General features: G+C 68.0%; 228 protein-coding genes and 2 pseudogenes (2 of these 230 only partly in view). 98 read left to right on the plus strand and 132 right to left on the minus strand.

Annotation, left to right across the window (positions count from 1 at the left end):
- Positions 1-51 carry the 5' end (the start) of a hypothetical protein gene (locus LOK44_RS01700; RefSeq protein ID WP_237568247.1) on the minus strand. 462 nt of this gene lie to the left of the window's left edge, so only the first 51 of its 513 coding nucleotides appear in the window; its start codon is at positions 49-51; its stop codon lies off the left edge, out of view.
- An 84-nt stretch (positions 52-135) separates the two neighbouring features.
- Here LOK44_RS01700 and LOK44_RS01705 point away from each other — a divergent pair, with 84 nt between their 5' ends.
- From LOK44_RS01705 to LOK44_RS01720, 4 genes are read left to right on the plus strand one after another with little or no spacing between them, the layout of a single operon-like run.
- Positions 136-1,497 carry an aldehyde dehydrogenase family protein gene (locus tag LOK44_RS01705; RefSeq protein WP_237568249.1) on the plus strand — a complete coding sequence of 454 codons (1,362 nt, stop codon included), beginning with the start codon at positions 136-138 and terminating at the stop codon, positions 1,495-1,497.
- Positions 1,498-1,536: 39 nt separating this feature from the next.
- Positions 1,537-2,490 (plus strand): enolase C-terminal domain-like protein, encoded by a 954-nt coding sequence (locus LOK44_RS01710; RefSeq protein WP_237568251.1) that lies wholly within the window; start codon positions 1,537-1,539, stop codon positions 2,488-2,490.
- A gap of 46 nt (positions 2,491-2,536) precedes the next feature.
- Positions 2,537-3,604, plus strand: a complete 1,068-nt coding sequence (locus LOK44_RS01715; RefSeq protein ID WP_237568252.1) for a M42 family metallopeptidase — start codon at positions 2,537-2,539, stop codon at positions 3,602-3,604.
- Complete coding sequence (locus LOK44_RS01720; RefSeq protein ID WP_237568253.1) at positions 3,594-3,860, plus strand: DivIVA domain-containing protein; 267 nt, start codon at positions 3,594-3,596, stop codon at positions 3,858-3,860. The genes LOK44_RS01715 and LOK44_RS01720 overlap by 11 nt, the downstream gene beginning before the upstream one ends.
- Here the strand turns inward: LOK44_RS01720 and LOK44_RS01725 are convergent.
- Positions 3,857-4,156 carry a DUF4193 domain-containing protein gene (locus tag LOK44_RS01725; RefSeq protein WP_237568255.1) on the minus strand — a complete coding sequence of 100 codons (300 nt, stop codon included), beginning with the start codon at positions 4,154-4,156 and terminating at the stop codon, positions 3,857-3,859. The two genes, LOK44_RS01720 and LOK44_RS01725, sit on opposite strands and share 4 nt — an antisense overlap.
- 129 nt (positions 4,157-4,285) lie before the next feature.
- Positions 4,286-4,966, minus strand: a complete 681-nt coding sequence (gene tenA, locus LOK44_RS01730; RefSeq protein WP_237568257.1) for a thiaminase II — start codon at positions 4,964-4,966, stop codon at positions 4,286-4,288.
- Positions 4,967-5,218: 252 nt separating this feature from the next.
- On the opposite strand from tenA, the gene ripD reads away from it, so the two are divergent.
- From ripD to LOK44_RS01745, 3 genes are all read left to right on the plus strand, one after another.
- The gene (gene ripD / locus LOK44_RS01735) at positions 5,219-5,830 is read left to right on the plus strand and encodes an NlpC/P60 family peptidoglycan-binding protein RipD (protein ID WP_237568259.1); all 612 of its coding nucleotides are present in this window, start codon (positions 5,219-5,221) and stop codon (positions 5,828-5,830) included.
- Positions 5,831-5,910: 80 nt separating this feature from the next.
- Complete coding sequence (tpx, locus tag LOK44_RS01740) at positions 5,911-6,405, plus strand: thiol peroxidase (protein ID WP_237568260.1); 495 nt, start codon at positions 5,911-5,913, stop codon at positions 6,403-6,405.
- A 17-nt stretch (positions 6,406-6,422) separates the two neighbouring features.
- A complete protein-coding gene (locus LOK44_RS01745) occupies positions 6,423-8,276 on the plus strand; it encodes a fatty acyl-AMP ligase (RefSeq protein WP_237568261.1) in 1,854 nt (617 codons plus the stop codon).
- A 9-nt stretch (positions 8,277-8,285) separates the two neighbouring features.
- On the opposite strand, the gene LOK44_RS01750 is transcribed toward LOK44_RS01745, so the two are convergent.
- The 3 genes from LOK44_RS01750 to LOK44_RS01760 are packed head-to-tail and all read right to left on the minus strand — an operon-like array spanning position 8,286 to position 12,129.
- Positions 8,286-9,503, minus strand: a complete 1,218-nt coding sequence (locus LOK44_RS01750; protein ID WP_237568262.1) for an SfnB family sulfur acquisition oxidoreductase — start codon at positions 9,501-9,503, stop codon at positions 8,286-8,288.
- On the minus strand, positions 9,500-10,669 hold the full coding sequence (locus LOK44_RS01755; protein WP_237568263.1) for an LLM class flavin-dependent oxidoreductase: 1,170 nt from the start codon (positions 10,667-10,669) through the stop codon (positions 9,500-9,502). Before LOK44_RS01755 ends, LOK44_RS01750 begins: the two co-directional genes overlap by 4 nt.
- 8 nt (positions 10,670-10,677) lie before the next feature.
- Positions 10,678-12,129 carry an LLM class flavin-dependent oxidoreductase gene (locus tag LOK44_RS01760; RefSeq protein WP_237568265.1) on the minus strand — a complete coding sequence of 484 codons (1,452 nt, stop codon included), beginning with the start codon at positions 12,127-12,129 and terminating at the stop codon, positions 10,678-10,680.
- A 211-nt stretch (positions 12,130-12,340) separates the two neighbouring features.
- Between LOK44_RS01760 and LOK44_RS01765 the strand changes: the two genes are divergently transcribed.
- On the plus strand, positions 12,341-16,525 hold the full coding sequence (locus LOK44_RS01765; RefSeq protein WP_237568268.1) for a SpoIIE family protein phosphatase: 4,185 nt from the start codon (positions 12,341-12,343) through the stop codon (positions 16,523-16,525).
- Positions 16,522-16,827: an STAS domain-containing protein gene (locus LOK44_RS01770; RefSeq protein WP_237568269.1), complete on the plus strand. Its 306-nt coding sequence runs from the start codon at positions 16,522-16,524 to the stop codon at positions 16,825-16,827. The genes LOK44_RS01765 and LOK44_RS01770 overlap by 4 nt, the downstream gene beginning before the upstream one ends.
- A gap of 26 nt (positions 16,828-16,853) precedes the next feature.
- Here the strand turns inward: LOK44_RS01770 and LOK44_RS01775 are convergent, their stop codons facing one another.
- The 3 genes from LOK44_RS01775 to LOK44_RS01785 are packed head-to-tail and all read right to left on the minus strand — an operon-like array spanning position 16,854 to position 19,542.
- Entirely contained in the window at positions 16,854-17,411 is a 558-nt protein-coding gene (locus tag LOK44_RS01775) for a TenA family protein (protein WP_237568271.1), read from the minus strand.
- Positions 17,412-17,446: 35 nt separating this feature from the next.
- Positions 17,447-17,992, minus strand: coding sequence for a class I SAM-dependent methyltransferase (locus LOK44_RS01780; protein ID WP_237568273.1), 546 nt, complete (start codon positions 17,990-17,992; stop codon positions 17,447-17,449).
- Positions 17,993-17,997: 5 nt separating this feature from the next.
- Entirely contained in the window at positions 17,998-19,542 is a 1,545-nt protein-coding gene (locus LOK44_RS01785) for a class I adenylate-forming enzyme family protein (RefSeq protein ID WP_237568274.1), read from the minus strand.
- Between the two features lie 109 nt (positions 19,543-19,651).
- On the opposite strand from LOK44_RS01785, the gene LOK44_RS01790 reads away from it, so the two are divergent.
- Together LOK44_RS01790 and LOK44_RS29895 are read left to right on the plus strand one after the other, a co-directional pair.
- Positions 19,652-20,674 (plus strand): NADP-dependent oxidoreductase, encoded by a 1,023-nt coding sequence (locus LOK44_RS01790; protein WP_237568275.1) that lies wholly within the window; start codon positions 19,652-19,654, stop codon positions 20,672-20,674.
- A 618-nt stretch (positions 20,675-21,292) separates the two neighbouring features.
- Positions 21,293-21,619: an ankyrin repeat domain-containing protein gene (locus LOK44_RS29895; RefSeq protein WP_308192712.1), complete on the plus strand. Its 327-nt coding sequence runs from the start codon at positions 21,293-21,295 to the stop codon at positions 21,617-21,619.
- Here the strand turns inward: LOK44_RS29895 and LOK44_RS01800 are convergent.
- From LOK44_RS01800 to LOK44_RS01810, 3 genes are all read right to left on the minus strand, one after another.
- A complete protein-coding gene (locus tag LOK44_RS01800; RefSeq protein WP_237568279.1) occupies positions 21,604-23,997 on the minus strand; it encodes an ATP-binding cassette domain-containing protein in 2,394 nt (797 codons plus the stop codon). The two genes, LOK44_RS29895 and LOK44_RS01800, sit on opposite strands and share 16 nt — an antisense overlap.
- Before the next feature lie 34 nt (positions 23,998-24,031).
- Positions 24,032-24,442 (minus strand): VOC family protein, encoded by a 411-nt coding sequence (locus LOK44_RS01805; protein ID WP_163917297.1) that lies wholly within the window; start codon positions 24,440-24,442, stop codon positions 24,032-24,034.
- 75 nt (positions 24,443-24,517) lie between these two features.
- Positions 24,518-24,967: a helix-turn-helix transcriptional regulator gene (locus LOK44_RS01810; RefSeq protein WP_237568280.1), complete on the minus strand. Its 450-nt coding sequence runs from the start codon at positions 24,965-24,967 to the stop codon at positions 24,518-24,520.
- 181 nt (positions 24,968-25,148) lie between these two features.
- Here LOK44_RS01810 and LOK44_RS01815 point away from each other — a divergent pair, with 181 nt between their 5' ends.
- Complete coding sequence (locus tag LOK44_RS01815) at positions 25,149-26,096, plus strand: GlxA family transcriptional regulator (protein WP_237568282.1); 948 nt, start codon at positions 25,149-25,151, stop codon at positions 26,094-26,096.
- A gap of 4 nt (positions 26,097-26,100) precedes the next feature.
- Here LOK44_RS01815 and LOK44_RS01820 read toward each other — a convergent pair whose 3' ends face one another.
- Entirely contained in the window at positions 26,101-27,108 is a 1,008-nt protein-coding gene (locus tag LOK44_RS01820) for a zinc-dependent alcohol dehydrogenase family protein (protein ID WP_237568283.1), read from the minus strand.
- Between the two features lie 276 nt (positions 27,109-27,384).
- Here LOK44_RS01820 and LOK44_RS01825 point away from each other — a divergent pair, with 276 nt between their 5' ends.
- Both LOK44_RS01825 and LOK44_RS01830 read left to right on the plus strand, forming a co-directional pair.
- Positions 27,385-27,801, plus strand: a complete 417-nt coding sequence (locus LOK44_RS01825) for a GlcG/HbpS family heme-binding protein (protein ID WP_237568284.1) — start codon at positions 27,385-27,387, stop codon at positions 27,799-27,801.
- A 58-nt stretch (positions 27,802-27,859) separates the two neighbouring features.
- Positions 27,860-28,969 carry a spore photoproduct lyase family protein gene (locus LOK44_RS01830; RefSeq protein WP_237568286.1) on the plus strand — a complete coding sequence of 370 codons (1,110 nt, stop codon included), beginning with the start codon at positions 27,860-27,862 and terminating at the stop codon, positions 28,967-28,969.
- Here LOK44_RS01830 and LOK44_RS01835 read toward each other — a convergent pair.
- Genes LOK44_RS01835 through LOK44_RS01845 form a run of 3 tightly spaced genes read right to left on the minus strand, consistent with a single transcriptional unit; the run spans position 28,957 to position 31,173 of the window.
- Positions 28,957-30,315, minus strand: a complete 1,359-nt coding sequence (locus tag LOK44_RS01835) for an NAD(P)/FAD-dependent oxidoreductase (RefSeq protein ID WP_237568288.1) — start codon at positions 30,313-30,315, stop codon at positions 28,957-28,959. The two genes, LOK44_RS01830 and LOK44_RS01835, sit on opposite strands and share 13 nt — an antisense overlap.
- On the minus strand, positions 30,312-30,737 hold the full coding sequence (locus LOK44_RS01840; RefSeq protein ID WP_237568289.1) for a PPOX class F420-dependent oxidoreductase: 426 nt from the start codon (positions 30,735-30,737) through the stop codon (positions 30,312-30,314). Before LOK44_RS01840 ends, LOK44_RS01835 begins: the two co-directional genes overlap by 4 nt.
- 52 nt (positions 30,738-30,789) lie before the next feature.
- Positions 30,790-31,173: a nuclear transport factor 2 family protein gene (locus LOK44_RS01845; RefSeq protein ID WP_237568291.1), complete on the minus strand. Its 384-nt coding sequence runs from the start codon at positions 31,171-31,173 to the stop codon at positions 30,790-30,792.
- Between the two features lie 144 nt (positions 31,174-31,317).
- Here LOK44_RS01845 and LOK44_RS01850 point away from each other — a divergent pair, with 144 nt between their 5' ends.
- Complete coding sequence (locus tag LOK44_RS01850; protein ID WP_237568292.1) at positions 31,318-32,667, plus strand: APC family permease; 1,350 nt, start codon at positions 31,318-31,320, stop codon at positions 32,665-32,667.
- Here the strand turns inward: LOK44_RS01850 and LOK44_RS01855 are convergent.
- Positions 32,664-33,341, minus strand: a complete 678-nt coding sequence (locus tag LOK44_RS01855) for an alpha/beta hydrolase (RefSeq protein WP_237568294.1) — start codon at positions 33,339-33,341, stop codon at positions 32,664-32,666. The two genes, LOK44_RS01850 and LOK44_RS01855, sit on opposite strands and share 4 nt — an antisense overlap.
- Before the next feature lie 113 nt (positions 33,342-33,454).
- Between LOK44_RS01855 and LOK44_RS01860 the strand changes: the two genes are divergently transcribed.
- The 3 genes from LOK44_RS01860 (at position 33,455) to LOK44_RS01870 (ending at position 34,561) form a co-directional block, all read left to right on the plus strand.
- The gene (locus LOK44_RS01860) at positions 33,455-33,892 is read left to right on the plus strand and encodes a VOC family protein (protein WP_237568296.1); all 438 of its coding nucleotides are present in this window, start codon (positions 33,455-33,457) and stop codon (positions 33,890-33,892) included.
- 67 nt (positions 33,893-33,959) lie between these two features.
- Positions 33,960-34,097, plus strand: a complete 138-nt coding sequence (locus tag LOK44_RS01865) for a hypothetical protein (RefSeq protein ID WP_237568297.1) — start codon at positions 33,960-33,962, stop codon at positions 34,095-34,097.
- Positions 34,098-34,114: 17 nt separating this feature from the next.
- Positions 34,115-34,561 carry a hypothetical protein gene (locus LOK44_RS01870; RefSeq protein WP_237568299.1) on the plus strand — a complete coding sequence of 149 codons (447 nt, stop codon included), beginning with the start codon at positions 34,115-34,117 and terminating at the stop codon, positions 34,559-34,561.
- On the opposite strand, the gene LOK44_RS01875 is transcribed toward LOK44_RS01870, so the two are convergent.
- The 4 genes from LOK44_RS01875 to LOK44_RS01885 are packed head-to-tail and all read right to left on the minus strand — an operon-like array spanning position 34,546 to position 36,095.
- Positions 34,546-35,481 carry an NAD(P)/FAD-dependent oxidoreductase gene (locus LOK44_RS01875; RefSeq protein ID WP_237568300.1) on the minus strand — a complete coding sequence of 312 codons (936 nt, stop codon included), beginning with the start codon at positions 35,479-35,481 and terminating at the stop codon, positions 34,546-34,548. The genes LOK44_RS01870 and LOK44_RS01875 overlap by 16 nt on opposite strands.
- Positions 35,482-35,535: 54 nt before the next feature.
- Positions 35,536-35,781 (minus strand): hypothetical protein, encoded by a 246-nt coding sequence (locus LOK44_RS01880; RefSeq protein ID WP_372481153.1) that lies wholly within the window; start codon positions 35,779-35,781, stop codon positions 35,536-35,538.
- 12 nt (positions 35,782-35,793) lie between these two features.
- Entirely contained in the window at positions 35,794-35,919 is a 126-nt protein-coding gene (locus LOK44_RS29730) for a hypothetical protein (RefSeq protein WP_283817708.1), read from the minus strand.
- A gap of 2 nt (positions 35,920-35,921) precedes the next feature.
- A complete protein-coding gene (locus tag LOK44_RS01885) occupies positions 35,922-36,095 on the minus strand; it encodes a hypothetical protein (RefSeq protein ID WP_237568302.1) in 174 nt (57 codons plus the stop codon).
- Between the two features lie 58 nt (positions 36,096-36,153).
- On the opposite strand from LOK44_RS01885, the gene LOK44_RS01890 reads away from it, so the two are divergent.
- A complete protein-coding gene (locus LOK44_RS01890) occupies positions 36,154-36,462 on the plus strand; it encodes a hypothetical protein (RefSeq protein ID WP_237568304.1) in 309 nt (102 codons plus the stop codon).
- Positions 36,463-36,488: 26 nt separating this feature from the next.
- On the opposite strand, the gene LOK44_RS01895 is transcribed toward LOK44_RS01890, so the two are convergent.
- From LOK44_RS01895 to LOK44_RS01910, 4 genes are read right to left on the minus strand one after another with little or no spacing between them, the layout of a single operon-like run.
- Complete coding sequence (locus LOK44_RS01895) at positions 36,489-36,854, minus strand: Hsp15 family ribosome-associated heat shock protein (protein WP_237568305.1); 366 nt, start codon at positions 36,852-36,854, stop codon at positions 36,489-36,491.
- Between the two features lie 22 nt (positions 36,855-36,876).
- Positions 36,877-37,266: a VOC family protein gene (locus LOK44_RS01900; protein WP_237568307.1), complete on the minus strand. Its 390-nt coding sequence runs from the start codon at positions 37,264-37,266 to the stop codon at positions 36,877-36,879.
- Positions 37,263-37,592: an ArsR/SmtB family transcription factor gene (locus LOK44_RS01905; protein ID WP_237568309.1), complete on the minus strand. Its 330-nt coding sequence runs from the start codon at positions 37,590-37,592 to the stop codon at positions 37,263-37,265. Before LOK44_RS01905 ends, LOK44_RS01900 begins: the two co-directional genes overlap by 4 nt.
- Before the next feature lie 32 nt (positions 37,593-37,624).
- A complete protein-coding gene (locus LOK44_RS01910; RefSeq protein WP_237568311.1) occupies positions 37,625-38,455 on the minus strand; it encodes a DNA-formamidopyrimidine glycosylase family protein in 831 nt (276 codons plus the stop codon).
- Positions 38,456-38,586: 131 nt separating this feature from the next.
- On the opposite strand from LOK44_RS01910, the gene LOK44_RS01915 reads away from it, so the two are divergent.
- From LOK44_RS01915 to LOK44_RS01930, 4 genes are all read left to right on the plus strand, one after another.
- A complete protein-coding gene (locus LOK44_RS01915; RefSeq protein ID WP_163917274.1) occupies positions 38,587-38,943 on the plus strand; it encodes a VOC family protein in 357 nt (118 codons plus the stop codon).
- Positions 38,944-38,988: 45 nt separating this feature from the next.
- Positions 38,989-40,578 (plus strand): threonine/serine exporter family protein, encoded by a 1,590-nt coding sequence (locus tag LOK44_RS01920; protein ID WP_237568312.1) that lies wholly within the window; start codon positions 38,989-38,991, stop codon positions 40,576-40,578.
- A gap of 132 nt (positions 40,579-40,710) precedes the next feature.
- A complete protein-coding gene (locus tag LOK44_RS01925) occupies positions 40,711-41,121 on the plus strand; it encodes a hypothetical protein (RefSeq protein WP_237568313.1) in 411 nt (136 codons plus the stop codon).
- Positions 41,121-41,414, plus strand: a complete 294-nt coding sequence (locus tag LOK44_RS01930; RefSeq protein ID WP_237568314.1) for a hypothetical protein — start codon at positions 41,121-41,123, stop codon at positions 41,412-41,414. Before LOK44_RS01925 ends, LOK44_RS01930 begins: the two co-directional genes overlap by 1 nt.
- 9 nt (positions 41,415-41,423) lie before the next feature.
- Here the strand turns inward: LOK44_RS01930 and LOK44_RS01935 are convergent, their stop codons facing one another.
- The 3 genes from LOK44_RS01935 to LOK44_RS01945 form a co-directional block, all read right to left on the minus strand.
- Positions 41,424-42,848, minus strand: a complete 1,425-nt coding sequence (locus LOK44_RS01935) for a sugar porter family MFS transporter (RefSeq protein ID WP_237568316.1) — start codon at positions 42,846-42,848, stop codon at positions 41,424-41,426.
- A gap of 89 nt (positions 42,849-42,937) precedes the next feature.
- Entirely contained in the window at positions 42,938-43,516 is a 579-nt protein-coding gene (locus tag LOK44_RS01940) for an ATPase (protein WP_237568318.1), read from the minus strand.
- Positions 43,517-43,550: 34 nt separating this feature from the next.
- Positions 43,551-43,940: a TA system antitoxin ParD family protein gene (locus LOK44_RS01945; protein ID WP_237568319.1), complete on the minus strand. Its 390-nt coding sequence runs from the start codon at positions 43,938-43,940 to the stop codon at positions 43,551-43,553.
- A gap of 93 nt (positions 43,941-44,033) precedes the next feature.
- Here LOK44_RS01945 and LOK44_RS29900 point away from each other — a divergent pair, with 93 nt between their 5' ends.
- Both LOK44_RS29900 and LOK44_RS01955 read left to right on the plus strand, forming a co-directional pair.
- Entirely contained in the window at positions 44,034-44,168 is a 135-nt protein-coding gene (locus LOK44_RS29900) for a DUF2256 domain-containing protein (RefSeq protein ID WP_237568931.1), read from the plus strand.
- A gap of 177 nt (positions 44,169-44,345) precedes the next feature.
- Positions 44,346-46,571, plus strand: a complete 2,226-nt coding sequence (locus LOK44_RS01955) for a putative bifunctional diguanylate cyclase/phosphodiesterase (protein ID WP_237568932.1) — start codon at positions 44,346-44,348, stop codon at positions 46,569-46,571.
- Here the strand turns inward: LOK44_RS01955 and LOK44_RS01960 are convergent.
- From LOK44_RS01960 to LOK44_RS01970, 3 genes are all read right to left on the minus strand, one after another.
- Positions 46,523-48,205: an alpha-amylase family protein gene (locus tag LOK44_RS01960; RefSeq protein WP_237568321.1), complete on the minus strand. Its 1,683-nt coding sequence runs from the start codon at positions 48,203-48,205 to the stop codon at positions 46,523-46,525. The genes LOK44_RS01955 and LOK44_RS01960 overlap by 49 nt on opposite strands.
- Positions 48,202-49,191: a TIGR03885 family FMN-dependent LLM class oxidoreductase gene (locus LOK44_RS01965; RefSeq protein ID WP_237568323.1), complete on the minus strand. Its 990-nt coding sequence runs from the start codon at positions 49,189-49,191 to the stop codon at positions 48,202-48,204. The genes LOK44_RS01960 and LOK44_RS01965 overlap by 4 nt, the downstream gene beginning before the upstream one ends.
- A 66-nt stretch (positions 49,192-49,257) precedes the next feature.
- A complete protein-coding gene (locus LOK44_RS01970; protein WP_237568324.1) occupies positions 49,258-49,893 on the minus strand; it encodes an FKBP-type peptidyl-prolyl cis-trans isomerase in 636 nt (211 codons plus the stop codon).
- A gap of 116 nt (positions 49,894-50,009) precedes the next feature.
- Between LOK44_RS01970 and LOK44_RS01975 the strand changes: the two genes are divergently transcribed.
- Positions 50,010-51,167, plus strand: a complete 1,158-nt coding sequence (locus LOK44_RS01975) for an AI-2E family transporter (RefSeq protein WP_237568325.1) — start codon at positions 50,010-50,012, stop codon at positions 51,165-51,167.
- A 1-nt stretch (position 51,168) separates the two neighbouring features.
- Here LOK44_RS01975 and LOK44_RS01980 read toward each other — a convergent pair whose 3' ends face one another.
- The gene (locus tag LOK44_RS01980) at positions 51,169-51,774 is read right to left on the minus strand and encodes a class I SAM-dependent methyltransferase (protein ID WP_237568327.1); all 606 of its coding nucleotides are present in this window, start codon (positions 51,772-51,774) and stop codon (positions 51,169-51,171) included.
- Between the two features lie 27 nt (positions 51,775-51,801).
- Positions 51,802-52,716 (minus strand): MBL fold metallo-hydrolase, encoded by a 915-nt coding sequence (locus tag LOK44_RS01985; RefSeq protein WP_237568328.1) that lies wholly within the window; start codon positions 52,714-52,716, stop codon positions 51,802-51,804.
- A gap of 178 nt (positions 52,717-52,894) precedes the next feature.
- On the opposite strand from LOK44_RS01985, the gene LOK44_RS01990 reads away from it, so the two are divergent.
- Positions 52,895-53,581 carry a class I SAM-dependent methyltransferase gene (locus LOK44_RS01990; protein WP_237568330.1) on the plus strand — a complete coding sequence of 229 codons (687 nt, stop codon included), beginning with the start codon at positions 52,895-52,897 and terminating at the stop codon, positions 53,579-53,581.
- A 13-nt stretch (positions 53,582-53,594) separates the two neighbouring features.
- Here the strand turns inward: LOK44_RS01990 and LOK44_RS01995 are convergent, their stop codons facing one another.
- Positions 53,595-54,578, minus strand: coding sequence for an NAD(P)H-quinone oxidoreductase (locus tag LOK44_RS01995; RefSeq protein WP_443678095.1), 984 nt, complete (start codon positions 54,576-54,578; stop codon positions 53,595-53,597).
- Positions 54,579-54,617: 39 nt separating this feature from the next.
- Entirely contained in the window at positions 54,618-55,172 is a 555-nt protein-coding gene (locus LOK44_RS02000; RefSeq protein ID WP_237568333.1) for a hypothetical protein, read from the minus strand.
- A gap of 173 nt (positions 55,173-55,345) precedes the next feature.
- Between LOK44_RS02000 and LOK44_RS02005 the strand changes: the two genes are divergently transcribed.
- Both LOK44_RS02005 and LOK44_RS02010 read left to right on the plus strand, forming a co-directional pair.
- A complete protein-coding gene (locus LOK44_RS02005; protein ID WP_237568335.1) occupies positions 55,346-55,891 on the plus strand; it encodes a YceI family protein in 546 nt (181 codons plus the stop codon).
- A 73-nt stretch (positions 55,892-55,964) separates the two neighbouring features.
- Positions 55,965-56,429, plus strand: a complete 465-nt coding sequence (locus LOK44_RS02010) for an SRPBCC family protein (RefSeq protein ID WP_237568336.1) — start codon at positions 55,965-55,967, stop codon at positions 56,427-56,429.
- A 24-nt stretch (positions 56,430-56,453) separates the two neighbouring features.
- On the opposite strand, the gene LOK44_RS02015 is transcribed toward LOK44_RS02010, so the two are convergent.
- From LOK44_RS02015 to LOK44_RS02035, 5 genes are all read right to left on the minus strand, one after another.
- Positions 56,454-57,263, minus strand: a complete 810-nt coding sequence (locus LOK44_RS02015; RefSeq protein ID WP_237568338.1) for an LLM class F420-dependent oxidoreductase — start codon at positions 57,261-57,263, stop codon at positions 56,454-56,456.
- 88 nt (positions 57,264-57,351) lie between these two features.
- Positions 57,352-59,040: a GMC family oxidoreductase gene (locus tag LOK44_RS02020; RefSeq protein WP_237568339.1), complete on the minus strand. Its 1,689-nt coding sequence runs from the start codon at positions 59,038-59,040 to the stop codon at positions 57,352-57,354.
- A gap of 70 nt (positions 59,041-59,110) precedes the next feature.
- Positions 59,111-59,260, minus strand: a complete 150-nt coding sequence (locus tag LOK44_RS02025) for a hypothetical protein (protein ID WP_237568341.1) — start codon at positions 59,258-59,260, stop codon at positions 59,111-59,113.
- Positions 59,261-59,511: 251 nt separating this feature from the next.
- A complete protein-coding gene (locus LOK44_RS02030; protein WP_237568343.1) occupies positions 59,512-59,952 on the minus strand; it encodes an alpha/beta hydrolase in 441 nt (146 codons plus the stop codon).
- Positions 59,953-60,055: 103 nt separating this feature from the next.
- Positions 60,056-60,586, minus strand: coding sequence for a hypothetical protein (locus LOK44_RS02035; protein ID WP_237568344.1), 531 nt, complete (start codon positions 60,584-60,586; stop codon positions 60,056-60,058).
- Between the two features lie 225 nt (positions 60,587-60,811).
- Here LOK44_RS02035 and LOK44_RS02040 point away from each other — a divergent pair, with 225 nt between their 5' ends.
- The 4 genes from LOK44_RS02040 (at position 60,812) to LOK44_RS02055 (ending at position 63,536) form a co-directional block, all read left to right on the plus strand.
- Entirely contained in the window at positions 60,812-61,603 is a 792-nt protein-coding gene (locus tag LOK44_RS02040) for an SDR family oxidoreductase (protein WP_237568346.1), read from the plus strand.
- Between the two features lie 64 nt (positions 61,604-61,667).
- The gene (locus tag LOK44_RS02045; protein ID WP_237568347.1) at positions 61,668-62,552 is read left to right on the plus strand and encodes a helix-turn-helix transcriptional regulator; all 885 of its coding nucleotides are present in this window, start codon (positions 61,668-61,670) and stop codon (positions 62,550-62,552) included.
- 32 nt (positions 62,553-62,584) lie between these two features.
- The gene (locus LOK44_RS02050) at positions 62,585-63,184 is read left to right on the plus strand and encodes an LGFP repeat-containing protein (RefSeq protein ID WP_237568349.1); all 600 of its coding nucleotides are present in this window, start codon (positions 62,585-62,587) and stop codon (positions 63,182-63,184) included.
- A 103-nt stretch (positions 63,185-63,287) separates the two neighbouring features.
- Positions 63,288-63,536 (plus strand): DUF3297 family protein, encoded by a 249-nt coding sequence (locus LOK44_RS02055; RefSeq protein WP_237568350.1) that lies wholly within the window; start codon positions 63,288-63,290, stop codon positions 63,534-63,536.
- A 30-nt stretch (positions 63,537-63,566) separates the two neighbouring features.
- Here the strand turns inward: LOK44_RS02055 and LOK44_RS02060 are convergent, their stop codons facing one another.
- Genes LOK44_RS02060 through LOK44_RS02075 form a run of 4 tightly spaced genes read right to left on the minus strand, consistent with a single transcriptional unit; the run spans position 63,567 to position 67,001 of the window.
- Positions 63,567-64,115 (minus strand): hypothetical protein, encoded by a 549-nt coding sequence (locus LOK44_RS02060; protein WP_237568352.1) that lies wholly within the window; start codon positions 64,113-64,115, stop codon positions 63,567-63,569.
- Entirely contained in the window at positions 64,112-65,209 is a 1,098-nt protein-coding gene (locus tag LOK44_RS02065) for a hypothetical protein (RefSeq protein WP_237568353.1), read from the minus strand. Before LOK44_RS02065 ends, LOK44_RS02060 begins: the two co-directional genes overlap by 4 nt.
- Before the next feature lie 14 nt (positions 65,210-65,223).
- Positions 65,224-65,631 (minus strand): FixH family protein, encoded by a 408-nt coding sequence (locus tag LOK44_RS02070; protein ID WP_237568354.1) that lies wholly within the window; start codon positions 65,629-65,631, stop codon positions 65,224-65,226.
- Complete coding sequence (locus LOK44_RS02075; RefSeq protein ID WP_237568355.1) at positions 65,628-67,001, minus strand: DUF8832 domain-containing protein; 1,374 nt, start codon at positions 66,999-67,001, stop codon at positions 65,628-65,630. The genes LOK44_RS02070 and LOK44_RS02075 overlap by 4 nt, the downstream gene beginning before the upstream one ends.
- 327 nt (positions 67,002-67,328) lie before the next feature.
- Here LOK44_RS02075 and LOK44_RS02080 point away from each other — a divergent pair, with 327 nt between their 5' ends.
- Together LOK44_RS02080 and LOK44_RS02085 are read left to right on the plus strand one after the other, a co-directional pair.
- The gene (locus LOK44_RS02080; protein WP_237568356.1) at positions 67,329-68,237 is read left to right on the plus strand and encodes an alpha/beta hydrolase; all 909 of its coding nucleotides are present in this window, start codon (positions 67,329-67,331) and stop codon (positions 68,235-68,237) included.
- 148 nt (positions 68,238-68,385) lie between these two features.
- Positions 68,386-69,282, plus strand: a pseudogene (locus LOK44_RS02085) (aldo/keto reductase); the annotation flags it as partial.
- Between the two features lie 7 nt (positions 69,283-69,289).
- On the opposite strand, the gene LOK44_RS02090 reads toward LOK44_RS02085, so the two are convergent.
- Positions 69,290-70,141 carry a helix-turn-helix domain-containing protein gene (locus tag LOK44_RS02090; RefSeq protein ID WP_308192695.1) on the minus strand — a complete coding sequence of 284 codons (852 nt, stop codon included), beginning with the start codon at positions 70,139-70,141 and terminating at the stop codon, positions 69,290-69,292.
- Positions 70,142-70,265: 124 nt separating this feature from the next.
- Between LOK44_RS02090 and LOK44_RS02095 the strand changes: the two genes are divergently transcribed.
- The 6 genes from LOK44_RS02095 to LOK44_RS02120 all read left to right on the plus strand — a co-directional run bounded on the left by LOK44_RS02095 (position 70,266) and on the right by LOK44_RS02120 (position 73,081).
- Positions 70,266-70,685, plus strand: a complete 420-nt coding sequence (locus LOK44_RS02095; RefSeq protein ID WP_237568359.1) for a hypothetical protein — start codon at positions 70,266-70,268, stop codon at positions 70,683-70,685.
- Between the two features lie 56 nt (positions 70,686-70,741).
- The gene (locus LOK44_RS02100; protein WP_237568361.1) at positions 70,742-70,948 is read left to right on the plus strand and encodes an antitoxin MazE family protein; all 207 of its coding nucleotides are present in this window, start codon (positions 70,742-70,744) and stop codon (positions 70,946-70,948) included.
- On the plus strand, positions 70,945-71,277 hold the full coding sequence (locus LOK44_RS02105) for a type II toxin-antitoxin system PemK/MazF family toxin (RefSeq protein WP_308192696.1): 333 nt from the start codon (positions 70,945-70,947) through the stop codon (positions 71,275-71,277). Before LOK44_RS02100 ends, LOK44_RS02105 begins: the two co-directional genes overlap by 4 nt.
- A gap of 685 nt (positions 71,278-71,962) precedes the next feature.
- A complete protein-coding gene (locus tag LOK44_RS02110) occupies positions 71,963-72,193 on the plus strand; it encodes a hypothetical protein (protein WP_237568364.1) in 231 nt (76 codons plus the stop codon).
- 353 nt (positions 72,194-72,546) lie between these two features.
- A complete protein-coding gene (locus tag LOK44_RS02115) occupies positions 72,547-72,780 on the plus strand; it encodes a hypothetical protein (RefSeq protein ID WP_237568366.1) in 234 nt (77 codons plus the stop codon).
- The gene (locus LOK44_RS02120; RefSeq protein ID WP_237568367.1) at positions 72,770-73,081 is read left to right on the plus strand and encodes a type II toxin-antitoxin system PemK/MazF family toxin; all 312 of its coding nucleotides are present in this window, start codon (positions 72,770-72,772) and stop codon (positions 73,079-73,081) included. Before LOK44_RS02115 ends, LOK44_RS02120 begins: the two co-directional genes overlap by 11 nt.
- Positions 73,082-73,562: 481 nt before the next feature.
- On the opposite strand, the gene LOK44_RS02125 is transcribed toward LOK44_RS02120, so the two are convergent.
- The 6 genes from LOK44_RS02125 to LOK44_RS02150 all read right to left on the minus strand — a co-directional run bounded on the left by LOK44_RS02125 (position 73,563) and on the right by LOK44_RS02150 (position 80,563).
- Positions 73,563-73,844, minus strand: coding sequence for a hypothetical protein (locus LOK44_RS02125; protein WP_237568369.1), 282 nt, complete (start codon positions 73,842-73,844; stop codon positions 73,563-73,565).
- 227 nt (positions 73,845-74,071) lie between these two features.
- A complete protein-coding gene (gene poxB / locus LOK44_RS02130; protein ID WP_237568373.1) occupies positions 74,072-75,808 on the minus strand; it encodes a ubiquinone-dependent pyruvate dehydrogenase in 1,737 nt (578 codons plus the stop codon).
- Positions 75,809-75,898: 90 nt separating this feature from the next.
- Positions 75,899-76,522 (minus strand): flavin reductase family protein, encoded by a 624-nt coding sequence (locus LOK44_RS02135; RefSeq protein ID WP_237568375.1) that lies wholly within the window; start codon positions 76,520-76,522, stop codon positions 75,899-75,901.
- A 39-nt stretch (positions 76,523-76,561) separates the two neighbouring features.
- Positions 76,562-78,085 carry a UbiD family decarboxylase gene (locus LOK44_RS02140; protein ID WP_237568377.1) on the minus strand — a complete coding sequence of 508 codons (1,524 nt, stop codon included), beginning with the start codon at positions 78,083-78,085 and terminating at the stop codon, positions 76,562-76,564.
- A gap of 34 nt (positions 78,086-78,119) precedes the next feature.
- Positions 78,120-78,743: a UbiX family flavin prenyltransferase gene (locus tag LOK44_RS02145; RefSeq protein ID WP_237568378.1), complete on the minus strand. Its 624-nt coding sequence runs from the start codon at positions 78,741-78,743 to the stop codon at positions 78,120-78,122.
- Between the two features lie 170 nt (positions 78,744-78,913).
- Positions 78,914-80,563: an alpha-keto acid decarboxylase family protein gene (locus LOK44_RS02150; RefSeq protein ID WP_237568380.1), complete on the minus strand. Its 1,650-nt coding sequence runs from the start codon at positions 80,561-80,563 to the stop codon at positions 78,914-78,916.
- A 281-nt stretch (positions 80,564-80,844) separates the two neighbouring features.
- Here LOK44_RS02150 and LOK44_RS02155 point away from each other — a divergent pair, with 281 nt between their 5' ends.
- From LOK44_RS02155 to LOK44_RS02175, 5 genes are all read left to right on the plus strand, one after another.
- The gene (locus LOK44_RS02155) at positions 80,845-81,558 is read left to right on the plus strand and encodes an alpha/beta hydrolase (RefSeq protein ID WP_237568381.1); all 714 of its coding nucleotides are present in this window, start codon (positions 80,845-80,847) and stop codon (positions 81,556-81,558) included.
- Between the two features lie 101 nt (positions 81,559-81,659).
- The gene (locus LOK44_RS02160; RefSeq protein WP_237568383.1) at positions 81,660-82,574 is read left to right on the plus strand and encodes a LysR family transcriptional regulator; all 915 of its coding nucleotides are present in this window, start codon (positions 81,660-81,662) and stop codon (positions 82,572-82,574) included.
- Between the two features lie 230 nt (positions 82,575-82,804).
- Positions 82,805-84,478 carry an acetolactate synthase AlsS gene (alsS, locus tag LOK44_RS02165; protein ID WP_237568384.1) on the plus strand — a complete coding sequence of 558 codons (1,674 nt, stop codon included), beginning with the start codon at positions 82,805-82,807 and terminating at the stop codon, positions 84,476-84,478.
- 10 nt (positions 84,479-84,488) lie between these two features.
- Positions 84,489-85,292, plus strand: coding sequence for an acetolactate decarboxylase (budA, locus tag LOK44_RS02170; protein ID WP_283817710.1), 804 nt, complete (start codon positions 84,489-84,491; stop codon positions 85,290-85,292).
- Between the two features lie 275 nt (positions 85,293-85,567).
- On the plus strand, positions 85,568-85,963 hold the full coding sequence (locus LOK44_RS02175; RefSeq protein WP_237568385.1) for a hypothetical protein: 396 nt from the start codon (positions 85,568-85,570) through the stop codon (positions 85,961-85,963).
- 321 nt (positions 85,964-86,284) lie between these two features.
- On the opposite strand, the gene LOK44_RS02180 is transcribed toward LOK44_RS02175, so the two are convergent.
- A complete protein-coding gene (locus tag LOK44_RS02180; RefSeq protein ID WP_237568387.1) occupies positions 86,285-86,713 on the minus strand; it encodes an alpha/beta hydrolase in 429 nt (142 codons plus the stop codon).
- Positions 86,714-86,789: 76 nt separating this feature from the next.
- Positions 86,790-87,368, minus strand: coding sequence for a TetR/AcrR family transcriptional regulator (locus tag LOK44_RS02185; protein WP_237568389.1), 579 nt, complete (start codon positions 87,366-87,368; stop codon positions 86,790-86,792).
- Positions 87,369-87,596: 228 nt separating this feature from the next.
- On the opposite strand from LOK44_RS02185, the gene LOK44_RS02190 reads away from it, so the two are divergent.
- Positions 87,597-88,031: an MmpS family transport accessory protein gene (locus LOK44_RS02190; protein ID WP_237568391.1), complete on the plus strand. Its 435-nt coding sequence runs from the start codon at positions 87,597-87,599 to the stop codon at positions 88,029-88,031.
- On the plus strand, positions 88,028-90,916 hold the full coding sequence (locus LOK44_RS02195; RefSeq protein ID WP_237568392.1) for an MMPL/RND family transporter: 2,889 nt from the start codon (positions 88,028-88,030) through the stop codon (positions 90,914-90,916). Before LOK44_RS02190 ends, LOK44_RS02195 begins: the two co-directional genes overlap by 4 nt.
- 32 nt (positions 90,917-90,948) lie before the next feature.
- Here LOK44_RS02195 and LOK44_RS02200 read toward each other — a convergent pair whose 3' ends face one another.
- Together LOK44_RS02200 and LOK44_RS02205 are read right to left on the minus strand one after the other, a co-directional pair.
- The gene (locus LOK44_RS02200) at positions 90,949-91,272 is read right to left on the minus strand and encodes a hypothetical protein (RefSeq protein ID WP_237568394.1); all 324 of its coding nucleotides are present in this window, start codon (positions 91,270-91,272) and stop codon (positions 90,949-90,951) included.
- Positions 91,273-91,307: 35 nt separating this feature from the next.
- On the minus strand, positions 91,308-91,685 hold the full coding sequence (locus LOK44_RS02205) for a helix-turn-helix domain-containing protein (protein WP_237568395.1): 378 nt from the start codon (positions 91,683-91,685) through the stop codon (positions 91,308-91,310).
- Between the two features lie 334 nt (positions 91,686-92,019).
- On the opposite strand from LOK44_RS02205, the gene LOK44_RS02210 reads away from it, so the two are divergent.
- Positions 92,020-92,469: a hypothetical protein gene (locus tag LOK44_RS02210; RefSeq protein WP_237568397.1), complete on the plus strand. Its 450-nt coding sequence runs from the start codon at positions 92,020-92,022 to the stop codon at positions 92,467-92,469.
- Between the two features lie 135 nt (positions 92,470-92,604).
- Here LOK44_RS02210 and LOK44_RS02215 read toward each other — a convergent pair whose 3' ends face one another.
- The gene (locus tag LOK44_RS02215; RefSeq protein ID WP_237568398.1) at positions 92,605-92,973 is read right to left on the minus strand and encodes an STAS domain-containing protein; all 369 of its coding nucleotides are present in this window, start codon (positions 92,971-92,973) and stop codon (positions 92,605-92,607) included.
- A gap of 79 nt (positions 92,974-93,052) precedes the next feature.
- Complete coding sequence (locus LOK44_RS02220; protein ID WP_237568400.1) at positions 93,053-93,334, minus strand: GlsB/YeaQ/YmgE family stress response membrane protein; 282 nt, start codon at positions 93,332-93,334, stop codon at positions 93,053-93,055.
- A gap of 132 nt (positions 93,335-93,466) precedes the next feature.
- Between LOK44_RS02220 and LOK44_RS02225 the strand changes: the two genes are divergently transcribed.
- Positions 93,467-94,135: a response regulator transcription factor gene (locus LOK44_RS02225; protein WP_237568401.1), complete on the plus strand. Its 669-nt coding sequence runs from the start codon at positions 93,467-93,469 to the stop codon at positions 94,133-94,135.
- 9 nt (positions 94,136-94,144) lie between these two features.
- Here the strand turns inward: LOK44_RS02225 and LOK44_RS02230 are convergent, their stop codons facing one another.
- A complete protein-coding gene (locus LOK44_RS02230) occupies positions 94,145-94,789 on the minus strand; it encodes a flavin reductase family protein (RefSeq protein WP_308192697.1) in 645 nt (214 codons plus the stop codon).
- A 99-nt stretch (positions 94,790-94,888) separates the two neighbouring features.
- Here LOK44_RS02230 and LOK44_RS02235 point away from each other — a divergent pair, with 99 nt between their 5' ends.
- The gene (locus tag LOK44_RS02235) at positions 94,889-96,373 is read left to right on the plus strand and encodes an MFS transporter (RefSeq protein WP_372481155.1); all 1,485 of its coding nucleotides are present in this window, start codon (positions 94,889-94,891) and stop codon (positions 96,371-96,373) included.
- 102 nt (positions 96,374-96,475) lie between these two features.
- A complete protein-coding gene (locus tag LOK44_RS02240) occupies positions 96,476-96,721 on the plus strand; it encodes a hypothetical protein (protein WP_237568403.1) in 246 nt (81 codons plus the stop codon).
- A 10-nt stretch (positions 96,722-96,731) separates the two neighbouring features.
- Here LOK44_RS02240 and LOK44_RS02245 read toward each other — a convergent pair whose 3' ends face one another.
- Positions 96,732-98,063 carry an MFS transporter gene (locus tag LOK44_RS02245; RefSeq protein WP_237568936.1) on the minus strand — a complete coding sequence of 444 codons (1,332 nt, stop codon included), beginning with the start codon at positions 98,061-98,063 and terminating at the stop codon, positions 96,732-96,734.
- A 112-nt stretch (positions 98,064-98,175) separates the two neighbouring features.
- On the opposite strand from LOK44_RS02245, the gene LOK44_RS02250 reads away from it, so the two are divergent.
- Genes LOK44_RS02250 through dacB form a run of 4 tightly spaced genes read left to right on the plus strand, consistent with a single transcriptional unit; the run spans position 98,176 to position 102,736 of the window.
- The gene (locus LOK44_RS02250; protein WP_237568404.1) at positions 98,176-99,495 is read left to right on the plus strand and encodes a GTP cyclohydrolase II; all 1,320 of its coding nucleotides are present in this window, start codon (positions 98,176-98,178) and stop codon (positions 99,493-99,495) included.
- Positions 99,492-100,694: a URC4/urg3 family protein gene (locus LOK44_RS02255; protein ID WP_237568405.1), complete on the plus strand. Its 1,203-nt coding sequence runs from the start codon at positions 99,492-99,494 to the stop codon at positions 100,692-100,694. Before LOK44_RS02250 ends, LOK44_RS02255 begins: the two co-directional genes overlap by 4 nt.
- Positions 100,694-101,323: a uracil phosphoribosyltransferase gene (gene upp, locus LOK44_RS02260; protein ID WP_237568407.1), complete on the plus strand. Its 630-nt coding sequence runs from the start codon at positions 100,694-100,696 to the stop codon at positions 101,321-101,323. The genes LOK44_RS02255 and upp overlap by 1 nt, the downstream gene beginning before the upstream one ends.
- A gap of 48 nt (positions 101,324-101,371) precedes the next feature.
- A complete protein-coding gene (dacB, locus tag LOK44_RS02265; protein ID WP_237568409.1) occupies positions 101,372-102,736 on the plus strand; it encodes a D-alanyl-D-alanine carboxypeptidase/D-alanyl-D-alanine endopeptidase in 1,365 nt (454 codons plus the stop codon).
- A gap of 15 nt (positions 102,737-102,751) precedes the next feature.
- Here dacB and LOK44_RS02270 read toward each other — a convergent pair whose 3' ends face one another.
- Positions 102,752-103,942, minus strand: a complete 1,191-nt coding sequence (locus LOK44_RS02270; RefSeq protein ID WP_237568410.1) for an MFS transporter — start codon at positions 103,940-103,942, stop codon at positions 102,752-102,754.
- Positions 103,943-104,020: 78 nt separating this feature from the next.
- On the opposite strand from LOK44_RS02270, the gene LOK44_RS02275 reads away from it, so the two are divergent.
- From LOK44_RS02275 to LOK44_RS02300, 6 genes are all read left to right on the plus strand, one after another.
- Positions 104,021-104,563 carry a TetR/AcrR family transcriptional regulator gene (locus LOK44_RS02275; protein WP_308192698.1) on the plus strand — a complete coding sequence of 181 codons (543 nt, stop codon included), beginning with the start codon at positions 104,021-104,023 and terminating at the stop codon, positions 104,561-104,563.
- A 213-nt stretch (positions 104,564-104,776) separates the two neighbouring features.
- A complete protein-coding gene (locus LOK44_RS02280; protein ID WP_237568411.1) occupies positions 104,777-106,252 on the plus strand; it encodes an APC family permease in 1,476 nt (491 codons plus the stop codon).
- Complete coding sequence (locus tag LOK44_RS02285; RefSeq protein WP_237568412.1) at positions 106,249-107,238, plus strand: carbohydrate kinase family protein; 990 nt, start codon at positions 106,249-106,251, stop codon at positions 107,236-107,238. Before LOK44_RS02280 ends, LOK44_RS02285 begins: the two co-directional genes overlap by 4 nt.
- A gap of 31 nt (positions 107,239-107,269) precedes the next feature.
- On the plus strand, positions 107,270-108,529 hold the full coding sequence (locus tag LOK44_RS02290) for an aminotransferase class III-fold pyridoxal phosphate-dependent enzyme (protein ID WP_237568414.1): 1,260 nt from the start codon (positions 107,270-107,272) through the stop codon (positions 108,527-108,529).
- Positions 108,526-109,164 (plus strand): class II aldolase/adducin family protein, encoded by a 639-nt coding sequence (locus LOK44_RS02295; protein ID WP_237568416.1) that lies wholly within the window; start codon positions 108,526-108,528, stop codon positions 109,162-109,164. The genes LOK44_RS02290 and LOK44_RS02295 overlap by 4 nt, the downstream gene beginning before the upstream one ends.
- 56 nt (positions 109,165-109,220) lie before the next feature.
- Complete coding sequence (locus LOK44_RS02300) at positions 109,221-109,844, plus strand: TetR/AcrR family transcriptional regulator (RefSeq protein ID WP_237568418.1); 624 nt, start codon at positions 109,221-109,223, stop codon at positions 109,842-109,844.
- Between the two features lie 8 nt (positions 109,845-109,852).
- On the opposite strand, the gene LOK44_RS02305 is transcribed toward LOK44_RS02300, so the two are convergent.
- A complete protein-coding gene (locus tag LOK44_RS02305) occupies positions 109,853-110,611 on the minus strand; it encodes an IclR family transcriptional regulator (protein ID WP_237568419.1) in 759 nt (252 codons plus the stop codon).
- 176 nt (positions 110,612-110,787) lie between these two features.
- On the opposite strand from LOK44_RS02305, the gene LOK44_RS02310 reads away from it, so the two are divergent.
- Both LOK44_RS02310 and LOK44_RS02315 read left to right on the plus strand, forming a co-directional pair.
- Complete coding sequence (locus LOK44_RS02310; RefSeq protein ID WP_237568421.1) at positions 110,788-112,065, plus strand: DUF6986 family protein; 1,278 nt, start codon at positions 110,788-110,790, stop codon at positions 112,063-112,065.
- Positions 112,062-112,889 carry a bifunctional allantoicase/(S)-ureidoglycine aminohydrolase gene (locus tag LOK44_RS02315; protein ID WP_237568423.1) on the plus strand — a complete coding sequence of 276 codons (828 nt, stop codon included), beginning with the start codon at positions 112,062-112,064 and terminating at the stop codon, positions 112,887-112,889. Before LOK44_RS02310 ends, LOK44_RS02315 begins: the two co-directional genes overlap by 4 nt.
- A gap of 9 nt (positions 112,890-112,898) precedes the next feature.
- Here the strand turns inward: LOK44_RS02315 and LOK44_RS02320 are convergent, their stop codons facing one another.
- Together LOK44_RS02320 and LOK44_RS02325 are read right to left on the minus strand one after the other, a co-directional pair.
- The gene (locus LOK44_RS02320) at positions 112,899-113,621 is read right to left on the minus strand and encodes an aspartate/glutamate racemase family protein (RefSeq protein ID WP_237568430.1); all 723 of its coding nucleotides are present in this window, start codon (positions 113,619-113,621) and stop codon (positions 112,899-112,901) included.
- An 11-nt stretch (positions 113,622-113,632) separates the two neighbouring features.
- Positions 113,633-115,138, minus strand: a complete 1,506-nt coding sequence (locus LOK44_RS02325; RefSeq protein ID WP_237568432.1) for an NCS1 family nucleobase:cation symporter-1 — start codon at positions 115,136-115,138, stop codon at positions 113,633-113,635.
- A gap of 224 nt (positions 115,139-115,362) precedes the next feature.
- Here LOK44_RS02325 and allB point away from each other — a divergent pair, with 224 nt between their 5' ends.
- Positions 115,363-116,721, plus strand: a complete 1,359-nt coding sequence (gene allB, locus LOK44_RS02330; RefSeq protein ID WP_237568433.1) for an allantoinase AllB — start codon at positions 115,363-115,365, stop codon at positions 116,719-116,721.
- Positions 116,722-116,794: 73 nt separating this feature from the next.
- Here the strand turns inward: allB and LOK44_RS02335 are convergent, their stop codons facing one another.
- Positions 116,795-118,006, minus strand: a complete 1,212-nt coding sequence (locus LOK44_RS02335; RefSeq protein WP_237568434.1) for an acyl-CoA dehydrogenase family protein — start codon at positions 118,004-118,006, stop codon at positions 116,795-116,797.
- A gap of 221 nt (positions 118,007-118,227) precedes the next feature.
- Between LOK44_RS02335 and LOK44_RS02340 the strand changes: the two genes are divergently transcribed.
- Both LOK44_RS02340 and LOK44_RS02345 read left to right on the plus strand, forming a co-directional pair.
- Positions 118,228-119,751, plus strand: a complete 1,524-nt coding sequence (locus LOK44_RS02340; RefSeq protein ID WP_237568436.1) for an adenylate/guanylate cyclase domain-containing protein — start codon at positions 118,228-118,230, stop codon at positions 119,749-119,751.
- Positions 119,735-120,922 (plus strand): epoxide hydrolase family protein, encoded by a 1,188-nt coding sequence (locus LOK44_RS02345; protein ID WP_237568438.1) that lies wholly within the window; start codon positions 119,735-119,737, stop codon positions 120,920-120,922. Before LOK44_RS02340 ends, LOK44_RS02345 begins: the two co-directional genes overlap by 17 nt.
- A gap of 4 nt (positions 120,923-120,926) precedes the next feature.
- Here LOK44_RS02345 and LOK44_RS02350 read toward each other — a convergent pair whose 3' ends face one another.
- The 3 genes from LOK44_RS02350 to LOK44_RS02360 are packed head-to-tail and all read right to left on the minus strand — an operon-like array spanning position 120,927 to position 123,365.
- A complete protein-coding gene (locus LOK44_RS02350) occupies positions 120,927-121,415 on the minus strand; it encodes a phosphate-starvation-inducible PsiE family protein (protein WP_237568938.1) in 489 nt (162 codons plus the stop codon).
- On the minus strand, positions 121,415-121,894 hold the full coding sequence (locus LOK44_RS02355; RefSeq protein ID WP_237568439.1) for a TspO/MBR family protein: 480 nt from the start codon (positions 121,892-121,894) through the stop codon (positions 121,415-121,417). Before LOK44_RS02355 ends, LOK44_RS02350 begins: the two co-directional genes overlap by 1 nt.
- A 46-nt stretch (positions 121,895-121,940) precedes the next feature.
- Positions 121,941-123,365 (minus strand): purine-cytosine permease family protein, encoded by a 1,425-nt coding sequence (locus LOK44_RS02360; protein WP_237568441.1) that lies wholly within the window; start codon positions 123,363-123,365, stop codon positions 121,941-121,943.
- Between the two features lie 235 nt (positions 123,366-123,600).
- Between LOK44_RS02360 and LOK44_RS02365 the strand changes: the two genes are divergently transcribed.
- From LOK44_RS02365 to LOK44_RS02380, 4 genes are all read left to right on the plus strand, one after another.
- Entirely contained in the window at positions 123,601-124,815 is a 1,215-nt protein-coding gene (locus LOK44_RS02365; protein WP_372481156.1) for an ABC transporter ATP-binding protein, read from the plus strand.
- 62 nt (positions 124,816-124,877) lie between these two features.
- Positions 124,878-126,086: a polyamine ABC transporter substrate-binding protein gene (locus tag LOK44_RS02370; protein WP_237568443.1), complete on the plus strand. Its 1,209-nt coding sequence runs from the start codon at positions 124,878-124,880 to the stop codon at positions 126,084-126,086.
- Positions 126,087-126,089: 3 nt separating this feature from the next.
- The gene (locus LOK44_RS02375; protein WP_237568445.1) at positions 126,090-126,965 is read left to right on the plus strand and encodes an ABC transporter permease; all 876 of its coding nucleotides are present in this window, start codon (positions 126,090-126,092) and stop codon (positions 126,963-126,965) included.
- Complete coding sequence (locus tag LOK44_RS02380) at positions 126,962-127,822, plus strand: ABC transporter permease (protein WP_237568447.1); 861 nt, start codon at positions 126,962-126,964, stop codon at positions 127,820-127,822. The genes LOK44_RS02375 and LOK44_RS02380 overlap by 4 nt, the downstream gene beginning before the upstream one ends.
- A 4-nt stretch (positions 127,823-127,826) precedes the next feature.
- Here LOK44_RS02380 and LOK44_RS02385 read toward each other — a convergent pair whose 3' ends face one another.
- On the minus strand, positions 127,827-128,663 hold the full coding sequence (locus LOK44_RS02385) for an EamA family transporter (RefSeq protein WP_237568940.1): 837 nt from the start codon (positions 128,661-128,663) through the stop codon (positions 127,827-127,829).
- 185 nt (positions 128,664-128,848) lie between these two features.
- Here LOK44_RS02385 and LOK44_RS02390 point away from each other — a divergent pair, with 185 nt between their 5' ends.
- Both LOK44_RS02390 and LOK44_RS02395 read left to right on the plus strand, forming a co-directional pair.
- Complete coding sequence (locus LOK44_RS02390; RefSeq protein WP_237568449.1) at positions 128,849-130,159, plus strand: NAD(P)/FAD-dependent oxidoreductase; 1,311 nt, start codon at positions 128,849-128,851, stop codon at positions 130,157-130,159.
- Positions 130,160-130,387: 228 nt separating this feature from the next.
- Entirely contained in the window at positions 130,388-130,936 is a 549-nt protein-coding gene (locus LOK44_RS02395) for a hypothetical protein (protein ID WP_237568451.1), read from the plus strand.
- Here the strand turns inward: LOK44_RS02395 and LOK44_RS02400 are convergent.
- The 8 genes from LOK44_RS02400 to eltD are packed head-to-tail and all read right to left on the minus strand — an operon-like array spanning position 130,933 to position 139,802.
- Positions 130,933-131,412 carry a ribose-5-phosphate isomerase gene (locus tag LOK44_RS02400; protein ID WP_237568453.1) on the minus strand — a complete coding sequence of 160 codons (480 nt, stop codon included), beginning with the start codon at positions 131,410-131,412 and terminating at the stop codon, positions 130,933-130,935. The genes LOK44_RS02395 and LOK44_RS02400 overlap by 4 nt on opposite strands.
- Entirely contained in the window at positions 131,412-133,151 is a 1,740-nt protein-coding gene (gene derK / locus LOK44_RS02405; protein WP_237568454.1) for a D-erythrulose 4-kinase, read from the minus strand. The genes LOK44_RS02400 and derK overlap by 1 nt, the downstream gene beginning before the upstream one ends.
- Entirely contained in the window at positions 133,148-134,269 is a 1,122-nt protein-coding gene (locus tag LOK44_RS02410) for an ABC transporter ATP-binding protein (RefSeq protein ID WP_249782947.1), read from the minus strand. Before LOK44_RS02410 ends, derK begins: the two co-directional genes overlap by 4 nt.
- A gap of 8 nt (positions 134,270-134,277) precedes the next feature.
- Positions 134,278-135,408, minus strand: coding sequence for an ABC transporter ATP-binding protein (locus tag LOK44_RS02415; RefSeq protein ID WP_237568458.1), 1,131 nt, complete (start codon positions 135,406-135,408; stop codon positions 134,278-134,280).
- The gene (locus LOK44_RS02420; protein WP_372481180.1) at positions 135,408-136,280 is read right to left on the minus strand and encodes a carbohydrate ABC transporter permease; all 873 of its coding nucleotides are present in this window, start codon (positions 136,278-136,280) and stop codon (positions 135,408-135,410) included. The genes LOK44_RS02415 and LOK44_RS02420 overlap by 1 nt, the downstream gene beginning before the upstream one ends.
- An 18-nt stretch (positions 136,281-136,298) precedes the next feature.
- Positions 136,299-137,255 carry a carbohydrate ABC transporter permease gene (locus LOK44_RS02425; RefSeq protein WP_237568462.1) on the minus strand — a complete coding sequence of 319 codons (957 nt, stop codon included), beginning with the start codon at positions 137,253-137,255 and terminating at the stop codon, positions 136,299-136,301.
- 13 nt (positions 137,256-137,268) lie between these two features.
- Positions 137,269-138,696 (minus strand): extracellular solute-binding protein, encoded by a 1,428-nt coding sequence (locus tag LOK44_RS02430; RefSeq protein ID WP_237568464.1) that lies wholly within the window; start codon positions 138,694-138,696, stop codon positions 137,269-137,271.
- 17 nt (positions 138,697-138,713) lie between these two features.
- The gene (eltD, locus tag LOK44_RS02435) at positions 138,714-139,802 is read right to left on the minus strand and encodes an erythritol/L-threitol dehyrogenase (protein WP_237568465.1); all 1,089 of its coding nucleotides are present in this window, start codon (positions 139,800-139,802) and stop codon (positions 138,714-138,716) included.
- A gap of 131 nt (positions 139,803-139,933) precedes the next feature.
- On the opposite strand from eltD, the gene LOK44_RS02440 reads away from it, so the two are divergent.
- Positions 139,934-140,983, plus strand: coding sequence for a sugar-binding transcriptional regulator (locus LOK44_RS02440; protein ID WP_237568467.1), 1,050 nt, complete (start codon positions 139,934-139,936; stop codon positions 140,981-140,983).
- Here LOK44_RS02440 and LOK44_RS02445 read toward each other — a convergent pair.
- Positions 140,973-142,442: an FGGY-family carbohydrate kinase gene (locus LOK44_RS02445; RefSeq protein WP_237568468.1), complete on the minus strand. Its 1,470-nt coding sequence runs from the start codon at positions 142,440-142,442 to the stop codon at positions 140,973-140,975. The two genes, LOK44_RS02440 and LOK44_RS02445, sit on opposite strands and share 11 nt — an antisense overlap.
- A gap of 45 nt (positions 142,443-142,487) precedes the next feature.
- On the minus strand, positions 142,488-143,300 hold the full coding sequence (locus LOK44_RS02450) for an acyl-CoA thioesterase domain-containing protein (protein WP_237568470.1): 813 nt from the start codon (positions 143,298-143,300) through the stop codon (positions 142,488-142,490).
- A gap of 83 nt (positions 143,301-143,383) precedes the next feature.
- On the opposite strand from LOK44_RS02450, the gene LOK44_RS02455 reads away from it, so the two are divergent.
- Complete coding sequence (locus LOK44_RS02455; protein ID WP_237568472.1) at positions 143,384-144,301, plus strand: LysR family transcriptional regulator; 918 nt, start codon at positions 143,384-143,386, stop codon at positions 144,299-144,301.
- A 7-nt stretch (positions 144,302-144,308) separates the two neighbouring features.
- Here the strand turns inward: LOK44_RS02455 and xylB are convergent, their stop codons facing one another.
- Complete coding sequence (gene xylB / locus LOK44_RS02460; protein ID WP_237568474.1) at positions 144,309-145,706, minus strand: xylulokinase; 1,398 nt, start codon at positions 145,704-145,706, stop codon at positions 144,309-144,311.
- Positions 145,707-145,808: 102 nt separating this feature from the next.
- Here xylB and LOK44_RS02465 point away from each other — a divergent pair, with 102 nt between their 5' ends.
- From LOK44_RS02465 to LOK44_RS02475, 3 genes are all read left to right on the plus strand, one after another.
- Positions 145,809-146,849 (plus strand): DoxX family membrane protein, encoded by a 1,041-nt coding sequence (locus LOK44_RS02465; RefSeq protein ID WP_237568476.1) that lies wholly within the window; start codon positions 145,809-145,811, stop codon positions 146,847-146,849.
- A gap of 36 nt (positions 146,850-146,885) precedes the next feature.
- The gene (locus LOK44_RS02470; protein ID WP_237568478.1) at positions 146,886-147,359 is read left to right on the plus strand and encodes an RDD family protein; all 474 of its coding nucleotides are present in this window, start codon (positions 146,886-146,888) and stop codon (positions 147,357-147,359) included.
- Between the two features lie 61 nt (positions 147,360-147,420).
- The gene (locus LOK44_RS02475; RefSeq protein ID WP_237568480.1) at positions 147,421-148,308 is read left to right on the plus strand and encodes an SCO6745 family protein; all 888 of its coding nucleotides are present in this window, start codon (positions 147,421-147,423) and stop codon (positions 148,306-148,308) included.
- 211 nt (positions 148,309-148,519) lie between these two features.
- Here LOK44_RS02475 and LOK44_RS02480 read toward each other — a convergent pair whose 3' ends face one another.
- From LOK44_RS02480 to LOK44_RS02525, 10 genes and pseudogenes are all read right to left on the minus strand, one after another.
- Positions 148,520-148,846, minus strand: a complete 327-nt coding sequence (locus LOK44_RS02480; protein WP_237568481.1) for a YnfA family protein — start codon at positions 148,844-148,846, stop codon at positions 148,520-148,522.
- Between the two features lie 92 nt (positions 148,847-148,938).
- A complete protein-coding gene (locus LOK44_RS02485; RefSeq protein ID WP_237568483.1) occupies positions 148,939-150,969 on the minus strand; it encodes a DUF7064 domain-containing protein in 2,031 nt (676 codons plus the stop codon).
- Positions 150,970-151,033: 64 nt separating this feature from the next.
- Entirely contained in the window at positions 151,034-152,968 is a 1,935-nt protein-coding gene (locus LOK44_RS02490) for a primary-amine oxidase (RefSeq protein ID WP_237568485.1), read from the minus strand.
- 36 nt (positions 152,969-153,004) lie between these two features.
- Positions 153,005-154,513, minus strand: coding sequence for a carboxylesterase/lipase family protein (locus LOK44_RS02495; RefSeq protein ID WP_237568487.1), 1,509 nt, complete (start codon positions 154,511-154,513; stop codon positions 153,005-153,007).
- 72 nt (positions 154,514-154,585) lie between these two features.
- The gene (locus LOK44_RS02500) at positions 154,586-155,161 is read right to left on the minus strand and encodes a hypothetical protein (protein ID WP_237568489.1); all 576 of its coding nucleotides are present in this window, start codon (positions 155,159-155,161) and stop codon (positions 154,586-154,588) included.
- A 60-nt stretch (positions 155,162-155,221) separates the two neighbouring features.
- Positions 155,222-155,920 (minus strand): hypothetical protein, encoded by a 699-nt coding sequence (locus tag LOK44_RS02505; RefSeq protein ID WP_237568491.1) that lies wholly within the window; start codon positions 155,918-155,920, stop codon positions 155,222-155,224.
- The gene (locus LOK44_RS02510) at positions 155,917-156,432 is read right to left on the minus strand and encodes a sigma-70 family RNA polymerase sigma factor (protein WP_237568493.1); all 516 of its coding nucleotides are present in this window, start codon (positions 156,430-156,432) and stop codon (positions 155,917-155,919) included. The genes LOK44_RS02505 and LOK44_RS02510 overlap by 4 nt, the downstream gene beginning before the upstream one ends.
- Positions 156,433-156,788: 356 nt before the next feature.
- Positions 156,789-157,148, minus strand: a pseudogene (locus LOK44_RS02515) (winged helix-turn-helix domain-containing protein); the annotation flags it as partial.
- 201 nt (positions 157,149-157,349) lie between these two features.
- Positions 157,350-158,060, minus strand: a complete 711-nt coding sequence (locus LOK44_RS02520) for a hypothetical protein (RefSeq protein WP_237568496.1) — start codon at positions 158,058-158,060, stop codon at positions 157,350-157,352.
- Positions 158,061-158,145: 85 nt separating this feature from the next.
- A complete protein-coding gene (locus LOK44_RS02525) occupies positions 158,146-158,490 on the minus strand; it encodes a hypothetical protein (protein WP_237568941.1) in 345 nt (114 codons plus the stop codon).
- Between the two features lie 155 nt (positions 158,491-158,645).
- Here LOK44_RS02525 and LOK44_RS02530 point away from each other — a divergent pair, with 155 nt between their 5' ends.
- Positions 158,646-158,996, plus strand: a complete 351-nt coding sequence (locus LOK44_RS02530) for an RNA polymerase-binding protein RbpA (RefSeq protein WP_163917143.1) — start codon at positions 158,646-158,648, stop codon at positions 158,994-158,996.
- A gap of 20 nt (positions 158,997-159,016) precedes the next feature.
- Here the strand turns inward: LOK44_RS02530 and LOK44_RS02535 are convergent, their stop codons facing one another.
- Genes LOK44_RS02535 through cobN form a run of 7 tightly spaced genes read right to left on the minus strand, consistent with a single transcriptional unit; the run spans position 159,017 to position 168,017 of the window.
- Positions 159,017-159,787, minus strand: coding sequence for a polyprenol monophosphomannose synthase (locus tag LOK44_RS02535; RefSeq protein WP_237568497.1), 771 nt, complete (start codon positions 159,785-159,787; stop codon positions 159,017-159,019).
- The gene (lnt, locus tag LOK44_RS02540; RefSeq protein ID WP_237568498.1) at positions 159,784-161,442 is read right to left on the minus strand and encodes an apolipoprotein N-acyltransferase; all 1,659 of its coding nucleotides are present in this window, start codon (positions 161,440-161,442) and stop codon (positions 159,784-159,786) included. Before lnt ends, LOK44_RS02535 begins: the two co-directional genes overlap by 4 nt.
- Positions 161,435-163,045, minus strand: a complete 1,611-nt coding sequence (locus LOK44_RS02545; RefSeq protein ID WP_237568499.1) for an amidohydrolase — start codon at positions 163,043-163,045, stop codon at positions 161,435-161,437. Before LOK44_RS02545 ends, lnt begins: the two co-directional genes overlap by 8 nt.
- Before the next feature lies 1 nt (position 163,046).
- Entirely contained in the window at positions 163,047-163,535 is a 489-nt protein-coding gene (locus tag LOK44_RS02550; RefSeq protein WP_237568500.1) for an FxsA family protein, read from the minus strand.
- Between the two features lie 25 nt (positions 163,536-163,560).
- Positions 163,561-163,983, minus strand: a complete 423-nt coding sequence (locus tag LOK44_RS02555) for a PPOX class F420-dependent oxidoreductase (RefSeq protein WP_237568501.1) — start codon at positions 163,981-163,983, stop codon at positions 163,561-163,563.
- A gap of 1 nt (position 163,984) precedes the next feature.
- Positions 163,985-164,386 (minus strand): PPOX class F420-dependent oxidoreductase, encoded by a 402-nt coding sequence (locus LOK44_RS02560; protein WP_237568502.1) that lies wholly within the window; start codon positions 164,384-164,386, stop codon positions 163,985-163,987.
- A 25-nt stretch (positions 164,387-164,411) separates the two neighbouring features.
- Positions 164,412-168,017, minus strand: a complete 3,606-nt coding sequence (gene cobN, locus LOK44_RS02565; protein WP_237568503.1) for a cobaltochelatase subunit CobN — start codon at positions 168,015-168,017, stop codon at positions 164,412-164,414.
- A 403-nt stretch (positions 168,018-168,420) separates the two neighbouring features.
- Between cobN and LOK44_RS02570 the strand changes: the two genes are divergently transcribed.
- The 4 genes from LOK44_RS02570 to LOK44_RS02585 are packed head-to-tail and all read left to right on the plus strand — an operon-like array spanning position 168,421 to position 172,608.
- Positions 168,421-169,380 carry a TauD/TfdA dioxygenase family protein gene (locus tag LOK44_RS02570; RefSeq protein WP_237568504.1) on the plus strand — a complete coding sequence of 320 codons (960 nt, stop codon included), beginning with the start codon at positions 168,421-168,423 and terminating at the stop codon, positions 169,378-169,380.
- 4 nt (positions 169,381-169,384) lie between these two features.
- Entirely contained in the window at positions 169,385-170,509 is a 1,125-nt protein-coding gene (gene cobG, locus LOK44_RS02575) for a precorrin-3B synthase (RefSeq protein WP_237568505.1), read from the plus strand.
- A 9-nt stretch (positions 170,510-170,518) separates the two neighbouring features.
- On the plus strand, positions 170,519-171,145 hold the full coding sequence (locus LOK44_RS02580; RefSeq protein WP_237568506.1) for a precorrin-8X methylmutase: 627 nt from the start codon (positions 170,519-170,521) through the stop codon (positions 171,143-171,145).
- Complete coding sequence (locus LOK44_RS02585; protein ID WP_237568507.1) at positions 171,142-172,608, plus strand: precorrin-2 C(20)-methyltransferase; 1,467 nt, start codon at positions 171,142-171,144, stop codon at positions 172,606-172,608. The genes LOK44_RS02580 and LOK44_RS02585 overlap by 4 nt, the downstream gene beginning before the upstream one ends.
- An 18-nt stretch (positions 172,609-172,626) precedes the next feature.
- Here the strand turns inward: LOK44_RS02585 and LOK44_RS02590 are convergent, their stop codons facing one another.
- The 4 genes from LOK44_RS02590 to LOK44_RS02605 are packed head-to-tail and all read right to left on the minus strand — an operon-like array spanning position 172,627 to position 176,968.
- Positions 172,627-174,360 (minus strand): aminotransferase class V-fold PLP-dependent enzyme, encoded by a 1,734-nt coding sequence (locus LOK44_RS02590; protein WP_237568508.1) that lies wholly within the window; start codon positions 174,358-174,360, stop codon positions 172,627-172,629.
- Positions 174,357-175,124 (minus strand): amino acid ABC transporter ATP-binding protein, encoded by a 768-nt coding sequence (locus tag LOK44_RS02595; protein ID WP_308192700.1) that lies wholly within the window; start codon positions 175,122-175,124, stop codon positions 174,357-174,359. Before LOK44_RS02595 ends, LOK44_RS02590 begins: the two co-directional genes overlap by 4 nt.
- Positions 175,117-176,019: an amino acid ABC transporter permease gene (locus LOK44_RS02600; protein ID WP_237568509.1), complete on the minus strand. Its 903-nt coding sequence runs from the start codon at positions 176,017-176,019 to the stop codon at positions 175,117-175,119. The genes LOK44_RS02595 and LOK44_RS02600 overlap by 8 nt, the downstream gene beginning before the upstream one ends.
- A complete protein-coding gene (locus tag LOK44_RS02605; RefSeq protein WP_237568510.1) occupies positions 176,009-176,968 on the minus strand; it encodes an ABC transporter substrate-binding protein in 960 nt (319 codons plus the stop codon). Before LOK44_RS02605 ends, LOK44_RS02600 begins: the two co-directional genes overlap by 11 nt.
- A gap of 135 nt (positions 176,969-177,103) precedes the next feature.
- Here LOK44_RS02605 and LOK44_RS02610 point away from each other — a divergent pair, with 135 nt between their 5' ends.
- Positions 177,104-178,174: a phosphotransferase family protein gene (locus tag LOK44_RS02610; RefSeq protein ID WP_237568511.1), complete on the plus strand. Its 1,071-nt coding sequence runs from the start codon at positions 177,104-177,106 to the stop codon at positions 178,172-178,174.
- On the opposite strand, the gene LOK44_RS02615 is transcribed toward LOK44_RS02610, so the two are convergent.
- The 4 genes from LOK44_RS02615 to dprE2 are packed head-to-tail and all read right to left on the minus strand — an operon-like array spanning position 178,158 to position 181,667.
- The gene (locus tag LOK44_RS02615) at positions 178,158-178,883 is read right to left on the minus strand and encodes a cobalt-precorrin-6A reductase (protein ID WP_237568512.1); all 726 of its coding nucleotides are present in this window, start codon (positions 178,881-178,883) and stop codon (positions 178,158-178,160) included. The two genes, LOK44_RS02610 and LOK44_RS02615, sit on opposite strands and share 17 nt — an antisense overlap.
- Complete coding sequence (gene cobM / locus LOK44_RS02620) at positions 178,883-179,638, minus strand: precorrin-4 C(11)-methyltransferase (RefSeq protein WP_237568513.1); 756 nt, start codon at positions 179,636-179,638, stop codon at positions 178,883-178,885. Before cobM ends, LOK44_RS02615 begins: the two co-directional genes overlap by 1 nt.
- A complete protein-coding gene (gene cbiE / locus LOK44_RS02625; RefSeq protein ID WP_237568514.1) occupies positions 179,635-180,822 on the minus strand; it encodes a precorrin-6y C5,15-methyltransferase (decarboxylating) subunit CbiE in 1,188 nt (395 codons plus the stop codon). Before cbiE ends, cobM begins: the two co-directional genes overlap by 4 nt.
- On the minus strand, positions 180,819-181,667 hold the full coding sequence (gene dprE2 / locus LOK44_RS02630) for a decaprenylphospho-beta-D-erythro-pentofuranosid-2-ulose 2-reductase (RefSeq protein ID WP_372481157.1): 849 nt from the start codon (positions 181,665-181,667) through the stop codon (positions 180,819-180,821). The genes cbiE and dprE2 overlap by 4 nt, the downstream gene beginning before the upstream one ends.
- A gap of 35 nt (positions 181,668-181,702) precedes the next feature.
- Here dprE2 and LOK44_RS02635 point away from each other — a divergent pair, with 35 nt between their 5' ends.
- Positions 181,703-182,128, plus strand: coding sequence for a F420-dependent biliverdin reductase (locus LOK44_RS02635; protein ID WP_237568515.1), 426 nt, complete (start codon positions 181,703-181,705; stop codon positions 182,126-182,128).
- On the opposite strand, the gene LOK44_RS02640 is transcribed toward LOK44_RS02635, so the two are convergent.
- Positions 182,125-183,288: a M24 family metallopeptidase gene (locus LOK44_RS02640; RefSeq protein ID WP_237568516.1), complete on the minus strand. Its 1,164-nt coding sequence runs from the start codon at positions 183,286-183,288 to the stop codon at positions 182,125-182,127. The two genes, LOK44_RS02635 and LOK44_RS02640, sit on opposite strands and share 4 nt — an antisense overlap.
- Before the next feature lie 24 nt (positions 183,289-183,312).
- On the opposite strand from LOK44_RS02640, the gene LOK44_RS02645 reads away from it, so the two are divergent.
- The gene (locus LOK44_RS02645; RefSeq protein WP_237568517.1) at positions 183,313-184,266 is read left to right on the plus strand and encodes a 5'-3' exonuclease; all 954 of its coding nucleotides are present in this window, start codon (positions 183,313-183,315) and stop codon (positions 184,264-184,266) included.
- Between the two features lie 10 nt (positions 184,267-184,276).
- Here the strand turns inward: LOK44_RS02645 and LOK44_RS02650 are convergent, their stop codons facing one another.
- The 15 genes from LOK44_RS02650 to dop all read right to left on the minus strand — a co-directional run bounded on the left by LOK44_RS02650 (position 184,277) and on the right by dop (position 202,621).
- Positions 184,277-185,053, minus strand: coding sequence for a DUF4333 domain-containing protein (locus tag LOK44_RS02650; RefSeq protein WP_237568518.1), 777 nt, complete (start codon positions 185,051-185,053; stop codon positions 184,277-184,279).
- 56 nt (positions 185,054-185,109) lie between these two features.
- The gene (locus LOK44_RS02655; protein WP_237568519.1) at positions 185,110-187,893 is read right to left on the minus strand and encodes a DEAD/DEAH box helicase; all 2,784 of its coding nucleotides are present in this window, start codon (positions 187,891-187,893) and stop codon (positions 185,110-185,112) included.
- Positions 187,877-188,827 carry a twin-arginine translocase subunit TatC gene (tatC, locus tag LOK44_RS02660; protein ID WP_237568520.1) on the minus strand — a complete coding sequence of 317 codons (951 nt, stop codon included), beginning with the start codon at positions 188,825-188,827 and terminating at the stop codon, positions 187,877-187,879. Before tatC ends, LOK44_RS02655 begins: the two co-directional genes overlap by 17 nt.
- A gap of 62 nt (positions 188,828-188,889) precedes the next feature.
- Complete coding sequence (gene tatA, locus LOK44_RS02665; RefSeq protein ID WP_237568521.1) at positions 188,890-189,156, minus strand: Sec-independent protein translocase subunit TatA; 267 nt, start codon at positions 189,154-189,156, stop codon at positions 188,890-188,892.
- Positions 189,157-189,185: 29 nt separating this feature from the next.
- Entirely contained in the window at positions 189,186-190,169 is a 984-nt protein-coding gene (locus LOK44_RS02670) for a helix-turn-helix transcriptional regulator (protein ID WP_237568522.1), read from the minus strand.
- Positions 190,166-191,158 (minus strand): helix-turn-helix transcriptional regulator, encoded by a 993-nt coding sequence (locus tag LOK44_RS02675; protein WP_237568523.1) that lies wholly within the window; start codon positions 191,156-191,158, stop codon positions 190,166-190,168. Before LOK44_RS02675 ends, LOK44_RS02670 begins: the two co-directional genes overlap by 4 nt.
- Before the next feature lie 59 nt (positions 191,159-191,217).
- A complete protein-coding gene (gene pafA, locus LOK44_RS02680; protein WP_237568524.1) occupies positions 191,218-192,576 on the minus strand; it encodes a Pup--protein ligase in 1,359 nt (452 codons plus the stop codon).
- A 123-nt stretch (positions 192,577-192,699) separates the two neighbouring features.
- The gene (locus LOK44_RS02685; RefSeq protein WP_237568525.1) at positions 192,700-194,469 is read right to left on the minus strand and encodes a putative nucleotidyltransferase substrate binding domain-containing protein; all 1,770 of its coding nucleotides are present in this window, start codon (positions 194,467-194,469) and stop codon (positions 192,700-192,702) included.
- A 52-nt stretch (positions 194,470-194,521) separates the two neighbouring features.
- Positions 194,522-196,063, minus strand: coding sequence for a GMC family oxidoreductase (locus LOK44_RS02690; RefSeq protein ID WP_237568526.1), 1,542 nt, complete (start codon positions 196,061-196,063; stop codon positions 194,522-194,524).
- The gene (locus tag LOK44_RS02695; protein ID WP_237568527.1) at positions 196,056-197,591 is read right to left on the minus strand and encodes an APC family permease; all 1,536 of its coding nucleotides are present in this window, start codon (positions 197,589-197,591) and stop codon (positions 196,056-196,058) included. The genes LOK44_RS02690 and LOK44_RS02695 overlap by 8 nt, the downstream gene beginning before the upstream one ends.
- 13 nt (positions 197,592-197,604) lie before the next feature.
- Positions 197,605-199,107, minus strand: a complete 1,503-nt coding sequence (locus tag LOK44_RS02700) for an aldehyde dehydrogenase family protein (RefSeq protein ID WP_237568528.1) — start codon at positions 199,105-199,107, stop codon at positions 197,605-197,607.
- Positions 199,108-199,182: 75 nt separating this feature from the next.
- Entirely contained in the window at positions 199,183-199,920 is a 738-nt protein-coding gene (prcA, locus tag LOK44_RS02705) for a proteasome subunit alpha (protein WP_237568529.1), read from the minus strand.
- Positions 199,917-200,795 carry a proteasome subunit beta gene (gene prcB / locus LOK44_RS02710; protein WP_237568944.1) on the minus strand — a complete coding sequence of 293 codons (879 nt, stop codon included), beginning with the start codon at positions 200,793-200,795 and terminating at the stop codon, positions 199,917-199,919. Before prcB ends, prcA begins: the two co-directional genes overlap by 4 nt.
- A 26-nt stretch (positions 200,796-200,821) precedes the next feature.
- A complete protein-coding gene (locus tag LOK44_RS02715) occupies positions 200,822-201,016 on the minus strand; it encodes a ubiquitin-like protein Pup (RefSeq protein WP_163917069.1) in 195 nt (64 codons plus the stop codon).
- Between the two features lie 96 nt (positions 201,017-201,112).
- On the minus strand, positions 201,113-202,621 hold the full coding sequence (gene dop / locus LOK44_RS02720; protein ID WP_237568530.1) for a depupylase/deamidase Dop: 1,509 nt from the start codon (positions 202,619-202,621) through the stop codon (positions 201,113-201,115).
- A 77-nt stretch (positions 202,622-202,698) separates the two neighbouring features.
- Between dop and LOK44_RS02725 the strand changes: the two genes are divergently transcribed.
- Positions 202,699-203,388 carry a response regulator transcription factor gene (locus LOK44_RS02725; protein ID WP_237568531.1) on the plus strand — a complete coding sequence of 230 codons (690 nt, stop codon included), beginning with the start codon at positions 202,699-202,701 and terminating at the stop codon, positions 203,386-203,388.
- On the opposite strand, the gene LOK44_RS02730 is transcribed toward LOK44_RS02725, so the two are convergent.
- Entirely contained in the window at positions 203,349-204,725 is a 1,377-nt protein-coding gene (locus tag LOK44_RS02730; RefSeq protein ID WP_237568532.1) for a sensor histidine kinase, read from the minus strand. The genes LOK44_RS02725 and LOK44_RS02730 overlap by 40 nt on opposite strands.
- 47 nt (positions 204,726-204,772) lie before the next feature.
- Between LOK44_RS02730 and LOK44_RS02735 the strand changes: the two genes are divergently transcribed.
- Positions 204,773-205,912 carry a hypothetical protein gene (locus tag LOK44_RS02735; RefSeq protein ID WP_237568945.1) on the plus strand — a complete coding sequence of 380 codons (1,140 nt, stop codon included), beginning with the start codon at positions 204,773-204,775 and terminating at the stop codon, positions 205,910-205,912.
- 9 nt (positions 205,913-205,921) lie between these two features.
- Here LOK44_RS02735 and arc read toward each other — a convergent pair whose 3' ends face one another.
- Positions 205,922-207,763 carry a proteasome ATPase gene (gene arc / locus LOK44_RS02740; protein WP_163917060.1) on the minus strand — a complete coding sequence of 614 codons (1,842 nt, stop codon included), beginning with the start codon at positions 207,761-207,763 and terminating at the stop codon, positions 205,922-205,924.
- Between the two features lie 146 nt (positions 207,764-207,909).
- Between arc and LOK44_RS02745 the strand changes: the two genes are divergently transcribed.
- The 3 genes from LOK44_RS02745 to LOK44_RS02755 are packed head-to-tail and all read left to right on the plus strand — an operon-like array spanning position 207,910 to position 209,230.
- Complete coding sequence (locus LOK44_RS02745) at positions 207,910-208,401, plus strand: MTB12 family secreted protein (RefSeq protein ID WP_237568533.1); 492 nt, start codon at positions 207,910-207,912, stop codon at positions 208,399-208,401.
- 8 nt (positions 208,402-208,409) lie between these two features.
- A complete protein-coding gene (gene lppK, locus LOK44_RS02750; RefSeq protein WP_237568534.1) occupies positions 208,410-208,925 on the plus strand; it encodes a lipoprotein LppK in 516 nt (171 codons plus the stop codon).
- Between the two features lie 5 nt (positions 208,926-208,930).
- The gene (locus LOK44_RS02755) at positions 208,931-209,230 is read left to right on the plus strand and encodes a DUF503 domain-containing protein (RefSeq protein WP_237568535.1); all 300 of its coding nucleotides are present in this window, start codon (positions 208,931-208,933) and stop codon (positions 209,228-209,230) included.
- Positions 209,231-209,240: 10 nt separating this feature from the next.
- Here LOK44_RS02755 and LOK44_RS02760 read toward each other — a convergent pair whose 3' ends face one another.
- The gene (locus LOK44_RS02760) at positions 209,241-210,068 is read right to left on the minus strand and encodes a tRNA (adenine-N1)-methyltransferase (RefSeq protein ID WP_237568536.1); all 828 of its coding nucleotides are present in this window, start codon (positions 210,066-210,068) and stop codon (positions 209,241-209,243) included.
- Between the two features lie 74 nt (positions 210,069-210,142).
- Here LOK44_RS02760 and LOK44_RS02765 point away from each other — a divergent pair, with 74 nt between their 5' ends.
- From LOK44_RS02765 to LOK44_RS02790, 6 genes are read left to right on the plus strand one after another with little or no spacing between them, the layout of a single operon-like run.
- Positions 210,143-210,997 (plus strand): RecB family exonuclease, encoded by an 855-nt coding sequence (locus LOK44_RS02765; protein ID WP_237568537.1) that lies wholly within the window; start codon positions 210,143-210,145, stop codon positions 210,995-210,997.
- Positions 210,994-211,788, plus strand: coding sequence for a thioesterase family protein (locus LOK44_RS02770; protein WP_237568538.1), 795 nt, complete (start codon positions 210,994-210,996; stop codon positions 211,786-211,788). Before LOK44_RS02765 ends, LOK44_RS02770 begins: the two co-directional genes overlap by 4 nt.
- Positions 211,788-212,315: a DinB family protein gene (locus LOK44_RS02775; RefSeq protein ID WP_237568539.1), complete on the plus strand. Its 528-nt coding sequence runs from the start codon at positions 211,788-211,790 to the stop codon at positions 212,313-212,315. Before LOK44_RS02770 ends, LOK44_RS02775 begins: the two co-directional genes overlap by 1 nt.
- Before the next feature lie 45 nt (positions 212,316-212,360).
- Positions 212,361-212,678: an ArsR/SmtB family transcription factor gene (locus tag LOK44_RS02780; protein WP_237568540.1), complete on the plus strand. Its 318-nt coding sequence runs from the start codon at positions 212,361-212,363 to the stop codon at positions 212,676-212,678.
- Positions 212,675-213,172, plus strand: a complete 498-nt coding sequence (locus tag LOK44_RS02785) for an SRPBCC family protein (protein WP_237568541.1) — start codon at positions 212,675-212,677, stop codon at positions 213,170-213,172. Before LOK44_RS02780 ends, LOK44_RS02785 begins: the two co-directional genes overlap by 4 nt.
- A 9-nt stretch (positions 213,173-213,181) precedes the next feature.
- Complete coding sequence (locus LOK44_RS02790; RefSeq protein WP_237568542.1) at positions 213,182-213,796, plus strand: flavodoxin family protein; 615 nt, start codon at positions 213,182-213,184, stop codon at positions 213,794-213,796.
- Here the strand turns inward: LOK44_RS02790 and LOK44_RS02795 are convergent.
- The 7 genes from LOK44_RS02795 to metH form a co-directional block, all read right to left on the minus strand.
- Positions 213,780-215,159: an FAD-containing oxidoreductase gene (locus LOK44_RS02795; RefSeq protein ID WP_237568543.1), complete on the minus strand. Its 1,380-nt coding sequence runs from the start codon at positions 215,157-215,159 to the stop codon at positions 213,780-213,782. The genes LOK44_RS02790 and LOK44_RS02795 overlap by 17 nt on opposite strands.
- 8 nt (positions 215,160-215,167) lie before the next feature.
- Positions 215,168-215,650, minus strand: coding sequence for a DUF4126 family protein (locus LOK44_RS02800; RefSeq protein WP_237568544.1), 483 nt, complete (start codon positions 215,648-215,650; stop codon positions 215,168-215,170).
- An 18-nt stretch (positions 215,651-215,668) separates the two neighbouring features.
- The gene (gene hisG, locus LOK44_RS02805) at positions 215,669-216,520 is read right to left on the minus strand and encodes an ATP phosphoribosyltransferase (protein WP_237568946.1); all 852 of its coding nucleotides are present in this window, start codon (positions 216,518-216,520) and stop codon (positions 215,669-215,671) included.
- 17 nt (positions 216,521-216,537) lie between these two features.
- Complete coding sequence (locus LOK44_RS02810; RefSeq protein WP_163917037.1) at positions 216,538-216,819, minus strand: phosphoribosyl-ATP diphosphatase; 282 nt, start codon at positions 216,817-216,819, stop codon at positions 216,538-216,540.
- A gap of 58 nt (positions 216,820-216,877) precedes the next feature.
- Entirely contained in the window at positions 216,878-218,350 is a 1,473-nt protein-coding gene (locus LOK44_RS02815) for a sugar porter family MFS transporter (protein ID WP_237568545.1), read from the minus strand.
- A gap of 186 nt (positions 218,351-218,536) precedes the next feature.
- A complete protein-coding gene (locus LOK44_RS02820; protein ID WP_237568546.1) occupies positions 218,537-219,223 on the minus strand; it encodes an HAD family hydrolase in 687 nt (228 codons plus the stop codon).
- A 68-nt stretch (positions 219,224-219,291) separates the two neighbouring features.
- Positions 219,292-222,954 (minus strand): methionine synthase, encoded by a 3,663-nt coding sequence (gene metH / locus LOK44_RS02825; protein ID WP_372481181.1) that lies wholly within the window; start codon positions 222,952-222,954, stop codon positions 219,292-219,294.
- A 351-nt stretch (positions 222,955-223,305) separates the two neighbouring features.
- Here metH and LOK44_RS02830 point away from each other — a divergent pair, with 351 nt between their 5' ends.
- Complete coding sequence (locus LOK44_RS02830) at positions 223,306-224,169, plus strand: PAC2 family protein (protein ID WP_237568548.1); 864 nt, start codon at positions 223,306-223,308, stop codon at positions 224,167-224,169.
- Positions 224,170-224,172: 3 nt separating this feature from the next.
- On the opposite strand, the gene LOK44_RS02835 is transcribed toward LOK44_RS02830, so the two are convergent.
- Both LOK44_RS02835 and LOK44_RS02840 read right to left on the minus strand, forming a co-directional pair.
- Positions 224,173-225,141, minus strand: coding sequence for an acyl-ACP desaturase (locus tag LOK44_RS02835; protein WP_237568549.1), 969 nt, complete (start codon positions 225,139-225,141; stop codon positions 224,173-224,175).
- Positions 225,142-225,256: 115 nt separating this feature from the next.
- Positions 225,257-225,559 carry the 3' end of an SDR family oxidoreductase gene (locus tag LOK44_RS02840; RefSeq protein WP_237568550.1) on the minus strand. It continues 585 nt past the right edge of the window, so the window shows 303 of its 888 coding nt (coding positions 586-888); its start codon lies beyond the right edge, outside the window — the gene reads right to left on this strand; its stop codon occupies positions 225,257-225,259.

Genomic DNA, 225,559 nt, shown 5'->3' on the forward strand with positions numbered 1-225,559 from the left:
GCTGACGTCGGCGAACACGCTGGCGCGGCGCTCCGTCATCCGATCGACCATCGGTCCAGCCTAGTGGTGACACACGGAGCGTCATGCCCGGGAAAGACGACGGTTTCACCGGCCACAGACGGGTATCGGGGAACCGTGACGCAAACCCTGGAGATCACCGTTCTGGACCCACGCACCGGCGACGTCGTGACCCGGATGCCGCTTGCGCCGCCGTCGGCGTGCGACGCCGCGGTCGAGGCCGCCCACGCCGCGGCGCCCGGCTGGGCGCGCACCGCCCCCGCCGACCGCGCGGCAGCCGTGGCTGCCGCGGCCAAGGCCGTGTCCGCAGCCGCCGAAGAGCTGGCCGACCTCAACGAGAGGGAGACGGGCAAGCCGCACGATGACGCACTGGGCGGCGTCGAAGCGGGCGTCGGGACGCTGGTGCAGTACTCCGAGTTGGGTCCGCTGCACGGCGGCCGGGTGCTGCAGGGGCAGTGGGCCGCCACCGACCTGATGGTGCCGCAACCGCGCGGTGTCGTCGCGGTACTGACACCGTGGAACGATCCGGTGGCGGTGGCCGCGGGACTGCTGGGCGCCGCCCTCGTATCCGGAAACACCGTTGTGCACAAGCCTTCCGAGCGCTGCCCGCAGACCGGCCGTCGGTTCGCCGAGATCCTGGCCGAGCACCTGCCCGAGGGCGTGCTGCAGATCGTCGACGGCGACGGCACCGCGGGCACCCGGCTGGCGGCGAATCCCCTCGTCGACGTCGTCGCCCACGTCGGCAGCAGCGCGACCGGCCGCGACATCGCGCTGGCGTGCGCCGCTCGAGGAGCCAAGGCACTGCTGGAGAACGGCGGCAACGATGCGCTGATCGTCGACGAGGGGGTCGACACGCGGTGGGCCGCAGCGCAGGCCGCGCTCGGGTCCTTCGCCAACGCCGGCCAGATCTGCACCTCGGTCGAGCGCATCTACGTCGTCGAGTCACAGGCCGAGGCCTTCGTCGCAGACCTGGTGGCCGAAGCACGCGCATGGGACGCCCGGATCGGACCGCTCGTCGACGAACGACACCGGCAGCAGGTGCACGCCCACGTGATCGACGCGGTCGAGGCGGGTGCGCGCGTCGCGTTCGGCGGCGAACCCCGGCCCGGCCCCGGCTCGTTCTACCCGCCCACGGTGCTCACCGACTGCACGCCGGACATGCTGGTGCTCACCGAGGAGACGTTCGGGCCCATCGCCCCGGTGCGCGTGGTCCCGGACTTCGAGACCGCGGTGGCCGAGGCCGCCGATGACCGCTACGGGCTCGCGGCGACCGTGCTGACGCCCGACATGGGGCGTGCTCAGCTCGCCTGGCGATCCCTGCCGGTCGGCACCGTCAAGATCAACGCCGTCTTCGGCGGCGCCCCCGGCGGCGCTGCCGAGCCACGACGCATCAGTGGCAACGGATTCGGCTTCGGACCCGAACTGCTCGACGAGATGACGGCGGTCAAGGTGGTGCACTGGTCCTCACCGGGTGGGTGAGCCGGAGGCGGTCACGCCGACTCATTAGCGTGGACCGCGATGAGGACGCTGATCGACTTCGACGCCGCGCTGGTGTTCGCCATCCCGTTCGCCCACGGCCCGGGCGTACGCGAGGGCGTCCTGCTGGAGGGGCCGCAGGGGTGGGGCGAGTTCAGCCCGCTGCCCGGCAGCACCGGCGACGAGGTCGCGCGGTGGCTCACGGCTGCCACGGAACCGGGCACGGTGGCGTGGCCGGAACCCGTCCGAGGCCGCGTGCCCGTCGCGGCGGCGATCCCTGCCGTGGACGACGTGCTCGCCGGTGAGCTGGTGCGGGCGTCGGGGTGCGCGACGGCCGAGGTCGTCGTCGGGTCGGGCGCCGATGGCATCGACGCGGACGTGTCCCGGTTGGTGGCGGTGCGCGCCGCGCTGGGCGCCGGCGGGTCGATCCGCTGCCGGGCCGAGGGCAGGTGGGACGTGGCCACGGCGACGGCGGCGATCGGCGCATTCGTCGACGCGGTGGGCGATATCGAGTTCGTCGAGCAGCCCTGCCGCACGCCGGCAGAACTCGCCGAGCTGCGCGGCCGGGTGACGGTGCCGATCGCGGCGAGGATCTCCGCGGGCATCCCGGCGGGCGTCGACCTGAAGCGGGTCGCCGACGTAGCGGTACTGGTGTGCGGGCTCGCCGGTGGCGTGCGGCGCGGTCTACGACTGGCCGAGACGATCGACCTGCCGTGCGTGGTGTCCTCGACTGCCGAGACGACCATCGGCCTCGCCGCGGGTGTCGCACTCGCCGGTGCGCTGCCCAGGCTGGACTTCGCCTGCTCACTGGGGACGCGCGCGCTGCTTGCCGGCGACGTCGTGTCGCCCGTCCGTTCGCTGCTGCCGCGCGACGGTCGACTACCGGTGGCACCGATGCCGCCCGCACCGGATCCGGCTCTGGTCGCCCGCTATGCCGTCACCGACCCGGAGCGGGTGCAGTGGTGGCGGCGACAGGTGCGCACGGCATTGATGTGACGAAGGGCGTGATGACGTAGGGCGTGATGACGAAGGGCGCGATGGAGTGAGGGAATCCGATTTCGACCTGCTGGCCGAACTGGTGGCCACCTACGGCCCCTGCGGGCAGGAGGACGACGTTCGCCGGGTGTGCGTTCGCGAACTCGAGCCGCTGGTCGACGAGACGTGGATCGGCGAAGCAGGCAACCTCGTCGGACTCGTACACGGCGTCGAGCGCGGGGGTCCCGTCGCGACCCGCGTGACCGCGCACTTGGACGAACTGTCGATGCTCGTCAAGCGGATCGAGGACGACGGCACGGTGCGTCTGACGCCGCTGGGGACGATGTATCCCGGGAACTTCGGTCTGGGCCCCGTGGCGATGCTCGGCGATCGGGCCACCCTGTGTGGCGTGCTGACCCTCGGGTCGGAGCACACCACCGAGGAGAGTCAACGCATCTGGGAGACCAAGCCCGATCAGGGCGACAAGGCGCTCGACTGGTTGCACGTCTACGTGTTCACCGGCCGCACGCCCGAGGAGTTGTCCGAAGCAGGGATCAGGCCGGGGACGCGGGTGTGCGTCGACCGCACGAAGCGGACGCTGGTCGAGTTCGGCGACTACGTGGGGTCCTACTTCATGGACGACCGCGCCGCGATCACCGCCCTGCTACGTGCCGCGCACACGATCCGGGAGGAGGGTCGGCGTCCGGCGCGTGACGCCTACCTGGTGTTCACGACCAACGAGGAGGTGGGCGGGATCGGCGGCTCGTATGCCAGCCGCACGCTGCCGGGCGACCTCATGATCGCACTGGAGGTCGGCCCGAGTGAACTCGAATACGGGACGACCGTGCACGGTGGTCCCGTGATCGGGTTCGGCGATGCGCTGTGCGCCTACGACAAAGACGTCGCCGACGCCCTGATGGACGTGGCCGGCGGGCTGGGTCTGTCGCCCCAGGCCGCGGTTCTCGGGGCCTTCGAATCGGACGCCTCGCACGCCAAGGCCAACGGCTCGACACCCAAGGCTGGCCTGCTGTGCCTGCCGACGCTGAGCACCCACGGGTACGAAGTCATTGCCCGGCAAGCCGTTCCGGCGATGGCCGACGTCCTGGTCGACTATCTTCAGCGGCGTGAACGGTGAGACGCGCCTGACGGCGGAGGACGTTCGGGGGGCGACGTTCGAGAAGCCGCCGTGGGGCAAGCGCGGATACGACGAGAAGTCGGTCAACGACTTCCTGCAACTCGCGGCGCGGCGGTTGGACGGCCGCGGCCATCTGTCGTCGGCGGACGTCCGCGGCGTGCGATTTCCCAAGCCGCCGTTCGGACGGCGCGGTGTCGACGCGGTTGCGGTCGACGCGATGCTCGAGGCGATCGCAGGCAGGATCGACGAACTCTAGACGCAGTCCGAGCAGATCTGCTGGCGGTCGGTCTGCAGGGCGAGGCGGTTGCGGTGCTGCACCAGGAAGCACCGCGAGCACGTGAACTCGTCGGCCTGCTTGGGGACGACGCGCACGGTGAGTTCCTCGCCCGACAGGTCGGCACCGGGAAGGTCGAACAGATCCTCGTCCTCGCCGTCGTCCACGTCGAGGACGGCTGTCGCCGCGTCGTTTCGCCGTCCGGCGAGTGCTTCCAGCGATTCGTCGGCGACGTCGTCGGTCTCGGTCTTGCGTGGGGCGTCGTAGTCGGTGGCCAATGCAGTTCCCTTCGTTCTCGTCCGGCGCCACGTCAACGTCGGCGGGGGTGTGGATGTTCCCGAAAACCCCGGCCGGAAACACGGGACCATCAGGCAGGTTGTTCAGAGCGTGACGGCGGGCGCGGTCGCTCAGACGGGCCAGTCCTCCAACCGGTGGGCGGCGTCGAAGAACATCCACTCGTAGCGGGCGGTGGTGACGAAGTGCGCGCGTGCCGTGGCCTCGTCGGCTGCGGTGAGCGTCGGGCCGATGCGATCGGTCACCGCCAGCACCTCGTCGACGGTGGCGGCGTACTCCTCGCCGGAGTAGCCGTCGATCCACAGCTGATATCTGGGGTCGGTCGAGCCCCGCTCGGCGAGCGCCGTACCGACGCGGGCATAGATCCAGTAGCAGGGCAGGATCGCTGCGAGCCCCTCGGCGAAGGTGCCGCCGTACGCCGTCGCCACCAGGTAGCTGGTGTAGGCGCGGGTGGTGGGCAGGACGGGTGAGTCGGCCAACAGGTCGGCGTCGAGCCCGAGCTGGGGGAGCAGCGAATCGTGCAGCTGGAGTTCGACGTCGAAGACCTCCGCGGCGTGCCGGGCGAACGTCGCGGTGTCGGCGAGCGTGGGAGCCTTCGCGCCGACGATCGCCAGCGCGCGGGCGTAGTCACGCAGGTAGTGGACGTCCTGCGCGACGTACTGCGCGAAGGCGCGATCGTCGAGGGTGCCGTCGGTCAGACCCGTGACGAACGGGTGCGCGAGGATGGCGGCGAACGTCGGTTCGATCTCGCGCCACAGACGGTCTGACCAGGTTTGTTCGGTCGGTGCGTGCACGCATCGCATCCTGCCACGCCGCACTCTCCCCGGGATGCGTGAAATCGCAACTGGGTGAACGTGATTGGCAACACACTTTCAAGATCACCGTTCGGTCACGGTCTGACCAAGAATCTCCCTCGGCACGCCGTTATTGACGATGGGGATGGCACGATGTGGTGTGGAAGTGACAGAAGTGAAGAGCGTGACTTCGCCGGCGGCCCGCCGAAACGGGGTCCCGACCGGTGCCGACCGCACGAACGAGAAAGACCGATGAAACTCACCAGGGCATTCGCAGCGATCACCGCCTTCGCCGTCAGCATGACCGTGCTGGTCGCGACACCCGGCTTGGCCGGCGCCGACGCGACGTCGGCACAGCGTCAGCAGGCCATCCAGTACGTGATCAAGCGCGCGATGTCGCAGCAGGGTGTGCCGTTCACCTACGGCGGCGGTGACGTCAACGGTCCCTCGCTGCCCCCGGTGAGTACGGAGCGCGTGCAGCAGCCCGAACAGTCCGCGACGGGCCTGGCTGCGGCCAACCCCGACCCGCTGTTCCCCGGCCTCGTCACCCCGGCGGCACCCACGGTGCCGGTCGCACCGCGGGTCCCCGGTTTCGACGCGTCCGGCCTGATCGTCTACGCCTTCGCAGGCGCAGGCATCAAGATGCCGCGCTCGTCGGGCGAGCAGTACAAGGTCGGTCGCAAGATCCTGCCGTCGGAGGCCTTGCCGGGCGATCTGCTGTTCTACGGACCCGACGGCACGCAGAGCGTGTCGATGTTCATCGGCAACGGCCAGATGGTGGGCGTGAGCGATACCGCCGTCGCGGTGTCTCCGGTCCGCACCACCGACATGGCGCCGTACCTCTCTCGCGTCATCGAGTGGTGACGGCGCGACGCGCCTGACCGACCGACGATCTTGGCCACCCTGACCGCCCACGGAACCACCGCGCTTGGCAGACTGTCCGCATGGCACAGATAACCTTGCGCGGAAACCCCATCAACACCGTCGGTGAACTGCCCGCGGTCGGCAGCCCTGCGCCGAGCTTCACGCTGACCGGCACCGACCTGGGGCAGGTCACCAGCGACCAGTTCAATGGCAAGCCCTTCGTGCTCAACATCTTCCCGTCGGTCGACACGCCCGTTTGCTCCAGCAGTGTGCGGGCCTTCAACGAGCGGGCCGCCTCCTCGGGTACCGCCGTGCTGTGCGTGTCCAAGGACCTGCCGTTCGCGCAGAAGCGGTTCTGCGGCGCCGAGGGCATCGAGAACGTCACCACGGCATCGGCCTTCCGCGATTCGTTCGGCGAGGACTACGGCGTCACCATCGCCGACGGGCCGATGGCGGGCCTGCTGGGCCGTGCGGTCGTCGTCGTGGGCGCGGACGGCACGGTCGCGTACACCGAACTGGTGCCCGAGATCGGCCAGGAGCCGGACTACGACGCAGCGGTGGCCGCAGCAGGCTGACGCCTAGACTGAAGACCATGGATCGCGTTGTGAGCCATGGTCGTTCGGCCGGCTCCTCGGAACGGCCCGGGCTGCTGCGGATCGAGGACTGCCTCGACGCACGGGGACGCGTCGTGCTTCCGCCCGGAGTCAACCTGATCTCGCTCATCGAGCGCAACATCGACAACGTCGGCGACGGCGTGGCATACCGGTACCTGGATCACACCGGGTCCGCCGGTGTCCGCGCCGTCGAGCTGACCTGGGCACAGCTCGGCACGCGCCTGCGTGCCATCGCAGCCGCGATCCAACGCGTTGCCCGTCCAGGGGAACGCGTGGCGATACTCGCGCCGCAGGGACTCGACTACGTTGCCGGGTTCTTCGCGGCCATCAAGGCGGGAACGATCGCGGTCCCGCTGTTCGCCCCCGAATTGCAGGGCCACGCCGAGCGTTTGGAGACGGCGTTCGCCGATGCCCTGCCGACCGCGGTGCTGACGACGGCGTCCGCGCTCGGTTCGGTCGGGGACTTCATCGATCGATTGCCCACGGCACGCCGGCCGGCAGTGGTCGTCCTCGACGAGGTCGCGGACGCCGAGGGCGACCACTTCTCGCCGGTCGACATCGACGTCGAGTCGGTCTCGCACCTGCAGTTCACCTCCGGCTCGACACGTCCGCCCGTCGGCGTCGAGGTGACTCACCGCGCGGTGGGCACCAACCTGATCCAGATGATCCTGTCCATCGACCTGCTGGACCGAAACACTCACGGCGTCAGTTGGTTGCCGCTGTACCACGACATGGGGCTGTCGATGATCGGCTTCCCCGCGGTCTACGGTGGCCACTCGACCCTGCTCTCACCGACGGCGTTCGTTCGTCGGCCCGAACGTTGGATCGAAGCACTATCCGAGGAGTCCCGGCACGGGCGGGTCGTCACGGCGGCGCCCAACTTCGCCTACGAGTGGACGGCAGCGCGTGGCAAGCTCCCACCGGAGGTGGACGTCGACCTGGCGAACGTCGTGATGATCATCGGATCCGAGCCGGTCAGCATGTCGGCGATCACGGCCTTCCAGACCGAGTTCGGACCACGCGGGTTGTCGCCGAACGCGATCAAGCCCTCCTACGGAATCGCCGAGGCAACGCTGTTCGTCTCGACGGTGGCGCCCGACGTGCCGCCGACCGTGGTGCACTTCGACCGCACCGAATTGACGTTCGACCGCGCGGCGCTGGTCGCTGCCGACGAACCTGGCGCGGTTCCCCAGGTGGCCTGCGGCCAGATCGCCCGCAGCCAGTGGTGCATCATCGTCGACCCGCAGAGCGCGGCGGAACTTCCCGACGGCAGCGTGGGCGAGATCTGGCTGCACGGCGACAACGTCGGCCGCGGCTACTGGGGCCGACCGGAGGAGACCCGGCACGCGTTCACCGCCAGGCCGTCATCCCGGCTGACGGCCGGCAGCCACGCCGAGGGGGTGCCGGACGACGAAACCTGGTTGCGCACCGGCGATCTCGGCTGCCGCCTCGGCGGGGAACTCTACGTCACCGGCCGGCTGGCCGACGTCCTCGAGGTCGATGGCCGCCACCACTATCCCCAGGACGTCGAGGCCACCGTCGCCGACGCCGCCGAACTGGTTCGGCGTGGCTACGCATCGGCCTTCACCGTGCCCGCCGACGACGCCACGGGTGTGCGCGTGGTCGTCGTGGCCGAACGCGCGGCGCGTACCAGTCGGGTCGACCCCGCGCCGTCGGCGGAGGCCATCCGGACCGCCGTAGCCGAACGACACGGGCTGGCGGTGGCCGACGTGCGGTTCGTCTCGGCAGGCACCATTCCGCGCACCACGAGCGGCAAGCTCGCCCGCTACGCCTGCCGCGCCGCGTATCTCGCCGGGACCTTCGACGGCTGACCGGTTTCTCTACACCTGACCGTGGCGCGGGGGCCGCGTGCCCGAGAGGGCGTAGCGGCCGATGTGCTGCAGCTTCCACCGGGTGGCGTCGTGCAGCGTGTGGGTCCGGGCATCGCGCCAGTACCGGGACAGGTTCGCCGACGCCGACGCGCTGCGCGTGCCACCGAGGTCGAACAGCGTGCTCGACGCCTCCAGCGCCGCCCGGACAGCGGCCACCTTGGCGACGGCGACGGCGACCGATGCCGCCGCGGCGCTGTCCTCGGTGACGTCGGCGCGCGCACTGTCGACTTCACGCGCCGCCTCGGCCAGCAGCGCACGAGCAGCCCGCACCGTGACCTCGAGTTCGCCGGCGACCTGGATCAGCGTCGGATCCTCCGCGGAGGTGGGGACGTCGGCCTCGAAGTGCGGCCGCGCCTTGGCGGTCTGGCGTACGCCTTCGGCCAGCGCCCCGGTGGAGATGCCGACGTCGATCGCGGTGTGCAGCAGCTGAGCATGCGCGCCGTAGGTGGAAGGACCGTCGAAGATCGGTGAGAACGGCACGACGTGCTCGGCGGGCACGCGCACGGCGTCCAGCGTCACGGTGCCCGAGGCCGTGGTGCGCTGGCCGAGGCCGTCCCAGTCGTCGACCACCTCGACACCAGCCGCGTCACGCGGGATGAACGCCAACGCCTTTGGGGTCGAGGCGTCCGGCGTCTGGCCATCCTCGGCCAGGGACGCGCGGACGATGAGCCAGTCGGCGAACCACGAACCCGTCGCGTAGAACTTGCGGCCCGTCATGACGAAGCCGCCTGCGTCGTCGGACGCCAGCGTGGTGCCGTCCACGTTGACCGGATGCGGGCCGCGTTCGGTCTGGGCGTTGGCGAACAGCGCCCCGTCGCGGACCAGGCCGAAGAAGAAACCCTGCTGCGACGGGCTGCCCTGCGCACGCAGCGCCTCGAGGAACGTGTAGTGCGAGTGCGGGATCTGAGCCAATGACGGGTCCGCGTGGGCGATGATCCGGAACACCTCGGCAACCACCGTCGCGGACAGATCCGGGCCGCCGAACCGGGCGGGCACCGACAGCCCGAGCAACCCACTCCGCTTGAGTGCGTCGACCTCGTCGTGGGGGAGGAGGCGGCCGGCGTCGCGGTCACCCGCACCCCTGGCGAACTCGGCAGCCAGGTCTTCGGCAACCGCCAACGCGTCGTGGTCGGTCAGGGAACCTGCCTCGCGGGCAGGGGCGTTCACCGCGCCGAGCCGACGAACGGGATGGAAGCGGGCGCGGCACTGGAGTGGCCGCCGCCGAACAGTCCGCGCTGCCGCAGGACGGGGACGACGCCCTCGCCGAACCAGTACAGCTCCTCCAGGTGCGGGTAGCCGGAGAAGATGAACTCGTCGATGCCGATCTCGGCGTACTCCGCGATGCGGTCGGCTACGTCGGTGTGGCTGCCCACCAACGCCGTTCCCGCGCCGCCACGCACGAGGCCGACACCGGCCCACAGGTTCGGTGCGATCTCGAGGCTGCGCGCGTCGTTCCAGGACCCGTTTGCGCGGTTGGCTTCGTGGAGCGCGAGCATGCGCTTCTGTCCCTCGGACTGGCTGCGGCTCAGCCCGGCTTGGGCGTTGCGCACGGTCTCCTCGTCGAGCGCGTCGACGAACTTGCCGGCCTGCGCCCACGCCTCGTCGGCGGTGTCGCGCGAAATGGTGTGCAACCGAATGCCGAACCGCACGGTGCGGCCCTCGTTCGCGGCCTCCTTGCGGATCCACTCGATCTTCTCGCGGACGGCTTCCGGCGGTTCGCCCCAGGTGAGGTAGACGTCGGCATGCCGGGCCGCGACCGGCCCCGCCGCCTTCGAACTACCTCCGAAGTACAACGGCGGCACCGGATTCGGCGGCAGCGCCAGTGCGGCGTCCTCCACCTGGATGTGCTTGCCGTTTAGGGCCACGGTCTCGCCCGCCCACAGTCTTCGCACCACGTCGAGGAATTCGTCGCACCGCTCGTAGCGCGCGTCCTTGTCGAGAAAGTCCCCGAACGACCGCTGCTCGTGGGCCTCGCCGCCGACGACGACGTTGAGGAGCAGTCGACCGGGGGCGTGCCTGGCGAACGTCGCGGCCATCTGCGCGGACAGGGTCGGGCTGACCAGTCCGGGCCGGAACGCCACCAGGAACGCCAGCGACGTCGTCTCGCGAGCGAGCAGCGCCGCGGTGACGAACGCGTCCTCGCACCAGGCACCGGTCGGGATGAGCGCCCCGGTGAAGCCGAACGTCTCGGCGGCCCGCACGATCGACGCCAGGTAGTCGATAGACGCGTCGCGGTCGCTGTGGGCGACGCCGGCCGGGGTGCCGTGACCACCGCCGACGATCAACCGGCTGTCGCCGTAGGTGGGCAGGAACCAATGCAGTTTCACGGACACGAAAAATCCTATCGACCAGAGGTGGGTTGCGAGGCGACGGACGCAGACGAGGACGGCACCGTCGACGGCCGCTCGATGATGGTGGATCGGGGACCACCGACGCGGTAGCTCGCGCCCCGGTGCTCGTCCGGCAGCCGATCACCCCGCCCGAACAGTTTGTTGCGCAACGAACCTGGCGCGTACTCCTCCTGGTAGGCGCCGCGTTCGGTGAGCACGGGCACGACGTGGTCGATGAAGTCGGCGAACGATCCCGGCGTGACCGCATAGGCGAGGTTGAAGCCGTCGACGTCCGTCTCGTCGACCCACTCCTGCAGTACGTCGGCGACCCGGGTGCCCGATCCGACGATCAGCGGCCCCATGCCGCCGATCTCAGCCCACGTGGCGATGTCGTCGACCGCCCATTCGCCGCCGTCGGGATCGGCGGACTGGAAGGCCTTCACCGCAGAGAGGATGGCGTTCGAGTCGACGTCGGCGATCGGCTCGTCGCGCCCGTACCGGGACAGGTCCACGCCCATCCACCCGGACATGAACACCAGCGCGCCCTCCGGGTCGCCGTAGGACAGGTACTCGGCGTGCTTGGCGCGGGCCTGCTCCTCGGTGGCGGCGGTGATCACCGTGGACAGGTTGAAGATCTTCGCCGAGTAGGGATCACGGCCGGCGAGTTCGAGTTCGCGACGGATCGTGTCGACGGTCTCCCGCAGGATCGCCTTGGTGGGTGCTGCCGTGAAGATCGCCTCGGCGTTCTCGGCCGCGAAGCGAACGCCGCGCGGTGACGACCCTGCCTGGAAGATCACCGGCGTGCGCTGGGGCGACGGCTCGGACAGGTGGATGCCGGGCACGCTGAAGTGCTGACCCTGGTGCCCGATGTGGTGCACCTTGTCGGGGTCGGTGAAGACGCCGCGCTCGCGGTCGCGGATCACCGCGTCGTCCTCCCAACTGCCCTCCCACAGCTTGTAGAGCACCTCGAGGTACTCGTCGGCGTGGTCGTAGCGCGCGTCGTGGGCGGGCTGGTCGGTCTGCCCCATGTTGCGTGCGGCCGCGGGAAGGTAACCGGTGACGACGTTCCAGCCGACCCGTCCCTTCGTGAGGTGGTCGAGGGTGGAGACGCGACGGGCGAAGGGGTACGGGTGCTCGAAACCGGTTCCGGTGGTGATGCCGAACCCGAGGTGCTCGGTCACCAGCGCCATGGCGGACACCAGCAGGAGGGGGTCGTTGACCGGGATCTGGGCGGCTTGGCGGATCGCGGCTTCGTCGTTGGCGCCGTAGATGTCGTAGGTGCCGAGGACGTCGGCGATGAACAGCCCGTCGAACCTGCCGCGTTCGAGCAGCCGGGCCAGATCGGCCCAGTACGCGAGGTCCTTGTACTCGGCGGACCTGTCGTCCGGATGCCGCCACAGACCGGGGGACTGGTGGGCGACGCAATTCATGTCGAAGGCGTTGAAGCGAATGGTGCGAGTCACCGGCGTGATCTTCGCCGCCGCGCAGTTGCGGCGCACTGCTTCCGCTCGTGACGATTCTGAACCGGCGCGGGCGGCAGCGTGGCGGTCTGGGGGCGACCCCAAGGTTTGCGTAAGGTCGCTGCGCGGGTAAATGGGTGCACCGGTCGGCTGAAGTCGGAGGATGGATGACGGTTGCGGGGGGACACTAGGCGCGTCGGCGAGAGGACGTTCGGTGAGTGGTGAGCAGGCGAGCCGGCCTGTCCCGACCGCAGCAGACTCCTCGGTCTTCGATGCCGATCCCACCGTCGGTGCGGACCTCGCGAGGGTCGACTGGTCGACCACGCCGCTCGGACCGCCTTCGGAGTGGCCGCAGAGCTTGCTGACGGCCGTCAGCATCCTGCTGTCGTCGCGGTTCTCGATGTGGATGGCGTGGGGTCCGGAACTCACGTTCTTCTGCAACGACGCGTACCGGCGTGACACGTTGGCCAGCAAGTACCCCTGGGCGCTCGGGCGCCCCGCCCGCGAAGTGTGGGCGGAGATCTGGACCGACATCGGTCCGCGGATCGAGCGGGTGCTCACGACCGGAGTGGCCACCTGGGACGCCGCCCTGCTGCTGTTCGTGGAGCGGTCCGGCTACCCGGAGGAGAGCTACCACACCTTCTCCTACAGTCCACTGCGAGACGACTCGGGCGACGTGGTGGGCATGCTGTGCGTGGTCAGCGAGGACACCCAACGGGTGATCAGCGAGCGGAGGCTGTCGACCCTTCGCGACCTCGGCTCCGACCCCAGCGTGCTCCCGTCCGAGGAGCAGATCCTCACCGTCGCTTCGGCGCAACTCGCCAGAAACCTCCGCGACCTGCCGTTCACCCTGACCTACCTCTTCGACGACGACGGCACCACCCACCTCGCGGCCACCAGTGGCATCGAGCAGGACCACCCCGTTGCCCCGATGGTCCTGCCCGCCGACGGGACGTCGATCTGGCCGAGCGCCGCGGCCCAACGGGGCGAGACCGTGCTCGTCGACTTCCAGGGGCAACGCTTCAGCGATCTGCCCGTCGGGGACTGGTCGCAGCCACCGACTCAGGCACTGGTGGTGCCGCTGATCCAGCAGGGCGCATCGCCGTGCGGTTTCCTGGTGGCTGCGTTGAACCGCTTCCGGCCCTTGGACGACGCCTACCGGGGCTTCGTGGACCTGGTGGCCGCGCACTTGGCTGCGGAGATCGGCAGCGCCAGAAGCTATCGGGCGCAGCAGCGTCGCGCCGAGGAGCTCGCCGAACTCGACCGCGCCAAGACGACGTTCTTCTCCAACATCAGCCACGAGTTCCGCACTCCACTGACGTTGATCCTCGCTCCCGTCGCAGACCTGCGCAGCAGGGTCGAGGGCGTGGACGACCGTGCCCGCGCCGAGCTGGACGTGATCCACCGCAACGGGTTACGGCTCGCGAAGCTCGTCAACACGCTGCTCGATTTCTCCCGCATCGAGGCAGGCCGCATGCAGGCCTCCTATCAGCCCGTCGATCTGGCCGCCGCGACCGCCGAACTCGCGAGCGTGTTCCGCTCGGCGGTGGAACGGGCCGGCCTGGATCTGCTGGTCGAGTGCGCTCCGCTGGACGAGCCCGTCTACCTGGACTCCGACATGTGGGAGAAGGTCGTCCTGAACCTGCTCTCCAACGCGCTGAAGTTCACCTTCGACGGGTCGATCTCGGTCCGGGTGACGCAGGACGCGGACGCAGCGGTGGTCACCGTCGCCGACACGGGTGTCGGCGTGCCGACCAAGGAGATGCCACGCCTGTTCGAACGGTTCCATCGGATCGAGAACGCGCGCACCAGATCTCACGAAGGTAGTGGCATCGGCCTCGCCCTGGTGAAGGAACTGGTCGGCCTGCACGGCGGGACCATCTCCGCGCAGAGCGTCGAGGGCACCGGCACCTCCTTCACGATCCGTCTGCCGTTCGGCGCCGCTCACCTACCCACCGAGTTCGTGGGTTCGGCCGTGGGGGATCGTCCGACCTCGGCCATCGCCGACCCCTACGTGCAGGAGGCGTTGCGGTGGCTGCCGTCCGACGCCGACTCGCACGGTGTCGAGGCCGGGGAGCCGCTCTCACTCGACGGCGCGGTCACGGCGTCGTCGACGGCCACGGTGCCCGCTCGGGTACTCGTCGCCGACGACAACGCGGACATGCGGGAGTACCTGACCCGTCTGCTGCGGACCGCAGGCTACGAGGTGGAGCCGGTCGTCGACGGGCAGCAGGCGCTCGAGCAGATCCGCGCATCCCTGCCGGATCTGGTCGTCAGTGACGTCATGATGCCGCGCCTGGACGGGTTGTCTCTGGTGACTGCGTTGCGCACCGACCCGCGCACCGCGGCCGTCCCCGTCCTGCTGCTGTCCGCACGTGCAGGGCAGGAGGAGTCGATCGAGGGACTCGAAGCGGGGGCCGACGACTACCTGGTCAAGCCGTTCGCCGCCGCGGAACTCCTTGCCCGCGTTCGGGGCAACGTCGAACTGGCCCGATTGCGGAACCACCATGCCCGCTGGCGGACGGCCCTGGTCGACGCGATGCAGGAGGCGTTCTTCGTCTGCGACGAAGAGGGCACCGTCATCGAGATCAACGCAGCGTTCAGCGAAGTACTCGGCTACGGCCCCGAGGGGCTGCCGTATCCGGCCGTGCACCCGTGGTGGCCCGACGAGGCGACCGACCCCGAGGCGTATCGCGAGGTCGCCGAATCGTTCGGTGGGCTGATGGATCATGCCCACGGCACGTACACCGTGCCCGTGACCCATCACGACGGGCACCGGCTGTGGGTGACGTTCAGCTTCAGTCACGCCGCCGACCCCGAGACCGGGAGGCGGGTGATGGTCGGAACGCTGCGCGACGCGACGGCCGAGCACTACACCGTCCAGCGCCAGACGGCGCTGGCCGAGCTGAATCGGGTGCTTTCGCAAGCGGATACCGTCGGTGAAGCACTGCGCGCGACGACTGAGGAACTGCGCCGGGTGTGGCGGGCACACCGCGTCCTGGCCATCACGTTCCGCAGCCAGGGCGCGCCGCCCGACGACGAGCGGACGATCGTCGCGGGTGCACCCGCTCGGTGGGACGACCTCACGGCTCAGGCTCGCGAGGCGGTTCGCACGCTCGCCGACGGCGACCTGCTGGCCACTCGCACCGATCACCCGGGGTCGGCAGGCATTGCCCTGCAACATCCCCGCGGCATTCTGGTGCTGTGGATCGAGCTGATCGAGCAGCGGCCGTTCACGCCCGAGGATCAGACGCTGCTCACGGTGCTCGCCGGACGATTGGGGCAGGGTTTGCAGCGCGTGAACCAACTCGACCAGCAGCGCGAAACCGCGCTGGCGCTGCAACATTCGATTCTGGGCCCCGCCAACCTGCCCGAGGGTTTCGCGGTGCGGTACCAACCGGCCACGCGGCCGCTGCAGGTCGGCGGCGACTGGTACGACGTCGTCGATCTCGACGACGGCCGCATCGCACTCGTCGTCGGCGACTGCGTCGGCCACGGCTTGGCTGCGGCCGCCGTGATGGGCCAGTTGCGTAGCGCTTGTCGCGCACTTCTACTCGAGAGGCCAAGCCCGCGTGCGGCCTTGGCGGCGCTCGACCGCTTCGCGGCCCGACTGCCCGGTGCAGTCTGTACGACGGCGTTCTGCGCGGTACTCGACACCTCGACCGGCGAACTCGTGTACTCCAGCGCCGGGCATCCGCCGCCGATACTCGTGAACGCCGACCGCACGACCCGGGTATTGGAGGACGGCCACACGATCCCGCTGGGTATCCGGCCCGACCGCGAACGGCCGGAGGCCCGCACGACGATCCCGCCGCGCGGCACCCTGCTGCTCTACACCGATGGCTTGGTGGAGCGGCGACAGGATTCCCTTGACCAGGGGATCGCCCGCGCCACCGAACTCGTCTCCGTGGGTAGCTCGTCGACGCTCGACGATCTCGCGACGAACGTGATGTCGACGCTGACGCCGGCCGACGGCTATCAGGACGACGTCGCGCTGCTGCTCTACCGGCAGCCGGCGCCGCTGCGCATGGACATTCCGCCGCACGTCAGCCATCTGGCGTCCACTCGGAACGCACTGCGCGACTGGCTGGTTCGTGCCGGCCTGGTGGACGAACAGGTGCAGGGGCTGCTGGTCGCGGCTGGCGAAGCGGTGGCCAACGCCATCGAGCACGGTCACCGGGACGGCGCCGACGGCGTCATCACGATCGCGGCGAGCGCGTTGGTGGACCGGTTGGACCTGACGGTGATCGACAGGGGCGCCTGGAAGGCCGAACGCACCGTTCCCGATCTGAGTCGGGGGCGGGGGATAGCGCTCATGCGTGCCCTCGTCGACGACGTCACCATCGAGCAGGGCCCCACGGGGACGACGGTCTCCTTTCACACGAGGATTGCGTCATGACCACTCCGCTGACCGTCGACACCCGGGGACGCGAGGACGGCACCTACGTCGTCGTCGCGGCGGGCGAGATCGACCTGAGCAACGTGAAGTCGTTCGCCGAAGCGCTCGACGCGGCGATCGAGGCCGCACAGTCCGAGACGGTCGCAGTCGACCTCGGAGCGGTCGACTACCTCGACAGCGGTGCGATCAATGCGCTGTTCGCCCACGCGGGTCGGATAGCGGTCGTCGCGAATCCGATTCTGCTGCCGGTGCTCAACGTCAGCGGGCTCACCGAACTGGTGCCCGTCGAGCCTGCGTACTGATCGATCGCGTGGCGCACCCGCTATCGTCATTCCATCGCCATGTCCCAGAAGCCCACCTCGAGTGCGAGCACGTCGGCCAGCACGTCGTCCCGGCCGTCCGGCGAGGCCAGCCGGCCAAGGGCGTCGACGTAGTCCGCGAAGCCCGGATGGGTCCAGTGCTCGGTGAACTCGGCGAACGGTGACGACTCCGACGACGCCGTCGTCCACGCCATCAGGTAGACGCGCTCCAGGGCCCACAGTGCCGTGATGGCGTCGTCGAACGGCGCGGCGTCGAGGCGTCGGAGCGAATCGCGGTAGGCGAGCGTCGCGGGCAGGCGTTCCACGTCGAGGTCGATGCCGCGGCGGTCCGCCTGCACGTCGAACCAGTCGAGTTCGTCGACGAGCGCCACGCAGCCGCCTGCCAGGGCGGACTGGGCGCCACGGGGCGCCCGGGCCAGGAGTCGGGCCTGGAACGTCAATAGATCGGCGACGAACAGAACGTCCTGGGCAAGCCAGCGGTCGAATGCGGCGTCGGCTATCGCGCCGTCGCGCACGGCATGCAGGAACGGGTGTCGGGTGGCGGCAGTCCATAGGTCATCGAGCACCTGACCGACCCTATCGCCGAGACCGCCGCCCGCGGTTACCGCCGCGCCAGGAGCCACGCCCGTCCGTCGCTCTCACCGGAGGCGAGGACGTCGAGATGACCGAAGGCCCGGTCGAGTTCGCCGGGTGCGATGCGGAACCTGCCGGTGTGCCCACCGACCTCGCTCAGTGCGCTCGCCGCCAGCAGACCGCCCGGGGTGAGACGCGCGGTGATCTCGGCGTCGAGGCGGGCGTCGCGGAAGGCCAGACAGAGGATGACGTCCGCCACCGGCCCGTCGGGCAGCCCCTCGTCGAGGTCGGCGACGACGAAACGGCACCGCTGCGCGACACCTGCGGCGGCGGCGAGTTCGGTGGCGCGGCGGACCGCGACCGGCGAGACGTCGACGCCCAGCACGTCCATGCCCCGGCTGGCCAGCCAGACCGCAGCCGCACCGTCGCCGCACGCGACGTCCAGCGCCGAGCCTGCCGACGGAAACTTCGCGACGAAGGGCCGAAACACCGTCGGCAGCCCGATCGAACCCGTTGTCGCCGAGGGTCGTTCGGCATAGCGGGCGTCCCATCGGGCGCGGTCGTCGTCGGACACTGCGATCAGGCCAGGACGTCGTCGAGCACCATTGCAAGCAACGTGCGACGGTCCAGCTTTCCGCTGGCCAACGTCGGGATTCGATCGGCGGTGGTGATCACCCACCGCGTGGGCACCTTGTACGCGGAGAGTCGGACGCGGGCGCGTTCGGTGAGTGCGTCGACGTCGACGTCCCCGCCCGCGGGCACGACGACGGCGCATACCTCCTCACCGCGCTGGGGATGCTCGAGACCGACGACCACGCACTGGGTCACGTCGTCGAAGTCGTTGACCACGGCTTCGACTTCCAGCGGTGAGACGTTCGCTCCGCCGGACTTGATCAGCTCACTGGTGCGTCCGACGTAGAACAGTCGAGGGTCTCCGGCGCGGCGGTAGACGCGGTCGCCAGTGTGGTACCACCCGTCCGGGTCGAACGTGTCGGCCCGCTCGCGCTTGTTGTAGCCCGCCATCACCCCGACGCCCCGGATGAGGAGTTCGCCGGTCGTGCCGTCGGGCACGGGACGACCGTCTTCGTCGACGACGGCGATCTCGGTGCAGCAGAAGCCGCCTGCGGTCTCGGACATGGTGCGGTGCACGGGAAATCCGTCGGGGACGTCGGTCATCGCGATGTCGATCGGCCCGTCGCGCAGCATGGGTGCGCTGTCGAGGTCGCGGGTGGCGAAGCTCGGGTGGTCGCGCAGCCGCTGGGTGAAGGCCGGCCATCCCACGATGCCCGTGGCACGTTCGCGCTCGATCAGGTCGAGAGCGGCCTCGGCGTCGAGGCGCGGCAGCACCAGCAGGGTGATCGGTTCGTGCAGTGCGCCCGTCGTCGCGAGCAGCCCGCCGATCCAGAAGAACGGCATGGCACACAGGATCCGTGCGGGGCCCGTGGATCCCGTGACGGCCCGGATGGCCGCCGGCCAGGTCGAGGTCTGCCGGATCAGGGTGCCGTGGGTGTGCAGCACGCCCTTCGGCTCCGCGGTGGACCCGGAGGTGTGCACCATGACGGCGAGGTCGGCCGGCGTCACCTCTCGCTCCACGCTGGCGAGCACCTCCTCGGGCACCAGCAGATCGTCGGTCGGGTCCCAGCGGGTCGCCCAGCTCCGGTCCGACGCGTCGACGAGCACCACCGAGCGCAGGTACGGCGCGTCGGCCATGGCGATCCGGCCCGCGGATTGGCCTGCGAGGTCGGGGAACGCCGCCTCGAAGCGCTCGGCGACGTCGATGTGCAGCACCCGGGCGGGGGCGACGAGCAGGCCGATGTCGCCGAGGCGCACGACCTTCGCGATCTCGGCCGGCGTGTAGAGCGTGCTCAGCGGCACCACCACGGCACCGATGCGCGACGCGGCGAGCCACCAGACCACCCACTCGGCACCGTTGGGAAAGAACAGGCCGACGCGCGCACCCTTGCCGACTCCGGTGGCGAGCAGCCTGCGCGCGACGTCGGCCGACCGTTGCTGCGCCTCGCGGTAGTTGAGCCGGTCGGTCGGGGTGACCACGTAGTCGAGGTCGCCGGACTCGCGGGCGCGGCGGGCGAGGACGTCGGAAACCGTCGGACGGAGGTCAGTCACGTTCGCATCCTCTCGTACGCCGTCGCCGCATCGGTCGTGAACGGGGCCCGTGCACGCTTCGCGTCGGCATTTCCGCCGAAACCGCCCCGGCGTTGGGTAGCGTCGCGGCGTGCCCGAAACGTTGAATCGCCAAGTGGTGTTGCGGCGCAGGCCGACCGGTCTGGTGGCTCCCGAGGACACCGAACTCGTGTCCTCCCCGATGCCAGAGCCGACCGAAGGCGAGGCGCTGCTTCGCAACACCTACGTCGGCATCGACGCAGCCGTCCGCACGTGGCTCAACGATCAGCCCGGCTATCTGCCGCCCGTTCAGCTCGGTGAGGTGATCCGGGCCGCCGGCATCGGCGAGGTGGTGGCGTCGAAGTGCGATGCCTTCGCGGTCGGCGACATCGTGACGACGCTGTCGGGCTTCCAGGAGTACACCCTGATCCGCGACGACCTGTTCTCGACGCCGATGCCAGGGCTGAACGATCAGCTGGCGATCATGTCGGTGTACGGGCCGACGGGCGCGACGGCGTACTTCGGGATGATGGACATCGGCAAGCCCGCGCAGGGGGAGACGGTCGTGGTGTCGGCAGCGGCAGGCGCGACGGGCTCGATCGCCGGGCAGATCGCGATGATCCACGGCGCGCGGGTCGTCGGCATCGCCGGAGGACCCGAGAAGTGCCGTGCGGCAGTCGAATCCTTCGGCTTCGACGCGTGCATCGACTACCGCGGCGGCAACGTCGCCGCGGAACTCAAGCAGCACTGCCCGAAGGGCATCGACGTCTACTTCGACAACGTTGGCGGGCCGATCCTCGACGCGGTCCTGGGGCGTCTGGCGCGCAACGCGCGGGTGGTGCTGTGCGGCGTCATCTCCAGTTACCTCGACGGCGACCACCCGGGCCCGGCGAACTACGTCAACCTGCTGGCCAAGACCGCGACGATGCAGGGTTTCAACGCGCTCGACCAGTGGGGCCGGTTCGACGAGGCATTCGCGTCCCTGCACCGGTGGGAGCAGGACGGCCTGCTCAAGCACCGGCAGACCATCTTCGAGGGCGTGGAGTCGTGTGTCGATGCGCTCAACGGCCTGTTCACCGGCGCGAACATCGGCAAGATGCTCGTCGAGGTCAGCCCGCCGACCACTGGCGGTTAGGGGAGCGTCGTGACCGATCCGGATCGATTCTGCGCCTTGGCATCGCTGCGCTACGACGACACCGATGCGCCGCCCAGATGGCAGGCTGCCGGCGAGCTCCTGGCTGCCGAGCCCGACGTGGTCCGGCACCACGTGTGGGCCGCCTCGACGGCGGCCGACGTGAACGCGCTGGCCGAGCACCTGCAGAACCCAGGGCTGGCCGATGCCCGCGGGGGACCGTTCGACTGGACGCCGCTGATGTACCTGGCGTACTCGCGTGTCTCCCCGTCGGGCGAAGCCGACGTCCTCGCCGCGGCGACGATGCTGCTGGATGCGGGCGCCGACCCGAACGCGGGCTATCTGTGGCGCGGCATGGTGCCGCCGTTCACCGTGCTGACGGGTGTGTTCGGCGAGGGGGAGCAGGGGCCGCGCAGGCAACCCAGACATCCACGTGCCACGGAACTGGCGACGCTGCTGCTTCGGCGCGGCGCTCACCCGGTCGACCAGCAGACGCTCTACAACCGGATGTTCCGCGCCGACGACTCACATCTCGAGTTGCTGTTCGCGCATGGACTGGCCGCAGCCGGGCCGAGCCCCTGGGAACTGCTCTTGGGCGAGGCGATGGAGTCGCGGGCTGACATGTGGCGTCGCCAGGTGCAGTGGGCCGCCGAGCACGGTTTCGGTGGACGACTCGCGCTGCTCGAACGGCACGGCATCGACGTGTCCGGCGTCGACCTCGTCGAACCGCCCGCACCGACGGACCCGAACGCGCGCGACGACGATGGCGCGACACCGCTGCATCACGCTGCCTGGGACGGCGACCTCGAGCGCATCCGGAACCTGCTGGCCGCGGGAGCCGATCCGACGATCACCGACGGCCGGTTCGGAACGACCCCGCTCGGCTGGGCCGAACACGCGTATCAGACGGAAGCGGCTGAGCTGCTGCGGGTTCAGGCCCCGACGTAGTCCGCCAGGTGCTGGCCGGTCAGCGTGTCCCGCTTGGCGACGAGTTCGGCAGGGGTGCCCTCGAACACGACGCGTCCGCCATCGTGACCCGCGCCTGGCCCGAGGTCTATGATCCAGTCGGCGTGCGCCATCACGGCTTGATTGTGCTCGATGACGATGACCGACTTCCCGGAGTCGACGAGGCGGTCGAGCAGGGCGAGCAGCCGGTCGACGTCGGCGAGGTGCAGTCCCGACGTGGGCTCGTCGAGGACGTAGACCTCCGGCTTGTCGCGGCCCTTCGCGACCATGTGGGTCGCCAGCTTGAGCCGTTGCCGTTCACCGCCGGACAGCGTGGTCAGCGGCTGACCGAGCGTCAGGTACCCGAGTCCGACGTCGGCGAGACGGTCGAGGATCTCGTGCGCCTTCGGCGTCTTCGCGTCGCCGTCGCCGAAGAACTCGAGCGCCTCGTCAACCGGCATCGCGAGCACCTCGCTGATGTCGCGGCCACCGAAGCGGTACTCCAGTACCGACGCGTCGAAGCGCTTGCCCTCGCAGACGTCGCACGGCGCGGCGACGCCGGCGATGATCGCCAGGTCGGTGTAGATGACGCCCGCGCCCTTGCAATTCGGGCAGGCGCCGTCGGAATTGGCGCTGAACAGAGCCGGTTTGACGTCGTTGGCCTTGGCGAACGCCTTTCGGATCGGCTCGAGTAGCCCGGTGTAGGTGGCCGGGTTGCTCCGCCGGGAGCCGCGGATCGGGGTCTGGTCGACGGCGACCACGCCATCGACGCCTGCCACCGAGCCGTGGATGAGCGAACTCTTGCCCGAGCCCGCGACTCCGGTGACCACGACCAGGACGCCGAGCGGGATGTCGACGTCGACGTCGCGCAGGTTGTGGGTGTTGGCTCCGCGCACCTGCAGCACCTCGTCCGCGGTACGCACCGCGTCCTTCAGGGTTGCCCGGTCGTCGAGGTGGCGCCCGGTGAGGGTGCCGCTCTTGCGTAGTTCGGCGACGGTTCCCTCGAACACCACCTCACCGCCGTCGCTGCCTGCGCCGGGGCCCAGGTCGACGACGTGGTCGGCGATGGCGATGGCCTCCGGTTCGTGCTCGACGACGAGCACGGTGTTTCCCTTGTCGCGCAGGCGGAGCAGCAGGTCGTTCATCCGGTCGACGTCGTGCGGGTGCAGGCCGATGGTTGGCTCGTCGAAGACGTAGGTGACGTCGGTGAGCGCCGAACCAAGGTGCCGGATCATCTTGACCCGCTGCGACTCTCCGCCGGACAGCGTGCCGGACGATCGGTCCAGCGACAGGTAGCCGAGGCCGATCTCGACGAACGAGTCGAGCGTGCGGCGGAGCGCGTCCAGCAGCGGCCCGACCCAGGGGTCCTCGAGGTCCTTCGCCCAATCCGCGAGTTCGGTGATCTGCATGGCCGAGACCTCGGCGATGTTCACGCCCTTGATCTTCGACGACCTGGCGAGTTCGGAGAGCCGCGTGCCGCCGCAGTCCGGACAGGTCGTGAACGTGACGGCCCGGTCGACGAACGCGCGGACGTGCGGTTGCATCGCGTCGACGTCCTTGGACAGGTAGGACTTCTTGATCTGCGGGATGAGGCCGAGGTAGGTGAGGTTGACGCCGTCGATCTTGAGCTTGGTCGCCTCCTTGTACAGCAGGGCGTCGAGTTCCTTCTTGGTGAACTGCTTGATCGGCTTGTCGGGGTCGAAGAAGCCGCAGCCGTTGAAGATTCGCCCGTACCAGCCCTCCATGCTGAAGCCGGGGATCGTCAGCGCGCCCTCGTTGAGCGACTTGGTGTCGTCGTAGAGCGCGGTCAGGTCGATGTCGTTGATCGAGCCGCGTCCCTCGCAGCGGGGGCACATGCCGCCGGTGATGCTGAACTCGCGTCGCTCCTTGACGGTGTTGCCGCCGCGTTCGATGGTGACCGCACCGGCGCCGCTGATGGAGGCCACGTTGAACGAGAACGCCTGCGGTGAGCCGATGTGCGGGTCGCCGAGTCGGCTGAACAGGATTCGCAGCATCGCGCCGGCGTCGGTCGCGGTGCCGACCGTCGAGCGGGGATCGGCGCCCATCCGCTCCTGGTCGACGATGATCGCGGTCGTCAGCCCCTCCAGCAGGTCGACGTCGGGCCGCGCCTGCGTCGGCATGAAACCCTGCACGAAGGTGCTGTAGGTCTCGTTGATCAGACGCTGCGACTCCGCGGCGATGGTTCCGAACACCAGCGAACTCTTGCCCGACCCCGACACGCCGGTGAACACCGTGAGCCTGCGCTTGGGCAGCTCGACGTTCACGTCCTTCAGGTTGTTCTCCCGCGCGCCCAGGACGCGGATCAGGTCGTGGGTGTCGGCGGTCGGTTGGGCGGCGGTGCTGCGGCTCTTCGTCGCCATGCTGTCCCTTCCTGTCGTAGCGGGCCGAGTCGTGCTAGTGCAGTTCCTGGATGCGGATCATGGTGCCCGCGGGATCCCGCACGGCGCAGTCTCGCACCCCGTAGGGCTGTTGGGTCGGCTCCTGCACGATCTCGGCGTTGCTCGCCTGCAGTCGCTCGAAGGTGGCGTCGAGGTCCTTGGTCGCCAGCACGATGATCGCGTAAGTGCCCTTCGCCATCATCTCCGCGATGAGGCGCCGTTCGTCGTCCGTTGTGCCGGGGTCGGCGGCGGGCGGGTGCAGCACGATGGACGTGCCGGGTTGGTTGACGGGGCCGACGGTGATCCAGCGCATCTTGCCTCCGCCGACGTCGAGGCGGACCTCGAAGCCGAGCACGTCTCGGTAGAAGGCGAGGGACTCCTCTGGGTCGTCGTGGGGGAGGAACGTGTTGTGAATGGTGATGTCCATGGCGATGACGTTAGGTGCGGCCGCGCAGCCGATGCTTCTCGATTCCTGATCGATGCTCGGACGGAGCCGAGGCCGTCAAGCGCGATGGAGTTGGGCGACGGGTGCGTCCCGGTTGCGGACCGGCTTGGTCGCCTGCTTTTCGACGCAGGACGGCATCCCCTCGGTGGCGCGTTGGTGTTGGCGCCGGTACTCGCTCGGGGGGATGCCGACGAGTTCGGCGAATCGGGTGCTGAAGGTGCCCAGCGACGAGCAGCCCACCGCGAAGCAGACCTGGGTGACGGTCAGGTCGCCGCGGCGCAACAGCGCCATCGCGCGCTCTATGCGGCGCGTCATCAGGTAGGAGTAGGGCGACTCGCCGAACGCAGCCTTGAACTGCCGCGACAGGTGTCCTGCCGACATACCGGCCCCGCGCGCCAAGGCTTCGACGTCGAGCGGTCGTGCGTACTCGCGGTCGATCCGATCGCGGACGCGTCGCAGCAGCTTGAGGTCGTGCAGTCGCTGCTCTTCCGCCGATCTGCTCGCCACGTGGCGATGGTGTCACTCTCACCCCGCGAGCGTGCGTGTCTGCGAGCGACACGCCGGGTAAAAACAGGAGTTTGCGCACGCTCGCGGAAGAAAGCCAGCCTCATAGACTGATGGCAAGAACGCGCACACGTGCGAGGATGATGACGCGGTCGGTACGCGTCGGCCGGATCGGAGCCGGGCGATGCAGCGACCGCATCGGGTGGTGGTCCTCGTACTCGACGGGGCGCTGCCACTGGACGTCGGAATCCCAGCGGAGGTGTTCCATCCGGAGACGGGTTTCCCCTACGAGGTGTCAGCCTGCGGGGTCGTCGCCGGAACGGTGCCGTCCAACGGGAGATTCGGCTACGCGGTCCCGCAGGGCCTGGACGCACTGGCCGACGCGGACACGATCGTCGTCCCCGGCTACGCCCCGTCGGGTCGGCCGATACCGGTGGAGGTGCACGAAGCGCTCCGCACCGCCGCGTCGCGAGGGATACGCATCGCGTCGATCTGCTACGGCGCGTTCGCCCTTGCGGATGCCGGCCTGCTCGACGGCCTTCGGGCGACGACGCACTGGGATGCGGCGGAGAAGCTCGCGGAGCGGCATCCGGAGATCACGGTCGAGCCCAACGTGCTCTTCGTCGACGAGGGCGACATTCTCACTTCGGCGGGGGCCGCTGCCGGTCTCGACATGTGCCTGCACATCGTCCGCCGCGACCTCGGCGTGAGCGCGGCGAACGAGATCGCACGGGGACTCGTCACCGCGCCCTACCGGACCGGGGGACAGGCGCAGTATCTGCCGAAGACCAGCTCGGCAGCACATGGCGATTCCCTTGCCACGACACGCGAGTGGGCTCTGACGCAGCTCGACCAGCCGCTCACGATCGCCGGACTCGCCGCACACGCGCGGATGTCGCCCCGCACGTTCATGCGCCGCTTCACCGAGGAGACCGGCAGCACCCCGCTGCAGTGGATCCTGCGGGCGCGGGTCGACACCGCCCGCGAACTCCTGGAGAGCACGCGGCTCTCGGTCGACCGCATCGCGGAGCAGGTCGGCCTCGGAACCGGATCGAACCTCCGGCTGCACTTCCGCCGGCTGTTGGACGTGTCGCCCTCGGAGTACCGCGCCACCTTCTCCGGGCGGAGTTGACCGACTACGAGATGCGCGGCGGAAGATCGACGGTTTCGCCCGCCACGTCGATGGCGACCTTGCCGCGCAGTGCATACGACCGCCTGTTCTCCAGTAGCTCGAGGGCCTCGCCCGTTCGAGCGAGCGGGAGAGTCGCACCGATGACCGGCTTCACCAGACCGCGCTCGACCAGCGTGGTGAGCGCGTCCAGCTTTCCCCGGTTCTGGCGTGTGAAGACGAAGTGATAGGCGGCGTTCTTGCCCCACGCCTCGATGAGGTTCTGCGGCTGCGCGATGTCCACGATGCTGACGACGCGGCCAAAGTCGCCGAGCACCAACGGGCTTCGCGTGAGCGCGTCACCACCAATCGTGTCGAAGACGACGTCGACCCCCTTGCCTGCGGTCGTCTCGGCCACGGCATCGACGTAATCCGTTGACGCGTAGTCGATTGCGACATCTGCTCCGAGGGAGCGCACGAATTCGTGTTCGGTGGCCTTCGCGGTGGTGATGACCCGTGCGCCGATCGCCTTCGCAATTTGGATCGCGATGGTGCCGACACCGCCCGCGCCGCCATGGATGAGGATCGTCTCCTCCACGCTGAGCTGGGCTCGCGTCACCAGGGCCTCCCAGACCGTTCCGCCGACGAGCGTCAGGCTCGCCGCCTCCAGGTGACTGATGTTCTCCGGCTTCCTGCCCACGAGGTCGACGTCGACGACGTGCTGTTCGGCGTATGAGCCGGCGCCGCCGAAGATTTGGGGTGTGTAGTACACCTCGTCGCCGACTCGGAACTCGCTCACGTCGGATCCGACCTCCTCGATCCCTCCGGAGACGTCGTGCCCGATGATCGCCGGGAGCGACACGAGATCCGCGTAGTCTCCGCGACGGATCTGGTAGTCGAGCGGGTTGACGGCGCTCGCGTGGACCCGCACCCGTACCTGGCGGGGGCCTACTCGCGGCACTTCGACGTCGCGCAACTCGAAGACATCGGCCCCTCCGAAACGGGCGAGCACGACGGCCTTCATCAGATCGGTCATAGTGGAGTACCTCATCGTGTTTCTAGGCGCGCGGCGCGACGGCTTGTTCCCTCCCAGTGTCGCGCGCATGAACCAGACACTCCAGTGGCGGCAATGCCAATATCCGCGAGATTAGTGACACGTCGGTCGCACCACCCCACGGTCCGCGAGCGTGCGCAAACTCCCGTTCCCACCTGGCGTGTCGCCCGCGGACACGCACGCTCGCGGAGGAAAGCGACCCGGGTAAACCCATCGGTATGCTTCGTCGATGACCGAACGACTCGATGAATCGATCTGGTGACCCTCGACCTGGATGCCGCGAATCGCATCATCGCCCGCGCACACGCCGAAGCACGCCGACGATCCGTCCTGGTGTCCGCGGCGGTCGTCGATGCGGGCGGAAACCTCGTGGCGTTCGGCCGGATGGACGGCGCCGAGATCGCCGGGCCGGTCCTGGCAGTCGACAAGGCGTACACCGCCGTCGCGAACCGCATCGCGACGTCGGAACTGGCGACGCTCGCCGCGCCGGGAGGGGAGCTGTTCGGACTGCACGCCAACGGCGGCGGCCGGTTCGTCATCTTCGGCGGTGGCGTCCCAGTGTCGATCGACGGGGACGTCGTGGGCGGGGTCGGCGTGAGCGGCGCGAGCACCGCCGACGACGAGGCCTGCGCCTTGGCCGGCCTCGAAACACTCCGAGACGAGCACACGAAATAGGACCCATCACACGTTGCCGACAGGAACTCCCAGCCCATGATCGGGCGTTGTGCCTGGCATGACGTCCACGTCCCCTGACGTGCCGGTTCGCCGCACCCCGGCAGACCTGGCCGACCGGCTGATCGACATCAAGCGGATCTACCACGAGCCCGACATCGAGCGATTCCCGCGGGCTCGCGACGTACTGGATCGGTTCCCCGACGCCGAGCGCGTCCAAGTCCTGTCGCACCAGGCGATCCCCGGGCTCTACGGCAACGAGGGCAGTGCCGCGGACTGGGTCCGCAACAAGCGCGAGGTGCTGGTCCTCGGCGAGAAGAAGAGCCTCGCGGCGCGCCGCAACGAACGCTCGAGCGACTGGATCGCCCCCTCGACGGCCAACGGCTGCGCCATGGCCTGCTCGTACTGCTACGTACCGCGACGCAAGGGCTACGCCAACCCGATCACGGTGTTCGCGAACATCGAGAAGATCACCGGCTACGTCGAACGCCACGCGAGGCGCCAAGGCCCCAAACTCGCGCCCAACCAGTGCGATCCGGTCGACTGGATCTACGACATCGGTGAGAACAGCGACTGCTCGGCGGACGCGATGGTGTCCGACAACGTCCGCGACCTCGTCGACCTGTTCGCTCGAATTCCCAACGCCAAGGCCAGTTTCGCCACCAAGCTGGTCAATCGCGACCTGCTCGACTACGACCCGAGGGGCGGGACCCGCGTGCGCTTCAGTCTCATGCCGGAGCAGACGTCGCGACTGGTCGACGTGCGGACGTCCAAGATCGCCGACCGCATCGCCGCCATCGACGACTTCGTCGACGCCGGGTACGAGGTGCACCTCAACTTCAGCCCCGTGATCGTGCACGAGGACTGGCTCGCCGACTGGGCCGAGCTGCTCGAGCAGGTGGCCGACGGCACGAACGATCGCACCAAGGCCCAGCTCGCGGCGGAGATCATCTTCCTCACCCACAACGAGGGCCTGCACGACGTCAACATGCTGTGGCACCCCAAGGGGGAGGAACTGCTCTGGCGGCCGGATCTGCAGCAGCACAAGCGCAGTCAGAACGGTCAGTGGAACGTCCGCTACAAGTCACCGTGGAAGGGCCGCTGGGTGCAGCAGCTCACCGACCTCATCGACGAGAAGCTGCCCACCTGCCGCGTCCGCTACGCCTTCTGATCGTCGTTGGCCGCGTGGTTGCCCTGATGAACGGGCGACTCCCAGGTGTACGGCTCCTCGGGATGGCCGGAACCGCCAAGGATGAACGTGCGGTCCGTTCGATTGGCGCGCGCGATCGACGCCATCCACGTCGCGACCGTGCTGACTCGGTTCTGCACCCCGGTGAGGAACGCGATGTGAATGAACCCCCAGCCCAGCCAACCCAGCCGACCGGTGAGCTTTACCGGGCCGGCCTGCAGCAGCGCGTGTCCGCGGCTGATGTACGCCGCCGATCCGAGGTCGCGATAGCGGTATTTCCGCCGACCGCGCGTGGCGAGGTCGCGCCGAATGCACGCCGCGACGTGCCACCCGCCCTGTATCGCGTTCTCCGCGACACCCGGTAGCCCCTCGCGCCCAGCCAGGTCACCGACGACGAACACGTCCGGGTGACCGGGCACCGACAGATCCTCGTTCACGGTGATGCGGCCCGAGCGGTCGGTGGTGGCGCCCAGCATCTCCGCGGCGTGACGGGCGAACGGCACGGCTTCGACACCGGCGGTCCACAACACCGTTCGCGTGGCGTACTCCTCGTCCGGCCCGCCACCCTTCGGGCTCACCGTGATGCCGTCGCGCCGGACGTCGGTGACGTGCACGCCGAAGTGCATCTCGACGCCGAGTTCCTCCAGCGTCCGGCCCGCCTGATGGGCCATGGCGGGAGCGAAGGACTTCAGCACGCGATCACCGCCGTCGAACAGCAGCACCCGAGCTTCCTCCGGCTCGATGGCATGGAATTCGTTGGCCAGCGCCCGCGTCGCGAGTTCCCTGATTTGACCGGCCAATTCGACGCCGGTGGGGCCCGCGCCGGTGACGGCGAAGGTGAGCCAGCTGTCCCGTTCCGGACCTGGCGGCAGCGTCTCGGCGATCTCGAAGGCGCCGAAGAGCCGGCGTCGGATGCTCAGCGCGTCGTCGAGGGTCTTCATCCCTGGCGCCCACGCGGCGTACTCCTCGTGCCCGAAGTAGGACTGCCGCATCCCGGCGGCGATCACCAGGTAGTCGTATTCGAGCGTGTACTGGCTGTCGTCGGGACGGCGCGCGGTGAGGGTTCGCGCGTCGGCGTCCAGTCGGACGGCTTCGCCGAGCAGGGTCTGCACGTTGTGGTAGTCGGCCAGTTCCTCGCGCAGCGACCGGCTGATCTGGCCGATGCTCAGCGTTCCCGTCGCGCACTGATAGAGCAGCGGCTGAAACACGTGGCATGCGGCGCGGTCGAGCACCGTGACGTCGACGTCGACCTTGCCGAGCCGCCGCGCACAGAACAGTCCGCCGAAGCCACCGCCGATGATGAGTACCTTGGGGCGGGCCCTGCTCATGTCGGATCAACTCCCTTCGTCGGCTGAGCCGAGATGCGCAGCAGCACACGGCTCTTGCGTCCCCGCGCAGCGATGGTCTCGACCATGGTCATCACCCGGAACTCCAGGCCGTACTTCTGCTTCACCAGGTCTTCCACCCGGGACACCTCGACCGGATCGGTCACCACCTCGGCGGTGCCCTCGAGCACCGGTTCGCCAGCGTCGACCCTCCCGGTCCGCCCGCACGCTCGCAGCGTCACCCGGGGGTCGCGTCGCGCTCGCTTGACCTTCCACGAGTCTGCGGGCGTCCACGCCGAGAGATCGGCACCGTCGCGCACGATCCACATCGGCGTCGCGACTGCCTCACCGCTGCGCTTGTACGTCGTCAGCGAGACGAACTTCTCGCCGGACAGACGCGTTGCCAGAGCCGTCGTGTCGTTCACACCGCTCACTGTGCCACCGGTGACTCGAGATCCTCGCGGTTCGGCGTTCCGTTCAGCGTTTCGCCTCGGCGTTGAGGAACGCCGCCGTGTCGTAATAGGTGCGGAAGGCCGCGATCGACTCGCCGTCGGCTTCGAAGATGCTCACGCCGTCGTAGCTGAAGTCACTGCCGTCGCGCAGCGTTCCGTTCGAGGTCCACTCGAGGACGACGAGATCCCCGTCCACGACCTGGTGCTTGAAGTCGGAGTCGATGTCGCCGAAGACGTCGCGGTACTGCTGCCAGAAGGCGCGCGCACCGTCCTTGCCGCTCTCCTGATGCGGCAGACCCGCCTTGCTCAAGGTGGCGTCGTCGCCGAACAACTCGACGATCGGGTCGACGTTCTTGCTGCTGTGGAGTTCGCCCAGTGCGGACACGAATCGTTCTGCCATGTCGGTCATGAGGGTGCTGTACCCGAAGGCGGCGGGATCACACGACACGTCACCGCCACGTCACAGGAGATGCATAGCTCAACACCGAGGGGGTATCACTGTCGCCTAATTGGCGATGATCACGTCGCCTGCCACGCACCGCGGGAGGCGTACATGACATCGGAAGCTCGAGCGCACGACGACACCGAGGTGGCCGAAGACACCAAGCTCAAGCGCGGCATCACCGGACCGCTGCTGTTCCTGTTCATCCTCGGCGACGTGCTCGGAGCGGGCATCTACGCCCTGATGGGGGTATTGGCCGAGGACGTCGGCGGGGTGCTGTGGGCACCGCTCGTGGCGGCGCTGGTGCTGGCGCTGCTGACCGCGGGTTCGTACGCCGAACTGGTCACCAAGTATCCGAGGGCCGGCGGCGCCGCCGTCTTCGCCGAGCGCGCGTTCAAACAACCGGTGATCTCGTTCCTCATCGGCTTCTGCATGCTCGCCGCCGGTGTCACCAGCGCCGCCGGCCTCGCGCTGGCCTTCGCCGGGGACTATCTGTCGACGTTCATCGACGTGCCCGCGGTGCCGGCAGCCATGGTGTTCTTGATCCTCGTCGCCTGCCTAAATGCCCGAGGCATCAGCGAGTCGATGAAGAGCAACATGGTGATGACGGTGGTCGAGCTGTCGGGTCTGCTCATCGTGATCGTCGCGGTGGCGGTGATGGTCGGTGGTGGCCGCGGTGAGGTCGACAGGATCACGCAGTTCCCGGACGGCTCGGTACCTGCCATGGCGATTCTCGGCGGCGCCATCGTCGCCTACTACTCGTTCGTGGGATTCGAGACCTCGGCCAACGTCGCCGAGGAGATCCGCAATCCGAGCAAGGTCTATCCGGCCGCACTGTTCGGCGCGCTCGTCACCGCAGGCGTCGTCTATGCGCTCGTCGGGATCGCCAGTGCCATCGCCCTGCCCGCGACCGAGCTGTCGGAGTCGTCGGGCCCGCTGCTCGCCGTGGTCGGCGCCTCGGGCGTCAACGTTCCGGACTGGCTGTTCAGTGCCATCGCCCTGATCGCCGTCGCCAACGGCGCGCTACTGACCATGATCATGTCGAGCCGACTGGCGTACGGGATGGCCGAGCACGGCCTGCTGCCGAGCGTGCTGAATCGTGTTCTGCCGCAACGCCGGACCCCGTGGGTCGCCATCGTCGCGACGACGGTGGTCGCCATGGTGCTGACCCTGGTAGGCGACCTCTCCACGCTCGCCGAAACCGTCGTGCTGTTGCTGCTATTCGTGTTCATCTCGACCAACGTCGCCGTACTGGTGCTCCGCCGCGACGCCGTAGAGCACGAGCACTTCCGGGTCTGGACGTTCGTGCCCGTGCTCGGCGTCTTGTCGTGCGTGCTGCTGCTCACCCAGCAGACCGTGACGGTCTGGCTGTTCGGCGCCATCCTGCTGGCAGTCGGGGCCGTGCTCTACCTAGTAGCTCGCGCGGCGACCCGGCGATCGGCCACGCGGTCATCGACTTAGTCGGGCCGAACACCGACCAGTGCCGCAATGCGCGCTGCCACCCCGGCGGCGACCTCACGGGTCGCGCCGTCGGTCGCGGGGCGATATTCGTCGGCCACCGGATCGAGGGCGGCGCCTGCGATCGAGGCGTGGTCGGCGTCCAGCATGGCGACCTCCACCGGCCAGCCGGCCGCGCGCAACGCCTCCCCGAAATCCCTGCTGGCCGACGGGGGCACCACGTCGTCGGCCGCGCCGTGCAGGAGGGTGAATGGCGTGCCAGTCTCCTCGGAGGTGAGGCTGTCGGTCACGTGCAGCCCAGATATCGGGCCCGCGGCCATGAACGCGCCCGCGAGGCACACCGTATGGGTCAGGTCGATCTCCAGCCGATGCGCGTGCACCGTGAGGTCGGCCGCTGCGAGCCCGCCCATCGACCACCCGACGAGCACCAGAGGATCCGAGCCGAAACCCCGGGCGAAGTCCAGCGACGCCAACAGGTCCGAACGCCCCCGGTCGTCGGCGTGGGAGTTCCAATCGGAGGCGACGACGTGGAGGCCGTGGCCGGCGACGAGGTCGGCCAGCACTCCGACGGACGCCCTGGCGTCGGTCTGCATGCCGTGCCACAGCAGCACGGTGGGATGGGAGGGCTCGCCATGGAGATCGGCCTTGCGTCCCGGGGCGTATTCGACGGTTTCCACGGGCCCAGAATGCCCTCGCGGCCCGATCGCAATCCCCGACGGTGGAACGGGTACCCCCGACGTGACAAGAGCCCGGCATGACGAAAGGACGACCATGACGATAGGACTGCTTCGTGCCCCGTGAGATTCAGGTGACGTTCGACTGCGCCGACCCCGCAGCGCTGGCCACGTTCTGGGCCGAGGTGCTGGGGTACCAGGTGGAGGCTCCACCCCCCGGGTTCGACACCTGGGACGCCGCGCTGGAATCGATGGGGGTTCCGCAGGAGCACCGCAACGACGCGTCGGCGCTGATCGATCCCGAGGGATCGGGCCCGCGAATCTTCTTCCAGCGCGTCCCGGAGGGCAAGGCCGCGAAGAACCGCGTCCACCTCGACGTGCGCGCAGCCCCCGAGCTGACGGGCGAGGAGCGCATGGTGGCGTTGGAGGCCGTATGCGCTCGACTGGTGGCGGTGGGCGCGACGCGCATCGGCCGACAGGAGCCGGAGCCGCCGTTGACCGCCGGCCACATCGTGCTCGCCGATCCGGAGGGCAACGAGTTCTGCCTGGACTGAGCACGAGACCGGGTTGGCAGGAACGGCGACCGGGTACGCGGGTCGCTACCAACCGGAAGGGCGCGACATGACCGATCCCACGAATCAGCGGCACGAAGAACACCTGACGGCCGAGGAAGACGACGGCTCGGCGGATTTCCAGCCGGAGGACGGCGGAACGGCATCACCGCCGCTGGGCGACCCCGGGCCCAGCGAACGGGGCTGAGTACGGTTCGCCGTCCGGTGTCGCCGCCCCGGCCCGTGACCGAGCAGACGCTCGGCGCCTGGGTCATCAAGTGCAACCCACGGTTGACTGCGCTCGAACCGATGGTCGCGGCGGGGCGGGCGAAGACGTCCTGGTGCATCGCCGACAACTATCGTTCGCAGTTGATCGAAGCCGGTCAGCGCGTGCTGTTCTGGGTGTCGGCGCACCCCCGGCGCGGGATTTGGGGCGCAGGCCGGATCACCGGCAGGCCGTATGTCGAAGACGATGGCCTTCGCGTCCGGACCGAGATCGGACTCTTCGACGATCCGGTCACCGCCGAGGAATTGGCCACTGTGGCCGACCTGCGCACGATGGAGGTCTTCCGGTCGCCGCAGCAGGCCAACCCGTCGTGGGTGAGCCGAACGGAGCTCGAGGTACTGGACGGACTGCTACCCATTGCGCCGATCGGTCACGCCGGCGGATAGGGAAGGCCGAAGTCGTCCGACAGCAGACTCTGAACGATGATCATCGCCGCCTGCGATCCCGCTGACATTGCGTCGGCTAGATGCGGTTGCTTCGTACAGACATCTCCCGCAGCGAAGACGGTCGAAACGCTCGACCGGTGCATCTTGTCGACGTGAACCGCGTTAGGCGACAGCTGCGACGCAGCACTCTGGACTCCCAACGTCTCTCCCAGCCGGGATCGTTGGCTCAGCGGCGCCTCGACGAGCAAGCCGTCGCGCTCGAGCCGGTCTCCGTCGGCGAAGACGACGTGCGTGAGCCTGCCCTCGTCGCTGGCCAACTGCACGACGCGTCGCTGCTCCACTTCGACCTTGGCGACCTGCAGCATCCGGAGCTGCTCGGAGTCCAATCGAGTTGGCCCGTCGGTCAACATCGTCACGTCGTCGCTCCAGCCCCGCAGCATCAGGGCGGCATGGACGGCTTCTTCGCCGGACGCCAAAGCCGCCAAGCGCTTGTCCCGCATTTCCCAGCCGTGGCAGAACGGGCACTGAAAGACCGACGATCCCCACAGCTCACCGATTCCCGGAAGGTCCGGCGGGTTGTACTTCATACCGGTGGCCAGGAGAACCCGTCGCGCCGTGAGCGTTTCGCCGTCGGCCAGTTCCAGCAGGTATCCGTCTTCTCCGCTGCTGCCGCCCACGACCTCGCCGGTGCGGAACTCGACGGACGGGTACGCCGCCAACTCGGATCGCCCCTGCGCGTACAGGTCCGCAGGCGGGCGTTGGTCATATCCGAGCAGCCCACCGATGGTCGGTGACGCGCGATTGCTCTGATGGCCGGCGTCGATGACGACGACGTGCCTGCGGGCTCTTCCGAGGACGAGCGCGGCGCTCAACCCGGCGGCTCCCGCGCCGACGACCGCGCATTCCCATACTGGCGACACGTCGGCATGATTACCGGGATCAGCCGTACGAAACGTCCGAAAGACGCAGCGCGCCTAGCAGGTCCAACCGGTGAGCGGGGGCCACGAGTCGACGTCCTGACCCCCGGAACGCAGCACGACGTACTGATAGCCCTCTGCGGCCGCGACCGCGACGGTGTCGGCGAACACGCGGCGACACTCGTCCTCGGGGCCGCGGACGACGACGTCCTCGGAGGCGCCGTCGTCCGCGTCGCCACGATTGACCGGCTTCGCGGTCACGACTTCCCACTGACCTTCGCCGTCGTCGATGGGTTCCATCACGAGGACTTCGTCTCAGTCGGTCTCGGCGTCGGGGAGACCGTCCGCCGGTGGCGTCGAGTACGCGGGATTCACCGCGGGCACATCGCCTTCGGAGTTCTGGTACCGATCGTCGGGATCGTTGGACTCGGGGGTTGTCATGATCACTCCTGACCGGGTCGTTCGGCGTCGACGACTTCGCGTTCGTGCTGGGTGCGCCGCTCCAGTTCGTCGTCGTCGAGGTGCTTCGACTCCTTCGCGTGCTCCCGGTGGTCCGGACGCACCTCCTCGGTCGGCACCATCACCTGGTTCACGTCGGCAACGTCATCGGGTGTCATGCACTCAGCGTTACCCGTTCTCCGTCGTTTATTCACGCTGCCGCCCTAAACTCGCCGGGTGGGCCAACCTCCACTCACCGACGACGGGCACTACTACGTCATCGACGGCCGCCGGTGGCGCGCGACGGACCCGTCGATTCCGGAGGATCGGCGCACCGAACTGGTCGCCACGCTGATGTCATGGCGCAGGGAGGTCCGCAGGACCAAGGGCACCGACGAGGAGTCCGCGGCCCGTGCCGGTGTCCAGGCAGTCAAGGTCGCACTGGGGGAACGCGGCACGCCGCCGTGGTGGGAGCAGACCGACGACCAGCGTCGCGCCAGGTGGGAAGCAGACGTGCCCGTGCCGGAAACGCGGCCAGCGAAGTAGTCCGCCGCGGAACTCGCTGCCGCCGTTCACATTTGACTGGCACGCCACCTGTCGAGTACCCGCCGGTCACGTTTCGTGGGCCTGCCCGCGCCGCGATCGCGAGCGGCCACCGGAATCGTGGCGACCGGCGGCGGCGGGGGAGTTCTGTCGAGATAGCAGGTGACGGCGTCCGCCGCGCCGACTCGTTTCTGGATGACCCTGACCACCTCGACGATGCGGGTGGTGTCGCCGACTCGAGCCCGCACCTGGTCGCCGGGCGACACCATGGTCGCCGGCTTCGCGAGCCGGTCGTTGACGCGCACGTGTCCACCGCGGCAGGCCGAGGCGGCGTCCGGTCGCGTCTTCGACAGCCGGACCGCCCACAACCACCGATCTACACGGGTCGACTCCACGGAGTCCATCATGCTCCCGCGGCTAGGCGATCATCTGCGCGATCTGGACGAGATTGCCGCACGTGTCGTCGAGCACCGCGGTCGTCACGTTGCCCATGTCGGTGGGCTCCTGGGTGAACCGCACCCCGAGCCCGCGCAGCCGCTCGCATTCGGCGCGCACGTCGTCGACGGCGAAGGACGTGAACGGGATGCCGTCCGTCATCAGGGCGTCCTTGAACGTCTTGGCGGCCGGGTGCTCGTCCGGTTCGAGGACCAGTTCGGTGCCGTCCGGGTCGTCGGGGGACACCACGGTGATCCACCGGTGCCTCCCCATGGGGATGTCGTGCTTCGGGGTGAAGCCGAGGTTCTCGGTGTAGAACCGCAGGGCCTTGTCCTGGTCGTCGACGAGCATGCTGGTCAAGTTGATCTTCATGACGTTCCCTTCTCGGTTTGGGTGTCGGGGTGACCACCTGCGGTGCGTGGCAGCCACCGCCGGAGGATCGGCTCCAGCGGCGCGGTGTCGATGTAGTGGAACTTGTAGCGACCGTCTCGGCGGGTCGTCACCAGACCCGCGGCCTCGAGGACGTCGAGGTGCTGCGAGACGGCCTGCCGCGACGAGCCGAGCCCGTGCTTGGTCGTCAGACGTGCGCAGATCTCGAAGAGGGTCTGGCCATTTCGGTCGGTCAGTTCGTCGAGGATCGTGCGGCGGGTGTGGTCGGCAAGCGCCTTGAAGACGTCGGCCTTGGAGACGTCACCCACGCCAGAACAATAGGCAAGTCATCACTTGCATGTCAATGGTCGGTCGCGTCGCGGCCGGATGGCGGCGCCGTCGGGCCCGGCTGACAGTGCGGGCACCACCACGTGCGCCGTCGCTCCGGGTCGTTCGATACCTCGGCCACCACCCGAACCGGCGTACCGCACCGCAGGCACGGCCGACCCGCGCGGCCCGCCACCCAGTGTTGTTCGCCCTTGCGCTTGTTGCCCGTTGTCACCTGCATCGCGCCCGGCACCGTGGCGGAGTGGCGTAGGGCGCGGGCACCGAGTTCGAGTAGTGCGACGACGTCGACGGACTGCACCGGAGTCCACGGGCTGTGACCCCGCAGGAATGCCAACTCGTTGACCCACAGGTTGCCGAAGCCGGCGACGCACCGCTGATCGAGCAGCGCCGCGACGAGCGGCCGCCGGGAGTCTGCCGTGATGCGTTGCGCGGCCTCGGCCAGGTCCCAGTCGGCGCGCAGCGGGTCCGGACCGAGGTGACCTACGACGTCGGCTTCGTCCCTCGTCCGGATGAGTTCGACGATCGGTAGGCGCACCCCATAGGCGGCCGGCCCGTCGGTGCGCAGCACCACGCGGACGTCGGGCATGACCGTGGGCGGGAGCCACCGCCCCTCGGCCGACACGGTCCACGAACCGGACATCAGCAGATGGGTGTGCAGCGTGAGGCCGTCGGACAACCGCGTGAGCAGATGCTTGCCGTGCGTGTCGTGACCCAGCACCGTCAGCCCGGCCAGGTCGTCGGTCGCATGCGCGGGCACCCGTAGCTCGCCGTGGGTCAGGACTCGGTCGAGCAGCGCCGCATCGAGGCGTCGGGCCAACGCGTAGACGGTGTCACCCTCTGGCACCCTTCCATCGTCCTCGACGAGGATCCCACTCGTGACGACGACGTCACATTCGGCTCACCCAAACGTGGTGTGGCACGGTCGGCAAGGGGTAGATCACCCGTGCACGAATCCCGAAATCTCTTGGAGGAACAGTGGCTAGCGGTATTGCAACGGTGTGGTTACCCGTCGAGGACATGAGCAGAGCGGTGAAGTTCTACGGCGAAACGCTCGGACTCACCGTGAAGAACGAGGGCGATGACTGGTCGGAGGTCGACGGCAACGGAGTCACGATCGGTCTCAACGCCCGCGAGTCGACGCACGGAGGAGCCGGCGGGGGAGCGATCCTCACGTTCCAGCCGGACGTCGACCTCTACGACGAGATCGTCCGCCTCACCGATGCGGGGGTGAAGTTCATCGACGAGGTGGCTCAGCACCCGTGGGGCAAGATCGCCACGTTCAAGGATTCGGAGGGCAACGACCTCCAGCTCTTCGAGCCGCCCGCGGAGTAGTCGACGGATTCGGGTGGCGGGCCACTCGCCAGTATCCTGCTGCGAGTGGCACGCGACCGATCCGATGACAGCGCACGCATCCGCCGCGGGGTGCGCATCGCGCTGCCCGGCCGCCGCGATCCGGCGCCAATCGCCGGGCAGCGCAGGCGGACGGGTCGCGAGATGGGCGACCTGCACACCCGCAAGGTCCTGGACCTGACCATCCGGCTTGCGGAGGTCATGCTGTCGTCGGGTGCCGGCACCGCGGACGTCATCGCGACCGCCGAGGACGTGGCCCTGGCGTATCGCCTGACCGACTGCGTCGTCGACGTCTTCGCGACCACCGCGATCGTGTCGGCGCTCCCGACGGCGGACAGCCCGCCAGTGACGATCGTGCGAGCGGTCCACGTCCGATCGACCGACTACACGCGGCTCGCGGAACTCGATCTGCTGGTGCAGCGCATCACCTCTGGCGGCGTCACCGTCGACGAGGCGCACGACGCAATGGACGAGTTGACCGAGAAGCCGCATCGCTACCCGCGCTGGCTGGCAACGGTCGGCTGGGCCGGGTTCGCGCTCGGCATCGCGATGCTGCTCGGGGGCACGTGGCTGACGTGCGTGCTGGCGGCGGTCACGTCCGCCGTGATCGACCAGACCGGCCGGCTGCTGAACCGGATCCAAACCCCGTTCTTCTTCCAACACGTAACCGGTGCGGCCATCGCGACACTCGTGGCCGTCGCCGCGTACCTCTTCGCCGGGCTCAATCCGACGGCGCTGGTGGCCACCGGAATCGTGATGCTGCTGTCCGGGCTGACCTTCGTCGGCGCCATGCAGGATGCCGTCACGGGCAACATGCTCACTGCCGTTGCACGACTCGGCGAGGCACTGTTCCTCACGTCGGGCATCGTCGTGGGCATCGTTGCGGGCCTTCAGGTCGCGACGCTCGCCGGCATCTCGATCGAACTCCACGTCGACGCCACCGAGAGCTTCATCATCCCCAATCAGCCACTGACCATGGCCATCGCGGTGTTCGGCGCCGGATTGGCCGGGGCGTGCCTGACCGTCGCGAGCTACGCCCCGCTCCGGTCGGTGCTCATCGCGGGAGTCGCTGCGGCGAGCGCGGAATGGCTCCTGATCGCCCTCGGGACAGCCGGCCTGGGCCAAGTGGTCGCCACCGGGATCGCCGCGGTCGCGGTCGGCTTCGTGGCCACGCTCATCTCCATCCGCCGACAGGCGCCGGCCCTGATCACCGCGACGGCCGCCATCATGCCGATGCTTCCCGGCCTCGCGGTCTTCCGTGCCGTCTTCTACCTCGCGGTGGACGGTAACTTCGACGACGGCCTGGCGCAGATGCTCTCGGCGACGGCCGTGGCCCTGGCATTGGGCAGCGGAGTCGTCCTCGGCGAGTTCGTGGGCTCACCGCTGCGGTACCGCGCCGGGCGACTCGGCGGCTTCTTCCGCATCGAGGGACCACCGGGACTGCGCCGTGCCGTGGGACGTGTCGTACGGCTGCAGCCCGCCGAGCCGGATCAGGCGAGCGCCACGGCGAGCCATCGATCGCTGAGCGTCGCGCTCGAGCCGATGTGGTCGGACGGACAGGACGACGACGAGGCGCGTCAGGTACGGGACGACGACGATGGGCGTGGCGGCCGGTAGCACCGCGCTGATCGAATCGCTGCGGGCGGGTCCGCATCGGGTGCATCGTTGTTGGGATCGGTATCGGTCGACGCGCGATGTACTCGATGCCGACGGGCACCGCCACGGGGGTGGGCCACGAGGGGGATTCACGTGATTCGACTATCTCGCTGGGCGACGGCCGCCGCGGTGGCAGCCGGCCTGACCATGTCGGGCCTTGGCGCGGCGACCGCCTTCGCCGAGGGCCCCAGCTACCAGGGCGGAAACTGCCCTCCGGGCCAAACTTGCACGCACTGGTGCCCCGGCGCTTCGCTTCCCCCGGGTAGTCAGGTCCTGAGCTGGGACTGGAACGCTTGCCACGACTGGTACTGGAACTCCGACGGCATCGTCGACGTCACGACGAACACCATGTACCCGTGGTCCGGCGCGCCGCGACCCGCAGCGCCGCCGCCGGTGCTGGCACCGGCACCGCCCCCTCCGCCGCCGCCGGGCCCGCGCCCGTTCTGCAGCCCGCGTGGATCGCTGTTCATCATCCCGCCGATCTGCGACGAGATCGGGTACTGATGTTCCGCATCGATGGGATCAACGGTGAGAGCATCGTCGTCGACGGAAACTGGGTCGAGAAGCTGCGTACCGGCTCATCGCGTGGCCGCAACCCCGCCGACCAATACTCCGGCACCGACGTCAAGGAGTTCAGCAGGCGCAAGAAGCTGTTCGGCACCGAGAAGGAGCACCTGCTGCAGGTGACCGTGAGCGTAGGCACGTTCTATTCGTTGCAGGTCCCAGCCGAGCGTCGTGCCGACGTCGACGCACTGATCGTCGAACTCGAGAAGGCACGGGAGAGCGCCACTTCCTGACGCGTTGGCTCAGCGCGCAAAGTCCGCCGGGCGGAACTTGCCGTCGGCGAGCTTGCCCTCGATTTCCTCGAGACTCCTCCCGGTGAGGTCAGGCATCCGGAAGTAGACGAACACCCATGCCGCCACGTTGAACGCGGCGTACAGCCACATCGACGGACCGACACCGATTGCGGTAATCAGCGACAGCAAGGTCAGCGTGATGAACAGGTTGGTTGCCCACAGCGCAGCCGACTGGGCGGCGGTACCTGCGGGACGCACGGCCAGCGGGTAGGTCTCCGACCCCGTCAACCAGCCCATCAGCTGCAATCCGCCCGCGTTGAAGAGCATGAACACGATCAGGCACGCGATGATGAAGGGCATCGAGTCGCGTCCGCTGTTGCCCGTGACGAAGAGCAGTCCCAAGACGAACAGGCTGAGCGCGGCACCGGGAATCATGATCAGCGTGAGTCGACGCCGACCGACTCGATCGATGATCGCCAGTCCGCCGAGTTGGGCCAGGAGGTAGGTGACGCCGAGCGCCACCGACACCTGCAGCGCCACCGAGGTGTCGAATCCGTTGTCGGTGAGGATGGTTGGTGAGTAGTAGATGATCATCTCGATGCCGCTGAGCTGAGTGAAGATGGCGATGCCGCACCCGAGAATCAGCGCAGGGCGCACCCAGGCCTCGCGCAGACCGGGCCACCCTCGCGTCTTGGCGGTCCGCTCGACCCGGGCGAGGTTCGCCGTTTCCTCGAGCTCGCGCTCCACGTCGTAGTTCGACGGGCGCACCTTCTGCAGCACGCTGCGCGCTTCGTCGCCGTTGCCTTGCTTGACCAACCACCGCGGGCTCTCCGGCAGTCGGAGCAGCAGCCCCAGCATGATCGCGGCGGGCACGGCTGCGGCACCGATCGAGTGGCGCCACGAAATCGATTCGGTGGCACCGACGATCGTCGCGATGACGATCCCCACGCCGATGGCGATCTGGAAGCAGAGCACCAGGCGACCACGGTATTTCGGCGGTGCCAATTCGGCGACGTACATCGGGGCGGTCTGCGTGGCACCACCGACGGCGAACCCCAGCACGAGCCGACCGAGCGACAGCAGAACGGGATTCGGCGCGAACGCACACCACAGCGCACCGACGACGAAGACGACTGCCAGCAATACCAGCGTGCCCTTGCGGCCGCGCTTGTCCGACAGGTAGCTACACGTCAGTGCTCCGATGACGGCGCCGAGCAGAATGCTGGCGGCGATGACCTGCTTCCATGTCTCGGCGATGCCGAAGTCGTCGGTGATCTGAAGGAGTGCGCCGGAGATGATTCCGGTGTCGTAGCCGTAGAGCACGCCCGAGATCGCCGACACCAACGCGACGATCACCACGGCGCCGGTGAGTTGCCCGGGCGAGTCCCGTTGGTCTTCAGCAGTCTTCGACGGGACGCTCTCGGACGATTCCATACCGACCCCTTTACCTGCGACGACGACGACAACCCGCGCCGACTACCCCGGCCGGCCGCAGTCGAACCGTCGGCAGTCGCGGCAGGTGGTCAGGCCGGCCAACGTTCGACCAGCGGCGTCGGGGTCCACGACGGCCACGACGGTGAACCGATCATCATTCCCGCGGTCATCTGCGCGACGATGCGTGGTCCCCGTCGGCGCGAATTGTCGTACACCGTCGCCGTATCGACCGTGGGCATCGCCGTCACCACCAGCGCCGACAGCCGGCGGTGCCGTTCCCGGATCTTTCCCTCGGGGACGTCGTGGCCACCGTGCAGCACCCGGCGCTTCACGCGCTCCACTGCAAGATCCTCGGGGATGAGGACGACGTGCAGGGCGACGGTGAACCCGGCCGTGCGGGCGGAGCGGATGAGTTCCAGCTTCGACGGGTGCGAGAACACCGTCTCGGCGATGAAGGGCTTGCCGAGTTCGATGAGTCTCGCTCGGGTTTCGGCGGCGACGCGCGCCGCGTCGTAGGCGTGCCCCATCGGATCGTCCGGCCAGCGCTGCTTGGCGATCTCGTCGGCGTTGACGAACACGCTGCGAGGCAACAGCCGTGCAAGGGTCAGCGCGACGAAGGTCGACTTACCCGCGCCGTTCGGACCGACGACGAGATCGAGCCGCCTCACCGGGAACGCCGATCGATGGCAACGGGATCAGGACTCACTCGTCGATGCGCACCACGGACGACGTGCCATCCGGCCAGTACTCGACGATCTCACCGTCGTCGTCGAGCGCCACCATGGTGATGCCACGTCCGGCGAGGACGTCGCCGTAGTTCGTGGTGGCGAGACTCTCCTCGATGGCGGCGGATATCTCGGCATTGAAGACGACGCCTTCTTCGTCCGCCAGCGCGGTCACGTCCAGATCGCCTGCCAGTGCCGCTTCGACGCGGTGACGAGATGCGGTCTGGTGGCTGGACACCGCCCGTCCGACCCGAGCCCAGTGGTCGAGCTGCTGCTTGGCCGAGCGGCTTTGGCGAGCGCCTTCGACGGCTGCGCTCTCGACCAGGTCGGCAGCAACTCTGGTGACACGATCGGCGATGTTCGTCATGGCCTACCTCCTGGCTACATACTGCTACAGCTCGTAGCAAATTGCTACAATGGATCGGCGGTGCTGGCCGGCACGGATGGGTATGCCAGCCAGGTGCAGAAGAACGCCGAGACGAAGACGTGCGCCACGTGCGGTCGACCGTTCTCCAACAGGAAGAAGTGGCGGTCGAGGGGACAGTGGGATCAAGTGATCTACTGCTCGACGCGGTGCCGGGGTGCGGCCGGCTGATCGTCGGCCCGCTGCGAACAAATTCGCGATCGGCCTGTTCATCGCGGCTCGGACCGACCGTCCGGCGTGGGACGATGGGCGATCGCTGACACCCAGGACGACGAACGGGGGACCGTGATCGTCAACGGCAGCAACGTTCGGCTAGGCCTGTTCACCGTCGTGGCAGTGCTCACGTTGATGAACGCCCTCGCGTTGTTCGGGCACGACGCCGCCCAGTGGATCGCGGCCATACTGCAGGCCTGCGTGGGCACGGGCGCACTCGTCTGCGCGGTGACGGTCGCACGTCGGGTATCCGGAGTCGCGCGCTGGTGGCGGCTCCTGGTCATCGCGGCGATGACGAGCTGGCTCGTCGGTGAGTTGTTCTGGTGGTTCGGCGGCACGGGTGACGGCGCGGGCTCTGCACCGCTACCGGGTGTTGCCGCGTACTTCTTGCCGCCGGTGCTCTCTCTGCTCGCGATGATGCTGCTGGCCCGCTCCGCAGGGCTGAACGCCCGACGCGACGCCGCGATGCCGCACTCTCGGGTGATCGCCGGGCTCGACGGCCTGGTGGCCGCGGTGGCCTTTTCGATCCTGGTCCTCATCGCTGGGCTGGGCGCAAAGACGGGCGCGGCGCTGCCGCGGTCGCAGAACACGACGATCGTGATCGCCTATTCGGTGCTCGAGCTGATCGTCGTCGTCCTCGCCGTGCTCATGGCGATGGCGTACGGGCGCGACCGTCCGTACCGGGCGAACTACCTTCTGCTGTCGGGCGGCGTGGTGATCATCGCGGGTTCCGACCGGTTGGTTGCCTATCTGAGAACCGCAGGCGTCGAAGGTGGCGACCTCTGGGGTGGCGTCGGAGCGATTCTCGGTCCGCTGCTGATCGCGTTCTCGGTCCTCGAGCGCCAGCCGGAGGTCTCGGGCAGGGGCGGCGTGCACGCCATGGACTGGGTGCAGTCGATCGTGCCGTACATCGGTTTCGTCGCCATCTTCAGCCTCCTGGCGTTCCACCTCCTGGTCGGGCAGCGCCTGACTGCGACGTTGATCTGCATGGCGTTGGCGTTGATCGCGCTCGTCACCACGCGGCAGGTGGTGGCCATGCGAGCCCAGCAACTACTGACCCAACGGCTCTACGAGGCCCAGCGCCGATTGGCACACCAGGTGCAACACGACCCGCTCACCGGGTTGCCGAACAGATTGTTGTTCGCCCAACGACTGGACGAAGCGCTGCGAGACGGCCGGTTCGTGCTCATCTTCGTCGACATCGACGACTTCAAGGAGGTCAACGACCAGTACGGCCACGCCGCGGGCGATGACCTGCTGTGCGCGGTGGGCGCGCGACTCAAGCGCTGCGTGGGCCCGTCGGACACGCTGGCCCGCATCGGCGGCGACGAGTTCGCAGTTCTGGTCGAGGGCGACGACGAGCTTCCCGAGTTCGTCGCGGACCGGCTCAGGGTGGCACTGCGAGATCCGTTCGCCGTGCACGGCTCGGCGGTGCGCGTGCGCGCGAGCATGGGCCTCGTCCGACCGCCCAGTGGTGAGCCGACGCCGACGTCGGACGACTTGCTGAGGCAGGCAGACAGTTCCATGTACGCCGGCAAACGCCTCGGCAAGAACACCGCCGTCGTCTACCGGCCGTCCTCTGGGGTGTCGGTCGACTTCCCGAGCGCGCTGCGGCAGGCCAAGGGTGGGGTACCGGCGGGGTTCCGGCTGGTGTATCAGCCCGTCGTGAGCCTGCCCGACGGCGTACCGGTTGCGGTGGAGGCGCTGGCGCGCTGGACCGCACCCAACGGCATGCAGATCCCGCCGGAGACGTTCGTCGCGGTCGCCGAAGGAGCCGGGCTGGGAGCGACTTTGGACGCCATGGTGCTCGACCTGGCGTGCCGGGAGGTTCGAGCAGCCGGCCTGGAACTCGATCTGCACGTCAACATCGGAGCCGCACGGCTGGGCAACGCCGCGTTCGAGCAACTGGTGATGCAGACCCTGGCCCGGCATGACATCGCGGCCGGACGGGTGGTCCTCGAGATCACCGAGACGGTGCCGATCGTCGACCTCACCGCGGGTGCCGCCGCCATCAGGCGGTTGAGCGCGATGGGGGTGAAGGTGGCGCTCGACGACTTCGGCGCAGGGTTCAACTCGCTGACGTATCTGCACACGCTGCCGGTGCACACCGTCAAGCTGGACCGCAGCCTGGCGGTGGGGGCCGAGCCGGATCGGGACCTGGCCCTGTACCGCTCGGTGATCGGCCTCTGCGGCACACTTGGTCTGGACGTCATCGCCGAGGGCATCGAGCACCAAACCCAAGCCGACACCGTGTTCGCTGCCGGCTGCCGACTGGCCCAGGGCTATCTGTTCGGGCGCGCAACGCCATTGGATCAGATGATCGGGTCGTCCTCCGGCTTGCGCACGCGCAGCCACCGGTAGCCGTAGGGCGGCAAGCTGAACTCGACGCGGCACGAGGCGTCGAGTTCGTGCTCGCTCAGCCCATCGAGCAGGTCGACCAGCACCGAGCCCGGGGGTAGGTCGTCGAGCACGAGCGGCACCAGGCATCCGTCGGCGCCGAAGTTGTGCAGGGCGACCATCGCCCAGTTCGACTCGTCCTCCCGGCACACGTGCGCCAGCACCGCCGAGTGCGGCTGGTCGAGGATCTGCACCGTCGACCACCCGATCTCGGGCTGCTGCCGGTAGGTGTAGATGAGGTTGCGCATGAACCACCAAAAGGAACCGTGGTCGTGCCGCTGGTCGGCGGCGTTCACGTGATCCGGACCGTAGAGGCCGTCGGTCACGGGCCGGGGGAGTCTGCGCTTCGCGGCCTTGGAGAATCCGCCGTTGACGTCGCCGGTCCACTGCATCGGGGTGCGGACGGCGAATCGTCCCTCCACGTCCAGGTTCTCGGCCATGCCGATCTCTTCGCCGTAGAAGAGCACGGGGCTGCCCGGCATCGAGAACGCCAGCGAGTACGCCATCTTCATCCGCCGGGTGTCGCCACCGAGCATCGACGGCAGTCGCCTACGCAGCCCGCGTCCGTACAACTGCATGTCGGGTTCGGGGCCGAACGCCTCGAACACCTCGGCGCGCTCGGCGTCGCTCAACTTGTCGAGGGTGAGTTCGTCGTGGTTGCGCACGAAGTTGGCCCACTGGCTGGTGATGTCGAGCGTGGGGCGCTGCTGGAGGGCCTTGGTGAGCGGACCGGCGTCACCGCGCGCCAGCGAGAGGAACAGGTTCTGCATCCCGATGAAGTCGAACTGCATGTTGAGACCGTCGCCATCGGGTCCGCCGAAGAACTCCTTCTGTTGCTCGTAGTCGACGTTCACCTCGCCCAGCAGCACGGCGTCGCCCACACGGCGGGTGACGAAGTTGCGGAGGTCGCCGAGGTACTCGGCGGGGTCGAAGCCGTCGGGTTTGCCCGGTACGCCGTCCTTGGCGAACAGGAACGGCACGGCATCCACGCGGAAACCCGCGACGCCCAGTTGCAGCCAGAAGCCAAGCGTGCGCGAGATCTCTTCCCGCACTTTGGGATTCTCGATGTTGAGGTCCGGTTGGTGCTTGTAGAAGTGGTGCAGGTACCACTCGTCCGTCTTGGGGTCGAGTTCCCAGATGCTGTCCTCCTGGTCGGGGAAGACGACGTCCTTCGGACTCGACTCGGGTTCCGTCGCGCTCCACACGTAGTAGTCGCGGTACGGGTCGTCGGTGCTTCGTCGCGCGGACTTGAACCAGGGATGGGCGTCGGAGGTGTGGTTCATGACGAAGTCGATGATCACCCGGATGCCGCTCGCCCTGGCGGTGCGGACGAGTTCGACGAAGTCGCCGAGCGTGCCGAGGCGAGTATCGACGGCGAAGAAGTCGATGATGTCGTAGCCATCGTCCTTGCGCGCGGTGGGATAGAACGGCATGAGCCACAGGCAGGTCACACCGAGGTCCGCCAGATACTCGATGCGCTCGTTCATCCCACGCAGGTCGCCGCAGCCGTCGCCGTTCCAGTCGTAGAAGGTCTCGACGTCGGCACAGTAGAAGACGGCGTTCTTCCACCAGAGGTCGCCGGTATCGGACTTCCTCATGCCATCGCCGCGCTCGTCGAGGGCGTGGTGGGGGACAGCTGGGGCAGCACGTGCTCGCCGAAGGCGTCGATGAATCCGGCCTGCTGCTGCCCGACGAAGTGCAGGTACAACTCCTCCCAGCCCTGGTCGACGAACTCCGCGAGCCACGCGGCATGGCGGCCGAGGTCGCTGGAGACGAGCACGGACTGTTGGACGCGGTCGGCCGTGACCGCGCCGCCGACGATGTCGAAGGCCTCGACCGTTTCGAGGTCCCAGGACACGGGGGGCTCGAAGACGTTGTTGCGCCACTGGTCGTGGGCGATCGCCACCGCCTCGTCGTCGGACGGCGCCCAGCTGAGGTGGATCTGCAGCCGGGCCGGGCCACGTCCGCCTGCATTGCGATAGGAGTCGAGCACCTGCCGCAGGGTGTCCCTCGGTTGGTTGACGGTGATGAGGCCGTCCGCCCAGGCGGCGTGGCGGGCCGCGGTCTCCGGAGTCACGGCAGGGCCGACGAGGTCTGGCACCGTGTCCGGCAGCGTCCACAGGCGGGCCCGGTTCACCTCGACGAGCCCCTCGTGGCTGACCTCTTCCCCGCGCAGCAGGCGACGGATGACGTCGACGCACTCGATCAGCCGTTGGTCGCGCACGTCCTTGCGCGGCCATGCTTGACCGGTGATGCGTTCGTTCGACGCCTCACCGGAGCCGAGCGCAGCCCAGAACCGGTTCGGGAACATCTGACTGAGCGTCGCGATGGCCTGGGCGATGATCGCAGGGTGGTAGCGCTGCCCGGGCGCATTGACGACGCCGAAGGGCAGATTGGTGGTCGCCAGCGCCGCACCAAGGAAGCTCCACGCGAACCCCGACTCACCCTGTCGTTCGCTCCACGGGCTGAAGTGATCCGAGGACATGCCGGCTGTGAAGCCGGCCCGTTCGGCGTGCTGGACGTCGCGCAACAGTTGCGCCGGGCTGATCTGCTCGTGCGAACAGTGGAATCCGATGACCGTCATGGATTCGGGGGTACCCAAATCTTCGAGACCGCCAATATTCGTGGTTGGCGGCGTGTCCGCCGGCGGTCAGCTCGTGGCGTCGAGGATCTTGATGGCGAACACCAGGCTGTCGCCGGGCTCGATGCCGGCACCGGGCTGGCCGTCGGGGTAGCCGTCGGCGGAGGTCATGGCGACGGCGACCGTGGAGCCCACCTTCTGGCCCGCGATCGCCTTCTGGAAGCCGGTGACGACGCCGTCGAGCGGGAAGTCGACCGGGGCGCCCCGCTCATAGCTGCTGTCGAACACCGAGCCGTCGCGTCCGTTGACGCCCATGTAGCAGACCAGGACCGTGGCGGTGTCGGAGACGACTGGGCCGTCACCGGGCTTGAGCGTCTGCACCTGGGTCTCGGTCACGCTGAAGGGAGCGGTGACCTTCACACTCGGGGCGGCCGCGTCGGTCGACCCGGTGACGTCGACGCTGCCGGTGGCTCCTGGCAGCGTCCACTCCGGCGCGCCGCCTTCGGCCGGCGCCGAGGTGGGGCAGCCGGCTTCGTTGGCCGTCTCCGTGAGGTTGGGCGGTGTGAACGCGTCGGAGGAGGTGCTGGCCGACGACGAACTGGCCGACGAATCCTGCGTGTCGGACCCGCACGCAGCGAGCGTGACGACGAGAGACGCAGCGCAGGCCGCGAGGGCGACGGACGAGGACCCACGGGAGAAGTTCACGGTCGCCACGGTACAGCCGAGGTGAATCGGTCGTTTCCGGTAGGGCGAACGGGGAATCGTGGGCGAGTCGCGGAGGGCGCGCGGGGGAAACGAGGTGGTTCATGTTGGATGAAGCCATGGCGGCTCAGACTCGCGGTTCGATCTTCAAGTCCCATCTGCAATCGAGTGCGACGGTCGCGTTCCAGTTCGTCTTGGTTGCAGCGGCGCTGTGGGTCCTCGCGTGGGTGGTGGGCAAGACGTGGGTGATCCTCCTGCCGGTGGTGCTGGCCGTGATCGTCTGCACGGTGCTGTGGCCGCCGGTCGGATGGCTGCTACGCAAGGGCGTCGCGCCCGCGTTCGCGGTGCTGCTGGTGCTCCTGTTGGCCGTGGGCGTGGTTGCCGGTGTCATCGCCGCGGTCGCTCCTGCGATCGTCGAACAATCCACCGAACTGGCCGAGCAGGCCACCGCTGGCGTCGTGCAGGTGCGGGACTGGCTGGGCGGTCCGCCGCTCAACATCGCTGACTCGCAACTGGACTCGGCGGTCACCGCGATCAACGATCAGGTCAATGCGAGCAGCGCACAGATTGCAGCCGGCGTGTTCACCGGCGTGGGCGCGGCGACGTCTGCGCTCGTCACCCTGTTCACCACCGTCGTCGTCACGTTCTTCCTCCTCAAGGATGGGCCGCGGTTCGTGCCGTGGTTGCGCCGTACCGTCGGCATGCCCGCTGCGCCGCACTTCGCGGAGCTTCTGCAGCGCGTCTGGTCGACGCTCGGAGGTTTCATCCGGACCCAGGCTCTGGTCAGCCTCGTCGACGCGGTACTGATCGGGATCGGCTTGCTGGTGCTCGGGGTGCCGCTGGCCTACGCGTTGGCGATCATCACCTTCATCGGTGGCTTCGTTCCGATCGTCGGCGCGTTCGTGGCCGGTGGTCTCGCCGTCCTCATCGCGCTGGTGGCCAACGGACCGGTGACCGCGCTCATCGTGCTGGGCATCATCCTCGCCGTGCAGCAACTGGAGGGCAACGTCCTGCAGCCGTGGCTGCAGTCGAAGTCGATGAATCTGCACGCGGTGATCGTCCTGCTCGCCGTCACGCTCGGGGCCTCGACGTTCGGCGTCATCGGCGCCTTCCTCGCCGTGCCGGTGGCCGCCGCCGGTGCGGTGATCATCCGGTACTACGGCGAGCAGGTGAGTGAACGTGCCGGCGAGACGACGCCGCATCCCGAACCGGACGAGGACGATTCGGTCACGGCCGACGACGAGCACGCGGACGCCGGCGAGCAGAAGCGACTCTGAGCTACGCCGACCGCAGGATGGCGACGATGAAGTCGGAGTCGTCGGTGAACGGTCGCACATCCCATGTGGACAGCAGCAGATCCGGCACGAAGCCGGCACTCGTTGCGTCGGCGAGGAATTCGGCGAACTCGTAATCGCGGTTGGCTCCGAAGCCGATCACCGCGCGGCCGCCGGCGGCGAGGTGAGCACGGAGTCGAGCCAGCACCTGAACCCGGGTGCTCGGGGCCAGGAACGTGACGACGTTTCCCGCCGAGACGATGAGGTCGAAACGCTCCGTGACTCCGCGCGCGGGCAGGTCGAGTTCGGCGAGGTCACCGACCAGCCAGTCCGGGCCGGGGTAGTCCTGTTTGGCCGCATCGATCAGTACGGGATCGACGTCGACCCCGACCACGTGATGGCCGAGCTTCGCGAGATACCCGCCCAGTCGGCCGGGGCCGCACCCGGCGTCGAGGATGCGGGCGCCACGGGGAGCCATTGCGTCGACGAGGCGGGCCTCGCCGGTGAGGTCTTCACCGGCGCGGGCCTTGGCGCGGAACCGTTCGACGTACCAGTGCGAATGCCCGGGGTCGGCCGCGACCTGCTGCATCCAGATGCTCTTCTCGACCATGTCGATGAGTCTGGCACGGCGTCCCGATCAGTAATCCCAGGTGGCCGGAACCATTCGGAAGCCGTTGCCGGCGACGGCGACGTGGCAGACGGACGGGAACGGCAGGTGAGTGGCGACCAGCGCCTCGCCGCTGGCCGCCAGTTCACCGAGGAGCCGGATGCGCACCCGGGCCGATTCCTCGGGATCGTGCTCGAAGCCGTTCTGCCATTCGGGATTGTCGAACCCGGGCTGAAACACCGCGTCACCGGCGAACGTCAGTGCCTCACCGCGGGATTCGAGGCGAACGATGCTGTGGCCGGGGGTGTGGCCGCCGGTGCGACGCAGCAGCACGCCGGGCGCCACCTCGTACTCCATCTCGAAGACCAGCAGCTGATTGCGATACACGTCGAGGAACCGGGTGGCGGTCCGGCGCAGGACGTCCGGGATGGGCGCGGGCATGACGGTGCGCGAGAAGTCCGGCTGCGTCCAGAATTCGGCCTCGGCGGACGCCAGGTGGACCCGCAGATCCGGCCGTAGCCGATTCCGCAGCCCGTCGACGAGCAAGCCGCCGATGTGGTCCATGTGCAGGTGGGTCAGCACGACGTCGGTCACGGCGGCAGGGTCGATCCCGGCAGCGACGAGCCTCGCGGCCAACTGCCCTGCCCGCGGGAAGTCCGGGAACTCGGTCCCCAGCCCGGAGTCGACGAGGATGGTCTTGCCACCACTGCGCACGACCGCGACGTTGAGCGGCCAGTCGGTGACCTCCGGCGGCAGGTACATGTCCTTCAGCCAGGCCGACAGATCCTCCGGCGCGGCGTTGGTGGCCATGGTGACGGCGGTGATCGGCAGGACGCCGTCGCTGATCACCAATACGTCGATGTCGCCGACCTTCACCGCGTAACGGGAGGGCACCAGTTCATCGAGGGCCCGTGTTCCGGCAGCTGACGTATCGATCAAAGTCATGTGTTCCTTCTCCTGGCGAGCGCCTCGACCGAGGGCAATGGGACGTGCTGTCTTCCCCGAGAACGCCGGCGGGAGCCCAGAAACATCCGTTGGACGGGTGCGAATGGCACGAGTAGTGGCTTTGCCCAAACGGCAAGTTCTCTTGCCGACTCTCACTGACGGCATCCACCATCGTCGTGTGACCACATCTGCGAACCCCTTCGACGACCCCGCCCACGTCGCCATGTACGCCGAGCGCGCCGGGCAGATGGTGCCCGCCCTGACCGACATCCACCGCCTGGTCGGCGTCCTCGTCGACGAACGCGCGCCGGCCGACGCCAGGATCCTGGTGCTGGGGGCCGGCGGGGGACTGGAGACCAAGGCGCTCGCGGGAATCCGTCCCGGATGGACCTTCGATGCCGTCGACCCGTCCGCAGCCATGCTGGATCTGGCGGTGCAGACCCTGGGTCCCGATGCGTCACGGGTGACGATGCACAACGGATACGTCGACGACGCACCGCTCGGTCCCTTCAGCGCGGCAACCAGCCTGCTGACGCTGCACTTCCTCCCACCCGACGAACGGCTGCGGACGGTTACCGAGGTGCGGCGCCGATTGGCCCCCGGGGCGCCGTTCGTCGTGATGCATCTGAGCATCGAGCACCGCGACGACGCCGAACGGCGGACGTGGATCGACCGGCACGTGGCGTACCTCGTCGCGACCGGCATCGATCCCGACACAACCGAGAAGGCACGCAAGGCAATCGAATTCGACGTCCCCGTCCTAACACCCCAGCACGACCGCACCATCCTGGAGCAGGCAGGCTTCACCGACGTCACGGAGTTCTTCGTGGCGTTCAACTTCCGCGGGTGGGTCGGTTACGCGTGAGGCTCGAAGGTGGTCAGGCGACTTGACCGTGCCCGTTGTCGAGGATCACCTTGCCCACGGTTCGCTTCGATTCCACCAGTTCGTGGGCTCGTCCCGCTTCAGCCATGGGAACGACCGTGTCGACCACCACGCGGATGGCGCCGGCCGCGAATAGGGGGAGCACGTCCCGGACGACACCGGCGATGATGTCGGCCTTCTGATCCAACGGGCGGGCCCGCAGCATCGTCGCCGAGATGGTGGCACGCTTGGACATCAACATGCCCAGGTCGAGCAGGACTGGGTCGGTGGAACCTCCGATGGTCACCAGATGGCCGTCGGGAGCGAGGCATTCGACGTTTCGCCCGAGATAATCGGACCCGACTACGTCGAGGATGGCATCGACGCCGCGGCCGTGAGTCGCACTCAGTGTCGCTGCGACGAAGTCCTCGGCGCGGTAGTCGATCGCCGTCTGCGCGCCGAGACCGAGGCCTGCGCGGGCCTTGGCCTCAGTGCCGGCGGTGGTGATCACCCGTGCTCCGATGGCCGTTGCCCATTGGATGGCGAAGGTACCGATGCCGCCTCCCGCCCCGTGGATCAGAACCGTCTGGCCCGGGGTGAGTCCGGCGATCATCGCAAGGTTGGAGTAGACGGTGGCCGCGACCTCGGGTATTGCGGCCGCCTCGATCATCGAGAGCCCCGCGGGAATTGGCATGACCTGCGCGGCCGGCACCGCCACCTGATCGGCGTACCCGCCCCCGTCGAGTAGGGCACACACTTCGTCGCCGACTTTCCAAGCAGTGACGTCGGCTCCGGCATCGACGATCGTTCCCGCACACTCCAATCCCAGTGGACGTGGCGCCCATGCCGGGACCGGGTAGTGGCCCCGGCGTTGGAGGAGATCGGCGTTGTTGACTCCGGCAGCTGCCACGGCGATCACCACTTCGTGTGGACGGGGCCGCACGGGATCGACTGCGCGCCAATGCAGAACGTCAGGCGGTCCAGGATGGTCGAACAGTATCGCTGATGTCACGGTGGTTCCTCTCCGATCGGTTCGGGGTCAAGCGTTCGCGACGGATCGTGCAGCGGCGCGGGCAATGCTCTGCGCGTAGAGCGGCGTCTCGACCTGGCAGTGTCGTCCCGAAGCGTCTTGGCGGGCGTGCGCCGCCTCGTCGAACGTCTGTCCCTGCTCGGCGATGAACTTCAGGAAGTCCTCGGTCGGGTGCGAGGTCACCGTGTTGGTGTAGCGGCACCAGTCCCCGTCGAGCTGCTCCATGCGGAGTTCCCAGATGACCTGTGTCGTCGTCCATCCCCGGGGAGTGAGGATGTCCGAGAGCGACACCATCCTGCAGTAGTGGGGTTCCGCGACGTCGAAGCGGTACTGCTGAACAACTAGTCCCGTACCGATCATCTCGACGTTGATCGACATCGGCGTCCCGTCGTCGTCGACCGTGTAGCCAGCCGCCTTGTGATCTCCAGGGGCGCAACGCTGGTACTCGTGCGTCGGTAGTGTCTTGAGCCACTGCGCGATGTCGACGTCGTCGAACGACGTCTCGACGTCCGCAGTGACGACGGCGTGCGAGAGAACCAGATCTTCGCGAACTACTGTGCTCACCGAGTACTCCTGTCATGTGTTCGTAGTCGGCCCGTAGCGGGTTGCGTTGGGATGAACCGACCGCTTCAGCATCTCGGCCACGGGGGTTGGCGGACAATGACGCTGACGCGACCTCGCTGGTAGGGCTAGCGGTAAATGCGGGTCCAGGTGGCCAGGGCTATACAGTCGGCGCAATGAACACCACTCGAACGCTTGACCCCTCCATGGGTGAGTTGCTGGTGCGCACCACGGCCGCGGGTCCGGCGGCGCGACTGGGTCACGACTTGACGATCGTCATGGACGAGTGGATCGCCGAGGTGTCCTGGGTCGGCGGACGTCCCACTGCGGTGAGTCTGACCGTTCAGGCAGCCTCACTGTCGGTCCTGCGTGGTGACGGGGGAGTGAAGTCACTGTCGGGAGCGGAGAAGGCGCTGGTGCGATCGAATGCGTTGCGAGCGCTCGACGTGAAGCGTCACCCCACGATCGGCTACCAGTGCGAGCAGATCGTGGCGACCGATGACGGCTACCGACTGGTGGGCTCGCTCGCCATCCACGGCAAGACTCACCCGCGCGCGATCGACCTTCAGGTGACCGACCTCGGCGACACGTGGCGCATGAGCTGTGACTCCGTCGTCCGCCAGTCCGAGTTCGGCGTCAAGCCGTATTCGCTGATGATGGGATCGCTGCGGGTGGCTGACGACGTGACGGTGTCGTTCACCGCGAGCCTGGCCAAGGACTGATGACGATCGACGGGAAGACGCTCGATCTCCGCGCGACGTTGCCGTTACGGCTGAGTTTCGGCAGTGTGGGGGGATGAGCGAAAACGCGAAGGTCACCGTTGAACGAACCATCGATGCGTCCGCGGCCGAGGTCTTCGACGTCATCTCCAATCCCGAGCGCCATCCGGCGCTCGACGGCTCGGGCTTCGTCCGCAGTGTCGATCACGCCGACCGGATCCAGGCGGTCGGCGAGGTGTTCACGATGAACATGCAGGGCGACCACATGGGCGGGGAGTACAAGACCGACAACCACGTGTCCGGTTACGTCAAGGACAAGCTGCTCGCCTGGAAGACGGCGCCCCAAGGCACCGAGCCTCCCGGATGGGAATGGCTGTGGGAGTTCGAGTCTCAGGGACCGAACCAGACGCTGGTACGCCACACCTACGACTGGTCGAAGGTCACCGACAAGAAGCTCCTCGAGAAGGTGTCGTTCCCGCTGGTCACCAAGGATCAACTGGACGACACACTGTCCCGGCTCGCCGCGGAGACCTCGTCCTGACCCGACGTCTGATCGGGGAGCGACCTATCCGTTGTCCCTCCAGGTGAGCACCTCCTTGAGAGACGACAGGTCGTAACCGTCGTCGGCGGTGAGTTCGGTCTGGAACAACGTGACTCCTGCCTCGCGGAAGGCGTCGGCGCTGTCGGCGTTCTCCCATAGCGTCGAGCGTTCGATGTCGGCGCCGTTGCGGCCGAACGACGCTGCCAACTCGTCGACGCGGTCGCTGGACCTGCGGAAGGCGTCGAGGTCGGTGAACGCGTGCCAGATGTCGGCGTGCCGGGCAACGGCGGGTAGCGAGCGCTTAGGTCCGGTGCCACCGATGAGGATCGGAAGCTTGCGCACGGGCGGCGGAATCAGTTTGGCGAGCCGGTTCTCGATGCGGATCAGGCTCTCGTCGAACAGGTCGAAGCGCGATCCGAAGGTGCCGAAGTCGTATCCGTAGGTGGTGTAGTCCTTTTCGTACCACCCGGCGCCGAGGCCGAGGATGAGCCGTCCGCCGCTGATGTGGTCGACGGTGCGCGCCATGTCGGCGAGCAAGTCCGCGTTGCGGTAGCCGACGCCGGTGACGAGGAGGCCGATTTCGGCCTGTGAGGTGATCTCGCCCCACGATGCCAGCGCGGTCCACCCCTCGAAGTTGGCGACGTCGGGCTGCTCGTCGAACATGATCGGCTTGCCGTCGGCGATTCCCTTCATCGCGGGGCGGTGAAAGTGGTCGTAGCCGAAGATCACGTCGACGCCGAGGTCGTCGGCGCCTAGGACGGCATCGCGCCAAGTGCGGTAGTCGGGCGTGCCGCCGGACTGGATCTGCACGGCGACGCGGACGGGACGAGTCATGGATGCTCCTGAGTCGGGGAAGGGCGACCCTTGAGCCAAGTTCACCGGGCACGGTGTTTATTCCGGATCCGTACGTCGACGCTCGCGCTCAGTTCAGAATTGCCCGCGCTGCGCGTTCTGCGATCAGCATGACCGGTGCGTTCGTGTTCCCTGACGTGATGGTGGGCATCGCCGACGCGTCGACCACTCGAAGTCCGGCGACGCGGTACACCCGACAATCGGTGTCGAGCACGGTCGCGGCTGAACGCGGCAGACCACGTGCATCGAACGCGCCCATCGCGCAGGTGCCCACCGGGTGAAAGATGGTCGTTCCCAGTTCGCGGGCCGCCTGCTCGAGGTCTTCGTCGCTCTCCAGTCGTGGGCCAGGCAGCACTTCTTCCGGGCGGTACCGAGCCAGCGGCTGCGCCGCCATGATCCGGCGCGTCATCCTCAATCCCCGCACCGCGATTCGACGATCGGCGTCAGTGGACAGGTAGTTGCAGGAGATCTTCGGGGAGGTCAACGGATCTGGGCCGGCTATGCGCACATGACCTCGCGAGGTCGGGCGGAGATTGCACACCGACGGAGTGATCGCTCCGAAGGGGTGCAGGGGCTCGCCGAACTTAGCCAACGACAACGGCTGCACGTGCCACTCCAAGTCGGGACTGCTCAACGCGGGATCGCTTCTGGCGAAGGCTCCCAGCGTGGAGGGCGGCATGGTCAGGGGGCCCGAGCGAAATAGCAGGTACTGAAGTCCCATGCCTGCACGGGTGATCCAGTTCCGATAGAGCGTGTTGACGGTCCGAGCGCCCCGCACCCGGTAGACCGTTCGCAGCTGCAGGTGGTCCTGGAGGTTCTCACCCACCCCCGGCAGATCGACGGCTACCGGCACCTGGTGCTGGGTGAGCAGCCCGGCCGGTCCGAGCCCCGAGGCTTGCATGAGCTGCGGCGACCCAATGGCTCCGGCGCTCAGGATCACCTCTCGGCGGGCCTGGACGTCGACGATCTGGCCGCCTCTGCGCAACCGCACGCCGGTGGCGCGGTGCTGAGCCGCCGTCCAGGCGCCGCGCCGCTGACCGTCGTGGACCTGGCCGTCCATCAGCAGGTGCAAGGCCTGGGTGTTGGTGTAGATGGTGAGATTCGGCCGTTGCGAGACGGGATGCAGAAAGGAATCGGCCATCGACCAGCGACGGCCGCGCCGCTGGTTGACGTGGAAGTACGCACTGCCGTCGTTGCTTCCGCGGTTGAACTCGTCTATCGGGGCAATGCCAAGCTCCGCAGCGGCGTCCTGCCAGGCGTCCAGGATCTTCCAGCGCACCCGGGGCCGCTCCACGGCGATCTCGCCACCGGCGCCGTGCCAGTCGTCGGCGCCGCCGAAGTAGTCTTCCAACTCCTTGTAGATCGCCAGGGTCTCGCCAACGGAGCCGTCGGCGCCACCCCACAGCCAGCGCTCGTCACCGGTGGCCCGAGCCCACAGCTCGTAATCGGAAGCCTGGCCACGCATGTGGATCATCGCGTTGATGGACGAGCTGCCGCCGATGACCCGGCCCCGCGCGTAGTGAATGCTGCGGCCGGCCAGTCCCGGGTCGGGTTCGGTCGCGAAACACCAGTCGGTGCGCGGGTTCGCGATGGTGTACAGGTAGCCCACCGGCACCTTGATCCAGAACCAGTCGTCCTTGCCGCCTGCCTCGACCAACAGCACACGGTGGTCGGGGTTGGCGCTGAGCCGGTTGGCAAGCAGGCATCCGGCACTGCCTGCTCCCACGATGACGAAGTCGAACTCGGCGGCGAAGCGCATCTTCCTCCAAGGCGTCGGTGCGGCAACCGACGATCGCACACAAGCGGGAGCAAGACTGTCGTTTCAGCGGTCAGTGAGTCTCGTTGGCATCACCGGGGTGGGGAACGTTGTCGTCATCGACGTAGGGCGCGTGCTCGGTGTCGGTCTGGTCGTGGTCGCGCGGGCCCTCGTTGGGTCCTTGGGACTCGACTGCGTCCGCTGCGTCACTGGGCATTGACATGGTCGGATTCTCCTTGGTCGTTCCGCGGGCTCGTCCCGCCGGAATGTTCGTCGGTGGCGGGTGCCCTCTTCGAGCCGATCCGAACCGCGCTCAGAGGGAGCGGCAGGTCCGGAGGTAACTGAGGAACGAAGCCTGCAGCCCAGTGACGTGCGTTTCGCGCAGGATATCGCTGGTGACCGATTCCCCGCGAGCCGTGAGGCGGTGAAGCACGGTGGCCGTCACCCATCCCGTCGACCTGCGCGAAGATCTGACTATCCTCGGCGATGACGCCGGGGCTCCCCGCGCCGATGCTCTCGAAGACACTGGCGCCGCTGAGCCAGGCGTAGAGGCCCGAAGAGTCCTCCGTACGGGTAGCCAAAGAGACCGTGACCGCTCGCAGCCGTACCGAAGTCACGTTCGATACGCGGGTGCAGCTCCGCGGTGAGGAATCCCAGGAAGGCATCGGCGTGGGTGTCGCGTAATTCGGCGAGGTAGGCGTCGGCTTCTTCGCGTGTCCTGGCGCCCGTTCGAAATCTCATTTCGACGGCATCGGTGAGTTCCTGGGCGACGGGTTCGCCGGGTGGCACGAAGTCCTTGTTGCGCAATCGATCCCAGTCCTGCGCCTCCGCGCCCGCGTAGCCGACGCTGACTTGGATGTAGGGCTGTATCCGCTGCATGGGGTCCATCTGCGTGACGATGAGCGGAGCCGTCATGCCCACGGCCCAGTTCCCGTCGAGCACGTACACGGCAGGCGCTCGGGTCGCGGTGCGGTCGTAGCCCGGGGGCGTGGTGACGCATGCGCGAAGGTAAGCGACGCTAGACGCCCGCGTTGCGAGCCGTTACGGCCGCAGCCGTCGCCTGAGCGGTGGACGGTTCGATGTGTGTCGCCACGGCATCGTCCTCGCCTTCGCTTGCCTGGGCCTGACCAGTGGACGCCGACAGATCCTTGGCTTTCTGCGCAGCCAAGACCTCGACCAGTAGGGCCTCGTCGTACTTCGCCTCAGCGGCTTGGCTTCGCTTGCGCGCCTCTTCTACCTCGCGTTGCGCCTTGCTCCGGGCCTTGCGCAGTGTTTCCCGCTGTTCCGCCGAAGCCTTGATCGCACGCTTGAGTTCGGCCTGCTGATCGATTGCGGCTTGCAGTGCAGCTTCGTCGGCGGTGCGCCGTTCGGCATTGTCCTCCAGCCGTTCCAACACGAGGGAAAGCTGGTTCTCGGCCCGGGTCGCCGCTTCTTCGGCGGCCTGCCAGTGGCCGCGAGGCTCATCCAAGGCGGTGTGATCGATTACCAAGTCGGCGTTGCTGTCGGCTGTCGTGGAGTCGGACTGTGAGCGTGCGTCTGCGGTTGTCATCATTTGGCTCTTCTCTTCGGAGTTCTCGCGCCGCGGGCGCGGAGTGTCGCGCGGCTGACTCGTCGATTGACGACGCCGGTGTCAGAGGGGTTCCCCCTATGCGCCATTGCAACCATGGGGAGTCTGGCAGTACCCCTACTGCTGGGATCTCCTTGGCGTCTGCAATACCGCCTACCTTGCTCTGAGAGGCACCGACGGGACGGCCTACGAGGAAGGCGGCACGTGATGAAAATCCAAAGCGCAACGCAATCAGAGCTTTTCGATCTCACCGGAAAGCGCGCCCTGGTCACCGGTGGCACCAGGGGCATCGGGATGATGATTGCGCGCGGACTGCTGCGGGCAGGCGCTCGCGTGGTCATCAGCGCACGCAACGCAGACGCGTGCGCTCAGGCGCAAGAAGAGCTGTCCGAGTACGGCGACGTCTGGGCGATCCCCGCCGATCTATCCCGCCCCGATGAGTGTGCACGCCTTGCTGACCTCGTCACGGCCGACTCCGGGACTCTCGACGTCTTGGTCAACAATGCGGGCGCGATGTGGGACGAGCCGTTGGAGACGTTCCCGGTCGCGGCCTGGGACACAGTCGTCGACCTCAACCTGAAGTCGCCGTTCTGGCTGGTACAGGCGCTCCTACCGGCACTTCGCACTGCCGGTACCGCCGACGACCCCGCGCGGGTCGTCAACATCGGCAGCATCGCGGCCATACACATCCCCGCGCGGCCCAACTACTCGTATTCCAGTAGCAAGGCGGCGCTGCATCAGCTGACCAGGGTGCTGGCGAAAGAACTGGGCCCGCAACACATCACCGTGAACGCGGTAGCGCCCGGTCCATTCCCGTCGACGATGATGGCTTCGACCCTCGACGAGTTCGGCGACGCGATCGCGGCGTCGGCCCCACTGCGCCGGATCGGCCGCGACGACGACATGGCAGGTGTCGCCGTGTTCCTCGCCAGCCGCGCAGGCGCTTACCTGACAGGCACCGTCATCCCCGTCGACGGAGGGATCGCGACGACTGCGTGAGTCCTTGGTTTGGGGGTATTGGCGGTACCTCCCTTCGTCTGCGCTGCGGGCCTACGGTGAGTGGATGGCTGCCACGCTTGATCTGCGCACCGAGATCCGAGAGTTCCTCAGGTCGCGCCGCGCCCGCGTAGCGCCTGAGATGGTTGGCCTGCCCGCCTACGGCAGTCGGCGTCGGGTCGAGGGACTGCGTCGCGAGGAGGTAGCGCTACTGGCTGGCGTCTCGGTCGAGTACTACGTGCGCATCGAGCGCGGCAACCTCAGCGGCACCTCGGAGGGCGTGCTCGACGCGCTGGCCACGGCGTTGCAGCTCAACGACGCGGAGCGCGATCACCTCGGGCATCTTGCACGCCGGTCCGCGCCTGGTGGTCGACGGCACTGTGAACCCACTACGACGGTGCGCCCCGGGCTGCAGGAGGTCCTCGACGCAATCACCGGTGCGCCGGCGTTGATCCGCAATGGGCGCCACGACCTGCTCGCCATGAATCACCTTGGTCGCGCGTTGTATTCACCATTGTTGGCCGACCGGCGAAGGCCCGCCAACACAGCGCGATTCGTGTACTTGCATCCCAGCGAGGCAGAGGCGTTCTTCGTCGACTACGACCATGCGGCGCGGAATGCGGCCGCGATGTTGCGCATGGAAGTGGGTCGCAATCCCCACGACCAGGAACTCCTCGCCTTGGTGGGTGAATTATCAGCGGGCAGTGCGCTATTCCGGCAGCAGTGGGCATCTCAGGACGTGCGGGTGCATGGACACGGAAGCAAGCGTGTGAACCACCCGGTAGTGGGCCTGCTCGACTTGAACTTCGAGTCCATGGATCTGCCCACCGACCCGGGCCTGCAGCTGAACCTCTACACCGTTACTGCGGGAGGGCCGGCCGCCGACAAGCTGGCCCTGTTGGCGTCGTGGGCCATCCAAGAGACGATGGCAGGCGGTCGAGCCGCAATTTGACCCACACCGACGGAGGACAGGAGAGTGGGGCCATGAGGACGATCGCATACCGCACCACGGCAGCCGTCGGCCTGGCCGTCACCTTGATCACCGTGGGCTGCAGCAATGGTGGGAACGTCGACGCGTCGGCGCCGCCGCAGGTCGGATTGATCGCCACGTCCGAGACCGACGCCCCGCCCAATGAAGTGACGCTCATCGGGGAGCGAGACGTCGAGGTGACCCTGACCGGTCCGATCGCCGCCAAGTACGCGTCGGCAACCGACTATCAACGGCAGGCTCTGGGCAAGCCGTTGACGGGTGACCGCAACGCGGGAGCACGGGAGAGCGGTGTGCTCTTTCAGCAGTTCCAAGGCGGCGTGATCACTGCGAAGAACGCCGACGCGAGCACTCCCGGATACATCACGTGGGGCAAGATCCGCGAGGCCTGGAATGTCCCGCGTGACCCCGAGGGCGTGCCTGCGGTCACCGGGGAAAACGGCTCAGTGGGACCGTTGGGCGCGCCGACCAGCGACGAGGACACCGCCGGGGATCTCCTCGTCACGACCTTCGATCACGGCAAGGTCGAGTACGACCCGAAGACGGACCAGGTCGAGGTGACGGTCGACGGCAAGGTCGTTCCCTCCGGACTCTGACGTTCGCGGCGCGGGCTCAATCGTGCCGATCCGCTACAGCAGGGTCGCGTAGATTCTCTGAGAGCAATCCGAGCACCCACCGCAGCATTCACCGAAGGCCATCATGTCCGACGAGCAGAACACAGACGTTCCACCGAATCACCTCTCCATCGATCCGCGAAGTGCCTTCTATAGCGAAGAAGCGCTTGAGCGCGGTGTGGGTATTCGCTTCAATGGTGCCGAGAAGACCAATGTCCACGAATACGACGTGGCCGAGGGCTGGGTGCGTGTTGAAGTCCCTACCGCGAAGGATCGCCGCGGAAATCCCATGGTGGTCAAGCTCAGTGGCACGGTTGAGCCCTTCTTCCGCTGAGCACGACACCTGACGCCCGGATACGCCCGACTAGGAGTTCTTGTCGGCGTTCGTGCGGGGGCCGGTGCGTATCCAGACCACTGCGAAGAACGCCAACGTCAGCGCGAGCGGGATGAGTCCAACGAACCAGCTCAGCGCTAGCGGCGGTCCTGGCTGTCGGAGCACGTCCACGGCCAGGTCGCCGGTGCCTTCGCCCTGCGGACCGTTGATCGTGAACCGTAGCGTCCACGTCCCCGAGGAGCCGAGCGACTCCACGTCGAGACCCCACACATCGCGGTTGCGGGGATGCCGGGATAGTCGGTCCACCTCCTCCCGGCCATCGGGAGCGATCGTGGTGATGGTGCCGGACTTGCCTGCGATTCCGCCGTCCGGTTCGAACGTGAAATCCAACGACTGCATGGCACGCAGCGGCCACACGGTGAACCCGACCGTCACCGGGTAGGGGCCCACCTGAACCTGCTCGGTGTGCACGACGTAGTCCAGCGGATCGGCGGCCGCGGCCGGTGCCGCACCGACCCACAGCGCGGCGACGGCGCACAGCATCACGACCATCGCGCGCAACTTGCTGAGGATGGTCATGCTGATGCACCCACCGAGGCTGTTCCAGATGCGCGCAATGCCCGGCCGAGTCGCCACGTCGCGCCGCCGAGCACCCCCGCGAGCAGCCCTCCGGCGAAGCACGTCAGCAGGATGCTGCCCGCCTGCCCGCCGCCGTCCTCACCACCCAGGTCGACGCCACCGGATCCCAATGAGCTGAGCAGCCAGATGATCGCGATCACGCCTGCCGCCCCGGAACCGGCCAGCAGCCAGGCGCTCGCGCCTCTCCAATGCAGTAAGAGTTCGACGACGACGCTGAATGCGAAGACGATGGCGGGGATCATGACCATGTCGATGGGGAAGCCCAACTCGACGAAGTCGCGAAGCGCCAGGTGCTGCAGGTCGGCGTACCAGCCGACCGCCCAGCTGGCGAACGACCAGGTCGCCAGGTTCAACACCAGTGTGACAAGACCGGTGCCGATGGCGCCGCCGCGTGGCACGACTTGAGATCCGAGCAGGACGCAAACGAGCGGAATGGCCAGCCAGGTCAGGGTGGGCCAGTCGATGGTCGTGCCGAGGTCGAGGTCGGCCAGCGCGCCGCTCTGGATCGACGCGTACTGCCCGAACGCGGCAATTGCGATCATGAACCCCCAACGGCCCCAGCGGTGTTCGCGGGCCGCTGCGAAGACGATCGCTGTGCCGATCATGGTGACGCAGATCGACGTCAGCCAACCCTGGTGCGGCGGCGACGCGACGGTCACGTCGAATCCGTACAGGCCGTGCCACCACTCGTCGTACAACCCATACAGCAGGAACGAGGCCGCGGCGATGCCGCCGACCAGATAGCCGATCGGCGCGGCGAATACGCCGAGCACCGTGAACGCACGACCGCCGACGGTCGGATCGAGATGCTGGCCATCGCGCTGTGCGGCGGTGGCCCGCAACACCATCACCAAACTGGTCAAGCCGGCGATCGCGCCGCCGGCGTAGATGAACAGGTGCGGCAGCGTGAAGAAGCTGTCCGGCCCGACGTCGAGGTGCCAGTCGATGTCCCAGGTCAACCCCGACAGCGAGATCAGGGTGCCGGCGAGCATGACGAACGCCGGTATCTTGCCGCGCGAATCCGCACTCGTCATGGTGGTGTGCCTTTCTAGCCGTTGGTGGTGACGCTCAGAACTGCTTCGTGCACTTGGCCACTGGCGGCGATGCGGACCGTGATGTCCCATTGACCGGCCATGGACAGATCCACGTCGGCGCGGTACTGGCCGTCACCTTGGGCCACCGCAGCCGCAGGTGTTGTGGCGTGGCCCATTTGGGGCATGGCAGGTTCGAAGGTGACTGAGTCCGGTGTGGGGGACCGGCCCCCGTTGCCAGTGATCTCGACGGTGACCGTGCTGATTCCGGCCTTCGGCGGCTCGCCGGTCAGCTGCACGCGGTACGGTCCTGCCGTCGCGGTGACCACTGTGTCGGCCATTGATTTCGGCCAGAGCACCCAAATTCCGGCGCCGACGATGGCGGCGGCGATCGTCGCGATGACGACGAGGCACTGGCGACTCACGGTTGACTGACCTCGACTTCGGTTGGAGCGGTGAGGATGGCGTAGTCGCGTTCGGTCTGCACCCAGATCTTGTAGCGGCCGGGCAGTGCGAACGAGTAGGTAAAATCGATCTCGGGTCCGTAACGGGCAACCGATTCGTCGGGCTGCCCGCCTGCCGCGCCGGGAGCGGGCGGCACCATGGCGTGCGCATGCGACCAGACCGGTGCTGTCAGCGCGTGTTTGCCGATGTCGGGGCCGGCGGGTAAGGGGCCGACGACCATCATGTGTCCGACCATCCCGAGCCACGGTTGCAGATCGGGGGTGTCCCCGAACTTGGCCCGGATGGTGCTCGGGCTGCCCGCCGGCGCGACCGTCGCGGTGATTTCGCCTTGCGAGGGTGGCGCCGCGGCCGGCGGTGCCGCAGGGGATTTCGCGTCGACCGAACCACGTAGCAGTTGCATCCCGCCACCTCGCCGGGCGATCTCGGCGGTCATCGCGTATGTCCCGCGTTCGGTGGTGTCGAACTTCGCCTCGAACCGTCCCGGCGCGACACGGACAGGATGCACGTGCGACATGGTGCCCGCAGGTGAGACGACGATGAGGTGGATCAGTGCGCCGTGGTGAATCAGCAGGTCGTCGGCGGGCCGCCCGGTGGAGGAGTCGGTGAGGTTCACCCGCAGCGTGGACTGGCCAGCGGACACCGCCATGTTCACCGGCGGTCGCGAATAGTCCACAGGATTCTGCGAATTGGCCGCAACACGCGCGTATGGGTCACGGATGTTCTCGGGGGTGGGGTCGATGTCGTGGCCAGGCTGGAGAGGCGGCGGGGAGTACGCCGACAGGGTCGCGCCGGTGACAGCCACCGTCAGAGCGACGATCATGCCGGTCGCCGGGACTAGCGCCATCCAGTTGCGACGCCCGCGCAACGCCGCCGCCAGCGACAGGATCAGCAGCGCGCCCGCGGCGAAGAAGCCGTAGTCACTGGCTTTCTTCCACGGCGGAATCACCTGCGCAGGAACTAGAAACGGGATCCGCGCTGCGGTGTGGCCGTCGTCGACGACCAGTTCCCACGGTCCGGCCCTGTCGATGTTCAGGGTCGTCGAATAGATGCCGGGCGTGCCGAGCGTCACCTGCCCGCTACTGGTAGTGGCTCCATCTGCCAACGCGGTGAGTTGCAGTGTGCCTAGAGCGTCGCCGCGATGCGTGACGACGTCCACGTGCAGAGGTCCGAGGACGGGACCGACTCGTCGGACCGTGACCGTCAATTCGCGACCGCCGAGCGATTGGGCGACGTGCACGTCTGCGTCCGAGCCGATGCCGTCGGCCCGTGCCGCAGGCAAGCCGACCAGTATCACGACCACCAACATGCCGCTCAAAAGCGTTAGCGTCACGGGAAGTAGCCCGCCACGTGGTCGCGCAGTGGTTGCGCAGCTCACCACGCCAACCAGTGTCACGACCACCAGCATGCCGCTGGGACGTACCGATGTCGCCGGGGTTATCCCGGACGTTGGTGGGGGATAACCTCCCCTTGGTCGCACAGACGACCAAGGGCTCCGCCCTTCGAACGCAGCGACCTGGCCGCCGTGCGGAATGGTCGGATCAGTGGGTGCCCTAGCCGTGATCCGGGCGTGCCGGGGGGCCGACTTGTGCCCCCTCTTTCCCATGATGCCGGGGCGACACTGGCGCCGACAGCCATGCATACAGAAGGACGAAGGAACATGACCACAGCGCGCGATGTCGACGTCCACCACGGTCGGGCCTGGGTCGACCCGGATGAGACGGTTCGCATCGGCTATACGGTTGTCACTCCACCTGAACCCACCAAGACCGTCGTGCTTCTCCACGGCGCCCCCCAAACGCGATACGAGTGGCGCAAGGTGATGATGCCGCTAGCTGCCGCCGGCTACCGGGTGATCATGCCCGATTATCGCGGCGCCGGCGCGTCGGACAAACCCCGTGACGGGTACGACAAGTGGACCATGGCCGGTGATGTTCACAGTCTCGTCCGCGAGACCCTAGGAGTGGCGGAGCCCATCTCGCTCGTCGGCCACGATCTCGGGTCGACACTGGCCCTGAGTTTCGCGCTGCGGTACCGCGATGAAATCGTGAGCGCCACCTTCATGGAGGCTCCGTTGCCGGGCACTGCCTACTACGAATGGCGCGTCGCTCAGAAGTCGGCGTGGCAGTTCTCCTTTCATGCCAACCCGGACATTGCGGTGTACCTCGTGCATGGACGTGAACGTTGGTACGTCAACCGCTTCTTCGACGAACTCACCTACCAACCGGATGCGATCTCCCATGACGATCTCGACGTCTACGCCCGCGCGTTCGAAGCCCCGGGAGCCATCCGCGCGATGTGCGAGGTCTACCGGGAACTCGACCGCGACGCCGACGACAATCGCACCGCGCTGCAACGACACGGCAAGCTCACCATCCCGGTGTTGGCTTCGGGAGGTGCGTCCGGGCCGCTCGCAAGCAATTTCCGGGCGATGTGCGAAGAGGTCGCCGAATCGGTGACGGATCACCTCGTCCCGGATTGCGGCCACTGGGTGGCTGAGGAGCGGCCAGATTACTTCACCAGAATGTTCTGCGAATTCGACGCGTTAGCCCGGGGAGAGGCCATGTAGCGCTGCCGGCACGGTCGAGAGGGGGTGTAGTGGCCCCCCTCAAGCCCATTGGATGGCACCTAACGTGGTCGTGGTGGCGCTGGTCGGCCCGGAGGCACGAGGGCGCCGTCGAACACATTGGAAACGCAGTGAAGTGGAGGCAGTGGCAATGGGAAGCGTGAATCGGCAGACGATCAGCATCGGTGGAAAGACTCTGTCGCGTTTGGGTTTCGGTTCGATGAGGTTCACCGGCCGCGGAATCTGGGGTGAGCCCCAGGACCGGGACGAATGCATCGCCGTTGCCCGTCGGGCGGTCGACCTCGGCGTGCAATTCATCGACACCGCCGACTCCTACGGCCCGCACGTCGCCGAAGAGATCTTGCACGAGGCCCTGCATCCGTACCCCGATGACGTCATCATCGCGACGAAGGCGGGCTTGACCCGAAACGGGCCCGACGTCATCGACACCGACTCCGGACCGAAACGCCTCGGCCCGGCGGCTTGGCCACCGGTCGGACGACCCGAATACTTGCGGCAGCAGGTACTGATGAGCATGCGCCGCTTGGAGGTCGACCAGATCGATCTCTTGCAGCTGCACCGTGTGGATCCGAAAGTGCCGCTGGCAGAACAAATTGGTGAACTCAAGGCGCTCCAGGATGAGGGCAAGATCCGCGAGATCGGCATGTCGCAATGCACGGTGGAACAGCTCGACGAGGCACGGCAGATCGCCGACATCGTCAGTGTCCAAAGCCGGTTCAACGTCATCGACCGGAGCGCCAACGACATGTTGGAGGTGTGCGAACGCGACGGGCTCGCGTTCATCCCATGGGCGCCGGTGGCGCAGGGTGGGCTCGCCGCGGCCCATCAATCCATCGCCGACGTCGCCCGGGCGCATCAGTGCACCGTGGGGCAGGTGGCGATCGCCTGGTTGTTGCATGTCTCACCGGCGATGCTTCCCATCCCTGGCACATCGCAACGCACGCACCTGGAGGAGAACATGGCTGCGGCCGACGTGCAGTTGACTCCGGAACAGATCGACGAACTCAGCTCGGCTGCCAGCCATCAGCCCGCGGCTACGCCGACGCGGTCACCGGAGTCAGCGATTCCAGCAGGGCGACGGCATCGGGAATAGGCCCGTTCTCGAGCGCACAGTAGACGAACAGCCGCTGGTCGGGCGCATCCGCGACCTCGAGCGCCTCGAAGTGCAGATGTAGCTCGCCGACTCGCGGATGATGGAACACCTTGTCCTCGCTGGTGCGCGGACGTACGTCGTGGGTCGCCCACAGTTCGGCGAAAACGGTACTGCGAGGGGAGATCTCATCGACCACCTCGGCGACGCGGTCGTCATTCGGGAATCGGGTCAGGCCTGAACGGAGGTTGCCGACGACCTGAGTGGCCACGTGCTGCCAATCCGCGTAGAAATCTCTGGCGGCAGGGTCGAGAAACACCATGCGGGCGAGGTTGTCGGTGTCGCCGAACCCGCTGTACATCGCACGACCAGCCGCATTGATTCCGAGGATGTTCAGACCAAGATCGACGACGAATGCCGGCACGCGCAAGCCGGAATCGAGGAGAAGCCGGACTCCCGCCGAGACCGTGGTCGCGTGAGCCGGCATCGCGAGGGGGAGGGGATGGACAATCGAGATGAGGTAGGCAGTCGCGTGCGCATCGAGTCGCAGCGCGCCTGCGAGCGCACGAAGCACTTGTAGCGACGGCCGTTGCTCACGCCCCTGTTCGAGCCGTCGGTAGTAGTCGGTGCTCAATCCGGCAAGGAGAGCCAACTCTTCTCGACGGAGGCCGCGAACCCGCCGACCGTCGCCAGGTACTAGCCCGACGGCCTGGGGCATCACCGCTTCACGCCTCGCTCGCAAGAACGAGGAGAGTTCCGTCGATCGATTCGCCATGGCCCAATGATCGACGGACATTGCTCCAGCTGCAAGACCGCACCCTGCTCAGTGGCTTCTTCGTCCGCCCCGCGCTCACTGATCGAGGCGGGTCGGTTTGCGAAATCGTGATTGGTAGGCGCCTGGACGGTATTCACTCGACGCCATGAGAAACATGATCATCGGTGTGATCGCAACGGGCTGCGCCGCCGTCAGCCTCGGCCTGGCGGCACCCGCCAACGCCGATCTCGCTCCAGGCAACTACCACTACCGCAGCATCATGGCCAACGGGGTCGTCACCGACAACCTGATACGGGTGACGAGTTGCGGCCCCGGCTGCATCTCGCTCTTCAACCTCACGTCGTACACCGACCAGGGTCGGGCGCACATTCAGGGCAACCAGTACGTGCTCGACCAGTTCAATCCCGGTGGCGCGTTCTGCCCCGACGGGCGTCCGGTCGACGTGATCACCCGCTCTACGTTCAACCTCGACGGTACGAACGGGCTCTTCACGCTCAACGGCCCGAATCCCTGCGGTACCAGCGGCCCGGTGGGCGAGACGCGGTTCACGTTGACTCCCGCGTGATCGACCGTACTGACGATCCAGCAGTGTCAACTCAGCGTTACATGCAACATGGCTTCATGACGGTGAGGGAAAGGGTCGGCGAGTACCGACGACGGATGCGTGAGCGTGGCCTCCGGCCGCTGCAAGTCTGGGTGCCCGACGTGCGGACCGCGACCTTCGCGGCCGAGGCGCACAGGCAGGCCTCACTGGTCGCGAGCGCGGAAGACAACAGCGACGACCAAGCCTTCGTCGAGGCGATCTCGGAACGGTGGGACGAGGAGTGATTCGAGGGGAGATCTGGACCGTGGCCGGAGGCGTTTCCTCTGCGAAGCCGCGCCCGACGGTAATCGTTCAGGATGACCTCTTCGACGTCACGAGTTCGGTCGCCGTAGCTCCAATGACAAGCACGCTGTTGGACGCTCCGTTGATGCGCATTCGCATTGGCGGCGGAGATGGGCGTATCTCTGGTCTCGACCACGATAGCGACGTGATGATCGACAAGCTCACGACGGTCAGAAGGCCGAACGTCCATGCCCGGGTTGGCCGACTGACAGCCGAGCAACTCGTTGAGATCGAGCGGGCAATGATGGCATTCTTCGGCCTCGCTCGGTGAAGTGAAACCTGTTGATCCGCAGTTCCATGGCGATGGCCACTCGGACGGTTCCCTTATTCGTCCGATGGCGACGGCGACGGTTTCTAGTAACCCGCCATATTCGATTCGGTCGTATTCCTCCCGATCCGGGGTGCGGATCGGTCGAGATGTGGCAGGGGAGAGGTGTCGGGGCGAGTGGCGCCCGGCTCATCGGTACCGCGCCACGAGCGCGCCGCCGATCGAAGCGAGACGGTCGCCCACACCCTGCGGGCCGGTGACTTGAGGCGACGACGCCTAGCGTGAATTTTCACCTTTGGTAATTGATCGGTCTGTTCTTGTTGGGGTGTGTGATTTCCGGCCGGTTTGGTGCAGGACCCGGGTATGGAGTTCGCGCGACTGATCGTCCTGATCGCCGTTGTCACCGCGGTTGCCGCCTGCGGAGCTCACGGCGGAGCTACTCCGACCACTGTCGAGCCCCAGCCCTCTAGCGGCGAGACGGCGACGGCAAAACCGGGTGGCCCCACCCCGTCTGCCGAGGATGAGGAGAGGGCGGGGGATCCCGCCGACTACACAGTGTCGGATGCCGGCGTGTACTTCTTCACGCCGAGCCGGAACATCGCCTGCGGCCTGGCCCCCGGCATGACGGGCTGTCAGGTATTCATAGACGACCGCGATACCGCCGGGGGCGGACTGCGATTACGGCAGCATGTCACGCGACGAGCTCTCCAAGGGTTACTACGTCGACCAGGGCGAGATAATCACGCCGTCGTGCTTCAACCAGGGACTCTTCAACGCGTCTGCCGATCAGAAGGTGCTCGACTACGGACGCAGCCTCACCGCCGCGGGCACCGGGTGTGTTTCACGGGCTGACGGCGTCACTTGCGCCCGCGCCGAGCACGGGTTCTTCGTCTCGGCTCAGAGTTTCAAGCAGTGGTGACCAGCGCCGGCTACGCACGGTGTGCGTAGCTCCTCGATCTCTGAGCGCTGCGTGGTCACCGCATTGGACGAAAACGATTAGTAGACAATATGACACGGCGACGTTTACTGGTAACTCGCCATATTTGGTTCCGTCGTATTCCTACGTGGATCGAGCATCGAGGCGCGCGTGCCGGGAAGACTGGACCCCCGGTTTTCGTGGTGGCGACGTGTCATGAGAGATACCCGAGACGATCCGAATGCCCGTGTTCTGTTCGCTGGAGGGCCATGCTCGGACGTCGGCGGACGCCGCTGCCGGGATTTGCCGCAACTACAGACCGGTGACTGTCTTACAAAACGTCGTACACTGTAGCTATGGCTGACACGATTACCTTCCGGCCCGACGAAGACACATCGAAGGCGCTGGAAGTTTTGACCAAAGACGGTACGGCTGTGTCGGCGGCCGTTCGGTCGGCTCTTATCGATGCCGCACGACGGAAGGCTGGCGCGGCGATTCGTGCCGAGGCGGAACGGCTCGCCGAAGACGAGACTGACCGCGCTGAGGCCATGCAGGTGTTGCGCGACATGGAGACGCTGCGTGCGTGGTGAGGTCTTTCGGTTGCACGCCGCGAGGGGGAGTCGCGGTCATGAGCAGTCCGGTTCCCGATATGCCGTAGTCATTCAATCAGATCAACTGCCGCTGTCGACCTGGCTGGTTGCGCCGACATCCACGTCGGCTCGTGCTGCCAGCTTTCGACCCGAGGTCGAAGTCGGCGGCGTGAAGACCCGAGTGCTTGCTGAGCAGACCGCAGCCGTCGACCCGGGCCGGCTCGGCAACAGCGTCGGGTTCCTAAGCTTCGACGAATTGCGACGCGTTGATGCGGCCCTGCGTGTCGTGCTCGATCTATGAGCGCTGTGGCACCATCATCGCCACAACCGGAGGCGGCGAAAGCAGTTGGCAGGCGGTGCATTACGATGACCTCAAATTGACATAATGTGGCTTATCGGTACGAACCTGACGTGCGGCGAACGGTCGCGAGACCCGAAGGCTTGCGCAATGCGCTATCGCTGCAGCTGATGGCCGTTCCACACTTGCTGCGGCCGTGTCACCGAAGTCGACGTCTACATCCCGCCGAGCCTTCATCCATCGGTCGCCGGGTGGCGCCGGCGCCGCGCTTCGGCGCGTGCGTGATTTCGCCCGTACTGGCACGTGTCGGCTGACGACTGATCGCTTGCACGCTCACTGTCTCGGGCCCGTCAAGACTCAGACGCGACCGTACCCTCACCTGTCAATACGTCACAGTGACGTTTTGACAGGTTCGCGACGGGAGCTTCGAAGAGGCTGTCCAGCAGTGTCATTCGAACGCCTGTCGCGCCAGCACCGTCAGAATCTAGGGCGTATTCGGCGAACCCGGGAATGTCATGGACATGTCGCCACCCGGCGTCACGGGGTTCGGAATGTTCGCAGGGCCCCACTCCTCGGACGCCGTCTCATCGTTGGCCCAGGCGCCGCCAGCACACATGGGATGCCGCCAACCGAATGCTTCGCATCCCGGGTCGTCCGTGGCAGCGCTCGCCGGTACGGTTCCAGCCAGCGCCACGATCCCGAACGATCCGGATACGGCAGCCGCCAGTCCGATTGCCTTGAGCTGGCCCGTCGTCAAGATGCGCATTCGCCCTCCCCCTTTGCTATGAACATGGTTGCCTGCACGATAGCTGAGCTTGTCCCGTGACAAGCGATGAAGTCGGGATGCGCAGGCTTGCTGGCGGTCCAGACAGCTGCACACGATTCGTCACTGTGATGCTGTCATCCACGAAAGTGCCGTCATTACATCAGCGTTCGAGAGTTCCGGCGGATATCGTCAGTGATCACGAAATCCGACGATCTACTCAGGGCGGGTCAATCCAGAATTCGCCGGGCAACGTTCGTGGTGACCAAGTCGAGCAGCTCGTCGGCCCGGCCCGCCATGATCGTCCTTATCGCGTACAGCGAGAAGCCTTTCGCCTGTTCGGCGCTGATGGCCGGTGGAACTGACATCTCCTGGCGGGCAGTGACCACGTCGACGATGGCGGGCCCGTCGTGGGCGAAGGCCTCGCTCAGCGCCTCCTTCAATTCGCCGGGATGCTCGACGCGCCTGCCGAACGCCCCCAGCGCCCGGCCCACGGCGGCGAAGTCGGGGTTGGTGAGGTCCGTGCCGAAGTTCACGATGCCCGCTGCCTTCATCTCCAGCTCAACGAAGTTCAACGACGAGTTGTTGAACACGATCACCTTGACCGGCAGACGGTTCTGGATGAGCGTGATGAGTTCGCCGAACGCCATGGCGAGACCGCCGTCGCCGGCGAGGGCAATCACCTGACGATCCGGAAACGCGGTCTGAGCGCCGATCGCGTGGGGCAGCGCGCACGCCATGGTGCCGTGATTGAACGAGCCCACGAGCCGTCGCTTGCCGTTCATCTTCAGGTAACGCGCCGCCCACACGACGGGCGAGCCGACGTCGACGGTGAACACCGCGTCATCGGTCGCCAACTCATTGGCAAGTCCCGCAACGTACTCCGGTCGGATCGGCGTCTTGTCGCGATCGTTGACGGCCAGTCCGTCGAGCGACTTGCGCGTCTTGACGTAGTGCCGCAGCGACCGGTCGAGGTGCGTGCGGTCCTGCTTCTGGACCAGAAGCGGCTGCAGCGCGTCACACGTGTCGGCGACGGTGCCGACCAGGCCGAGGTCGATCGGCGTGCGACGGCCCAGGTTTCGCCCTCGGACGTCGACCTGCACGATCCGCGCGTCCTTCGGATAGAATTGCTGATAGGGAAAGTCCGTGCCGAGCATCAGCAGTGTGTCGGCCTCCTTGATGGCCTTGTATCCCGAGGCGAAGCCGAGCAATCCCGTCATGCCCACGTCGTACGGATTGTCGTACTCGATGAACTCCTTGCCGCGCAGTGCGTGCACGACCGGCGCGTTGAGCGTTCCCGCGAGCCGGACGAGTTCGTCGTGCGCGCCCTGCACTCCTGCGCCGCCGAGGATCGTGACGCGCTCCCCGTCGTTGAGGATTTGAGCGGCCTGCCGCAGCGAGACCTCGTCGGGTCGGATCACCGAACGGGTCGCCTCAATGGACTTTGCGAGCCAACCGGTTTCGCTACCGGGCGCGAGGAAGATCTCGCCGGGCACGACGACGACAGCCACGCCGTTCTCCTCGACGGCGGCCCGCATCGCCATCTCGAAGATGCGCGGGGCCATCTCGGGAGTGCTGACCAACTCGCAGTACACGCTGCACTCCCGGAAGAGTTCCTGCGGGTGGGTCTCCTGGAAGTACTCGGAGCCGATTTCGTTCCGCGGAATGTGCGCGGCGATGGCCAGTACCGGCACCCTGCTGCGCTGGGCGTCGAACAATCCGTTGACGAGGTGCAGGTTGCCCGGTCCGCAACTGCCCGCGCAGACGGCCAACCGGCCGGTCAGTGCGGCGTCGGCAGCCGCGGCGAAGGCGGCGGTCTCCTCGTGCCTGACGTGCTCCCACGTGACGACGCCGGACCGTCGGATGGCGTCGGTGAACCCGTTGAGGCTGTCGCCGGGCAGTCCGTAGACGCGTTGGACGCCGCTGCGCGCCAACGCCGAGATGAGTTGAGTGGCGATCGTCGCCATGGTGGTCTCCCTTGATGTTTCGGCGCGGCGAACCGCGTTCAGCGCGGATCAGCGCGCTCGGATGAACTTACGTCAGTCGGGGTGCTCCGGTCAGGATGGTCGAATCATCTCGAACATGGCGCCGGGGCTGATCTCGGCATAGCTCGCTGGTCCCCCGGCGCGCAGGATGGGGTGGGATCTGGCGGTGTCGTAGACACCGTCTGTCAGCAGGGCACGGTCGATGTGGACGGCGACCACTTCGCCCAGCACGAGCCAGGTGGCCACGGCCGTGCCGTCGGCCCGTTGAAGTTGGGCGATCTGCGTCAGTTTGCATTCGAAGTTGACCGGGCTCTCCAGGACGCGCGGCGTCGAGACGACCGTCGACGGCACCGGGGTCAGGCCGGCGTCATCGAACTCGTCTCGTTCTGCCGGCAAGGACGCAGCGGTCTCGTTCATCTGCGTCGCCAACGACCGGGTGGCAAGGTTCCACACGAACTCGCCGGTGGCGTCGATGTTGGCGACCGTGTCCTTCCACCCGATCGAGGAGAACCCGATGATCGGCGGGTGATAGTTGAATCCATTGAAGAAGCTGTAGGGGGCCAGGTTTCGTGCCCCGTGGCGATCCGCGCTGGAGATCCATCCGATCGGTCGCGGTCCGACGATGGCGTTGAACGGGTCGTGCGGCAGTCCGGTGCCCTCGGCCGGCCGATAGAAGTGGGCGTCGCTCCCGGCCATCTCAGATCGCACCTACTGCCGGAGGCGGTGTGGCGGCGCTCATGAGGTGAACCCCCAGCGATCCCAGTTGTCGAGCACCTTCTGCTTGACGGGTGCCGGATAGTTTTCGTCGAAGGACATCACCCGCTTCTCGGGCCGCCCGACCCGGTCGGCGTTCTCCAGGCAGGCGTAGATGACCAGCGAGGTCCCCTTGTCCTCGGAGAGTTCGCGGGTGGTGTGGTAGGACTCGATGCCGTCGCCGAAGGCGCGCAGTTCCGGGAACAGGTAGGTGGTGAACGTGGGGTGGTTGCGCGAGGCGAACGCCCACACGACCTGTTTCACGTCGGAAGGGTCGATGTCTTCGTCGACCACGAGGATCTTGGTGACGGTGTCGCCGACGTGGTCGGTCCAGAAGGTGTTGCCCAGGCGGTTCATGAAGTCGTCGAGCGTCCAACCGGTGCGGTCGTGCCAATCTTTCGGGACGCGAACCACGAACCACAGGATGGCGGCCTCGAACAGATACATGCCGTCGATGATGGGCAGACCGGCCTTCTGCAGGGTGACCACGGAGTCTGACGAGATGAAGAACCCCATGGTGACGTGACAGTTGTCGATCGGCACTCCGGGGATCGACATCGGCAGTATCGGCTGGTCGCGGAACGTCACGCAGGTGACCTTCTGCCGGGGGAAGATCGTGGTCTCGTCGGGTAGGTAGCCGGGGTATTCGCCAAATGGTCCCTCGGGTTCCTGGGTGCCGTATTCGATCACTCCCTCGATCACGATCTCGGCGTCTGCGGGGACGAGTATGTCGTTTGTCTCGCACTTCACCATGTCGAGCGGTGCGCCGAGAAGTGCGCTGGCCATGTCGTATTCGTCGACCCACGCCGGGATGCGGGAGGCGGCCTGGGTCGAGGCGACCGGGCTCACGCCGAGTGCGCACGCCCACGGCATGTCCTTGCCCTCGTCGCGCCACATCTTCCAGATCATGCCGTTGTGCTGCTTGGGCCACCATTGGCCCGTCATGGTCTGGGCGTCGAGGATCATCGCGCGGTTGGTGGACCAGTTGGTCCATTTTCCGTCCGGCGTCTGGGCGATGTTGAGGCCCGCGGTCTGCAGGTACCGGCCGCCGTCGCCGTCGTGGGCCAGTGGCGCAGGAATCTTGTTGAGGTCGATCTGATCGCCGGTCCACTTGTTCTGCTTGCACGGCGCCTGGGAGGCGTCGACCACGTTGGGCGGGTAGGAGCGACCGTTCTCCTTGGCCGCGATGTAGGCGGCTTGGATCTCCATCAGGGGTGTCTCGGGGGGCAGTCCGAGCATGGCGGAGAGTCGGCGCCATGGTTGGGTGGGGTGACCACTCTTGCCCATGCCCCAGTCGGCGGCGCGAAATCCGGGCGCAGCATCCTTGACGTTGTTGAAAACGGGTATTGGCGCGCATGTTTCGGCCGCGTGGCGGAAGATCGCGCCCATTTCGAGGTTCCAGTCGACTTCGTCGTCGATCTCGACGAGTTCGCCCATGTCCTTCATCAGGGCCAGGTACTCGCGGTAGCTTCGGGGAATTTCGTTGCGGTCGATGCGTGCGGACATGTGGTGTGCGCTCCTCGGGGATCGATGTCGGCGGTCAGTGGACGGGGCGGACGAGTTCGGGCGAATGGTGCGCATCGGGTGCCGGTTGTCCGCCGGTCCAGCGGGGAAAGAGGTCTCGGCGCAGTTCGACGTCGGCCAGGTCCAAGACGCGGTTCACGGTTTGGTCGATCAGGTCGTCGATCGTCTCGGGTCGCTGATAGAAGGCCGGTGCCGCGGGCATGATGATCGCGCCGATCTCGGCGAGCTGGGTGAGGATGCGTAGGTGTCCGAGGTGCAGCGGCGTTTCGCGAACCAACAGAACCAGTCGGCGTCGTTCCTTGAGCATGACGTCGGCGGCGCGCAGCAGCAGATTGTCGGAGTAGGAGGTCGCGATGCCGGCTGCGGTCTTCATCGAACAGGGGGCGACGACCATGGCGTGAGCACGAAACGATCCCGACGCGATCGAGGCGCCGATGTCGTTGGGCTTGTGCACGACGTCGGCGCGTGCTTCGATATCGCGGGCCGTCATGTCGAGTTCGAAATGCAATGTCCTACGCGCAGATTGGGACATCACCAGATGCGTCTCGACGTCCGGCTCTTCACGTAACACGTCCAGGAGGCGCACGCCGTACGCCGTGCCGCTGGCCCCGGTTATTCCTACGATGACGCGGGTGGTCATGTCGATCCCCTTCTGTTGTGCCGGCCGAATGTCGTGACTCGAGTCAACTCCGATCGCGTAATGGTCGACAGCCCGGTGGCGGCAGTTGCCCCTTCCGGCTAGCGGTAATGACGGCAACGTCGGAGATCACGGAACCACGGTCCCGCGGCTTCCCATCGAGACGCCTCTCGCTAGCCCGTGTTGTAGAGCGTCTTGACGTTCTCGTGCAGTTTCTGGACGAGTGGGGGCACCTCGTAGGTTCCCGTCATCACCTCGATGTAGGCGGCGCGGGTGCCCTCGGCGGCGGTCGCGAGCGCGGCGTCGAGTTCGGCGCACGTACTCACCCGCGGGGTGAACCAGTCGTCGCATCCCAGTGCGTGCGGGAGTTCGGTGTAGTTCCACGGCGCGACGTCGTTGTAGGCGATGTCGGGGTCGGTGCACAGCATCCGCTCGATGAGGTATCCGTTGTTGTTGAGCACGATGATGATCGGCTTCAAGCCAAGGCGGTGGAACTGGCCGATTTCTTGTGCCGTCAGTTGGTGGGAGCCTTCCCCGGTGAACAAGACGAGCCGCCGGTTCGGCGCGGCGACGGCTGCCCCCAGTGCTGCCGGGGTGGCCCATCCGATGGCGCCCCACAGGGTCTGGTTGTGGAACCGTGCGCCTCGTGGGAGCCGCGCGAACGCCAAACCCATGGACACGGTGCCGGTTTCGGCGATGACGATGTCGTCGGGCCGCAAGAAGTCAGCCCATCGCGGGTACAGCGCTTCCGCGGTGATCGGGTCGGCACCGGACCCGGATACGGGGCCCAGTTGCTCTGGCCGGGGACCACCACGCTGACGGGTGCTCCACGACCGCCCGGCGAGCCCGCGGAGAAGGTCGGCCATCTCGACACCCTGGTAGACGGTCGACCCCACGCGCGTGCTGTGCAGATCGATCTTGACGATCTTGTCGGCGTCGAGGTTGGAGGTGAAGGCGCCGGTGTTGAAGTCGGTCGCCATCGTGCCGAACGCTACGACGACGTCGCGTGTTTCGACGAACTCGCGAACGGCGGGGTCCATGAGGTTGCCGTCGTACATGCCGATGTAGTTTGGGTGTTCTTCTTCGAGAACGGACTTGTCGGCGAACATGGTCGCGAACGGAAGATCCGCCGCCTCGATGAACTGCCGAGCCGTGTCCCGCAGACCCAACCTGTCCAGGAGGATGCCGGGCAGGACGCACGCCGTCGACGCTGCCTCCAACGCACCGACCACCGCGTCTGTCGCGGCCGCCAGTGCCGTCGAATCGCTGGCAGGCACGGGCAAGGGGTCCGATTGCGCGACGATTGGCTTGTCGACGACGTCGGAGGGCAGTGCCATGTACACGGGTCGCCGGTTGTAGAGGGCTTCGGCGATCAGACGCTCGGTCTCGGCAACGGCGTTGGCCGGGGTGATGATCGCGCTGGCGCCCACGACGGTGTCGGCCATGGACCGGAACAGGTCGAACTCTCCGTTGCCCAAGGTGTGATGCACCAGTGACCGATTGGCTTGGGTGGCCAGGGTGGGCATACCGACGAGGTGGAAGACCGGCAGGTTCTCGGCGTAGGAACCGGCGACCGCGCAGATGGCGCTGAGCTCCCCTACTCCGTAGGTGGTGGTGACTGCGCCCACGCCGTGGACGCGGGCGTACCCGTCGGCGGCATAGCCGGCGTTGAGTTCGTTGCAGCAGCCGATCCAGTTGATGTCGGGCTGCGCGACGATGGCGTCGTGCAGACGGAACGCGTAGTCCCCTGGCACTCCGAAGATGTCGTTGACACCGACGTCGTGCAGCCTGCCGAGAACATACTCGATCACGGTGACGCTCATCTGACCCTTCCTTCTCTCGTCGACGATCGAGCTCTCTCGAACGCGGCGCGGGCTTGGCTGCCTGCGGACCACCGAGCGGCGCCGGCCCCTGGGTTCATCGAAGCTTCACGGCTCAACCAGCTCGACGTCCAATAGGAATCGTCACGGGCACCCATCGGCTACGCCGATGGGCATCTGGATTGGCTGTGCCTATGACCGCATCGCCAAACACGATTGGACGCTGACGGTTTGGCCCGTCACGCTGTGAGCGTTCATCCGTCGTTCATCGGAGCGTGTCCGTGATGCCCACCCCGACCGTGGTTCTCGTGCATGGAGCCTTCACCGATGCCTCTTCCTATCAGCCGGTCACGAAGGGACTTCTGGACTCTGGCATCCCGGTAGTTGCCGTCGCCGTCCCGAACCGCAGCCTGATCGGAGACGCTGCGTTGGTTCGTGCCTTCGTGGAGACGATCGCGGGGTCGGTGCTGTTGGTCGGCCATTCCTATGGTGGAGCGGTCATCACCGAAGCCGGCACCGCATCCAACGTCGCGGCGCTGCTTTACCTCGCCGGATACGCGTTGGCCGAGGGTGAAAGCGTCGCGCAGCTTCAAGGCCAGTTCCCTGACTCAGACCTTCCCGATGCACTGATTCAGACGCCGTTCCCGGCCACGGAGCACTCCGTCGCCGGAATCGACGTGTCGGTGGACCCCTCGGAGTTCGCCTCGGTGCTGGCCGCCGACGTCGATCCCCTGGTTGCGTCGGTGCTCGCCGTGTCACAGCGGCCCGTGGCCGCCACTGCGTTCGCCGAGCCGGCCACGACGGCGGCTTGGCGGACTCGCCCGACCTGGGCGGTCCTGTGCACCGCCGATCGCGGCATCCTCCCGCAGGTTCAGCACTTCGGATACGAGCGTGCCGGTGCCGCGATCCGCGAAGTCGACTCCTCGAATCTGGTGATGCTGTCTCAGCCTGCCGTGGTCGTCGACACGATCCGGGAAATCTTGAGAGCCCTCGGCTGACGCGTCGGCAAACCTCCAGAAACATCGCGGTCCCCCTGCTAGCAGGAATCTTCGCCGTATGAGTAGCCACTCGTCATGATCATCGGGCATCGTGTCGGTTCATGGAGCTGAGGACCCTGGAGTACTTCGTCGCGGTGGCCGACGAAGGCTCGTTCACCCGGGCCGCCCAGAAGTGCTTCATCACCCAACCCTCGATCAGCGCGCAAATACAGGGGCTCGAGCGCGAACTCGGCGAGGCCCTGTTCGACCGGACTCAGCGCACCACGGCGCTCACCGACGCCGGTCAGGTGCTGCTGCCCTATGCACGGTTGTGCATTCAGGCCGCCAACGACGCCAAGGCGGAGTTCTCCGCACGCGCCGGTTTGCTGCGCGGCGAGTTCCGGATCGGGACGGGAGGAGGGGTGGAACACACCACGACTCCGATGTTGCTCGGCGCGCTTCGGAAGGAGTATCCCGGCATCGACATCGTCGTCTCCGAGGCCACCAGCAAGCCACTGCTGGACATGGTGCTGCAGAACCAGCTGCACGCAGCCGTGATCGCCCGGCCCGTCGATGCGTTGCCGGCCTCGATCACCACCTCGCCGCTGTTCGTGGACGAGATCGTCGCGGTGTTCGACCCCTGTGCATTCCCGCTCGGCGACGGTGACCCGCTCGAACTCAGTGAGCTGGCCCGCCATCCGATCATCACCTACCCGCGCACCAGCGCGTTGCGGGCCAGTATCGACCGGGTCGCGGCAGCGTCCGATACCGAAGTCCTGGTCAACTGTGCGGCCAACGACGTACGCCTGCAGGTCTCCTTCGCCCAGCAAGGGCTCGGAGTGGCGCTCAGCTCCCGCTGCGATCCGGCCCTCATTGGTTGCGGCCTCACCATCCGGCAGATCACCCCGCAGATCGACTTCGAGAAGATGCTCATCTGGCGCAACGACATTCCCGCGTCAGCGCCCTTGCGTGCGTTCCTCGCGCTATGGAACACCAGGGTGAAAGTGGAAGAGACTGCAGGCCACGTGTGTACGTGAATCCCGGCTGGCCGCCGAGGCGCGGCGACTCCGGTCCCGCAGCATCACAACGGATTCGGACGCATAGGCCTCGCCTATGGAGTCGCCTCGAAGAACCAATTGGACGCATCGGCACCGTCCACGCGAGGCTGCAGTCGACTCCTAGAACATCTCTGGGCGAGCAGCGCGTGCCGAACGCCAAGTAGTCCCGGATGCCCCGCAACTCGACTTCACACGACGAAGGACGACACATGACCAGCGACCGCTCCACCCGCAGCGCCCAGCGCATCGTCGACGTGCTCACCGCCTACGAGGTGCCCTACGTGTTCGGCGTGCCGGGTGCCAAGATCGACGCCGTCTACGACGCCCTGGTGGACGGGGGGCCTGAACTGATCGTGTGCCGCCACGAACAGAACGCGGCATTCATGGCCGGTGCCATCGGCAGACTCACCGGCACACCAGGTGTCGTGCTGGTCACCTCCGGCCCTGGCACCACCAACCTGGCCACCGGACTGCTCACCGCCAACACCGAGCAAGACCCCGTCGTCGCCCTGTGCGGCGCCGTGGGCCGGGCAGATCGCCTCAAGCGCACGCACCAGTCGATGGATGCCGCCGCGTTCCTGACGACCGTCACCAAGCACACCGGAGAGGTCAACGACGCCGAAAACGCCGCCGAAGCCACCGTCGGCGCCTTCCGCGCCGCGCTTACCGAGCCGCAAGGCGCCGCCGCGCTGGTGCTCCCCGCCGATGTGCTCAGTGCCCCCACTGCAGCGGCCATCACCACGCGACACCCGGTACCGGCATTGGCCGGCGCGCCCATCACCGGGATCCGCGCGGCAGCGGACGTCATCACGGCCGCAAAACGCCCGGTCCTCCTGGTGGGCGTTCGAGGCGCGGCACCCGAGGCTTGTGAAGCGGTGCGCGCTCTCGTGTCCGCCACCGAGCTACCCGTCGTCGAGACGTTCCAGGGCGCCGGCGTCATCTCCCGAGACCTCGAATCGCACTATCTGGGACGCGTCGGATTGTTCCGCAATCAACCCGGCGACATCCTCGTCGCCCAGGCCGACGTCCTGATCACCATCGGCTACGACGCGGTCGAATACGACCCGGGCCTGTGGAACGACGACCCGGCCCGCACCGTCATTCACATCGACTCCCTGCCCGCCGGCATCGACAACCACTATCAGCCCGTCAGCGAGCTACGCGGCGACATCGCCGACACACTGGTCGAACTCACCCGGCTGCTGTCCGGAATGACACTCGCCGACACCTATGTCGACGACATCGCTCGCCAGCGTCAGGCGCTGGCCGACATCGACACAACCGAACGCGCGATACCCGCCACGGCAACGGGACTCAATCCCACCGCCGTCGTGCTGGCGCTACGTGAACACCTCGACGACGACGCCACCATTGCCTGCGACGTCGGCTCGGTATACATCTACATGGCGCGACACTTTCGGGTCTACGAACCCCGGCGTCTGCTGTTCTCCAACGGCCAACAGACCCTCGGCGTCGCGCTGCCCTGGGCCATGGCTGCTGCGCTGGTGCGTCCCGGCACACACATCGTGTCCATCTCCGGGGACGGCGGGTTCCTGTTCTCCGCCCAAGAACTCGAAACCGCAGCGCGATTGGGCCTCAACCTCACTCACGTCATCCTGCGCGACAACACCTACGACATGGTCGGCTTTCAAGAAGTCCTCAAGTACGGCCGCAAGTCAGGCGTGCAACTGGGTGACTACGACATCACCCACTACGCAGCAGCCTTCGGCGCCCGCGGATACCGGGTCGACTCACTCGACGAGTTCACCTCCACGCTGGCGCAGGCTCTCGGCGAAGACGGACCGTCGGTGATCGACGTCGCCGTCGACTACAGCAGGAACACCGACCTGGCCGCGCACCTGCACGACGACAGCTTCGAGTGACGGCCACCCCATGACGTCACGACATGGCACCCTCGACCAGTTCGCCACGTGGGCGCGCAAGGTCATCGCCCACCACGGCGCGACGGTCGCCGGTGATCCGCGCAGTGCCGAGGTGTTCCAGTCCTCGACCATGAGCGCGCTGCTCGACGGCGTCTACGACGGCGACATCACCATCGAGGAACTGCTACGCCACGGCGACTTCGGCCTGGGCACCTTCAACCGTCTCGACGGCGAAATGGTCATCCTCGACGGCGTGTGCTACCACCTACGGTCCGACGGCAGCGCGACCGTGGCGAACCGCACCGACCGCTCGCCGTTCGCTGCGGTCACCCATTTCACGCCCGGCATCACCCTCACCGTCGACGCCCCCACCAGCCGGTCCGGTGTTCTCGAGCTGATCGATCAGACGGTGGAGAGCCCCAACCTGATCTACGCGGTCCGGGTCACCGGTGCGCTCTCGAACGTGCACACCCGCACCGTCAAGGCCCAGACACCGCCCTATCCCCCGCTGACCGAGGCCAGCGACGGTCAGGCCGAGAAGACGTTCGACCACGTGAACGGTGTGCTCGTCGGTTTCCGCACACCGGAATTCGAGCAGGGCATCTCGGTGGCCGGCTATCACCTGCACTTCCTCGACGACGCACGCACCAGCGGGGGTCACGTCCTCGACTTCACCCTGGACGCCGGGCACATCGCGATCAGCACCGCCTCGGAACTACACCTGCGCCTGCCGACATCCGGGGCCTTCCTGCAGGCCGATCTCGTCGGCGAAGATGTCTCCGCCCAGATCCACCACGCAGAGGGAGGCGACTGATCTTCGGGCAGCGTTACACCCGTCGCCTCACACACCTGGTGAGCCAACGGTTTTCGACAATCAGTGTGCTGGTGGTTGTTCTCGGCGTCAGTGGTTGTGCAGCAGAACGGCCCCTCACCTCGCCGCTGTCGAGCTTCGTACCCAGCACGGCGCCACCCGTCACGTCGACACAGCCGGCACCGGAAACCTCGCCGCCACAGGAAGACAAGTCCCACGACTACCGCAAGCTCCTCATACAGCCAGAGGACCTTTCACGGCCCAACAGCGGCTACGCCGTGCCCGAACCCGCCACCCTCAACCCCGACGGAATCCCCGGTGCAGAAGTCATGTTGACGAGCGACGACTCCACCAACGCCATCGGTATCACCATTGTCGTCCTGGCCGACGAAGCCGCCGCACCCACCGAGCTACCCAAAGCCCTCGCCCATCTGTCCACCGTGAAGTCGCCGGATCCGGCGAGACCAATCGCGGTAGGCGATGAGGGATTCGTCACCTCCGGAACGACACCGGACGGCACCCAGACGGCAACTGCGTTGATGTACCGGTATCAGCGCGCGTTGATTCGCATCGACTTCTACAGCCTGCCAGGCCAACCCACGCCCATCGACACCGTCCTCGACGTCGGGCAGATGCAGACCGCACTGCTTCGCGTAGGCCTCGATGCACTGTGACGCGGTGAGCTTGCCGAATCCCTCGGCAGAGGCGAACACCAACACCAAAACGAAGGGAGCCTTCTCCTGCCCGACATCAACGAATCGCCGCGCGGCGCCGCTCGACGATTCACTCCAGAGCTAGCCGATCTCGTCGATTCTCCTCTCTACGACAAGGTTTGGTCCAACGATCGGCTGAGCCCTCGCGACCGCAGCATCGTCACCCTGAGTGCCCTCATCGCGCTCTACCGACCCGACGAACTGCGGGCACATCTGCGGCGCGGGGGTCGACAACGGACTGACCACGGACGAGATATCAGCGTTGATCACACACCTCGCCTTCTATGCAGAGGCATAGCAGTCTTCCACTGGGGTTGGGTGGGGATGCTCGGGCGCGACGCGGTAATCCACCACCAACGCCGGCACCCCCGACCGCGAAACGTATTGGCGCACAGCGATGTCGTACACGGCCGCTGTCTGCTCGAGACCCACTATCATGCCTCCGCCGTGCAGGTAGAGCATCGCCGCGCTCGCGGTCCGGCCTCCGGTTCTCGGCTCGTACCACGTCAGAGGAAGCACCGTGCCGTCGGCGACGGTGAGGTCATAGTGCCTGACCTCGACGTCGTTGGGGACCTCCATCGACGACGCCAGTGCGGCGAACAATGCCGCTGTGTTGCTGCGACGCGTCGCCACGTCGCCGACGGCTGGTTCAGGGGGCGGCGCCGCCGCCTGCATGATGGTGGAGATTTCGGGAAGCGGACTCAGTGGCACGACACGACAGTATCGCCTGGGCACACGACCGGGCGGTTCCCCACGGTAAGCAGCCGAGCCGCGCAGGGCGTGCTCGTCAGTGCGAGGCGTGTTTGGCAGCGGGTGCGAGGATTCGGCCAGACAACTCCAGCAGCGCTCGATGCAGCTCGTCGTCGTCGACGTCGGCCAACTCCGGGTCGGCGGCAGCTCTGCCCACCCCGGACAGGAACACCGAACAGTTGATCCGCTCGGCTGTGTTCCGTTCGGGCCCTTCGACTATCTCGCGGAGTCCGTCGGCCACGGCCTTGAAATCGGGTTCGCCGTTCATGATCTGGTCGATGGCAGGGTCTCCGTGGAAGATGACCGCCAACTGCCGGTTTCGCACCAGCATCTCGACCATCCCGCTCACGGCGACGACGCGACGCTGTTCGGGGTCGGGCAGCGCTCCGGCGGTCCTGATCACCCGGGCCATCTCCTCGATGGTGGGCCGAATGACCTCCAGGACGATGTCTTCCTTGGACCGGAACTGGTAGTACACGGCTGCCTTGCCGACTCCCACGCGGTCGGCGATCATCTGCAGCGACGTGCCGTGCACTCCATGCTCGGCGAACAGGGCGAGGGCGGCCTCCAAGACCCGGCCGCGGGCCAAGCCCCGCGGTGCAATGGGTTTCGCCACCCCGTCTCGCCTCCTCCTGGTCTCCAGACGAGCAACAGGGTAGCCCGCCCACGGGCGTCGTCACCGACATCCAACCGATCGACTTATTCGAGTTAGCCGCTTGGCTTGCCGAACGGTGATTCACGTCCTAAAGTTCGCTGAGCTAATCAACAACCGTGCGGCTCTGTTCTGGCGCCTGCGGAACGACTCGGTCACCTCGTGGTGGGCGGTCGGACAGAAGGGGCCCAGATGGTCGGGATCGTCAAGCGGGCCTGGATACCGCTACTCATCGTGGTGGTGGTCGTGCTCGCCGGCGCCCTGGTGTACCGAATGCATGGCCTCTTCGGGTCCGACAACGAGATAACGCGTCCGGGTGCAGGTCTGGCCAATGACGCCGAACCGTTCAACCCCAAGGTCGTGACCTACGAGATCTTCGGAATGGCAGGCGCCGTGGCGACCATCAACTACCTCGACCTCGATGCCACGCCGCAGCGGGTCGACGACGCACCCCTGCCGTGGACGATCACACTGCGGACCACGAAGCCGTCGGCGAGCGCCACGATCATCGCCCAGGGGGACGGTGACAGCATCGGCTGCCGCGTCGTGGTCGACGACGAGGTACGAGACGAGCAATCCTCGACCGGGGTCAACGCTCAGGTGTCGTGCTTGGTGAAGTCGGCATGAGCGAGCTGAAGACGGGCCGGCGCGCCCGGGTTCCTCGCTTCTTGCGTCTGTTCTGCGTGCCGGTGCTGCTGGGGTGGCTCGCGCTCACCGCGGTCGTCAACGTGGTGGTGCCGCAGCTCGAGGTCGTGGGAGCGGCCAACTCGACGTCGTTGACACCCAACGACGCACCCTCCCTGCAGGCCACCCAGTTGGCGGGCAAGCTGTTCGAGGAGTACGACTCGAACAGCTCGGCGATGATCGTCCTGGAGAGCGACAAACCCCTTGGCGCCCAAGACCACGAGTACTACGACGGCCTGATCGCAGACTTGCGGAAGGACACGACCCACATCCAGCACATCCAGGATCTCTGGGGTGATCCGCTGACGTCCTCTGGCTCGCAGAGTGCAGACAACCTGTCCGCCTACGTTCAGCTCTACATCGCCGGCAATCAGGGTGAGACCTTGGCCAATGAGTCCGTGGAGGCGGTGCGCGACATCGTGGCCGACCACCCGCCGCCACCGGGGCTCGAGGTCTACGTCACCGGCGCCGGACCGTTGAACTCCGACCAGCAGCACGCCGGGGACGAGAGTCTTCAACTCGTGACGGCGTTGACCTTCGTGGTCATCGTCACCATGCTGCTGCTCGTCTACCGGTCCATCGTGACGGTGCTCATCGTGCTGTTGACGGTGGTGCTCGAGCTGGCCGTCGCACGCGGCGTGGTGGCGTTCCTGGGTTATCACCACATCATCGAGTTGTCGACGTTCGCGGTGAATCTGTTGACGCTGTTGGCGATTGCGGCGGCCACCGACTACGCGATCTTCCTCGTCGGCCGCTACCACGAGGCGCGCAACCTCGGTGACAGTCGAGAAGACGCGTTCTACGTCATGTACCACGGCACTGCCCACGTAATCATGGGATCCGGTCTGACGATCGCAGGGGCGACACTGTGCCTGCACTTCACCCGACTCCCCTACTTCCAGACCCTCGGCATTCCGCTCGCGATCGGAATGTTCGTGGTGACGATCGCAGCGCTGACGCTGGCGCCGGCGCTGATGACCGTCGCCTCCCGTTTCGGCCTGTTGGAACCCAAACGGGCGACGAACAATAGGGGCTGGCGGCGCATCGGTACAGCGGTCGTGCGGTGGCCGGGACCGATTCTGCTGGCGTCGATCGCCGTGACCCTCGTCGGCCTGCTCGCGCTCCCGTCCTACGCCACCAGTTACGACGACAAGAAGTACCTCCCCGCGGACGTGGAGGCGAACATCGGTTACGCCGCCGCGGCCAAGCACTTCCCGCAGGCGCGGCTCAATCCCGAGATCTTGATGCTCGTTGCCGACCGCGATCTGCGCAACTCGACGGACATGCTCATCGTCGACAGAGTCGCGAAGGACGTGTTCCACCTCCCAGGCATCGCAAGGGTGCAGACCATCACCCGGCCGCTGGGAACGCCGATCGAGGGCAGCTCCATCCCCTACATCGTCGGCCAGCAGGGCGTGAATCAGAAGCTCGGCCAGTCCTACGCCCAGCAGCGGACGGCCGACCTCTTGACGCAGGCGGCGGACATCTCGAATTCCATCGACATCCTTCGCCAGCAGTTGACGCTGCAGTCCCAAAGTGCCTCTGCGCAGCAGGAACAAAGCGATCTGCTCAAGCAAACGGTGGAGGTGACCAACGACCTGCGCGACAAGATCGCCAACTTCGACGACTTCTTCCGGCCCATCAGGAACTACTTCTACTGGGAACCGCACTGCTACGACATACCCGTCTGCTGGACGCTGCGGTCGCTGTTCGACGCGCTGGACGGGATCAACGAACTGTCCGGTCTGCTCGGTCAGACGACGGCGAGCCTCGACAAGATCAACGCCCTGCAACCCAAGCTGCTCGCGCTGCTGCCTCCGCAGATCGCCACCCAGGAACGCAATCGCGACCAGATCATGACCAACTACGCGACGCAGGAGGGCCAGCAGAGTCTGCAGGACAGGCAGCAGTCCGACCCGAACGCCATCGGCAGGGCCTTCGACGAGTCCAAGATCGACGACTCGTTCTACCTACCGCCCGAGGTGTTCGACAACCCCGACTTCAAGAGGGGCCTCAAGCAATTCGTCTCGCCCGACGGAAAAGCGGTGCGGTTCATCATCTCCCATCAAGGTGATCCCGCGACGCCAGAAGGCATCTCGCACATCGACCAGATCAAGAACGCCGCGTTCGAGGCCATCAAGGGAACCCCACTCGAGACGTCGAAGATCTACCTGGGCGGCACTGCCGCCACGTATAAGGACATGCGCGACGGCTCGAACTACGACCTCGTCATCGCTGCAGTCTCAGCGATCTGCCTCATCTTCATCATCATGCTGATCATCACCAGGGCCGCGATCGCCTCGTTGGTGATCGTCGGCACGGTGGTGCTGTCGCTGGCCGCGTCGTTTGGACTATCAGTCCTGTTGTGGCAGCACATCATCGGCCTCGAGCTGCACTGGCTGGTGCTGGCCATGTCGGTCATCATCCTGCTCGCGGTGGGGTCGGACTACAACCTGTTGCTCGTCTCCAGGTTCAAGGAGGAGCGCGACGCCGGGTTGAACACCGGCATCATCCGATCCATCGCCGGCAGTGGCAGTGTCGTGACCTCGGCAGGCCTGGTGTTCGCATTCACCATGATGTCGTTCGCGATCAGCGATCTGAAGGTGATGGCTCAGGTGGGCACCACCATCGGTCTCGGTCTGCTCGTCGACACGCTGGTGATCCGGTCGTTCATGACCCCATCGATCGCGGCGCTTCTGGGCCGATGGTTCTGGTGGCCCCTGAACGTCCGCCAGCGCCCCGACCGGCGGACCCGCGAACTCGCCCTGGCCGGCGCGAGGGGGCGGCATACCGCCGAGGACACGACCGAGGAGATCAAACCGGACTAACGGTGGCGCGAGGCGCTCCCGTGGGAAACGAATCAGAGAGCACCACGGGCGCCGTTGATGGCGTCAGCCACCTCGTTCGGGTTGTCGACGGTGATCACGAGGCGGTCGAAGCGTTCCGCCGAATCCAGCGTGACGACGACGGCGCGGTCATACCCGGAGATGTTCCAGAACTGCTTCTTCCCGTCGGCATGGTAAGTGCCGACCAGCTTGCCCGGGAGGCCGAGACCCGGGCCGCGCCAACCCTTTGGTTCGTCTCTCATACCCGGGTCGAAGGTCGCTCCGCGCACGTGTGCGAGCGGGATTTCGAGCCGACGGGTGAAGGACCACAACTTGTTCAGCCCCAGGGGCTCGACCACGAGGCGGTCGTCAGTGACGGTAACTCGATTGCTGCTCAATTTGGCGTCCTCTCATTGTGAAGTTCTGCTCGGGCCAGCAGTCGCTCGCCCAATTGCTCAGCCGTGACGTCGCACTCATCAACGATGCTGCGGACACGATCGCGGACCCGCACATCGACCGAAGCGAGTTCAAGCAGCGCGACGAGTAAGACGTCGAGCCGCTCAGCGGGATCGGCATCCGGTGCCGCAGCAGCGTTCAGGACTCGCAGGAACAATCCATGCTTGCTTCCGAATACGTTGTACAGGCTGCCCCGATGCACGCCGGTGGCCTCCACGAGGTCATCGACCGACGCCGCGGCATATCCCCCACGCCGGAATACCGCCGCCGCAGCATCCACGGCGCCGGTTTCGTCGAACGATCGCGGGCGGCCCATGGTTTGAGAATAGTCATTCAGGAATGAACAGTCAAGAACAGGGCCGGGCCCGCTCCCGCATCTCAATTCGCCTGGCGCGCGGCGCACGGCGGGTCCTGACGGTCCACCTGTAGAAGTCTCTGAGCCGCAAACGGTTTGCAATGAATCACGACGGTACGCAAGCAACGTGCCGAAGCGTTCGCGGTCTCGGCCGATCTTTGGTTGCCTCCGTTCGTGCCAATGCCCTGTACAACATCGTGCGCGAGCGGATAGTGAAATCACCCAACGAAGTTGTGGCGACCTCCCGTCAGATCAAACACCGGCGTCAGGCCATCAACGAACCCAGGGAGCAACCATGACAACCCAAGTCGCAACATACTCGCAGCCTTTCGTGCTAGGGGCCCGCCTCGCTGCTGCGGGCGCCATCGCAGCGACCGCGATGATGCTCAGTGCACCCGCCGGCAATGCGATCCCCGAATCGACCATCGTCAACGAATGCGACCAAGCGGGAGGCACTTACACCACCACCGTTCATGAAGGGAAACGATATTCGAAGTGCTGTTACCGGGATATCGGCGGAGTGCAGCACTGCGACAACTACCAAGACGGCACGTACACGACCACGGATGGCGCCCTAGAGGTGCCGCCAACCCAGCCACCGCCATCACGAGGCGAAGTCGGCTTGCCACCGACCGAAGCCGCGCCGCCTACGCCGGTAGACCCTGACGGCGGAATGACGATCTATCTGCCGCCTGGAACCGGTCCGGTTGGCCCGCCGCCCGGCGGCGCCGTGCTGGCCCCCTGAGAGTCGACGGACACCGCAGGCACCAGCACTTCGCCCGTGCGCTTCATCAGATGTTGACGGTTCGAAGAAGGCCCGTGACACAGGCTGTTGATCGTCAGCAGTGGATATGACCGCGTAGTTCGTGGCCGTCATTGATCACCCGACACCCGCAAGCGCGTCGTCGAGAGTCCGATACACGGCGAAGATCTGGTCGATTCCGACGAGTCGCATGGGCCGGCTCGTGGCAGGGCCATCAGCCACCACGGCGAACCTCGTTCGCGGCGTGATGTCTTCGTGCGCGGTGATCAACGTGCTCATCCCGGCCGACGCCAGGAACTCGACCGCCGACAGGTCGACGACGAGCGCCGACGGATTCTTGCCCGCCGCGGCCTCGATGGCCCCGGCAAGCTCGGGAGTGGTCAGCATGTCCAGCTCTCCCGAGACACCCACCACGGCGACGTCTCCGAACCAGCTCTCGGTGAGTCCGAGACGAGTTGCAGTCGTTTCCTCTTCTTGACAGTTCATGGCCTTCTCCGTTCGAGTCGGTGACAGCGGAGATCCACTCTGGGCAAGAAGTGGACCTCCGCCGCACGGGGGGGCCGAGCTACCTGGACCGAACCGAGTTACGGCCGCCGACCTTGAGCCAGATCACCAGCACGATGACGGCACCGATGACCGAGCCGATGATGCCGGCCGGCTGCAGGAACCCCTGCGCGCTGTCCTTGCCGACGATCAGGAAGCCGAGGAATCCTCCGACGAATGACCCGACGACGCCGAGCACGATGGTCATGGGGATCGACAGGTTCTGCTTGCCCGGAACCAGCAGACGCGCAAGGGCGCCCGCGATGAGCCCGACGACGAGGATGGTGACGATGAGTCCGATCATGGCTGCGAGCCTTTCTGTTCAGCGCTGAGAACGCGCTGCGATCGAGTGGATCGAGCGGTTGCTCGACATGGAAGTCAGCTCATCACCCCTAAGGGGGGTACCGGTACACCCTTAGGTAGGTAATCTGGACGCATGGCACCGCCGCCGAACTCCCCCATCACCGTCGCCCTCGTCGACGACTACGACGTCGTGCTCATGGGTGTGGCCAACATGTTCGACCGGTACCGCGACCGGGTCGTCGTCGCAGAGATCGACGCCAACATGAGCCTCGACGACTCCGTCGACATCGTGTTGTACGACTCCTTCGCCCAACCCGAAGCCGACCACGACGAGATCGCCGCCCTGGTCGCGAATCCCCGCGCTCGACGAGTCGTCGTGTACACGTGGAACTTTCACCCCGATCTCATCGCCAGCGCCCAAGACAAGGGTGCCCACGGATACCTGTCGAAGACGCTGCCTGCCCGCGAGTTGGTCACGGCACTCGAGGCCGTGCATGCCGGTGAGAAGATCGTCAGCGACGTCCCCCCTCGGGCCCGCAGTGCAGTCGGACTCGACTGGCCGGGGCGCGGCGAGGGGCTCAGCGACCGCGAATCGGAGATCCTCGCCCTCATCACCCAGGGCAAGAGCAATGCCGAGGTGGCGGCCCTGACCTACCTCAGTCCGAACACCATCAAGTCCTACATCCGCACGATCTACCGCAAGATCGACGCATCGAGCCGGACCCAGGCCGTGCTGTGGGGCGTCAAGCACGGCTTCACGCCCGACCACAACCGCATCGAGCACTGGAAGGGCGGACCGTAGCGGCTCGCCTCAACGACGGTCGTCGGGGCGCACCATCTTGAACATCGCATCCCGCGACACCGCCACGTAGTCAGCCGGCCCACCAGCCCGCAAGATCGGGGTCGGCGCGGGAGTGTCGTAGATGCCGTCGACCAGCAGGTGCTTGTCGATGTGCACGGCCACCACCTGTCCGAGCACCAACCAGGTCGGTACGTCGTTGCCCTCGGTGTCGGTGAGCTGAATTAGTTGCGTCAGAACGCATTCGAAGTTCACCGGGCTCTCCAGCACCCGAGGCGCGTCGACCACGGACGCCGGCACGGCCGTCAGTCCCCCGCGGTCGAACTCGTTCTCCTCTGACGGGATCGACGCGGACGTCTCGTTCATCGCGGTCGCCAGGTCGCGGGTCGCAAGGTTCCACACGAAGTTCCGAGTGGCCTCGACGTTGGCAACGCTGTCCTTCCATCCGATCGACGCGAAGCCAACCACTGGCGGACGGTAGTTGAACCCGTTGAAGAAGCTGTACGGCGCGAGGTTGGGGGTACCTTCGGCGTTCACGGTCGAGATCCAGCCAATCGGCCGCGGACCCACGATCGCGTTGAACGGGTCGTGCGGAAGGCCGGTACCGTCCGCCGTCCGGTAGAAGTGTGCGTCCTTGCCTGCCATCGTCTCCCTCACGTCTTCGAACCCGCCGAACCAAGCCTTCCACGACGCGCGGCGTCCGGCGCTTCCGGCGACCGCCTCGCCTCCGGCAATCGGTAGCCCACATAATTAGGCATGCGAAAAAGCGGCGCGGGCGTGGGCCCCACGAGCGCCGCCGAGCAGTACCCGCGTCCGCGACTCCTCGTCGTGGCGCTGAGCATGGTGGCGCTCACGGTGGCGGTATTGCAGACCGCCGTCGTCCCGGTCCTCGGCATCATCGCCGAGCAACTGAACGCCTCCACCGTCGCCGTCAGCTGGGCCGTCACCGCCAACCTGCTCGCCGCAGCGGCGTCGACGCCGCTCATCGGCAGGCTCGCGGACCTCTACAACAAGAAGCACGTCCTGCTCGCGGTACTCGTCGCCGTCCTGGTGGGCTCCATACTGGCGGCGGTCACCTCGTCTCTGGCCCTGCTCATCGTGGCCCGCGTGCTGCAGGGCGTCTCGTTCTCGCTCTATCCGATCTGCGTCGCCATCCTGCGCGACGCGCTGCCCGAAGGCGCCGTCGTCGGCGCTCTCGCCGTGCTGTCCGGGACGCTGGGATTCGGCGGCGGTACCGGTCTGGTCGTCACCGGGCTGCTGATGAACGGTGACGCTGGATACCACCGGGTGTTCTGGTTGACGACGGTTTTCACCCTCGCCGTGCTCGTCCTCGCTGCGACCGTCGTGCCGAGCGCCACGACGCGAGGCGTCGGCACGATCGACTGGCTGGGCGCCTTGGGTCTGGCGATCGGCCTGTCGGCGCTGCTGCTCGCCATCACCCAGGGCAACTCGTGGGGGTGGCTCTCGCCGGCGACCCTCGGCGTCACCGCGCTCGGCATCGCGGTGCTGGTGGCGTGGTGGGCGTGGGAGCGCAGACAACGTCACCCCTTGGTGTCCATCGCGATGCTGTCGCGGCGAGCGGTGCTCCTGACCAACCTGGCGACCATCTTCGTGGGCATGGGGCTCTACTTCGGCTTCCTGGGCTTGACCCAATTCGTTCAGATCGACCGCGATGCGGCCGGGTACGGGTTCAGTGCGACGGTGCTGACCGCGAGCGTGGTGTTCCTGCTGCCGGGGGCGATCGCCGGTTTCGTCACCGCCACGTTGAGTGGCCGGTTCATCGACCGCTTCGGAGCGCGCCGTGTCCTGGTCAGCGGCGCGATCACCGGGGTGATCGGTTTCGTCTGGCTCGCCATTTCACACGATCAGTCCTGGCAGGTGATCGTGGCGGGCATCTGGGTCAACGCCTACATCAGCCTGGGCTACGGGGCGCTGCCCGCACTCGTCGTCAGCGAGGTCGACAGCGGCGAGACCGGAGTCGCCACCGGCGTCAACGCCATCGCCCGCACCGTCGGCAGTTCGATCGCCGCAGCGGCCGTGGCCGTCCTGCTCGCCCGGTCGGCGACCGGCACCGGCACCGGCTTGCCGTCGGAGCACGCCTTCGTGGTGATCTTCGCCGGCGGCGCCGTCACCGCCGCGCTCGCCATGATCCTCATCGCCGTGTCGGGGGCCGGTCAGGGCAGGGGTCGCCCGGCCGAATCGAACGTCGACTCCCGCGCCATGAATCACGAGTGGGGCTGAGCCAACCGAGGACCGTCTGCATATTTGGATCCGCTGGGGGGTAGCCGTTCGTGTGACGGCGGCCACGTGGCCGCCACCGGAGCAGAAGGAGTGATGGTCGTGGTGAGCACTCGGACGAAGCGGGTGATGGGTCTGACCGGAGCGACGGCCACCGTCGCCGCCGCGGTGGCAGTCGGCTTCAGCGGCGCGAGCCAGGCAGAGGAACCCGAGCCCGCCCCGCCGGGTCCGGTGACGACGTCGGAGATGACGCTGGTCGAGCCGACAGTGGATCCGGGAGCATCCGCCGCCCCGGACTCGCCTGAAGTCGCCACGCCTCCCGTGACGGCGACGACGCCCGAAGCGCCCTGAGCACTCGCGATCAAGCCTGCGCGCTGACGTGCCGACCGGCGTCGCCCGGCAGCCGAAATGCCTCGACGAGCGTGCTGGCCATGAAGCCACCCAGGAGCAGGTAGGTCGCCGAGTAGGAACCGAGCAGGCTGAAGGCCAGTGCGGCGATGGCTATGCCGAAGCCCGACGCCAGTTCCTGCACGGTGGCGTTCAGCGTGTTGGCGTGCGTCAGATCGTCGCCTCGAACGTCGGAGAAAGCCAGCGTGGCGTACGCGGTGAACCCGATCGAGCGCAGTGCGCCGCTGAGGAACACGATCGCCGTGATCGCGGCGATGGGCAGGCTGGGATGCAGCACGGCCAGGAGGACGAAGCCTTCGACCGATGCGATGCCGTTGACCAGCAGGACGTTGCGGATGCCGAAGCGCCGCATCAGCGGGGTGGTCGCTGGCTTGATCGCCACGTTCCCCAGGAACAGTGCGGCCACCATGACGCCCGCTGCCAGTGGCGACCAACCGAACTCGAGTTGGAACTGCAGGGCCAGTAGGAACGGCACCGCGGAGACCACCGCGCGATAGACACCGCCGGCCGAGACGGTAATGCGCAGCGTGCGCACGCGCAGAACCCGAAGCTGCACCAGCGGGTTCGTCGACCGCAGTAGGTGCAAGACGGCCCAGCCCAGCAGCAGCCCGGCCGTCAACGCACCCACCACGACGGTCTGCAATTCGACGCCGTGCAGCCGCACCCGCTCGACGGTGATGAGCGTTGTCGCGATGCCGAACGCGCTCAGCACCAATCCGCGCCAGTCCAGCGGCCGTGCCGCCGGTACCGCGGACCCGCGAATGAGGCGCAGCGCGAACAGGAATCCGATGATGCCGATCGGAATGTTGATCACGAAGATCCACCGCCACGACCCGAACGTCGCGATGGCCCCACCGAGCGGAACGGCGAGAATGGGCGCGGTGAGCGCGGGCCAGGTCAGCATGGCGATGGCATGCACCAGGTCGGACTTGGTCGAATTGCGCAGCACCGCAAGCCGACCGACGGGCACCATCATCGCGCCGCCAATCCCCTGCAGCACGCGCATCGCCACGAGCATCGGAAGCGACGGGCTGGCCGCGCAGCCGATCGAGGCGATGGTGAACACCGCGATCGCCACCAGGAACACCCTGCGGACGCCGAACCGGTCGGCCATCCACCCGGTGGCCGGAATCAACACGGCGACGGTCACCAGGTAGGCCGATATCGCCACGCCGACGTCGACCGGTTGCGCCCCGAACGACTCGGCCATCAGCGGAATGGCCGGGGCGATGATCGTGGCGTCGAGGATCTCCATGAACAAGGCACCGGACACCAGCAGCGTCATCCCCCGCGGAAACGACCGAGAACTCCGGGCGCTGGACATTCCGGCCAACGTAGTCGACCGGCGGTGACGCCGACGAGTCGCTAAGCTGGCGACTTTCCCCACAGGAGGCACGATGGCGGCTGACGTGACACCCGTGCGGCCCCCTGCCCGCTCCGCCGGCCACATCCGGTTGACCTCGCACAGTGGTGGCCACGCCGCCATGCCGATCACCTGGGGTGCCGCCACTGCTGCCGAACGCGGCCCCGTCGTCGGCACCACGACTACCCGTGGGCACCGCAACGTGGTCGGCACCCACAGCGGCTCGTACGGCGTGTACCGCGCCCTGGCGGTCGCGGCGGGATCGCTGTCGCGGGAGCACCGCGCCGATCTGACGAACACCTCGCCGACCGACGTGATCGGCCCCTACCCGCAGTGGACCGACCCCGAGGCCATCGTCAGCCTGGACCCCTGGGGCGGCACGGTCGTCGACGTGTTCGCCGACGAGATCGCCGCGGGTTACGACATCAGGCCCACGATCGCCGTCACCAAGGCGCACGTGATCCTCCCCGAGATCGCCGACGCGATCGCACGCGGCCGACTGCGGCCGGACGGCCGGTTCCTGCTCGCCAGTGGTGCCGCCTTGGTGACCAAGGCGGCGATCGAGCCGGTGTGGTACCTGCCCGGCGTCGCACGCCGGTTTGGCTGCACCGAGGCCGACCTGCGTCGCGCGCTGTTCGAGGAGACGGGGGGCATGTACCCCGAACTCGTCACGCGCTCGGATCTCGACGTGTTCCTGCCGCCGGTGGGTGGCCAGACGCTCTACGTGTTCGGCGACGCCGCCGATCTCGCCGACCCCGCCGCTGAATTGACCGCACGCGTGCACGACGAGTGCAATGGCTCCGACGTCTTCGGTTCCGACATCTGCACGTGCCGGCCCTATCTCACCCACGCCATCGAGGAATGCATCCTCGGCGCACAGCGCGGAGGAGTCGGCCTCGTCGCGTACTCGCGCAAGGAGGGTCGCGCACTCGGCGAGGTGACGAAGTTCCTCGTGTACAACGCACGCAAGCGCCAGGCAGGCGGCGACACCGCAGACCAGTACTTCGCCCGCACCGAATGCGTTGCGGGCGTGCAGGACATGCGCTTCCAAGAACTGATGCCCGACGTTCTGCACTGGCTCGGCATCCGCAAGATTCACCGCCTGGTCTCGATGAGCAACATGAAGTACGACGCCATCACCGGATCGGGCATCGAGGTCGGCGAGCGCGTGAACATCCCCGACGACCTGGTTCCGCCCGACGCGCGAGTGGAGATCGACGCCAAGACGGCCGCCGGATACTTCACCTCCGGCCCGGTTCCCGACGCCGACGAACTCAAGAAGGCCAAGGGCCGACGGCTCGGTGCGCTGGACACACTGGAGGCGCTGGACCCACTCGACGTGCCCAACCCGTGAGCAGCCCGGAGTCCGCGGCCGCCGCGCTGCGATCCACCACGACCGTTCGCGAGCGCGCGGCCTGGCTGCTGGCGCGTGCACGTGCCGACGAATCGCCCTGGTTCACCGTGGATGACGACGAGATGCCAGGCGCTGCAACACTGGTCGCGCAGACGACGCGCACCCGGTATCCCGACCTGGCGGTGCCCTTCCACAGCCGCTGGCGCCACTTCGAGGCTGGTGGCGTCGACCGCAAGGCGATCCTCGACGACGCACTGCCCGAGCCGCGCGAGCGGCTGCGGGCGATGATCGACCTGGCCGTCGTCAGCGTGCTCCTCGACGCCGGGGCAGGACCGGACTGGCACTACCGGGAGGCCGGCGGCGACCGGTATTCGCGCTCGGAGGGGTTGGGCGTCGCCAGCTTTCACGCATTCACCGCGGGCGTGTTCTCGAGTGACCCGTCACACCCGTTGCGGGCAGACGCCGACGGACTGCACGCCCTGCGCGTCGACGACATCGCCAGGGCATTGCAGGCCGACGCGTCGAACCCACTCGTCGGGCTCGACGGCCGCGTCGAGGTGCTCCGCCGCCTCGGCAACGCGCTGGCCGACCGTCCGGACGTCTTCGGCCGCCCGGCGCGCCCGGGTGGCATGGCGAGCGCCCTCATCGGCGCCGACGGTCACGTCACCGCGCACGCCATCCTCACCGCGCTCCTGTCGTCGCTGTCGGACATCTGGCCGTCGGCCAACGCCATCGACGGTGTTGCACTCGGCGACTGCTGGCGCCACGACGCGGTTCCGGGGCCGGGGCTCACCGCAGGCTGGGTGCCGTTCCACAAGCTCTCCCAGTGGCTCACCTACTCACTGCTGGAGCCGTTCCAGTGGGCCGGGGTCACCGTCGACGGTCTCGACGCACTGACCGGGTTGCCCGAATACCGCAACGGCGGACTGCTTCTCGACACCGGCGTCCTCGCACTGCGCGATGCGGAATGGGCCTCGCGCACGTGGACGGCTTGCGACGAACTCGTCGTCGAATGGCGGGCGCTCACCGTCGCACTGCTCGACGAACTCGCCGACCTCGTCCGCGGCGAACTCGGTGTCGACGTCCCCCTGGCCTGCGTACTGGAGGGTGGCACGTGGGCGACCGGCCGGATTCTCGCCAAGCAGTTGCGCGGCGGACTGCCGCCTCTGACCATCGACAGCGACGGGACGGTGTTCTGATGACCGAGGTGCATCTGGTGGACCACCCGCTGGTGCAGCACAAGCTGACACTTATGCGCCGAAAGGACGCCAGCACGAAGACCTTTCGCCAGCTTCTGCACGAGGTGTCGATGCTGATGGCCTACGAGGTGCTGCGCGATATCCCGATGCACGACGTCGAGGTCGAGACGCCACTGGAGGTGACCCGCGGCAAGGCCATCGACGGCAAGAAGCTGGTGTTCGTGTCGATTCTGCGAGCAGGCAGCGGCATCCTCGACGGCATGCTGGCGGTGGTACCCGGCGCTCGGGTCGGGCACATCGGCCTCTACCGCGACCCGAAGACGCTGATCGCCGTCGAGTACTACTTCAAGCTGCCGACCGACCTCGACGAGCGCGACGTCGTGGTGGTGGATCCGATGCTCGCAACCGGACACTCCGCGGTTGCCGCCGTCGAGCGGCTCAAGGAGTCCGGGCCCAAGTCGATCAAGTTCGTGTGCCTGCTGGCGTGCCCGGAGGGCATCGCCGCGTTGCACGCCGAACACCCCGACGTCCCGATCTACACCGCGGCCGTCGACCGGGAACTCGACGAGCACGGATACATCGTGCCGGGCATGGGCGACGCGGGTGACCGCATGTTCGGCACCAAGTGACGGTGTCACGGGTTTGCCCGCGACGAGTCGCGTAGTCGACAATCGGGCGTGACCACACGGCGGCGGGCGACTGTCATCGCTGCCGTCGTCGTCGTATTGGCCGCATCGACCGTCGGCGCGGTCGCCGTCACCCGCGGCGACTACTTCGGCGGAGCCGAGGCCGCGCCGTCCGATCCCCGGCCGTCGCCGGCCGCCGCAGCCCCGTTCGCGACGCTCAACCCCGACGCACCCACACCCACCTCCGCCGGTCTGGCCGAAGCGTTGGCACCAGCTCTGGCCAACCCCGATCTCGGCCTGCTGACCGGTCGCGTCGCCGACGCGACGACCGGTGACGTGCTGTGGCAGCAGAACCCGGACCTGCCGCAGACGCCCGGTTCGGTGACGAAGGTGCTCACGGCGGCGGCCGCGCTGCTGGCGCTGTCACCCGCACACCGCGTGGCGACCACGGTGGTGCCCGGGTCGGTTCCCGGCCAGGTGGTGCTCGTCGGCGGCGGTGACCCGACCCTCACCGCCCAGCCCGCAGGCGAAACCGGCTACTACGTCGATGCTCCGCGGCTCGACGATCTCGCCGAGCAGGTGCTTGCCTCGGGCGTTCCCGCGCAAAGCATCGTGGTCGATACCGCACTGTTCCCCGGGCCCACCATGGCCCGCGGATGGAACCCCATCGACATCGAGGGCGGCAGCATCGCCCCGATCGAGCCGGTGATGCTCGACGGCGGTCGCAGACAACCGTTGGTCACGTACTCCCCCCGCACCGCCACACCGGCACTCGACACCGGCCGCGCGCTGGCCGACCGGCTCGGGGTCGACCCGTCGGCGGTGACGGCCGGCCAGGCACCGCCGGGAGCCAGTCCCGTTGCGAGGGTGTGGTCGGCACCGCTCAGCGTGCGCCTGCACCAGATGATGGTGCTCTCCGACGACGTCACCGCCGAGACCATCGCGAGGGAGGTGGCACTCGCCCGAGACAAGCCCGCGACGTTCGACGGGGCCGTCGAGGCGGTGACCGACGTACTCACCGAAGCGGGCGTCGACCTCGCCGGGCTGGACCTGTCGGACCTCAGCGGCCTCTCGACCGACGACCGCATCCCCGCCCGGGTCGTCGACGACGTCGTCGCGGCCGCTACCGGGACCGGCGACCAGTCCGAGAAGCTGCGCGCGATGGTCGACGATCTCGCCGTCGGGGGCGGAAGCGGAACGCTGTGGGACCGATTCGTGGCGCCCTCACCCGGGGCCGGCTGGATCCGCGCCAAGACCGGCACGTTGGACAACGTGAACGCCCTCGCCGGATACGTCGTCGACGTCGACGGTCGCGCGCTGACGTTCGCCTTGATGTCGACGGGCACCATGCAGGACGTCGCCAAGCCCGCGCTCGACGCGGTGGCCACGGTGCTGCGGCTGTGCGGTTGTCGCTGAGCAGGGCGTGGTCCGCTAAGAGTTTCGAGCGGCCGCTTCCGGCACCCTCGCCAGCCCGGGCAGCGGACCGAATGCCCGCGCCAACAGCGGGCTGATCGCGGCGACCGCCGCCAACCCGACCGACACCATCACGGCACCGCGCGCACCGTGGGCGTCGGTCGCGACGCCGGCCAGGGCGGTGCCGATGGAGCCGCCCACGATAGCGGCGCTGCTCAGCCAGCCGAACGCCTCCGTGGCCACGTGCTGACTGATTTCTCGCGACACCATCAGGTGCAGGACCGACATGGCAGGCGCGAACCCGACGCCGGACACGAGCAGTGCGACGAACTGCAGTGCGAGGTTGTCGAGGACCCCGTAGAGAGCAACGCCCAGGCCAACCGCGGTGAGCGCTGCGACGACTCCGCTGAGGCCGAGTTGACGGTGTCCGAGCAGGAGTCCCCCGATCAGCGAACCGACGCTGGCCGAGGCGATCGCCGCGCCCGCGACGAGGCCGTTGCTGCCGAGCGCCGCGATGATGCCGACCTCCAGTGCGGTGAACGACGCGACCAAGGCGAGGCTGGCGATCCCGGCCAGCAGGACCGCCCGGTGAAACAGGATTCGGCCGAACCTGGTGTGGTTCACCGCCTTCGCCGGATGAAATCCACGGGAGCCGAGGAGGAACCACGCCGTGCCCAGCAGCACGACTGCGGCGCACAGGAGCAACGGGAACGTGGTGGCGATGGTCGATGCGAGGACGGTGGCCGCGACGGGGCCGACGACCCAGATCAGTTCCTGCGCCGTGGTATCGAGGGCGAACAGCGTCCGCACCTCGTTACCGGGAACCATCCGCGGGTACAGAGCCCGCACGACCGGCATCAGCGGTGGCATCGAGGCACCCGTGAGCAGACCCAGCCCCACCAGCAGTCCGGCGGAGGAGCCGGCGAACGCCAAAGCGACTGTGCCCGAAGCGTTCACGACGCTGGCGGTCGCCAAGGTACGCGCCACCCCGAGGCGTCCGGCGAGACGCGCCGTCACCGGCATGGCGATGGCCTCCCCCACGCCCACGCTCGCCACCACGGCACCGGCCAGCGCGTACGACCCCGTCAAACCCTGAACGTGCAACAGGATCGCTAGCGACAGGATGCCCAGCGGAAGACGGGCGAACAACTGCGCGGCCGTCACGTTCAGGACACCCGGCACCCCAAGCAAGTTCCGGTAGGTGCCCATCGTCGCCGTCCTTTACTCGCTACGCGCTATACCGTCCAGACGGTACACAAGCGCTGGACGTGATCGTAAGGTGGGCGTGTGACGTCGTCGCGGGATCGCATACTCGACGCGTACGCGGACCTTCTGATCACCGAAGGCGAGCGTCACGCGACGCTCGAAGCCGTCGCGGCTCGCGCGGAGGTGTCCAAGGGTGGGCTGCTGTACCACTTCCCCTCGAAGGATCAGCTGGCCGTAGGACTCTGCGACCGCCTGGCGGCACTGGCGGCTCAGGACGCAGAGGCAATGCGCACCGCGGACGAAGGGCCTGCGCGGTACTACGTCCGCTCGTCGCACTATGCCGACACGCCACTGGACCGCGCACTGGTCGCCGTATCCCGATTGCGACAGTCGGGCGACGGCCGGGCAGGCGCGGCCATCGAGGCCGCATCGGAGGCCTGGCTGGATCTCCTGCACGACGCGCTCGGGGACCTCGACGTCGCACGCGCCGTGAAGTTGATCGGCGACGGGCTCTACTACAACGCCCTCAACCGGGCCCTGGGTGGGCTGCCGGAATTGCTGGAGGCCGACGAGGGGATCCTCGAGGTCGTCGATCGAATCACGAACGCAGGCAAACGGTCTTGACGCCAGGCCTGCGACGCATGCCTCCCATGCAGGCCCCGCGCCGTCCCTGAACCGGCCACGAGTTTCCATTCGGTTAACAGGTCCGTCGGGTCTTGTTCTATTTCGGACGTCCGTCTACTGTTCCTGAGAGCGTGCGATCCAGGTCACCGACGAGCCGGAGCGCATCCCGCCATCCGGCACGAACAGCCCGCGAGATCGCTTGGGAGAAGACGAATGTCAGCACACGCACCGGACGCCGCCCCCGTGGCGTCCGCAGATCCAGGGGCCGTGGTCGGCACCACCGGGTTCAAGGCCAATCTCGGCACCGGCCGCGTCGCACTCCTCGTCATCGCCTGCGCCGCGCCGCTGGGATCCGTCATCGGCAACACTCCGATCGGCTTCACCCTGGGCAACGGTGCCGGCCTTCCCATCATCTTCCTGGTGGCCGGCCTGGTCCTCGCGTGCTTCGCGGCGGGATACGTTGCGATCAACCGGGCCGTTCCCGGCGGAGGCGGATTCGCCCGCTACGTGCACGCGGGATTCGGGCCCGGGGCGGGTCTCGGCGCGGCCTACGCGACCACCGTGGCGTACGGATCGGGGACGATCGCCATCACCGCGGCCGCCGGATACTTCGCCGACGTGATCGCGCAGCCGTACGGCGTGGACCTGCCCTGGTGGCTGTACTCGATCGTGGCCATGGTGATCGTCGGCACGATCGGGCGCTACGCCGCCGACCTGAGTGCGAAGGTGCTGCTGGTCATGATCGCCGCGGAGTTCGCGATGCTGATCGTGCTCGACGTCCTGATCCTCGCGCACAGTGGACTCTCGGCGTTCCCGCTGGACGTCTTCTCCCCGAAGCAGGTGTTCTCCGGCAGTGTCGGCCCCGCGCTGATGATCGCGTTCACCTCGTTCATCGGCATCGAGTCCGCGGTCATCTACGCCAACGAGGCGCGCAACCCCGGCAAGACGGTGCCGCGCGCCATCTACCTGTGCGTCGGCGTCATCTCGATCTTCTACTTCCTCACCGTGTGGCTCATCGTCGGCTCGGTCGGCGTGAACCAGATCGTGCCCGTGGCGCAGGAGGAGCAGGGCGACCTCCTGTTCACCCTCTCGGGTCAACAAGGTGGCACCGTGCTGACGACGCTGATGCAGGTCTTCTTCCTCACCAGCGTCCTGGCATCGCTGGTGGCGCTGCACAATGCGACGACGCGCTACCTGCAGACGATGGGCGCCCAGGGCACCATGCCGCGGTTCCTGGGCGTCCTACACCCGCGGTACCGGGGACCGGCACGTGCGAGCGAGGCCCTGTCGGTGCTGACCGCCGTGCTGGTGGCCCTGTTCGTGATCGTCGGCCTCGACCCCTACCTCGGCGTCTACACCAGCCTCGGCGGCCTGTTCACGGTCGGCATCGTGGCCATGCAGGGCGCGGTGGCCGTCACCGTGGTGGTGTTCTTCCGCAAGCGCAGGGACCGGCGGCTCTGGAAGACGCTGATCGCCCCCGCCATCGGCGCGCTCGGGCTGCTCACCGCCACCGGCCTGATCATCGCCAACTACTCGGTCCTCACGGGAACCGACGCCCTGCTGCCGAACCTGCTGCCCTGGTGCATTCCGTTGGCGTTCGTCATCGGCTTCGTCGTGTACCACCGTCGCCGCGACCTCGTCGTCGACTTCGATCCCGCGCCGCCGACCGAGAGCCGAGCCCAGCCGTGAGCGCCGTGGCGGTGATCGGCCCGCACCTCATCGACGTCCTCGGCCGTCCTGTCTCCGAGATCCCCGCGGGACAGGGCAGTGTCGTCCTCGACGAGATCCGCGTCACGGTCGCCGGGACCGGCGGCGGAGCGGCGGTCGACCTCGCCAAGCTCGGCGCCACGGTGTCGTCGTTCGCGGCCATCGGAGACGACGTCCTCGGGCGGCTCCTCGTCACACAGCTCCACGAATACGGCGTCGACACCACGGGATTGGTGATGCAGCACGGGCAGAAGACGGCGTCGACGATCCTCCCGATCCGGCCCAACGGGGAACGGCCCGCGCTGCATGTCCCCGGTGCGATGGCGTCGCTTCGGCCGGCCGACGTGAACGGCGCCGCCCTGCTCGCCGCAGACGCGGTCCTCTTCGGCGGGCCGGAAACGACACCGCGACTGCTGGATTCGGAGGGCATCGACATGTTCGGAGCCGTACGCGCCGCTGGAATACCGATATTCGTGGACCTGCTCTATCCCGGACGACCCGAAACGCTCGAACTACTCGGTCCGCTGTTGCCACTGATCGACTGGTTCATGCCCAACGATCAGCAGCTGCGCGGACTCACCGGCGTCGACGACGTCGTCGAGGCCGCACGAATCCTGTTGGGACGTGGGGTCGGTGCCGTCGCCGTCACCGTCGGCGAACACGGTGCCCTGCTGGTGCGGCCGGACGCCGACCCGGTCTCCGTTCCGGCACTGCCCACCACCGTGGTCGACACCACCGGGTGCGGCGACTCCTTCAACGCGGGGATGATCACCGGCCTGCTGTCCCGATGCTCCGCGGCGGACGCCGCGCTCATCGGCTCCGCGTGTGGCGCGCTGGTGGCCTCCGGACTCGGATCCGACGCCGGCATCGAGGACCTTCACGGCGTGCTGAACCTCGTCTCCGCGTCGAACCCCGAGGCGGGCCACCGCATCGCCGACCAACTCGCCGCCGCACGCTCGACCACCTGACCCGAACTCACCGCACCAAAGGGAGAACACCGTGACCACCGACATCGACGTCACCGCTGATCGGCGTCAGCGCAGCGCCGACGCCGAGCTGCGCCGCCGCGCCAAGGCCGTCGTGCCCAACGGCATGTACGGCCACGAGAACATGAACGCGTTCCCGGCGATCCCCCAGTTCATCGCGCGGTCGCGGGGTGCCCGGCTGTGGGACGTGGACGGCAACGAGTACGTCGACCTGATGTGCAGCTGGGGTCCGGTCATCCTCGGCCATGGCAATCCGGTGGTGGAGGCAGCCGCCGAAGAGCAACGCCGACAGGGCGATTGCCTCAACGGCCCCGCGCCCATCATGGTGGAGCTGGCGGAGGCCTTCGTCGAGACGGTTGCCGACGCCGACTGGGCCATGTTCGCCAAGAACGGCACCGACGCCACCACGATGTGCTGCACGATCGCACGCGCCGCGACCGGCCGCGCGTTGATCCTCGTCGCCGAGGGCGCCTACCACGGCGCCGCCCCGTGGTGCACCCCGTTCCCCGCGGGCGTCACGGCCGCGGACCGCGCCAACCTGCTGCAGTACCGGTTCAACGACGTCGCCTCGATCCGCGCCGCCGTCGGCGATCGGGCAGGCGACGTCGCCGCGATCATCGTCAGCCCCTTCCGGCACGATGCCGGCTTCGACCAGGAGTTCGTCGACCCCACCTTCGCCCGGGACGTCCGCGCCTACTGCGACGAGATCGGCGCGGCGCTCATCCTCGACGACGTCCGCGCCGGTTTCCGGCTGCACCATGGCGGCAGCTGGGAACCCCTCGGCGTACGAGTGGATCTGACGCCCTGGAGCAAGGCGATCGCGAACGGCTACCCGCTGGCCGCGGTCACCGGCACCGACCGCTACCGGGACGCCGCCGGCGGCATCTTCGTCACCGGCTCGTTCTGGATGGGAGCCGTGGACATGGCCGCCGGCCTCGCCACCATCACCGAGTTGGCCCGCCGCGACGCCGTGTCCCGGATGCGCGACCTCGGGCAGCACCTGCGCACCGGCATCGTCGAGAGCGCCGAGCGGTGGGGTTTCGACGTGCACTACACCGGGCCCGCTCAGATGCCGAATCTGTTGTTCGGCAACGACTCCGACTACGAGCTGTCCATCGCGTTCAGCGCGGAGGCACAGGCTCGCGGGGTCTACGTGCACCCCAAGCACAATTGGTTCGTCTCGGCCGCGATGACCGACGGCGACCTCGACATGGCACTCACCGGTCTCGACGGCGCCTTCGGCGCGCTGCGCGCCCGGTACCCCCGCACATGAGCAACCTGCAGGCGCTGCGTGGTGACGTGGCGGCGCGCTGTCGCGACCTGGCAGCGCAGGGCGTGGCCGTGGCCGGCGCGGGCAACGTCAGCGTGCGGATCGACGATCGTGTCCTGATCACCCGGGCGGGGATGCGCTTCGAGACCGCGAGGGCGGAGGACGTCGCCGTCGTCAGCCTCGCCGGCGACGTCCTGGTCGGTTCCCGACCGTCCTCCGAGACGGGGTTGCACCTTGGTATCTACGCGCGCTCGGCCGCCGAGGCCGTGGTCCACACCCACGGGCGGAGTTCCGTCGCCGTCGGGTTGGTGTGCGACCAGATGCCCCTGGTGCACTACAACCTGCTCCGGCTGGGCGGCCGGATACCGACCATTCCCTACTTCCTGTTCGGCTCCGACGAGCTGGCCGAGGCGGTGGGAGCTGCGGTCGCAGGGGGTTTCGGCACCGTTCTGATGCGCAACCACGGTGCCGTCAGCAGCGCACGATCGCTGACCGAGGCCGTCGAGCACGCCTGCCTCGTCGAGTGGGTGTGCGACGTCTATCTCGCAGCGTCCGGCATCGGCACACCCGCGGTCCTCACCGACGACGATCTAAGTGCCGTCGCTGAACAGAGTCGACGCCTTTCCTACGGCCGCTGAGGGTCATCCGGCCCGGGTCCTACACTCGTTCACAGCCGGACAGCCGAGGGGACCCGATGCCGAAGATCGTCGATCACGACGAACGCCGCGAGGAGATCCTGCGTGCGGCGATCCGGGTCATCGACAGCGTGGGTCTGGACAACACCACCACCCGCGCGATCGCGCTCGAGTCCGGCTACTCCAACGGGGTCCTCAGTCACTACTTCCAGGACAAGGACGACATCCTGCAGTCGATCCTGGTGAAGACGCACCGCGAGTTCATGAGCCGCGTCGAGGACAGCATGCGCGGCAAGGACGAGTTCGGCCGACTGTGGGCCATGTTGATGCAGAACCTCCCCCTGGACCGGGAACGCCGCGTCGAAACCCTGATGGAGATGACCTTCTGGCCGCGCGCGGTGTCGAATCCCGCCTCGCGGGAGTTCCAACGCGACGCTGCCAATGATCTGCTGAAGCGGATACGCAGCTTGATCGCCGACGTCCGCGCAGCGGGAGGGCTCGACAGCGACCTGACCGATGCCGACGTGGCCGAGCTGCTCATCGCCGTCATCGACGGATTGTCGGTGCACGCCGAGCTGTTCCCGAAGCGGCTTCCGGCTGCCCACCAAAGGAAGCTGATGCGAGTTCAACTGGAGGCCATGGGCTTCCGGATCGACGAGAAGGCACTCGACGCCGCACGGTGACGGCGGCTCTATCGCTCCCTTGCCCCGATCAGGGCCTCGGATATCACGCTGGTTGCCTTCGTCAGCGCTGGAAGGGCGCGAGCGACGAACTCGTCGCCGACACGGGCCGAGGGGCCGGAGATGCCAATCGCCATCGGGGTCGGAGCACCCGGCACAGCCATCGCGACGGAGCGAACACCGACCTCGAACTCCTCGTCGTCGACCGCGTAGCCGTCGGCCCGCACGCGTTCGACGTTCGCGAACACCGCAGACAGGGTCGACGCACTGTTACCGGTCGGCGCCGGAAGTCCGGACTGCGTAACCAGTTTGAGAATGCGTGCATCGTCCAGTTCACCCAGGACGGCCTTGCCCACACCGGACGTGTGCAGACCGACGCGCTTGCCGACCTCGTTGGTCCGCATCACCTTCGACGACGGTACCTGCCCGGTGTAGATCACCATGTCACCGTCGAGCACCGCGAGGCTCGCCGTTTCTGCCAGTTCGTCGACCAGCGACTGCAGTACCGGGCCGGCGACCGCGCCCAACTGACGGTTCGCCACCTCACCGAGCCGAATCAGCCTCGGGCCCAGGGCGTAGCGGCGGTTGGGCAGTTGTCGCACGTAGCCGAGTCCGACCAGCGTGCGCAGGAGACGGTGGATGGTCGGCGGCGGTAGCGGAGACTCCGCAGACAACTCCGTCAGCGAGCACTCCCCTCCCGCACGTCCGATCAGCTCCATCAACTCGAAGGCGCGCTCCACCGACTGCACGCCGCCCGACTTCTCCGCCATGCGATCCACTTCCAGCCGCCGAATGTCGTTCCATCCAACCTCCTGAAAAACGGTTCCGCAATACGGAATCTGTGAACGATGGATGGTCGTGACCGCACGGACATTGACCCTCGCGCTAAACTCCACAATGTGGAATTCTGTCGTTACGGGGACTTCCACCCACGGAAGGGACAACGGTGACACGACGCCTCGACGATGCCGTGCTGGCCGACGTCGACAGCCGCCTCTGCGACGCCGACGCGCGACTGGTGACCGGATATCCCGGCGACGACGGCCGTCGGCAACCGGTCCACACCGTCTACGTCCCGGGCAACCGTTACTCGGCGACGATGCCCGCTGACTGGGGATCCGCCGCTCTCGCTGCGGCGAATGATGCAGGCGGACTCGACGCGGTGGCTTCGCTCGTCGGCGCGGGCAGCGGAACCGACTGCGAGCCGGAGACTCTCGCAGCCCTCGTCGGGAACAAGCTGGCCACTGAGCCCATCGAAGACCTCCGCATCGACTTCGAAGACGGCTACGGCACGTTCGACGACGCGACCGAGGACGCCGACGTCGCACGGGCGATCGCCGCACTGCGGATCGCACTCGACTCGGGCACCTCGACCCCGTTCGTCGGCACCCGCTTCAAGTGCCTCGAGGCAGGCACCCGTGCCCGCGGACTGCGCACGCTCGACATGTTCGTCAGCGGACTCGTCGACTCGGGCGGCCTCCCCGACGGCCTCACCCTCACCCTGCCCAAGGTGACGTCCGTCGACCAGGTCGAGGCGATGGTCGCCGTCGCGAGCGCGCTCGAACGTGCCAACGGACTGCCTGCCGGCCGCATCCGCTTCGAGGTGCAGGTCGAAACACCGCAGGCGATCCTCGGCGCCGATGGCCGCGCGCCCGTCGCCCAGTTCATCCACGCCGGCCAAGGCCGCGTCAGCGCGCTGCACTACGGGACCTACGACTACTCGGCGTCCCTCGGCATCGCCGCCGCCTACCAGTCGATGGAGCATCCGGCGGCGGACCACGCCAAGAACGTCATGCAACTCGCCGTCGCAGGCACCGGTGTGCACCTGTCCGATGGCTCGACCAACATCCTCCCGGTCGGCGACCCCGACAACGTCGCCATGGCGTGGCAGCTGCACGCGCGCCTCGTCCGGCGCCACCTCGAACGCGGCATCTACCAGGGCTGGGACATGCACCCCGCCCAACTCGTCACCCGATACCTCGTGACCTACGCGTTCTACCGTGGCGCCTTCGCGCCCGCCGCCACGCGCCTGCGCAACTACGTCCACCAGCTCGACTCGACCGTCATGGACGAGCCGGCCACCGCCCGAGCACTCGCCAACGTGATCCATCGTGGCAGCGTGTGCGGCGCCCTCACCGTCGACGAGATCGAGACAGCCACCGATCTCCCCATGTCCACCGCGCGCGACATCGCGCTCGGCCGCCCGATCAGGAGCACGCAATGACTACTCCACCGACCACTGGGTCGTACTACACGCCCCGCGGCGGCCTGCCCCCGCAGACCGATCTGCTGACCGACCGCGCCATCGTCACCGAGGCCTACACGGTGATCCCGCGCGGCGTCCTCTCGGACATCGTCACCTCGGTGTTCCCGGAGTGGACCGATACGCGCGCATGGATCGTCAACCGGCCGGTCGCCGGTGGTGCGACGACGTACTTCCAGGCCATCGTCGAGGTCAAGCCGGGCGGCGGGGCGCAGCGACCCGAGCCGCAGTCCGAGGTGCAGAGCTTCCTGTTCGTCACGTCCGGTGCACTCACCGTCGACGCTGCGGGCCAGTCCCGGACACTCACCGAGGGCGGCTTCGCCTACCTCCCGGCAGGCACCGACTGGTCGGCCCGCAACGACGGCGACGCCGACGCGACGTTCGTCTGGATCCGCAAGCGGTATGAGGCCGTCGAGGGCCACACGGTATCGGTGAAGTTCGGCAACGAGCAGGACATCGAACCGTCGGCCATGCCGGGGACCGACGGCAAGTGGCGCACGACGCGCATGCTCGACCCGCAGGACCTCGGGTACGACATGCACGTCAACGTCGTCACGTTCGAGCCCGGCGGGACCATTCCGTTCGCCGAGACCCACGTGATGGAACACGGCCTCCTGATGCTCGAGGGCAAGGCCGTCTACCACCTCAACGGGGACTGGGTGGAGGTGCAGGCAGGCGACTTCCTGTCGCTGCGCGCCTTCTGCCCGCAGGCGTGCTACGCAGGCGGGCCGTCCAACTTCCGCTACCTGCTCTACAAGGACGTCAACCGCCAGATCATGCTTTGATACGTTGCGCTACAACTGGAATGGCCAGCCCGTGATCTTCTTCTCACGGGGGGTCGCGTAGGTACGCACCTTCGACGTGGACAGTCCCATCCGGACCAGACCTTCGGCGATGGTGACCGCCGCGCGCACTCCGTCGACGATCGGGACGCCGGTCGCTGCCGTCACCTTCTCCTCGAGTTCGGCCATGCCGCCGCAACCGAGGCAGATCACCTCCGCGTGATCGTTCTCCACTGCCTCACGCGCCTGGCGGACGATCGCCTCGACCGCCCGACCCGGATCCGACTCGAGTTCGAGTACACCGAGGCCGGACGCCCGCACCGACGCGCATCGTGCATCGAGTCCCGCGAGCTTGAGACGGTCCTCGATCAGCGGGACGGTGCGGTCGAGCGTGGTGACGACCGAATACTTGTGTCCGAGATACATCGCCGTCGACGCGGCCGCCTCGGTGATGTCGACCACCGGGACGTCGAGCAGCTCCTGCAGACCCTCCCGACCGTGCTCGCCGTACCCGGCCTGGATCACGGCGTCGAACGGCTCGGGATACGAGGTGACCGCATCCATGACGGCGATGGCCGCAAGATAGCTCTCGAAGTTTCCCTCGCACGAGTCCGCACCGAAACGCGGTGTGATGCCGACGATCTCGGTACCCGGTGACGCGACACTGCGCGCCGACTCGGCGATGGCATCGGTCATCGAGACCGTCGTGTTGACGTTGGCTACGAGGATTCGCATGGCAGTCCCTACTAGTGCGTGCTCGCCACGGCGATGGGCTCGCCGGAGACGTCGTTGAACGGTCCCCGTCGGTCGGCGACCACGAGGTACACGATCGCACCCAGTCCTGCGCCGATGAACCAGGAGAACTCGGAGACGACCTTGAACGCCGGAACGAACGCCATCAGCAGTGCCGCCACCGCCGTGATGACGAGTGCGACCACGGCACGCACGTTGACGCCGTTCGCGTAATGGTACTCGGACTTCGCATCGGTGGTGAACAGGGCTGGAACGTTGATCTGGGAACGACGCACCAGCCAGTAGTCGGCCATGATGATGCCGAACAGCGGCCCGAGAATGGCACCCAGCCCACCGAGGAAGTAGTTGATCACCGCGGGCGAGTTGTACAGGTTCCACGGCAGGATCACCAGGCCGATGACGGCCGAGATGAACGCTGCGCGACGGAAGTTCAGCTGCTTCGGGAACAGGTTGTTGAGCGCATAGATCGGGGCGACGAAGTTCGCCATCAGGTTCACGGCGACGGTCAAGATCAGCAGCGCCAGTGCCGCGAGCACCAGCAGCAGGGTGTTCGGCACTTCTTGCACGATGTCGGCTGGCGCTTCGATGATGCGTCCGTCGATGCGGAATTGGGCGCCGGCAAGGACGATGACGATGGCGCCGAACACCAGCATGTTGAGCGGGATGCCCCAGAAGTTGCCCTTCACGATGGCCCGCTTCGACGTCGCGTTTCGGGTGAAGTCGCAGAAGTTGAGGACGAACGTGCCGTAGATCGCGACCCACAGGCTGGCGCCGCCGATGATCTGCAGCCACATGTCGAGGCCGGTCAGCGAGTCAGGCGTCGTCCACGCGATGGTCCAGTCGGCGTTGCTGAGCATCCAGACCGCGAGCGCGATCATCGTGAACAGGATGACCGGACCGGCGAATGCCTCGTACCTGCGGATCATCTCCATGCCGTAGCTGACGATGATCACCTGGATGACCCACAGCACGATGAACGAGATCCAGCCGAGCGTCGACAACCCCAGGAAGCTGTTCGAGTCGAGGGTTTCGGCCGACGGTACGAGCGCGATGATCATGATGCGCAGCACCACGGACGCGAGGTAGGTCTGAATCCCGAACCAGGCGATCGCGATCGCGCCGCGGATGAGGCCGGGGATCTGCGCACCGCGGGTGCCGAACGAGATGCGGCTCATCACCGGGAACGGGACGCCGGTCTTCTCCCCCATGAACCCGGACAGGTTGAGCAGCAGGAAGAGGAAGACGCCACCTAGGCCGAGCGCCAACAGGATCTGCCACCCACCGAGGCCGAGGGCGAACAGCCCGATGGCAAACGAATAGTTGCCCAGGCTGTGTACGTCGTTCGCCCACAGGGTGAAGATGTTGTACGCGCTCCACCGTCGACCCTCGCGCTTGGTGGGAGCGAGTTCGGGGTTGTACAGGGACGGACTGACGTCGGCGAACGGTGTTGCATCGTCACGACTGGGATCGCCGATGACACCGGTGGACTCTGTGCTCATGGATACGCCTGTCACGGTCGGAGCGCCGACGCTCAGCGCCGCCGCAAAGATTCCACGGTGTGGAAGTAATATTCCACGGATCCGATAAGTAAGTCGTATCGCGACAGCGCGTGTCAAGGCTTCGGCCGCGATTGACTGTGTCGACGCTCACATCTAGAGTCGCCCAGGAATGGAGTTTCAGTTCCACGATGAGGAATTCTTCTCGAAGCAATGGAGAACCGCCGATGACCGCCGACACCCCCGACCAATCCGGTTTCGACCTGGTGGTCCGCGGCGAACGCATGCTGACGACGGCGGGAATCGTCGCCCGCGAGATCGGCATCCGCGACGGTCGCGTCGTCGCGATCGAGCCGCTCGGGAGCGGTCTCACCGGCACGGAGGTCGTCGAACTCACCGACGAGCAGGTGATGATTCCCGGCTTGGTCGATACCCACGTGCACGTCAACGAGCCGGGCCGCACCGAGTGGGAGGGGTTCGACTCCGCTACCCGCGCAGCGGCGGCGGGCGGCGTGACCACGCTGATCGACATGCCGCTCAACTCGATCCCGCCAACGGTCAACGTCGAAGCCCTCGACGCCAAGCGCGCGGCGGCATCGGGCAAGACGCACATCGACGTCGGCTTCTGGGGCGGCGCGATTCCCGGCAACACCGGCGATCTGCGCGGTCTGCACGACGATGGCGTCTTCGGCTTCAAGTGCTTCCTGCTGCACTCCGGCGTCGACGAGTTCCCGCATCTCGACGCCGACGAGATGGAGAAGGACATGGCCGTGCTCGCCGGCTTCGACTCCATGATGATCGTGCACGCCGAGGACTCCCGCGCCATCGACCGAGCCCCCTCGGCCGAGGGCGACCGGTACGAGCGCTTCCTCGCGTCACGGCCGCGCGGCGCCGAGAACGTGGCGATCGCCGAGGTCATCGAACGCGCTCGATGGACCGGCGTCCGTGCGCACATCCTGCACCTGTCGTCGTCGGACGCTCTGCCCATGCTCGCGACCGCGAAGCGCGACGGCGTCAAGATCACCGTCGAGACGTGCCCGCACTACCTGACGCTGCTCGCCGAGGAGATCCCCAACGGCGCAACGGCGTTCAAGTGCTGTCCACCGATCCGTGAGGCGTCCAATCGGGAGCTTCTGTGGCAGGGCCTGCTCGACGGCACGATCGACTGCATCGTGTCCGACCACTCCCCCTCGACGGTCGACCTGAAGGACGTCGAAAACGGCGACTTCGGCGTCGCATGGGGCGGCGTCGCGTCGCTGCAGCTCGGCCTGTCATTGATCTGGACCGAGGCCAAGCGTCGCGGTGTGAAATTGACGCAGGTCATCGAGTGGATGGCGGCCAAGCCCGCCGCGCTCGCCGGATTGAACAACAAGGGCAAGATCGCGCTGGGCTACGACGCCGACTTCGCGATCTTCGAGCCCGAGTCCGCCCAGGTCGTCGACGTGCACAAGCTGCACCACAAGAACCCGATCAGCCCGTACGACGGGCGCGCACTCGCCGGTGTCGTGACGAGTACGTGGTTGCGCGGCAAGAAGATCGACTTCACGACCCCGCAGGGCCGGATGCTGCGCCGCGGCGGCGTGTAGCGCCACCTATCTGCGATTCGTGGAGTATTTCCTGCGGTGAGCGCAGGGAATGTTCCACGAATCGCGCCCGCGGCTACTTCAGGGGGAGGCCGGTGATCGCGCGGGCCATCACCAGACGCTGAATCTCGCTGGTGCCCTCGAAGATCGTGAAGATCTTGGCGTCGCGGTGCATGCGCTCGACCGGGTAGTCGCGGGTGTAGCCGTTGCCGCCGAGGATCTGGATCGCCTCGTCGGTGACGTACACGGCCGTCTCGCTGGCGATCAGCTTGGCCATCGATCCCTCGGCGTTGGTGAACGGCAGGTCGTTGCGCGCCATCCAGCCCGCACGCCACACCAGGAGCCGGGCACTGTCGATGCGGGCCTTCATGTCCGCGAGCTTGAACGCGATGGCCTGGAAGTCACCGATCTTGCGACCGAATTGCTCGCGCTGCTGGGCGTATTCGAGGGCGTACTCGTAGGCCGCCCGCGCGACGCCGAGCGCCATCGCGCCGACCGTGGGACGGGTGCGCTCGAACGTCTTCATCGCCGCCTGGCCCGCCGAGCGCTTGCCCTCGCGGGAGCGGGCGATGCGCTCGTCGAACTTGTCCTTGCCGCCGATGATCAGCCGGCCCGGGAGCCGCACGTCGTCGAGCACGACCTCGGCGGTGTGCGAGGCGCGGATGCCGTGCTTCTTGAACTTCTGGCCCTGGCTGAAGCCCTTCGTGCCGGGCGGGATGATGAACGTCGCCTGGCCGCGCGAACCGAGGTCGGGCTCGACCGATGCGACCACGATGTGCACGTTGGCGATGCCGCCGTTGGTCGCCCACGTCTTGGTGCCGTTGATGACCCATTCGTCGGTCGCCTGGTCGTACCGGGCCCGCGTGATGATGGCCGAGACGTCCGATCCCGCGCCCGGCTCCGAGGCACAGAACGAACCCAGCAGCGGTTCGTCGACCGTGCCGAACATCTGGGGCAGCCACTCGCCGAGTTGCTCGGCGGTACCGGTGGCCGCGAGCGACGCCGCCGCCAGACCGGTGCCGAGGATCGAGAGCCCGATTCCCGCGTCACCCCAGAACATCTCCTCGAATACCGTCAGCATGCCGAGGCCGCTGGGCTCCGCGGCCTGGGTCGCGAAGAGGTCCATCGAGTAGAGACCGACCTTCGCCGCCTCCTGGATGATCGGCCACGGCGTCTCCTCGCGCTCGTCCCACTCCGCAGCCGCAGGCCGGACGATCTGTGCAGCGAAGTCGTGAACCCAGTCCCGGACGTCGACGACGTCTTCGGAAAGCTCCAGGGAGAACGTCATGGCGACAGGTCCTTTCGATGATTCGACGGCCATGCGGCCGGTGGCGGCGCGATGAAACGAGCAACCGCGTCGCGGTTCAGTGAACGAATGTACACTGCGAGCACGTCTCGGCCAACCGGTGCCCCGGCCGGAAACGAACGCCGCAGTCGGCGCGACTGTGGGAGCGTTACCACCACAGCCGAACCCGCCGATCCCGGCCCACGACAGGAACGCCGCCAAGGATGCCGAACGCTCAGCGCAGGGCCCCGCGGACCGCGCGGAGCATCGGAACGCGCTACGTCCTCGGCCTGACGTATGCCCAACTGATCACGGCCGTCGAGGTCGCTGCCGTCGCCGTCTCCCTCGGCGGGCAGTCCCTCGGCGCGAACACCGCACTGACGCCACCGCGGCTCGCCGTCCCCGTCGCGCTCATCGCGTTCGGAGTCCTTGGCACCGCCATCGGCGGATACTGGAGCATCGCGCCGTCGCTGCGCTGGTACCCCGGGGGCGTCGAACCCGATGCCGCGCAACGCAAGCACGCCATCAACCTGGTGCGCCGCCAGACCGCGATCCTCCTGGGCATCTGGGTGGTGTGCACGCTCGTAGTGGTGGCGGGCAACGTCGATGCCGGCCTGGGACCGACCGTGCTGCTGGTCATGGCGATGCTGTTCGGGGCGATCTCGAGCGTCAGCTCCGGTCTGCTGTTCACGCTGCGCGTCGTGCGACCGATCGTCGCGGCGGCGAGCAAGGACTTCGTCAGTCGCGCGACCGCGCCGGGCGTGGTCGCCCGGCTGGTCCTCATGTGGCTGGTGACGTCTGCGCTTCCGAGTCTCGCGATCGCGCTGCTCGTCGTGTTCCATTCCCAGGGCTGGTTCATCCCTCGCAGCGCGTCGCTGGTGATTCCCGTCGTCGTGCTGTCGGCGGTGTCGGTGGGTCTCGGGATCCGGTCGCTGATCCTGGTGTCGCGCTCGATCTCCGATCCGCTCAACGACGTCGTCGCGGCGATGGCCGAGGTCGAGCGCGGTGACATCGGCCGCACCGTCGACGTCTACGAGCAGTCCGAGATCGGCCGGCTGCAGAACGGCTTCAACCGCATGGTCGCGGGTCTGCTCGAACGCGACCGGCTCCGCGACCTGTTCGGCCGCCACGTCGGCTCCGACGTCGCCCGGCTCGCCGAGTCCGACGGTGCCGCACCCGGTGAAGTACGCGACGTCGCGGTGCTGTTCATCGACCTGGCCGGCTCCACCCAATTGCCGGCGCACCGCTCCCCACGCGAAGTCGCCGACGTGCTCAACGACTTCTTCCGCATCGTCGTCGCGGCCGTCGACGAACGCGGCGGCCTCATCAACAAGTTCCAGGGCGACGCCGCACTCGCGGTGTTCGGCGCCCCGGTGGCCACCGACGGTGCGGCCACGGCGGCGTTGCACACCGCCCGCGCCCTCGCCGAGCAGTTGCGCACGCTGCCGGTCGTCGACTTCGGCATCGGCGTGTCGGCAGGCCCGGTGTTCGCGGGCAACATCGGCGCCGAGAACCGCTACGAATACACGGTGATCGGCGATCCGGTGAACGAGGCCGCACGACTGGCCGACGCCGCCAAGCAGATCGTCAGCCGGACGTTGGCCTCGGGTGCCGCACTGGACCGCGCTGACGCCGACGAACGATCCCACTGGGACTCCCGCGACCCGGTCCTGCTGCGCGGTCGATCGGAACCCACCCGGATCTCGGTGCCACGCGACCACAATGTGGTGCATGGCACCCGACAATGACGGCCCCAACAACGCAGACCACCCCGACCGCGTCACCCCGTTCCGCATCGACGTACCCGACGACGTGCTCACCGATCTGCGACAGCGGCTGACCCACACGCGGTGGCCAGAACCCGAGGCCGTGGGATCCGGCGACGAACTCGATTGGAGCCAGGGCATCCCCCTGGCGTATGCCCAGGAGCTGGCCGCCTACTGGGCCAACGAATACGACTGGCGGGAACGCGAAACCGCGCTCAACCGCTTCGACCAGTTCGTCACCGAGATCGATGGCCTCGACGTGCACTTCATCCACCAGCGCTCGCCCCATCCCGACGCCTTCCCGATCGTCATCACCCACGGGTGGCCCGGATCAGTCGTCGAATTCGCGAAGGTCGTCGAGCCCCTGACCGACCCGACCGCACACGGCGGTCGCGCCGAAGACGCCTTCCACGTGGTGTGTCCATCGCTGCCGGGCTACGGGTTCTCGGGCAAGCCTACGGCCACCGGTTGGAACGTCGACCGGATCGCCAGGGCCTGGGAGACGCTGATGGTCCGGCTCGGCTACGACCGCTACGGCGCACAGGGCGGCGACTGGGGTGGCGCCGTCACCGCACAGATCGGCCGCAACGTCGGGCACTGCTGCGCCATCCACACCAACTTCCCGATCGCCGGGCCCACCGAAGAGGCCAAGACCAACCCGACCGACGAAGACAAGGCCGCGCTCGCGGGCATGAACTACTACCGGCAGTGGGACAGCGGCTACTTCAAGCAGCAGGCCACCCGACCGCAGACCGTCGGCTACGGCCTCGTCGACTCCCCCGCCGCGCAACTGGCATGGATCGTCGAGAAGTTCTGGTCGTGGACCGACTGCGACGGCCACCCCGAGAACGCGTTGAGCCGCGACGAGATGCTCGACAACGTGATGCTCTACTGGGTCACCGGCACTGGCGCGTCCTCGGCCCGGCTGTACTGGGAGAGCATGGCGTCGTTCGGATCCTTCAGCCGCGTCGAGTTACCGACGGGCGTCGCGTCGTTCCCCAAGGAGATCGGCGCGCCACCGCGGTCGTGGTGCGAGCCGAACTACGCCATCACGCACTGGACGACGATGCCGCGCGGCGGCCACTTCGCGGCCTTCGAACAGCCCGAGTTGTTCGTCGACGACGTGCGGGCGTTCTTCGCGACGGTGCGCTGACGCGTCAGGTCTCGGCCTGGACGCCGCCGTCCTTCCTGCGTTCACGCATGATGTACGCCGACGCCGACAGCACCAGGACCACACCGCCGAGGAGGCCGATCTCGACTGCGGCGCGGGAGAACTCCGGGCCCTTGCTCAGCAGGGTCGCCGCTTCGACCGACAGCACGACGATCTCCTTGATCGCGGCGAGGATGCCCACGATGAGGAAGGGCTCGACGACGATCTCGTGCGAGCGCAGGCTCACCCGGACCGCGTAGAGCAGCTCCACGAAGATGAAGATGAGCAGCAGGCCGTCGAGGATCTCGACGGTGAGCGTCGAGGTGGGCGTGTCCTTGAGGTGCAGCAGCTTGTTGAACTGTGCCGCGAGCAGCGCCACCGAGCCCAGCACGAGGACGACGGCGATGGCCCAGTAGATCGCGTCCTCGACCCAGCCGAGCACGCGGTCTGCGACGCGCTGCCGATCTTCCTCGTTCTCGCCCTCCGACTTCGCCATCACCGGTTGAGCATCCAGATCCGCGTCGACAGCGCGGTCGCGAAGGCACACCACAGCGGGTACGCACCCAGCGGTGCGGCCGCGGCGCCGTTCACCGCGACGGCCCTGCGGGTGAGGTCCGCACTACTGGCGGCCAGCGCTCCCGCGGCGATCGCGGAGGTGCCCAGCTTGCGTTGGTTGAAGAACAACCACGACCAACTGCCGTTGAGAACGAGGTTCAGCGCGAGCAGTCCCGCGAAGGTCTTCGCCTCGTCGCGCCGCCCCTGCTCGGTCAGCGAGTCGATGGCATTCGCCGACACCGCGGCGATGTCGGCGTACAGGATCGGCCAGACGATCGGGAAGGCCTGCCGCGGAGGCTGAAAGCTCGGCTTCCGCAGACTCGCGTACCAGGCCGACTGCGCGGGACGGCTCGCCAGGCCGCCGACGACCGCGGTCGCCAGCGCGGCGGCACCCGTCTTGGCCAGAGTTGCAGGACGCATGGTCGTTCCTCTCGATCTGGCCGGTCGCCTGGATTGGCCGCGGCCGTCAATTCCGAACAGTAGCGGGGCGACCCCGCGCCACGCGGTAGCCGCCGTAGATCAGTAGCGCGACGGCGAAGTCGACGAAGTAGGCGATGTCGGCGCCATGCCACGCCACGGCCACCGGTCCCTGGATCAGCGAGGTGTTCATGAACGGCACCGCCGCGAGATAGGCGACTACGAAGGCCACCAACGCTGCGATCGCATCGGCGCGCCCCGTGCTCTCGACGCTGGGATCGATCGTCGCCCTCCCCCTGGATCGGATGACCCAGTCGACGACCACGACGGCGACGAACCCGGGGATCCAGTACCCGATGAGCAGCAGCACGTCCTGGAAGCGGGTCGCGGTGTCGGCCGCGTGCAGCCACAGGATCAGCCCGAACGCCAGCACCGTCACGACCACTGCCGACACCGGCCTGCGCACCCGGACACCCAGGGTCTGCAGGGCCAGCGAGCCGCTGTAGTCGTTCATCACCCCGGACCCCACCGAGGCCAAGGCAATGACCGCGAGCGCCAGGGCGCCGATCACTCCCCCGCCCATGACGCTCTGCACGCCTTCGACGGAGTGCTCGGAGACCAACTCGCCCGCGGCGACGCCGATGCCCTGAATGAAGGTGTAGGCCAAGGCGATACCCGCGAAGGTGTAGCCGAACACCCGCATCCGCGACGAATCGGCGGGCAGGTAGCGGCTGAAGTCCGCGGCATAGCTCGCCCACGACACGGACAGGCTGAACGCGATCGTCACCTCGAGGATGAACGCGCCGACGAGGTCGGGGCCGGTGACGGTCGCGGGCACGATCACGTCGTGACCGCCGACGAGCTTGACGGCGAACACCACGAACGTCGCGAGCAACACCACGGTGAGCACGGCCTGCAGCCGGTGGATCAGCTCGTAGCCGAAGAATCCGACGACGCCCTGCACGCCGAGGACGATCAGCACCGCGGCCCAGAACGGTATTCCGAGCAGCGCCGAAAGCGCCTCGCCGCCGAACAACCCGACCAGCGCATCCCACGCGATCGACGACAGCCACTGCAACGCCGCGGGTACCACCACGGTGCCGCCGAACGCCATTCGCGCCGTCGGCAACTGGGCGGTCCCGGTCCGTGGTCCCCAGGTGGACAGATAGCCGACGACCAGCGAACCGAGCACGGTGCCGATGAGCATCGCGAGCATGCCGAGCCAGAACCCCAACCCGAGCGCGATCGCCAGGGCGCCGGTGAAGACGCCGGTCATGTTGACCTGCGGTGCGAACCAGACGGTGAAGAGCCGGCGTGGGCTGCCGTACCGCTTGTCGGTCGCCACGGGCGCGATGCCGTGCGTCTCGACGTGGAAGTCACCCGCTGCCGTCGGGCTGCGGCCCTGGAAGGGAGCAGCGCTCAGGGCGCTCGAGCCCTCCCCGCCGATCGACGCTACGGAACGTGGGTCTGGCATGCGCTCATTCGACCACGCGGGCAACCGGCGACCGTCGTTCGGTGGCCCGCGACGCTCCGGGCGTGGCCGCACCGGCGCGGAATCTGCGCCTGAGCAACGCCCGCGGTGAGGGAATCCATCGTGAAAATCTGAATTCGTTGCGGAAACGGTTGCGAAGGTACGTCCGATGGGTGAAGGTTTACCCACAGCGCACGGGCTGGATGGGGCTGCCATGGCCTCTGAGCGGACAGCCGTTGTGCGAGCACGAGGGAGAACTGATCTGACCGGCACAGGCAGCACAGCCGTCGACCACACGACAGGAGAGGACGGGGCAGCCCTCGGCACGGGACGCCCCGTCATCGAGATCGACCACGTCACGAAGCGATTCGAGGACTACGTGGCCGTCGCCGACGCGCACTTCTCGATCGCCTCTGGCGAGTTCTTCTCCATGCTCGGCCCGTCGGGATGCGGCAAGACCACCACCCTGCGGATGATCGCCGGATTCGAGACCCCGACGAGCGGCGCCATCCGGCTCGAGGGCGCCGACGTGTCGAAGGTGCCGCCGCACAAGCGCAACGTCAACACGGTGTTCCAGCACTACGCGCTGTTCCCGCACATGTCGGTGTGGGACAACGTGGCGTACGGGCCGCGATCGATGAAGAAGGACAAGGCCGAGGTCAAGCGGCGCGTCGACGAGATCCTCGACATCGTGCGCCTCGGCGACTTCGCCAAGCGCAGGCCGTCACAACTGTCCGGCGGCCAGCAGCAGCGCGTCGCACTGGCCCGCGCCCTGGTCAACTACCCCAGCGCCCTGCTGCTCGACGAACCACTCGGCGCGCTCGACCTCAAGCTGCGCCACGCCATGCAGTTCGAACTCAAGCGCATCCAGCGCGAGGTCGGCATCACGTTCATCTACGTGACGCACGACCAGGAGGAGGCGTTGACCATGAGTGACCGCATCGCGGTCATGAACGCGGGCAACGTCGAGCAGATCGGATCGCCGACCGAGATCTACGACGCGCCGGCGACGGTGTTCGTGGCCAACTTCATCGGGCAGGCGAATCTGTGGCCGGGTCGCCAGACCGGCCGCGACGGTCGCTTCGCCGAGGTCGCCGTGCTCGGCACCACGCTGCGCGCCCGGGCAGGCGAGACGACGATCGAGACCGGCGGCCAGGCCACGGTCATGGTCCGGCCCGAGCGGGTGCGGGTCTCGGTCGAACCGCTCGGCGGCGACGCCGCGTCGGTGCAGGCAACCGTGCAGGACCTGACGTTCCAGGGTCCGGTCATGCGGGTGTCGGTGGTGGCACCCGATGGCTCGATCATCCTCGCCCACGTCGGCGCGGAGCAGAAGCTCCCGGCTGTCAGGCCCGGGGACCGGGTCTACGCCGGCTGGGATGCCGAGGCAGCCCTGGTGCTACCGGCCGCAGACATCCCCACCACCGAGGACCTCGAGGAAATGCTCGACGACTAGGCCATGCGCGACCGTCCACAAGACTCCTCCCCCTTCCGCAACCGACGAAAGGCAGTGCCGCCATGGCCGCTGGAAACACCGACAACATCGACCCCCGCCTGATGTCCCGGCTGACCGCCACCCGCACCAACCGCAGGCGCTTCATCGGCGGTGGAGCGGCGGCCGCAGCGGCAGCCATCCTCGGACCGTCGTTCCTGGCCGCTTGCGGCTCGGACAGCTCCTCGTCGGGCGAGGGTTCGGAGTCGAGCGGAAGCGACACGACCGGCACGTCGAGCAACATGCTGCGGATCTCGAACTGGCCCCTGTACATGGCCGACGGATTCGTCGCGGGCTTCCAAACCGCCTCCAGTCTGACGGTGGACTACAAGGAGGACTTCAACGACAACGAGCAGTGGTTCGCCAAGGTCAAGGAGCCGCTGTCGCGCAAGCAGGACATCGGCGCCGACCTCGCCGTGCCGACCACGTTCATGGCGGTCCGCCTGCACACCCTCGGCTGGCTCAACGACATCAGCGACGCCGGCGTGCCCAACAAGCAGAACATCCGGCCCGACCTGCTCGAGGCGGGCGTCGACCCCGGCCGCAAGTACAGCGCGCCCTACATGTCCGGCCTCGTCGGCCTCGCGTACAACCGCGCCGCCACCGGTCGCGACATCCGCACGATCGACGACCTGTGGGACCCTGCGTTCAAGGGCAGGGTCAGCCTGTTCTCCGACGCCCAGGATGGGCTCGGCATGATCATGCAGTCCCAGGGCGGTTCGGTCACCGACCCGACGACCGAGAGCATCACCAAGGCCGTCGACCTCGTCCGGGAACAGAAGGACAAGGGGCAGATCCGCCGCTTCACGGGCAACGACTACGCCGACGACCTCGCCGCGGGCAACATCGCCATCGCACAGGCGTATTCGGGTGACGTGGTGCAGCTGCAGGCCGACAACCCGGACTTGCAGTTCATCGTCCCCGAGTCGGGCGGCACCACGTTCGTGGACACGATGGTGATCCCGTACACCACGCAGAACCAGAAGGGCGCCGAGACGTGGATCAACTACGTCTACGACCGCGCCAACTACGCCAAGCTGGTCGCGTTCGTGCAGTACGTGCCCGTCCTGTCGGACATGACCGACGAACTCAACAAGATCGACCCGGCGATCGCCAACAACCCGTTGATCAACCCGCCTCAGGACATCCTTGACAAGGTCAAGGGCTGGGCGGCGCTGACCGACGAGCAGACGCAGGAGTACAACACGTTGTACGCCGCTGTCACCGGCGGCTGAGGCATGGCAGGAGTCGCGGCCAGCGGTAGGCAGCGGAGCAAGATCGCTCCGTACCTGATGATCCTGCCGGCCATGGTGTATCTCGGCATCTTCTTCGTGGTGCCGGTAGTGACACTCGGCCGCACCTCGTTGTCGTCGTCGGGCGGATCGGTGTACCTGCCGACGTTGACGTTCGACTGGAACTTCGGCAACTTCATCGACGCGTTCCGGCAGTACGACGACCAGATCATCCGGTCCTTCACCTACGCGGGGGTCGCCACGGTCGCATGCCTGCTGCTGGCATACCCATTGGCCTACGTGATCGCGTTCAAGGCCGGCAGGTACAAGAACCTGATCCTCGGACTCGTGATCCTGCCGTTCTTCGTGACGTTCCTGATCCGCACCATCGCCTGGAAGACGATCCTCGCCGACGAGGGGTGGGTAGTCCAGGCGTTGGGAACCGTCGGACTGCTCCCCGAGGAGGGTCGACTGCTGTCCACCGGGTGGGCGGTCATCGGCGGCCTGATCTACAACTGGATCATCTTCATGATCCTGCCGCTGTACGTCAGCCTCGAGAAGATCGACCCGAGGCTGCTCGAGGCCTCGAAGGACCTCTACTCGTCGGCGCCGCGCAGCTTCGGCAAGGTGGTCCTGCCGCTGTCGGTGCCAGGTGTGCTGGCCGGCAGCATGCTGGTGTTCATTCCGTCGGTGGGTGACTTCATCAACGCCGACTACCTCGGGAGCACCCAAACGACCATGATTGGCAACGTCATTCAGAAACAGTTCCTGGTCGTCAAGGACTATCCAGCCGCCGCGGCGCTGAGCTTCCTGCTGATGGCGCTGATCCTGGTCGGCGTGCTCCTCTACACCCGGGCACTCGGAACCGAGGACCTCGTATGACGATTGCAGACCGTATCGCCGCGGCGAACGAGGACATCGGCGACGTGACCCCCAAGCGAACGCTCGCACAGCGACTCAATCTGGGCGACAACCTGTTACGGGTGGTCGCAGGACTCGTGCTGCTGTACCTCTTCCTGCCGATCTTCGTCATCATCCTGTTCTCGTTCAACAAGCCGACGGGCAAGTTCAACTACACCTGGCGCGGATTCACGCTCGAGAACTGGGCCGATCCGTTCAAGTACCCGGCGCTGACCGATGCGCTGAAGCTCAGCCTCAACGTGGCCGCCGTGTCGACGCTGATCGCGTTGGTGTTGGGCACGCTCGTCGCCATCGCCTTGGTGCGGCAACGGTTTCGCGGATCGAAGGCGGTCGACACGTTCCTGATCCTGCCGCTGACCGCACCCGAGGTGGTGATGGGCGCGTCGCTGCTGACGCTGTTCCTCGACCTGAACTGGGCCGCGGGGTACACCACGATCGTCATCGCGCACATCGCCTTTCAGGTGAGCTTCATCGCGATGACGGTGCGGGCGCGGGTTCGCGGCTTCGACTGGACGCTCGAGGACGCGTCGATGGACTTGGGTGCCACCCCGTTCCGCACGTTCTTCCGGGTGACGTTGCCGTTGATCGTGCCGGGCATCGTCGCGGCGGCGATGCTGTCATTCGCCCTGTCGCTCGACGACTTCATCATCACCTACTTCGTCAGCGGCGCCTCGGTGACGTATCCGCTGTACGTCAACGCAGCGGTCAAGGCGGCGGTACCGCCGCAGATCAACGTGCTCGCCACCGCGATCCTGCTGATCAGCCTGCTCCTGCTCGCCGTCGGAACGCTGTACCGGCGCAAGCGCATCGACACCTGAGTCCTCAGCCGACTTCGGCAGGCACCGGTGGCACCGTGCGGGCTCCGCTACGCGCGGCGCCGATGCCGGCCGCCACGACCATCGCGATGCCCACCAGACCGGCGGGTCCCGGCACCTGGTGCAGCACCACGAAGCCGACCAGCATCGCGAACCCGGGTTCGAGTGCCATCAGCGTGCCGAACGCCGCGGTGGTGAGCCGCCGCAGCGAGAGCATCTCGAGCGAGAACGGGATGACGGGCAGCAGTAACGCCAATCCGATGCCAATCAGCAGGATCTCGGGTGTCACCCGGGGCAGTACGGAGTGGCCAACGACGAGGGTCGCGAACACGCCGGCGACCGTCATCGACACGGCCAGGCCGTTGATGCCCTCGACCGCGTCACCGACGCGCTGGGTCAACAGGATGTAGCAGGCCCAGCACACCGCGGCAGCCAGCGCGAAGGCCACGCCCACCAGGTCGACGGTGCCCGCCCACGGTTGCGTCAGGAGGATCACGCCAAGGGCGGCGACGGCCGGCCACACGAAACGCTGCCTGCCCTTGCCGAGGAGCACGGCGACACCCAGCGGACCGAGGAACTCCAGCGCGCTCGCGGTGCCCAGGGGGATGCGCGCGATGGCCGCCATGAACAGCAGCGTCACGCCTGCGGTGACGATGCCGAGCGCCACGCACGTGAAGAACGCCGACCTGGTGAACGCCGACGGTCGGGGCCGCACGAGGATCAGCAGGATGACGCCGGCCCATGCCAGGCGCAGCCACGCCGCTCCCTCGACGCCGATGCGGTCGATGAGGCTCAACGACAGCGCCAGCCCCACCTGCACGCTGAGCATCGACCCGGTGGCCATCAGCGCACCGGTGCGCGCATTGGTGCTCGCCCCCTGAGAAGTCACCCTCGCATTGAACGGGAGGCCGACCGTTCGCGTCCACGTGATTTATCCGGACATACCGTTCACGAATCGCGGACGGTGGTTGGCGGTTTCGCCTGCCCGCGAGAGGGGTAGTGGGTCTTCGTGCTGGGAGGGTGGAGTCCATGACGTCAGTGGTCATCGTCGGCAGCGGTTTCACCGGGTTCGAATGCGCGCGCAAACTCGTCCGCATCCTCGGCAAACATGATGCGCCGGTGGACGTCACGATGATCTCGCCGGTCGACTACATGCTGTACACACCGCTGCTGCCCGACGTGGCGGGCGGCGTCGTCGACGCACGCTTCGTCACCATTCCGCTGGCCAACACGCTGCGCGGGGTGAAGATCGTGCGGGGCCGCGTCGACTCCGTCGACCTCGAGGGCCGTGCGCTCACCTACACCGACCCCGAAGGCCGACGGCGCGACCACTCCTGGGACCGACTGGTGCTCACTCCCGGATCGGTCACGCGCCTGTTCGACGTGCCGGGACTGGCGACCCACGCCCGCGGGCTCAAGTCGACCGCCGAGGCCCTCTATCTACGCGACCACGTGCTCGAGCAGCTGGAGCTGGCCGGCATCGACGACGACCCGCAGCGAGCCCAGGCCCGCCGGACCGTCGTGATCGTCGGCGCGTCGTACTCGGGCACCGAACTCGCCGTGCAGCTGCGGGCACTGGCCGACGCGGCCGCCGACCAGATGGGCTTCGAGCGCACGGCCGTGCGCTTCGTCCTGCTCGACATGGCCGAACAGGTCATGCCGGAGGTTGGCGATCGACTCGGCGCCGCAGCGATGCGCGTACTGCAGGAGCGCGGTATCGACGTCCGGCTCGGCATGACGCTCAACGAAGTCCATGCCGATCACGTCATCCTCACCGACGACTCGCGCATCGACACCCGCACCGTCGCATGGGTCACCGGCGTCACCGGAGCACCACTGATCGCCGACCTCGGTCTGGAGATGGAGCGCGGCCGGTTGAAGGTCCAGGCGGATCTGTCGGTCGCTGGCCATCCCCACGTCTTCGCAGGGGGCGACGCTGCGGCCGTGCCAGACCTCACCGAGCCCGGCAAGATCACCCCGCCCACCGCGCAACACGCGACCCGCCAGGGAAAGACGTTGGCGCGCAACGTGGCTGCCACGCTCGGCTACGGGACCAAGAAGCTGTACAAGCATCGCAACATGGGCTTGGTGGTTGATCTCGGCCCGGGGTACGCGGTGGCAAATCCCCTCAACGTCGCGCTGTCCGGCTTCCCGGCCAAGGTGGTCACCCGGGCCTACCACCTCTACGCGATTCCCAGGTTCGTCAACCGCTGGGCGGTCTCGCTGGCCTACCTCACCGACGCCGTGTTCGACCGTTCGGTCGTGTCGATCGGTTTGTCGTCGCAGGAGGACGCACAGTTCGCCGCCAGCGAGGGCATCCCGATGCCGAAGGCCGATTGAGTTCGGGCACAGCCCATTTGCTCAGTGGCCGTGAAAGCCGCGCAGTTTCACACGCGACACTGTGAGAGCACGCTAAGGAAACGGCGGAAAGTCGAACGTTTATCCGACCGTGGCCATTCTGTGACACGAGTAGTCCATCGTTATCGAAGTGAAACCGGTGGCTGATGTGGCAGCGCTACCCACCGCCGAAGGCCAGTGCCGGGGACCTGAGCGTGACGAGGAGCTGACATGGCCGTTCTGAGCGTGCACCGCCGGGGAGGACGGCGCGTCGGCGTCACCACCGCCAAGGTCATCGTCGCCTTCGACGCGGTGCTGCGTCCGGTGCTCATAGCTGGCGCGATCCTGGTCGCGGCCGTCGCGTGGTCCTCGCCCGCCCAGGCCGAGCCGGTGGGCGGTTCGTACACCGACGTGCTCGGCAGTACGGGCGTCGCAGGCAACGGCATGATCACCAGCACCATAGCCCAAGTGGGACAGGCGCTTTGCCCGCTGCTGGTGCAGCCCGGCAGCGGCCTCGCGTCGAATGCTCTCGCGGCAGGTGGCAACGGCGGGCTGGTGTCGTCGGTCGGAGGTGCGGTCGCAGGCATGGTGATTCAATCCCAATGCCCGAGCGCCATGGCGCAACTCGCCAACGGCAACGTCGCACCGCTGATGCAATTGCTGGGCATGAGCAACGCCGCACTCCCCGCCGGGTTGCCCGCTACCGGTGCCATTCCGCCGAACTTCGGCATACCACCCGCGGCAGCCACCAACCCGCTACAGCTGGCCGGGCTGTCCTAGCAGGACGAGCCGCCCGACTCGTAACCGCCGATCGCAGCGACCTTCTCGGCCGACGCGCTCTGCGGATCGAACTCGTAGCCGAGCCAGTCACCAGCGAGCCGACGCGCCAACTCGAGTCCGATGACGCGCTGCCCGAAGCACAGCACCTGAGCATTGTTCGACAGCACCGACCGCTCGACCGAGTAGCTGTCGTGTGCGGTGACGGCGCGGATGCCCGGCACCTTGTTCGCGCTGATCGCCACGCCAAGGCCGGTGCCGCACACCAGGAGTGCGCGATCGGCCTTGCCCTCGGCGATCAGCCTCGCCGCCGCGACGGCGACGTGCGGGTAGGCGGTGTCCTCGTCGGCGGTCACGCCGACGTCGATCACGTCGACGACGCGCGAGTCCGCCTCCAGGTCGCTCTTGAGCGCCTCCTTGTACTGCGATCCCGCATCGTCGGAACCGACGACGATGCGCAGCCCGCCCTGGTCACTCATCAGTTGTCTCCCTTGGTACTCGTCGCGAAACTCTCGACCACCGTGTGCGCGCACATCGCCAGCGAGGTCGCTCCCGCATCGGGTGTCCCGATGCTTCGTTCGGCCAGCGGGCGGGCTCGCCCCACCTTCGGCCGCATGCCTGCGGTGTCCCGAGCGGCGCTCGTCGCGACGTCGGCCGCGCGACGCCACCCGTCCTGCCACGACTCGCCGTCGGCCACGCGCCGTTCCAACTCCTCGACGAACGGCAGCAGTGCATCCAGCATCGTCTTGTCACCGGGTGCGGCACCGCCGAGAGACACCAACGCGTCGTACCCGTCGCGCATTCCTGCCGCCACCGTCGCCGCGTCGGGTCGTCCGGTGTCACCGAGCCGGGCGCCGAGAGCGCCGAGCATCGCTCCCCACAGCACGCCCGACGTTCCACCGGCCTTGGCCGCCCACTCCCGGCCCGCGGCAGCGAGTACCGAGCCCTGACCGGCACCTTCGTCAGCGGCGGCAGCTGCGGCAGCCGAGGCCGCCGACGATCCCTTCACCATGCCGCGGCCGTGGTCGCCGTCACCGGCGACCGCGTCGATGCGGCCGAGTTCGTCCTCCGCGTCGGCGAGCATCGCCGCCATCGCCTCGAGCGCACGCGCCACCAGCCGGCCGCCGGAGCGGCCGTCGTCGTCGGCGAGTCCGGCCAGATCCACTGACGGCGCGGCGGAGTCGGCCACCGGGTCGAGGCGCTGACGACCCTCAGCGGGTCCGGCCGCACCCTTGCGGTACGCCGGGCTGTCCGCCGGTGCGGTCCAGTACCGCTCGAGTTCCTCGTCGAGCCACATCACCGTCAGCGAGCAGCCCGCCATGTCGAGGCTGGTCACCAACTCGCCCACCTCGGGATCGACGATCTCGTACCCACGGTCGCGCAGGAGTTCGGCGACGGTCCCCCACACCACGAACAGCTCTTCGTACTTGGTGCGTCCGAGCCCGTTCAGGATGACCGCGATCCGCTTGGAGTCTCCGTCGGCGTAGTCGCCGAGCACGCCGTCGACGAGGGTGTGCGCCAACTGCTCCGCGGTGGGCATGTCCTCGTCGGCCACGCCCGGCTCGCCGTGGATGCCGAGCCCGAGGCCCATCTGCCCCTCGGGCACCGTGAACAACGGATGGTCGGCACCGGGCAGCGTGCAGCCGTCGAACGCGACGCCCAGTGTCCTGGTCGCCGCATTGGCCGCCTCCGCAACCCGGACCACGCCGGGTAGGTCCAGTCCCGCCTCGGCGGCGGCGCTCGCGCACTTGAACACCGTGAAATCGCCTGCGATGCCCCGGCGTTTGGCTTCCTCGCCCTTGGGTGCGCTGGCCACGTCATCGGTGACGGCGAAGTACTCGGCCTCGATGCCCTCGCTGCGCAACTGCGTCACCGCCAGGGTGAAGTTCATGACGTCACCGGCGTAGTTGCCGGTGGTGAGCAGCACGCCGGCGTCACCGTGCGCGGCCCTCGCGACCGATGCGGCATCCTCGGACGACGGCGAAGTGAACACGTTCCCGACGACGGCGCCGTCGGCGAAACCCGGGCCGACGGTGCCGCAGAAGGCCGGGTAGTGCCCCGATCCCCCACCGATGACGACCGCGACCTTGCCCGGCCGCGTCTGCTGGGCGCGCACCACGCCGCCGGGCACGCCGACGACGTACCGGGCGTTGGCGTCGAGGAACCCGACGAGCATGTCCTCGGTGAAGCGGGCGGGATCGTTGAACAGCTTGGTCATCGCAGCCGCTGCCCCGTATCGGTGTCGAACAGGTAGACCCGCTCCGGCGGCGCCGTCACGACGACCTGCTGTTCCGGCTCGAAGGAGTCCTGCGCGGGTGTCTGCACGACGATGCCCTCCTCCATGCCTGCCACCGTGGTGGTGGCGAGGCCGAACTCGAGGAGGTGCTCGAAGTAGGCGACGGTGACCGAGATGCCACCCGCACCCGCGGCGTCTGCGCTCAGCACGCAGTCCTGCGGCCTGACGCCGACGGTGACGTTGGTGCCGTCGGGCACGTCCGTCGCCGTCGTCTCGAGAGAGCCTGCGCGCGTGCCGATCTCGACGCGAGTGGTTCCGCCCGAGGTCCTCGCCACGCCGCTGACGACGTTGATGGCCGGCTCGCCGACGAACTGTGCGACGAACAGATTGGCGGGATCGTCGAACACCTCGTCCGGGGTGCCGAACTGCTGCACCACGCCCGCGTCCATCACCGCGAGGCGGTCGGCGAGCGACAACGCCTCCACCTGGTCGTGGGTGACGACGATCGTGGTGTAACCGAATTCGCGCTGCAGGATCTTCAGCTCGCGCCGCACCCGCTGGCGCGCCGCGGCGTCGAGGTGACTGAGCGGCTCGTCGAGGAGCAGCACCGGTGGGTTGCGGACCAGGGCACGCGCCAGCGCGACCCGCTGCTTCTGACCGCTGGACAGGCCCGCGGGGCGGAGCTCGAGTAGATCGTCCATCTCGAGGCGCGCGCTGATGGACCCCACCATCTGCTCGGCACCCTTGACCTTGCGGGCCTTCAGCCCGTAGAGCAGGTTATCCCGCACCGACAATGGCGGGTACAGCGCATAGCTCTCGAACCCGACGCCGATGCCACGCTTGGCGGCGGGGAGCTGCGACACCTCCCGGTCACCGATCTTGATCGAACCGCTCGTCACCGTCTCCAGCCCGGCGATCATGCGCAGCGTCGTGGTCTTCCCACACCCCGACGGACCCAGCAGCGCAACCAGTTCGCCGGGCGCGATGTCGAGGTTGATGCCCTTGACCGCCGCGAAGCTCTCCCGGCCGCGCGCGGTGTAGGTCTTGACCAGGTCGGTCAGCGTCAGGCTCTGGGCGGTGGTGGTCGCGGGTGGTTCCATCGTCGTCGTCACCGTGCTGCCTCCAGTTCGTCGTCGTGTGCACCCAGCCGGGTGGTGTCGCCATCGCCAGCGGTCGTCGCCGAATCGCCAAGGGCTCGGAAGACGTGGACGTCGTGGTCGGCGACGGTCATGGAAACCGGCGCACCCTCGCCGACGCCCTCGCGGCCCGAGGCGAGCACGATGAGCTGCTCCCCGCCGATGGCCACCGTCAGCTCGACGTTGCGGCCCAGCCGCTCGGCGAGCTGCACGGTGCCGCGCAGGGATCCGGACGGCGACACGTGTAGGTCACAGGGCCGCAGGCCGACTCGCACCCGGTCACCGGCGGCCACCGTGACGCCCGGCGGCACCGGGACGTCGAACGAGCCGTCGCCGAGCCTGATTCGGCCGTTGTCCACCACTCCATCGAGCATGTTGATCTCGGGCTGGCCGAGCGCCCGTGCCACGAACGTGTCGGCCGGTGCGCGCCAGATCTCCTCAGGCGTACCGATCTGCACGAACTCGCCCCCGCGCATCACGGCGATGCGGTCACCGAGGGCCAGCGCCTCCTGGTAGTCGTGCGTGACGTAGACGGTGGTCGTGTTCGACATCGCACCGAGCTGCTTGAGCTCCGCCCGCATCGCCGCACGCAGCTTTGCGTCGAGGTGGCTCAGCGGCTCGTCGAGCAGGTAGACGTCGGCGGGCCGCACCAGCACCCGGCCCAGCGCCACGCGCTGGCGCTGGCCGTTCGACAGCTCCCTCGGGAAGCGGCCGAGCAGGTGGTTGATTCCCAGCGTGCTGGTCACCTGGTCGATGCGCTCGGTGCGCTGCGCCTCGGTGTAGGTCCCGGTCCTACCGGACTTCAGCGGCGACGCCAGGTTCTCGCTGACCGTCTTCTGCGGGTACAGCGCGTAACTCTCGAACGCCATCGCGACGTTGCGGTGGTAGGGCTCCACGTTCGTGACGTCGGTCCCGCCGATGGAGACCTCGCCGGCGTCGATGTCGACGAGTCCCGCGATCGACTTCAGCGTGGTGGTCTTGCCCGCGCCACTGGGACCGAGGATGACGAAGAACTCGCCGTCGGCGATTTCGACGGACACGTCGCGTACGGCTCGGGTCTTGCCGAACGACTTGGACAGGTTCTGCAGTCTTACGTTGGCCATCAGGCCTTCACCGCCCCGAACGACAGGCCACGCACCAGGTATCGCTGGATCGTGAGCGCGAGTATGAGTGGTGGCAGGGCGGCGATGAGCGCCGCGGCTGCCGTGAGGTTGTAGTAGGCCTGCCCGCCGCCGCCGAGGAACTTGGTGATCGCGACGGTCACCGTGCCCGCGTTGCTGTCGGCGAGGATCAGCGGGAACACGTAGTTGTTCCAGGCGAAGATGAACGCGAGCAGCGCGGCCGCCGCGATGCCGGGCCGCACGATGGGCAGCGCGACCATCAGGAACGCCCGCTTGCGGGTGTACCCGTCGAGGAGGGCGGCCTGTTCGAGATCCTCTGGCAGGTCCTGGAAGTACGACCTCAGGATCCACACCACCAGCGGCATCGTCACCAGCTGCAGCACCCAGATCATGCCGACCTTGGTGTCGAACAACCCGATCTGGTTGTAGATGACGAACAGCGGGACGATGACCATGAGTTCCGGGGCGAACCGGAACGACAGCATCTGGAACATCAGGTCATTGCTGCCCTTGTACTGCCACCGGCCTGCGGCATAGGCCGCAGGGATGCCGATGACCAGCGAGACGATCACCGCGCCACCGCAGTTGAGCAGGCTGGTCAGCATCGACGCCTTGAAGTCGACGCTCGTCAACTGGGTGCCCCTCTCGGAGAGCACCGTGGCGAAGTTCGACCACGTCGGGCTGAACTGGAAGTACGTGGTGGTCTGCTGTTCGGCGTTCTTCAACGCCAGCATCAGCATCCAGAAGATGGGAAACAACGAGAACACGAACCAGATGACGACGCCGACGTCGGCGGCCACCGATCCGATCGACAACCGCTTCTGCCCGGGAAGCAGTTCGGCTCTGCTGAACATCGACTTCGAGGCCATGTCTTAAGACTCCGCTCCGGCAGCACGGCGCTGCGCCTTGCCGAGCACGCTCACCAGGTAGCGCGCCGTGATGAACACGATGATCCAGAGCAGCAGCATGTAGGTGCTGCCGCGCGAGTAGTCGAGGTTGATGATCGAGTCCTCGAATGCGCCGATCTGCAGCGTTCGGGTGGCTACACCCGGCCCGCCTGCGGTCAGCACGTAGATGTGGTCGAACACCTTGAGGTTGTCCATGAACCGGAAGATGACGGCGACCAGGATGTAGGGCCACAGCATCGGCAGCATCAGCTTGCGGAACATGTAGAACCAGTTGGCACCGTCGACCTCGGATGCCTCGAACGGTTCCTTGGGCAGCGACCGGATGCCGGCGAGCACCAGGATGGCGACGAACGGGGTGAAGATCCAGACGTCGACGAGGATCACCGAGAACAGCGCGTTGCCCGCCGACAGCCAGTCGAACGTGTTGCCCAGTCCGAGAACGTGATTGAGCACGCCGAACTGTGGGTTGAACATCAGCTTCCAGATCACGCCCGCGATGACGGGGGCGATCATCAAGGGCAGGATCAACACCTTCTCGAAGATCTTGCCGATGATCGACGACCGGTTGAGCAATAGCGCGAGGCCGACGCCCAGGGCCGTCTCGATCGCCGTGGCGGCGACCGCGAACGTGACGGTGACCTGGACGCTCTTCCAGAACACCTGGTCGCCGAGGACGGAGCCGAAGTTCTGGAACCATACGAAGTGCGGATCCGGGTTCACCGCGGCGTAGTTGAGGAACGCGTAGTAGGCGCCCACTGCGAATGGATAGAGGATGCCGATGACGATGACGAGGGCCGGGATCGACAAAAGGTACGGCCGCAGCTTGCGCCGCCACCTCGGTACCTCGGGCGGCCTGCGGCGCGTCTCGGTGGTCGGCTCGTCGGGTGACGTGGCCGGTGCCTTGGGAGTCTGAGTGGTCATGGGTACAGATCTCCTAGAGGTTGACCTTGGAGGTGTTGGTCTTGGCCAGACTCCGCAGGCGCGATGCCACGTCGTCCCCGCCGTAGATGTCCTGCAGCGCAACAGCCCAGTTCTGCGTGGTGTCGAAGAACTTCTTCTGCGGCGTGAACTGGATCTTCGACTCACCGATGACCGTCTCGAACGCCTCGAGATAGCCGAACTGATCCGCCGCCACCCGCTTGAACGTGGTGTCGAACACGGACTGGCGAACCGGGTCGGCGTAGGAACCGCCCTCGACCGCCTTGTTCATCGAGTCCTTGCCGGTGGCCCACTGGATGAACAACCAGGCAGGCAACTTGTTGCGGGAGTTGGCGCTCATCGCCCAGCTCCACGTCCACAGGTTGGTCTTGTAGTTGCCGTCCGGCCCGGCGGGTCCCGCGTACCACGCGATGTTGCCCGCCTCCTTGCTCGCACCCGGCTTGTTCTTCGGGTACGTGGCGCTGTCGGCGTCGAACACCATCATCGCCTTGCCGTCGCCGAGATCCCCTGTCGCATTGGGGTAGTCGTAGGTCGTCCACGACGTGGGTCCCGCCTGGTGCTGGAGGTCGATCCACTTGCGGGTGAAGTCGATGGCCTGGTCGCTGTCCATCTCCGCGACCAGTTCCGACCCGTTCCAGGTGTAGTCGACCGCGCCCTGGCGCGTGTACTGGGTCATGAAGCCCGGGTGGATGGTGGCCCAGGACTTGGACCCGCGGGTCGACAGTCCGTACCGGTTCTCGGAACGGTCGGTCAGGTCGACGGCGAGCTGGATGAAGTCATCGAGGTTGTCGGGCAGCTTGGTGATGCCCTTCTCGTCGAAGATCCGCTTGTTGTAGGCGACCACGTTGTTCTCGAAGCCCCACGGAATCGCCCACTGCCCACCGGTTCCCAGCGGGTTGCCCAGCGTGAAGTCCCACCGCGTGGAGGTCCGCAGTCCCTCGAAGATGTCCTCGAAGTCGTATTCGGCGCTGGTGGCCGCGGTGTTCTGCAGCCACGGTGAGAGATCCTCGACCCATCCCGGCGGGCCGTACTGCCAGATGAAGTAGGCACCCAGCATGAACGCGTCGTGCTTGCCGGAGCCGCCGGCCAGCTCGGTGTTCAGCTTGGTGAAGTAGTCCGCCTCGGGCACCAGGTCGACGTTGACGTTGATCCCGGTGAGTTCGGTGAACTCCTTGAGCAGCGGCTGATACGACACCTGGTACGGGTGCGGGGTCTGCAGCACGTTGATGGTGGACCCGGCGGCCTTGCGCCAATCGAAGCCGCCGGTGACGGCGTCCGCTCCGTTGGGTGCGCTGGCACTGCCGCCCACCCCGCAGGCCGACAGGACCGGCAGCGTCGCAGCGGCCGCACCGGCAAGGCCCATCGCGGCCAACATGTTTCGGCGCGACAGCTGGCGTGAGGCTCTGAAGTGTTCTGGACTCATTCGATTCAATCCTTCGCTCACGCCGGGATCAAGGAGACCTTGACCGATTCCTTGCCGCTGGCGACGAGGTCCAGGCCCTTCTGGAAGTCGGTGAGGGGCAGTTGATGCGTGCAGATCCGATCCATCGGCAGCACACCGGATTCGATCATCTTGATCGCCGCGGGCCAGCAGTACGGGCCCAGGTGCGCGCCGAGGACGTCGAGTTCCTTGTCGTCGCTGATGATGCTCCAGTCGACGGTGACGTCACTGCCGAACACCCCGTACTCCACGTAGCGGCCCAGCTTGCGCAGGGCGTTGAGCCCCTGTGGAACAGCCGACGGATGGCCTGTGCCCTCCAGGTAGACGTCGGCGCCGTATCCGTCGGTGAGGCCCATGACGATGGCCTCGACGTCCTCCTCGGCGATGTTGATCGTGACGTCGGCCCCGCACAGCTTGGCGAGTTCCAGCTTCTCCGGCGCCATGTCGAGCGCGATGACGTGCATCGGGTTCTTGGCCCGCGCGCCGGCGACCATGCCGAGGCCGATGGGGCCGCAGCCGGCCACCACGACGGTGTCCTCGAACGTGATCTGGGCCCGTTCCACGGCGTGCAGCGAGCACGACAGCGGTTCGGCGAACGCGGCGTGCGCCGGCGGGATGTCGGCGGACACCTTGTGCACCAACGCCTCGACGGGATAGACCATGTAGCTCGCCATGGCTCCCGGCGTCCGGCGCTTGAAGCCGTAGAGGTCGTGGGGCTGGCACATGTGGTACTGCCCGCGCTTGCAGAAGCGGCACTCCCAGCACGGCACGATCTGTTCGGACACCACCCGATCACCGACGGCGATGCCCCAGCGCTTGGCGGCCGCGTCGTCGAGTTCGACTACCCGACCGACGAATTCGTGCCCGGGGATCACCATGGTCTCGGCCCAGGCGGGGCGGTTTTCGTCGCCCCAGAACTTGGCGGCGCCGTGGTAGCACTTCAGGTCGCTGGCACAGATGCCCACGGCCTCGACCCTGATGAGCGCCTCCCCCGGCTTGCGCTGCGGGACGGCGACCTCCTCGAGTCGGTAGTCGTGCGGGCCGTGACAGATGACGGCCTGCATCTTCTCGGGGATCTGGTCACTCATCGATGCACTCCTTCGCACGTGTGGTCGGGCTCACACTATCCAGGCACGTGCACATTTGTCCAGAACCGATGTTCAGCAAGATCTCGTGCAGAACAGATGTTCAGAATGTGGTTCGATGCCATACTCGTCGCATGCCACGGCCGGCTCAGACGCACCCCGCTACCGCACCGGTGGACGGCGCTGCGCCCGACGGGCACGCCCCGCCGGAGAGCAGTCACTTCTCGGCATCGCTGCTGTACACGGCGGCGCGGCTGTACTACGAGGACGATGCGACCCAGGCCGAGGTGGCCGAGCGGCTTGGCACCAGCCGCGCGACCGTCAGCAGACTGCTGGCTGAGGCGAAGCGGCAGGGCATCGTGCGCATCGAGGTGGTCCCTCCCGCCGAGGCGCGCTCGGGTGACCTCGCCGACCGTCTCGCGCGCGCCCTCGGCCTCGAGCGGGTCTACCTGTGCGCTCCCCTGCCCGCCCCCGGTCCCGGTCGCGGCATCGTCGACGTGATGGGCCGGGCACTGGCACCAGCGACGGGCCGGGCCCTCAGCGAGGCCGGCCTTCTGCCCGGCGACGTGCTGCTGGTCAGTTCCGGGCGCACCGTCTACGAGTTGGCGCAACACGATCTGACCCCGCTACCCGGGGTGGTGATCGCGCCTACCGTCGGTGGCAACGATCAGCCCGAGGAGTGGTATCAGACCAACGAGATCACTCGCCTGGTCGCCAATCGCGTTGGGGGCCGGGCCAATTACCTGTTCGCGCCGGCACTGCCAGGGCCCGAGCTGTACCAGTCGCTGCTGAACGACCCCAGCATCCAGCGCGTGCTGCACCAGTGGCCGACCGCACGGTGTGCACTGATGGGCGTCGGCGCACCGCCGCTCACCCGTTCGGACATCCCGCGATTCGTGCCAACGGGCTCGACGTCACTGCGGGCGGCCGTCGGCGACGTCTGCTCGCGCTTCTACGACCGTGCGGGCGACGAAGTCGACTTCGACGGCAGCGACCGGCTCATCGCGCTGGAATTGAAGGCGCTGCACCACATTCCGGTCACCATCGCCGTTGCGGTTGGCCGGGAAAAGCTCGACTCGATCGCCGCCGGGGCGCGCGGTGGACACTTCAACCGGTTGGTCACCGATCCATCCACCGCCGAGGCGCTGCTGGACGCCGTTCGCAACGCCGAGGTCACCGGCTGAGCCGGTGCACCTGATCCTTGGTCGCCGGATACAGTTCGCACCAGGTCGCGTACAGGTCGTCGTAGAGAGCCCGCGTATCGGGATTCGGCTTGATCTCGCGCTGGATCTTCGTCCAATCCGTCTCCGGCGGAACGAGACCCACCCCGATGGCCGCGAGCAGCGCGTCACCGTAGCTGGCGCCGATCGCCTGTTCGGGCACCTCCTGGACGCGGCCGGTGATGTCGCTGACCGCTTGCGCCCACACCGGGCTGCGCAGTCCCCCGCCCACCGCCACGGTCCTGGTGCCGGTGTGCGCGTCGTCGAAGCGCTCGAGGATCTGCCGGATGCCGAACGAGATCCCCTCGTAGGCAGCCCGAAACAGATGGCCTCGACCGTGTCGCAGAGTCAACCCGGCCAGCACGCCACGGGCCTGGGGATCGAACACCGGGGTGCGCTCGCCTGCGAAGTACGGCAGGACCAGTAGACCCTCGCTGCCAGGAGGGACGCGGGAGGCCTCGGCCATCAGTTCGTCGAACGGTGCACCGCCGGTGACCGTCTGCAACCAGCCGATCAGACTGCCCGCCGTCGACGTGCCCGCGGCCAGCGCCAGGCTGCCGTGCTCGATGCCCGCGGTGGTCCACAGCGTCGGGTCGCTGTGATAGGCGTCGATGATCTGCACCAGGAACATCGTCGAGCCGTACATCATCATCTGATCACCGGGGTGTCGGACGCCCACCGAGAAGGCCTCGGAGTACGCGTCGACGGTACCCGCCACCACCGGTGTGCCCACCGGAACGCCCGTCGCCGCAGCGGCTTCCGCGTGCACGGTCCCCACGACCTCGCTCGGCCAGACCAGCCTCGGCAGCGGCAGGTGCCTGCAGATGCGCCTCCCCCACGGCTGGTTCCACTCGAAGTCGCGCGTGGCATACAGCGGGTCGCACTGGCTCGCGGTGTGGTGATCCATCACGTACTCGCCGGTGAGCTTGGCGGCGATGAAGGAGTTCGAGCCGTACCAGCCTGCGGCACTGGCGAACACCTCGGGCTCGTGCCGGTACACCCACTCCAGCTTCGGCCCCACCGCCTGGCTGGACAGCAGCGTGCCCGCCCGATCCAGGATCGCGTCCTCGCCGAATTCCCTAGTGAGCAAGTCGATCTCGGCCGTCGCCCTGGTGTCGATCCCGTAGAGGATGGCAGGCCGAAGCGGTCGCAGATCCGCGTCGCACAGCACCAGACACGGACCCACCCCGCTGACGCACATCGCCGCCAAGACGCCGCCGCTGGGCATCTGGGCAGTGAGCCTGGCGGCGATCTCGCAGACCTCGCGCCACCAAAGTCCCTCGGCGTCGACCTCGGCCCAGCCGGGGCGGGGCAGGTTCATCGCGTGCGCGACGGTCTCGGAGGCGATCACCGTGCCGGCGGCGTCGACGAGCACACCCTTGGTGCTTCCCGTCCCCATGTCGATGCCGAGCAGCAGGTCCACGGCGCCAACCCTACGTGCAGGGGCTATCCCGACACAGCGACTCGGTCAGCGCATGCGCTCGGGAAATGGGTCGGCGGAGAAGTCGATCTGCGCAGCCGGATTGCTGACTGCGGTCACCATGCCGGTCCCGAACGGGCCGCGGGCGTCGAACAGCGTCGCGGTACCGACGCTGATGCCGTCGGACACCCAGTGCGAGTCGGCCTGAACGCCGATCCACTGGTCGTCGGGCAACCGGGACAGCGCCACCGTCAGGTCGCCGTTGATGTAGCCGACGCCTGCGCTCCCCAGGTTGGTGACCAGGCTGGTGCCTTCGGCCGCCATCGCGGCGTTCGCGAGCGGGCTGTTCGTCCTGCCCTCGACGGCGTCGATGGAACGGTTCATGCAGCGTTTGCGTGCGGTGTTCTGGTGGTCGGCGATCGCACCCGTCCACCCGGCGTCGTCGGAGCCGACGTAGATGTGCTGTGTGTCGTCGACGTCGGTGGGCGGCGTGAAACGAGCCGTCGGCGACCACTCCTCGCCACGCGGGGCATCGGACTTCCGGTACTGCACCAGCACGGCACGCACGATGGTGCTGCCACCCTGGATCAGCTCGCACTCGACGTTGCGGACCCGACGCCCCTCGCGGATCAGGCGGGTCACCGCGGTGGTCGGCACCCCCCTGCCTGCCTTGAAGAGGTCGACGGTCAGCCGGGCCGGGGTGAAGTCCGACAACCCGTAACGCTCGTCGAGGACCGACGCCGCGAGGCCGACCAGAGCAGGCCCGTTCAGATGGTCGGCGCCCCAGTGACTCTGCGCGAACTGCGTCGGTTCGAAGACGTCGTCGGAAGTCTTCACGAAGTGGGCCGGGCGAGCGGTCATCCCGGCATCGTCGCACAGACGTGTTCTGGCACAGGTCTTCGGGAGACGGTGGCAGGCCGAACGAGATGGCCCAGAATGGGCACGTGGACACCCGCCGACTGCAGCTGCTGCTGGCGCTGTCGCGGCTCGGGTCCATGCGCGCGGTGGCCGAGAGCCACCACCTGACCACCTCGACCGTCTCCGCGCAGATCGCCGCGCTCGCCAGGGAGACCGGCACGCGTCTGATCGAGCCGGACGGGCGGCGGGTGCGGTTGACCCCTGCCGGGCGACGGCTCGCCGACCACGCGGTCGAGATCCTTGCCGCCGTCGACGCCGCGCGGCTCGACCTCGATCCGGATGCCGACCCGGCGGGGACGCTGCGGGTCGGCGGCTTCGCCACCGGGATACGGGTGTCGCTGCTGCCGATCCTGACCGAGCTCGCAAGGCGCCACCCCGCCATCGACGTGGTCATCTCCGAGTACGAGCCGATCGAGGCGTTCGCGATGCTGGTCGACGACGACCTCGATCTCGCGCTGACCTACGACTACAGCCTCGCGCCTGCCTCGCTGAACCCGGTACTCGAGGCCGTAGCGCTGTGGTCGACGGCGTGGGGTCTCGGCGTTCCCACCGACGAGCCGGAGGGGCCCGTCGACCTTGCGAACTATGCCGACCGGACGTGGATCGTGAACTCCCGCAACACCGCTGACGAGGACGCCGTGCGCACGCTCGGCGCGATGGCCGGGTTCACGCCACGCATAGCGCACCAGATCGACAGTCTCGACCTCGTCGAAGAACTGATCGTCGCCGGATACGGCGTCGGCCTGCTCCCACGGGATAGGCCCACCAGCGACGGCGTGAAGGTGCTGCGGCTCACCGACCCGACGGTCGTGCTCACCGCCTACGCGGTGACCCGGGCCGGTCGGTCGACGTGGCCGCCGCTGCGTGCCGTCCTCGATCGGTTGCGCCCTGGCGCCGACGATCTCCCTCGGCCGGCGTGGCCGCGCCCGCAGGCACGTCGCTGACCGCGTCTCACTGCCCCAGGGTCAGCCGTTGCGCTGCCCGATAGCGCTCGAGCACGTCGGGGGTGGGCTCCGCCTCGTAGGTCGCGGTGACGCCGAACGACCACGACGGTGGCTCGTCGGACTCCGACAGCACCCAGGCCGCCTGCCGTGCCGCTCCGAGTGCGACGTATTCGGCGGGCGTCGGCACGTGCACCGGCTTGCCCAGGATCGCCGGGGCGATCCGGCGGACGGCCTCGGACCGCGCGCCACCGCCGACGAGGATGACCCGCCGGACCTCGATGCCCTGGGCGTCGATCTGGTCGAGGCAGAACGCGATCGAACTCAGCAACCCCTCGACCGCCGCGCGAGCGACGTTGGCCGAGGAGAGGTTTCGCGTCGTCATGCCCTGCAAGGCACCGCTGGCCTCGGGCAGGTTGGGCGACCGCTCCCCGTCGAAGTACGGAACCAGGGACAGCCCCTCGGCACCCGCGGGTGCCGACAGCGCCAACCGGTCGAGTTCGTCGAAGTCCACCCCGAGCGTCTTGGCGACGGCCGCGAGCACGGGGGCGCCGTTGAGCGTGCAGACCAGCGGCAGCTGTCGCCCGGTGGCGTCGGCGAATCCCGCGACCAGTCCACTCGCGTCGTGCGGCGCCGCGTCACCGACCGCGCTGACCACACCGGACGTCCCGAGCGACACGACGCAGTCACCGGGGCCTGCGCCGATGCCGAGTGCCGCGGCGGCGTTGTCACCGGCGCCGGCGCCCAATGCCGCACCGGTGGTGGTCCGCCCCGCCGCCTCGGCAGGGCCGACGATCTCCGGCACCAGCGGGCGCCGCCCGCGCATCGCGAGCTTCAGGAGATCGAGGTCGTAGGACCCGTCTTCGGCGGAGAAGTACCCGGTGCCACTGGCGTCGCTACGGTCGGTGCGGACGTCCTCGATGTCGGTCGAGCCGGAGAGTCGCCAGGTCAGCCAGTCGTGGGGCAGACACACCGCAGCCGTCGCGTCGGCGTGATCCCGCTCGTTGTCGGCCAGCCACCGCAGCTTCGCCGCAGTGATGGCCGCGACCGGGACGACCCCGATGCGTTGCGCCCACTGTCCGGCGCCGCCGAGTTCGTCGACGAGGTCCCTGGCCGCGGCGCTGGAGCGGGTGTCGTTCCACAGCAGCGCGGGGCGAACCACCTGGCCGCTCTTGTCGAGGCAGACCATGCCGTGCTGCTGAGCGCCCACCGACACGGCGGCGACGTCGTCGAGCCCACCGGCCGCGTGCGCCGCCTCCCCGAGGGCGGTCCACCACACGTGCGGGTCGACTTCGGTCCCCCCGGGGTGCGGGGCGGCCCCCGACCGCCTGATCTCGCCGGTCTCGGCGTCGCACACCACGACCTTGCACGACTGGGTCGACGAGTCGATTCCAGCGACGAGCGCCACGCCGTCTCCTTTGGTTACGCAGAACTAGGACCTAGTGCGAAGTTACCCCGAAGCTGGGCCTCTGCGTGTTTGTGATCATGATCGGAGGGGAATGATGGGCGCATGTTGATTCGTCGCGTCGCACGACCCATGCTTGCCACCACGTTCATCGCGCGCGGAGTGGAGTCGCTTCGTAGTCCCAAGCCGGCGGCAGACGCCGCCAAGCCGACTCTCGAGGGCCTGGCCAAGCTGCCCGATCCGGTGGGGCCGAACGTCCCCACCAACGCCGAGACCGTCGCCAAGGTCACCGCGGGTGTGCAGGTCGGTGCCGGACTGCTGCTGGCCACCGGCAAGCTTCCCCGTCTCGCCTCGGCCGCACTGGCGTTCAGTGTGGTCCCGGGAAGCCTTGGAGGACACGCATTCTGGAATGAGTCCGATCCCGAGCGGATGGCTTCGGAGCGTCGCGCGTTCCTCGCCGACCTCAGCCTCATTGGCGGTCTGATCATCGCCTCGGTCGACACTGAGGGGAAGCCGTCGCTGGGCTGGCGCGGCCGCCGCGCCGCCAAGAAGGTCTCCGCGTCGGTGTCTGGCGCGCTGCCCAGCTCGTCGAACGGCGCACTGGTCGACAGCGAACTCGTCGACCGCGTCGGCCACAACCTGCAGAGCGGTCTGCACGTCGCGCGCGAGCGTGGCGCAGAACTCGCCGACGTGGCCTCCAAGCGCGGTGCCGAGTTCGCCGAGGTCGCCTCCAAGCGCGGCGCCGAGTTCGCCGACGTGGCCTCCAAGCGCGGCGCCGTGCTCGCCGAGGTCGCCTCCAAGCGCGGCGCCGAGTTCGCCGACGTGGCCTCCAAGCGCGGTGCCGAGTTCGCCGACGTGGCGACCAAGCGCAGCACCGAGATCGCCGGGGTCGCGTCCAAGCGCGGCGATAAGCTGGCCGCCAAGGCCCAGAAGCGCAGCGACAAGCTGGCCGTGAAGGCGCAGAAGCGCGCACCCGAGCTGGCCACCCTCGCCCGCGAGCGGAGTGTCGAACTCGCCGAGCGTGCCCGCGACCGCAGCGCCCTGCTCGCCGAACTGGCCGCGGACCGCAGCGCCGAGATCGCAGAGAACGCCCGTCAGCAGGCAAAGCAGGCCAAGAAGCATGCGAAGAAGCAGCGTCGCAGCTGACGCTGAGCGCCGGGGTTCCGGCGTAGATTGTGCCGCATGACGGCTGGTGATCCCTTCTCCGCTCCATACGGCAGTACCGACCCGACGCGAGGCCAACCGGGTGGCTTGTTCACCCGGTGGCTCGCGCGTGTCATCGATGGCTTGATCGTCGGTGTCGTGGGGTTCTTCCTCGCCTACGCCACCGATTCGCTGTCGAGCATCCTCGTCACGGGTTTGTTCACCGGCGCGCTGGCGTTCGGCTACTTCGTGCTGTTCGAGGTGACCCAGGGCTGGACCCCGGGCAAGAAGGTCCTCGGGCTGCACGTGCGTGGCGCAGGCGGAATGGGCAAGCCCGACCTCAAGCAGTCCGCCATCCGCAACGCGTTCACGCTGCTGCCGATCATTCCGTTCGTCGGCGGCCTGCTCGGGGTCGTGGCGATGATCGTCATCGCCGTGACGATCAGCGGCAGCCCCACCAGGCAGGGGAAGCACGACGAGCTGGCAGGCGGCACGGCGGTCCTCAAGTCCTGAGGGTCGGCCCGTCCCAGCGGCCGCTCGGCCGTCCCCCGGCCGGTGATGCTTGACTGCGAGGATGACCAGAACACCGCAGATCGCTCGACGGCTGTTCGACCGCTTCGAACCCGTGCACGCCCTGACCTACTTCTCGCCGGAGGCCATCTCGGCGTTCGACAACGCCGGGTATCGCGGGTTTTGGATGAGTTACTTCGCTGGACGCTCGGCACCGCTGGGCGCCGTCCCGGCGGAGCTGGTGGCCGCGACGTTCTACAACTTCTCGCCGGCGCACGTTGCGCGCGCGCTGCCGTCGGCGTGGACCTTCGCGCCGCCGTCGGCCGCACTCGAGGCCCGTGAGCAGTCCGCGGCCGCGGCACTGCGGCGGTGCGGGGTCGCCGACGACGATGGGTTGCGCACGGCCGCTTCGCTTCTCGAGCGGGCGGCGCGGAGCGCACCGTGGGCCGGGCGTCCGCTGTTCGCCGCGAACCTCGCGCTACCGTGGCCAGACGACCCGGTAGCCAGGCTCTGGCACGCCACCACCCTGCTGCGCGAACAGCGCGGCGACGCGCACGTAGCGGTTCTGGTCGCCAACGGGATCAGCGGGCGGGAGAGCAACGTGCTGCATTCCCTGGCCGATCGCGTGCCGCGCGAGTTCATCGTCAAGAGCAGGCATTACGACGAGGACGAGTGGCGCGACTGCACTCGTCGTCTGACCGAAAGCGGCCTGGTCGACGGCGCCGGGGCGCTGACCGACGCCGGACGCGCCCTCAAGCAACGCATCGAGGACACCACCGACGCGCTGGCACTGCCGGCGTTCGACGCGCTCGACGACGCCGACCTGACGCTGCTGTTCCGCACGCTCACGCCCATCACGCGGACGGTGCTCGCAGGCGGCGACATCCCCGCCGCCACCCCCATGGGCCTGGGCCGCCACGACCTCGACGACGACGAGGCACACCTGATCTAGCGGGCCCGTCGTGTTCCCCCTCTCCGCGGGCCCCTCTCTCCGCGAGCGTGCGTGTCTGCGGGCGACACGCCGGGCGGAAACCCGAGTCTGCGCACGCTCGCGGCGGGGTGCGGTGGCGGTCGGCGAGTGGCCAGTTGTCATACGCGAAACGCCGCGATGCGACACATGAGTGGCCGCTCACCGGCGTGTGCGACAGTTGCGACTAGCCGCTCTACCTCGGCCCGTACATGATCAGGCCGACCCCGACGAGACAGATCACGGCGCCACCGACGTCCCACCGGTCGGGCCGGAACCCGTCGGCGACCATCCCCCACAGCAGCGACCCCGCGATGAAGACACCGCCGTACGCGGCGAGGACCCTGCCGAAGTTGGCGTCGGGCTGGAATGCGGCCACGAACCCGTAAGCGCCGAGCGCGAGGACGCCCGCACCGATCCACAGCCACCCGCGATGCTCGCGCACGCCCTGCCAGACCAGCCAGGCCCCGCCGATCTCCAGCAGCGCCGCCGCCACGAACAGTGCAATCGACTTGATGACCATCACCGACAGCCTGCCGCGAGCGTGCGTGGAATCGGGTCAGGACACGGCGTGTCGCCCGCAGACACGCACGCTCGCCGAAGGAATGAGAGAGATCAGGTGGCGAGGTTGCGGTTCCACTCGATCCAGCCGACGCCGGTGCGGCCGTCGGCGGTGGTGACCGTCGCCCAGGCCCGCGGGAAGCGGCTCAGCCTGCCGTCCGGCGACGTCAGGAGCACTGGGGCGTGCCCGCGCACGTCGATGGTCGCCACGAGATCGCCGGGCGCACACTCCAGCACGGTCGACACGGGCAGCTCGTCGGCGCCGAACGTCTCCCGCGCCGTGACGCGATCCAGTTCGACCAGCGGTTCCCCCGCGCGTTGCAGATACCCCGCGGCCAGCGGCGGTGCGCCCGGGATCCTCAGGTCGAGGCCGTGCACGTGGGTGCCGTCGTCGAGGTGCAGCGCGCTCCACACCCAGTCCATGCTCCACCAGTCCCGCGCGGCCCACGAATGGTCGCGCTGGCCGGGCACGTCGGCGAAGTCGAAGGAGTGGCCGTCGGCGGTGACGCGACCCGAGACAGTGCACGGGATCTCGTAGCGCGTCGACAGTCGGTACTGGTACGGCGTGCCAGCTGTCGTCCACGTCAGGTCGATCGCGACGTCGACGGGGCGGCCCGACTCGCCCCGCAGCAGCGCTGCCGGATCGTCGAACGCCTCACCGCGCCCGTTCAGCGACACCCGATAGGTCCGAAGCGCTTCGCCGGGTTCCAGCACGAGGTCGATCGCACCGGTGCTGACGTGCCCGTGGTCCTCGGGCAGCGGCGCCTCGAAGTCCAGCACCGCGATCGTCGGCAGGTTCGGCCCGCACAGCAGGCCGTTGATCCAGGCGTGGCCCTGGTTCGGGATCAGGCCGAGCCGGATCCACCCGCCGACGTCCTGCGCAGCGTCGACGAAGTCGAAGTACCAGCTCTCACTCCACAGCGGCTCGTCGGTCGGCGGATGCGCACCCTCGTCATCGGCGTTGGGCTGCAACGGTTCAGGCACGGTGGGCGCGGGCAGGATGCTGAGCGCGTCGGTGTCGATGACGTGCTGGCAGTGCCGCTCGATCATCGCCATGAACATCTCGTCGCCGCGTTCGGTCCGCTCCACGAGCATTGGCGAGACGATCGCCATCAGCACGCCGAAGAACGTCTGGTGCCGGACGCCCTCGCGGACGGCGTCGAGCGTGACACCGGCATCGGGCCCCAGCGCATCGTGGTAGGTCCGCAGCAGCTCGTCGTACAGTTCCCGCCGCCGCTCGACCGGCAGTGCACAGCCGAGGAAGTACGCCACGTCGGTGAACGCAGGCCCCCACGTCACCGTCTGCCAGTCGACCACCGTGAGGGGGCGGTCGGCGCCGTCGGCGCCGAACAGCATGTTGTCCAGCCGGTAGTCGCCGTGGATCAGCCCGCGCGGCTGACCTGCCTCGGCCTCGGCCGCCATGTAGGCATCGAAGGTCCCGACGAAGCGCTCGCACACCTCGCGGTGCTCCGGCGCGACCTGGTCGCGATAGCGGTCGATGAAGCCTGCGTACAGGGCACCGATCAGCCCCTGGTCGACCGGGGAGTCGCGGTTGAGCCACTCGGCGCCCGCCAGGGTCTCGTCACCCAGCAGCCGGCCGTGCACCAGCCCCAGCTGGGTGAGCGCCAGAGCGGCCTGTTCGGCTGTGGCGCCCCGGATCTCGTCGCCGACGACGGCGGGCGCGGCGTCTCCGAGCAGGAGGTCGAACGCTCCGGTCGCCGGATCGTAGGCGCTGTGGAAGCACGGCGAGACGGGACTGATCCTCTCCCCGGAAGCACCGAGGCCGGGGGCGATCTCCGAGTAGAAGCGCACCTCCCGCTCGTAGAGTCCCATCGCCAGACCCGTCTGCCGACTACTCGGGTCGGCGGCGGCGACCTTCAGAACGACCGACGCCGGACCACTGCCCCCGTCGGCGTAGGTGAGGTCCACGCGGTAGCACTCGCTCATCTGGCCGGTGCCGATGCGGTCGACGGTGAATCCGGTGACCTCGCCCTGCCCTAACGCCGAGGTGAGCCACTCGGCGGTCAGATCGGTGGGGCGTTCGATGCGCGGTGGGCGCGTTGACGCGGCGGAATCCGGGTGCACCACGTCAACGTAGGACAAGTGCCGTGCCCGACACGCCGATTTCGGCCAACGATGTTGACGCGTGTCAACTGGGGCGGTGGCACTCGCTCGGCGGCGACGGTTCCACGTCGAGGCTGGGGTTGCGGTCGAAGAATCCGTACGGCTTCAGCCAGAACGACACCACGTCCACCGGCATCACGGGCCAGTCCTCCGGCCGAGTGATGTGGTGCAACCCGAAGACGTACCAGAGCACGACGTCGGTGTTGTCGATCGGGCGGTCGGCCTTCGTCCACGCCCCGAGCCCGCCGTCGGAGGCCGACTGGTTGACGAATTCGCCTGCGGGCCAGCGCTCGTCGGGGTGATTCGGCGTCACCCACAGGGTGTGACCGATGACGTTCGCGCGTTTGAGCACCGGTGATTCGGGGTCGAACATGGGCGGGATCGCGCCGCCGGGCACCAGCTTGTACGACGGGTGCGTGCCGAGGCCGTTGACGACGTTGGGGTTGACCACCTTCCACGCTCGCTGCGTGGCGAAGTCGACGTCCTGCATGCCCTCGGACTCGGTGCGCAGCGGAACGTTGCGGACGACCATGGCGAGTCCGTGAGGGTTGTCCGGGCCCATCGGCTCGGCATGGGACTCGGTCGCGACGACGGTGTTGTCGGGTCCGTCGACGTCCAGGTCCAGGCGGGCGACCAGGAAGTGCTGGTGGAACGGGGCGTACGTGCGCTCGTCGACCAAGGTGCCGTTCGCGCTGGACTGTCCGAAAGCCAGTGGCGTGGTGACCATGATTCCGGTGGCGCGCACCTCGCACTCGATGTTGCCGTCCTGATACAGCCGCCAGTACGTGAGGTACTCGTAGTTGGCGACGGTGACGTGGAACGACAGGGTGAGCCTGCGCGTGCGGCGGACTTCGGCACCACTGTCGTGGTCGACGTGCTTCCACAGCACCGCGTCGTCCTCTTCGTGGATGCAGATCGCGTTGGCGATCGAGTAGGGCTCCCCGCTGCTGTCGTGCAGGACCGCGTCGAGGTAGCGGATCTCGCCGAGACAGTCACAGCCGAGTTCCAGTGACTGGGTCATGAACCCCAGCCCCCACTCCCCGATGTCGAATGCCGTGCGGCGGTAGTGGTCCGGTGACGGGTCGCGATAGGGCACCACCATCTCGGCGAACGACATGCGGTGGGCGATCGACCGGTTGCGGTCGCCGTCCTGGTAGCGCACGGTGTGCAAGGTCATGCCCTCGCGGTAGTTGAACCCGACGCGCAACGACCAGTTCTGCCACCGCAGCAGATTGCCGTCGATCGTGAACGACGGGCCCTCGGGTTGGGTCACGTGCAGGGGCTTGAGCGGTTCGCGCCGCGACGACGATCGAATGCGCTCGGGCACGTACTTGGGCACGTATTCGCCCATCACCGAGGGCATCTCGGTCTTGCCGCCGGCGAACGGGCCGTCGTCCTCGACGCGCAGCACCTCCATCGTGTTCAGGTCGATGATGCAGTGCAGGCCACTGACCAGGTGCGCGTAGGGATTCCGGCCCGGCCCCTCCTTGAGCCACGTGTCCGACCAGCCGAGCCGCCGGTCGCCGTATTCCTCCGGGATCAGCGCGTCGCCGTAGGTCCAGGTGTCCATGAACACGTTCTCGACGCCGACGATGCCACGGGCTTCGAGCGCTGCCACCACGTCGGGATGCGCGCGGAGCACCCGGTCGCACTCGGTGTACTCGTCGACGGTGAAGTTGGGTTGCACTCCGGGTACGTGCTCGAACGCCTCTGTGCGGCCGTCCTCGATCGAGACCACGCTCTTGTAGGTCGCGTTCGCCGACCGGTCGAGGCACACGGCGACGGCCCGGCGCGGTGGCGTCGGCCCTCCCTCGTCGAACGCCCGCAGGTCCGCCTTGCCCGGCTCGGCCAGTTCGATGGACGCGATGCGCCAACCGGAGTCGACGCCGTGGTCCCGTCGCAACGTCTCGGCGACGGTCCGGAACTCGGCGGCCGACAGCGGATCCAGGGGGTGGCTCACCCGCTCACGCAACCACACCGTGCCCGGCGTCGCAGCCTAATTCGCCGCGAGCGAGAAACCCTCCCACGCGCGGCGGCGTTCCGGGTTGGGATCGTGTTCGAGGCGGGTGCGCCGGTCGAAGACGAGCACGGCGCGTTTTTCCGGCGTGTAGGTCGGCCAACCGTCCCCGGGCACGCCCTCGCGGCTGAACGCGCGCCACCGGTTCTGCACCTCGTTGCTGACCCGTCGTGCCGAGCGGCGGTCGGCCGCGGCCGTCAGCAGCGAGCCGAACCGGCTGCGGTAGACGTCGAATACCGCGAACAGTTCGGTGGCGTGGGTGGCACCCAACCCCGACCAGTGGAACGTGCGCGGGGCGTAGTCGTAGCGGTAGACGTGGGTCGGTGCGTGCCTGCCATGTGCCTCGGCGATCTGCCAGGCCGCCGTCCCGAAGGCGAAGTCGCCGCCGAGCCGCACGCACGCCGACGCGTTCGGGTACCCGGGGTAGGCCGAGGTGATCCGGTCGCGGACCTCGACGTCAGTGTCCGCGAGCAGCATCTCGATCATCGGCTCGCTGGTCGGCAGCAACTGCAGGAAGCGGGTGAACAGCTTGCCCTCGTCGGCGTTGGTGCCAACGATCAGCGGGACCTGGTGGGCGGTTCCCTCACGCATCGCCACGACGGGGTCCCTGGGCAGGTACTCGGTGTCGTAGGTGGGGCCGACGGGGAACGCACCGCGCATCTTCTTCATGCCGTCGCGCATCAGGTCGTTGAGCGCTCCGACGAGTTCCGCCGGTCGCGCGGCCATGATGGCGGCCGCGCCCTCTTCGCGGGTGACCCCGAGGTAGCCGACGAAGTCGTCGGCGAACGCGGCGGCGATCTCCGGGGTCCCAGCCATCCCGCTGGCGGGGCTCTCCGAGATGGCTCGATGGAACAGGCCCTCGGCCGCGGGCGTCGCCAGCAGGGTGGCCACGGCGTGCGCGCCCGCGCTCTCGCCGAAGACCGTCACGTTCTCGGGGTCACCGCCGAACACCGCGGCGTTGTCGCGCACCCAGCCCAAGGCGAGGACCAGATCGCGCAGGAACAGGTTGTCGTCGATCGGATGCTCGTCGGTCGACAGCGACGACAGGTCCAGAGCGCCCAGCGGGCCGAGCCGGTAGTTCACCGACACGTAGACGCAGCCACGCCGGGCCAGGGCCGCACCGTCGTAGATGGGGGTGGCCGAACTGCCGAGGATGTAGCCGCCGCCGTGGACGAAGACCATGACGGGCAACGGTTCGTCGGAGGGCGTCTCCGGCGCCACCACGTTCAGCGTCAGGCAGTCCTCGCTCATCGGCTGGAACTTGCCGGGCCGCAGCAGGGTGTACTTGCGATCCTGCGGTGCGCAGTAGGCGTAACCGTGGCAGTACCGGACGCCCCGCCACGGCTCCACGGGCTGCGGTGCCCGGTACCGCAACGCTCCGACGGGCGGGCGGGCATAGGGGACGGACCGCCACCGGTGGACGCCGTCGCGGGTGAAGCCCTCGATGGTTCCGCTGTCGATCGTCACGCGGACGGTGCGTTCGTGCATGACAAGACGGTAGCGAAGATTCGTATGGCCGTCCCGCCCGGCCATCGGCGTGCCGGGGCGCTCAGCCGCTGATCATGATGCGGGGTTGGCCCGTTCGCGCACCTTGGCGGGGTAGGTCTGGGTCATGCCGACGGCGCCGACGAGGACGACGATCGGGATCACCCAGTTCGTCCAGTCCTTCGTCTGCGGCACCTGGGTCGCGAAGAAGCCAAGCACCGCGATCAAGGCGAAGACCAGCGCCCACATCAGCGTGAGGACCCGGTTGGTCTGGCGGAAGGCCGGCTTCTCCCAGTCCTCCAGCGGCCGCGTCACCCGGGCGTACTGCTCGGTGAACGGCGTGAACGCCAGCGAACCGAGCGCCATCAGTGCGAGCACGCCGCTCGACAGCGTCGTGGCGTAGGTGTCCATCCAGTCACGGTCGGCTGCGCCGAGGATCACCCCCGCCGCGGTTACGACGACGAAGAACACGATGGTGACGATCTCCAGCAGGCGCGGCGCGCCAAACCCCATGGAGACGCCGAGGATCACCGCCGACAACACGGCGCACAACGCTCCGAAGAGCCACGTGCTGGGCCCTTCGGCGACGACCCAGTAGACGACCCAGGGCGCGAAGCCGATGAACGGGCTGCGTTCGAACCATTCGTCCACATCGAGAGACTAGGCGCAGCCGCGGCCGAAGGTCAGACCATGCAACCGCGTGTAAGACCTCTAGGTCAGTGTGGTGACGGCCAGCGGAGTGGCGGTGCCTGCCTCGCGAATGACGACGCTGCGGATGTCCGACGTCGGAATCACGGTGGCGGCCGCCAAGTTCGTCGCCTCGTCACCGGAGGGGCGCCAGGACGCGACTGTCGACTCCGAACCGTCCTTCGTCATGACGACGAGGTCGTAGCTCTCGACGTTCGACGCCCACGCCTTGGTGTATTCGCACTGCCAATCGAGGCGGGTTCCCCATGGTTCCTCCGACACCGCGAGTGACGCACTGACGCCCGCTCGTTCTCCGGCTGCCATCGCCTGCAGCGAGACGCCAGTCGTCGACGACGGTTCGTGGGGAATGACCGCATATCCCACGATTCCCCCGACGAGGAGGAATGCCGCGGCCGATGCGAGTGCCCCCGCCAGTCGGGCACGGCGTGACCGAAGGCGTCGCCGCTCCGCGGCCGCGCCGAGCGACGTGGGCTGGGCCGCAACGTCCCCCCGCACGTCGGCTTTCGGCCCTTCGTCGATCAGAGCGAGCGCCTCTTCTGGAGTCAGAACGTCCAGGATGCCCGGAATGTCGTCGGCGCCCGAGAGTTCCGCGCGTCGGGGAGAAGTGGCGAGGTAGCGCTCGTACTCGGCAGCTTCCTCTGCTGTGAGTGCGCCGAGTAGGTACGCGGCGTCCCACTCGGTCATGCCGCGGTCGGAGGTCATTGCACTACCCCCCTTTCCTCCAACGCCGCGCGGAGCGCGCGTAGTGCGTAGTGCAGCCGAGACTTCACGGTCCCCGGCGGAATGCCCTCGTGGCGACCGATTTCGACGGCGGTCTGTCCGAGGTAGTGCACCCTCACCAAGACGGCCCGATGTTCCGGGCTCAGCGATCGCAGCGCCTCGGACACCACCCACTTGTCCACCGCGGGACCGAACATGTCCGGAGAGGTGCGCTCCGGCATGGTCTCGGTTTGCAGCTCGCGCTTGTAGCGAGAACTCCGCCGGTCGTCGATGACCAAGTTCCTGGCCACCGTGTGCAGCCACGCCCGGGTGGATTCCTCGGAGTAGGTGGTGAGGACGTTCTGGTTCTGCCAGAGCCGAAGCAACGATTCCTGAACGACGTCCTCGGCGAATCCGCGGTCGCCACGCGTGAGACGAAGTACGTACCGATTCAACGCCGGCCCGTGTTCGTCGGAGATGCCCCGCATGAGATCGGCTCCTGCCGCATCATTCATGCGCCGTGGCCCCGGGCCAGAGTCCGTCATCCTGGGCTGTACCTCTATCGCTCCGTGGTCCCGCGGCTGACGACTGTGACAGCGCAGATGGTAGGCGGATGAGTGCCGAGATCGTCGCCTGTGCCCGCGCTCGAAGCATAGCCGACCTGGCGTAATGGCCGGCTGGGCGAGCGGTCTCATCTCGGCGGACCGTTGAATTCCCTGCGCCGCGTCGACGGTGCCACGCGGTAGCGTGCCCGTCCGTGCCCGTGCGGGCGGCGCGAACGCTGGGGCGACGTGCGGTGCGGTCGTGCGACGGCGTTGCCGAGGTGCAGAACCATCTCCGGGCCCCGCGGGTCGGCGTCGACCGTGCGCTCGGCGGGATCGACCTCCGGTTCGGCGAGAACCCCGACGAACTGGTAACCCCGGCCCCGCACCGTCCGAATGTAGTGCTGCGACTCCCCGTCGTCGCCAAGTGCGCGCCGGACCGCCTTGATCCGACTGGTCAGGGCTGCTTCGCCCACGAAGCGTCCGCCCCACACCGTGTCGAACAACTCGTTCTTCGTCACGACCCGGTGACGGTGCCGAACGAGGTGCGTCAGCACGTCGAACACCTGCGGCTCGACTCGCACCGAGACCCCGTCGCGCCGCAGCTCATATCGGGGAAGGTCGAGAACGAACTCACCGAAGTGCCAAACTGCGGCCTCGAGCGCGGATGGGTTCGCCGAAAGCGGCAAGTGCACGGTCACGATGTATCCCTTCAGGCGTCACGCTCCCGTTGGGGAGCCGTCGAAGGGAACGACGGGCGAACCCCCGAAATGGTTCAACGGAGGTCGAAGAAAGTTTGTGGCGACCCCTCGGCCACGTAAAACGGCCCCGCCGGGCAGCCGGGAAACCGGCGTGGCCTGGCGGGGCCGTGGGTGGACGTGCGCGGAAGATCAGCCGAATCGGGTAGTTCCGCTCACCCGCGTGGCGGTCACGTCGCGGCCGTTGATCCGCGAGGTGAGGGACCCCTTGCTGAGCCTGACCGATTGGTCGGCCTGCTGCAGCTGGCGCTTGTTTCGCACCTGTGCCTGAAACTGTGCGGCGTTGAGTTGCTGGAGTTCGGCCTGTTCGAAGTCCCGGCCGCTGACACCCCCGTTGAACTGCACGCCTATCGCCGAGCCGTCCGTCCGGACGATCCATGACGAGCGCACACCGTCGAGGTCCGCGGTGTACACGCCCGCCGGCTCGGAGACGGGCGCGGCGGTGAAGTCATAACTGACGCCGTTCATGTCCAGATCGCCGGTCAGATCGGTGCCATTGAACGAGGCGGTCAAGGTGTCACGGAACTTCGACGTGATGTCGATGTCGCCACCGGCTTGATTGCCGAAGAACCACGCTTCGTCGTCGATGCCATTGCATGCGTATGCGGTGATCTGGTCGCCCTCCACCGAGATCCCGATGGTCATCTTCTTGCCATCGGCCTCGGTGTCGGCAACGAAGGTGGCCGTCGTCGGGAACGGCGCGGCGACGGCAGACGTGGTCGTCGTCGAAGACGACGTGGTGGACGACGAATCGTTCGACGAGCCACTCGAGCAGGCGGACAGGGAGCCCAGGGCGACCATGGCGCTGAACCCCACCAGCAGGGTGCGGAGTTGTTTTCTCATGCCCACAGCATGGGCGCCGCGTCGTGGCGATACATGAAGAATTGGTGGAGATTGCAGGGAGGTTGGCGGTCTACGGCGGTCGGTCCTAGCGCCAGCCGTCGGCCGCCTTGGCGGCCTGCATCAGCGCGTAGCAGAGATCGCGCAACTCGGTCGTGTCTGCGCCCTCCTCCACGGCGGTCGCCACGTCCTCGGCCGCGCAGCGCACCTGGAAGACCCGGTCGGACAGTTCCGACGCCTCCTCGGCGGTGAGGACGACGGCATCCGCGGGTACCGACGTGCCCTTGACCAGGGCTCGCTGCTCGTAGGCGCGCTGCCTGCACGACTGTCGGCAGTACTGCCTGCGGCGCCCGATGCCGGCGTCGGGCACCTCGCGCCCGCACCACCGGCAGGGCTGTGGACGTGCGCGTCGGCGGTTGACGGTCGGGGTCACGGGGGAGATCCCGGTAGACGTGGAGGCCACGAATCAGACTCTAAACGGCGGTCGGTGGGTATCCCGGTATCATGGACCGTTGGGTCGGGAACTTCGCAACCTCGAGTTGCGTTGATGTTCCCGGACGTAAACGCATGTGAAGAGGAGTGATGACGATGGCTGATCGTGTCTTGAGGGGTAGCCGACTCGGAGCCGTGAGCTACGAGACGGACCGCAACCACGACCTGGCACCGCGTCAGGTCGCTCGATACCGCACCGACAACGGCGAGGAATTCGAAGTTCCGTTCGCCGACGACGCGGAGATTCCCGGAACCTGGCCGTGCCGCAACGGCATGGAGGGCACCCTCATCGACGGTGAGGCCCCCGAGCAGAAGAAGGTAAAGCCGCCGCGCACGCACTGGGACATGCTGCTCGAGCGCCGCTCGATCGAGGAACTCGACGAACTGCTCAAGGAGCGGCTCGACCTGATCAAGACCCGTCGCCGCGGCAGCAGTAGCAGCAGCTGATCCCGGGTGGGCCGATAGGCCTACCTGACGACGCCGCGGGCGCGGTCCAAGCGCCCGCGGATGCCCCACTGCGCGATCCTGACGATCGCCTCGCGGATGTTGGAACCGCTCATCTTCGACTTGCCCAGCTCGCGTTCGATGAACGTGATGGGGACCTCGGCGACGACGAAGCCGGCGCTGATCGTGCGCCAGGTCAGATCCACCTGGAAGCAGTAGCCCTTGGAGTCGACGGCCGCGAGGTCGATCTTCTCGAGCACCGCGCGCCGGTAGGCCCGGAAGCCCGCGGTGATGTCGTTGACGTCGACCCCCAGCGAAATGCGCGAGTAGCCGTTCGCAGTGCGCGACAACACCTTTCGGTGCCGCGGCCAGTTGCGGACCTCGCCGCCCTCGACGTAGCGCGAACCGATCGCCAGGTCCGCTCCCGCGTCGACCGCGTCGAGCAGCCGGTACAGCTCCTCGGGCGCGTGCGAGCCGTCGGCGTCCATCTCGACGAGCACGGTGTAACCACGGCCCAGCCCCCATGCGAAGCCAGCCAGGTAGGCGGCGCCGAGCCCGTCCTTGCTGGTTCGGTGCAGGACGTGCACGCGGTCGGGGTCGGCCAGGGCCAGCTCGTTGGCGAGCTCTCCGGTGCCATCGGGACTGCCGTCGTCGACGACCAGCAGGTGGACGTCGGGACGCGCCGCGTGCAGGCGGCGCGCGATGAGCGGCAGATTGTCGCGCTCGTTATACGTCGGAACGATGACCAAAGTGCGCTGGCTCGGTCGATCCCCGTCGACCTCGTGCTGGTTCATGCGCCCACTCCTTCGTCGTTCCCTGCGCGTGCAGTCACCGGCTTGCGGCGACGCGCGAAACTCCCATTGTGCAGTATCGAGGCGACCACCGACGAAACGCCGAGGGCCACCAGAAGCGCTTGGACGACGGGTCCCCACCGCGTGGCGGGGGTGAGATCGGACCGCAAACGCAGCTGCATGTCCAGGTAGGCGGGCTCGAAGAACGCCGTTCGCGCCAGCTCCGCGCCATCCGGCGCGACCATGGCACTGATGCCCGTGGTGCCCGCCACGACGACGTACCGGTCGTGCTCCACGGCGCGCAGCCGGGCGAAGGCGAGCTGCTGGGAACTCATGGCCTCGTCGAACGTCGCGTTGTTGGCGGGCACGGTCAGCAGCTGGGCGCCCGCGAGGACCGATTCCCTGGCGGCGCGGTCGAAGATCACCTCCCAGCACGTGGTGACGCCGATCGGGATTCCGGCGGCGTGCACCACGCCGCTTCCCGTCCCCGGTAGGAAGTAGCCCGCGCGGTCGGCGTACGACGACAGCTTCGCGAAGAAGCTGCGCCACGGCAGGTACTCCCCGAACGGCTGCACGATCTTCTTGTCGTGACGCTCCCCCGGCCCGGCCGGATCCTGCTGGCCCGCCCCGTTCCAGACGATCACCGAGTTCAGCGAGACGGGGTTGGCCGGGCTGTAGCCGGGAGCCTTGACCACGGCGCCCACCAGGATCGGCGCGCCGATGGCGTCGGCGGCGACGGCGATCTGCTCGGCCGCGTCGCGATTGGTCAGCGGGTCGATGTCCGAAGAGTTCTCCGGCCAGATCACCACGTCGGGCGCGGGCGCCTTGCCCGCCCGGACGTCGTCGGCAAGGCGCAGCGTCTCGCGGACGTGGTTGTCGAGCACCGCGCGGCGCTGGGCGTTGAACTCCAGGCCGAGCCGCGGCACGTTGCCCTGGATCGCGGCGACGGTCACCGTGTCCTCGTCGCCGACGGTGAGCGCCGACTTGCGGACCGACGGCCCGGCGAGTGCGACGAGCAGCAGCACCGCCACGATGCATGCACCGGGCACGACCACCGCGTGTAGGACGTGGTGAACCGAGTGGTCACCGTGCTTCCACCAGCGCACGCCCTCCAGTGCCAGAGCCAGCAGGCCGAACCCGGCGAGGACGGTGACGAAGGAGACCAGCGGGGCGCCGCCGAGACGGGCAGCGGGCAGCAGCGGGCTGTCGGTCTGACTGAACGCGACGGCACCCCAGGGGAATCCGCCGAACGGCACGACCGACTTCAACCATTCGGCGACCATCCACACCCCGGCGAACCACAGCGGCCAGCCAGGCAGCTTGCGCACGACCACCGCGAGCAGGCCGAAGACGGCAGGGAACAGCGCCTCCAGCGCCGAGAGCCCCACCCACGGGACCGACCCCACCAGTCCGCTGATCCACGGCAGCAGCGGTAGGTAGAAGGCAAGCCCGAACAGGAATCCGTAACCGAAGCCGCCTGCCGGCCGCGTCGACGGGTGCAGCAGCACCCAGCCGAGGGCGCCGACGGCGATGGGCGCGAGGAACCACCACCCGAACGGCGGGAAGGCCAGGCACATCGACAGCCCGGCGGCGATCGAGACGCTCAGTCGCACCAGCCGCGGGTTGGCCCAGCCCCACACCCGGCCGGGGTCAGCCATGAAGCACCGCACCCCGGTGCACGGTCGTACGGCACGTCGGCAGCGCGTGCGCCGGGTCGAGGCTGGGCAGGGCGGGCACGCGGGAGTTCGGCTCGGTCGACCAGCGCGCCACGGTGTCGCTGGGCGCCGCCACCTCGAGGTCGTCGGCGCCGCCGGGTAGGTCCCACACCGCGTAGGAGGCCGGGGCGCCGGGCACCAACGTGCCGGTGACGCCGTCGCGGATCCCGGCCGCGCGCCATGCGCCGCGGGTTGCGGCGGAGAACGCCGCTCGGGCCGACACGGCACTGCCCGGTGTGCGGTGATGCACTGCCGCGCGCACGGTGGCCCACGGATCGACGCCGGTCACGGGCGAATCCGAACCGAAGGCGAGGGGCACGCCTGAGGATGCTAACAGGGCGAGCGGATTGAGCCCGAGCGCTCGATCGGCGCCGAGGCGCTGGGCGTACATGCCGTCCGCACCGCCCCACAGCGCGTCGAAATTGGGCTGCACGCTGGCGATGACGCCCCATGAACCGAGCCGGGCCGCCTGCTCCGCCGACACCATCTCGAGGTGCTCGAGGCGATGACCGCACCGCGCGACCGCCGGGGCTCCGTACCGGGTGACGACGCGTTCGAGGGCCGTGACGACCGTCGCGACCGCGGCGTCGCCGATGACGTGGAACCCGGCGGGCACGCCGACGTCGGTGCACGCGGCCAGGTGGGCTTCGACCGCCTCGACGTCGAGGTAGGCGTTTCCGCACGTATCCGCGTCGGCGTACGGCTCGTGCAGCCACGCCGTGTGCGAACCGAGGGCGCCGTCGACGAACAGGTCGCCGGCCAGGCCGGCCGCCCCCGTCTCGGCCAACAGGTCGCGGGCACGCTCGGCCGAGCTGACCGCCTCGCCCCAGTAGCCGACGACGTCCACGCCGTGGTCCAACGCGCGCACGGCGAGCCAGTCGTCGAGGCCGCCGATCTCCGGACCCGCGCACTCGTGCACGGCGACGATGCCCGACCGCGCCGCCAGGTCCAGCGCCGCGACGCGTGCCGCGCGCAGCTGCGCGGGCGTCAGCAGTCGCCGGGCCTGCGCACGGATCAGGTGGTGTGCGGCCGCGGTCAGTGGCCGCTCACCGTGCCAGCCCGTTGCGGTCTGAGCCTCGGGCGCCAGGCGCCGCAGGACGGTCGACGCGGCGGCGGAGTGCACGTCGACGCGGGCGAGGTACGCGGGCCGGTCGCCGATGACACCGTCGAGGTCGGCCGTCGTCGGCGGCACCGGTCGCGGCCACGCAGTCTCGTCCCAGCCGTGCCCCCAGATCGGTCCGTCGGGATTGCGGCGCGCGTAGTCGCCGACGAGCCGGACGAGGTCCTCGAGCGAGGTGGCGCCGCGCAGGTCGAGGCCACCGACGTTGAGTCCGGTCGAGGTCAGGTGCACGTGGCTGTCGACGAACGCCGGGGCGACGAAGCCGCCGTCGAGGTCGACGACCTCGGCGCCGGGGAACTGGACGCGGCCGACCTCGTCGGAACCCAGCCACCGCACCGCGGCATCCGCACCGTCGGTCACCGCCATGGCGGTGGCGTCCGGCATCGCCGGGCTGTGTATCCGCCCGTTGACCAGTAGCGTCGTCAAGTCAGTCGACGGGCGGTCGGCCGGCCGTGCCGGGGAGTCCCGGCTGCGCGACGTCGGTGACGTCGATGACCTCGCCGTCGACGTAGTCCCGGCTCGTGGTGCGGAATCCGCCAGGGCCTGTCGACGTGACGATCAGGGGCATGCGGCCCAGCTGCCGGGCCGCAAGGGCGGCAACCGCCGGACGTGCCAGCGCCCGGGTGGGCGGAAGCAGCAGGATGAGCCCGAGTACCGAGGTCAGCAGCCCGGGGACCATGGTCAGCACGCTGCCCAGCGCGACGAGTGCGCCGTCGGTGACCGCGCCCTGTGGCGTGGCCAGCCCGGACTGCAGCTTGCGGATCTGACGCTTGGCCTGCGAACCGGCCAGCGCCAGCCCCAGGGCAAAGGTGCCCACGAGGATCAGCAGGGTCCAGCCGAAGCCGATCGTCGACGCGAGGCCGACGACCACCGCCAGTTCGGCGAGGACGTACACCAGGAAGAGCCGCATAGCCATGTCGGGAGAACGTTCCGCGTGCCGGTCAGGTTCCGGAGGGCGCCGGGTTCGGGTTGGCGTCCGAGTCCGCTGCCCGCACCTCGATGGCCGCGTGCACCTTGTCGACTCCCCCGCGCAGACGCGCCTGCGGAATCCACCACCAGGCGTGCCACCAGTACCGCCTCGTCACCATGTCGAACACCCGACGGGTCTCCGACTTCGGCAGCATGCGGGCCACCGCCTCGACGGGTTCGCCCTTCACCTTGCCGAGCACACCGCACTTCTGGATCGTGACACGCGGAGTGTTGTTGATGCGCTTGGTCTTCCACGACCCGTCGTCGGTGCTGATGACCAGCCTGTCGCCGTCGGGAACGCCCCACACCGGGGTGGGCTTGGGTCGCCCGTCCTTGGTGAACGTGGTCAGCAGCAGGTACTTCTCGCCGTAGACGTCCTCGAACGTGGGTGCCATGTCAGCTCGCCCCCGAGTCGTTCCCCGTCGGCGTCAGCTCGATCGTCACGTTCTTCGTCATCCCGCCGCGCAGCTTCGAGAACACGTTGAACGTCTTGCCTATCAAGCCGTAGCGCTTGCCGATCGCGTCGTAGGTCTTCCCGTTCGCCGACTTCGGCAGGATCGTCGCCCTGGCCTCGACGGCCTCGCCCTTGGGCTTGCCGCCGCGGTCGCACTCGGCGATGGTGACCCGCGGGGTGTTGCGAATCCGCTTGACCTTCCAGGACTTCTCCTGGGTGATCGCGATCAGGGCGTCACCCGCAGGTGCAGCCCAGATGGCGGTGGGCTTCGGCCTGCCGTCCTTGGTGAACGTGGTGAGCAGGATGTACTCGGACTTGGCGACGTCGGCGAAGGTCACGGGCATGTGATCAACCTACCTACGCAGGCCCTCACCCCTCCAGGTCGCCCTCGGTCTCGAGCAGCACCTGCTTCAACGCGTCGAGGGTCGCCGGTTCCGGCGACGCCCACATTCCACGGCCCGCGGCTTCGAGGAGGCGCTCGGCCATCCCGTGCATCGCCCAGGGATTCGACTCCGCCATGAACTTGCGGTTCTCGTCGTCGAGCACGTACTCACCGGCCAGCCGCTCGTACATCCAGTCCGCCATCACACCCGCGGTGGCGTCGTAGCCGAACAGGTAGTCGACCGTCGCCGCCATCTCGAACGCACCCTTGTAGCCGTGGCGCCGCATGGCCGCCATCCAGCGTGGGTTCACCACGCGCGCCCGGAACACCCGGGTGGTCTCCTCCGACAGGGTGCGGGTGCGCACGGACTCGGGCCGGGTGTTGTCCCCGATGTAGGCGGCCGGAGCCTTCCCGGTCAGCGCGCGGACGGTCGCGATCATGCCGCCGTGGTACTGGAAGTAGTCGTCGGAGTCGGCGATGTCGTGTTCGCGGGTGTCGGTGTTCTTCGCGGCGACCGCGATGCGGCGGTAGTTCGCGTTCATATCGGCGGTGGCGGGTGCACCGTCGAGGTCGCGGCCGTAGGCGAAACCGCCCCAGGCGGTGTAGACCTCGGCCAGGTCCTGGTCGTCACGCCAGTTTCGGCTGTCGATCAGCTGCAGCAGACCCGCGCCGTAGGTGCCGGGCTTGGACCCGAAGATCCGGGTGGTGGCGCGCCGCTGGTCGCCGTGGTCGGCCAGGTCGACCGACGTGTGGGCGCGTACGTAGTTGTGCTCGTCGGCCTCGTCCAGTCCGGCGACGAGGCGGACCGCGTCGTCGAGCATGGTGACCACGTGTGGGAACGCGTCCCGGAAGAAGCCGGAGATCCGCACCGTGACGTCGATGCGCGGTCTGCCGAGCTCCGCCAGCGACAGCGCCTCGAGGTCGACGACCCGCCGCGACGCCTCGTCCCACACCGGCCGCACCCCGAGCAGGGCGAGGACTTCGGCGATGTCGTCACCCGAGGTCCGCATCGCCGAGGTGCCCCACACCGAAAGGCCCACCGAGCGCGGCCACTCGCCGTGATCGGTGCGATACCGCTCGAGCAGTGAATCGGCAAGCGCCACACCGGTTTCCCATGCGAGCCGCGACGGCACCGCCTTGGGGTCGACGGAGTAGAAGTTCCGGCCGGTCGGGAGCACGTTGACCAGGCCGCGCAGCGGCGACCCGGACGGACCCGAGTCGATGAAGCCGCCGCCCAGTGCGTGCAGGATCTGGTCGACCTCCCGCGCAGTGCCCCGCAGGCGCGGCACCACCTCGGTTGCGGCGAAGCGGAGCACCGACGCGACGGCGGGGTCTGAGGTGATCCCGTCGACCGCCTCGGCGTCCCAACCGGACTCCTGAAGCGCCGCGACCAGTTCGCGCGCCTTCTCCTCCGCGGCGTCGACCGAGGTGCGACTGTCCTGACCGTCCTCGGCCAGCCCCAGCGCTTCCCGCAGTCCCGGCACATTCTGCTCACCACCGAAGAGCTGGCGGGCACGCAGGATGGCCAGCACCAGGTCGAGTTCGACGTCTCCGCCAGGCGCCTGACCCAGCACGTGCAGTCCATCGCGGATCTGGACGTCCTTGATCTCGCAGAGCCAGCCGTCGACGTGCAGCAGCATGTCGTCGAACACGTCCTCGTCCGGGCGGTCCTCCAGCCCGAGGTCGTGGTCCATCTTGGCGGCGCGCATCAGCGTCCAGATCTGCTGCCGGATCGCAGGCAGCTTCGCCGGGTCGAGCGTCGAGATCATCGAGTGTTCGTCGAGAAGCTGTTCGAGCCGGGCGATGTCGCCGTAGCTCTCGGCGCGCGCCATCGGCGGGATCAGGTGGTCGACCAGGATGGCGTGGGCGCGGCGCTTGGCCTGGGTGCCTTCGCCCGGATCGTTGACCAGGAACGGGTAGATGAGCGGCATGTCGCCCAGCGCCGCGTCGGTGCCGCAGCCCGCCGACATGCCGAGGGTCTTGCCAGGCAACCACTCCAGGTTGCCGTGCTTGCCGATGTGGACCACCGCGTCGGCGCCGAAGCCGTTGGCGAAGTCCCGGTCGAGCCACCGGTACGCCGCCAGGTAGTGGTGACTCGGCGGGAGGTCGGGGTCGTGATAGATGGCCACGGGGTTCTCGCCGAACCCGCGCGGGGGCTGCACCAGGATCACCACGTTGCCGGACTTCATTGCGGCGACGACGATCTCACCGTCGGGATCATTGCTGCGGTCGACGAACAGCTCGCCCGGCGGTGGACCCCAGTGCTCGACGATCGCGTCGGCGAAGTCGCAGGGCAGCGTCGCGAACCACTCCCGGTACTCGGCGGCCGACACTCGGATCGGGTTGGCCGCCAGCTTCTCCTCGGTCAGCCAGTCCGGATCCTGACCGCCACGCTCGATCAGCGCGTGTACGAGCGCGTCGCCGTCGCCTGCCTCCACCCCGGGAACCTCGCCGATGTCGTAGCCCGCGTCGCGCATCGCCCGCAGCAGGACCACCGCGCTGGCAGGGGTGTCCAGGCCGACGGCGTTGCCGATCCTGGCGTGCTTGGTGGGGTAGGCCGAGAACACCAGAGCGATGCGCTTGTCGGCCGGTGCCACGTGGCGCAGGCGCGCATGCCGTACCGCCAGGCCCGCCACCCGCGCGCACCGTTCGGGGTCGGCGACATACGAGATCAGTCCGTCGTCATCGATCTCCTTGAACGAGAACGGAACCGTGATGACGCGGCCGTCGAACTCCGGAACGGCCACCTGGGTGGCGACGTCGAGCGGCGACATGCCGTCGTCGTTGGATTCCCAGGCATGCCGCGACGACGTCAGGCACAACCCCTGCAGGATCGGGATGTCGAGCGCCGCGAGATGTGCGACGTTCCAGTTCTCGTCGCTACCGCCGGCGCCCACCGCGGCCGGCGTGGCACCGCCCGCGGCGAGCACCGTGGTGACCATCGCGTCGACGCCTGCGAGCAGGTCGAGCAGTTCGGGTTCGGCGGTGCGCAAAGAGGCGCAGTAAATGGGGACGGGGCGGCCACCGGCCGCGTCGATGGCGTGGCACAGCGCGCCGATGTAGGCGGTGTTGCCCGCCAGATACTGAGCGCGGTAGAAGAGGATCGCGACGCGCGGGCCGTCGTTGGTCGACTCGTACCCCTCCGGACACTCCAGGACGCCCCAGTTGGGCGTGGTGACCGGCGGGCTGAAGCCATACCCCGTCATCAGGACCGTGTCGGAGAGGAACGCGTGCAGCTGGGCGAAGTTGGCCACGCCGCCCTGGGCGAGGTACACGTGCGTCTCCAGTGCGACGCCTGCGGGCACCGACGAATGGCTCATCAGGTCGGCGTCGGGCACCTGCTCGCCGCTGATGACGACCGTGGGGATGCCGGAGGCCACGACTTCGTCGATGCCGTCCTCCCATGCCCGGTAGCCGCCGAGGATGCGCACCACGACCACCTGGACGCCGGTAAGGAGTTCCGAGAGTTCACCGTCGATCAGTCGCGACGGATTGGCCCAGCGGTAGTTGGCGCCGCTGGCACGCGCGGCGATCAGATCGGTGTCGGACGTCGACAGCAGTAGGACGGTCGGAACCGACGGAGTGGGAGCCACACACCATTCGTACCGCACGCCCTCCGGGATTCAGCCCCCCGTCGCTTCGCTCGCCCGGGATCAGCGGTCGGAGCTACCCCAGCGGCTGTGCCAGGACTGCGGGTAGGGCAACCCGACCAGGGCGATGAGGGCGAGTATCAATACGGCGAAAACGATGAGACCGACCATCGTCGTTCCTCTCTGTATGCCGCCCGCCGACTCCGATGTCGGCGGGCGGGCTGTCTCGAAACCTAGTACCGGCGGTACCGGTTTCGTTCGAATCGTGTGGCAGAGAACACACCTGACGCGTTGGTGACCTGCGTCACATCGAATTCGCCTAGGAGACCCCGACCTCGGTCGACGACTTCGGATCGCGGGAAGCGAAACCCTGTCGGCAATCCGCCGCGAGTGCGGAAATGAACCAATGGCTTCCCCGTCCCCCAGCCCCGACCTCCCCGTCGTCGTCAAGCTCGGCGCGCACATCGGCGCGCGCATCGACGGCGTCCGCCTCGGCGGCGACCTCGACGCCACGACCGTCGACGCCATCAACGACGCCCTGCTGACCCACAAGGTGATCTTCTTCCGCGATCAACAGCACCTCGACGACGACGAGCAACTCGCCTTCGCCCGCACGCTGGGCACCCCGACGCTCGCGCACCCGACCGTGCTCTCCCGCGGCACCGACGTGCTGCCCATCGACTCGCGCTACGACAAGGCGAACTCGTGGCACACCGACGTCACGTTCGTCGACCGCATCCCGAAGGCGTCGCTGCTGCGCGCCGTCACGTTGCCCTCCTACGGCGGCACCACCACGTGGGCGTCGACCGAGGCGGTCTACGACCAGCTGCCCGAGCCGCTGCGCCACCTCGTCGAGAACCTGTGGGCGATCCACACCAACGACTACGACTACGTCCGCGACTTCGACGAGTCCCGCGACGCGGCACTGGACAAGACGCGGCAGTACCGCGACGAGTTCGTGTCCGACACCTTCGAGACCGAGCACCCCGTCGTGCGCGTGCACCCCGAGACCGGTCGCAAGGTGCTGCTGCTCGGCCACTTCGTGAAGCGGTTCGTGGGGCTCGGCACCCACGAGTCGGCGACGCTGCTGGCCCTGCTGCAGGCCCGGGTGACGCGGCTGGAGAACACGATCCGGTGGAACTGGCAGCCGGGCGATCTGGCCATCTGGGACAACCGCGCCACCCAGCACTACGCCGTGTCGGACTACGACGACCAGTACCGCAAGCTGAGCCGCATCACGCTCGCCGGCGACGTCCCGGTCGACGTGCACGGGGCGAGCAGCCGGGTCATCACCGGCGACGCGTCGCACTACTCGCAGATCGTGGCACCGCCGCGGTCGTCGAGGCGGCTGACCGCCGTACCGTAGACGGGTGAGCAGAGCCCGCGACGACGATCGCTGCCCTGGCGCACTGCAGGTGCATCAGGCGGCCGACGGCGCCCTCGCGCGGGTGCGCCTCCCCGGCGGGATCATGTCCGCCGCGCAACTCGGCGCCCTCGCGGCCGCGGCGACCCGATTCGGCTCGTCTGCCCTGGAACTCACCTCCCGCGGCAACGTCCAGGCCCGCGGCGTCACCGACCCCGACGCGTTCGCCGAGGCCGTGGCGACCGCCGGGCTGCTGCCCTCGCCGACGCACGAGCGGGTGCGCAACGTCCTGGCGTCACCACTGACCGGCAGGTCCGGCGGTATCGCCGACGTGCGCGACGTGGTGCGTGATCTCGACGCGACGATCCAGCGGGACGCCACACTCGCCCAGCTGCCCGGGCGGTTCCTGTTCGCGATCGACGACGGCCGCGGCGACGTCAGCGGACTCGGTGCCGACGTCGGCGCGCACGTGCTGTCCGCAGACGCCGCGGCGCTGCTGGTTGCCGGCGTCGACACCGGCGTGCGCATGGCGCTGCCCGACGCGGTATCGACCATGGCGGCAGTCGCCGCCCGTTTCGTCGAGGTGCGCGACAAGCACTGGCGGATAACCGAACTCCCCGACCCCGCGGTGCTGACGGCGGGGCTGACGCGGGGAGCCGACCCCGGTGCCACCTGGCCCCCCGTGACGGCACCGCCCGTCGGCTGGATCGAACAGGACGACGGCCGGGTCACCCTCGGCGCGGCGATCCGCCTCGGCGTCCTCGAGGCCAGGACCGCGGAGTTCCTGGCCGCCGTCGAGGCGCCGCTGGTGATCACCCCGTGGCGTTCGGTGCTGCTCTGCGACCTCGACGAGGGGGTGGCCGACGTCGCGCTGCGGGTGCTGGCGCCGCTGGGCCTGGTGTTCGACGCCGACTCGCCGTGGCTGTCGATCAGCTCGTGCACCGGCAGCCCGGGCTGCGAGCACTCGGTGGCCGACGTGCGCAGCGACGCCGCCGATGCGGCGTCGACCGCACAGCCGTCGTCGAGCGCCGTGCACCGGCACTTCGTCGGATGCGAACGCGCCTGCGGCAGCCCGCCGGTCGGCGAAGTGCTAGTGGCAACCGGAGACGGGTACCACCCACGTCGCCCGTAGGGTGAGCGGGTGCTCGACTACGTCCGCGACGCCGCGGAGATCTACCGCCAGTCGTTCGCGACGATCCGCGCGGAGGCCGACCTCGACCGGTTCCCCGAGGACGTCTCACGGGCCGTGGTGCGGCTCATCCACACCTGCGGTCAGGTCGACGTCGCCGATCACGTCGCCTACACCGACGACGTCGTGACCCGCACCCACGCCGCACTGGCGGCAGGAGCCCCGATCCTCTGCGACGCGTCGATGGTGGCCTCGGGCATCACCCGGTCGCGGCTGCCCGCGGACAACGAAGTGGTGCCGCTGGTCAGCGACGCACGCGCGGCCGACCTCGCGGCCAAGCTCGGCAGCACGCGGTCGGCAGCGGGGGTCGACCTGTGGGCCGACCGTCTCGGTGGCGCCGTGCTCGCGATCGGCAACGCACCCACCGCCCTGTTCCGGCTGCTGGAGCTGATCGACGAGGGCGCACCGGTCCCGGCCGCCGTGCTCGGTGGACCGGTCGGCTTCGTGGGGTCCGCGCAGTCCAAGGACGAACTCATCGCCCGTCCGCGCGGCATGTCGTACCTGGTGGTGACGGGACGGCGCGGTGGCAGCGCGATGGCTGCGGCCGCGGTGAACGCGATTGCGAGCGAGCGCGAATGACGGGCACCCTGTGGGGCGTCGGCCTCGGCCCCGGCGACCCGGAACTGGTCACCGTCAAGGCCGCCCGCGTGATCGGCGAGGCCGACGTCATCGCCTATCACAGCGCACGGCACGGCCGCAGCATCGCCCGCGGCATCGCCGCACCGTACCTGCGGCCCGACCAGATCGAGGAACACCTCGTCTATCCCGTGACGACGGAGACCACCGAGCACCCCGGCGGCTACTCGGGCGCGATGGAGGACTTCTACCGCGAGTCGGCGGAGCGGATCGCGGTGCACCTCGAGGCCGGCCGTGACGTCGCCCTGCTCGCCGAGGGCGACCCGCTGTTCTACAGCTCCTACATGCACATGCACACCCGGCTGACGGAGCGGTTCGAGGCCGTCATCGTGCCCGGTGTCACGTCGGTCAGCGCGGCGTCGGCCGCGACCGGCACACCGCTGGTTCAGGGCGACGAGGTACTGACGATCCTGCCGGGCACGCTGCCGCCCGCCGAACTCAAGCGGCGACTGACCGACACCGACGCTGCGGTGATCATGAAGCTCGGCCGGTCGTATCCCGCTGTGCTGGAAGCGCTTCGGGCGACTGGCCGGATCGACGAGGCGTTCTACGTCGAGCGGGCCAGCACCGATCGGCAGCGCGTGCTGCCCGCCGCCGATGCCGACGCCGACTCGGTGCCCTACTTCGCGATCGCCATGCTGCCAGGAATGTCACCGCGGCCCGAGCCCGTCGGCAGCGTCGCCGTGGTCGGCCTAGGACCCGGCGACGTGGACTGGATGACGCCGCAGTCGCGCCGTGAACTGGCCGCCGCGACCGACCTCATCGGGTACGGCCCCTACCTGGATCGCGTCGGCGCCCGCGACGGCCAGACGCGGCACCCCAGCGACAACACCGACGAACCCGAGCGCGCGCGGTTGGCCTGCATGCTCGCCGAGCAGGGCCGTGCGGTGGCAGTCGTGTCCTCCGGCGATCCGGGTGTGTTCGCCATGGCGACCGCGGTGCTCGAGGAGGCCAAGGAGTGGCCTGGCGTCGACGTCCGGGTGATCCCCGCCATGACCGCGGCCCAGGCCGTCGCCAGTCGGGTCGGCGCTCCCCTGGGCCACGACTACGCGGTGATCTCGCTGTCCGACCGGCTCAAGCCGTGGGACGTCATCACCGCGCGACTGACCGCGGCCGCACAGGCGGACCTGGTGCTGGCGATCTACAACCCCGCGTCGAAGACCCGCACCTGGCAGGTCGCCGCGATGCGCGATCTGCTGCTCGAACACCGTGATCCGGGCACGCCGGTCGTGATCGGCCGCGACGTGTCCGGCCCGCGTGAGGAGGTCAAGGTGGTGCGCCTCGCCGACCTCGACGCAGGCGACGTCGACATGCGCTGCCTCCTGATCATCGGTTCCTCGCAGACGCAGTGGCATTCCGACGACGGCGTCGACCGGGTCTACACGCTGCGCCGCTACCCCGGCTGACCCCGGGTTGGGCGACCGTCAGCCCCGAATCTCGTTGAGGTAGTTGTAGATCGTGTAGCGCGAGACGTCGAGCCGTCCCGCGACGTGGTCCACGGAATCCCTGATCAGGAAGAAACCGGCCTCGTCGAGTTCGCGTACGACGGCGGCCTTGTGGTGCTTCTTCATCTTCACCGTCGGCACCCCCACCTTGGCGATCGCACCGTCCACCAGGAACCGTTGGAGGCTGTCGACGTCCGGTGGAAAGCTCTCGTCGCGTTCGGGAACGTCGGACGCAACGGCCTCCGGCACGACGCTGTTCACGCACAGACACCCGACAGCGGCGCCATCGACGTCGCGTAGGAACAGGGTCGAGGACCGGATCGGCCGTCCGTCCGGTCCGTTGGTTCGATAGTTGATCAGGTCCTGGGTGGTGCCGCGGCGGATCAGACCGAGCAGCAAATCTGTCATGGGTCCACCGACCGTGCGATTCGTGAGGTCGCCGGCGATGGCCACGATCGAATCGGGCAATCGCGACAGGTCGTGCAGCAGCACCTCGTTGCCGGGACCGAGCATCGCCGCCAGCCCGTGCACCGTGGGAACCATTGACGCCAGCAGTTCGTGGGTAACGCTGCCGGCCACGACCGGATGCGGCGTGGACGCGGGCCGGTGCGGCTGCGTCAGCGAGACGAGGACCTCCCTGAGCCGATCGCCGACGTCGAGCGACGTCGAGGCGTGCGGCGACAACCGAACGTGTTCGGGCCGAACGGTTGCCGCCATCCCCGCCGCGTTCATGGCGGCACCGATCTGCTCGGGCGCATGCCCCGGCATCGTGAACGCGAGGATGCCCGCCCGCCGCTCGCGTGCCGAGACGATGTGCGCCCCGTAGGTCAGGAGGACGTCCTCGAGCATCTCGACCCGCGTCGCGACGTGCTCGGCGATCGAGGCGACGCCTGCCTCCTCGACGAGTTCGAGCGCAGCCGCGAACGCCCCCGACGTGACGGGGCTCAGGTTCGAGATCGACCACGCCGCAGCGGTGGTGTCCGCGGGATGGATCGTCTCGTCGAACAGTCCGGGATCGCGCGCGCCGGTCCATCCCGACAGCACGGGGTCCATCCGTTCCAACGCGCGGTCCGACAGCATCGCGAACCCGGTCCCCCACCCCGACCGCAGCCACTTCTGTCCGCCGGTGACCAGGATGTCGGCCACCTCCCACGGCGCCTCGATCACGCCGAAGCCCTGGATGGCGTCCACGACGAGCAATCGGTCGCCGACGACCTCGCGGAGGGCGGCCAGGTCGGCGCGGTAGCCGGTGCGGTAGTCGACGGCGCTGACCGAGACCATGGACACGTCGTCGGCGAGGGCCTCGGCGACCAGATCCGCCGTGACGTGGCCGCCCGGCAGATGGCGGACCGACAGGCGCCCCGCTTGCTCGGCGCGCGCCCACGGGTAGGTGTTGGCCGGGAACTCCGCCGCCGACACCAGCACGGTGCCACCCGGCGCGTTGAACGCCGCCTGCAACAGGCCGAGGCTGGTGTGCGGTTGCAGGACGATGTGGTCGATGTCGCTGCCGCACAGGCGAGCCGCGGCCGCCTTGGCGCGCGTTTCCTCCCTCATCAGTTCGTCCACGGTGGACGGTCCGGCGCGCGTCGCCTTCTCCAGGAGCCGGGCCGTGGCGTCGAGCACGGCATGTGACGGTGGCCCGAAGCGGGCGAAGTCGAGGTAACCGGACGGCTCGGCGAACTGCAACAGGTAGCGCGGCGAGATGGGCTTCACGCGAGCACCCGGGCCAAGAACTGGCGCGTGCGTTCGTGTTCCGGCGTCTTGAGGATGCGCTCGGGTGGACCCGTCTCCACGACCGCACCGTCGGCCATGAACACGACCTCGTCGGCGGCCTCCGATGCGAAGGCGATCTCGTGGGTGACGACGACCATCGTCATGCCGTCGGCGGCCAACGTGTTCATCACGGCGAGTACCTCACCGACCAATTCGGGGTCGAGCGCAGAGGTCGGCTCGTCGAACAGCATCAGCTTGGGCTTCATCGCCAGCGAGCGTGCGATCGCCACGCGCTGCTGCTGGCCGCCGGACAACTGGGCGGGGTATGCGTCACCGCGCTCGCCGAGTCCGACGCGGTCGAGCAGTTCGCGGCCCTCCCGTCGGGCGACGTCGGGCGCGACGCCGAGCACGCGGATCGGGCCCTCGATGACGTTCTCCAGCGCGGTGCGGTGGCCGAACAGGTTGAATCGCTGGAACACCATCCCGATGTCCCGGCGCTGCTTGGCGACGTCGCGCTCGCGCAGCTCGTAGAGCTTGCCGTTGCGCAGCTCGAACCCGATGGGCTTGCCGTCCACCCACACCTGGCCGTCGTCGATGGTCTCCAGGTGGTTGAGGCATCGCAGGAAGGTGCTCTTCCCGGCTCCCGACGGGCCGAGCAGGCAGACCACCTGGCCGCGGCGTACGTCGAGGTCGATGCCCTTCAGAACCTCGTTGTGCCCGTAGCTCTTTCGGACGCCGATGGCTCTCAGCAGCGGCTCAGACACGGGCGCCCCTCGTCAATGGAATGGCTCGCAACGCCTTGGCGGCCTGCGCGGCGACACTGCGCTCGGCAGCACCGAAGGTACGTTCCAGGTAGTGCTGTCCGATGCCCGCCGCGGTCACCACCACCATGTACCAGATTGCGGCGGCGAACAGCGTTTCCATCACCAGCAGGTTGTGCGAGGAGATGTTGTTGGAGGCGTGCAGGAGTTCGGTCACGCCGATCACCGAGGCGATCGAGGTGCCCTTGAGCATGTCGATGAAGTCGTTGCCCGTCGGCGGGATGATCACTCGCATCGCCTGTGGCAGCACGATCCGGCGCAGCGTCAGATTCGGTGCCATGCCAATCGACTTCGCGGCTTCGGTCTGCCCGCTGTCGACACTGTTGAGCCCTGCGCGCACGATCTCCGCCATGTAGGCGCTCTCGTTGAGCGCGAGTCCGAGCAGGGCCGCGGTGAAGGCGCTGACGAGCACGTTGGTGGGTTCGTCGATCAGGGATCCGCCGAACGGCAACGGAATCGAGAACCTGGGGATCACGAGCGCCAGGTTGTACCAGATGAGGATCTGCAGGAGCACGGGCAAACCGCGGAACAACCAGATGTAGCCCGCAGCGAACGCCTTCGCCACCGGATTCGCGCTGCGGCGCATCAGCGCGATGACGATGCCGATCACGATGGCGACCGTCTGCGCGACGACGGCGAGCAGCACCGTGTTGACCAGGCCGAGCAGCATCACCCGATACACGACGAAGTCGGGCACCGAAGCCCAGTCGATCCGTGCTTCGGAGAGCGCGACGAACAACCCTGCGAGCAGGCCGACGATCACGACGGCACTGACCCAGCGACCCCAGTGCCGGAGCCGAACTATCGGCAGCGCCTGCGCCGGTGCGTCATGCGCCATTGATGGCGGACTCCTTCAGTGCGCCCTGTTCCACGCCCCAGCTCTGCAGGATCTGTAGGTACGTGCCGTCGCCGATCAGCTCGCCGAGTGCCTCGTTGACCGCATCGCGGAGGCCGACGTTGGTCTTGGCGAACCCGATGCCGTACGGGCCGCCTTCGATCGGCGGACCGGGTACCACCTCGAAGGTGTTGCCATCACCGGCGGTGCGGGAAATGTAGGCAGCACTCGGCAGGTCGTTGAGGATCGCCGCGACGCGCCCGGTGCGGAGCTGGTTCTGGTTCTGGGTGTCGCTGTCGGTGGCGGTCACGGCGACCGCGGGCTGGCCCGCCTGGACGCACTTCTCGCTCTGCGCCGCGGCGAAGGTCTGATGGCTGGTGCCCTGCACGACTGCGACGTTCTTGCCGCACAACGCGTCGGGACCGGTGATGCCCTCGGGATTGCCCTTCTGCACCATGATCGTGATGCCGGAGGAGAAGTAGTCGACGAAGTCGATCTGCTGTTGACGTTCCGTGGTGTCGTTCATCCCGGCCATCGTCATGTCGATGCGGCCCGACTGCAGGCTCGTGATCAACGAGCCGAAGGCCATGTCCTGGTATGCCATCTCGACGCCGAGCTTGCGTCCGATGGCCTTGGCAAGGTCGACCTCGTAACCGATCGGCGTCTTGCCGTCTGCGGCGTAGAAGTTGTTGGGCGCCGACTGGACGTTGGACCCGACGTTGACGGTCTTGGCCTGCGCGACCGGCGCAGGCAGTCGCGCGGCGAGTGCCTCGTCCGGTTCGATGGCGGCGATCAGCGAGGCGTTGTCCGGGATCGCCGACTGGCTGCCGCCGGCGGCGGACTCTCCTGCAGTGTCGCTGCCGACACCGCTCCCACATGCGGTGACGCCGGCGATGAGGGCTCCGGCGAGCAGCAGGCGGAGCGGTGAACTGATGGGCGACGGTGATCGCATCGGAACCTCCAAGGTGTGATCTGCGCGACGCTACAACAAAATGTTGAATTCGTCTCCACAAAGTGTTGAATACACTGCTTGACTGCCGTCGAGAATCGTTGACAGCTGTCAGCAGGCCGATTAGTGTCCGGCCCCATGACCACGGCCGCCGCCATTCCGCGCAGTCCCGAAGACGTGACGCCCCAGTGGTTGAGCACCGCACTGGGCGCCGACGTCACGGCGGTGGAGACCGCGCCGATCGGCACCGGGCAGACCGGCGCGACGTACCGCCTCACGGTCACCTACGCCGGAGGGCGAGAGCGCGACCTGCCGACCACATTCGCCGTCAAGTTGCCGTCACAGGACGAGACCGTGCGCGAGCGAGTGGCACTCGGCTACCGCGCCGAGCACGCCTTCTACACCCACGTCGCCGACGCGGTGAGGGTGCCGATCCCCCGGCACTACTACTGCGACATCTCCGACGACGGCGGCGACATCGTCCTGCTGCTCGCCGACATGGCACCCGCGGTTCAGGGAGACCAGATCGGCGGATGCGACGGAGTCGAGGCCGAACTCGCCGTGCGCGCCCTCGCCGGCCTGCACGGCCCGACGTGGTGCGACCCGAAGTGGGCCGACTTCCCCGGACTGGCCATGTCGATGGCGACCGGCGACGCCGCCAAGGGCCTCGGGGACGTCGCGATCATGGCCACGCAGATCACGCTGGACCGCCTCGGCGACCGGATGAGCGCCGAGAACCGCACGACCGCAACGGAATCGATGGCCCTGACCACACCGTGGCTCCTGTCCGAACCGGGCCGTTTTTCGCTCATGCACGGCGACTACCGCCTCGACAACCTGCTGTTCACGCCGGACCGCACCGAGGTGACCGTGGTCGACTGGCAGACCCTCGGCGCCGGTCTGCCCGCCAGGGACCTGGCCTACTTCACCGCCACCAGCCTGCTACCCGAGCAGCGCGCCGGCCTCGACGAGCAGCTGGTCGCGGCCTATCACGACGAGCTGCTGGGCTACGGGATCACCGGCTACGACCGCGACGCGTGCTGGCGCGACTACCGGCTCGGCATGCTGCAGGCGCCGCTGATCACCACTCTCGGGTGCGCTTTCGCGAGCAACACCGAACGCGGCGACGAGATGATGCGCGTCATGCTCGAACGTGGCTGCCAGGCGATCCGCGACCTGGACAGCCTGGCGCTCATCGACGCGCGCTGACCCACCGCACCGCGTCGTCGACCGTCGAGACCGCCTCGACGCCGTCGGGCAGCCGGGGACGGTCCACCATCACGACCGTCACCCCGAGGTCGTCGGCCGCCTCGAGCTTCGCCCTGGTCATGTCCCCGCCGCTGTTCTTCGTGACCAGCGCGTCGATCTGCCACCGCCGCAACAGTTCCCGCTCGTCGCCCACACGGTAGGGCCCGCGCGACAGCACCAGCTGGTGTCGTCGCGGCAGCGCGTCCGGATCCGGCGCGGTGACCGCCCTGATCAGGAACCACGCGTCGACGTCGACGAACGCCCGGGTACCGGATCGACCCGTGGTGAGGAAGACCCGCTCGCATCCGCGCGCGGCGACCACCCGCGCTGCGTCGGAATCCGAGTCGACGACGATGGCGGCACCAGGCGGCCACGCCGGACGGGCCAGCACCACATGCGGGACGCCTGCAGCACGGCATGCCTGCGCCGCGTTGGCGGTGATCGTCGCGGCGAACGGATGCGTCGCGTCGACCACGGCGTCGATCCCGTTGTCGGACAACCACGTCCGTAGGCCGGCAGCCCCACCGAAGCCGCCGATGCGCACCGTCCCCACCGGCAGCGCGGGATCGGGAACGCGACCGGCGAGTGAGCTCACCACGTCGACGTCCGGGTGCAGCCGCGCCGCCAGCGCGCGTGCCTCGCCGGTGCCGCCGAGAAGGAGTAGGCGCACTAGTGCCGGCTCCCCCGGCGCCTGCCGGTCGAGTACAGGTAACTGTCGGTGAAACCCTCGGCGGCGAGGACGTCGCCGACGACGATGACCGCCGTCCGGGTGACGCCCTCGGCCTTCATCCGCTCGGCGACGTCGGCCAGCGTGCACCGGATCACCGTCTCCTGCGGCCAGCTGGCGAAGGCCACCACCGCACATGGGGTTTCGGCCCGGTACCCACCGGCCACCAGCTCGGGCACGATCGCGTCGATCTGTGCCGCTGCCAGGTGCAGCACCAGGGTGGCGCCCGGAGCCGACAACGTGCGCAGGTCCTCGCCGTCGGGCATCGCCGTCGACAGCGTCGACACCCTGCTCAGCGTGACGGTCTGCGCGACACCGGGAACGGTCAGTTCGCGTCCCAGTGCGGCCGCCGCGGCGGCGAATGCCGGCACCCCTGGCACGACTTCCCAGTCGACCCCGCGCTCGTCGAGCCTGCGGCACTGCTCGGCCAGCGCGCTGTACAGCGACGGGTCACCGGAGTGCAGACGGGCCACGTCCAGACCGGCGGCGTGTGCCTCGCTCAGCTCGTCGACGATCTGGTCGAGGGTCAGCGGCCCGGTGTCGACCACCCGCGCATCCGAAGGGCACAGCGCGAGCAGATCCTCGGGCATGATCGACCCGGCGTAGAGGCACACCGGACACCGACTGAGCAGACGCTGGCCCCGCACGGTGATGAGATCCGCGGCACCCGGGCCCGCCCCGATGAAGTAGACCGTCACGGCTTGATCATCGTCCACTGCGTTACGGGCATCGCCGCGCGCCACCCGGTGAAGCCGCCGACCGGCTCACCGCGGTAGTGCTGGTACCGGCGCATCTCCCCGCCGTGCTTCGAATACCACTGCGCAAGAACGGCTTCCGATTCAATGGTGACGGCGTTGGCCACCAGCCGCCCCCCGCCCATCAGATGGAAGTAGCAGCCGTCGAGCACCCCGGGATGGGTGAGCCCTCCGCCGATGAAGATGGCCGTGGGCGCCCGCACGCCCTCGAAGCTCTCCGGCGCGGGGCCACGCACCTCGACCGCCGCACCGAACGCCGTCGCGTTCTTGGTGATCCGCTCCCGGCGTGCCTCGTCCCGCTCGAAGGCCACGGCATCGCACCTGTTCGAGCCCCTGGCCCACTCGATGGCGATGCTGCCCGAGCCGGCGCCCACGTCCCACAGCAGCTCGCCGGGCCGAGGCGCCAGCGCCGCCATCGTGACCGCGCGCATCGACTGCTTGGTCAGCTGGCCGTCGTGGGCAAGCGCGTCATCGGGCAGCGTCGTGAGGAGCCGCTCGTCGGGCCGGTAGACGACGGCGATGACGTTGAGCGGGTCGACGTCGTCAGGCGGTCGAACCGACCACTCCAGCGCGGTGCCCGATCGGATGCTCTCCTGCGGCCCGCCCAGCTGCTCCAGCAGGGTCAGCACCGACTGTCCGCGACCGGTCGCGGTGAGCAGCCGAGCCAACTCGGCGACGCTGGACTCGTTGCGGCTCAACACGATCGATCGCCCGCCTCGGCGGACCGCGCTGGGTGTCTGCGCCGTCACCAGGCTGATGACCTCGGCGTCCTGTACCGCCCAGCCCAGCCTGGCGCACGCCAGCGTCACCGACGACACGTGGGGCAGCACGGTGACCCGGCCGACGCCGTAGTACTTCGTCAGCGTCGTCCCGATGCCGTGGAACATCGGGTCGCCGCTGGCGACCACGTGCACGTCCGAACGGGCCTCCTGGAAGAGGTCGACCAGCGCGGGCAGCATCGGCGACGGCCACCGCCGCCGGTCCCCCGAGACCGAATCGTCGAGTAGATCGAGTTGCCTCGGTGAGCCGTACACCACGGTGGCGCGGCGTAGTTCGTCGGCCGACGCCGGCGGGAGCCCCGCCATGCCGTCGGCGCCGATGCCGACGACAACGATCCGTCCCTTCATCGCGGCAACCGCCGCCACACCCCGCGCGGCAGTAACCGCAGCGCCACGACCAGCAGGCCCAGCGACCGCGGCACCCAGATCTCGCTGCGCCCCTTGGCCAGCGCCGCCGCCGTCGCCTCGGCGACCTGACTGGGCGTGCTCGACAACGGCGCGGGCGTCATGCCCTCGGTCATCCGCCCGATCACGAAGCCCGGCCGGACCAGCAGCACCCGCACCCCCGACCCGTGCAGCGCATCAGTCAGACCGCGCGCGAACCCGTCGAGCCCCGCCTTCGCCGAGCCGTACACGTAGTTGGCGCGGCGAACTCGCGCACCGGCGACCGAGGAGAACACCACGATGTCGCCGCCGCCGGCGGCCCGCATGGTGTCGGCCAGCACCGTCAGCAGGCTGACCTGCGCGGTGAAGTCGGTGTGCACGATGGCCGCGGCGTGCGCGGCGTCGTGCTCCGCGCGGGCTTGGTCGCCGAGGATGCCGAACGCCACCACCGCGGTGTCGATGCGGCCGTGCGCGGCCACGATGGCCGCGACCACACCCGGATGAGAGGCCAGGTCGTCGGCGTCGAACTCCACGGTCAGAACCGCCGCCGCACCGGCCGCTCGAAGCGCCTCCGACTCCGTGGCGAGCTGGTCGGCCCGCCGCGCCGCCAGGACGACCGTCGCGCCACGGGCCAGCCGCGTCGCCAGCTCGACGCCGATCTCGCTGCGGCCGCCGAAGATCACCACCACTGTGCCGGCCGGTTCCTCGCGCAAGCGCTCGTCAGTGCCCGCCGGTTCCTCGCGCAAGCGCTCGTCAGTGCCCGCCGGTTCCTCGCGCAAGCGCTCGTCAGTGCCCGCCGTGTCTTCCATGGTCGTGATTATGTCCTGCGCTAGGTTGGGTCCCGATGGCTACTTCTGGTCGCAAGGCAACGACCCGGCTGACGAATGACGCGATCGCGTTCCTCACCGAACGCCATCTCGCCATGCTGACCACGCTGCGGTCGGACAATTCACCCCACGTCGTGGCCGTGGGGTTCACCTTCGACCCCAAGACGCACGTCGCCCGGGTGATCACTACGGGCGGCTCGCAGAAGGCCGTCAACGCAGCCGAGCGCGGCGTGGCCGTACTCAGCCAGGTCGACGGTGCGCGCTGGCTGTCGCTCGAGGGCAAGTCGACGGTCAAGGACGAACCGGACGCCGTGCGGGACGCCGAGCTGCGCTACGCCCAGCGGTACCGCACTCCCCGGGTCAACCCCCGGCGCGTCGTGATCGAGGTGCGTGTCGAACGCGTGCTCGGTTCCTCGGAGCTGCTCGACCGCTCTGGCGACTAGGCCACCGGCACCACGACCAGTTCGTGCGGCTGGTTGTTCACCGACAGCGCACCGTCCTCGGTGACGACCACGATGTCCTCGATCCGCGCACCCCACTGCCCTGGGAAGTAGATTCCGGGCTCGACACTGAACGCCATCCCGCTCTCCAGCGGCAGGTCGTTGCCCGCCACGATGTAGGGCTCCTCGTGGACGGACAGGCCGATGCCGTGACCGGTCCTGTGCACGAACACCTCGGCGAGCCCCTCGGCCGCCAGCACGTCGCGCGCCGCGGCGTCGACCTGCTCCGCGGTGACGCCTGGCCGCACCGCGGCCACCGCGGCCCGTTGCGCCCGCTGCAACACGGCGTACTGCCGAGCCACCTCCGGCGACGGCTCGCCGATGCTGTAGGTGCGCGTCGAGTCGGAGTTGTAGCCCGGCTCGTACGGTCCGCCGATGTCGACCACCACGACGTCGCCCTCCCGCAATTCGCGGTCGGAGCACTCGTGGTGCGGGTCGGCGCCGTTAGGGCCGGATCCGACGATGATGAACGCGACCTCCGAATGGCCCTCGGCAACAATGGCTTCGGCGATGTCGGCGGCGACGTCGGCCTCGGTGCGGCCCGGCACCAGGAATTCGGGCACCCTCGCGTGAACGCGGTCGATCGCCGCACCGGCCTTGCGCAGCGCATCGATCTCCGCAGCGTCCTTGACCATCCGCAGCCTGCGCAGCACGTCGGTGGCGAGTACCGGCACCGCGCCGAGGACGTCGACCAGCGGTAGCAGGTGCAGGGCGGGCATGGCGTCGGTGACCGCAGTTCTGATCGGCGGGCAGGAGCGGAGCGACCCGGGATTTGAGTCAGGCCCACCGCCGAGCGCGTCGGCGACCAGGCGGTACGGATTCTCGCCGTCCACCCAATCCCGCACGGCGAGGCCCAGTTCCGGCACCGCGGACTCGCGCAGCGCCGCCAGCTCCAGCCGCGGGACGACCACGGTTGCATCGCCATCCGCGGGCAGCACCAGGGCGGTCAAGCGCTCGAACGTCTGCGCTCGCGACCCCAGCAGGTAGCGCAGGTCGTAACCGGGGGTGATGACGAGCCCGGCCAGACCCGCCGCTCGGGCGGCATCGGCCGCCGACTGCAGTCGTCGTGCATACACGTCGGTGCCGAATCGCCCGGAGTCCATGCCCTCGAGGCTACTGTCACTCGGGTGAGCGCACCGGTCCTACTCCTCGACGGAGCGAGCATGTGGTTTCGCTCGTACTTCGGCGTACCGTCGTCCATCACGTCCCCCGACGGCAGGCCCGTCAACGCGCTGCGGGGCTTCCTCGACAGTGTCGCGACCCTCGTCACCACGCATCGGCCCGCCCGCCTGGTCGTCTGCCTCGACCTGGACTGGCGTCCGCAGTGGCGCGTCGACCTCGTCCCCTCCTACAAGGCGCACCGCGTCGAGGAGGTCCAGGCCGACGAACCCGACGTCGAGCAGGTTCCCGACGAACTCACGCCGCAGGTCGACATGATCATGGCGATGCTCGATGCGTTCGGCATCACCACCGCGGGTGCGGTGGGCTACGAGGCCGACGACGTACTCGGCACACTGGCCACCAGGGAGCGCACCGACCCGGTGGTCGTGGTCAGCGGTGACCGCGATCTGCTGCAACTCGTCGGCGACGAACACGTGGCGGTCCGGGTGTTCTACATCGGCCGCGGACTGACGAGGGCCGTCCTCTACGGGCCTGCCGAGGTCGCCGAGACCTACGGCGTTCCGGTCGGCAGGGCCGGGCCTGCCTACGCCGAACTCGCGCTGCTGCGCGGCGACCCCTCCGACGGTCTGCCCGGCGTACCGGGAATCGGCGAGAAGACCGCGGCCACGCTGCTGGCACAGCACGGTTCATTGGAGGCGATCCTGGCTGCCGCGAACGACCACACGACGAAGATGCCGACCGCGCAGCGCAAGAAGTTGCTCGGCGCCGCCGACTACATCACCGCGGCGATACCCGTGGTCGAGGTGGCGCGCGACGCACCCGTACGCATCTCGAACGAGTCGGACGTGCTGCCGCTGTCGGCGCGTGATCCGCGACGGGTCGCAGAACTGGCCGCCGAGTATGGCGTGGTGTCGTCGGTCGGGCGGTTGCAGAAAGCGCTCGACGCGCTTCCCAACTGACGCCTGCGAGCTACTTGGGCCTGCCGACCTCGTAGGTGCCGTCGTCGTCCTGGAACGTCACGGTGACCTGCCGCTTGGTGCCGTCGATGCTCACCTCGCAGGTGAAGGTGTCGCCCTTCTTGACCTCGGGATTCGCGCCGTCGTTGCAGCTGACGTCGGAGACGTTCTTCGCGCCGTAACCATTGGCCTCGTCACCGAGCACTTGCGCCACACCGGTCTGAGCGGCGTTGACGTCCAGTCGCTTCTCGACGAACCAGCCCGGGGTGAAGAAGCCGAGTACGACGATCACGATCGCGATGAGTGCGACGACGCCGCCCGCCACCGCGAGCAGGAGCTTCATCGACTTCTTCGAGCCGTCTCCGGAGCCAGGCGGCTGGTACGGCGCGAACTGCTGATCCGGCTGCCCGTACTGCTGCGGCGGTTGACCGTACTGCTGCGGGTACTGGCCGGGCTGCCCGTACTGCGGCTGTCCGTACTGGGGCGGCTGGCCGTACTGCGGCGCCCCGTACTGGCCGTACTGCGGAGGCTGCCCGTACTGCGGTTGGCCGTACTGCTCGGTCTGCGGGGGCTGATAGGGCGTCTGACCGTAGGCCGTCGGAGGCTGCCCGTACTGCTCGCCCTGGGGGTACTGCTGCGGGTTGTACGCGGGGGGTTGCTGCTGCCACGCCGGGGTCTCACCCGCGGGCTGCCCCTGATCCGGCTGCGGCTGCCAGGCCGACGGGTCGCCCTGCGGCGGTTGCTGACCCGGCCATTGCTGGTTCGGATCGGATCCCTGCGGTCCGCTCATCGTCTCTCCTTGGTGCTGGCTACCATGCCGGTCTGCGCTGAGGCGTTGGCAACACCCTACCCTGCATCAACTGCCACGACGCCGCGCCGAATGTCGCCCATCGCGCGTTTCGCGGTGGACCGCAGCGCCGGTGACGGCGCTGCATTTCGCACCTGATCGAGCAGGTCGAGGACCTGACGACACCAGCGGACGAAATCGCCAGCGGACAACGGTGATCCGCTGCCGTTGGCGTCCGAGGCGGCGAGTGACGCGGTCAGGTCGCCGGTGCTGGCCCACTGGTAGATCGCCGCGACGAAACCGGGGTCGGTCTCGCGACTCGGTGACAGTCGGTGGCGCTGTTCGTCGGCGCGAATCTCGCTGCAGGTGCGGCGGGTCGCCGACAGTGCACGCCGCAGTCCCGCGCTCGATTCGTCGAGGTTGGGTGCGGCGCCCGGCGTGTCGCCCCTGGATTCGTAGAGCACGGTCGACAGCACGGCGGCCAATTCGGCGGGCCGCAGCCCCTCCCACGTTCCGCGCCTGAGGCATTCGGCGACCAGCAGATCGCTCTCGCTGTAGATCCGCGCGAGCAACCGGCCGTCGTCGGTCACCTTCGGATCCTCGTCGGGCGCCCCGTCGACCGCGCCGTCGATGAAGCCACGTTCGGTGAGCAGCAGCAGGATCCGGTCGAAGGTGCGTGCGAGCGAGTTGGTCGCGGTGGCGACCTTCTGCTGGGTCTCGGCGTTGTCGCGCTCGATGCGCAGGTAGCGCTCGGCGACGCGGACGCCCTCGTCGCGGTTCGGGTCGTGATGCGCCGGGTGGGCGCGGACCTCGTCGCGCAGCCGCGCCACCTCGGGGTCGACGTCGGGTTCTGCCACCGCGTCGCGACGCCGCCTGCGCGAGGGCAGGTCCAGCCCGGCGGCCGCGTTGCGCAGCGCTGAGGCCAGGTCCCGCCGGACCTTCGGCTGCCTGTGCTCGACGCGCTTGGGCAACGTCATGGTCCCGAGCTTCGCCGAGGCGCCGGTGAAGTCCGCCGACGAAATGCGGCCCGCCCAACGCTCTTCGGTGAGCACCAGCGGGCGCGGGTCGTCGACGTCGGCCGCCGGCTCGAGGACGACGGCGATCCCGCTGCGCTTGCCCTGGCCGATCGCGATGATGTCGCCGCGGCGCAGGGACGTCAGCGCATCGTTGGTCGCCTTGCGGCGCTGCAACCGCGACGACCGCGACTGTGCCCGTTCGCGTGCCGCCACCGCCGCGCGCAACCGCGCATACTCCAGGATCGGCGCGTCCCTGCCGCCGAGTTCCGCGGCGATCTCGTCGAGCATCCGCTCGCCGCGCGCGACGCCGCGCACCAAGCCCACCACCGACCGGTCGGCCTGGAACTGGGCGAACGACCGCTCGAGCAGGCTGCGCGCCTGCGCCGGTCCCATGTGCCCCAGCAGGTTGATGGTCATGTTGTAGGACGGCGCAAAGGAACTGCGCAGCGGGAAGGTACGGGTGGACGCCAGTCCCGCGACGTCGGCCGGGTCGACGCTGGTGTCGTTGGGTTGCCACAGCACCACCGCGTGACCCTCGACGTCGATGCCGCGCCTGCCCGCCCGGCCCGTCAACTGGGTGTACTCCCCCGGCGTCAACGGCGCATGCTGCTCGCCGTTGTACTTGACCAGTCGCTCGAGCACCACGGTGCGGGCAGGCATGTTGATGCCGAGAGCCAGTGTCTCGGTGGCGAACACCGCTCTGACCAGACCGGCGGTGAAGAGTTCCTCGACGGTGTGCCGGAAGACCGGAAGCATGCCGGCGTGATGGGCGGCCAGACCGCGCAGCAGCCCCTCGCGCCATTCGTGATACCCGAGCACGACGAGGTCGACCTCGGCGAGGTCCGCGCACCGTCGGTCGATGACCTCGGCGATCCGTGCCCGCTCCGCATCGTTGGTGAGCCGCAGCGGTGACCGCAGGCACTGCTTGACCGCCGCGTCGCACCCGACCCGCGAGAACACGAACGTGATCGCGGGCAGCAGCCCCTCCCGGTCGAGCGTGGCGATGACGTCCGGGCGCGCCGGCGGACGGTAGATGGTCGGTCGGCCGCCACCCTGGTCGCGGCGCCCCCGGCCGCGGCCTCGGGGCTCCCAGTCCGAAAGCCGGTCCGACTCCCGGCGCAACGCGATGTGCCGCAACAGCTCACGGTCGACCTGCGGCTTGCCGGGGCGGGCCTGCCCGCCCTCGAACAGGTCGAACAGCCGCTTGCCGACCAGCATGTGCTGCCACAGCGGAACGGGGCGGTGCTCGTCGACGACGACGGTGGTGTCACCGCGGACGGTCTGAATCCAGCCGCCGAACTCCTCGGCGTTGCTCACCGTCGCGGAGAGGCTGACCAGCCGCACCTCCTCGGGCAGGTGCAGGATGACCTCCTCCCACACCGCCCCACGCATCCGGTCGGCCAGGAAGTGCACCTCGTCCATCACGACGTGGGAGAGGCCATACAGCGCAGTCGAGTTCGCGTAGAGCATGTTGCGCAGCACTTCGGTGGTCATCACCACGACGTCGGCATCACCGTTGATCGACTGATCGCCGGTCAGCAGACCGACGCGTTGGGCGCCGTAGCGGCGGACCAGGTCGGCGTGCTTCTGGTTGCTCAGTGCCTTGATCGGCGTGGTGTAGAAGCACTTCCGGCCCGCCGCGAGCGCGAGGTGCACGGCGAACTCGCCCACCACCGTCTTGCCGGCGCCGGTCGGTGCGCACACCAGTACGCCGTGCCCGCTCTCCAGCGCGCGGCACCCGTCGACCTGGAAGGCGTCGAGCGCGAACGGCAACTCCTTGGCGAACTTGGCCAGCTCTCCGCCGAGCGGCTCAGGTGGCTTGGTCATCGACGCTCACGCGGGACGGTGTCGGCACGGCGGACGGGGCCTCGACGTCCTCCACCGGGCCGATAGGCGCGGCCTGGTCGTCGGGCACGGCCTCGTTGGCGGCCCGCTTTGCCTTGCGACGGTCGTTGAAACGCGCTACCTGTATGGCGAACTCGAGCAGCACGGTCAGCGCGCCGGCCAGGGCCAGCATCGAGAACGGATCCGAGCCGGGTGTGAAGAACGCCGCGAACACGAAGAGCCCGAAGATCAGCCCGCGCCGCCACGCCCTGAGTCGCTCGTAGGTCAGCACACCGACGAGGTTGAGCATGATGATCAGCAGCGGGAACTCGAAGCTGATCCCGAACACCAGCAGCAGGTTGATCAGGAAGCCGAAGTACTGATCGCCCGAAAGGGCGGTGACCTGGACGTCGCTACCGACGGTGAGCAGGAAGTCCAACGCCTTGGACAGCACGACGTAGGCGAGCACCGCGCCCGTCATGAACAGTGCGGCGCCGAACGCGACGAACACCGAGGCGAAGCGGCGCTCCTTCTTGTAGAGCCCGGGCGTGATGAACCCCCACAGCTGGTACAGCCACACCGGGCAGGCCAGCACGACGCCCGCGGTCAACGACACCTTCAACCGCAACATGAACTGATCGAAGGGGGCGGTGGCGAGCAGCCGGCACTGCCCGTCGGGTGCGATCGTCGCGCGGGCCGATTCGGGCAGCGCACAGTACGGCTGCCGGAGCCAGTCACCCAGACTCGGGGTGCCGAAGACACCGTGGGTGTACCAGAAGAAGCCGAGGATCGTGGTGAAGACGACGGCCGCGGCGGCGATCAGCAGCCGGTTGCGCAGTTCGGCCAGGTGGTCGACGAGCGACATGGTGCCGTCGGGATTGACCCGCGCGCGCCGACGGCGCGGGTCCAGCCTCTTGAGGATGCCAGGAGTACGCACGGGATCGATTGAAGACGCCGACTAGGGACGCGACGAGTAGTCGCGGCCGGTGAAGGCGTGCGTCAGGCCGTGCGCTTGTCGGGCTGCTCCGACGCCGGGGCGGGCGTCGGGTCGACGACGCGCTCGGAGGCGATCGGCGTCGCGGGCGCAGCGTCGGACGACGACGCAGAGTCGGACTTGCCGTCCGCCTGCATCTCCTTGATCTCGGACTTGAAGATCCGCATCGACTTGCCCAGCGAACGCGCAGCGTCCGGCAGCTTCTTGGCGCCGAACAGCAGCACGAAGACTGCGATAACGATCAACCAATGCCAGGGTTGCAGAGCACCCATTCGGTCACCTCCAGAAGTCGAGCTCGAGTCTACCCGCCAACCTCGGCGGCGAGGGACTCGTACGCGGCCAGCGCGGCCACGGCGGATTCCCGCACCCGCTGGACCAGCGATTCGGGCTCCAGAACCCGGACTCCGGAGCCGAAGCCCAGGACGAAGCGCGACATCCACGCGTCCGAGGCGTACGTCATCGTCGCCTCGCACGTCCCGTCGGCCAGTTCGCGCACCACGTGCAGCGGGAAGTAGTCGAACATCCAGGCCGCCGACGGGTGCACCAGCAGCGTCGCCGAGGGCAGGGACGGGTCCGAGTCGAACAGCGACGTGTCGGGCCCGGCCTGCACGGCCGGCTCGGGCGGGGCCGACGGTTCGTCGAGTTCACGCGCCTCGACGATGCGGTCGAACCGGAACAGCCGCACCGCCTCCGCCGTGCGGCACCATGCCTCGAGATAGCTGTGGTCGCCGACCAGCACCACGCGGATGGGGTCGACGGTCCGCGTGGTCAGCACGTCGTGGGATGCCGAGTAGTAGTCGATGGTCAGCGCGTGGTCGTTGCGCACCGCCGACCGCACCGCGGCCGCCGCCGAGTTCTCCACGGGCGCCGGATCGTCGGACGCGACCACGGCGCCGTCCTCCTCGCCGGTGGCCGTCCCCGCGGCCGATTCGATCTTCGCGATCGCGCTGCGTGCTGCGGCCGGGTCGACCATGCCGGGCACCTCGAGCAGCGCACGCAGCGCGACGAGGATGCCGGTGGCCTCTGGCGAAGTCAGGCGCAGCGGATGGTCCATCCCGGCCGAGAACGTGACCTCGATGGTCTTGCCGGACATCTCGAAGTCGATCAGATCGCCGGGTCCATAACCGGGCAACCCGCACAGGAACAGCTGCTGCAGGTCGTCGCGGAGCTGCTTCTCGGTGACCCCGAGGTCCAGGGCGGCTTCCTCGAACGTGATCTTCGGGTTGGCCTGGAAGTACGGCACCATGTTCAGCAACCGCACCAGGCGCGTCGATACCTGACTCATGCGTCCACCCCCGCCTGTGCCTTCAACCGCGCAATGACGTCGTCGCGCAGCGCCGGCGGGTCGAGCACCAACGCGTCGGCGCCGTAACCGGCGATCTCGCGGGCGAGCCTGTCGTGCATGCCGATGTCCACTGCCAGTTCGTCTCCTGCACGGCCGCCGATGGTCCTGGTCGCCATCTCGGTCGCCGAGCGGCGCAGCGCGGTGGCCCGGCCCTGCGCGACCCACACCCGGGCCTGGGCGCCCGGTGGCCATTCCGCCACCGCGCGATGCACGATCTCACGCAGGTCGACGCCCTCGGGGCGGCGCACCGCGCCACGTGCACCAATGGCCTCCACTTCGGCACCGACGCGCGACACCCGGAACGTGCGGGTGTCGTCGCGGTCGCGGTCGTGCCCGACGAGGTACCAGCGGCCGCGGTAGGTCACCACACCCCACGGCTCGACGGTGCGCGTGGTGAACGGGGCGCTGCGGGTCGCCCGGTGCTGGAACCGGACCGCCTGCCCGGAGTCGATGGCCGCCAACAGGATTCCGAGCACCTCCTCGGACCCGCGCAGGCCCGGCATCGAGGCACTGGTGCTGATCATGACGTCGCTGTCGGACGCGTCGACGTCGACACCGGCCGCGCGCAGCTTCAGCAACGCGCCCTGGGTGGCGGTGACCAGTTCGGGCGACTCCCACAGCTGCGTGGCGATCGCCACGGCGGCAGCTTCGTCGGCGGTCAGCTCGACCTGCGGCAGCGCGTAGGCCTTGCGGTTGATCCGGTAACCCTCGGTCGGGTCCATCGAGGACACCCTGCCGGTCTCCAGCGGGATGCCGAGGTCGCGCAGTTCGTTCTTGTCGCGCTCGAACATTCGGGAGAACGCTTCGTCGCTCGGGCTGTCGCCGTAGCCGTAGACGGTCTTGCGGATGCGTTCGGCGGTGATGTAGTTGCGGGTGGACAGGAGTGCGATGACGAGATTCATCAACCGCTCGACTTTGGAGATCCCCACCGGTCGAGTTTAGTCCCCGGCAACGGTTCCCCCGTCCGCCGGACACGCAACCCCCACCCCTACATGCTGGCGATGAGCCGCTTCACCCGCTCGTCCACGGCCCGGAACGGGTCCTTGCACAGCACGGTGCGCTGAGCCTGGTCGTTGAGCTTGAGGTGCACCCAGTCGACGGTGAAGTCGCGGCCCGCGGCCTGGGCGGCGCTGATGAACTCACCGCGCAGCTTGGCGCGCGTGGTCTGCGGCGGCTCGTTGACGGCGGCCTCGATGTCCTCGTCGGTGGTCACCCGGGCGGCCAGGCCCTTGCGCTGCAACAGGTCGAACACGCCGCGGCCACGCTTGATGTCGTGGTAGGCGAGGTCGAGCTGCGCGATCTTCGGGTCGGCCAGCTCCATGTCGTAGCGGTCCTGGTAGCGCTGGAACAGCTTGCGCTTGATCACCCAGTCGATCTCGGTGTCGACCTTGGCGAAGTCCTGCGCCTCGACGGCGTCGAGCTGGCGACCCCACAGGTCGACGACCTGCTCGATCTGGGCGTTGGGCTCACGGGTCTGCAGATGCTCCACCGCGCGGCTGTAATACTCCCGTTGAATGTCCAGCGCGCTGGCCTGACGCCCGCCCGCGAGCCGCACCGGGCGCCGGCCGGTGAGGTCGTGGCTGACCTCGCGGATGGCCCGAATCGGGTTGTCGAGCGAGAAGTCCCGGAACGGCACGCCGGCCTCGATCATCTCGAGGACCAGGGCGGCGGTGCCGACCTTCAGCATGGTAGTCGACTCGCACATGTTCGAGTCGCCGACGATCACGTGCAGCCTGCGGTACTTCTCGGCGTCGGCGTGCGGCTCGTCGCGGGTGTTGATGATCGGACGCGAGCGGGTCGTGGCGCTCGAGACGCCCTCCCAGATGTGCTCGGCGCGCTGGGAGAGGCAGAACGTCGCGGCCTTGGGCGTCTGCAACACCTTGCCCGCGCCGCAGATGAGCTGACGCGTCACGAGGAACGGCAGCAGCACGTCGGAGATCCGGGAGAACTCACCGGCACGCACGATCAGGTAGTTCTCGTGGCAGCCGTAGGAGTTGCCCGCCGAATCGGTGTTGTTCTTGAACAGGTAGATGTCGCCGCCGATGCCCTCGTCGGCGAGGCGCTGCTCGGCGTCGATCAGCAGGTCCTCCAGGACGCGCTCACCCGCGCGATCGTGGGTCACCAGCTGCACCAGGCTGTCGCACTCGGCGGTCGCGTACTCGGGATGCGAACCGACGTCGAGGTACAGCCGCGCGCCGTTGCGGAGGAACACGTTCGAACTGCGGCCCCACGACACCACCCGCCGGAAGAGGTAGCGCGCCACCTCGTCGGGTGAGAGTCTCCGGTGGCCGTGGAAAGTGCACGTCACACCGAATTCGGTCTCGATGCCCATGATTCGCCGTTGCACGTGTCCGAGCTTACGGGTTGTCGACGTCGGAGGTTGCGGTAGTGGCCCAGGGTGTGTTCCGGATCGGCGGGCCGTCGGTCGTGACAGACGCCGACGAATTCGTAAACGGCTGCCGCTACGACGTCACCCGAGCAGGTATCCGGCGCCCTTCATCCTGCGCTGCACCGCGGCGATCTCGCGCAGGCCGTCGCCGAGCAGACTGCGGTTCAGCGGCGACAACTCCGACATCGTGATGACGTCGCCGGGCGTGTGCCCCTCCGACACCTGAGCCACCTGATGGGTCATCCGCAGCCGGTGGAGCATCGCGAAGACGTCGCCGAGCGTGGTCGCATCGCGTTCCGAGAGCGCCCCGGCGTCGGCCGCCGCGTGCAGGCGCTCCGGTGTGCTCGCAGACGTCACGTCGGCGGCCAGGCCACCCCACCGCGCGAGGTTCACGATCGGCGTCACGGCGTGTGCCTTCAGATCGAACGTGCCGCCGCGCCGGGACAGCACGTCGCGCAGCGAGCGCGCCCGCACCCGCTCGGACAACGCGTTGAGCAGTTGCAGGCGTAGGGCGTTGGGGTGTTCGCTGCGCATCCGGCGGTAGGTGGCGGGCACGGCGTTGAGCGACGGATCGCCCCACACCACCCGGCCATCGACCAGGAGCGACGACAAGATGAGGCCGCGGTCGCGCAGCGGGTCGTCGAGCCAGCCGGCCGCCGCGGCGGCCCACTGCGACCGCGAACGCGCGAACGTCGGACTCGACGCGACGGCTCCGTTGCTGTCCGAGGGCAGCCCGCAGCCGTCGAGGATCTCGTGAACCCGGGCCGCCAACGCCCGCAGGTCCGGACCTGCCGGGTCGAGATCGTCGCGCCAGGACAGCGCGCTGTCGACGTCCGACGACGGCATCGCCTCCCGCCGGGCGACACTGCCGAGCGACAGCCAGGCCACCCCGTCGGTCGGTGCCCGCGACTCAGCCAATGCGAGCTGCAGCGCCCGGCGCACCATGCCGTCGACGACCACCGACAGGATGGCGCTGGTCGCCGAGGCCTTGGTCCCGTTGCGGAACAGATCGGCTGCCATCCCCCGTACGCGCCGCCCGACCACCTGCAGCGCCGCGGGATCTGCGGCGAGGCCGATCGCCCGCCGCACCAGGAAGCTCTGCCGTGCCGATGCGGCCAGCAGGTCGGCGTCCTCCAGGACGCCGAGCACCTCGCCGCGCGCCGTCACGACCGGCATGTGCCGCAAGCCGCATTCGAGCATCTCCATCAGGACGGACTCGGCGGTCAGGTCGACGGTGACGGTGCGCGCGGGTGCACTGACCACCTCGGCGAGGGGGACGTCGACGGCAACACCGGCCGCGACCACCCGGGTGCGCAGATCGCGGTCGGTGAAGATGCCGAGGTCACCGCCGCGCAGGCGGGTGAGCGCGTAGGACACCTGCCGTGCCGTCATGGCTACCACGGCGTCACGCACCGAGGTGTCCGGTGGCAGCACGAGCGCTTCGCCGTGGAGCAGTTCCGCGACCGGCCTGCTGTCGGTGGCGGGCGCGATGGTGGGACGCTCGGGCGTACCCACGTTCCACGCCGACGCCGCCAGGTAGGCCAGACCGGCAGGCTTGGCGAACCGCGCCCGGACCAAACCGTCCGGCAGCCGCACCAGCGTGCTCGGAGCCGTTGTCCGAGCGACGAATTCGACGTCGCCGTCGGTCAGCAGCGGCGTGTACCCGAACAGTCCGCCTGGGCCCACGGTGTCGATCATGGCGCCGTCGGCCGCCTGCAACGTCACCTGCCCCGTGCGCACCATCCACACGCGGTCCGGCTCGCGCTGCGCGTAGTCGACGACGACCGACCCTGCCGGGAAGTCGACGACGCTGGCCGCCGCGGCCAGCTCGCTCAGTTCGGCGTCGGACATCCCCTGGAACGGGGTGTGCTCGCCCAGGAACGCCGCCAGATCCTCCGGCGGCTCAGCTCGATCGGATGAGGTCAGCGCACTTCTCCGCCATCGTCATCACGGTGATGTTGGGGTTCACCGCGGGCAGCTTCGGCATCGCCGAGGCGTCCACGACGCGCAACCGCGTCACACCCTTGACCCGCAACTGCGGGTCGAGCACCGCCATCGGGTCGTCGGCTGCGCCCATCCGCGCCGTCGCAGCCGGGTGATAGACGGTGTTGTGGCACTGGTGGATGTAGTCGAGGATCTCGTCGTCGGTGGTCGCGTCCGGACCGGGTGCCAACTCCCGTGCCACCCAAGGCTTGAGCGGCGCCTGCTCGGCGATGGTGCGGGCCAGGCGCACACCGGCGAGCATGATGCGTTCGTCGTAGCCGTCGGGGTCGGTGAAGTAGCGCGGGTCGACCCGCGCACGGTCGCGGAAGTCGCGGGTGCGTAGCCGGACCGTTCCCCTCGACCGCCCCTGAGTCACGTTGGGCGTCAGGCAGAATCCGTTGTCTGTGGTCGGATAGCCGCGCCGCAGCGTATTCATGTCGAACGGCACGCTGCCGTAGTGCATCATCAGGTCGGGCTGGTTGCGCCCCTCGTCGACCGTCGTGAACAGCCCGATCTCCCACCACTGGGTGGAGCTGGTGACCATCGGCTGGGCCGCCTCCCAGAACACCAGCCCCTCGACGTGGTCGTCGAGGTTCGCGCCGACCCCCGGAGAGTCCACGCGCACCGGGATGCCCATCTCGCGCAGGTGCGCCGTCGGCCCGATGCCCGACAGCATCAGCAGCTTCGGGGTGTCGATCGCGCCCGCGCAGAGGATCACCTCCCGGCGGGCCGTGACGACGTCGTAGCCGGTGAGGTCGGCGCGCTGGTAGCGCACCCCCGTCGCGGCCTTCCCGTCGTCGAACAGCACCTCGGCGATCCAGCAGTCGGTGCGCACCTCGAGGTTGCGTCGGGTGTCGAGGATGGGATGCAGATACGCCCGGGAACTGGAGTTGCGCAGACCGTCCTCGGAGGCATTGATCTGGAACCACCCGGCGCCGTTGCGCACGGTCTCGCCTCGGTTGAACGCCACGGTCGGCAGACCCGCCAGCGCAGCGGCCTCGAGCACCGCCGAGCCGCAGGGGTCCCGCGGCGGTACGTCGCGCAGCCCCACCGTTTCGGTGAGACGTGCCACCAGCGGCAGGATCTCGGCCGCACTCCAGCCCGTCGCCCCCATCGCGGCCCAGTCGTCAAGGGCCTCGGCAGGCGGCCAAAACGCGATGCATGAGTTGTGCGACGAGCACCCGCCGAGCACCTTCGCCCTGGCGTGGCGCATGAACGAATTGCCACGCTCCTGGGGTTCGACCGGATAGTCCCAGTCGTAACCCGAGTCGAGCAGGCGCATCCAGTCGCTCAGCACCAGGATGTCGTCGTCGTCGACGTCCGACGGCCCGGCCTCGATCAGGCACACCGTCACCGACGGGTCCTCGGACAGCCGGGCAGCGAGGGCGCAGCCCGCAGTCCCACCGCCGGCGATGACGTAATCGAATTCGGCGGCGTCGAAATCGGCTGTGCCCTCAGGCATCCGGCAGCGCCTCGCTCTTCGTCGTGGCGGCATGCGACTCGAGGCAGCCGATGTGGTTGCGGCCCTTGAGGAAGTACCACAGCAGCCCTGCGCCGAGGATAACGCCGATGTAGACGAACGCGCCCCACGTGTTGTACCAGGGATCGCCGTAGACGGCCGAGCGCGGCCATGCGAGGTTGACCGCCATCCCCACGCCCCACACCACCGCGACGATGTTGACCGGCAGCCCCCAGCGGCCCATCGTGAAGTAGCCGCCCTCCTTGAGGTCCTTCGGCGGCCACTGGCCTTGCAGGCGCTTCTTGAGCAGCGGACCGGTCACCATCAGGTAGGCCAGGTAGATCATGATGATCGCGATCGACGTCAGCACCGTGAAGATCTTTGGTTGACCGATGTTGATGACCAGGATGATCACCGAGATGACGCCGATCGTCACGGCCGGGATGATCGGGGTCTGGGTCTTCGGGTGGACGGTGGCGAGTCGCTCGCCAAACGGCAGGGCGTTGTCGCGCGCCATCGCGAAGGTGAGCCGGATCGCCGCGGTGTGAACGGCCAACGTGCACACCGTCACCGCGATCACGATGCAGACCAGGAAGATGGTGCCGAGCGGGCCCCACATCACCTGCTCGACGATGTACTGCAGTCCGCCGGTGCTCTCGCCCAGCGCCGGATCCTCGAGGTTGGGCGCGGCCATCACCGCGAAGACCAGGATGCCGCCGCCGATGACGAACGAGGCCAGGATCGCGCGGAAGATGGCCTTGGGTGCGGTGCGCCGGGGTTCGACGGTCTCCTCGCCCAGTGAACTCGCGGTGTCGAAGCCGTACATCACGTAACCCGATGCCAGCGAGGCGATCAGGAACGCCGCGAGCCATCCGCCGCTCTCGCCTGCGCCGTAGCCGTTGGTGGAGAAGAAGACGTCCGGTCCGCGCTCCACGTTCACCGCGAGCAGGACGACGATCAGCACCGCGGCGATGAGTTCGATGAACACGCCGGCGCTGTTGATGCGCGACATCAGCTTCACGCCAAGGGCGTTGATGAGCGTGGTGAACGCGATCAGCACGGTGCCGAGCAGGACGGCGTTGGCGGCGTAGTCGTACTCGCCGGTGCCGTCGCCGATGATCTGGAAGCCGCTCCACAGTCGCGGCAGGTTGAGCTGGTAGGCGAGGGCGACGGCCGAGATCGTCACGATGGACGCGGTGAGCATCAGCCAGCCCGACATCCACCCGACCAGTTTGCTGCCCAACTTCTTGGACCAGTTGTAGACCGAACCGGCCACCGGGTACTTGGCCGCGAGTTCCATGAAGCACAGCGCGACGGCCATCTGCCCGACGAACACGATGGGCCACGACCACAGGTAGGCCGGGCCTGCGGTGCCGAAGCCGAAGTAGAAGAGCTGGAACGTGCCCGTCAGGATCGAGATGTAGCTGACGCCCGCGGCGAAGCTCGCGAACTTGCCGATGCTGCGGTCCAGCGACTCCCGATACCCGAAGTCCTCCATGCCACTGTCGGCATGCGACTGCTTGATCACCATGACGCGTCCTCCCCTAGCCCTTGAACCAGCCGGCGGGCGCCGGTGCCGTGTTGTGCCAGATGTGCTTGGTCTCCTGGTATTCGGCCAGACCGGACGGACCAAGTTCGCGCCCGTTGCCCGACTTGCCGTAGCCGCCCCACTCGGCGGCAGCGGTGTAGTAGCCGAAGTCGTTGAGCCACACCGTGCCGTGCCGCAGGGCACGCGCGACGCGCTGGCCCCGCGCCGGGTCGGAGGTCCGGACCCCCGCAGCCAGACCGTATTCCGTGTCGTTGCCCAGGCGTATCGCCTCGGCCTCGTCGGTGAACCGCTCCACGGTGAGGATCGGCCCGAAGGTCTCCTCTTGCACGATCCGCATCGACCGGTCGCAGTGGTCGAAGATGGTGGGCAGGTAGAAGCTGCCGTCGGCCAGCGCGGGGTCACTCGGTCGAGCGCCGCCGGTGATGAGCTTGGCGCCCTCCGAGATGCCGAGCTGGACATAGGATTCGACCTTGGCCCGATGCTGCTCGGACACCAGGGGTCCGGTCTCGCTGGCGGGGTCCATGCCGTCGCCCATGCGGATCGTCTCTGCCCGTGCGGCGAGTGCGCTGACGAAGTCGTCGGCGATCGACTCCTCGACGATCAGCCGGGTGCCCGCCGAACAGACCTGCCCCGAGTGCAGGAAGACGCCGGTGAGGACGTGGTCGACGGCGGCGTCCCAGTCGGAGTGCCCTGCGACGTCGGTCGCGACGTCGGCGAACACGATGTGCGGGTTCTTGCCGCCGAGTTCCACGGCGACCTTGGTGACGTTGTCGGCCGCGGCCCTCGAGATGGTGGCGCCCGTGGCCAACCCGCCGGTGAACGAGATGAAGTCGACGTCGGCCGAGGTGGTCAACGCTTCGCCGAGCACTGCGCCGCTGCCCTGCACCAGGTTCACGACGCCAGGGGGAACGCCCGCCTCCTCGACGAGGTGGGTGAACGCGATCGTCGACAGTGGGGTCACCTCGCTGGGCTTGGCGACCATGGTGCAGCCGGCGGCCAACGCGGGCGCGACCTTCCACGACATCTGCAGCAGTGGGTAGTTCCACGGCGCGATCAGCACGCACACGCCGATCGGCTCGCGCACGACGCGGCTGACGATCGCCGGATCGCCGACGTCGACGAGGCGGTCGGCCGCGACGGCGACCAGCCTCGCGTAGTAGCGGAACACCGACGTGACGTCGTCGATGTCGATCCTGCTCTCCGCCAGCGTCTTTCCGGTGTCGCGGGTCTCCAGCAGCGACAGCTCCTCCTTGTCCCGCTGAAGCAGGTCGGCGATCCTGTCGAGCACGGCGGCGCGTTCCGCGACCGCCGTGTCGGGCCACGGGCCGTCGTCGAAGGCGGCGCGAGCGGCCGCGATCGCGGCGGTGGCGTCGTCGGGGGTCGCCTCGTCGACGACTGCGGCGACCGATCCGTCGGCCGGGTTGATGACGTCCCTGGTGCCGCGGTCGGAGGCGTGGCACCACCGTCCCCCGATGTACAGGTCCGGTTCACCGTCCATGGGTCACCCCTTCTCGACGAGATGGGACATTACCCACTCGACGTGCTCCGCGCCGTGCGGTTGGGGTGAACGGACCTATTCGGCGGCGGGCTCGGGGGTCTCGGCGTCCGGGATCAGCGCTTCCAACGCCGAGCCGGTGATGCGCCGGAAGGCGCGCCGCGGGCGGTTGGCGTCGAGGACGGCCACCTCGAGGGTGGACGCCCCCAGCGTGCGGGTCTCGGCGCCGTTGGCGGCGGCTGCGCCGGCGCGCAGGGCATCGACCGCGATCTTGGCGGCTTCCTCCAAGGTGGAGTTCTCGGCGTAGGAGTCGTTGAGCGCCGTCGCGATGGGCTCGGTGGTGCCACCCATGACCACGAAGTGCGGCTCGTCGGCGATCGACCCGTCGTACGTGATGCGGTACAGCTCAGGCGCTTTCGTCTCGCCGAAGTGAGCCACCTCCGCGACGCACAACTCCACCTCGTACGGCTTGGCCTGTTCGGTGAAGATCGTGCCGAGCGTCTGGGCGTAGACGTTGGCCAGCTGCCTGCCGGTCACGTCGCGCCGGTCGTAGGCGTAGCCACGGGTGTCGGCGAACTGGATGCCGCCTCGGCGCAGGTTGTCGAACTCGTTGAACCGGCCGACCGCGGCGAAGCCGACGCGGTCGTAGAGTTCGCTGACCTTCTGCAGTGACCGCGACGGGTTCTCGGCGACGAACAGGACGCCGCCGGAGTAGGCCAGGGCGACGACGCTGCGCCCGCGGGAGATGCCCTTGCGCGCGAGTTCGCTGCGCTCCCGCATCGCCTGTTCGGGCGAGATGAAGTACGGGAAGCTCACAGGTCGACCTCTCCCGGGTGATTGGCCGAGTCGGGACCGAACGTGTCGGCCCGCGAACGACTTTCGATGACCTCGCGTGCGAGTCGGGCGATGCGCTCCTCGGCGATCTCCTCGGCGCCGTCGGCGCCGATCACGACCGCGGTCGGGTAGATTCCCCGGACCAGGTCCGGCCCGCCGGTGGCGGAGTCGTCGTCGGCCGCGTCGTAGAGCGCCTCCACGGCGACGCGGAGTGCCGACTCCGCGTCGGTGACCCGCGAGTACAGCTTCTTTATCGACGACTTGGCGAAGATCGAGCCCGAGCCGACCGACTGGTAGCCCTCCACCTCGACGTTCCATCCACCCGCGGCGTCGAACGACACGATGCGGCCCGCGGCGGCAGGCTCCTTGTCGTCGAGGTCGAAGCCGACGAGCAGCGGCAGGGCGATGAAGCCCTGCAACGCGGCACCGAGGTTGCCGCGCACCATGATCGCGAGTCGGTTGACCTTGCCCGCGAACGTGAGCGGTACGCCTTCGAGCTTCTCGTAGTGCTCGAGTTCGACGGCGTACAGCCTGGCGAACTCGACGGCGATGGCCGCGGTCCCCGCGATACCGGTGGCCGTGTAGTCGTCGGTGACGTAGACCTTCTGCACGTCGCGTCCGGCGATCATGTTGCCCTGCGTGGACCGGCGGTCACCCGCGATCAGCACGCCGCCGGGGAACTTCAGCGCGACGATCGTGGTGCCGTGCGGCAGCGCGTTCGTGGGCGTCGGCGTGCCGTCGGCCGGCCCCGAGGCAGGCAGCAGGTGCGGTGCCTGCCTACGCAGCAGCTCGGAGAACGACGACGAATCCATCTGCAGCGATGGCGCGCCGGGGAGCCCGGAGATCGTGGGGTTGATGGCTTGCCTGTCGCGACTCGACCAGGTCACTGGCCGCCCTTTTGAACGTAGGCCCGCACGAAGTCCTCGGCGTTCTCCTCGAGGACGTCGTCGATCTCGTCGAGGAGATCGTCGGTCTCCTCGGTCAGCTTCTCGCGACGCTCCTGGCCCGCTGACGTGCTGCCGGTGGCGTCGTCGTCATCGCCGCCACCACCACCGCGCTTGGTCTGCTCCTGAGCCACCGCTGCCTCCTGCGTTTTTGCGACGGACTCACAGCTGCCCGTCAGTCACACCACACTACCGGTCCCCTGCCCCGCGAGCCGGGATGGCGTACCCGCCTAGTTCGTGAGTTGTTCGACGAGTTCTGCGGCGCTGTGCACCGAATCGAGCAACGCCCCGACGTGCGCCTTGCTTCCGCGCAGCGGCTCGAGCGTGGGAATCCGGACCAGCGAGTCGCCGCCGAGGTCGAAGATCACCGAGTCCCAACTCGCCGCGGCGATGTCGGCGCCGAAGCGCCGCAGGCACTCGCCACGGAAGTACGCCCGGGTGTCGGTGGGCGGGTTGTCGACGGCGTCGATGACCTGCTGCTCGGTGACGAGCCGCTTCATCGACCCGCGGGCGACCAGCCGGTTGTAGAGCCCCTTGTCCAGTCGCACGTCGGAGTACTGCAGGTCGACGAGCTGTAGTCGCGGCGCCGACCATGCCAGGTTCTCGCGGCGGCGGAAGCCCTCGAGCAACCGCAGCTTGGCAGGCCAGTCCAGGATCTCCGCGCATTCCATCGGATCGCGTTCGAGCAGGTCGAGCACCTCGGCCCACGTCTGCACGACGTGCGATGCCCGCGGGTCCGGGTCACGGGCATCGACCAGCTTGGCCACCCGCTCCAGGTAGATGCGTTGCAGCGCCAGGGCCGTCAGCTCCCGGCCATCGGCCAGCGCGACCGTGGCCCGCAGGGTGGGGTCGCGGCTGATGACGTGCACCGCGTGCACCGGCCGGGCCAGTGCGAGATCGGAGAGGTCCAGGCCGTGGGCGGGCCCCTCCTCGATGAGGTCGAGCACCAGTGCCGACGTGCCGACCTTGAGGTACGTCGACGTCTCGGCCAGGTTGGCGTCGCCGATGATGACGTGCAGCCTGCGGTACTTGTCGGCGTCGGCGTGCGGCTCGTCGCGGGTGTTGATGATGCCGCGCTTGAGCGTGGTCTCGAGCCCGACCTCGACCTCGATGTAGTCGGCGCGCTGGGTCAGCTGGAAGCCGGGCTCGTCACCGGCAGGGCCGATGCCGACCCGGCCCGAGCCGGTCACGATCTGCCGCGACACCAGGAACGGCGTGAAACCCGAGATGATCGCCGAGAACGGGGTCTGGCGGGACATCAGGTAGTTCTCGTGGGTGCCGTACGAGGCGCCCTTGCCGTCGACGTTGTTCTTGTAGAGCTGCAGCTTCGCGGCCCCTGGCACGCTGGCGACGTGGCGCGCAGCGGCCTCCATGACCCGCTCCCCCGCCTTGTCCCAGATCACGGCGTCCATCGGGTCGGTGACCTCGGGCGCGGAGTACTCGGGGTGCGCGTGGTCGACGTAGAGCCGGGCCCCGTTGGTGAGGATCATGTTGGCCGCGCCGACCTCGTCGGCGTCGATCACCGGAGGCGGCCCCGACGCCCTGCTGAGATCGAACCCGCGCGCATCGCGCAGCGGCGATTCGACCTCGTAGTCCCACCTGGTGCGCTTGGCCCGCTGAATCCCGGCGGCGGCCGCATAGGCGAGCACGGCTTGCGTCGACGTCAGGATCGGGTTCGCGGTCGGATCGGACGGCGATGATATGCCGTACTCGACCTCCGTCCCGATGATCCGTTGCATGCGTCAAGCCTAGGTGACGCTCGTTTCGACCGGTCGGCGCGTTGCCCGAGGCCGGTGGTGGCAGAATTCGGGACGCGATGAAGGTGCTTGTCGTCGAAGACGAACCCCTGCTGGCGTCCACCCTCGCCATCGGACTGCGGGCCGAGGGCTGCGTGGTCGTCGATGCGGCCAACGGCGTCGACGGCCTGTGGCAGGCCGTGGAGAACGACTTCGACGTCATCGTCCTCGACATCATGCTGCCCGGCCTCAACGGCTACGAGGTGCTGCGACGGATGCGGGCCAAGGACGTCTGGACACCGGTGTTGATGCTGACGGCCAAGGACGGTGAGTACGACCAGACCGACGCCTTCGACCTCGGTGCCGACGACTACATGACCAAGCCGTTCTCGTTCATCGTGCTGGTGGCGAGGCTGCGCGCGTTGGTCCGGCGCTCCGCACCCCAGCGACCCGCGATCCTCACCGCGGGATCGTTGACGCTGGACCCGTCACGCCGGATGGTGCACCGGGATTCGACCCAAATCCCCCTCACGCCGCGCGAATACGGTCTGCTCGAGTTCCTGATGCGCAACAAGGACACCGTGGTCACCAAGACCGAGATCCTGCAGAACGTCTGGGACGCACACTATGAGGGCGCCGACAACGTCGTCGAGGTGTACGTCGGCTACGTCCGGCGCAAGATCGACATCCCGTTCGGCACCACCACGATTCAGACCATCCGCGGCGTGGGTTACCGTCTCGACTCCGGTGCCCAGGTCAGCGGAAGCTGAAGGCTGACGGCGGTTCCCACGCCGTCGCGATCCCCGATCGTCACCGTGCCGCCGTGCGCGGCGACGATCTCCCGGACGATCGAGAGCCCGAGGCCAGTGCCGCCCGCGGTGCGCGACCGGTCGGGGTCGAGCCGGACGAAGCGGTCGAAGACGCGAACCCGGTCGCCGGGCGGAATGCCCGAACCGTCGTCGTAGACCTCGACGAGCAGCCGGTCGGATTCGGCGGTCACCGTCACGTCGATGCGCGAGTTGGCATGTCGCGCCGCGTTGTCCAGCAGATTGCGCACGGCCCGCGACAGCGCAGCCGCATCGCCCGTCATGCGGGCAGGCGGGATGTCCGAGCGCACCGTCAGAGTGGTGTGCTGGCGTAGGCGGTCGACTTCGGTGGCGACGACGTCGTCGAGGTCGACGTCGTCGCGCGCGACGGTCAGGCCCCGTTCGTCGGCACGGGCGAGTAGCAGCAGATCGTCGATCAGGGCCTTCATCCGCTGCGCCTCCGGAATCAGCGTGCCTGCGGCGAGTTCGGCGTCGAAGACCTCCGGGTGCGCGACCGCCACCTCCAGCGCCGAGATGATCGTCGTCAGCGGGCTGCGCAATTCGTGCGAGGCGTCGCCGACGAAACGCTGTTGCGCCGCGTGCCCCGCCTCGATGCGGGAGAGCATCTCGTTCATCGTGACGGCCAATGCGGCGATCTCGTCGCGGCTGGCGGGCACCGGCACCCGGCCGGTCAGGTCGGAGGTGCTGATGTCCGCGACGCGCGAACGGATCTCGTCGACCGACCGCATCGACCGGCGCACCAGCAGGTAGGTCGCCAGCCCCGACACACCGATGACGACGGGCGCGGCGAGCGCGAGCACGATGGCGACGTTGCGCACCGTCGAGACGATGGTGGCGCTGCCCTCGCCGACCAGGATCGTGTAGCGGCCATCGGGTCCGTCGACGGTCTGCGCGCCGAACCGGATACGGCCGTAGGGCGAGCTGTCCCCGGGGATCCCGATCAACAGCCCGGTGCCGACCTCGGAGATCGGCAGTAGCGGCGTCGTCGGGGCCGACGCCGAGTGCCGTACCACCGACCCGTCGGACGAGATGATCTGCACGGCCACGATCCGCTCGTCGGTGTCCAGCAGAGCGGGATCGACGGCGTCCGGCCCGGCGAACCGGACCTCCTCCGCGAGCGCCTCGACCCGTGACGCGGCGGCGCTGTCGACGCCGTAGAGCATCGTTTGGTACTGCACCGCGGCCAGGCCCGCACCGGCGACGGCGAGGGCCACGAACACCATGGACGCCGCGACGAAGGCCGAACGCGCCGAGATGCCCCAGTTGATCCCTCTCGCCATAGTCGGTCCAGTCCATCACAATGTCGACCGTGCCCGAAGCGCTGCAGATGCAGCAGATCCACGACTGGTTCCTGCATCGCGGTCTGCCACTGGTGCTGACGCGGCGGGTGCGCTCGCGCGATCTGGTCAAGCGGTCGGCGCCGATGGTCAGCGGCGTTGGGGCGTTGACGGCGGTGACGATGCTGCTGGCGGAGGTGACCGGCGACGGCCCGGACTACGGGTACGCGCTGCGGCTCGGCGTCATCGCAGCACTACTCGTCGCGGCTCCGTTCGCGCTGCACCTACTGCACCGGATGGACACCCGGCTCGGGGATGCGGGCCGACGGAGCGCCGCGACGCTGGTGATCACGCTGTTCGTCGTGGTCATGCCGATCACGGTCAGCGGCTGGACCGGGGAGGCGGCGGCCGAGGCGCCGGCGTTCATCGCGATCACGCTGCTGGCGATCTGGTTGACCTATCTGGGATTCGGCGCGATCGCCGCGTGGGCCTTCCGGTTTGCGTGGGTGCAACTGGGAGCCCTCGGCACCCTGATGAGCCGCGCGCTGCCGCTGCTGATGCTGACCGTCGTCGTGTACTTCACGGGCGAGCTGTGGCAGTTGGCCGCGCGGATGACGCGCCAACGACTGTGGGAGGTCATCGGATTCCTCGCGCTGGTGGCGCTGGCCTTCATGGTGACCACCATCCGCGACGAGGTGCGGGCGCTGCGCGAGGACCGCGCCGAGCAGACCGACACCGTCGCGTTGCTCGCGGGCACTCCGCTGGCAGGCCATCGCGATCCGCCGGCAGCACGCCTGCCGCTGTCCCGCGGCGAACAGGTCAACGTGGTCGCGGTGATGGTGGTGTCACAGGCCATTCAGGTGGTGTTCTTCACCGCCGGGCTGTTCCTGTTCTACCTCGCACTGGGAACCATCGCCATACCCGACGACGTGGCCGTGCTGTGGTCGGCGGAGGAGTCCTGCGCCGTCGGCGAACCACCGTGCGCGGGAACGTGGTTCGGCGTCCACGTTCCCGTGCCACAGACGGTGGTGCACATGTCGCTGCTCGTCGCGGTGCTGTCCGGCCTCTACTTCACCGTGAGCACCAGCGTCGACCCGCTGTACCGCCAACGGTTCTTCGATCCGTTGATCGCGGACGTGGCGGTGAGCCTCGCCGGGCGCGACGTGTACCTCGAACTCGAGAGGACCTAGCGGCAGCCGCTACAGGTACTGGCCCAGGTTCGATTCGGTGTCGATGGCCCGCGACGCGCTCGACGACTTGCCGGTGACGAGCGTGCGGATGTAGACGATCCGCTCGCCCTTCTTGCCCGAGATCCGTGCCCAGTCATCCGGATTGGTGGTGTTGGGCAGGTCCTCGTTCTCGGCGAACTCGTCGACGATCGAATCCAGCAGGTGCTGGATGCGCAGGCCGTGCTGACCGCTCTCCAGCACCGACTTGATCGCGAACTTCTTGGCCTTGTCCACGACGTTCTGGATCATCGCGCCGGAGTTGAAGTCCTTGAAGTACATGACTTCCTTGTCACCGTTGGCGTAGGTGACCTCCAAGAACCTGTTCTCGTCGACCTCGGCGTACATCCGGTCGACGACCTTCTCGATCATCGTCTTGACCGTCAACGCCCGGTCACCGTTGAACTCGGCGAGGTCGTCGGCGTGCACGGGAAGGTTCTCGGTCAGGTACTTGCTGAAGATGTCCTGCGCCGCTTCGGCGTCCGGACGCTCGATCTTGATCTTGACGTCCAGGCGGCCAGGCCGCAGGATCGCCGGGTCGATCATGTCCTCGCGGTTGGACGCACCGATGACGATGACGTTCTCCAGGCCCTCGACACCGTCGATCTCCGACAGCAGCTGAGGCACGACCGTGGTCTCCACGTCGGAGCTGACGCCGGTGCCGCGGGTGCGGAAGATCGAGTCCATCTCGTCGAAGAACACGATCACGGGGGTGCCCTCGGACGCCTTCTCGCGAGCCCGCTGGAAGATCATGCGGATGTGCCGCTCGGTCTCGCCGACGAACTTGTTGAGGAGTTCGGGACCCTTGATGTTGAGGAAGTACGACTTCGCCTCGCGCGAATCCTCGCCACGCAGCTCCGCCATCTTCTTGGCCAGCGAGTTCGCGACCGCCTTGGCGATCAGCGTCTTGCCGCAGCCGGGCGGGCCGTAGAGCAGGACGCCCTTCGGCGGGCGCAGCGAGTACTCCCGGTAGAGGTCCTTGTGCAGGAACGGCAGTTCGACGGCGTCGCGGATCTGCTCGATCTGCCGGGTCAGGCCACCGATGTCCTCGTAGCTGACGTCTGGCACCTCCTCGAGGACCAGATCCTCGACCTCGGCCTTGGGCACGCGCTCGAACGCGTAGCCAGCCTTGGTGTCGACCAGCAGCGAGTCGCCAGGGCGCAGCTTGCGCGGACGCGAGTCGTCGTTGGGTTCGTCGTCGGCCAGCGGCGCGCCCTCGGTCAGGAACTCGGCGGCGACGAGCGGCTCGGCGAGCCACACGATGCGCTCCTCGTCGGCGTGGCCGACGACGAGTGCCCGGTGCCCGTCGGAGAGGACCTCGCGCAGCGTGCTGATCTCACCGACGGATTCGAACGAACCGGCCTCGACGACGGTGAGCGCCTCGTTGAGGCGGACGGTCTGGCCCTGCTTGAGTTCGGCGGTGTCGATGTTCGGCGAGCAGGTGAGGCGCATCTTGCGGCCCGAGGTGAACACGTCGACCGTGTCGTCCTCGTGAGTGGCCAGCAGGACTCCGTAGCCGCTCGGCGGCTGCCCGAGCCGGTCGACTTCCTCGCGCAGGGCGAGCAACTGCTGCCGCGCCTCCTTGAGGGTGTCCATCAGCTTCGCGTTGCGTGCCGCGAGCGAATCGATCCTGGCTTCCAGTTGGTGGACGTCCCGCGGGCTCCGCGACCCTGCGGGCGCACCGGCGACCTGCGCGAGCTGATCGCGCAGCACCGCCGCCTCCCGACGGAGTTCCTCCAACTCAGCAGCTTCGTTGCTGGACATGGAAGCGGTGAAGTCTTCTGGGCTGGCTCCCGAACGCTCCGACTCACTCATGATTGCGCTCCTCCCCGCACCCGAACTTTGGTGCAGTAACGACTTCAACGCTACCGGCGATTCAGTCTTCGTGTGCGGTGTAGTAATTCGACACACCAGGCACGCTGATAACCTCTGTTGAAGTTGGCCCGATTGAAAGGACCGTCGTGACCCTGAAAACCCTCGTTACCGGCATGACTGCAGCTGTTGTGGTTGCCGCAGCCGCGGGTGGTGTGACGTCGATTGCTTCGAGCGCGTCGTCCGCCGCGCCCGCGATCACGCCGGTCGTCTGGGACCTGCCGATGCCGCAGGCTCCCGCTCCGGACCTGCAGGCACCCCTGGTGCAGACCCTCAACGGTCTAGTCGGACCCGGCTCGTTCTCCAGCAAGGAGTCCTACATCGAGGGCGGCCTGGGCCGCGTGGAGACCCGGCTGGCCGACACCAAGTACCGCGATGCCGCAGCCAAGGGCTACTTCCCGTTGAACTTCGCCATCGCGAACGTCGACCAGAACGGCCCGATCGCCACGGCGTTCGTCACCGCGACCGCCGCCAACGGGGCCACCGCCTCGCAGCCGGTCACCTTCGTGAACGGGCCCAGCCCCACCGGCTGGCAGCTCTCCAAGCAGTCGGCACTGGCCCTTCTGTCGTCCGTGGGCTGACCCTCACGGTGCGCCGCACCCTCGTAGCAGTCCTGAGCGCCGTCACCATCTCGGTGGCGGCGTTCGGGCTGTCCGGGTGTGGTGCCGACCGCGCCGAACCGTCGGCGCCCCGCATGCAACCCGCGACCACCGCTGCCCCCGCGGCGGCCCCGCTTCCTGCCACGGACACCCTGACCGCGGTGCTGTACCAGTTGGCCGACCCTTCGGTTCCCGCTGAGCAGAAGACCGGCCTCCTGCAGTACGGCTCGGTCGACGACGAGCCGGCCCTGGTCAACTTCGGCCAGGCGCTCGCGGCCAATGGTTACGCGCCGCTGACGGTCGCCGCGACCGACGTGGCGTGGGCGCCGCGACCAGGCAACGTCACCGCCACCCTGACGCTGACGGGATCCGACCCGGCCCTGCGACCGTTCACCTACCCGATGGAGTTCACGCCGTTCCGCGGCGGGTGGCAGATCACCCGGCGCAGCGCCGAGCAACTCCTTCCCCTGCTGCGCCCTGCAGGGCAGCCGACACCGCCGGGCTGACCGACGTGTGGATCGGCTGGCTCGAATTCGACCTGTTGCTCGGTGACGTGCATTCCCTGAAGGAGAAGCGTTCCGTGGTGCGGCCGGTGATCGCGGAACTCCGCAGGCGGTTCTCCGTCACGGCCGCCGAGACGGGCGACATGGACCTGCATCGCCGCGCAGGCATCGGCGTGGCCGTGGTGGCGGCCGACCGAGCCCACGTCGTCGACGTGCTCGACAAGGCCGAGCGCCTGGTCGCCATGCGCCCCGAGATCGAACTGCTGTCGACGCGACGGGGTCTGCGCCGCAGCACCGACGACGACTGAGCGCTGCCTGCTAGAGGTGGCGCTTGCGCCGCAGCGGCGTGGGAGTCACCGCACCGGGGGCCAACTTGCGGGCGCTGATCAGGAACGCGGTGTGGCCGCGCATCGAGTGCTGGGGACGCACGGCAAGGCCGACGACGTCCCAGCCCCGCTGCAGGCTCTCCCAGGCTCGCGGCTCGGTCCAGCACTGCTGTTCGCGTAGCGCCTCGACGGTGCGGGACAGCTGGGTCACCGTCGCGACGTAGACCATCAGGACTCCGCCGGGGATGAGCGCCTTGCCGACGGCCTCGAGCACCTCCCAGGGCGCCAGCATGTCGAGCACCACCCGGTCGACCTCCCCGCCGTCGTAGTCGGCGAGGTCGGCGACGCGGAGATCCCAGTTCGGTGGCCGCTCGCCGAAGAACGTCTCGACGTTGCGCACCGCGGTCGGCGCGTGGTCGTCGCGGATCTCGTACGACGTGACGCTCCCCTGCGGCCCGACGGCGCGCAGCAGCGAGCAGGTCAGCGCACCCGAGCCGGCGCCTGCCTCGAGCACCCGCGCGCCTGGGAAGACGTCGCCCTCGTGGACGATCTGCGCGGCGTCCTTCGGGTAGATCACCTGGGCACCGCGCGGCATCGACAGCACGTAGTCGATCAGCAGCGGGCGCAGGACGAGGAACGAGTCGCCGTTGGTGGACTTCACGACGCTGCCCTCGGGCTGATCGATCACGTTGTCGTGCGCGATGGCACCGCGATGGGTGTGGAACTCGTCGCCCGGCTTGAGGACCATCGTGTAGTGGCGTCCCTTGGCGTCGGTCAGCTGTACGCGATCTCCTACGACGAACGGACCGGTGCGGTTCACAGCGGTTCAGCCTGCCATCGGGCGCGCCGGAGCCGGTGCCCGGGGTTGTCCGACCCCGGTCATACGCTGGTCTGGTGATCGATCAGCTGCAGGGGCGTGCCCCCGAGCCGCCGCGTCGCCCTGCCCTGTCGCCGTCACGGGCCAGCGACTTCAAGCAGTGCCCGCTGCTGTACCGGTTCCGCGCGATCGACCGCCTGCCCGAGCCGTCGTCGCCCGCCCAGGTTCGCGGCTCGCTGGTGCACGCCGCACTCGAGCAGCTGTACTCGCTGCCCGCTGCGGACCGCGGGCCCGCCACCGCGATGTCGCTGATCGAGCCCGCGTGGGAGCGGGTGGCAGTCGAACGGCCCGACTTCGCTGCGGAGTTCGCGCCGGAGCTGCGGGCCGAGATGCTCGAGCAGGCCGGGAGACTGCTGTCGGGGTACTACCGGCTCGAGGATCCGACGCGGTTCGACCCCCAGAGCTGCGAGCAGCGCGTCGAGGTCGAACTCGCCGACGGCACGCTGCTGCGCGGCTTCGTCGACCGGATCGACGTCGCCCCCACAGGCGAGATGCGGGTGGTGGACTACAAGACCGGGAAGGCGCCCCCGGCGGCCCGCGCGCTCGCCGAGGCCAAGGCGATGTTCCAGATGAAGTTCTATGCCGTCGCGCTGCTGCGGTCCCGCGACGTGTTGCCTGCCCGGCTGCGGCTGATCTACCTCGCCGACGGCCAGGTGCTGGACTACAGCCCCGATCTCGAGGAACTGATCCGGTTCGAGAAGACGCTGATGGCGATGTGGCGAGCCATTCAAACCGCCGGGCAGACCGGTGACTTCAGGCCCGTGCCGTCGCGGATGTGCGACTGGTGCGCCCACCACGAACACTGCCCCGTCTTCGGTGGCACGCCGCCGCCCTACCCGGGCTGGCCCCAGGTGACGGAGCCCGCCGCATGATCGATCCGCACTACCGTCGACTGCCCGACGACGGTGACTTCCGCGTGTTCGAGTCGACGATGGGTACGGCGAGCAACTGGGACCCGACGATCCAGCACGGTTCACCACCGTTGGCGTTGATGACGAAGGCGATCGAGGAACTCGGGACTGGCGGGGGGCTGCGGGTGGGTCGGTTGACCCTCGACATCCTCGGCGCCATTCCGGTTGCGCCCGTGAAGGTTCGGACCTGGGTGGACCGCCCCGGCAAGCGCATCTCGCTGGTGCTGGCCGAAATGCTGGCCGCCCGGCCCGACGGCACCGAACGCGCCGTGGGACGCGTCAGTGCATGGCTGCTGGCGCCCAGCGACACCGCCGATGCGGCCACCGACCGGTATCCCGCCCTGGTCGAGGGCGAGGAGGTGCCCAACTCGCACGCCTGGATGGGAGCGCCCGGCTACCTGGAGACCGTCAGTTGGCGTAGACAGGCCACCGCCGACGGGGACGCCGCCGTGGTGTGGATGAGCCCGCTGGCCCACCTGGTCGACGAGGAGCCCCTGACCGATCTGCAGCGGTTGGCGATGGTCGTCGACTCCGCGAATGGCGTGGGTGCCGCGATCGATCCGAACGAGTTCGTGTTCATGAACACCGACACGACGGTGCACCTGCACCGTTCGCCGCGCGGCAACGACTTCGCGCTGCGGTCGCGCGGATCCATTGGCCCGGACGGCATCGGCGTGACCACCGCCGAACTCTTCGACCGGCACGGCTTCATCGGCACGTCGGCGCAGACGCTGCTGGTGCAGCGCCGCTGATGCACGCGGTCTCGGTGCGCGAGGTCCTGGTCGACCAGTTCGATCTGGTCTGGGCGTTGACCGAACTCCATCTCGCGGCACTGATCGAGGACGACTTTCCGTGGCCGCCGAGCGACCTGGTGTGGACCGTGCGACAGGACGCCGACGGCGCGTGGCGGCCGGACTGGGCCGACGTCGAACCGGACCCGATCCCGGTGCCCACCATCGCCTGGTTGACGTGGCAGATGCAGTGGTACTGGTCGACATCTCTGGCCCTCGTCGAGCAGCGGGATCCTCCGGAGCGACAAGACGTGACGTGGCCAGGGACCGGGATGGCGGCTATCGCCGTGCTGCGCGACCTGTCCACCCGTTGGCGGTCCGCGCTCGTCGCACTCGACGACGAGGACCTCGCCCGACCGTCGGCGTTTCCCTGGGCTGCAGACTCCGGCCGCACGATGGCGCACATGGTGTCCTGGCTCAACGTCGAACTCGCTAAGAACGCCGCCGAGATCGGTCAGATCCGGACGATCCGCGCAGCGACGGGTTAGCAATATGCGTTTGCATCTATATAGCTCTCGTGCGATATTCGACCGGTGGACGTATTCGAGGCCGTCGCCGATCCGGGCAGACGCGCACTGCTCGACGCGCTGACGGCGGGTGAACGAACAGCCGGCGAACTGGTCGACGTATTACCAGGTTTGGCTCAGCCCACCGTGTCGAGGCATCTGCGGATACTGCGCGAGGTCGGGCTCGTGGAGGTACGGCCCGACGCGCAGCGCCGCATCTACGCCCTGCGGGCGGACGGTCTGACGGAGATGGACCAGTGGATATCCCGGCACCGGAAGTACTGGGCCGATCACCTCGACGCCCTCGAACGACACCTCGATACGACGTTCGGAGACCAACCATGACCAATCCCAAGGGACGACTCACCGTCGACGGCGACCGCGCCGTTCTGGTGTTCGAGCGACGGCTCGCCCACCCTCCCGAAGCCGTGTGGGCCGCCCTGACCGAACCCGCGCACCGGGACCGCTGGATGGGCCGCTCGGCGGTCGACGGCCGCGTCGGCGGGACCATCGAGACGGTGGCATCCGGCCCCGCGCTACCGCCGGACGTGAAGCGGATGACGGGCAGGATCCTGGTCTGGGACCCGCCGCACGTGTTCGAGCACGAGTGGAATCAGGCGATCGTCGAGCCCGGCGTGGTGCGGTACGAGCTGACGCCGGACGGCGACGGCACCCTGCTGACCTTCACGCATCGGGGGCTCGGTATCCCGAACGCCGACGGTTTCCGTCCCGGCACCCAGGCCTTCCTCGACCGGCTCGAGGCACACCTCGACCGCAGGCCGCTACCCAACTGGGCCGACCGGTACCAGGACATCGCAGGCGTATCACCGCTTCCCTGAGGAGGATTCATGACCAAGGACGTCGAGCTGCCGCGCGTAGCGGTATGCCACTACTCGGGTTTCGGCCACACCGCCACGCTCGCCGCAGCGGTCGCATCTGGGGCGAGGTCGGGTGGAGCGGAGGTGACGTCGATCGCCGTCGCCGAGATCACCGACGCGGACTGGGAGCGCCTCGACGCCGCCGACGCCATCGTGTTTGGGAGCGCCACCTACATGGGCAACGTGGCTGCGGGGTTCCAGACGTTCGCGGAACGGACCGGCCGGCGGTGCGCGCTCGGTACGTGGCGCGACAAGGTGGCGGCGGGCTTCGTCAACTCCGGCGCCAAGAGCGGCGACAAGCTCACCGCGCTGGTGTCGCTGGCCGTCTTCGCCGCACAGCACCACATGCACTGGGTGAATCTCGGGCTGGGCCCTGGGTGGAACAGTGCGGCAGGCAGTGAGCACGACCTGAACCGGCTGGGTTTCTGGCTCGGTGCTGGATCGCAGACCGACGTGGACGCCGACCCCGACCGGGTGCACCCCGCCGACCTGCGAACGTGCGAGCACCTCGGCCACCGCGTCGCGGTCGTGACGCGGCAGCTCATCGCCGGACGCATTGCGGGACAGGCTACTTCAGCGGCTTGAGATCCTGCAGCATCGTCGGCACCAGCTCGCCCACCGTCGGGTGGATGTGCATGGTGCGGGAGATCGCGGTGTAGGGCAGCTTGGCGGTCATCACGTCGAGGATGTCCTGGATCACCTCGTCGCCGCCCACTCCGAGGATCGCGGCGCCGAGGATCTGCTCGGTCTCCGCGTCGACGACCACCTTCATGAAGCCCTGGGTCTCGCCCTTCTCGACCGCACGACCGACGCGTGTCATGGGGCGCTTGCCCACCAACGCCTTTCGCCCCGACTTGCGTACCTCGTCGACGGACATGCCCGCCCGGCCCAGTGGCGGATCGGTGTAGAGCGCGTAGGTGGTGATCCGGTCGCTCACCCGCCGGGGGTCGTCGTCGAACAGGTTGGCCGCGACGATCTCGAAGTCGTTGTACGACGTGTGGGTGAAGGCGCCCTTGCCGTTGCAGTCCCCCATCGCCCAGATGCCGTCGACGCTCGTGCGCAACTGGTCGTCGGTCTCGACGTAGCCATGGGCGTCGGTGGTCACACCGGCGACGTCCAGGCCGAGGTCGTCGGTGTTGGGCTTGCGGCCGGTGGCCACCAGCAAGTGCGTTCCCGACACCGGATCGGCCCCATCGCGGGTGTATAGGTCGAAAGCACCGGATCCGTTGTCGTGTTTGTCGATTCGCATCCCGGTCGCGTCGAGGTGGACGTCGATGCCCTCGGCTTCGAGGATCTCCTTGATCGCGGCCGACACGTCTTCGTCCTCGCGGGCCGTCAGCCGTGGTCCGCGCTCCACGACGGTCACCCGGGCGCCGAACCGCCGGTACATCTGGGCGAACTCGAGCGCGATGTAGCTTCCGCCGATGACCACCAGGTGTTCTGGTAGCTCGTCGAGGTCGAGGATGCCGACGTTGGTGAGGTAGTCGACGTCGTCGAGCCCGGGGATCGGAGGCACGGTGGCGCGCCCGCCGACGTTGAGGAAGATCTTGGGAGCGGTGAGCACCTCGTCGCCGACGCGGATGGTGTTCGGCCCCTCGAAGCGGGCGTGGCCGCGGATCAGGGTGCACCCGTCCATCCCGTCGAGCCAGGACTCCAGGCCGGAGCGGTCGTCGAGCATGATCCGGTCCTTGCGTGCCTTCACCTTGGCCATGTCGACCGTGACGTCACCGGTGCCGATGCCGAAATCCGATCCACGCCTGGCGATGTGGGCGGCGTGGGCGCTCGCCACCAGCGTCTTGGTGGGTATGCAGCCGTAGTTGACGCAGGTTCCGCCGACGAGCTTGCGCTCGATGACCGCCACCGTCTGCCCGGCGTCGGTGAACCGGCCTGCCAGCGGCGGGCCTGCCTGCCCGGCGCCGATGATGATCGCGTCGAATTCGCGTGGCATGTCGGCCATCACAGCGTCGCGACGAGGGCGACCACTGCGAAGCCACCGATCACGGCGATGACGTCCTCGGTCGCTGCGATGGGCAGGTCGCGTCCGCCGTTCTTGGCCACCAGCGCCCGCCGGGCGTGGAACCCGCCCAGCGTGCCCAGCACCGCGCCGATCATGCCTGCGCCAAGTGCACTGAACGTGTGGTGGAATCCTGCGCCGATGACGGCGCCCGCGAAGGCACCGGTGAGCAGACGCGCGATGAACTGCGGCGGAACCGTTCGGGGCGGCGTCTTCGGCAGTTGGTCGGTGATCAGCTCGACGACGAGCAGGATGGTCAGCACCGTGACCGTGATGGGGTGGGCCATCCAATCGGCCCACGTGCCCTCGACGGGGAGCCAGCCCAGCGCGGCCCCCCACGCGACCGCGGCGGGAGGCGTCAGCGCCCGAAGCCCCGCGACGACACCAATCAGAACAGCGAGAAGCAGGACGAGCGCATGCGTCATGAGCAGGACGCTAACACGTCAAAAGCGACAGAACCGGATGTCGGAAGCGAGGATGGCCTTGGCGCCGATGGCCGCGAGTTCGTCCATGATCGCGTTGACGTCGCGGCGCGGCACCAGCGCCCGGACCGCTGCCCAGTCGGGATCGGCCAGCGGTGCAATCGTGGGCGATTCGAGACCGGGTGTCACGGCGGTGGCGCGCTCCAGAACGGTACGCGGGCAGTCGTAGTCGAGCATCAGGTACTGCTGGCCGAACACCACGCCCTGCACGCGCGCAGTGAGTTGCGCGCGCGCCGCGGCGGTGCCCGGATCGGGGTCGGCACTCTCGATGAGCACGGCCTCCGAGTCGCACAGCGAGTCGCCGAACGCCACCAGGTCGTGCAGGCCGAGCGTGCGGCCGGAGCCGACGACATCGGCGATCACGTCGGCAACGCCGAGCTGAACCGAGATCTCCACCGCTCCGTCGAGCCGGATGACCGTCGCGTCGATGCCTCTGTCCGACAGATCCTTTCGAACGAGGTTCGGGAACGACGTCGCGATGCGCGTGCCCGCGAGGTCCTCGACCGTCCAGTCGCGGCCGATCGGGCCTGCGTAGCGGAAGGTGGAGTTGCCGAAGCCCAGCGCGAGCCGCTCGGAGACGGCGGCCCCGGAGTCGGCGGCCAGGTCGCGGCCGGTGATGCCGAGGTCCAGCTGACCCGACCCGACGTAGATCGCGATGTCCTTTGGCCGCAGGAAGAAGAACTCCACGTTGTTGACGCGGTCGATGACGGTTAGGTCCTTGGCGTCCCGGCGGCGGCGGTAGCCGGCCTCGGAAAGGATCTCGGCGGCGGACTCGCTCAGCGCGCCCTTGTTGGGGACGGCGACTCGCAGCAGGTTCGCGGGTGAAGCGCTCACAGCTTCGCGTACACGTCGTCGAGGGTCAGGCCCCGCTTGATCATCAGCACCTGCGTCCAGTACAGGAGCTGGCTGATCTCCTCGGCGAGCGCCTCGTCACCCTCGTGCTCGGCGGCCAGCCAGACCTCGCCTGCCTCCTCGAGGATCTTCTTCCCGAGCCCGTGGACGCCGTCGTCGAGCGCGGCGACGGTCCCACTGCCCTCGGGGCGGGTGCGCGCACGCTCGCTCAATTCGGCGAACAGGGCATCGAAGGTCTTCACGGCAGGCGATTGTTCCACGCCACCGGCCGCCCCGTCACGGCGGTTTCCCTTCACCGCCGCGACGGGTGCATCCGGATCAGGGGTTGGTGGCGGTCTTCGGGCTCGCGATGATCTGCCCGTGCATGTCCTCGAGGTCCATTCCCTTGGTCTCCATGACCCAGCGCCACACGAACAGACCCGACAGCACCGCGCACAGCCCGTAGAAGCCGTAGGCGAGGCCGAGGTGCTCGCGCAGACCCGGGAAGGTGACGGTGATCAGCCAGTTGGCTGCCCACTGCCCCGCGGCGGCGAGGCCCAGCGCCGCGGCGCGGATGCGGTTGGGGAACATCTCGCCCAGCAGCACCCACACCACCGGCCCCCACGACATGCCGAACGAGACGACGAAGAGGTTCGCCGCGATCAACGCGATCACGCCCGACGCTCCGGGCAGGCTCGGGTTGCCGTCGGCTCCGACGGTGGCGTTCGCGAAGATCACCGACATCGTGATCAACGTGACCGCCATGCCGGTCGAACCGATGAGGAGCAACGGCTTGCGACCGATCTTGTCGATCAGTGCGATCGCGATGAGGGTGGTGAGCACGTTGATCACCGAGGTGATCACGGTGTAGATCGCCGACTCGTCGGCGCTGAAACCCACGGCCTGCCACAACACGTTCGAGTAGTAGAAGATCACGTTGATGCCGACGAACTGCTGGAAGATCGACAGCCCGAGGCCCACCCACACGATGCCGTAGATGCCGCCCGTGGGCTTGCGCATGTCCCGCCACGACGGCTTGTCCTCGCGCTCCAGGGTGTCCCGGATGCGGGTGATGGTGATCTCGAGGTTCTTCTTGCCGAGCAGCGTGCTGAGCACCCTGCGGGCCTCGGGGATCTGGTGGCTCGCAACGAGATAGCGCGGCGATTCGGGGATGGTGAAGGCCAGCGCGCCGTACAGCACCGCGGGCACCGCCATCACCAGGAACATCCACCGCCAGGCGTCGAGCCCGAACCACAGCGGTTCGTTGGGGCCGCCGGCAAGCCACTGCAGCAGGTAGTTGACGGCGAACGACGCGAAGATGCCGGAGACGATCGCGAGCTGCTGCAGCGATCCGAGTCGGCCGCGGATGCCGGGCGGGGAGGTCTCGGCGATGTACGCGGGAGCGATGACCGACGCCACGCCCACCCCGATGCCGCCGACGATGCGGAAGAGCACCACCGTCCACACCTCGTGGGCGAAACCGGTTCCGAACGCGCTGATGAGGAACAGCACCGCGGCGATCTTCATCACCGCGATGCGGCCGATCTTGTCTGCGATGCGGCCTGCCGTCATCGCGCCGGCGGCGGCGCCGAGGAGTGCGGATGCGACCGCGAAGCCGAGTTCGGCGTTGCCGATCCCGAAGTCCTCCTGGATCGAGTCGACCGCACCGTTGATGACGGCGCTGTCGTAGCCGAAGAGCAGGCCACCGAGCGCAGCGACCGAGGCAATCCGTACTGCGGTGCGGCCGGAGGAGAAGTCCTCGTCGGTGATCGCCGACGCCGAATCGTCGACGGGCGGACCTTGACCAGCCATGGGGAGTCCTTTCGCTGCGCTGCAGAGACGTGGAACCCATTCAAGCACTCGCGCGCCGTCGTATTGGGTGTTCTGGGAATCGTCCGCGCGCCCCGCGCGATGATCAGATACTCCACGCCTCAACGGCTTTGCCCCCCGGTGCGGGATGCCAAGTGAGACCGCAGGAAGGAAGTAGCCGGAAGGCCCTCAGGCGCTGGGCAGCGGTTCGGCTCTCGGGTCGAGGTCGGCGTGGATGGCGCGCAGGTCCGCCACGCCCAGTCCGGCGAGGCTACCGACGTGCCTGCGCCGCGGACTCTCGGGCACCTCGACGTCGCTGGGCACCACCGCCACCACGCAGCCCGCCGACTCGGCGGCCATCGTTCCGGTCACCGAGTCCTCGACGGCAAGGCAGTGCCCGGGTTGGAGGCCGAGCATGTCGGCAGCGCGCAGGTAGATGTCGGGTGCGGGCTTGCCGCTCGGCACTTCGTCACCGCAGACCGTCGCCGAGAAGTAATGCCGCCCAATGCTTTCGAGCGCCTGCTCGGCGAGGTCGCGACGGGTGTTGGTCACCAACGCCATCGGCACGCCCTCGGCTGCCAGCGCGTCGAGGAGTTCGCGGGCGCCGGGCTGCCACGGCAGGCCCGCCGCGAACAGTTCCCCGGTGTATTCGTGCAGCCAATCGATCTCCCGCGCCGTCGACTCAGCGTCCGCGACCACGCCGAGGTCGGCGTAGACGATCGCCATCACGTTCTCGGCCGACCCGCCGACAGTGCTCTCGCGGACCTCGGCGCTCATCTCGCCACCGCGGCGGCGGTACAGCTCCTGCAGCGCCACGTCCCACAGTTTCTCGGAGTCGACGAGGGTGCCGTCCATGTCCCACAGCACCGCGCGCATGACGCCCATTGTGTCATCGCAGGGCGGTGTCATCCCAATCCCGTTGCGGGCGTCACACGTTGACCCGCTCAGTCCTCCGGGTTGTAGCCGAGGTTGGGGGCGAGCCAGCGCTCGGCCTCCTTCAGCGTCCAACCCTTGCGCTTGGCGTAGTCGGCGACCTGATCCTGACTGATCCGGCCGACCACGAAGTACTGGGACTGCGGGTGGCTGAAGTACCAGCCGCTGACGGCGGCACCGGGCCACATCGCCATCGACTCGGTCAGCTCGATGCCGGTGCGGTCCTTGACGTCCATCAGCTCCCAGAGCGTCGCCTTCTCGGTGTGCTCGGGGCAGGCCGGGTAGCCCGGGGCGGGCCGGATGCCGACGTACTTCTCGCCGATCAGATCCTCGTTGTCGAGCTGCTCGTCGGGCTGAAAGCCCCAGAACTCCTTACGGACCCGCTGGTGCATCCGCTCGGCGAACGCTTCGGCCAGCCGGTCGGCGAGCGACTCGAGCAGGATCGCGTTGTAGTCGTCGTTGGCTGCCTTGAATTCGTCGATCTTGTCTCCGATGCCCAGCCCCGTGGTGACCGCGAACGCGCCGACGTAGTCGGCCAAACCGGTGTCCTTGGGCGCGACGAAGTCGCCGAGCGACCGGTTGGGGATGCCACCCCGGTGCTCGCCCTGCTGGCGCAGGTTGTGCAGCCTGGTCAGCACCTCGGTGCGGCTCTCGTCGGTGTAGACCTCGATGTCGTCGCCCACCGCATTCGCGGGGAAGAAGCCGATCACCCCGTTGGCGGTCAGCCACTTCTCCTTGATCATGGTGTCGAGCATCTCTTGGGCGTCGTCGTACAGCTTGCGGGCCGTCTCGCCGGAGACCGGGTTGTTCAGGATGTCGGGGAACCGACCCTTCATCTCCCAGGCGTTGAAGAACGGCTGCCAGTCGATGTACTCGCGCAGCTCGGCGAAGTCGTAGTCGCCGAACTCGCGCACGCCGAGGCCCTGGGCGGGCACCGGCGGCGTGTAGCCGTCCCACTCGATCGGCGTCCGGTTGGCGCGCGCCTTCTCGAGGGTCAGCATCGGCCGCTCGCTCTTCTGGGCGTGGCGTTCCCGCAGCGAGGCGTAGTCCTTCTCGGTGGCCTCCAGCAGCGCCGGGCGCTGCTTGTCGTCGAGCAGGGCGGCAGCGACCGGCACCGAGCGGGACGCGTCCTTGACCCAGACCACCGGACCCTTGCGACGCGGCGCGACCTTCACGGCCGTGTGGGCGCGCGAGGTGGTCGCACCACCGATCAGCAGCGGGATCTCGAGACCTTGGCGCTCCATCTCGACGGCGAAGTTGACCATCTCGTCCAGCGACGGGGTGATCAGTCCGGACAGCCCGATGATGTCGGCGTCGTGCTCCTTGGCCGCGTCGAGGATCTTCTGCGCGGGCACCATCACGCCGAGGTCGATCACCTCGTAGTTGTTGCACTGCAGGACGACTCCGACGATGTTCTTGCCGATGTCGTGGACGTCGCCCTTGACCGTCGCCATGATGATCGTGCCGTTCGTGTCCTTCTTGGAGGCGGCACCGGACGTCACCTTCTCCGCCTCGATGAACGGCAACAGGTAGGCCACGGCCTTCTTCATCACGCGCGCCGACTTCACGACCTGGGGCAGGAACATCTTGCCCGCGCCGAACAGGTCGCCGACGACGTTCATGCCGTCCATCAGCGGGCCCTCGATGACCTCGATCGGTCGACCACCGGCGGCCTCGATCTCCGCGCGCAGTTCCTCGGTGTCGTCGTCGACGTTGGCGTCGATGCCCTTGACCAGGGCATGGGTGATCCGCTCGCGGACCGGGAGGCTGCGCCACTCGGCTGCGACCGGATCGTCGGCCTTCTCGGAGCTGTTGAACCGCTCCGCGATCTCCAGCAGCCGCTCGGCCGCGTCCTCGCGACGGTTGAGCACGACGTCCTCGATGCGGTCCCGCAGCTCGGGATCGATGGAGTCATACGGCACCAGCGCCCCGGCGTTGACGATGCCCATGTCCAGGCCGGCCTTGATGGCGTGGAACAGGAACACCGCGTGAATCGCCTCGCGGACCGGGTTGTTGCCCCGGAACGAGAACGACACGTTCGAGATGCCGCCGGAGATGTGCACTCCGGGCAGGTTCTCCTTGATCCAGGCGCAGGCCTCGATGAAGTCGATCCCGTACGTCGCGTGCTCCTCGATGCCGGTGGCCAGCGCGAAGCAGTTCGGGTCGAAGATGATGTCCTCGGGCGGGAAGCCGACCTCTTCGGTCAGGATCCGGTAGGCGCGCCCGCAGATCTCCTTGCGCCGCTCCAGGTTGTCGGCCTGGCCCTGCTCGTCGAACGCCATGACGACGACGGCGGCGCCGTACTTGCGGCACAGCCGTGCCTCGCGGACGAACTTCTCCTCGCCCTCCTTCATGGAGATCGAGTTGACGATCGGCTTGCCCTGCACGTTCTTCAGGCCCGCCTCGATGACCTCCCACTTCGAGGAGTCGATCATCACCGGAACGCGGCTGATGTCGGGTTCGGCCGCGATCAGCTTGGTGAAGCGGTCCATCGCCGCGACGCCGTCGATCATGCCCTCGTCCATGTTGATGTCGATGACCTGCGCACCGACCTCGACCTGCTGCAGGGCGACCGAGAGTGCGGTGTCGTAGTCCTCGGCCTTGATGAGGTTGCGGAACCGGGCGGAGCCGGTGATGTTGGTGCGCTCGCCGATGTTCACGAACAGGGAGTCGTCGGTGATGTTCAGCGGCTCGAGGCCCGAGAGCCGGGTGGCGACCGGGATCTCCGGCAGCTCGCGACGGCGCTTGCCCTCGACGGCCTTGGCGATCTCGGCGATGTGCTCCGGCGTCGTGCCGCAGCACCCGCCGACCAGGTTGACCAGTCCGGCCTCGGCGAACTCGGCGATGTACCCGGCCTGATGCTCCGGGTCCTCGTCGTACTCGCCGAACGCATTCGGCAGACCGGCATTCGGATAGCAGGAGACGAAGGTGTCGGCGATGCGCGCCACCTCGGCGATGTACGGCCTCATCTCGGGCGCTCCGAGGGCGCAGTTGAGGCCGACCGCGAGCGGCCGCGCGTGCCTGATCCCGTTCCAGAACGCCTCGGTGACCTGACCGGACAGCGTGCGGCCGGACGCATCGGTGATGGTGCCCGAGATGATCAGCGGCCAGCGGCGGCCGCGTTCCTCGAACAGCGTCTCGATCGCGAACACCGCCGCCTTGGCGTTCAGCGAGTCGAAGATCGTCTCGACGATGAGGAGGTCGGAACCGCCGTCGACCAGACCGTTCGCGGCTTCCAGGTACGCGGCCACCAGCTGGTCGAAGGAGACGTTGCGGGCGCCGGGGTCGTTGACGTCCGGCGAGATCGACGCGGTCCGCGTGGTGGGTCCGAGAGCGCCTGCGACGTAGCGCGGCTTGTCCGGGGTGCTGAACTCGTCGGCGGCCTTACGCGCCAGGGCTGCACCGGCGTAGTTCAGCTCATAGCTCAGATCGGCCATGTCGTAGTCGGACAGCGAGACCGCGTTCGCGTTGAACGTGTTGGTCTCGAGGATGTCGGCGCCCGCATCGAGGTACTCGCGGTGGATGCCCTCGATGATTTGGGGCTGGGTGAGCGTGAGCAGGTCGTTGTTGCCCTGCAGCGCGGTCGGCCACTCGGTGAACCGATCGCCGCGGTAGCCGGCCTCGTCGGGCCGGTCCCGCTGGATCGCCGTGCCCATGGCGCCGTCGATCACCATGATCCGCTCGCGCAGGGCAACCGTGAGTTCCTCGGTGCAGTCTGGGCGGATGTTCGGCTCGAAGACTTCCGGCTCTGGGGATGACACGTACGTTCCTTCCATGACGGAAGGCGTCCTTAACTCTGCCGAGCGTGGCGGTAACCGAGGTGGGACCAGGCCCCCCGGGGCAACCGTTGCAACGCCTCTCGACCGACCAAGTCTACGTCGTCGTCCGACCGACGTCTGGGACGCCCACTAGTGCGCCGCGGCGCAGCACTTCGGTCCACATGGTAGTCGCTCGCCCCGAAACGTCAGGGCGACAGACCCGCCCGACGGTGCCGCTCCCCCGTCCGGTGCAGGGCTTAGGCTGAGATGGTGACAGACCTGCCCGAACTGCATGACCCCATCGTGGTCGCGGCCTTCGAGGGGTGGAACGACGCCGGGGATGCGGCAAGCGATGCGCTGGAGCATCTCGACGCCATCTGGGAGGCCGACACCATCGTCGAGATCGACGACGAGGCGTACTACGACTACCAGGTCAACCGCCCGGTGATCCGCCAGATCGACGGCGTCACCCGGGAGCTGGTGTGGCCGTCGCTGCGCATCTCGCACTGCAGACCGCCGGGCAGCAATCGTGACATCGTGCTGATGCACGGCGTGGAGCCGAACATGCGGTGGCGCACGTTCTGTGCGGAGCTGCTCGCGATCGCCGACAAGCTGAACGTCGAGACCGTCGTCATCCTCGGGGCCCTGCTGGCCGATACCCCCCACACGCGGCCGGTGCCGGTGTCGGGGGCGGCCTACTCCCCCGAGTCGGCGAAGTTCTTCGGGCTCGAGGAGACCCGGTACGAGGGGCCCACCGGCATCGCGGGCGTGTTCCAGGACGCGTGCGTCGCGGCAGGCATTCCCGCCGTGACGTTCTGGGCAGCCGTCCCGCACTACGTGTCGCAGCCGCCCAACCCGAAGGCGACCGTGGCGCTGCTGCGGCGGGTGGAGGACGTGCTCGACGTCGAGGTGCCGCTCGCCGACCTGCCTGCCGCTGCCGAGGAGTGGGAGCAGGCGGTCACCGAGATGACCGCAGACGACGAGGAGATCGCCGAATACGTGCACTCCCTCGAAGAGCGCGGTGACGCGGAGGTCGACATGACCGAGGCGATCGGCAAGATCGACGGCGACGCGCTGGCCGCGGAGTTCGAGCGCTACCTGCGCCGCCGCGGGCCGGGCTTCAGAGGGTAGAGGCTAGGCCGACACCGAGCGCACACCCTTGGACCGGTCGCGGTCCAGGTAGCGGGCCTTGGAGGCCTCGAACTTGGCCGCCTCGGCCTCCATCCGCCCGATGAGTTCGGCGAGTTCCTCGCGGCTGCCTTCTCCCGCGCCGGTGAGGTCGTCGCGGTCGAACACCCGCCAGTACCGCAGCACGGGCAGCACGACGTCGTCGAGGTGCTGACGCATGTCGTAGATCCCGCCGACGGCCATCTTGACGGCGTTGCGGCGGAAGTTGGGGATCGAGAACCCTGGCATCTGGAAGTTCAGCAGAATGCGGTAGATCGAGTGCATCGCGCGGTCGGGTGCCAACTCCAGCGCCGACGCAGCGAGCCCGCGGTAGAAGATCATGTGCAGGTTCTCGTCGGCGGAGACCCGCTTCAGCAGGGCGTCGGCATAGGGCTCGGCGCACGCCCGTCCGGTGTTGCGGTGCGACACGCGGGTCGCCAGCTCCTGGAAGGTCACGTAGACCAGCGCGTCGAGCATCGACTCGGGCGCCACGGAGCCTTGGCCCTGCTGGCCGGGGCTGAACCCGGCGGTCACCTGCTGCATGCGCGCCTGCTCCAGGGCGACCGGGTCGACCGCACGGGTGACCAGCAGGTAGTCGCGCAGGGCGATCCCGTGCCGGTTCTCCTCGACGGTCCAGCGGTTCACCCACGCGCCCCAGGCGTCGTCGAGGCTGAAGTGCTCGGCGATCGCACGGTGGTACGACGGCAGGTTGTCCTCGGTCAGGAGGTTGGTGACCATCGCGATCCTGGCCACCTCCGTCAGTCCGGAGTCCTCGGGCGTCCACACGGTTCCGACGCCCGCGCCGGCAGCGGCCGACCACGGCACGTAGTCGTGCGGGTTCCAGTCCTTGGTCGCCGCGAGGTGCAGGTTCATGCCCGCTTCGGCGACGGGTTCGAGTTCCCGGAGCAGTTCCAGGTCGCTCACCGTTCGCGCCATCGTTGGCCTGCCGTCCGCTCGTCGAGTCTGATCAGCGGCCGGTTGGCATCGCGATGAGTGTCGAGGCTACCGGTCGGTGCGCTGAACCCCGGGGAGGCTGGCTAGCGACGCCGGGTCATTCCCCCCGGAAGCCGTGATTGCGCTCGCTGGTCCAGCGGCCGAGCGCGGCGACCTCGGCGTCCATCCTGGGCAGGATGTCGGGCACCATCGCGCGCACCGGGATCTCGCCGACCCGGGTGGACATCACCGGCTTGAGCCACCGCAGTGCGCTCACCCACCCGGGACAGAAGATCCGCGACTTGCGCTTCTCGATGCCCTTGACGAACGCCTCGCCGCACTGCTCGACCGACGTGGTCGCCGACAGCGGGCCGGGCAGCCGCGACAGCATCTCGGCGAACGTGGACATGTCGGTCTTCGA

The organism is Mycolicibacterium lacusdiani (genome assembly GCF_021916785.1).
GTDB lineage: Bacteria > Actinomycetota > Actinomycetes > Mycobacteriales > Mycobacteriaceae > Mycobacterium > Mycobacterium lacusdiani.

Bases quoted from the DNA above. Each gene is read 5' to 3' on its own strand.
- LOK44_RS02770 (WP_237568538.1), top strand. From the start codon at position 210,994: ATGATCGATCCGCACTACCGTCGACTGCCCGACGACGGTGACTTCCGC.
- LOK44_RS01820 (WP_237568283.1), bottom strand. From the start codon at position 27,108: ATGACCGATCTGATGAAGGCCGTCGTGCTCGCCCGTTTCGGAGGGGCC.
- LOK44_RS01865 (WP_237568297.1), top strand. From the start codon at position 33,960: ATGACCGATCCCACGAATCAGCGGCACGAAGAACACCTGACGGCCGAG.
- LOK44_RS01900 (WP_237568307.1), bottom strand. From the start codon at position 37,266: ATGAAGATCAACTTGACCAGCATGCTCGTCGACGACCAGGACAAGGCC.
- allB (WP_237568433.1), top strand. From the start codon at position 115,363: ATGACCGCCGACACCCCCGACCAATCCGGTTTCGACCTGGTGGTCCGC.
- LOK44_RS02830 (WP_237568548.1), top strand. From the start codon at position 223,306: ATGGTGACAGACCTGCCCGAACTGCATGACCCCATCGTGGTCGCGGCC.
- LOK44_RS02225 (WP_237568401.1), top strand. From the start codon at position 93,467: ATGGCACCGCCGCCGAACTCCCCCATCACCGTCGCCCTCGTCGACGAC.
- LOK44_RS02495 (WP_237568487.1), bottom strand. From the start codon at position 154,513: ATGCACGAACGCACCGTCCGCGTGACGATCGACAGCGGAACCATCGAG.
- LOK44_RS02510 (WP_237568493.1), bottom strand. From the start codon at position 156,432: ATGAATGATGCGGCAGGAGCCGATCTCATGCGGGGCATCTCCGACGAA.
- LOK44_RS02440 (WP_237568467.1), top strand. From the start codon at position 139,934: ATGCCACGGCCGGCTCAGACGCACCCCGCTACCGCACCGGTGGACGGC.
- LOK44_RS01845 (WP_237568291.1), bottom strand. From the start codon at position 31,173: ATGACCGACATGGCAGAACGATTCGTGTCCGCACTGGGCGAACTCCAC.
- LOK44_RS02340 (WP_237568436.1), top strand. From the start codon at position 118,228: ATGCCGAACGCTCAGCGCAGGGCCCCGCGGACCGCGCGGAGCATCGGA.
- LOK44_RS02050 (WP_237568349.1), top strand. From the start codon at position 62,585: ATGAGGACGATCGCATACCGCACCACGGCAGCCGTCGGCCTGGCCGTC.
- LOK44_RS02785 (WP_237568541.1), top strand. From the start codon at position 212,675: ATGACCAATCCCAAGGGACGACTCACCGTCGACGGCGACCGCGCCGTT.
- LOK44_RS02155 (WP_237568381.1), top strand. From the start codon at position 80,845: ATGCCCACCCCGACCGTGGTTCTCGTGCATGGAGCCTTCACCGATGCC.
- poxB (WP_237568373.1), bottom strand. From the start codon at position 75,808: ATGGCGACGATCGCCACTCAACTCATCTCGGCGTTGGCGCGCAGCGGC.
- LOK44_RS02390 (WP_237568449.1), top strand. From the start codon at position 128,849: ATGACGTCAGTGGTCATCGTCGGCAGCGGTTTCACCGGGTTCGAATGC.
- LOK44_RS02145 (WP_237568378.1), bottom strand. From the start codon at position 78,743: ATGACCACCCGCGTCATCGTAGGAATAACCGGGGCCAGCGGCACGGCG.
- LOK44_RS02415 (WP_237568458.1), bottom strand. From the start codon at position 135,408: ATGGCCAACGTAAGACTGCAGAACCTGTCCAAGTCGTTCGGCAAGACC.
- LOK44_RS02005 (WP_237568335.1), top strand. From the start codon at position 55,346: ATGAACACCACTCGAACGCTTGACCCCTCCATGGGTGAGTTGCTGGTG.
- LOK44_RS02355 (WP_237568439.1), bottom strand. From the start codon at position 121,894: ATGCGTCCTGCAACTCTGGCCAAGACGGGTGCCGCCGCGCTGGCGACC.
- LOK44_RS29730 (WP_283817708.1), bottom strand. From the start codon at position 35,919: ATGACAACCCCCGAGTCCAACGATCCCGACGATCGGTACCAGAACTCC.
- LOK44_RS02335 (WP_237568434.1), bottom strand. From the start codon at position 118,006: ATGACGTTCTCCCTGGAGCTTTCCGAAGACGTCGTCGACGTCCGGGAC.
- LOK44_RS02555 (WP_237568501.1), bottom strand. From the start codon at position 163,983: ATGGCACCCACGTTCGAGGACGTCTACGGCGAGAAGTACCTGCTGCTG.
- eltD (WP_237568465.1), bottom strand. From the start codon at position 139,802: ATGAGTGACCAGATCCCCGAGAAGATGCAGGCCGTCATCTGTCACGGC.
- LOK44_RS02320 (WP_237568430.1), bottom strand. From the start codon at position 113,621: ATGCGAATCCTCGTAGCCAACGTCAACACGACGGTCTCGATGACCGAT.
- LOK44_RS02325 (WP_237568432.1), bottom strand. From the start codon at position 115,138: ATGAGCACAGAGTCCACCGGTGTCATCGGCGATCCCAGTCGTGACGAT.
- derK (WP_237568454.1), bottom strand. From the start codon at position 133,151: ATGACCAAGCTGTTCAACGATCCCGCCCGCTTCACCGAGGACATGCTC.
- LOK44_RS01830 (WP_237568286.1), top strand. From the start codon at position 27,860: ATGACGTCCACGTCCCCTGACGTGCCGGTTCGCCGCACCCCGGCAGAC.
- LOK44_RS02015 (WP_237568338.1), bottom strand. From the start codon at position 57,263: ATGACTCGTCCCGTCCGCGTCGCCGTGCAGATCCAGTCCGGCGGCACG.
- LOK44_RS01935 (WP_237568316.1), bottom strand. From the start codon at position 42,848: ATGGAATCGTCCGAGAGCGTCCCGTCGAAGACTGCTGAAGACCAACGG.
- LOK44_RS01850 (WP_237568292.1), top strand. From the start codon at position 31,318: ATGACATCGGAAGCTCGAGCGCACGACGACACCGAGGTGGCCGAAGAC.
- LOK44_RS02370 (WP_237568443.1), top strand. From the start codon at position 124,878: ATGGCCGCTGGAAACACCGACAACATCGACCCCCGCCTGATGTCCCGG.
- LOK44_RS02140 (WP_237568377.1), bottom strand. From the start codon at position 78,085: ATGTCCGCACGCATCGACCGCAACGAAATTCCCCGAAGCTACCGCGAG.
- LOK44_RS02655 (WP_237568519.1), bottom strand. From the start codon at position 187,893: ATGACCAAGCCACCTGAGCCGCTCGGCGGAGAGCTGGCCAAGTTCGCC.
- arc (WP_163917060.1), bottom strand. From the start codon at position 207,763: ATGAGTGAGTCGGAGCGTTCGGGAGCCAGCCCAGAAGACTTCACCGCT.
- LOK44_RS01930 (WP_237568314.1), top strand. From the start codon at position 41,121: ATGTTCCGCATCGATGGGATCAACGGTGAGAGCATCGTCGTCGACGGA.
- LOK44_RS02410 (WP_249782947.1), bottom strand. From the start codon at position 134,269: ATGGAACCACCCGCGACCACCACCGCCCAGAGCCTGACGCTGACCGAC.
- LOK44_RS29895 (WP_308192712.1), top strand. From the start codon at position 21,293: ATGTGGCGTCGCCAGGTGCAGTGGGCCGCCGAGCACGGTTTCGGTGGA.
- LOK44_RS02195 (WP_237568392.1), top strand. From the start codon at position 88,028: ATGAGCGAGCTGAAGACGGGCCGGCGCGCCCGGGTTCCTCGCTTCTTG.
- LOK44_RS02790 (WP_237568542.1), top strand. From the start codon at position 213,182: ATGACCAAGGACGTCGAGCTGCCGCGCGTAGCGGTATGCCACTACTCG.
- LOK44_RS02605 (WP_237568510.1), bottom strand. From the start codon at position 176,968: ATGCGATCACCGTCGCCCATCAGTTCACCGCTCCGCCTGCTGCTCGCC.
- LOK44_RS02270 (WP_237568410.1), bottom strand. From the start codon at position 103,942: ATGGGCACCTACCGGAACTTGCTTGGGGTGCCGGGTGTCCTGAACGTG.
- LOK44_RS02220 (WP_237568400.1), bottom strand. From the start codon at position 93,334: ATGATCGGACTCATCGTCACCATCCTCGTCGTCGGGCTCATCGCGGGC.
- LOK44_RS02400 (WP_237568453.1), bottom strand. From the start codon at position 131,412: ATGAGTGACCAGGGCGGGCTGCGCATCGTCGTCGGTTCCGACGATGCG.
- LOK44_RS02205 (WP_237568395.1), bottom strand. From the start codon at position 91,685: ATGGGCCGCCCGCGATCGTTCGACGAAACCGGCGCCGTGGATGCTGCG.
- LOK44_RS02110 (WP_237568364.1), top strand. From the start codon at position 71,963: ATGTCACGCGACGAGCTCTCCAAGGGTTACTACGTCGACCAGGGCGAG.
- LOK44_RS02795 (WP_237568543.1), bottom strand. From the start codon at position 215,159: ATGCCACGCGAATTCGACGCGATCATCATCGGCGCCGGGCAGGCAGGC.
- ripD (WP_237568259.1), top strand. From the start codon at position 5,219: ATGAAACTCACCAGGGCATTCGCAGCGATCACCGCCTTCGCCGTCAGC.
- LOK44_RS02160 (WP_237568383.1), top strand. From the start codon at position 81,660: ATGGAGCTGAGGACCCTGGAGTACTTCGTCGCGGTGGCCGACGAAGGC.
- LOK44_RS02600 (WP_237568509.1), bottom strand. From the start codon at position 176,019: ATGGCGCATGACGCACCGGCGCAGGCGCTGCCGATAGTTCGGCTCCGG.
- LOK44_RS01710 (WP_237568251.1), top strand. From the start codon at position 1,537: ATGAGGACGCTGATCGACTTCGACGCCGCGCTGGTGTTCGCCATCCCG.
- LOK44_RS01835 (WP_237568288.1), bottom strand. From the start codon at position 30,315: ATGAGCAGGGCCCGCCCCAAGGTACTCATCATCGGCGGTGGCTTCGGC.
- LOK44_RS01815 (WP_237568282.1), top strand. From the start codon at position 25,149: ATGCAGCGACCGCATCGGGTGGTGGTCCTCGTACTCGACGGGGCGCTG.
- LOK44_RS02090 (WP_308192695.1), bottom strand. From the start codon at position 70,141: ATGTCCGTCGATCATTGGGCCATGGCGAATCGATCGACGGAACTCTCC.
- LOK44_RS02465 (WP_237568476.1), top strand. From the start codon at position 145,809: ATGTTGATTCGTCGCGTCGCACGACCCATGCTTGCCACCACGTTCATC.
- LOK44_RS02280 (WP_237568411.1), top strand. From the start codon at position 104,777: ATGTCAGCACACGCACCGGACGCCGCCCCCGTGGCGTCCGCAGATCCA.
- LOK44_RS02030 (WP_237568343.1), bottom strand. From the start codon at position 59,952: ATGACGGCTCCGCTCATCGTCACGCAGATGGACCCCATGCAGCGGATA.
- alsS (WP_237568384.1), top strand. From the start codon at position 82,805: ATGACCAGCGACCGCTCCACCCGCAGCGCCCAGCGCATCGTCGACGTG.
- LOK44_RS02375 (WP_237568445.1), top strand. From the start codon at position 126,090: ATGGCAGGAGTCGCGGCCAGCGGTAGGCAGCGGAGCAAGATCGCTCCG.
- LOK44_RS02380 (WP_237568447.1), top strand. From the start codon at position 126,962: ATGACGATTGCAGACCGTATCGCCGCGGCGAACGAGGACATCGGCGAC.
- LOK44_RS02040 (WP_237568346.1), top strand. From the start codon at position 60,812: ATGAAAATCCAAAGCGCAACGCAATCAGAGCTTTTCGATCTCACCGGA.
- LOK44_RS02300 (WP_237568418.1), top strand. From the start codon at position 109,221: ATGCCGAAGATCGTCGATCACGACGAACGCCGCGAGGAGATCCTGCGT.
- LOK44_RS02245 (WP_237568936.1), bottom strand. From the start codon at position 98,063: ATGACGCTGCTGGTGTCCGGTGCCTTGTTCATGGAGATCCTCGACGCC.
- LOK44_RS02570 (WP_237568504.1), top strand. From the start codon at position 168,421: ATGGCTTCCCCGTCCCCCAGCCCCGACCTCCCCGTCGTCGTCAAGCTC.
- LOK44_RS01955 (WP_237568932.1), top strand. From the start codon at position 44,346: ATGAACGCCCTCGCGTTGTTCGGGCACGACGCCGCCCAGTGGATCGCG.
- LOK44_RS02025 (WP_237568341.1), bottom strand. From the start codon at position 59,260: ATGTCAATGCCCAGTGACGCAGCGGACGCAGTCGAGTCCCAAGGACCC.
- LOK44_RS02470 (WP_237568478.1), top strand. From the start codon at position 146,886: ATGACGGCTGGTGATCCCTTCTCCGCTCCATACGGCAGTACCGACCCG.
- LOK44_RS02560 (WP_237568502.1), bottom strand. From the start codon at position 164,386: ATGCCCGTGACCTTCGCCGACGTCGCCAAGTCCGAGTACATCCTGCTC.
- LOK44_RS02080 (WP_237568356.1), top strand. From the start codon at position 67,329: ATGACCACAGCGCGCGATGTCGACGTCCACCACGGTCGGGCCTGGGTC.
- LOK44_RS02150 (WP_237568380.1), bottom strand. From the start codon at position 80,563: ATGAGCGTCACCGTGATCGAGTATGTTCTCGGCAGGCTGCACGACGTC.
- budA (WP_283817710.1), top strand. From the start codon at position 84,489: ATGACGTCACGACATGGCACCCTCGACCAGTTCGCCACGTGGGCGCGC.
- LOK44_RS02345 (WP_237568438.1), top strand. From the start codon at position 119,735: ATGGCACCCGACAATGACGGCCCCAACAACGCAGACCACCCCGACCGC.
- LOK44_RS02835 (WP_237568549.1), bottom strand. From the start codon at position 225,141: ATGGCGCGAACGGTGAGCGACCTGGAACTGCTCCGGGAACTCGAACCC.
- LOK44_RS02235 (WP_372481155.1), top strand. From the start codon at position 94,889: ATGCGAAAAAGCGGCGCGGGCGTGGGCCCCACGAGCGCCGCCGAGCAG.
- LOK44_RS02190 (WP_237568391.1), top strand. From the start codon at position 87,597: ATGGTCGGGATCGTCAAGCGGGCCTGGATACCGCTACTCATCGTGGTG.
- LOK44_RS02650 (WP_237568518.1), bottom strand. From the start codon at position 185,053: ATGAGCGGACCGCAGGGATCCGATCCGAACCAGCAATGGCCGGGTCAG.
- LOK44_RS02305 (WP_237568419.1), bottom strand. From the start codon at position 110,611: ATGGCGGAGAAGTCGGGCGGCGTGCAGTCGGTGGAGCGCGCCTTCGAG.
- LOK44_RS02635 (WP_237568515.1), top strand. From the start codon at position 181,703: ATGGCTACTTCTGGTCGCAAGGCAACGACCCGGCTGACGAATGACGCG.
- LOK44_RS01745 (WP_237568261.1), top strand. From the start codon at position 6,423: ATGGATCGCGTTGTGAGCCATGGTCGTTCGGCCGGCTCCTCGGAACGG.
- LOK44_RS02695 (WP_237568527.1), bottom strand. From the start codon at position 197,591: ATGGTGATCAAGCAGTCGCATGCCGACAGTGGCATGGAGGACTTCGGG.
- LOK44_RS01985 (WP_237568328.1), bottom strand. From the start codon at position 52,716: ATGACTTTGATCGATACGTCAGCTGCCGGAACACGGGCCCTCGATGAA.
- LOK44_RS01805 (WP_163917297.1), bottom strand. From the start codon at position 24,442: ATGGACATCACCATTCACAACACGTTCCTCCCCCACGACGACCCAGAG.
- tatA (WP_237568521.1), bottom strand. From the start codon at position 189,156: ATGGGTGCTCTGCAACCCTGGCATTGGTTGATCGTTATCGCAGTCTTC.
- LOK44_RS02520 (WP_237568496.1), bottom strand. From the start codon at position 158,060: ATGAGAAAACAACTCCGCACCCTGCTGGTGGGGTTCAGCGCCATGGTC.
- LOK44_RS02035 (WP_237568344.1), bottom strand. From the start codon at position 60,586: ATGACAACCGCAGACGCACGCTCACAGTCCGACTCCACGACAGCCGAC.
- LOK44_RS02420 (WP_372481180.1), bottom strand. From the start codon at position 136,280: ATGTTCAGCAGAGCCGAACTGCTTCCCGGGCAGAAGCGGTTGTCGATC.
- LOK44_RS02610 (WP_237568511.1), top strand. From the start codon at position 177,104: ATGACCACGGCCGCCGCCATTCCGCGCAGTCCCGAAGACGTGACGCCC.
- LOK44_RS02135 (WP_237568375.1), bottom strand. From the start codon at position 76,522: ATGGCCGGGAGCGACGCCCACTTCTATCGGCCGGCCGAGGGCACCGGA.
- LOK44_RS02395 (WP_237568451.1), top strand. From the start codon at position 130,388: ATGGCCGTTCTGAGCGTGCACCGCCGGGGAGGACGGCGCGTCGGCGTC.
- LOK44_RS02360 (WP_237568441.1), bottom strand. From the start codon at position 123,365: ATGCCAGACCCACGTTCCGTAGCGTCGATCGGCGGGGAGGGCTCGAGC.
- LOK44_RS02690 (WP_237568526.1), bottom strand. From the start codon at position 196,063: ATGCCTGAGGGCACAGCCGATTTCGACGCCGCCGAATTCGATTACGTC.
- tpx (WP_237568260.1), top strand. From the start codon at position 5,911: ATGGCACAGATAACCTTGCGCGGAAACCCCATCAACACCGTCGGTGAA.
- LOK44_RS01885 (WP_237568302.1), bottom strand. From the start codon at position 36,095: ATGACACCCGATGACGTTGCCGACGTGAACCAGGTGATGGTGCCGACC.
- LOK44_RS02100 (WP_237568361.1), top strand. From the start codon at position 70,742: ATGACGGTGAGGGAAAGGGTCGGCGAGTACCGACGACGGATGCGTGAG.
- LOK44_RS02350 (WP_237568938.1), bottom strand. From the start codon at position 121,415: ATGGCGAAGTCGGAGGGCGAGAACGAGGAAGATCGGCAGCGCGTCGCA.
- LOK44_RS02010 (WP_237568336.1), top strand. From the start codon at position 55,965: ATGAGCGAAAACGCGAAGGTCACCGTTGAACGAACCATCGATGCGTCC.
- LOK44_RS02800 (WP_237568544.1), bottom strand. From the start codon at position 215,650: ATGACGCATGCGCTCGTCCTGCTTCTCGCTGTTCTGATTGGTGTCGTC.
- LOK44_RS02095 (WP_237568359.1), top strand. From the start codon at position 70,266: ATGAGAAACATGATCATCGGTGTGATCGCAACGGGCTGCGCCGCCGTC.
- LOK44_RS02735 (WP_237568945.1), top strand. From the start codon at position 204,773: ATGCAGCAGATCCACGACTGGTTCCTGCATCGCGGTCTGCCACTGGTG.
- LOK44_RS02670 (WP_237568522.1), bottom strand. From the start codon at position 190,169: ATGAGTCAGGTATCGACGCGCCTGGTGCGGTTGCTGAACATGGTGCCG.
- LOK44_RS02115 (WP_237568366.1), top strand. From the start codon at position 72,547: ATGGCTGACACGATTACCTTCCGGCCCGACGAAGACACATCGAAGGCG.
- LOK44_RS02725 (WP_237568531.1), top strand. From the start codon at position 202,699: ATGAAGGTGCTTGTCGTCGAAGACGAACCCCTGCTGGCGTCCACCCTC.
- LOK44_RS02685 (WP_237568525.1), bottom strand. From the start codon at position 194,469: ATGTCCGACGCCGAACTGAGCGAGCTGGCCGCGGCGGCCAGCGTCGTC.
- LOK44_RS01960 (WP_237568321.1), bottom strand. From the start codon at position 48,205: ATGAGGAAGTCCGATACCGGCGACCTCTGGTGGAAGAACGCCGTCTTC.
- LOK44_RS02450 (WP_237568470.1), bottom strand. From the start codon at position 143,300: ATGACCGCTCGCCCGGCCCACTTCGTGAAGACTTCCGACGACGTCTTC.
- upp (WP_237568407.1), top strand. From the start codon at position 100,694: ATGACCGAGGTGCATCTGGTGGACCACCCGCTGGTGCAGCACAAGCTG.
- LOK44_RS01945 (WP_237568319.1), bottom strand. From the start codon at position 43,940: ATGACGAACATCGCCGATCGTGTCACCAGAGTTGCTGCCGACCTGGTC.
- lnt (WP_237568498.1), bottom strand. From the start codon at position 161,442: ATGGCTGACCCCGGCCGGGTGTGGGGCTGGGCCAACCCGCGGCTGGTG.
- cbiE (WP_237568514.1), bottom strand. From the start codon at position 180,822: ATGAAGGGACGGATCGTTGTCGTCGGCATCGGCGCCGACGGCATGGCG.
- LOK44_RS02585 (WP_237568507.1), top strand. From the start codon at position 171,142: ATGACGGGCACCCTGTGGGGCGTCGGCCTCGGCCCCGGCGACCCGGAA.
- LOK44_RS02430 (WP_237568464.1), bottom strand. From the start codon at position 138,696: ATGAGTCCAGAACACTTCAGAGCCTCACGCCAGCTGTCGCGCCGAAAC.
- LOK44_RS02210 (WP_237568397.1), top strand. From the start codon at position 92,020: ATGACAACCCAAGTCGCAACATACTCGCAGCCTTTCGTGCTAGGGGCC.
- LOK44_RS02640 (WP_237568516.1), bottom strand. From the start codon at position 183,288: ATGGACTCCGGGCGATTCGGCACCGACGTGTATGCACGACGACTGCAG.
- dop (WP_237568530.1), bottom strand. From the start codon at position 202,621: ATGCAACGGATCATCGGGACGGAGGTCGAGTACGGCATATCATCGCCG.
- LOK44_RS02700 (WP_237568528.1), bottom strand. From the start codon at position 199,107: ATGGACGGTGAACCGGACCTGTACATCGGGGGACGGTGGTGCCACGCC.
- LOK44_RS02065 (WP_237568353.1), bottom strand. From the start codon at position 65,209: ATGACGAGTGCGGATTCGCGCGGCAAGATACCGGCGTTCGTCATGCTC.
- LOK44_RS02315 (WP_237568423.1), top strand. From the start codon at position 112,062: ATGACTACTCCACCGACCACTGGGTCGTACTACACGCCCCGCGGCGGC.
- metH (WP_372481181.1), bottom strand. From the start codon at position 222,954: ATGGTGATCGACGGCGCCATGGGCACGGCGATCCAGCGGGACCGGCCC.
- LOK44_RS02055 (WP_237568350.1), top strand. From the start codon at position 63,288: ATGTCCGACGAGCAGAACACAGACGTTCCACCGAATCACCTCTCCATC.
- LOK44_RS01800 (WP_237568279.1), bottom strand. From the start codon at position 23,997: ATGGCGACGAAGAGCCGCAGCACCGCCGCCCAACCGACCGCCGACACC.
- LOK44_RS02425 (WP_237568462.1), bottom strand. From the start codon at position 137,255: ATGACCACTCAGACTCCCAAGGCACCGGCCACGTCACCCGACGAGCCG.
- LOK44_RS02475 (WP_237568480.1), top strand. From the start codon at position 147,421: ATGACCAGAACACCGCAGATCGCTCGACGGCTGTTCGACCGCTTCGAA.
- LOK44_RS02730 (WP_237568532.1), bottom strand. From the start codon at position 204,725: ATGGCGAGAGGGATCAACTGGGGCATCTCGGCGCGTTCGGCCTTCGTC.
- LOK44_RS01965 (WP_237568323.1), bottom strand. From the start codon at position 49,191: ATGACGGTCATCGGATTCCACTGTTCGCACGAGCAGATCAGCCCGGCG.
- LOK44_RS02480 (WP_237568481.1), bottom strand. From the start codon at position 148,846: ATGGTCATCAAGTCGATTGCACTGTTCGTGGCGGCGGCGCTGCTGGAG.
- LOK44_RS01980 (WP_237568327.1), bottom strand. From the start codon at position 51,774: ATGGTCGAGAAGAGCATCTGGATGCAGCAGGTCGCGGCCGACCCCGGG.
- LOK44_RS01975 (WP_237568325.1), top strand. From the start codon at position 50,010: ATGGCGGCTCAGACTCGCGGTTCGATCTTCAAGTCCCATCTGCAATCG.
- LOK44_RS02815 (WP_237568545.1), bottom strand. From the start codon at position 218,350: ATGGCTGGTCAAGGTCCGCCCGTCGACGATTCGGCGTCGGCGATCACC.
- LOK44_RS02820 (WP_237568546.1), bottom strand. From the start codon at position 219,223: ATGCGCGCGGTGCTGTGGGACATGGACGGCACCCTCGTCGACTCCGAG.
- LOK44_RS02530 (WP_163917143.1), top strand. From the start codon at position 158,646: ATGGCTGATCGTGTCTTGAGGGGTAGCCGACTCGGAGCCGTGAGCTAC.
- LOK44_RS02505 (WP_237568491.1), bottom strand. From the start codon at position 155,920: ATGACCTCCGACCGCGGCATGACCGAGTGGGACGCCGCGTACCTACTC.
- LOK44_RS02250 (WP_237568404.1), top strand. From the start codon at position 98,176: ATGGCGGCTGACGTGACACCCGTGCGGCCCCCTGCCCGCTCCGCCGGC.
- dprE2 (WP_372481157.1), bottom strand. From the start codon at position 181,667: ATGGAAGACACGGCGGGCACTGACGAGCGCTTGCGCGAGGAACCGGCG.
- LOK44_RS02385 (WP_237568940.1), bottom strand. From the start codon at position 128,663: ATGGCCACCGGGTCGATGCTCAGCGTGCAGGTGGGGCTGGCGCTGTCG.
- LOK44_RS02045 (WP_237568347.1), top strand. From the start codon at position 61,668: ATGGCTGCCACGCTTGATCTGCGCACCGAGATCCGAGAGTTCCTCAGG.
- LOK44_RS02535 (WP_237568497.1), bottom strand. From the start codon at position 159,787: ATGAACCAGCACGAGGTCGACGGGGATCGACCGAGCCAGCGCACTTTG.
- LOK44_RS02060 (WP_237568352.1), bottom strand. From the start codon at position 64,115: ATGACCATCCTCAGCAAGTTGCGCGCGATGGTCGTGATGCTGTGCGCC.
- LOK44_RS02215 (WP_237568398.1), bottom strand. From the start codon at position 92,973: ATGAACTGTCAAGAAGAGGAAACGACTGCAACTCGTCTCGGACTCACC.
- LOK44_RS02295 (WP_237568416.1), top strand. From the start codon at position 108,526: ATGAGCAACCTGCAGGCGCTGCGTGGTGACGTGGCGGCGCGCTGTCGC.
- LOK44_RS02125 (WP_237568369.1), bottom strand. From the start codon at position 73,844: ATGCGCATCTTGACGACGGGCCAGCTCAAGGCAATCGGACTGGCGGCT.
- LOK44_RS02550 (WP_237568500.1), bottom strand. From the start codon at position 163,535: ATGGCTATGCGGCTCTTCCTGGTGTACGTCCTCGCCGAACTGGCGGTG.
- LOK44_RS02775 (WP_237568539.1), top strand. From the start codon at position 211,788: ATGCACGCGGTCTCGGTGCGCGAGGTCCTGGTCGACCAGTTCGATCTG.
- LOK44_RS02020 (WP_237568339.1), bottom strand. From the start codon at position 59,040: ATGCGCTTCGCCGCCGAGTTCGACTTCGTCATCGTGGGAGCAGGCAGT.
- LOK44_RS01770 (WP_237568269.1), top strand. From the start codon at position 16,522: ATGACCACTCCGCTGACCGTCGACACCCGGGGACGCGAGGACGGCACC.